Below are 222549 nucleotides of genomic sequence, written 5' to 3'. Positions count from 1 at the left end.
GCCATTGGCGGCGGCGCCGAGCGCCAGCACCCGCGCGCCCGCATAAAGCGTTCCGGTGTAGCTCTCGTCCAGGGTCGCGCCGATCGCCCCGGTCGACCAGTTCACGATCGACAATTGATGCGCCGACGAACCGTTCTCGAGGCCGCTGAGGTCGAGGACCGTGTTGCCGTTCGAAGCGGCCCAGGTGATCCGATCGATTTGAGAAAAACTTGTCGGCGTCGTCCAGTCCGAGCTCTGCGACCCCAGGGTCGAAATGGAGGTCCTGTGCAGGCTCGCGTTCTGGCCGGCTTGTGTGTCCTCGGTGAGCAGGTTGTATTGATTTGTCCCGCCTCCGAGACTCCAGGCATAGCTGTTTCCGGCGACCCAATTGGCGTCGCTATAGGTGAAGCTGGGACTCGTGGCCCCGTCGCCGGCGACAAAGGCGAAGTTGAGCTGCTCCACGCCCGAGGCGTCGACGCTGTCCAGGGCGAGCAGATCCTTGCCGTCGTTCAGCGAGGCCTGGCTGGAATGCCCCCAGTTCCCCCAGGGAACCGAGGAGGGGATTGCGACCGGGGTGAGACCGGTGAACAGGGTGGCGGCGTTTGTCGAGGTCAGCGCGCCCTGGCTGTCCTGCGTGTAGATCGAATATTGCAGCGAATAGGTGATTCCGTCGGAGGAATTGCTCCAGGCGCTGAGAAATTCATTGGCATAGGTCCCGCCGAAACGGCCGAACCCATGCGCGGTGGTCACGCCGCCGGGAAGACCGTGCGGATCGGTGGCGTTGGTGCTGGTCGCCGGCGCCGCGCCGAGAAAGCCGTTTGAGGAATCCAGGACGAATCCATAGGCGGCGAACGGCTGCAGCACCTGGCCCTGATAATTGAGGCAGTAGGATATGCCGAAAATACTTTCGCCATTCAGATTGATGAAGTCCGGCCCCAGTTCGTAAACGGTCGCGCCGGTCGGAACATCAGGAATGATGAACGTATACAATGTGTTGGAAACAGGCGTAATGGTCATTGCAGCGTCTCCGGGCGCCGGGCAATTCTCTGAGCATTCCAATTCCGTCTGAATTGTTAAGACTGCCGTATTCCGTAACGGATTTCAAGACTTAAATAAGTATCTTTATGGTATGGCATGCGCCGCATCTACGCGTGACCTGCTCTGGCGCAGGCAAGTCGGGGCCGGAACCGGCGACGTCGATCGACGCGGGCGGCCCGGGCGCCGAATGTTGAAATGCTCGACTTCGATCGCGCTGCCGAAAAGTTGAACGCCCCGCAACCTCCCTCGCGTTGTGCTTGCTTAGATGGGTGATAAATTGATTAACTTAATTGCTACGCATTTTGCGATGTCGATTTTGGAGAGATGATATGTCCAAACTCGTTGTTATGGGTGGTGATTATCTCAACGGCGATTGTTTTGTCGAAACGTTCGATCCCTCAACCGGCGTTGCGACGCCTGTCGCGCGTTTTTCTATAGACCCTGATGTTTTTTGGAGTGGTCTGCCGTTCGCCGCCGACGCCAACGATTGTTACATCGTCTCCGCGCTCGGCTTGTTATACGACATCAATCTGGCCACGGGCGCGGTCACGACCAAGGGCGGCGGCCATAATATCGATTGCATGACCCTGAACGGTTCGTCCCTGGTTGCGATGGGCTACGAGGCGGACTTCATGTATCTCTATTTAGAGACCATCGATCGCGCCACGGGCGAAGCCGCCGATAACCGTTACTTGATCGCATCTGACGGCTTCAACGTAAATCGCGCGTCGGTGGCGGCCAGCGCGACCGATATCTACGTGGTTTCGAGCGGCAATGTTCTTTATGGCTGCAGCTTGACCGAGGCAAGGTCCTGGAACACGCCCCTCAACGCCCAGGTGTTGCGCTTGACGTACAATGGATCGCAGCTGTTCGCGCTGTGCCAGGGCGCCGCCGCCGATCAATATCGCGTCGAAACGGTCGACCCGAACACCGGAACGATGTCTCTGGTCGCCACATTCAGTTTTTCCGCTCCAACGGACTATGTCACGTCTTTTTGCGCCGACGCGACCGACGCCTATGTCATGTCGAACGGAAACCCAGTCTATGATTATCCCGCCCTGCTCTATGACATCAATCTGTCCACGGGGACGGTGTCGGTGGCCGACCTGGGCAAAAACGTCGGCGCCGTGACCACCGAGGTGGCGTGCTTTGCGCGCGGGACCTCGCTCATGACCGACAAGGGCGAAGTCGCCGTGGAGAATTTGGCGCGCGGCGACCTGCTTCTGACCTCCGAGGGCGCGTTCAAGCCCGTCGCCTGGATCGGCCGCAGCACGATTTCGACGCGTTTTTCCGATCCGCTGCGCGTCTGTCCGATCCGGATCAAGGCTGGCGCGCTCAGCGAGGGCGTCCCCAGCCGCGACCTCTTGCTGTCGCCGGATCACGCGCTGTTCGTCGACGGCTTGCTGGTCCACGCCAGCGCCCTGGTCAACGGCGCCTCGATCGTCCGTGAGCGCGCCATCGCCGAGCGGATCGTCTATTACCACGTCGAGCTCGAGGCCCATGAGTTGGTTCTAGCCGAAAATGCGCCGGTCGAAACCTTCGTCGACACGGCGGAGCGGCTGACCTTCGACAATTGGGAGGAGCGCCAGGCGCTGTACCCCACTAGCAAGCCGATCGAAGAACTGTCTTTTGCGCGCGTCAAAGCGCGTCGGCAGCTTCCCGCGCGGCTCCGCCAGGCCTTGGAGGCGCGCGCGGCCGCCCTCACCCTTCCAGATGCGAACGCGGCGTGAATTTGCGCAACAAGCCTCCCGCCGGCCCGGCGACCAGCGACAGCACATAGAGCGCGCCGCAGGCCAGAATGATCAGCGGCCCCGAGGGCAGCGCCCAATGATAGGAGGCGAGCAGCCCGGCATAGGCGCCGGTCAGCCCGAACAAAGCGGCGAGCGCGATCATCCCGCTCATGTTCTGCGTCCACAGGCGCGCGGAAATCGCCGGCAGCATCATCATGCCCACCGACAGCAGCGTCCCCAGCGCATGAAATCCGGCGACCAGGTTCAACGCCACCAGCATCAGGAAAACGCTCTGGATCGCCGCGCCGGCCCGGCTGACGGAGGCGAGAAAACCGGGGTCGAGCGTATCCAGCGCCAGCGGCCGGTAGATCGCGGCGAGCCCCACCAGGGTGACGCTGGCGATCGCGGCCAGCAGGATCAAGGTGGCGTCGTCGAGCGCCAGCACGCTGCCGAACAGCACATGCAGCAGGTCGACATTGGAGCCGCGCACGGACACCAGGGTGACGCCAAGCGCCAGCGACAGCAGGTAGAAGGCGGCAAGCGACGCTTCCTCGCGCAACACGGTGGCGCGGGCGATGGCGCCGGAGCCCAGGGCGACGGCGAAGCCGGCCAAAACGCCGCCGAGCGTCATGGCGGGCAGCGACAGGCCGGCGACGAGATAGCCGAGCGCCGCGCCGGGCAGGATGGCGTGGGCGAGGGCGTCGCCGGACAGCGCCATGCGCCGCAGCAGCAGGAACACGCCGAGCGGCGCCCCCGCCAGCGCCAGCGCCCAGGCGCCGACCAGCGCGCGGCGCATGAATTCATAATCGACGAAGGGCGCGATCAGCCAAGCGTAGAGCATGCCCTCGTGTTTAGCGGCTTATGGCCCAGGCTCAACCCAAACTTTTCGCACGCCCGGGGCGGGGGCTCGACCGTCCGAGGCGCCCCAGATCGGACGGGGCAAGCTCGGGGCATGCCTGACATGGCCTTGGCAAGCCGGCAAATCCATGGTCTACCGCGGCCTCCACGTTGCTCGAAGGGCGCGCGACGCGCAAAAAGGAAAGCCAATGTCCGAGACCCGCGATTCCAACGGCGCGCTCCTCAACGAGGGCGACAATGTCACGGTCATCAAGGATCTGAAGGTGAAGGGGTCGTCCACCGTGCTGAAGCGCGGCACGATGATCCGCGGCATCCACCTCACCGACGATCCCGAGGAGATCGAGGGCCGCACCGACAAGGTGAAGGGCCTGGTGCTCAAAACCTGTTTTCTGAAAAAAGCCTGACGCCCGCCCGGCGCGCAAGCGTCAGGTAACAGGCGTCACGGTTACGTCACCCCCGCGGCGCCGCCAAGCGGGCGCCGCGCTGCTATCCTCACCTCGCTTTGCGTATTGGGGATGCTCGCAATGACGGCCAGGAGACAGATCAAGGACGTGAACACGCCGCGGGAGCCGATGTGCGGACACCTGATCGGCGATCTCGCGAGGCGTTACGGGGTTACGACCCGCGCTTTGCGCTTCTATGAAGAACGCGGCTTGCTGTCATCGCACCGCGCCGCGGGTGGGCGGGCGCGTCTGTTCGGCGAGGAGCAGGTCGCCCGCCTGCGTTCGATCCTCAAAGCCAAGGACCTCGGCTTCAGTCTCGAGCAAATCCGGGGCTTCCTCGCGGAGCGCGACGCCGGCAAGACCGAGCCCGCCGATTTTTTCATGCCGGGCGACGAGGTTCTCAGGTCGCAGCTCAGCCATCTGGAGCAACAGCGTCACGCCCTCGACGCCGCCATCAGGTCGCTGCGGGAGGTCCTGCGAGACAAGGCCGGCGCCGTAGCTCCAGAGCCGCGCCCCGCGCCACTCCAGCGACGCGCCTGAACCCGGCCGGCCCCGCCGCTCACCACATGTCGAGCGCGACGCGCGCCTCATCCGACATGCGGCTCTGGTCCCACGGCGGATCGAACACCATTTTGACCTCCACCCCGGCGACGCCGGGCACGGCGGCGACGGCATTTTCCACCCAGACCGGCATTTCGCCAGCCACCGGACAGCCCGGCGCGGTGAGCGTCATGTCGATTTTCACAAAATGGCTGTCATCGATCTCGACCCGATAGATCAGCCCGAGCTCATAAATGTCGGCCGGGATTTCCGGGTCATAGACCGTCTTCAGCGCGGCGACGATGCCCTCGCTCAGCTGGTCGAAATCCTGTGGCCGAAGCTCGGGATTTGCGGCGATTTCGGGATGATTGGGCTGGGTCTCGGTCTCGGTCATCGCGTCATCCATCAGGAAAACAAATCGGCGGCGCGGGTCAGCGCCGCGACCAGCGCGTCCACTTCCTCGCGGGTGTTGTAGAGGGCGAAAGACGCCCGGCAGGTGGAGGTCACGCCATAGCGCGCCAGCAGCGGCTGCGCGCAATGGGTGCCGGCGCGCACCGCGACGCCGGAGCGGTCGATCACGGTCGCAACGTCATGGGCGTGCGCGCCGGTCATTTCGAACGAGAACAGCGCCCCCTTGTCCGGCGCGGTCCCGATCAGCCGCAGGAACGGCAGTTCGGCGAGCCGCGCGCCGGCATAGGCGGCGAGGTCGGCCTCATGCGCGCGAATGGCGTCGCGGCCGAGCGTCTCCATATAGTCGAGCGCGGCGCCAAGCCCGATCGCTTCGAGGATCGGCGGCGTGCCCGCCTCAAATCTTTGGGGCGGAACGCCGTAAGTGACGGTGTCACACGTCACCGTCTCGATCATCTCGCCGCCGCCGGCAAAGGGCGGCAGGTTTTCCAGCCATTCCCTCTTGCCGTAGAGCGCGCCAATGCCGGTCGGGCCATAAAGCTTGTGGCCGGTGATCGCATAAAAATCGACATCGAGATCGCGCACGTCGACCTGCGCATGAACCGCGCCCTGCGACCCGTCGACCAGCACCGGAACGCCACGCTCATGTGCGAGCCTAACGATTTCCTTCACCGGCGTCACCGTGCCCAGCACGTTGGACATATGGGTGATGGCGACGATCTTGGTGCGGTCCGTCAGGGCCTCCTCGAACCGTTGCAACGAGAACGACCCGTCATCCTCGACATCGACCCATTTCAAAACCGCGCCGGCGCGCTCGCGCCAAAAATGCCAGGGCACGATGTTGGAATGGTGCTCCATGATCGACAGCACGATCTCGTCGCCGGCGCCGATTTTCGCCCGGCCGAACGACGACGCCACCAGGTTCAACGCTTCGGTCGCGCCGCGGGTAAAAATGATCTCGTCGGTCGAACCGGCGTTCAAAAACGCCCGCACTTTTTCGCGCGCGGCTTCGTAGGCGTCGGTCGCCGCATTGGCGAGATAATGGAGGCCGCGATGCACATTGGCATATTCGTGCTCCGTCGCATGGGTCATGCGGGCGATCACCTGACGCGGCTTTTGCGCGCTCGCGGCATTGTCGAGATAGACCAGCGGTTTGCCATAGGGCTTTTCCGTGAGGATGGGAAAATCCGCGCGAATTTTGCTCAGGTCGTAGACCGGTTTCATCTGGTTCATGACGCCGGCTCCTTTTCGCCGAGAAGATCGGAAAGGTCCTGGCGCAGCACGTCGCGCAAGCCTTCGCTGGCCAGCGTGTCGAACACGTCGGCCGCGAAAGCGTCGATCAGAATCTTTTCCGCTTCGATATGGGGGACGCCGCGCGTCTCCAGATAGAACAGCTGCTGCGCGTCGAGTTTGGTCACCGCCGCGCCATGGCCGCAGGCGACATCGTCGGCAAAGATTTCCAGTTCCGGCTTGGCCGACATGGCGGCGTCGTCGGAGAGCAGCAAGCCCCGGCACAGCATCTTGCCGTCGGTTTTTTGCGCATGCGGCGGCACGATGATCTTGCCCTGAAAAACCCCGTTGGCGTGGTCGCCGAGCACATATTTAAAAGTCTCGCGGCTGACGCAGGCGGGCGCATTGTGGTGCACCACCATGGTCAGGTCGGCGTGATCGTTGCGGCCCAAAATCGCGGCGCCGGAGAGCTGCAGCTCCGCGCCTTCGCCGCCGAGCGAGACGAAGAATTGCCGGCGCAGGAACGGTGTCTGCGCCAGCAGCGACACAGCCCGCAATTTCGCGCGCGCCGCCAGCATCACATTGAGCGTCTGCACCTCGACCCCAGCGGTTTCCCGGCAACGGCAGGCATAATCGAGCTGCGAATCCTCGCCCAGTTCGATGAACAGAGCGCTGTCGCCAAAGCCGGCAAAACCTTCGTCGCGCGTCTCCAAAATTGCCGCGCGGGCGCCGGCGCCCAGCCGGATCAGATTGCGTCCAAACCGGCTGCGGTCGGTTTCGGCGCCGGCGAGCGCCACGATTTCGATCACCGGCTCCACGCGCGCGCCGACCCCGATCTCGAGCAGAAAGCCGCCGCGGGAAAAGGCGGCGTTGAGATCGAGCATGGGATCGGCGGCGCCGCCGAAAAATTCCGCTTCGCCGACGGAGGAGATTTCAATCCCGGCGACGCCGGAAAAATCATCCGAAAGCTCCGGCGCAAAGAAACCGTCGATGGTGACCAGCCGCAGCCGCTCGCTCGCCCCCAGCTTGTGCCGCGCCACCCCGCGCGCCGCCTCGTCAGGCGCGTGCGCGACCGGAGGAACCACGCGCAACCTGGTGCGCAGGTCCGAATAATGCCAGCTTTCGACGCGCCGGCCGGGCAGGCCGGCGCGCTGGAACTGCTCGAAGAACAATTTTGCCGACGCCGAGGCGTCGGCGGGCAACAGGCCCGAAAACTCTTCTTCCGCCTTGCTGGAAAGCCCGGTCACGCAGCCGCTCCTTCCGCATATTCGGCATAGCCACTGGCCTCCAGCGCAAGCGCCAATTCGGGTCCGCCGCTTTTCACGATTTTTCCGCGCGACATCACATGCACAACGTCCGGCGGAATAAAATTCAGCAGACGCTGATAGTGCGTGATCACCAAAAAACTGCGACCGTCGCCGCGCAAGGCGTTGACGCCTTCGGCGCAGGTTTTGAGCGCATCGATGTCGAGCCCGGAATCCATCTCGTCGAGAATGGAAAACCGCGGCTCGAGCAGCGCCATTTGCAGAATCTCCATGCGCTTCTTCTCGCCGCCGGAAAAGCCGACATTGACCGGGCGCTTGAGCATGTCCTGCGAAATGTTCAATTTGGCGGCGGCGGCGCGCACCTGCTTCATGAATTCGATGGTGGGCAGCTCCGCCTCGCCGCGCGCTTTGCGTTGCGCATTGAGCGCCGCCTTCAAGAAGGTCATGGTGGCGACGCCGGGAATTTCCAGCGGATATTGGAACACCAGGAACAGCCCCATGGCCGCCCGCTCGGCCGGCGATTTTTCCAGTATGTCGACGCCGTCGAGCCGGATCGATCCGTCCAGCACTTCATAATCGGCGCGCCCCGCGACCACATAGGAGAGCGTGGACTTGCCCGACCCGTTCGGCCCCATGATCGCCGCGACCTGTCCGTCCTCGACTTTCAGCGTGAGCCCGTCGAGAATCTTCTTGCCGGCGACGGCGACGTGCAAATTTTCGATTTCGATCATGATTAAATCCTGTCAGCCGACGCTGCCTTCGAGCGAAATGGCGATGAGTTTTTGCGCCTCCACGGCGAACTCCATCGGCAATTGCTGCAACACGTCGCGCACGAATCCATTGACGATCAGCGCGGTGGCTTCTTCCGGCTCAAGCCCGCGCTGCATGCAGTAGAACAGTTGATCGTCGGAGATTTTCGAGGTGGTCGCCTCATGCTCGAACAAAGCGGAGGAATTCTTCGCCTCGATATAGGGCACGGTATGGGCGCCGCACTGATCGCCGATCAGCAGCGAATCGCAATTGGTGAAATTGCGCGCGTTCTCCGCTTTTCGATGCGCGAACACCTGGCCGCGATATGTGTTTTGTGAGCGCCCCGCCGAAATGCCTTTCGAGATGATCCTGCTCGAGGTGTTCTTGCCGAGATGCAGCATTTTGGTGCCGGAATCGACCTGCTGCCGCCCATTGGAAATGGCGATGGAATAGAACTCGCCCCGCGAAGACTCGCCGCGCAAAATGCAGGACGGATATTTCCAGGTGATGGCCGATCCCGTCTCCACCTGCGTCCAGGAAATTTTCGAGCGCGCCCCGCGACAATCGCCGCGCTTGGTGACGAAATTGTAAATGCCGCCGCGCCCCTCGCTGTCGCCGGGATACCAGTTTTGCACGGTCGAATATTTGATCTCGGCGTCGTCGAGCGCGACCAGTTCCACCACCGCCGCATGCAGTTGGTTTTCGTCGCGCTTGGGCGCCGTGCAGCCCTCGAGATAGGACACATAGGACCCGGCGTCGGCGATGATCAGCGTGCGCTCGAACTGCCCGGTATTCTGCTCGTTGATGCGGAAATAGGTCGAAAGCTCCATCGGGCAGCGCACGCCGGGCGGCACATAGACGAAGGAGCCGTCCGAAAACACGGCGGAGTTGAGAGTCGCAAAATAATTGTCGGTGACCGGCACCACCGAGCCCAGATATTTGCGCACCAGCTCCGGATGGCTCTGCACCGCCTCCGAAATCGGGCAAAAGATCACCCCGGCCTTGCCAAGCTCCTCTTTAAAAGTGGTGACCACCGACACGGAATCGAACACGGCGTCGACGGCGACGCGGCGCTCCTGCACCCCGGCCAAAATCTCCTGCTCGCTGAGCGGAATGCCCAGTTTCTCATAGGTGCGCAGCAATTCAGGATCGACGTCGGCCAGCGTGCGCGGCCCCTCCGTCCCCTTGGGCGCGGAATAATAATAGAGATCCTGATAGTCGATCTTGGGATAATCGACCCGCGCCCAGCGCGGCTCCTCCATGGTCCGCCAGCGCTTGAACGCGTCGAGGCGCCATTGGGTGAGCCACTCCGGCTCTTTCTTGCGCGCGGAAATGAAGCGAACGATCTCCTCGTTCAGCCCCTTCGGCGCTTTTTCGGATTCGATCTCGGTCGTGAAACCGTATTTATAGGCGTCGACGTCGAGCGTCTTCACCGTGTCGACCGTCTGCTGGACCGCCGCCATCAAAACTCTCCTCACCTAACGCGGGTTCAAGGCCCGCTGGTTGAGTATGATCAGGAGCGCATCCGGCTTACCGCCGCTGCGACATCCTGTGTCGCACTTTAGCCAAAATCTCAGGAAAAGCCACGCCCTCCTGCTCATTATTTGGCCACCCGAGCGAAATCCGCAAGGCGCAGCGCGCGACCTCGGGCGCGACTCCCATGGCGGCGAGCACGGCGGAAGCGGAAACTTTGCCGGACGAACAGGCCGAACCCGAGGACAGCGCCACGCCCTCGACATCCAGCGCGGCGACCATGGTCTCGGCGGCAAAGCCGGGCAGGGCGAAGGCCATCGTATTCGGCAATCGCGGCGCCCCGGCCCCGAACACGACGGCCTCCGGCGCCAGCGCCCGAACCTCCGCCTCGATCCGGTCGCGCAAAGCCCCAAGCCGCGCCATTTCGGCGGGGCCAGAGGCGATGATTTCGGAAAACGCCGCAGCAAAACCGGCGATGGCCGCCACATTCTCGGTGCCGGCGCGAAAACCACGCTCCTGACCGCCGCCGCGCAGCAGTTTTTCGGCAGGCATGACGGCGCGCCGCGCAAAGATGACGGCGCCCACGCCCTTGGGCCCGCCAATCTTGTGGCTGGAGACAAACAAAACATCCGCGCCGGTGGCGGCAAAAGTGCAGTCCACGCGGCCCAAAGCCTGCACGGCGTCGCAAACCAACACCCCGCCGGCCTCATGGACCAGAGCGGCGGCCTCGGCGACAGGCTGGATCACGCCGGTTTCATTATTGGCGGCCTGAAGCGCCAGCATCGGCGCGCCCGCGCCGCCAAGCGCATCCCGCAAGGCCGCGAGATCAAGCCGCCCCTCGCCATCGAGCGCCACCGAAACCGCCGCGCCAAACCCATGGCCGGACACAACGCAAGGATGCTCGCCGCCGCCGACAACAAGCCGGTCGCAATCAAACCCTGCCAGCGCCGGGCGCAACGCCATATTGGCGGCCTCGGTCGCGCCCGAGGTGAACACCACAAGCTCCGGCTTGGCGCCAAAATGCCGCGCGATCAGCCCCCGCGCATTCTCGATCTTGGCCCGCGCCGCCCGCCCTTCGGCATGGACGGACGAGGCGTTGCCGGCGTCGAGCGCGGCGATCAGGGCGTCGCGCGCCGCTGGGCGCAGCGGCGCGGTGGCGTTATGGTCGAAATAGATGCGCGCCATAGAACACTCCGGGCAAGCCCCGCATAGTCATTTGGGCCGCCAGCGCCAAGCGGATTCGCACAAATGACCGACGCCAACAAAAATCTCGACCCCGAAAACTGGGAGGACTTCCGCCGCCTGAGCCATCAGGCGCTCGACGCCGCCCTCGACGATCTCATGGCGATCCGAAAACACCCGGTCTGGCGTGAGATCCCGCCAGACGTTCTGGCGCGTCTCGACGACGCCGCGCCCGAAGAAGGCGTCGGCCTCCAACAGGTCCTTTCTGACTTCGCCCGCGACATAAAACCTTACGGCGTGGGCAACCGCCACCCCGCCTTTTTCGGCTGGGCGCATGGCGCGGGAACCCCGGTCGGCATGGTCGCCGAAATGGTGTCGGCCGGCCTCAACCTCAATTGCGGCGGCCGTAACCATATCGGCGTGGCGCTGGAACAAAAGATCGCCGCGGCCATGGCGCAAAAGTTCGGCCTTCCCGAAACCGCGTCCGGCCTGTTCGTCACCGGCGCCTCGCAGGCCAATTTCCACGGCGTGGTGATCGCCCGCCGCGCGGCTGTGGGCGCGCAGGTTCGCACCGAAGGGATACGCGCCCCGCTGCGCGCCTATGCCTCGCAGGAGGCCCACGCCTGCGTCGAGCAGGCCATGGACCTCGCCGGCCTCGGCACGGACGCGTTGCGCAAAATCCCCACGGACGCGGACGGCCGCATCCGCCTCGACGCGCTACGCGAAGCCATCAATGCCGACCGCGCCGCCGGCGCACAACCGTTTTTGCTGGTGGCCTCCGCGGGCACGGTCAATTTCGGCGCTTTCGACCCGCTGAACGAACTCGCCGACCTCGCGGCGCAAGAAAAACTCTGGCTGCACGTCGACGGCGCCTTTGGCGCGCTCACCGTCTTTTCGCAAAAACTCAAGCCCAGGCTCGCCGGTATCCATCGCGCCGATTCCATCGCCTTCGATTTCCACAAATGGGCGCATGTCCCCTATGACGCGGGCTTTATTCTGGTCCGCGACATGGCGGCCCAGCGCGCCGCCTTCGCCGCGCCCGCCGCCTATCTGTCGCGCACAAAAACCGGCTTGGCCAAGGGCGAAACCTGGCCCTGCGACCTCGGCCCCGACCTGTCGCGCGGCTTTCGCGCCCTAAAAGTCTGGATGATGCTTCGCGCTTACGGCCTGAAAACCCTGGGCGAAAGCATGGAGCGCAACTGCGCCGCCGCGCAAAAGCTCGCCGGCCTGATCGACGCGTCGGACCTGTTCGAGCGCGCCGCGCCCGTCCCGCTCAACATCGTCTGCTTCCGCCTGAAACACGCGCCCGACGAGGCCAATGGCGCGCTGGTCGAACGCCTGCAAACCGCGGGCGTCGCAGCCCCGTCGCTGACCCGCCTCGACGGGCGCACGACCATCCGCTGCGCCATCTTCAACCACCGCACCGGCATGGACGACGTGGCTGCGTTTTTTGCGCAGGCCTGTGCGCAGGCGAAGGCGCTGACATGAGCCGCGCTACATGCCATCCTGCGTTTTCCTTTGGGAGGACGACATGAACGACCTCATTCGCAAGCTCAAAACCCTGCACACCAGCCTGATCGACGCGCGCAGCGGCTATGAAGAAGGCTTGAAGGACGCCCAGGGCAAAGGCCTGACGCCGCTGTTCCAGGAGCTGATCGCCCTGCACGCCCAGGACGCCGCGGCGGTCGCGGAACAATTGCAGCGCCTCGGCGCGCCGGTCGACGATCGCGGCTCGCTGATGGGAACGCTGGATCGCGTGGTGATGAAATTCACTTCGCTGATCACCCAGCTCGACGACAAAATCCTGCCCAATCTGGTCGACGGCGAAGAACACGTCCTGGTGCACTATGACGACGCCATCCAAGCCTCGTCCCCCCAAAACCCCGAATATCCCGTTCTCGTCGCCCAGCGCGACGCGCTGAAACAGCGGATCGAAGCGATGCGCGAGCGCGCCAGGCCGTCGTCGCTCCACGGTTGAGCCGGCGGCGGGGCCGCGCATGAACAGTTTGGGCCTGTCGCTGCTCGCGGCCTTGGCGGGCGTATGCACGGCGCTTCAGGCGCCCATCAACGCGGCCTTGCGCGGCGGACTGAACTCCGCCGTCTGGGCCAATGTCGCGAATTTCATTGTCGGCCTCGCCGCGATCCTGCTCGCCGCGGCGTTTTTGCGCGCCCCCCTCCCGTCCGCGATGGAGCGCGCGCCCTGGTGGGCCTGGACGGGCGGCCTGCTCGGCGCCGCCTATGTCGGCCTCGCCATCTTCCTCGCGCCGCGCCTGGGCGCCGCCGCCTTCATCGCTCTGCTGATCGCCGGCCAGATGATCGCCTCGGCGCTGCTCGATCATTTCGGCTGGCTCGGCCTCACCCAACGCCCCCTGGATGCTGCAAGACTGCTCGGCGTCGCGCTGGTGATCGCCGGCGCGCTGCTGATCCGCAGATAGTTGCGAAAATCTGGCGCCCGGCCCGATAACGGCGCGCAGCGGACGGATGCGACGCTGGCGTCACAGCCAATTGAACAAATGGAATGTTTTCATAGCTAATACAGCTTAATATCACAAACGCTTCAGCCGTAATCAGCCAATAGCAATGAACGCAAAGACTGTTTGTTCAATCGACCTGAACCATGGTGTTGTGGATTCAACTTGCCATCTAAATCCAGACACTTTTAAAGGCATTGAAAATGTCAGCAACGATCCTCCTTGTCGATGATTCGCGCGCCATTCTTCAGGCGATCGGCGTCATTCTCAGACATGCCGGGCACGCCGTCATTGAAGCGACGAGTGGAGAACAGGCTCTGACAAAATTGCGAAACGGCGAAAAACCCAATCTCATACTTGCCGATCTGAACATGGGAGGCATGAGCGGCATAGATTTGACACGCCACGCGCGAACTTTACAGAACACGCGGTTCACGCCCATCCTGCTGCTGACTGCGGAAGTCAGCAAGGATAAACGCATCGAAGCCAAGTCCGCCGGCGCGACCGGCTGGATCGTCAAGCCCGTTGACGCCGGCGCGCTGATCAAGATCGTAGCTCAGCTTGTTGATTGTTCGACGTGTCGGGATGGATCGGCAGGCGGCTCATGCGGCGCGCAAGAACAGGTCGATTTCGCTGTCGGAAATTCCGCCATCTGTCCAGCGGCGGCCGGTCAGTCCTTGTTGTCCAAGTCCGCATAGAGCCGCCAGCCGCCTTGCAGACGACTCCAAGCGTGTGACGTCTAGTCCTCGGGCGCGTCGAGGATCGGGTCGTATTGCGACGCGTCGAAGCCGAACAGCTCCCAGGACCGCTTCATATGCGCCGGCAGCGGCGCGGTGACGTCGACCACGCCGCCACGCGGATGCGGCAGGATCAGCCGCCGCGCCAGCAGGTGCAGCTTTTTGTCGACGCCGTCGGGAATGTTGCGGTTGGGATCGGACCTGCGGCGGCGGTCCTCATCGCCATGGCCATATTTGGGATCGCCGACGATCGGGCAGTCGATCGCCTCGGCATGGGCGCGCAATTGGTGGGTGCGCCCGGTCATCGGCTTCATCGACAGCCAGGCGCAGCGGGGGCTGAGCTTGTCGACAATGGCGTAATAGGTCAGCGAGTGCTGGGCGTCCTCGTCGCCATGCTTGGCCACGCGCATTTTTTCAATGTCGCGGCGCTCCTCCATGCCGTGTCGGCCGCGAGGCGCGCGATTGTCCCCCATGGCCTCGCCCTTGGCGAGATAAAGGGAAATGCGGCCCTGCGATGGTTTCGGCACGCCCTCGACCAGCGCCCAATAAATCTTCTTCGCCGAGCGGGACCGAAAGATTTCGCCGAGATCGGCGGCCATTTTGCGCGTCTTGGCGATCAGCAGCACGCCCGACGTGTCGCGGTCGAGGCGATGCACCAGCACCGGACGCTCGCCGCGCTCATTGGCCAGCGAGGCCAGCATCCCGTCCAGATGAATCTTGGTGCCGGACCCGCCCTGGACCGCCAAACCGAACGGCTTGTTCAGCACCATGAGGTCGCGGTCTTCCAGCAGCACCATGTCCTTGATGGCGCGCGCGTCGGCTTCCGATTGCGCCGGCTTCTTCACCGCCGGCGCCTTTGGCGCGTCGACCGAAAGCGGCGGCACGCGCACGCTCTGCCCGGCGGCGATGCGCGACGCAGTCTCGACCCGCTTGCCGTCGAGCCGCACCTCGCCTTTTCGACAGATTTTCGCCAGATGCGACAAAGCCAGCGTCGGAAACCGCCGCTTGAACCAGCGGTCGAGGCGCATGCCGTCCTCGTCCTCGGTCACGGCGAGGTTTTGCACGCCGGTCGCCACCTTGACCGGCTCTTTTTCGGACGCGGGTTTCGGCAAAACTTTTTTGGCGACCGCCGGCTTGTCCAAGGGCTTATCCATGGGCTTGGGCTTGGGCTTGCGGGCCGCCGGCGCGGCTGGTTTTTGTTTGCGCGGGTTGATCATGACAAAGCCCTCACCAAGGCAAGCCCGGAAAACACGCCGACCAGCGCCAGCGCCACGGAGCCGCCGACATACAAAAACGCGCCCAAAAGCTCGCCGCGCTCATAGAGCAGGGCGGCGTCGAGCGAAAAGGCGGAAAAGGTGGTGTAGCCGCCTAAAATACCGGTGAGCAGAAACAGCCGGACGTGCTGCGTCCAGGCCTCGCCCGCGCGAAACGTCAGGAAGCCGGCGATCAGGCCCATGGTCAGCGAGCCCGAAATGTTGATGAGGAACGTGCCCCAAGGAAACCCCGTCCCCAGCGTGCGCGCCGCGAGGAGGTTGATGAAGTGACGGAGGCAGCCGCCGAGACCGGCGCCAATGAACACGATGAGATAGGCCATCGCCCTCCTTACCGCGGAACCGGCGCGGCGTCACGCCTTTGCCTGAAGCATTGCGGCGGCTAACCTTTGCGCTCCCGCCGCAACTTCTCCCAATAATCCAGCCTCTTGCCGATCTCGCGCTCGAACCCCCGCTCCACCGGCTCATAAAGCCTTTGCCGTCCCAAAGCCTCCGGCCAGTAATTCTGCCCGGAAAAGGCGTCGGGCTCGTCATGGTCATAGGCATAATCGGTCCCATAGCCTTCGGAGCGCAACAATTTGGTCGACCCGTTCAAGATCACCTTGGGCGGCATCAGCGAGCCATGGGCCTTGGCCAGCCGCATCGCCCCCTTGTAGGCGACATAGGCGGCGTTGCTCTTGGGCGCGGTGGCGCAATAGATGACGGCCTGGGCGATGGCGAGCTCCCCCTCCGGCGACCCGAGAAAATCGTAAGCCTCTTTCGCCGCATTGGCGATCACCAAAGCCTGGGGATCGGCGAGGCCGATATCCTCCACCGCCATGCGCACCACGCGGCGCGCCAGAAACAGCGGGTCCTCGCCGGCGTCGAACATGCGGGCGAGATAGTAGAGCGCCGCATCGGGATCGGAGCCGCGCACGCATTTGTGCAGGGCGGAAATCAGATTGTAATGGCCCTCCTGGCCCTTGTCGTAGATGGGCGCACGCCGCTGCACCACCTCGGCAAGCTGCGCGGGGTCGAAAACCTCGCCGGGCCGGGCGGCGCGCCAGATTTCTTCCGACAGGGTGAGGGCGGCGCGGCCGTCGCCATCGGCCATGCGCACCAGCGTTTCGCGCGCGGGCGCGTCCACCGGCAGCGGCTTGCCCTCGATCGTTTCGGCGCGGGCCAGCAGTTTTTCAATCGCCGCATCGTCGAGGCTGCGAAAGGTCATGACCCGGGCGCGCGACAGCAGCGCGGCGTTGAGCTCGAATGAGGGATTTTCGGTGGTCGCCCCGATCAGGGTGACCACGCCCTCTTCCATCACCGGCAGAAACGAATCCTGCTGCGCGCGATTGAACCGGTGGATTTCGTCGACGAACAGCAAGGTCCCCTGGCCGATTCGGCGCCGCGCCCGCGCCTCCTCGAAAATCTTCTTCAGGTCGGCGACCCCGGAAAAGATCGCCGAGGCCTGAACGAAATGAAGTTTCGTCTCATGCGCAAGTAATCGCGCCACAGTCGTCTTGCCGGTTCCCGGAGGCCCCCAGAAAACCAGGCTTCCCAGCGACCCCGATTCGATCAGCCGGGTCAGCGCGCCGCTCGCGCCCAGCAAATGCTCCTGACCCGCGACTTCGCTCAAACGCCTGGGACGCAGCCGTTCCGCGAGCGGGCGCGGCGCGTCCTGCTCCAATCCAGCCCCGTCGAATAGATCACTCATGTGTCCCAATCCGTAAGTTTACCAGCGTCGCTTTACTTGCGTAATGCGCAGGGGTTTCTGTGAATAACTCTTGAAAGTGCGTGTCAACTGCTTTTTGTCTGGTAGCTTCGGTTTCGGACCATCGTCCACTGGCCAACACGTTCATACCTGGAGAATTCGATGAGAAAGATCGCCATGGTAACGCAGAAGGGCGGCGCGGGAAAAAGCACCCTCGCCATTTGTCTCGGAGTTGCGGCGCGTGAAGCGGGAGAGAGCGTCGCTTTGATCGACCTCGATCCCATGGGCTCGCTGACCGGCTGGGGCAACCGCCGCACCGGCGGCGACATCATGGTGATGGCGGCTTCGCCCGGCGAACTCGGCGATATCATCGGCCAGCTGGAGGCGCTCGGCGTCACCCTGGCGATCATCGACACCCCGGCCGGCGACAGCGCGATGGCGGAGGAAGCCATTGCGGAAGCGCAGCTGTGCCTGGTGCCGGCGCGCCCCAATATTTTCGATGTCGCCGCCAGCCAGGGCACGCTGCAGAAGCTGAAGCATCGCGATTATTCTTTCGTCCTCAACCAGTGCCCGCCGCAGCGTCAGGCGCCGCGCATCCAGCAGGGAATCAACGCGCTTGCCGAAATGGGCGTGCTGTTGACGCCGCTGGTCGCCGCCCGCGCCGATTACCAGGAAGCCGCGCGCCGGGGCCTGGGGGTCACCGAATTCGCCGCTTCCGGGGCCGCCGCGGCCGAAATGCGCGAACTCTGGCGCGCGACGCGCGACCGGCTCGACGGCTTCGCTCTCGAGGCCTCGCACGCTGCGTGAGCGCGAATTTCTCGCGCATTTTCAACCCGGAAGCAATTCTTCCCGTGGGGATGCGCGATATTACAAAACGTCAAGTATAGCGCCGCCGCCGCCAAGCAAAGCGCTATTATTTCTGCTCTCTTTCGCCCCGGTCTCTGGTCTTGAACAGCAGAGTCTGATTCAAATGGGGGCGCGACGATTCGACGTCGCTATCGGGAGGGGGGGAGCGGATGCGGCGCATCGCCTTTGTCACGCAGAAGGGGGGCGCCGGCAAGAGCACGCTGGCGGCCTGTCTCGCCGTCGCGGCCACCGCGGCCGGCGAGCGTGTGTTTCTGATCGATCTCGATCCCTTGCGATCCCTGAGCGGCTGGGGCCGCACGCGCGAGCGCGACGACATTCCGGTGGTCGCGGCGCCGCCGTCGAAACTGGAAAAGATTTTGGAGGCGCTCGCCGCGCGCGGGATCACGCTGGCGATCATCGATTCCCCCGGCGGCGACGGCGCGGCGGTCGACGCCGCGATCCGGGCGGCGCAGCTCTGCCTGGTGCCGGCGCGTCCCAACGCCTTCGATCTCGTCGCTGGCGAAAAGACCCTGAAAAAGATCAAGGAGCGCGGGCGCGATTACGCCTTTGTCCTCAACCAATGCCCGACCTCGCGCCAGAACGCGCGAATCGAGGAGGGAATGGCGACGCTGCAAGCCCTGGGCGTGCTGATGCGCCCGCTGGTGTCCGCGCGCGTCGATTACCAGGAGGCGGCGCGCCGGGGTCTCGGCGTCGGCGAGGTCAACGCCGGCGGCGCGGCGGCGGAGGAAATGCGCGCGCTCTGGGCCTCGGTGCGCAAGCGGCTCGGCAAGAAACCCAAGAAAATGGCGGCCTGATTTGACGCCGGGGCGGAGGGCGATTTAAGGATCGGAAAAAGGGGTATTCCATGTCCGATCTGTCGCCCGCCGCGCTTGAAAAACAGCTTATCGCCGAAGAAACCGCCAAAATGCTGCTGGAGGTCGGCGCCGTTCTGTTCAACGCGGAAAAGCCGTACATCTTCACCTCGGGCTGGGCCAGCCCCGTCTACACCGACATGCGCAAGCTGATCGCCTTTCCCCGGCTGCGCGCGCGCCTGCTCGATTTCGCCGTGACCACGATCCAGCGCGAGATCGGCTACGAAAGCCTCGACATCATCGCCGGCGGCGAGACGGCCGGCATTCCCTATGCCGCCTGGATTTCCGACCGGCTCAGCCTGCCCATGCAATATGTGCGGAAAAAACCGAAGGGGTTTGGCCGCAACGCCCGCATCGAGGGCGAGCTGCGCGACGGCGCCCGCACGCTGCTGGTCGAGGACCTCGCCACCGACGGCGCCTCGAAAGTGAATTTCTGCAATGCGATCCGCGAGGCCGGCCAGTCCTGCGCCCACACTTTCGTGTTCTTCTTCTACGACATTTTCCCCACCGCCCGCGACGAACTGGCGAAAGAGGGGATCAGCCTGCACCAGCTCACCACCTGGTGGGATGTGCTGAAGGTGGCGCGGCGCACGAATTACCTCCCTTCGGCCACCCTCGACGAAGTCGAAAAATTCCTGCATGCTCCCGCCCAGTGGTCCGCCGCGCATGGCGGGGCCTCGGAATTTGGCAAGAAGGCGTAAGCGCAATGCGGCGTCTGATCATTTCTTTTGGCGCCGCTTTTATTTCAATGGCGCCGGCCCTCGCCGCGGATTGCGCGGGCGTCCCCTTCGCCGACATGCCCTGGCTGCGGTTCGGCAAGCCCTCGGGCGCGTCGGCCTCCGGCGGCAAGCTGTCGGTCGGCCGCGGCGAACTTGTGGCGCTCGGCGCGAGTTCCGGGGCGCAGGTCTGCGCCGAAAAGGTGAGGGGGCAGGGCGCCGGCTGGCTTCCGGCCAATGCGCTCGACATCGTCCCGCGCATCAACGACACCGGCTCGTTCGTCGGCTCCTGGCGGCGCGGCGCTTCGGTGATCCGCATCACCTGGCAGGAGGACGGCCGTCTCATCGTGCAGGGCTCGGGCGCCGGGACGTTTTCGGGCGACATGGACATGCGCGACGGCATCGGCCTTTATTTCGGCGACGGCGTCGATCCCGACACGCCGGAAGCGCCGGGTTGCCGCTTGCGCATGGCGCGCGGCGGCGAGATTTTGCTGGTGCGCGACAACGGCCAGTGCGGCGGCGCCTTCAACGGCGCTTACACGCGGGAAAAGGACAAGGCGGCGGCGCGATAATGGCGCAGCACGGCGACGCGCAGCGCCGATGACAGATTGGCGGCGCCCCGCGCGGAATCGACCTCGGCGACCAAGGCGGGCACGCTGAGCCCGCGCGCTGCAGCAATGTCGCGCAACGCCTCCCAAAAATCGTCTTCCAGCGAAATCGATGTCCGGTGCCCCGCAATGACCAGGGAGCGCTTGCGCAGATGTCCGGTCATAGGCCAGCCCCAGACCGCGGCATGAGGGGGGCGCCTCGTAAGAGGCCGTCATGGCCGGGCTTGTCCCGGCCATCCACGCGGTTCCGCCACGCGAATTTCCGCCGGGTTTTCCCTGCGGCGCGGCGTGGATGCCCGGGACAAGCCCGGGCATGACGCGGGATAATGGCTGTGGAATAGAAAAACACGACCTCAGTCGTCTTCGGAATGGCGCGACTCCGGCTTGAGCCTGTGCCCCTCGAGCTTGCGCGCATCCTGATCGCGTCGCGCGGCGGAGAGGTTTTTCTCCGCCTTGCTCAATCCGTGTTTGACCCGATTGGCTTCGGCCTCGTCCTCCCGCGCGCTGCGGTCGCGGCGCTTGCGCGCCTGGCGGAGGTTGACGACCTCGCCCATCAGGTCTTCTTGCGAAAAGCGTCGATGGACACGATCTTGGCGCTGTCGTCGCCGCCCTTGTCGTCGGCCTCCGCGGAGGCCTCGGCCTTTTCAGCCGCCGGGGCGACTTTGGGCTCGGCGCTGCGCTTTTCGGCGGGGACGGCCGGGCGGGGCGGATTGGCCACCGGCCCGAACTCGATCGCCTCGTCGTCGGACTCGTCCTCGTCGCCTTCGCCCTGGGCCTCGAATTTCAGCCCGAACTGCACGGAAGGGTCATAGAATCCGGCGATGGCCTCGAAGGGCACGACCAGCCGTTCGGGCACGTTCTTGAAATGCAGCCCGACTTCGAATCCGACTTCATCGACCTTCAGATCCCAGAACTGGTACTGGAGGATGATGGTCATCTCTTCCGGATATTGCTCGCGCAGCCGGTTCGACAAGGTGACGCCGGGCGCGTGGGTGCGGAAGGTGATGTAGAAATGGTGGTCGCCGGGCAAGCCGTCACGCGCGGCGTCGGCCAGCACTTTTCTCACGACGCCGCGCAGGGCGTCCTGAACCTGAAGATCGTAACGTATCAAATCCTTCGACATGCCGTCCAGCCGCACCGGTGAAGAAGTGGAGGCTTCTGTTGCCAGGCGCCTCCGAGCCCCGCCTTGAGGTGCAACCCCCAAGGGCTTTAATTCGGTACTATCACCGCATTACGCGGCGACGGCCACCGGAGCATAGTTGTCGTTGGCAACTATAGGTTTGACCCGATAACGGCGGTATCATGCCGGGCAAAAGCACACCCTTTACACCCTCGTCTATCCTATTTCGCCCCCGCCGAAATCCATATCAAGCAAGCTCGCATATGGACTTGGGTGGAGGCGCCGGGTACCGCCCCCGGGTCCGATAGGCTTATTTCGATGACCATTTATCGCCATAGCCGTCCGAGGACGGCGACTCGAATATAGGTGAGGCTCTTGCGCCGCGAAAGGGGAAAAACGCGGCGCGGCGCCTGTTGCGCAGGCGTTGACGCGGCTTTCTTCTCGATTTCGTCAAGCCGCGCGCCTAATTTCCCCAGGCAATGCAAACAGGGGGCGCGACAGATGAAGATCGAGACCATTGGCGTGATTGGCGCCGGCGTGATGGGGGCGGGCATCGCCCAGGCTTTCGCGACCAGCGGCTATCCCGTGCTGCTGCGCGACATTTCCCAGGACGCGCTCGACCGCGGGCGGGCCACGATCAAGGCCAGCCTGGCGCGCCTCGCCGCCAAGGAAAAGCTCACCCAAGCCGAGGCCGATGCAGCGCTGGCGCGGATCACGCCGACGCTGACGCTCGAGGATTTTCATGACCGCGACCTGATCGTCGAGGCGGTCGTCGAAAAATTCGAGGTCAAGAAGGCGATCGTCGCCGATCTCGACCGAATCTGTTCCGCGCAGGCGATTTTCGCCAGCAACACCTCCTCCCTGTCGCTGACCAGGATCGCCGCCGCCTCGACTCATCCCGAGCGCGTCATCGGCATGCACTTCTTCAATCCGGTGGCGATGATGCAGCTGGTCGAAGTGATCCGCGCCATCCAGACCAGCGACGCCGTCAACGCCGCCGTGGTCGAAACGGTGGCAAAGCTCGGCAAGGAAGCCAAGGTCGCGCGCGATTCCTACGGCTTTGTCGTCAATCGCGTGCTGATCCCGATGATCAACGAGGCGATCAATTGCGTCTATGAGAATGTGGCGACGCCGGAAGACGTCGACGCGATGATGAAGCTGGGCGCCGCCCACCCGATGGGCCCGCTGGCGCTCGGCGACCTGATCGGCCTGGACATTGTCCTGGATGTGATGGAGGTGCTCTACGAAGGGTTTTCGGACCCCAAGTATCGCCCCAGCCCGCTCTTGAAACAAATGTGCGACGCGGGTTATCTCGGCCGCAAGACCGGGCGCGGCTTCTTCACCTATTGAGCGGCGGGAACCCGGGTTCGCCTGGAGTCCGCCATGCTGAACCGCCACCCCGAATATCAATATCTCGACCTGCTGCAGCAGGTCCTTGATCATGGCGACAAGCGCGTCGACCGCACGGGGGTCGGCACGCTCTCCATTTTCGGCGCGCTGACCCGGTTCGACGTCGGCGCCGGCGCGCCCATCCTGACGACAAAGCGGGTGTTCTGGAAAACCGCGGTCAAGGAAATGCTGTGGTTCCTCACCGGCGACACCAACATCCAGCCGCTGCTCAAGGAAAATGTGCGGATCTGGTCGGACTGGCCGCTGGCCCGCTACCGCAAGGAAACCGGCGATCCCGTCAGCCAGGAGGTTTTTGAAGCCCGAATCGTCGCGGACGACGCATTCGCCCAAAAATGGGGAGACCTCGGCCCGGTCTACGGAAAACAATGGCGGCGCTGGCGCGGCCCGGACGGGCGCGAGCACGACCAGATCGCCGGAATCATCCATGCGCTGAAGACCAATCCGTCCAGCCGCCGCATCCTGTTCCACGGCTGGAACGTCGCCGAAATCGACGAAATGGCGCTGCCGCCCTGTCACATGGTCTACCAGTTCCACGTCAGTAAGGACCGGTTGTCCTGCCTGCTGTTGCAGCGCTCGGTGGACCTGTTTCTCGGCTGCCCGTTCAACTGGGCGGGCGCGGTGGCGCTGCAGGCGATGATCGCCCAGCAATGCGACCTGGACCTCGGCGAATTCATCTGGGTCGGCGGTGACGTGCACCTTTATCTCAACCAGCTCGACCAGGCGCGGCTGCAACTGACCCGCGCGCCCCGCCCGATGCCGCGTCTTGTGCTCAAGCGCAAGCCGTCGAGCATCGACGGCTATCGCATCGAGGATTTCGAGGTCGAGGACTACGATCCCCATCCGCATATCGCGGCCGAAGTCGCGGTCTGACGGGCGCTCACGGCTTCATCTTCGAGGCGAACAGCAGGGCGAAAGCGGCGACCAGCAGGATCAGCCCGAGCACGGCGAAGGCGTCGCTGAACGCCATGATCAGCGCCTGGCGCTTGACGGCGGCCCCGATGGCGACGACCGCCTTGGCCTGCGCCGTTGCGACGTCGGACACGCCATGCGCCAGGAAATATTGGGTGAGGTCGGCAAGCCGCTTGCGGGTTTCCTCGGCATAGACGGTCACCGACTGGCCGATAATGTTGGAATGGAACTGCTCGCGCTTGGTGATCAGCGTGGCGAGCGTCGCCGTGCCCACGGCGCCGCCGAGATTGCGCAGCATGTTGGACAGGCCCGAGGCCGCGCCCGCCTCGCTCGGGGCGATGCCGGCGGTGACGATGGCGCTGACCGGCGTGATCACCAGCGCCTGCCCGATGGCGCGCACCACATTGGGCGCAAACAGCTGGTCGCCGGCGGAATCGGCGGAAAGGCCGATGTTCATCAGCGAACTCCCGGCGAAAATCACAATGCCGACGAAGCCGATATAGCGCGCGTCGAACCGCTTCATCAGCAGCGGCACGAAGGGGATCAGCAGCAATTGCGGCAGGCCGGTCCAGGCCAGCACCTCGCCGATCTGCTGCGCATTATAGCGCTGCACCTGTCCCAGATATTGCGGCATCACATAGACGGTGCCGAACAATGCGAAGCCGATCAGCATGTTGGCGCCGACGCCGACGATGAAATTGCGGCGGGTGAGCAGGCGCAGATTGACCAGCGGCTGCTTCACCCTGAGCTCGATGGCGATGAAGGCCGACAGGAACACCAAGGCGACGACCGCCAATTGCAAGATCAAGGGCGAGGCGAACCAATCGTCCTTGTTGCCCTCTTCGAGCACGGTCTGCAGCGCCGAAAGGCCGATGGCCATGGTGACGATGCCGGCCCAGTCGCCGTCGCGGAGCAGGCCGAGGCGCATGGGCTCGCGCTCGAGCGTCAGGGCGAGCGCCGCGACCATCACCAGGCTCGGGACGACATTGACGAAGAAAATCGTCTGCCAGCCATAATTTTCAGTGAGAGTGCCGCCGATGGTCGGGCCGATGGCCGGCGCGAAAGTGACGGCCAGCGAGAACATGGCGAGGCCGATCGGCTGCTGCGGCTTGGGCAGCCGGGTCAGAACCATGGTGAATGCCATGGGGATCAGCACGCCGCCGAAAAAACCCTGGAGGCCGCGCAGCACGATCATCGTCCCGAGGTCGCGGGCGAAGGCGCAGGCGACGGAAAACAAGGCGAACAGCAGGGTGCTGCCGAGGATGTAGCGGCGGAACGAGAACACCCGGCTGAGATAGTCGGTGAGCGGGATCACCACGATCTCGCCGATCAGATAGGAGGTCGAGATCCACGCGCCATTGTCGACGCCGGTGCCGATGCCGCCCTCGATATCGAGCAGCGAGGCGTTGGTGATCTGGATGTTGAGGATCGCCATGAATGCGCCGATCATGCTGGCGCAGACGGCGATCCAGGCTTTGGGGCTTGCCCCGGGGCTCGCCCCGGGGCTGGCCGCGACGCTCGCGCCGGCCGGCGGAACGTCACGCGCGGGGGAAACGGCGGTCGCAGTCATGGGCCTATCCCCTATGCGCGCTGGCGGCGGCGACTTGCGGCGCGGTCCTGGTGTCGATGGTCGGGACCACCGACATGCCCGGACGCAGCACCGCATCGAGCGGCCCTCCGTCAAAAGTGATTTTCACCGGGATGCGCTGCACCACTTTGGTGAAATTGCCGGTGGCGTTGTCGGGCGGCAGCAGCGCGAACTCCTGGCCGCTCGCCGGGGCGAGGCTGTCGACGCGGCCGGTGAAAATCTGGCCGGGAAAGGTGTCGACCTCGATCTCGACCTTCTGTCCCGGCCGCACATCGGTCAGCTGGGTTTCCTTGAAATTGGCGACGACATAGGCGGCGTCGATCGGCACCACCGACATCAATTGCGTGCCGGCCTGCACATATTGGCCGGTGCGCAGGGTGCGGGCTCCGACTTGGCCGTCGACCGGCGCGACAATGACGGTATAGGACAGGTTCAGCCTGGCCTGGTCGAGCGCGGCCTTGGCGGTGAGCAGATTGGCCTGGGCCTGGCCGAGCTCCGCCTTGAGCACGTCGAGCTGCCGGGTGGCGTTGGTCAGCGCCGCCTGGTCGCGGGTCACCGCCGCGCGGGCCGCGAGCTGGCGCGAAACGGCCTGCTGCGCATTCTGCACCGTGCCGAACCCGGTCTTGGCCAGATCGGTGTAGCGCTTGTTGTCCTGGTCGGCGAAAGTGGCGTTGGCCTCGTCGGCGGCGACATTGGCCCGCGCGGCCTCGATCGCGGAATCCTGCGCGACCAGGGCCGCCTGCTTGTTGGCGATGGCCGCTTGCGCGGCGGCGACGCCGGCCTCCGCCTGTTCCACCGCCACCTTGAAATCGCGGTCGTCGATGCGGGCGAGAACCTGCCCGGCCTTGACCGGCTCATTGTCGCCGACCAGCACGGCGCCGATATAGCCCGCCACTTTCGGCGCGATCGTGGTGCTGTCGGCCTTGACATAGGCGTCGTCGGTGGACACTTCGAACCGGCCAACCCGCCAGTAGCGCTCGCCATAATGGCTGGCGGCGGTCAGGGCCGCCAGGCTCAGGCCGACCAGCAGCGTCTTCTTGACGAAATCCTTGACGGTTTGGCGCGGCGCCGGCGCGGCTTCCAAGGCCTCGGCCTCGACCTCCTGAGACCGCTTGGCGATCGAAGCGGAACGCCGGGGCGCCGGCAGATGGTCGGGGTTTGTCGGCGCGCTGTCGGCGACGAGGGCGTCGTCAAATGTCTGGGTGTGCTGGAGGTCTGTCATGGTCGCGCTCCCGCCTGGTCTGAGGCGCCGGGTCAAACGGCTTGCCGTATTTATGGAAACGATGTATTTTCCAAAATACACCGACCGGGGACTCCGTCAATCGGATTTTGGAAAATGGCTGTAGTCGAAAATGCAAGCGAAGCCTGTCGGGGCCGGGGACGCCCGCAGCTGCGCCCTGACGCCGAGACCCTCGCGATCATCGTCGAGGCGGCGCGGGTGGAATTTCTCGCGCGCGGTTTCGCCGGCGCCTCGATGAGCGCAGTGGCCCAGCGCGCCGGCGTCTCCACCAAGACGCTCTACCGGCTGTCGCCCTGCAAGGCCGATTTGTTTCGCGACGTGATTTCGGAGCGGATCGGCCGGTTCATCCTGGAGCTCGACCAGACCATCCTGAGCGCGCTCGACGGGACCGCCGCGCTGAAGCGGATACTCACGGCCTTCTGCGTGTTGACGCTCGATCCCGAGACCACCGCTTTGTTCAAGCTGGTGTTCAGCGAGAGCGACCGCTTTCCGGAAATCGGCCAGTCCTTCTACGAACTCGCGATGAAGCGGACCAATGACGCCATCGCCGGTTGGCTGGCGGAGCAATGCCGCAAGGGCGAACTCGATCTCGCCGATCCGCAGCTCGCCGCGGAAATGTTGCGCGGCATGATGATCATGGAGCGGCAGCGCGCGGTCATGCTCGGCCGGATCGGGGCGCCGACGCTCGAGGAGATCGAGACGCGCGCGGCGGCCTGCGCCGATCTTTTTCTGCGCGGCGCGCGCCGCGTCGCCTGACCGGGGGCGGCGGACTTCGCGTGCTTAGACTTCGACGGCGCGCAGTTTGCGCTGGGCCATCTGCGCGTCCTCGTCGTCGTCGAGAGGCGAGGTGAAGCGCGGATGGGTGTTGAGAAGCTGCTGATTCGACGCTTCGAGATTGCCGATATGGTCGCTTTGGCGCCTCAGTTCGTCGCGCTGGCGCTCGTTCAGCCGGGTGAGGAAATCGATCTTGGACAACAGCGCCGATTGCCGGATTTCCAGATCGTAGATCTTCTTTTCATGCCCGGCGAGCCGTTCGGCGGCGCGGCGGTCGCGCTCCTGGGCCTCGTCGGAGCGCGCCTTGAGCTCGGCCTGCATTCGCCGGATCTGCGCCTCCGCGTCGCGCAAAGCCGCGCGCGTGCGCCCGTGTTCGTCGCATTCCGCGGCATATTTCTGCGACATGGCCTCGAGGTCGCTTTCGACGCGTTCGAGGTCGGCGGCGGTGGAGACGAGCTGAGACTTCATCTCGGCGGCCTCGCGGATCATTTTCGGCAGCGCGACCTCGTGCTTTTGCAGCCTCTGGCGATTGGCGCTGTTTTCCTCCAGCAGCTGCTGGCGGGCGGATTCGGCCGTCGCCACCCGCTGATGCAGGTCGTTGATCAGCCCCTGGGCCTTGGTGTTCTCGGCCTCGGCGTCCGCGGCCTGACGCGTCGCCATCGACAATTGATGCCGCGCGGATCTGAGCTCGTTTTCAAGCTGGGCGTTGATCGGCCGGTAATGGGCGAGGTCGCGCTCGGCCTGGGCCAGGCAATGTTTGAGATTGGTTTCCGACGCGGTCAGGCGGAGGATGGTCTGTTCGCGTTCGGCGCCGCGTTGCAGGCTCTTCATCAGCAGCGGCTGAAGCGTGGCCATTTGGCTTGTCAGCTGGTCCATGCCGATCTGCCAGTCCGACACGACTTTCTGCTGTTCGCACTTGAGAGTAAGCGTGCGGTCCTTGATCGTATTCATGAGCGAACAGAGCTGATCATCCGCCTCATTATCGCCTTTGTTGGCGACGAATTCTATCGGATCAATCGGCTCGTAATCTGTAATACTTCCGGTCGTTCCGGGAATATCTAATTTTTGTTGCGGCTTGAAATTGAAAACACTGCGGAAATTGGTCATGTCAGGCTCGCGAACGCTACGGCAATTAACCTCTTGTTCAGGATCGTCGCAACATTGTCAATCTCTTGGGACAGGCCCCAATCCCGCGCGCGCAATGCTCACATGCTTGCAGGGGGTTAGCGCGCCCGCCTCGTTTCCCCTGCAATCCCGAGCTCGCCGGCCGCGCATCGCGCGGTGGACAGGTGATTCGTTTTCGCGCGGCGTGGCGACTCAGGCGCGGGTGATTTAGGGTCGCGTCCAAACCCACCCGGAATGAGAGCCCGTGCCGACGTCCGAACACATTCCCGCCTCCCCGAAAACTTCGACATGAGCGACCTGTCGCTGACCATTGTCGCCGCGATCGCCCGCAATGGCGCGCTGGGCCATCGCAACGCCATACCCTGGCGCGCGCCGAGCGATCTCAAGCGCTTCAAGGAGATCACCTGGGGGCGGCCGCTGATCATGGGCCGCAAGACTTTTGAATCCATCGGCAAGCCGCTGCCGGGACGCGAAACCGTCGTCGTCACCCGCGACCCCGCTTATTTCAAAGGCGAGCCGCCCGCCCACGCCCATCTCGCCGGCGATTTCGAGTCTGCGGTGGCGCTCGCCGACGATCTCGGCAAGAGCCTGCATTGCGCCGAGATCATCGTCGCCGGCGGCGCCGAATTCTTCCGCAAGGCCCTGCCGCGCGCCCGCTTCCTCCGGCTGACCCGCGTCGATTGCGAGCCGCAGGCCGACGTGTTCTTCCCCGAGGTCGACTGGACGCAGTGGCGGGAATTGCGCAGGGAAAAGCCGCCGCGCGGCGACAAGGACGAGGCCGACCTCGAATATGTCGACTTTGGGCGGGTCTAGCAGGCTGCGTCGCAGCCTTTTCAATGGAATCATAGAGTAGCCCTCACCCTGAGGAGCCCGCCTTGGCGGGCGTCTCGAAGGGCGGGGGCGGCCCAATGTTTTTTCAGCAATTGCGACAAGGGCTGGTCATGGCCGATCCGCAAGTGGGATTTTTCTGCAAGTCCTATGCTTATGACTTCAAGCATCTGCGGGTGATGCTGGCGTCCTTCGCCGCGCATAACCCGGACAATTTGCCGCTGACCCTGTCGCTGCCCTCCCGCGACATCAAGCCGTTCCTGGTCCTGCTCGGCGCGCCGAAAAATGTGACCATCGTCGCGGACGAGGATTATTGCGGCTTCGACCTTGCCGCGCTGCCCGGCTGGTATGCGCAACAGGTCTGCAAGCTCGCCTCCTGGCGCGCCACCGGGCTCGACCACCACGCCGTGCTGGATTCCGACAGCTATTTCATCGCCGACGTGACCCGAGCCGACCTCGCGCCGCCGCCGGGCAAGACCGCGATCGTCTGGGGCTCCGGCCTGCGCACCGTGCTGGAGCCCGAGGGAAGCGCGCCGCTGCTGGCCTACGCGAAAGCCGGGGGAACGCCACAACCGCAGGATTTCCCGCCGGTTCGTCCACCGCCTCGGCTCGATTTTTCCCGGCTTCACGCCATCAGCGCGCTGAGCGAGGCCGAAATGTCGCTCGAAGCGCGCAGCGGCGCGATTTTCGAATTCTTTGGCGCGAAACAATGGTTTTTCTACCAGCCCGGCCAGATTTTCGCGCGCGACATTCTGATCGCTTTCGAGCAATGCATGGCCTCCGGAGGTCTCGATCTCGTCGAAACCATCAAGATCGCGCCCTGGGAGTATAATTGGTACGGCGAATATGCCGCCGCCTTTCATGCCGCCGAAACGGAATTCCGGGTCTCGCCGGTGTTCCATGTCGCCAAGCGCGAGGCGGCGCTGCGGGCGGCGGAGGAGGGCTTGACCGAAGCGGTGCTGGCGCGCAGCTTCACATGGGTGCAAATGGCCTCGCGCCATCTGGACCTCCTGAAACTTTGACTTTGGTTCGGTCCGGCATGGTTCCCGCGGATTTCAGAATGCATATGGCGCTGCTCTGCGCCCATCCGCCGGTGCTGCTGACTTCAACCACCAATCTGGTCGAGATTCCCGGGCGCGAAACCGACACCCTGTCCCATTTCGCCGATCTGCTGGGCGAGGAAAAACCCTATTTCCTCATCCAGCCGACTTGGCATTTCGCCGATGCCGTCAAGAATGACAGCTACCGCGCCATTCTCACCCGCGCGCTCGCCCGGCATGGGCCGGGCCATGTGATCATCCTCACCGCCGAACCCGAGGACGCCGCCGTGGCCCATGCGCTCGGGCTCGACTGGTGGAACGTCCACCACAACGCCCTGGTCGATGAAACCGTGTTCACGCCGACCGCGGTCCCCAAACATTTCGACGCGCTCTACAATGCGCGCTTCGACGCCTTCAAGAATCACCATCTCGCCCGCTTGGTCGACAACCTTGCCCTGGTTTTCAGCCCGGCGCATTCGGCGGAGGATGCGGCCCGCGTCGAGCGGATGCTGACCTATGCGCATTTCATCAATGGCGGCGCGACCGATCCGGCGCGCTACCGGCGGCTTTCGCCGCGCGAAACGGCCGAGGCCATCGGCAAGGCGCGGGTCGGGCTGTGCCTGTCCTTCGTCGAAGGCGCCATGTACGCCTCAATCGAATATTTGTTGTGCGGCGTGCCGGTGGTCAGCGTCGCCAACAAGGGCGGGCGCGACGCCTTCGCCGATCCCGCCTGGTGGCGCGTCTGCGAGCCGACGCCGGAGGCCGTGGCGCAGGCGGTCCGGGAAATGGCGGCGCGGCGCATCGACCCGCAGATGATCGCCAATGGGGTCAGGCGGCGCATCGCCCCGCATCGGCTCCGTCTCGTCGACCTGATGCGGCGCATCCAGCAACAGGCCGGCGTCGCGCCGAACTGGTCGACCGACTGGAGTTTTTTGCGCGGCGAGGCCTTCGGCGGCATGCTCCATCAGAGTTTTGTCGACGTGATGGCGGCGCTGGGCCGGCTCAGGCAGGGCGATAGGGCCGGGGATGGAGGATTGCCGCAAGGAAATCTCAAGATTTCCGCCGCATCCTCCCCGCCATGACCGCACCCTTCGGACGACGAAACCGCGCGCCCGCTCCGTCTGTCGCCAGGCTTGCGCCCAGAGCGGCGGAGCTGGCGCTGACGCCTGAGCAGCGCGCCTATCTGTTCGCCGAGGCTGCGGAAAGCTCGGAGCCGAGGTCGTCCGCCCCACCGACGCCCCAGAACCGCGGCGCCGCCCTGATCGCCTGCGCCGCCCTGACGGCGGTGACGGTCGCGCTCGGCGCCCTCGGCAAGCATGATGTCGCCCTCCAGGGCATGCCAAGCGCCCTGGAGCCGATGAGCCAGGAGTTCCTCGCCCTGATCGGCCCCAATGCCGCGGCCTTCGTCCTGGGCTGGACCGTCCTGATCACCTTCCTCAATTACACCGCCAATCTCTGGCTCACGCGCAAACTCGCCGGCGCCCTCGGCCTCTCCGCTGTCGCCGCTTATGCGGGCGTCGGCGCCGTCATCGGCTTCGCCATGGCGTGGATTCCCGACGCGCTGGGGCTCGGCGCCTCCGAGATCGGCCTGGGCATGGAGGCGCTGGCCGGCGCCGGCCTCTCAGGGCTTTACCGGCTCCTCTGCGGGCCCGTCCGGCCTTAGAGCACTGGACCGGGCGAACTCCTGGGCCAGCATCACCGCGGAATCCAGCGCCGAGCGCAGCAGCAGCAACAGCGCGCCGAGCGTGTCATACGCAAAGGCCTCCCCGCGCGCGGTGGTTTGCGCGCGCATCAGGTCGAACTCGGAGATCGCGAACAGGACGTCCACGAGGGCGCGTTCAAGATGGACTGAGATCGGTCGCTCGCCGTTCATTCGTTCTGCTCTCCATGACGATTCGGATTTTTAATCGCTTTTTTTCAACGTGTTGGCCCGTAGGTCTGACGTTGTGGCCGCGATCTGACGCTCGGGTCATACGAAGCGAAGCGTTAACGGCGTTTAACGAAAATCGCGCGCATTTCAGCGATTTCCGTTCACAATCTGCAAACTGCGTTCGTCCGGCGCCGGCCGCCTGGCCGGGCAGGGCGGATTTCCCGCGAAAACGGTGGAAACGCGGCTTGGGCATTGCGGAAAAAACGACCGCGCGCTATCGAAACCTCATGTCCGCAAGCCCCACAGCCTTCGTCAACGCCCGCCTCGTCGATCCCGAAACCGGCGCGGAAACCCGCGGCGGTCTGCTGGTGGAGGACGGCCGCATCCTGGATTTCGGCGAACAGATCGCGCCCGGCGCCTTTTCGCGCGACACTGGCGTGATCGATTGCGCCGGCAATGTGCTGTCTCCCGGCCTGATCGACTTGCGCGCCTATGTCGGCGAACCCGGCGGCGAGCACCGCGAATCCATCGCCACGGCGACGGCGGCCGCGGCGGCGGGCGGGGTCACCACCCTGGTCGCCAGCCCCGACACAAGTCCGGTCACCGACGACCCCGCCGTCGTCGATTTTTTGAAGCGCCGCGCCCGAGACCACGGCCGCGTCCGCGTCCTGCCCGCCGCCGCCATTTCGAAAGGCCTGGACGGCAAGGAAATTTCCGAGTTCGGGCTGCTGCGCGAAGCCGGCGCGGTCGCCTTCACCGATGGCTCCCATTCGATCCGCAATTCGCAAACGCTTCGGCGCGCGCTGACCTATGCCCGGGATTTCGACGCGCTGATCGTGCATTTCCCCGAGGACCGCGATCTCGCCGGCGCCGGCGTGATGAACGCGGGCGAGCTGGCGACCCGGCTCGGCCTGTCCGGCGCCCCGCGCGAGGCCGAGGCGATTGCGCTGGATCGCGACATCCGGCTGGTCCGCATGACCGGCGCCCGCTATTGCGCCGCGCCGATCTCGACCAGTCTGGCGCTGGAAACCATCGCCAAGGCCAAGGCCGAGGGCTTGCCGGTCTCCTGCGGCGTCACCATCAACCATTTGACCCTCAACGAAAACGACATCGGCGATTACCGCACCTTTCTGAAGGTGAAACCGCCGCTGCGCCGCGAGGAGGAGCGCCTCGCTCTGGTCGAGGCGGTCGCCAGCGGCCTGATCGACATCATCTTTTCCGATCACGACCCGCAGGATGTCGAGACCAAGCGGCTGCCCTTCGCCGAAGCCGATTTCGGCGCGGTCGGCCTGGAAACGCTGCTGCCCGCCGCCTTGCGCCTCGTCCACGCCGGCGCGGTGTCGCTGCCCCAGGTCCTGCGCGCCATGACCTCCCGTCCCGCCGATATCCTGCGCCTGCCGCAGGGACGGCTGAAAAAGGGCGCGCCGGCGGATCTGATCGTCTTCGACCCGGACGAACCCTTCGTTCTGAACAAGGACGTTTTGAAATCGCGCTGCAAGAACACGCCTTTTGACGAGGCGCGGCTGCAGGGCGTGGTGAAGACCACCATGGTCGCGGGCGTCGTGGTCCATGGCAAGGATGCGAGGATTTTCTCATGAGCGGCCTCATCCTGCCGGCGGCGGCCGTCGTCGGTTATCTGCTCGGCTCCATCCCCTTCGGCCTGCTGCTGACCAAGGCGGCGGGCCTCGGCGACGTGCGCGCCATCGGCTCCGGCAATATCGGCGCGACCAATGTGTTGCGCACGGGACGTAAGGACATTGCCGCGGCCACCCTGGTGCTCGACGCGCTCAAGGCCACCGCCGCCGCGCTGCTGTTCGCGCCCTTGTCGTCCGAGGCGGCGGTCATCGCCGGCTTCTTCGCCTTTCTCGGGCACATTTTCCCGGTCTGGCTCAAGTTCAAGGGCGGCAAGGGCGTGGCCACCTATATCGGTTCGCTGCTCGGCGTCGCCTGGCCGGCGGGCCTCGCCTTCGCCGCGATCTGGCTGACCACGGCCAAGCTCAGCCGCTATTCCTCGCTGTCGGCGCTGGTCGCCAGCGCGGCCTCGCCGCTGGTCCTGCTGCTGCTGGGGCAAAAACTGGCGGCGGGCGCGGCCTTGGTCATGACCGTGATTCTCTGGGTCAAGCACCGCGACAATATTGCGCGCCTGCGCGCCGGAACCGAAGGGCGCATCGGCCAGAAATGAAGCCGGCCTCGCTCACGGACGAGCAAAGACTGGACTGGCTCCAGCTCATCCGTTGCGAGAACATCGGCCCGCGCAGTTTTCACAAGCTCATGCTGCGCCATGGCGCGGCGGCGGCGGCGCTCGCGGCGCTGCCGGCGCTCATCCGCCAGGGCGTCGGCCGGAAGATCACCCTCGCCTCCCGCGAGGCTTGCGCCCGCGAGCTGGAGATGGCGCAGCGGCTCGGGGCCCGCTTCATCGCGCTTGGCGAACCCGATTACCCGCAAGGCCTCGTCCACATCGACGCGCCGCCGCCGCTGATCTGTCTGCGCGGCGAGTCCGGTCTTTTCGCGCGCCCCCTTGTCGCGGTGGTCGGGGCGCGGAACGCCTCCGCCGCCGGCCTGGCCTTCACCGAGCGTCTGACCCTGGGGCTCGCCGCCGCCGGTTTCGCCGTGGTCTCGGGCCTCGCCCGCGGCATCGACGCCTGCGCCCACAGAAACGCGCTGGCGAGCGGGACCATCGGCGTGCTGGCGGGCGGGCTGGATCGGCCCTATCCTCCGGAAAACCTGGGCCTGATCGAGGCGGTGGCGACGCGCGGCGCGCTGCTCAGCGAAATGCCGCTCGGCTGCGAGCCGCGCGGCCGCGATTTTCCGCGCCGCAACCGTCTGGTCTCCGGGCTGGCGCTGGGCGTGGTGGTGGTGGAGGCGGAGCGGCGCTCGGGCACGCTGATCACCGCGCGCTTCGCCCGCGAACAGGGCCGCGACCTCTTCGCCGTGCCGGGCTCGCCGCTCGACCCGCGCACGGAGGGGACCAACGACCTGCTCGCGGAGGGCGCCTTCATGTGCCGGAGCGCGGCGGATGTGGCGGACAGGCTGGCGCCGCTGGCGCGCCGGGGCGCGGCGGGCTTTGGCATGCTGGCCGAACCCGGGGCGGCCTATATTCATGAGCGCCTGTGGGACGAATATGACGACGACGCGCCGCTGATGGAGGCCGAAGCCGCCCCGCCGGCGCAGGCGACGCCGGCCGCGGAACAGATGGCGCGCGCGCCCCTCGATCAGATTCTGGGTCCGACGCCGCTGTCCGTGGACGAGCTCGCGCGCGTCTCAGGCTGGACGCCGGCGGCGATTCGCATGCGTCTTCAGGAGCTGGAGCTGGAAGGCCGCCTCGAGCGCCACAGCGGCGACCGCGTTTCGCTTCGTCCGCTTTAGTCTTTGGCTTCAGTCTTGGACTTCAGTCCTCGGCGCTGTCGCCGTCCTCGCTCTGGCGCGACTGCAGTTCCGCCTCGACCCGGGCCATGTTCAGCAGATAGGTGAGCAGGTCGAGCCGCGCTTCGCCGGCCATCGCGGCCAGCGCGCCGACCATGTCGGCAATATAGCGCGCCGTGTCTTCGGCGGAGCCGACGAGTTCCGCGTCGCCCTCGGGCTCGTCATAACGCAGATCCGCCTCCGCGGCGGCCAGGGCTCGGGGGCGGGCCTCATCCCCGACGGGAGCGGGGCGATTTTGCGCTGATGTCGCGCCTTTGGTTTTCTTGAACATGTCGCCTCAAGCCAGCCTTATGCCCGTTTCCACCAGGGGTTCACGGGGAAACCACATGCTTTCGTAACAAATCGCCGTCTTCATGCGATATACAACCAAGGGTTGTTAACCATACCCTCAATGGCGCGCATGTGACAAACGATAAATTCCGACCCATAGGGAAAGTTCCACGACCCGACTCTCTTCCCCTGAGTAACAGTAATAAAGAGTAAATATGGCTGAGTCGAGGAGGACGACGGTCTGTTTTTCAACCTTTCCTCAGCCGCGCCAGACGGTCGAGCGCCCCCTGCAGAATGTAGGCGGCGGCCATGCGGTCCACAACTTCCGCGCGTTTCGCCCGGCTGGCGTCCTGGGCGATGAGTTCGCGGGTCACCGCCGCCGTGGACAGCCGCTCATCCCAGAAAACAAAGGAAATTTTCGCCAGGGGCGCGGCCTGGCGGACGAAGGCGCGGGTCGATTGCGCGCGCGGACCCTCGCTGCCGTCCATGTTGAGGGGCAGGCCGATGACGAAAGCTGCAACCTCATGATTGTGCGCCAGTTCGATCATCCGTGTGGCGTCGGCCGTGAATTTCGTCCGCCGAATCGTCTCCAGCGGCGAGGCCAGCCGCCGCTCGACATCGGACAAGGCGAGACCGATGGTTTTGGTTCCCAGATCGAGTCCCATCAGCCGCGCCTTGCCGGTCAGGCGGAGGCTGAGGTCTTCGAGCGTGAGGACGGGACTAAAATTTTCTTCCATCGGGCGTTTCACTTGCAACTTGGGCCGGGATAGACTTGCTCTATAGCAGAGAGGACCGCGATGAAACTGACCTGGCTCGGCCATTCCGCCTTTCGCCTCGATCTCGGCGCGGCGAAAATCCTGATCGACCCGTTTCTCCGGGGCAATCCGAATTTCAGCCTGGATTTCGACGAGGCGACCTCCGGCGTCACCCATATCGTCATCACCCATGGTCATGACGACCATATCGGCGACGCCGCGGAAATTGCGCAAAGAAATGGCGCGCAGGTAATCGCCAATTTCGAAATCTGCATGCATCTGAACGGACTGGGCGTCGAAAACGTCAATCCCGGCAACACCGGCGGCGTGATCCCCGCGCAAAGCTTTGCCGTGGCGCTGACGCCGGCCCTGCATTCCGCCGCCGCGACCATAGACGGAAAACTCACGGCGATGGGCAACGCCAATGGCGTGGTGATTCTCCCCGACAGCGGTCCGCGCGTCCATCATTTCGGCGACACCGGCCTTTTCTCGGACATGGCCCTGACCCATGAACTTTATAAGCCGCAGATCGGCCTGATCCCGGTCGGCGACCGTTTCACCATGGACGGGGCGACGGCGGCTTTGGCGGCGCGCCGCTATTTCGACTTCAGCGACGTCGTCCCCATGCATTACGGCACGTTTCCGATCATCGACCCGACCCCGGACAAATTCGTTGCGGCCATGGAGGGCGCCAAATCCCGCGTCCACACGCCCAAAATCGGCGAAACCCTGTCGTTCTGAGGCCGGCCATGCGCGTTGTTCTGTTCCTTGCCCTCATGCTCGCCGGCGCGGCCCGCGCCGAGCCGGCCGTTCCCAGAGAAGGCGAGGCCACCTGCGCCAGCCCGGTGGCCGCCGCCTACACCGCCGCGAGCCTGAAAAAGCGCTTCGGCGCCGACGCCAGAATCACCCGCGTTCCCGGGGCGGAGGGCGAAAAGCTCAAGGCCCTGGTGCTGTTCGACAAGGACCCGGCGCGGCGCATTGAGGTCATTTTCTCCGACGACAAGCTGACCAAGGCTTCGGGCTATCGGCTGCCGGAGGAGGGCGGCAAATGGACGGTCGCCGGTCTCGCCCCGGGCGCCGATGTGGCGGCGGTCGAGGCGGCCAATGGCGCGCCCTTCGAAGTGAGCGGCTTCGATTGGGATTACGGCGGCTATATCGAGGATTTTCACGGCGGCAAGCTCGCAAACCTGCCCGGCGGCTGCACGCTGTCGATCCGTTTCGCCGTGGACGGCGACCTGCCCGAGGGCATGAGCGGCGACGGCGTCAAGATCGCCTCCACCGACAAGCGCCTGCGCGGCGCGGGCGCAAAAGTGTCGTCGATCATGGTCAACTTCCCCGCCCGCCCGTGATTGCGCGGCGCGGAAGCCGGCTGTATAGCCAATCCGTCCTGTTTGGCTACGGAGTCTCAAATGTCGGTCGATCTGGCGACGGTGCGGCGCATCGCCCATCTTTCGCGCATCAGTGTGAGCGAGGATGAGGCCCCGCATCTGCAAAACGAGCTCAACGCCATTCTCGGCTTCGTCGAGGAATTGAACAGCGTCGACGTCACCGGCGTCGAGCCCATGACCTCCGTCCTGCCGATGCGCATGAAGAAGCGGGTGGACGAGATCACTGACGGCTATATCCAGCAAAAAGTGTTGGCCAACGCGCCCGCCCGCGAGGACGGCTTTTTTGTCGTTCCCAAAGTCATCGAATAGGTTTTGTTATTATGACCGACCTGACCCGCCTCACGCTGGCGCAAGCGCGCGACGGCCTGAAGGCCAAGGAATTCACCTCCGTCGAACTGACGCAGGCCCATGTCGACGCCGTGGCCCGCGCCAAGAGCCTCAACGCCTATATTGTGGAGACGCCGGAAAAGGCGCTCGACATGGCCAAAGCCTCCGACGCGAAACTGGCGAAGGGCGAGGGCGGCGCGCTCGAAGGCCTGCCGCTCGGCATCAAGGATCTGTATTGCACCGAAGGCGTGCAGACCACCGCCGCGTCCCACATCCTTGAGGGTTTCATTCCGCAATACGAATCGACCGTCACGAGCAATTTGTGGCGCGACGGCGCGGTGATGCTCGGAAAGCTCAATCTCGACGAATTCGCCATGGGCTCGTCGAACGAGACCTCTTATTTCGGCCCGGTAGTCTCGCCCTGGCGCCGGAAAAATTCGGACGCCAAGATCGTTCCCGGCGGCTCCTCCGGCGGTTCCTCCGCCGCGGTGGCCGCGCATCTGTGCCTGGGCGCCACGGCGACCGACACCGGCGGCTCGATCCGTCAGCCCGCCGCGTTCACCGGCACCGTCGGCATCAAGCCGACTTACGGCCGCTGCTCGCGCTGGGGCATTGTCGCCTTCGCCTCGTCGCTGGATCAGGCTGGCCCGATCGCCCGCACCGTGCGCGACGCCGCGATCATGCTGCGCTCCATGGCCGGCCATGATGTGAAGGACACGACCTCGGTCGACGCTCCCGTGCCCGATTACGAGCAGGCCATCGGCGCCTCGGTGAAGGGCAAGGTGATCGGCATCCCGCGCGAATATCGCCTCGACGGCATGTCGCCGGAAATCGCCGCTCTGTGGGACCAGGGCGTGGCCTGGCTGAAGGCGGCCGGCGCGGAGATTCGCGAAATCTCCCTGCCGCACACCAAACACGCGCTGCCCGCCTATTACATTGTCGCGCCAGCGGAAGCGTCGTCGAATCTGGCCCGCTACGACGGCATTCGCTACGGCCTGCGCAAGACCGGCAAGGACATTGTCGATCTCTACGAAAAAACCCGCGCCGAAGGTTTTGGCAAGGAAGTGCGCCGCCGCATCATGATCGGCACTTACGTGCTGTCGGCGGGCTATTACGACGCCTATTACTTGCGGGCGCAAAAAATCCGCACGTTGATCAAGCGCGATTTCGACCTCGCCTATGAATCCGGCGTCGACGCCATTTTGACGCCGGCCACGCCGTCGCCCGCTTTCGCCCAGGGCGAAAAGGGCTCGGCCGATCCGGTCGAAATGTATCTCAACGACGTTTTTACGGTGACGGTGAACATGGCGGGCCTTCCGGGCCTTGTCGTGCCCGCCGGCCTGTCGTCGGACGGCCTGCCGCTCGGCCTACAACTGATCGGCCGCCCCTTCGAGGAGGAAACCCTGTTTTCCCTCGGCGAGGCCATCGAGCAGGCGGCGCCCAAAATCGTGTTGCCCGAACCGTGGTGGGGCTGATGGCCCCGCCCAAAAAACCCATGGCGGACGTGCGCCAAAGCATTGACGATCTCGACAGGGAGCTTGTTGCGCTGCTGGCGCGCCGCCAGCGGCAGATCGAGGCCGCCGCGCGCATAAAACGCGCCAACGGCATTCCCGCTCTGGTGCCGGAACGGGTGGACGAAGTTTTGCAAAACGTCGCCGCGCATGCGGCAAAGCACAATCTCGATGGCGCTCTGGCGAAGTCGCTGTGGACCGCCATCATCGACTGGTCGATCGCCTATGAAGAGCGCCTGATGCACGAGGCGGCCGAGAAGGATCGCACATGAACACGCCAGCCAAACACAAATTGATCGCGGGCGCGACCGGCGACTGGGAGGTCGTCATCGGTCTGGAAATCCACGCCCAGGTGACGAGCAAATCCAAACTGTTTTCCGGCGCCTCGACCGAATTCGGCGGCGAGCCCAACACCCATGTTTCGCTCGTCGATGCGGCCATGCCGGGCATGCTGCCGGTCATCAACGAGGAATGCGTCAAGCAGGCGATCCGCACCGGCCTGGCGCTCAAGGCGAAGATCAATCATCGCTCGGTCTTCGACCGCAAGAACTATTTCTATCCTGACCTGCCGCAGGGCTATCAGATCAGCCAGTTCAAGCATCCGATCGTCGGCGAAGGCGAGGTGCTGGTCGATTTGTCGCCCACCGAGCAGATCAAGGTCGGCATCGAGCGCCTGCATCTCGAACAGGACGCGGGCAAATCGCTGCACGATCTCAGCGCCAATGATTCGCACGTCGACCTGAACCGCTCCGGCGTGGCGCTGATGGAAATCGTGTCCAAGCCGGACATGCGCTCCGCCGACGAAGCCAAGGCTTACGTCTCCAAACTGCGCACCATCCTGCGTTACGCCGGCACCTGCGACGGCAATATGGAGCAGGGGTCTTTGCGCGCCGACGTCAACGTGTCCGTGCGCAAGCCCGGCGACCCCTTCGGCACGCGCTGCGAGATCAAGAACGTCAATTCGATCCGCTTCATCGGCCAGGCCATCGACGTCGAGGCGCGCCGCCAGATCGGCATTCTGGAGGACGGCGGCAAGATCGACCAGGAGACGCGCCTCTACGATCCGACCAAGGGCGAGACGCGGTCGATGCGCTCCAAGGAAGAGGCGCACGACTACCGCTATTTTCCGGACCCCGACCTGCTGCCGCTCGAATTCGACCAGCCCTATGTCGATGCGCTGGCTGAAGGTTTGCCGGAACTGCCGGACGAGAAAAAGGCTCGCTTCATCGCGCAATACGGGCTCACCCCGTACGACGCGGGCGTGCTGGTTCTGGAGCGCGCCTTCGGCGATTATTTTGAGGACGCCGCCAAGGGCCGCGATTCCAAACTCGTCGCCAATTGGGTGATCAACGAATTGTTCGGCCGCCTCAACAAGGAAGGCAAGGACATCGAGACCTCGCCGGTTTCGGCGGCGCAGATCGGCGGCATTGTCGACCTGATTTCCGCCAACACCATTTCGGGAAAGATCGCCAAGGATCTGTTCGAAATCGTGTGGAGCGAGGGCGGCGATCCCGCCGAGATCGTCGAAAAACGCGGCATGAAGCAGGTCACCGACACCGGCGCGATCGAAGCGGCGGTCGACGAGATCATCGCCAAGAATCCGGACAAGGTGGAGCAGGCGAAAGCCAAGCCCACCATGCTCGGCTGGTTCGTCGGGCAGGTGATGAAGGCGACCGGCGGCAAGGCCAATCCGCAAGCGGTGAACGAACTGCTGAAGAGCAAGCTCGGCATCTGATTCGCGCGGAAAAATCCGTCATCGACCAGGACGCGCGCTGATTTCAGCGCGCGTTCGTCGTTATCCCAAAAAAGTTTTCACGCATCGCCGGGGCCGGCCGTTCGCACATGCGAAACCTCCGCTCATCCGCGCGCCGGCGCGGGAGCCGCGCGCGCAATTTTGCTTCAATATCATGAAAATATGGGTTTTTCGGCGTCGCCGCGCGCGCGGCGCGCGGATGCGCCGCATCGGCGCCGGCGCGGAGGCGGACAGTTGCGACAGTGCAGTTTTCCTCGATGACGTTGCGGGTGCGAGCCAAGTCTTGCGCAAGTCTTGCCGCGCGGAAGACTTGCGCGCGGCGAGAACAGGTTTAGGCTCAATTTCGCCATTCCGGCTTGAGAGCGCCGGCCGCAAAGGGGGACGTGAAATGGCGCAAGCACCGAAATCGAAATCCGCCGCCGCCGCGAAAACATCGGCGAGCAAATCCGCGAAGGCTTCGGGGAAGAAAGCGCCTGAGGCGCCGGTCGAGTCGAAGAAGGAAAAGGCCGCCGCCGCGCCCGCCGCCAAGAAGAGCGCGGAAAAGCCTGCGGCCAAGATTGCGGAAAAGACCGCGGCCGCGAAAAAGCCTGCGCCGAAGAAGACCGAGGCCGCGGCCCCCGCCGCCAAGACATCCGCCCCGAAGACTTCCTCTCCGAAGACATCGGCGCCGGCAAGAGCTGAGGCCAAGACGAAGACTGAGGCCAAGACAAAGGCCGCAGCAAAACCCGCGGCGAAAGCAGCGGAAAAGAACAACGCCGCCAGCAAGCCCGCGGCGAAGAAGCCGGCCAAGCCCATCGCCGCAACTCCCAAGACCGTTGTGAGTCCGAAGAGCCGCGCCAGCCAGAACGCCCGCACCAAGGCGGCCGAGCCGACCAAGACAAAACCCGCCGCCGCGAAAGCCGCGGCCAAATCGCCGGTGGCCACGGCGCCGGCGGCAAAACCGGCGGCGAAAAAGTCCCCCAAGGCGCCCGCCAAATCGGAAGCGGCGACGTCGGAGGCGGCCAAGCCCGTGAAGCCCGCCAAGGCGCCAGCGAAGAAAGCGAAGACGGAAGCCCCCGCGCGCACCGCCGCCGCGTCGCGCCGGGTCAGCAAGAAGGTGACGGAAGCCGCGCCGCCGCCGGCCAAACCCAAGGCGCCGCCGAAAGCCAGGGCGACGGCCAAGCCAAAACCCGCGCGCAAGCCGAAAGCGGCGGCTCCGGCCTCTCAGCCCCCGGAAAACCCGGAAGGTTGAGTCGATCGTCAAGGCTGCTCAGCCCTCACCCTGAGGGGCGCGCGAAGCGGGCGTCTCGAACGGCGGGGGCGGACCCGAAAGTTTCGTCTATTTCACCAGGCACTGCTCGGCAAAAGTTCGCCAGGTCAGGCCGGCCGCCTGGCCGGCGAGCTTCATCGCCCGCCATTCCTCGCCGCAGGCGCGCATTTTCGCCCGCGACGCGGGGGGAAGATTGTAGGGCTGCAGGCTCTGCACATCGACATCGACGGGCTGCCGCTCGGCGGGGGCCGCGGGCGTCCCAGTTTGCGGCGTCCCAGTTTGCGGCGTCGCAGGTTGCGGCGTCGGGGCCGGCGCCGGCGCGGTTTCCGGCGGTCGCGCGGGCGGCCTGGGCGCGGCGGCGGCAAGTCCGCAGGCGAGGATGGAGAGCAGGAGCGCGCAAGACAAGGGCCGGTGATTCATGCTTCCCTGCCGCTCGGCGCAAGTTGCAAAGGAGGGGTGGCGGAGACGGAGGGATTCGAACCCTCGATAGGGCTTTACAACCCTATAACGGTTTAGCAAACCGCCGCCTTCAGCCTCTCGGCCACGTCTCCAGCGCGGGCGAACGGGAATCCCGTCGCCATGTCCAGACATATGCCCGACGCCGCGCCGCTTGGCAAGCATTGAGGTCGGGCCGCGCCGCGATCTTTGACCATTTTTCGCAATGCGCGTGATTGCCGCTGTCCACTCGTTTAACTTGTGCTTAAGTAACACCGATGAGGACAGGCCGGGCGCGGGCCGCGCCGGCGGCGATCGCGGAGAGGTTTCATGGCTGGTCAGGCAGGGAAATGGCGCTATGGCCTGCTGCCCCTCGCCGCCTTGTGGGTTGGCGTCAACACGCTGGAAACCCCTCGGATCGAGGCCGACCTGAAGGCGCGCGCGCAGCGCGCCCTCGAAGTGCTCGGCTCGGTTGGCGCGCATCCGCATGTGGAGGGCCGCGACGTGACCCTCAAGAGCGAAACCGCCGAATCGCCGCGCGTGGCGCCCGCGCCAGAAAAGCCGGCTCCCACGGCGAAGGCGGAGCCCGAAGCGCCGCCGCCCGCCAAAAATGTTGCTCCGCAGCCTGCTGAAAAAAAACCGCCCGCCGAGGAGGCGCCCGTTCGCGCGGTCGCCGCGCCCTATCTGTTCCACGTCGAAAAAAGCGCCGGCAAGCTCGCGCTCAGCGGCTTTTACCCGGACGAGGACGCCCATGCGAAAATCCTCGCGGAAGCGACCAAGGTTTTTCCTGGACGCGAACTGGTCGACCGGCTCAAACCGGCGGGCGGCGCGCCCTCCGGCTTCGTCGAGGCGGCGCTGGCCGGCCTCGCCCAATTGGCGCGGCTGCGGTCGGGCGCGCTCGATCTGCATGACCGCGCCCTCCGCCTGAACGGCGAGGCGGCCAGCGCCGAAGCCGCCGACGAAAGCCGCGCGCGGCTCGAAAGCGTGCAACTCGCCGGCTATGCCGTAAACGTCCAGGTCGCGGGGCCGCCGCTCAGGGTCGCCGCCGCGCCGCGCGCCGCGCCGCCGCCCGTGGTGGTGAGACCGGCGCGCCTGGACCCGCGCGCCTGCCAGGCGGAGATGGCCGAATTGGTCAAGGAGGCGCCCATCGTCTTCCGCCTGGGCAGCGCGCTGCTCGATCCCGTATCGGCGCGCACGCTCGACGCCGTGGCGGAAGTGGCGAAGCGCTGCCCCGACGTCGATCTGGAAATCGCCGGCCACACCGACGACATCGGCTATATCAGCGAGAATCTGGAGCTGTCGCGCCGTCGCGCCGAATCGGTGCTGGTCTATCTCGTCGCCGTCGGCGTCGCGCCGCAGCGGCTGACGGCGGTCGGCTATGGCGAGACGCGGCCGCTGGTCGCCAATGTCAATGACGACAACCGCGCCCGCAATCGCCGCATCGAATTCAATCTTAAATAGGGGAGCGCCATGATCTACCTGTCTCAGACGCTTTATCCCTGGTGGCTGGCGGCGTTCGGCCTCGGCGTCGCCGCGTCGTTTTTCGCGCCGCGCGGCGACGAGAAAAACGCCCGCGCCTGGCTCGTGGGCGGCTTGTCGCTGTTCGCCCTCGCCGCCATGGCCGCGCTCGCGCATCTGGTTCCGGGCCGCGCCGGCCTCTGGCTGGACACCGGCGTGCTGGCGGCGGCGGCCTATGGCGTCGGCTGCCTGGTCGGCGCGGCCTTGGCCGCCCCCTTCCTGATCGGCGCCTCCGCGAATTCGGCGCCGGCGGCGAAACGCCGGCTGCAGGAGCTGCTGGCGACGCCCGTCGAGCCCGCGCCGCCGCCGGAGCAAAAGCCGTCCGACGATTCGGCGGTCACAGCGGCCGCGGGCGCGGTCGCGCAGGTGTTTTTGAAGCTGGCCGAGACCTCGCCGGCCCAGGCCGAACAAAAGGCCGAAGCGGTCGCCGCGCCGGCGCAGCCCGAACACACGCCCGAGGAGGCGGGGGCCAGCCGCGCCCACCCGAATCAAGTGGACGATCTGCGCCTGATCCGCGGCGTGGATTCCGCGCTGGCGAAAAAACTGCGGGAGATTGGCGTTCACCGCTTTGACCAGATCGCCGCCTGGGGGCCGGAGCAGATCGCGCAAGTCGCGGAAAAGCTCGGCGATCAACCGGTTTCGCCGCAACATTGGCCGGCGCAGGCGCGCCTGCTCGCCGCCGGGGCGCTCACCGATCATGCCCGCGCCGTGCTCGACGGCGAACCGCCGGCGCCCGCCGACGAGCATGAACTCGCCGCCTGGCTCGAAACCCTGCCGCAACCCGCCGCGCCCGGCGCGGGCGACGGATTTTACGCGGGATCGCGGCCAACAGGCTTTTCCGAGCCCCCGCTGGGCGAGATCGACGATCTGACCCGCTTGTCGGGCGTGGACGCCGAGGTTGCGGCGCGGCTCAACGGGCTCGGCGTCTGGACCTGGCGGCAGATCGCCTGCTGGTCGCCGGAGAACGCGCGCTGGATCGGGGCCTATCTCGCCACGCCCGGCGCCCCGGAGCGCGAGGACTGGATCGGGCAGGCCCGAATCCTGACCAAGACCGTGGCCCAAAACACGGCGCAAACCTTGGGCACGCCGGCCCCGCAGCCGGCCTGATCAAAATCATGTGCGTGGCTGTGGGCGGCGAGAAAAATCGACTTTGCCGGATTCTGGCCGATGCTATGTTCCTTGATGTGATTCTCGGTTAACGAGTCGGCGATTCGGGGTCCACCCGATGCCAATGATGTCGTGCATTAGTTTGGGAGCAGGTTCATTGGGGACCAAAGAACCGGCGGAACTCGCGTCTGGCGCGGGGCTTGATTTTAATTCGGAAGCCGCAGCGGAAATCATTGAGATTCGCGGGCGCATCAAATGGTTCGACATGGCCAAGGGATTTGGTTTTGTCGTGCCGGACAACGGCCTCGCCGATGTTCTCCTGCACGTCACCGTATTGCGTCGGGACGGTTTTCAGAGCGCGCCCGAAGGGGCGCAGGTGGTGTGCCACGCGCAGAACCGCTCGCGCGGCCTGCAGGTGTTCCGCGTCCTGACCATGGACGAGTCCACCGCCGTGCATCCCGCGCAATTGCCGATGGCGCGCACCCATTCGGACGTTGAATCGGTCGGCGGCTACGAGATTGTCGTGGTCAAATGGTTCAATCGCGTCAAGGGTTTTGGTTTCTTGACGCGCGGCGACGGCACCCAGGACATTTTCGTCCATATGGAAACCTTGCGCCGCTACGGCATCGCCGACCTCAAGCCCGGCGATTCGCTGCTGGCCCGCTTTGGGGCTGGTCCCAAGGGCATGATGGCGACCGAGGTGCGGCCGCTGGAAACCCGCCTGCCAAGCGCCCACTAGCGCGTTTGCAGGCCGGGGAGGAGTTTTGACATGCGTTTGGGTGTCTGCGTTGTCTTGGCGCTGCTCGGCCTCGCCCAGGCGCCCTCGCCATTTTCGTCCTCGGCCATCGCGCTGGAGGCGGGCGAGACGGCCACCGAGCCCCTGATCCTCGAGACCTCGGGCGGTCCCAAAACCCTGGACGTCGAGGTGGCCCGCGATCCCGCCGCGCGCGAGCGCGGCCTGATGTATCGCCGCTACATGCCGGAAAACCGGGGCATGCTGTTTGATTTCGGCCGCTCCGAAACCGTCCTGATGTGGATGAAGAACACCTATATTCCGCTCGACATGATTTTCATCAGCCGCGACGGCAAGGTGACCCATATCGAGGCGGACACCGAGCCTTTGTCGCAGGCGATCATTTCGTCGAACGGGCCGGCTTTCGCCGTGTTGGAGGTCAACGCCGGGGTCGCAAGCAAGCTCGGCCTGAAGCCGGGGGATGTGGTCAAGCACAAGATGTTTGCGCGCTGAGCGGAGGACCCTGGCTTGCCGCCAATCGCCGCGCGTGCTAGCGGAACGCGCATCGGGGTATAGCGCAGCCTGGTAGCGCGGTAGTTTTGGGTACTACAGGTCGCAGGTTCGAATCCTGCTGCCCCGACCAGCCGAACGTCATTTCGGCGCTGCGTATTGACAATGTCCATACGCCTATCCATTTTTCGTTCATGTCCAAGCCGAGCCGTCGTTCACCGTCTGGAATGGGAGAGGCCGCGACCACAAATGTCGAGGAGCCCGCGGCCGGTCATGCGAAGGGCAGCATCAATCTTCGGATCGAGGCGGAAACCCGGCAGCTCATCGACGATGCGGCGGCGCTGCTTGGCAAGACGCGCACGGAGTTCATGATTGAGAGCGCCCGGCGGCAAGCCATCGACGTCTTGCTCGACCAGCGCCTGTTCAGGCTCGAAAGCGAATGTTTCGATGCGTTCATGAACGCGCTCGACACGCCGCCCCCGCCGGGCCCGAAATTGCGGTCTCTGTTGCGCCGGGCGCCGGCGTGGCGAACCTAGGCGCGCAGGCGGGGACGCCGTCGCTCTCCGCTCCAGTCCCTCTCACCGCCGAGCACGACCTTTCCGGCTTCGATTGCGGCGAACCCGCATTGAACGACTGGTTGCGGGAACGGGCGTTGAAGAATGAAAGCCGGTTCTCGCGGACCTATGTCGTTTGCGACGGCCGCAAGGTTGTCGCCTATTTCTGCATCTCGGCCGGAGCGGTCGCGCGCGCCGCAGCGCCCGGCAAGCTGCGCCGCAATGCGCCGGACGCCATCCCGGTGTCGGTGATCGGGCGACTCGCCGTCAGCAGGGATCACGCGGGCAGGGGGCTTGGCTCCGATCTTCTGTCCGATGCGCTGCGCCGAATCGCGCTCGCCTCGCAGAGCATCGGGATTGGCGCGGTGATGGTCCATGCGAAGGACGACAAGGCCAAACGTTTTTATTTGCGCTGCGCCGAGTTCATCGAATACCCGGAGGACAGCCGCACCTTGTTCCTCCCCATCGAGACCATTGTCGCCGCCCTCAGCTAGGAAGGCCAACCCGCTTCACGGCGCGCTCTTGTACAACTGGCAATCCCGCTTCTCGGTCCGGCAACGGAATGCGGCGGACACCTCGTTGGCTTCCGAAATCGCCCGTTCCACTTCCCGCACCTGGCAGGCGCGATAGGCGGCAACCGCTGCGATATAATATTTCAATTCCTTGGCGCAGGCGACGCTCGCGGGCCCGGCTTCGGCGGTTTTGACGCAAGAGGGCGGATAGGGCGGCGGACAATAGCTCCAGCCCCAGCGATCCTCGGCGGCCGTTTGCGCGCGGGCGGAGACGGCCCAGGCGCAAACCAGGGCCAAAACCAACCAATCTCCGCGAATGAGGCGCATAAAAATCCTCCACGGGCCAATCTGGCAAATGTGCCTCGTCCGCCTCCCGTCAGGCAAGGCCCCAAGGCTATGCAAAAGGCGGCGCAGCGCATAGGCTGACGAAAGGTTCTGGAGATTTGCGCGCTTGCTCGTTCGCGTCCTCGCCATCTTCCTTTGTCTCGGCCTGTCCGCCCGGGCCGGCACGCTCGATGACATTTTGGCGCGCGGCGCCCTGGTCTGCGGGGTCAACACCGGCCTCGCCGGCTTCGGCCTGCCCGACAATCGCGGGGAATGGCGCGGGTTCGATATCGATTATTGCCGCGCCGTCGCCGCCGCCATTTTCGACGATCCGAAAAAAGTGCGTTTCACCCCGCTGTCGGGCAAGGACCGTTTTACGGCTCTGCAATCGGGCGAGATCGACCTTTTGTCGCGCAACACCACCTGGACGCAATCGCGCGAAGCGGGGCAGGGGCTTCTTTTCGCTGGCGTCAACTATTTCGACGGACAGGCTTTTATGGTCCGCAAGGCGCGCGGGCTCAAAAGCGTGCGGGAGCTGAACGGCGCCAGCATTTGCGTGCAGCAGGGCACGACCACCGAACTCAATCTCGCCGACGCCTTTCGAAAGTTCGGCATTACGGCGGAAACGGTGGTCTTCACCGGCGGCGACGAAGCGCTGAAAGCCTATGAGAGCGGGCGCTGCGACGCCTACACCACCGACGGCTCCGCGCTTTATGCGCAGCGTTTAAAACTGTCGGCGCCCGGCGACCACGAAATCCTTGGCGAGACCATTTCGAAGGAGCCGTTCGGTCCCGTGGTGCGCCAGGGCGACGACCGCTGGTTCAATCTGGTGAAATGGACGCATTTCGCTCTGCTCGACGCCGAGGAGCTCGGCGTGACCGCCGTCAATGTCGAAAGCCTGCGCCAATCCAACCTGCCGGAAATCCGCCGCCTGCTCGGCGCCGACAATGATTTCGGCGCCGGCCTCGGCCTGCCCAAGGATTGGGTGGTGCGCATTGTCAGGGCGGTCGGCAATTACGGCGAGATTTTCGAGCGCAATCTGGGCCAGGGCTCGCCGCTCAAAATTCCGCGCGGGCTCAACGCCCAATGGCGCGACGGCGGCTTGCATTACGCCCCGCCGGTGCGCTGATGACCCGCCGGATCGCGCTCCAGGCGCTTTTGCTCGCGATTGTCGCCGCCCTGTTCGCGGCGGCGGCCTTCAACGCCGCGAAAAATCTGGAGGCGCGGCACATCCCGACCTCCTTCGCTTTCCTCTGGCAGACCGCCGGCTTCGGCTTGAACCAGAGCGTCATTCCGTTTTCGCCGCTCGACAGTTACGCCCGGGCTTTGCTGGCCGGCGTGCTCAACACGCTTGTTGTCTCGGCGCTCGCGTCGGTCCTGGCGACGGTTGTCGGCTTTGCCATCGGCTTCGCCAGACTGTCCGCGCATTGGGGCTTATCCAGGCTCGCCGCCCTCTATGTCGAGACGTTTCGCAACATCCCGCTGCTGCTGCACCTGCTGTTCTGGTACATCGTCTTGTTGACCCCCTTGCCGCAGCCCGAGCAGTCGCTGTCCTTCGCCGGCGTGCTGCTCAACAATCGCGGCCTGTATTTTCCTTTTCCCGGCCTCGGCTGGCCAGCGTTCGACCCCGCCCGCAACGCCTTCAATGTCGAGGGCGGCCTGCGGCTGTCGCCGGAAGCGGCGGCGCTGATTTTCGGCCTGACCTTCTACACCGCCGCCTATATCGCCGAAATCTTGCGCGCCGGCGTTCAGGCTGTGCCGCGCGGGCAGAGCGAGGCGGCGCAGGCGCTGGGACTGTCGCCGGCGCAGACGCGGCGCCTGGTGATCATGCCGCAAGCCCTGCGCGTGGCGCTGCCGCCGCTGGTCAGCCAATATCTGGCGCTCACCAAAAATTCGTCTCTGGCCGCCTTCATCGGCTTCGCTGATCTGATGCAGGTGTCGGGCACGATCCTCAACCAGACCGGCGCCGCCTTGCAGACGATCGGCATCGACATGGCGCTCTATCTCGGCCTGTCCATGCTGACGCTGGCCCTGATGCGCCGCATCGAAAAGAACTCGGACTGGGGGGCGAAATGAGATTTTTCAGCCTCGTGGACCGCCCTCGTGCTTCGAGACGCGACCTTCGGTCGCTCCTCAGCATGAGGGCTACTTTTGTTGAGCGTCTCCCAGTAGCTCTCATGGTGAGGAGCCCGCGCAGCGGGCGTCTCGAAGCACGAGGGCGGTCCACGCATCGGCGGGCGCGCCGATGACCGATTTCCTCCGCGCCGACTTTTTACCGCCCCAGCCGCCGCCGCCGATGCGCGCCCCCGGCTGGCGCGCCAAATTGTTCGGCGATGCGCGCGCGACCGCGATCACCCTGGCCCTGCTGGTTTTGGCCGCCCTGGTCCTGCCGCCCGCCATCCGTTATCTGTTCATCGACGCCATCTGGAGCGCGCCTGACGGCGCCGCCTGTCGCGCCCCGGGCGCGGGCGCATGCTGGGCCTATATCGCCGCGAAAAGCCCATTCTTTTTCTACGGCGCCTATCCGCCCGCTCTCTATTGGCGCGTGAACCTCACTTTCGCCCTGGCCGCGGCGCTGATCGTCTGGCTGCTGCACCCCAAAATCCCCCGAAAAGGGCTGGCGCTCGCCGGCTTCTTCCTCGGCCTTCCCGTCGTCGGCTTCATCCTGCTGCATGGCGCGCCCGCGCTCGGCTTGTCCGTGGTCGGCACCAACCTCTGGGGCGGGGCCCTGGTGTCGCTGATCATGGCGCTGGCCGGCATGGCGGTGGCGTTGCCGGGCGGCGTGGCGCTGGCGCTGGGGCGCCGCTCCGAGTTGCCGGCTTTGCGCTGGCTCTCGATCGCCACCATCGAATTCGTGCGCGGCGCGCCGCTGATCGCGGTGCTGTTCATGGCCAATGTGCTGCTGCCGCTGTTCCTGCCGCCCGACTGGGCGCCCGACCGGTTGCTGCGCCCCATGGCCGGCATCGCCTTGTTCGCTTCCGCCTATATGGCCGAAGTCGTGCGCGGCGGACTGGCCGCCGTGCCGCGCGGGCAGGGCGAGGCCGCCGCCGCGCTCGGCCTTTCGCGCTGGCAATCCTTAAAACTGATCGTACTGCCCCAGGCCCTGGGCGCGGTGGTCCCGGGAATCGTCAATAATTTCGTCGCTCTGTTCAAGGATACGACGCTGGTCGCTATTGTCGGCCTGTTCGATTTCCTGCACGCCATCGATGTGGCGCGGCTCGATCCGGTCTGGGCGGGGCCGACCATCGCGCTCACCGGCTATGTTTTCGCCGCTTTGTTCTATCTGACCTTCTGTCTGGCGATGTCGCGCTATGCGGGCGGGCTGGAAAAGCGGCTTGCGGCGGCCAAGCGGTAGCTTGCGCTTCGCCGGGCGCCGCGTCTATAAGCGCCGCAGCCCATTTTCCCAGCAAAAGGAAGCGCCCCAAATGGCTCTCGAACGCACGTTCTCCATCCTCAAGCCCGACGTGACCCGCCGCAACCTCACCGGCGCCGTCAACGCCAAGATCGAGGGCGCCGGCCTGCGCATCGTCGCCCAGAAGCGCGTGCACATGACCCGCGCCCAGGCGGAAACTTTTTACGCGGTGCACAAGGAGCGCCCCTTCTTCGGCGAGCTGGTCGAGCAGATGTCGGCCGCCCCGGTGGTGGTGCAGGTGCTCGAGGGCGAGAACGCCATCGCCCGCTATCGCGAAGTGATGGGCGCCACCAATCCGGAGAAGGCCGACGCCGGCACGATCCGCAAGGAATTCGCGCTGAACATGGGCGAGAATTCGGTTCACGGCTCGGACGCCCCGGAAACCGCCGCGCAGGAAATCGCGCAATGGTTCGCCGGCAACGAGATCGTCGGCTGATCCAACTTCCAGGTTGCGACAGAGGGGCCGGACGCAAGTCCGGCCCCTTTCTTTTTGGTAAATGCCGCGATTTTTGACTCATTTCCGCCACATTTCAGCGGGCCAAAAACGCGCATTGAGGTGATTCGTCGCAGGCGCGAATACATGGCGACTCCGGCCGAGATGACGTTTTTGTGAAGTCGAAGTAAAGAAATCGCGGCTGCGCTTATTTGGCGAAAGCTTCCTGTGAGGTTTGAAGCTAAAGAATAAAATTCTGTGACAATCCGCCTCAGTATAGCGTGAAAAAACGGGTCTTCTTCGGGCCATATTCTGCCGGGATAAATTCGCTCATCATCAACAGCGAAAGGCTGATGCATTGAAGAGCATTTTGACCCGCACACTCTCCCTTGGAATTGTTTTCACCGCGGCGTCCATCGCGCCGCAGGCGCAAGCCCAGGCGCAGACCTGGTCAGGCAAGGCGTCCTATTATTCCGGTCGCGGCCGCACCGCGAGCGGTGGTCACGTCGGCGGCCACACCGCGGCGCATCGCACCCTTCCCTTCGGCACCAGGGTCATGGTGACCAATCTCGCCAACGGCCGTTCGACCGTCGTCACCATCAACGACCGCGGCCCCTTCGTGCGCGGCCGGGTCATTGACGTTTCCGCAGGCGCCGCCGGCGTCCTGGGCATGCGCGGCCGTGGCGTCGCCCCCGTGCGCCTCTCCACCCTCTGACAGGGGCAGCCTCCCCAAACCGCGACCAGCGCAGCTCGCCATCCCGCGTGACGAGGCGTGACGGCGTGCGGCCGTTTGCCCTCCGAAAGCCCAGCGCAAGCTTGGCGCCTATGCTTGGGGGATGGCGGCCAAAAAAGGCGGCCGGCTGACAGCAGCCGGACCGCGCGCCGTCGCGGAGGGAAAAATATGCTTGCTCGGACTCCGTCTGTCGCGGACGCCGCGGAAACCGCATATCCGGTGCGCGTCAAAGCGTGCGACGCGTCCCTGTCCGGGCTGTCGCCCGACGATTTCAGTTTTTCGGGGCGACCCGCCGCGCTGGCGCTGGCCTTCATCTCCCCGCATGTCGATTTCGCCCATGTGGCGGCGCGCCTGAAAGCCTTGGCGGGCTCGGCGCCGCTGATCGCCGTCTCCACCGCCGGCGAGCTGTGCTCGAACGCTGGCCCGCTCTACAAGCCGACGGGCGAGCGCTGGTCGAGCCTCACCGTCCAGGTTTTCCCGCCCGACCTGTTCGAGGCCGTCTCGATCCACAAGGTCGCCCTGCCCAAGGGCGAGGCGCGCAAAAAGCGCGTCGAGCGCATCGCCGCCGATCTCGCCCGCGTCGCGCCGCCGTTCCGCATCGAGGCGGAGCGGGTGTTCGCGCTGACCCTGGTCGACGGCGTTTCCGGCGCCGAGGACGTCTTGATGGAGGCGGTCTACCGCTCCGGGCGTTTTCCCTGCCTGTTCGTCGGCGGCTCCGCCGGCGGCAAGTTCGATTTTTTGGAAACCTCGCTGTTCGACGGCGGCCAGACGCTCCACGGCCACGCCGTGATCGCCTTCATCCGCATGGCGCCGGGCCGCCGCTACGGCGTGTTCAAGACGCAGAATTTCGCCAGGACCGGCAAGAGTTTCACCATCCTCGACGCCGATGCCGACGCCCGTGTGGCGCGCGGCGCGCTCACCGCCAACGGCCTCGACGTCGCCCCCTTCCTTGACGTGCTCGCGGCGCATTTTTCGGTAAAGCCGGCGGACGTGCCGGCCAAACTCGCGGGTCACACCTTTGGCGTCGAAGTCGACGGCGAATTGTTCGTGCGCTCGGTCTCCGGCTTCGACCAGCAGACCGGCGCGGTCAATTTCTATTGCGACGTCCACCCCGGCGACGAATTGCTGTTGCTCAAGGCCAATGATTTCGCCGGCCAGACCCGCGCCGACTACGAAGCTTTTTTGCGCGACAAATCGACGCCGCTCGGGCTGATCCTCAACGATTGCATCCTGCGCCGCCTCAACAATGGCGCCAATCTCTCAGCGCTCGACAACCTTTGGCGCGCCCCCGCCGCCGGCTTTTCCACCTTTGGCGAGCTGTTCGGCATCAACATCAACGAAACCCTGAGCGCCATCGCCTTTTTCGAGGACCGGCCCGGCCACAGCGACGATTTCCTCGACGCCTTCCCGATCCACTACGCCCGCTTCGTCAATTATTTCACCACCTGCGCGCTCAAACAGGCGCGCATGCTCAACACGTTCCGCTCCGGCATCATCGGCCGCATGGCCAGCCAGCTCGAATTCGTCAAGGAAATCGAAATCGCGCTCGAAAAAACCGCGGAAATGCGCGAGGCCATGGAGCGGGTGCGCGGCGCGATTTTCGCCTCGGCGAAGGCGGATTTTTCCGACGACAACAATTCCGCGCAACTTTCCACCCAGTTCAAATCCCTCGCCGAATCGATGTCCGGCCTGCGTAGCGTGCTCAGGGTGATCGACAATATTGCGGGCCAAACCAACCTGCTCGCCCTCAACGCCACCATCGAGGCGGCGCGCGCGGGCGAGGCGGGGCGGGGCTTTTCGGTGGTCGCCTCGGAAGTGAAAAAACTCGCGACCGACACCAAATCGACGCTGGCGCAGACTCAAGGCTCGATCGTCGGCATGGAGCAGTCGCTGACCCAGCTCGGCGGCATCATCGAGGGCGCGCGCGAGCGGTTCGAGGCCGAGGAGAAGCGCTATCGCGCCACGATCGAGCAGGTCGAAAGCCTGTTTTCGCAATCCGGCCTGATCGACCGGACTCTTGCGGGACTCGCCGACGCCGTGGCGAGCCAGCGTGTGGCGGCCAGCGAAATCCACCAGGATATTTCGAAGCTGCGCCGCATCGAGTGAGCGGCAAGCTTTTTCAGCAGCCCTTCAAGCAGCCCTTCCAGTAGCCCTCATGCTGAGGAGGCTCCGCAGGAGCCGTCTCGAAGCACGAGGGCGGCCCACGCCCGTCCGCGAGCCCGCCCTATGGCGTGACAAGGTGTCGCGCGTAACGCGACGGATGAGGGACTCCTCGCCAATGTCATCCGCTGACCCCTCAAGCAATCACAGAACAAATCAATTTTCAGAAATGGTAATTCAACTTCTACGTATCTCCCGCATTTGTTTCAACGGTCGATTTAAGCTTCGGTCAAGCCTTCATCTAGAAGTTGTGTTGCGAAAAAATGAAGCAAACCTGCGGCCAAAATCCGCCCGTTGGGAGACTGATCATGAAAGTTTGGCGCGACCTGAAAATCGGCGCGAAGATCACCGCCGCGCTGTCCGCGCTCCTGCTGGTCGCGGCCGTCATCGGCGGCGCCGCTTTCGTGCAGATGGGGCAAATGAACAGCCGCGCCGCCGATATTCGCGAGGATTGGCTGCCTTCGATCGCCAGACTTTCGGACCTGCGCGTCGGCATCGCGCGCCTGTATCGCGCGCAATCCGACGTGCTGCTCGCGGCGACCCTCCACGAGGGCGAAGCCGAAGCCTTCGCCACGCTCGACGCCACGACGACAGAGGTTGAGCAGGCCTACGAAAAATACAAGCCGCTGATCACGCCAAACAGCGAAGAAGAAAATCTGATGAAGCAGTTCGCGGAGAAGTGGCAAATCGTCGTGGTCAAGCAGAAGCACATGATCGAGGACGCCAGGACCGGCGACGCCACGGGCGCGATCCAGGCCTACCGGCAGGAGCTGATGCCGCTGCGCGCGAAAATGCAGGAGTTCCTATCCAAGAATACGGCGTTCAACGAAGAGGGCGGCAAGAAGGCCACAGCCGCGGGCGAAGCCGCCTATGACACGGCGAAATTCGTCCTCTCCGGCGTCCTCCTGCTCGGCGCCGGCCTTGGCGCGCTCGCCGCCTTCGCTCTCATTTCCGGGGTCTCGCGCCCCCTCGGCCGGGCGACGGAAGCGGTTGAAACCCTCGCGCGCGGCGACATGAACGTCGAAATCGCGGATGACGGCCGCAAGGACGAGGTCGGCGCCTTGATGAAGGCTCTGTCCGTGTTCAAGGCCAATATGGAGCAGACCCGCAAGCTCGAAGCCGACGCCGCCGCCAGCCGGGCCCGCGCCCGCGACGAGCGGCGCGCCGAAGCGCTGACCCTGGCCAATGAATTCGACCGCAGCGTCAACGCGATTGTCGCCGAAGTCGCCAAGGCCGCCGCCGAATTCCAGGGCGCGGCGCGCATCCTCAGCGATTCCGCGGTGGAAACCGCCAGCCAGGCCAAGGTGGTCGCCGAAGCCTCGGAAAATTCCTCGGCCAATATCGGTTCGGTGGCCTCCGCGACCGAACAGCTCACCTATTCGGTGCAGGAGATCAACGGCCAGGTCGACCAGTCCCGGCAGATCGCCAGCGAATCCGCGAATCAAGCGGAAAGGACCGACGCGCAGATGCGCGAACTCTCCGCCGCCGCGGAAAAGATCGGCGGCATCGTCAGCCTGATCTCCGACATTGCCGCGCAGACCAACATGCTGGCCCTCAACGCCACCATCGAGGCGGCGCGCGCCGGCGAGGCCGGACGCGGGTTCAATGTGGTGGCGCAGGAGGTGAAGTCGCTCGCCGAGCAGACGACAAAGGCGACGGCCGAGATCGCCGGCCAGATCGGCGACATCCAGGCCACGGCGCAGCGCGCGGCGCAGAACATTTCGGCCATCGTGCGCACCACCGAAGAGACCAATCGCGTGGCGCAGACCATCGCGGCCGCCGTGTCGCAACAGGGCGAGGCGACCTCGGAAATCGCCCGCAACGTGCAGCAGGCGTCGAAGGGGGCCCAGGCGGTGACGGAAAACATCGGCGGCGTGCTGACGGCGGCGCAGAATTCCTCCGCGGCCTCGACGCAAATGCTCGCCTCGGCGCAGACCTTGTCCCAGCAATCGGATCGGCTGCGCAAAGAGGTGGAGTCGTTCCTCTCCTCCGTCCGCGCCGCCTAACGGCGGCGCCCCTGCGTCGCCGGGGTCAGTGCGCCAGGGGCTAAATCGCCGGCGACACCAGGGCCGCGCCGACGGCCGGCTCTCCCGCGATCGCTACGCGCTCGCCCTGCACAATCGCCGCGCCCGACGCCGCCAGCGCCAGGGCGCGCGGATAAATCCGGTGCTCCTGCTCGAGCACGCGGGCGGCCAGGGTCTCCGGCGTATCATCGCCGCGCACGGCCACGGCCGCCTGGGCGATGATCGGCCCCGCATCCATTTCCGGCACGACGAAATGCACGGTCGCCCCGTGAATCTTCACCCCGTCGGCCAGGGCGCGCTCATGGGTGTGCAGCCCGCGATAGGAGGGCAGCAGGGCAGGGTGGACGTTCAGCATCCGGCCGCGCCAGTGCTCGACGAACCAGGGCGACAGCAGCCGCATGAATCCGGCGAGGCAGACGAGTTCGATCCCATGCGACTCCAGAACGGCCTGCATGGCGCGCTCGAACGGCTCGCGTCCGGCGAAACTCTTGTGCTCGACGACCTTGGTGGCGATGCCCTCGCCGCTGGCGAATTCCAAACCGGCGGCGTCACCGACATTGGACAGGACCAGCGCGATCTCGGCGGGAAAATCTTCGGCCTTGGCGGCGGAGACCAGCGAGCGCATGTTGGAGCCGCGCCCGGAAATCAGAATGGCGGTGCGTTTGCGGCTCACAGGGCGAGCTTTCCCTCGTAAACCACGCGCTCGTCACCCGCGGCAATCAACCGGCCGATCCGCACCGGCTCCTCGCCGGAAGCCCGCAGGGCCTCCTCGACCTCGTCCGCCTTGGCGGCGGCGCCGATCACGATCATGCCGATCCCGCAATTGAAGGTGCGCAGCATTTCGCGCTCGACCACGCCGCCCTGTTCGGCCAGCCAGCGGAACACCGGCAGCACGGGAATGGCGGAAAGGTCGATTTTCGCGCCCAGCCCCTTGGGCAGCACGCGCGGAAGATTTTCGGGATAGCCGCCGCCGGTGATATGGGCCAAGGCCTTGATCGCCGAGGTCTGGCGCAAAGCCTGAAGCAGCGGCTTGACGTAGATTCGCGTCGGCTCCAGCAGCGCCTGGCCGAGCGTCTTGCCCGGCGCGAACGGGGCGGGGGCGTCCCAGCCAAGACCCGCGCGCTCCACGATCTTGCGCACCAGCGAATAACCGTTGGAATGCACGCCCGAAGACCGCAGCCCGAACACCACGTCGCCCTCGCAAATATTCGCCCGCGGCAAAAGGTCGCCCCGCTCGGCGGCGCCCACGGCGAACCCGGCGAGGTCATAATCGCCGCCGCTGTAGAGCCCGGGCATTTCAGCGGTTTCGCCGCCGATCAGCGCCGCGCCGGCCTCCAGGCAGCCCGCGGCGATTCCCTTGACGATCTGCGCGCCGGTTTCCGGCTCGAGATGGCCGGTGGCGTAATAATCGAGGAAAAACAGCGGCTCCGCGCCCTGCACGACGAGATCGTTGACGCACATGGCGACGAGGTCGATGCCGACCGTGTCGTGAATGCCGGATTCAATGGCGATCTTGACCTTGGTGCCGACGCCGTCATTGGCGGCGACCAGGATCGGATCGGAAAAACCGGCGGCCTTCAGGTCGAACAGCCCGCCGAACCCGCCGATTTCGGCGTCGGCGCCGCGCCGCCGCGTGGCGCGCACCAGCGGCTTGATCAGCTCGACCATGCGCGTTCCCGCGTCGATGTCGACGCCGGCTTGCGCGTAGGTCAATCCTTGGGGCTTGTCGCCGGCTTGGGTCATAAAACTCCTCTTGCGCGCCCGCCCTTGATTTTCACGAGTTTCGAGCGAAAAACCTGCGGCGCTTTGTCCTTGCTCTAGCGGCTTGGGGCGGGGCTGGCAAGCGAGCGCGCCTTGCCGCGCCGGGAGAGCGGCTGTTATCTGGGGATTGGGGGATGCGATGAGCGAGATTTTGGCGGGCGCGAGCGCGAAAAGAGTGTGTCTGGCGGGCGCGACCGGCACGATCGGCCAGGCGACGGCGCGCGCGCTGGCGGCGCGCGGCTATGAGGTCGTCAGTTTCCTGCGCCGCCGCCCCGACCGCGCGGCGCCGGAGGGCGCGCGCTTCGTCGATTTTTCCGACCCCGCCTCGCTGGCTCAAGACGGTTTCGCCAATGAGCGATTCGACGCCGTCGTCTCCTGCATGGCCTCGCGCACCGGCGCGCCGAAAGACGCCTGGGCGATCGACCACCAGGCCCATGTGAACCTGCTCGAGGCGGCGAAACAGGCCGGCGTCCAAAAATTTGTTCAGTTGTCCGCGATCTGCGTGCAAAAACCGCTTTTGGAGTTCCAGCGCGCAAAACTGGCCTTCGAAAAAGCGCTGATCGAGTCGGGGCTGACTTATTCCATCGTGCGCCCCACCGCCTTTTTCAAATCCCTGTCCGGCCAGATCGACCGGTTGCGCGCGGGCAAACCTTATCTCTTGTTGGGCGATGGCGCGCTGACCGCCTGCAAGCCGATCAGTGACGACGATCTCGGCGCCTATCTCGCCGAGTGTCTGGAGGATGAGACCCGCCAGAATCGCATTTTGCCGATTGGCGGTCCGGGCGAGGCGATCACCCCGCGCCAGCAGGGCGAGGAGCTGTTCAGATTGCTGGGGCTGGAGCCGAAATTCACGCGCGTGCCGGTGGCGATGATGGACGTCATCATTGGCGTCCTGCGTTTTTTGTCGCCGCTGTCGTCGCGTCTGGCGGACAAGGCGGAACTGGCGCGCATCGGCCGCTATTACGCCACCGAATCCATGCTGTGGCTGAACCCGGAAACCGGCCGCTACGACGCCGAGGGCACCCCGTCGGCGGGAACAGAAACCCTGTTCGATTTCTACGCGGCGGTGATCGCGGGCGGCGTCGCACCGGACCGCGGCGACCACGCCGTGTTTTAAGGCGAAATTATAAATATAAAACAATAAAATAGCCCTCACCCTGAGGAGCCCGCGCCAGCGGGCGTCTCGAAGGGCGGGGGCGGTCCACGGCTCTTTCCACCGCCAACCGTCAAAAAGCGTCGCTCGAAAACAAAAAAGCTCGCCGGGACGGACCCGGCGAGCCGAAAACAGCGGTCGCGCCGCCTTACTTTTTCTTGGTGTTCAGCAGCACCGGCAGCTTCAACGCGCTCGACAGCGGGGTCGGATTGTTGATCAGGCCCGAGAACGGCCCGACATTGAGCAGGGACGACCAGGGCTTGGCGTCGTGGATCACCGACGGGATCTCCACCAGCAGCGGCAGCCGCAGCGCGCTCGACAGCGGGGTCGGATTGTTGATCAGGCCCGAGAAAGGTCCGACGTTGAGCAGGCTCGATAACGGCCCGATGCGGAGCGTGGACGACCAGGGTTTTGAATTGCGGGCCCATGCACCAAAGTCGACCAGCAGCGGCAGCCGCAGGGCGCTCGACAGCGGGGTCGGCGCGTTGATCAGGCCGGAGAACGGTCCGATGTTGAGCAGGCTCGAGAACGGCCCGATGTTGAGCAGGCTCGACCAGGGTTTCGAGTTGCGCGCCCACGCGTCAAAGTCCACCAGCAGCGGCAGCCTCAGCGTGCTCGACAGCGGGGTCGGCGCGTTGATCAGCCCCGAGAACGGCCCGATGTTGATGAGGCTCGAGAACGGCCCGATATTGGACAGAACCGGCAGCTTCAGCAGGTCCGAGAACGGCGCCGGGTGGTCGACGAGCTGGATGTTGGACTTGAATTCCTCGAGAACCGGCAGGCCCAGCAGCGTCGAGAACGGGGCCGGGTTGTCCAGGCCGGGGGTGACGAAAGAGGTGTGCTCGGTCTCGGCGACGATCGGCGCCAGCGGCTCATACGCCTCCAGGCGGGCGCTCACCTCCTTGGCGATGCCCCATGACGTCCGCAGCGTCAGAACGGAATTGCCCTGGCGCACGGCCTCGGCATAGGCGGGCGCGTTTTGCGGCTTGACGCCGCCCTTGACGATCAGGCTTTCCAGATCGGCGCCTTCCGCGTTGGCGGGCGTGACCAGACTGATTTCATGATCCGCGAACTTGGTTTTCACCGCGTCGAGGGCGGCGAGGGCTTGCTCCTCTGCGGCAAAAAGTCGCGTGATGATCGTGGGCATGTTCTTGTTCCTTCAGTTCGGAATTCGCATCGGGCGTTGGCGAGAAAGCGTCGAGAAAATTCAAGCTGCGCAGACGTTTAGCTCATTCCGTCCCGCTGACCCGCCTTCCATTCCGGACACCCACGCGCCCTGGTTTTGCGATTTAGCACGAAAGCGCAAGCTGCGCCAACTCGCGCCGCGGATAGTCTTATCATCCAAGTCAAACGGTAGGAAAGAAAGGAAAACCTCCCGGTCCGCGCACGCTGCAAAAATGGACAACAAGCCCTGTAAATGCCGATTGACAGCCGTTGGCGCCGCTGTAGATTGGCTTCGTCATCTACATTCTAAACCGACAGGAAAGATGTAGTTCTGGCCCTACAGCCGCAGGGTCCGGGGTCTGTGCGCAGGCCTGGCGCGTGAATCAAAAGCGGCTGACATAAGAGGTGGAAAATGGCTGCTACGCTGACCCCGGAGCAATCCGAAGAGCTGCATAAGTACGTGATCGACGGAACCCGGGTGTTCCTGGGCATCGCCCTGTTCGCGCACTTCCTCGCCTTCACCCTGACTCCCTGGCTGCACTGAGAAGGATCTGACTAATGGCTAATCAGGCGAAAATCTGGACTGTCGTCCCCCCGAGCGTCGGCCTCCCGCTGTTCCTTGGCTCCGTGACGGTGATCGCGATCCTCGTGCATCTGGCGATCCTGACCCACACCACCTGGTTCCCGGCTTACTGGCAGGGCGGCGTGAAGAAGGCCGCCGCGATCGAGACCTCGTTCATCGCCGGCTGATCGGACTGTCTCAGTCTGGCAAGTGAACTTTCAAATTAACGGCCGGCGTCAATGAGATGCCGGCCGTTCGCGTTTGGCGCGCGGGATGCTGGAGGAAAGTGCGTATTTGCCGCAGGCCGAAACATTACGGCGAACATTAAAAAAAAGTCATGCGCGCTTGACGCGTCAGGATGTCAAGCTATAGTGACGCTACCTGCTGCACCGCGACGTTGGTCGCTTGGTGCGGAGCCGATGAGCCATAGGCACAGGGACTGCGCGCTTGGCGCGAGGACAAGAGTGGCTCAAACGATGAGGTGGACAATGGCTACGTTGACTCCGGAGCAATCCGAAGAACTGCACAAGTACGTGATTGACGGCACCCGGGTGTTCCTGGGCCTCGCGCTGGTCGCGCATTTCCTCGCGTTCTCCGCGACCCCCTGGCTGCACTAAGGAGCTCCGATCATGAACCAAGGCAAGATCTGGACCGTCGTTGACCCGGCCGTCGGCATCCCCGCCCTCCTCGGCTCCGTCACCGTTATCGCGCTGCTCGTGCACCTCGCGATCCTGTCGCACACCACCTGGTTCCCGGCCTACTGGCAGGGTGGCGTGAAGAAGGCTGCGGCCATCGAGACCACCGTTCTCGGCTGAGTTTTCTTCCGCAGCGTCGTTTGACGTTGGGTGAATGCTGCAATTCGCCGGCCGGCGCCTTGAGCGCCGGCCGGTTTTCTTTTGCGCCTATCGGTCCAGATGTTGCGACAATGCGCGCATTAAAAAAATGTCATTCGATATTGACAGTAAAAAGTGTCAAGCTATAGTGACCCCACCTTCTGCACGGCGCGCCGTGCGTTGGTCGCTAGCCACAAGCGAATAATCGCGTGCGTTCGCGCACGAGAAAATTGTGGTGACTTACAAGAGGTGGACAATGGCTACGTTGACTGCGGAGCAATCCGAAGAACTGCACAAGTACGTTATCGACGGCACCCGGGTGTTCCTGGGCCTCGCGCTGGTCGCGCATTTCCTCGCGTTCTCCGCGACCCCCTGGCTGCACTAAGGAATTCCGACAATGAACCAAGGCAAGATCTGGACCGTCGTCAATCCTTCGATTGGCCTCCCGCTGCTCCTCGGCTCCGTGACCGTGATCGCGATCCTCGTGCATGTTGCGATCCTGTCGCACACCACCTGGTTCCCGGCCTACTGGCAGGGTGGCAAGAAGGTCGCTGCGATCGAGACCTCCGTTCTCGGCTGAGCGCCTTCGCTGACGTCGCCTGACGTCGGCTAAGCCTTAGGGCCGGCCAGCATCTTCGGATGTTGGTCGGCTTTTTGATTCCGGGGGGCGCCGCCGCCTGCTGACGCGCAGCTTTCCGCGACATTAAAAAATTGTAATTCAGTATTGACCTGGAAACCTGTCAAGCTATAGTGACGTCTACCTGCAACGCGGCGTTCCGCGCTGCGCGCAGGTCGCCAAGCCACTGGTGAAAAATCTCGTGCGTTTCGCGCACGAAACGATAGTGGCGACGACCTATTTATGAGGTGGACAATGGCTACTTTGAATGCGGAGCAATCCGAAGAACTCCACAAGTACGTGATCGATGGCGCTCGCGTGTTCCTGGGCGTTGCCCTGGTTGCGCACTTCCTCGCCTTCTCCGCGACCCCCTGGCTGCACTAAGGAGTTCTGATCATGAACCAAGGCAAGATCTGGACCGTCGTTGACCCGGCTTTCGGCATCCCCGCTCTGCTCGGCTCCGTCACCGTTATCGCGCTGCTCGTGCACCTCGCGATCCTGTCGAACACCACCTGGTTCCCGGCCTACTGGCAGGGTGGTGTGAAGAAGGCTGCGGCCATCGAGACCACCGTTCTCGGCTGAGTGCTTCAGCGACATCCTCCGATGTCGCGCAAGTGCTGAAATCCGCCGGCCAGCGCTCTCGGGCGCTGGCCGGTTTTCTTTTATAATTCAGCGTCTTGGCTTTTCTGTCTGCCACATTAAAAATTTGTAATTCGTCGTTGACAAGAACGTCTGTCAAGCTATAGTGACGTCCACTTGCCGCTGACGATCTTGTCGTCGGATGCGCCGGTCGCCGAGCCACAGGTGTAGAATCGCGTGCGGTCAACGCACGATAAACAGTGGCTTTTATTGAGAGGTGGACAATGGCTGTACTCAACGAGGCGCAAGCCGAAGAACTTCACAAGCACGTCATTGACGGCGCTCGCGTGTTTGGCGTCATCGCGCTCTTTGCGCATGTTCTCGCCTATTCGCTGACCCCCTGGCTGCACTAAGGAGTTCTCATCATGAACCAAGGCAAGATCTGGACCGTCGTTAACCCGGCCGTTGGCATCCCCGCTCTGCTGGGCTCCGTCACCGTCATCGCGATCCTCGTGCATCTCGCGCTCCTCAACAACACCACCTGGTTCAAGGCCTATTGGCAGGGTGGTCTGAAGAAGGCCGCGATCACCGAGACGATCTCCGTCGGCTGATCCCAAGTTGAATTTGGCGTGTCGCAACGCCAGATCGACTTCTGAGTTTTTCTGGCGGCCGGTGTCCATGACGCCGGCCGCTTTCTGATACTTGGCGGAGCAAACGCCGCCGCAAAAACGGGCCGCCGCATCCATGAATCCTCTCAGCGCCAAGTTGATGCAGAAATGGGTGAACCTCGGGAGCAAGTATCTCCCGTTCGCCGATGCCGCCACGCCGGACCTGCCGCTGTCCCGGCTTCTGCGCCTTTCCCTGTTCCAGGTTTCGGTCGGCATGGCGCTGGTTCTGCTGGTCGGCACGCTCAACCGCGTCATGATCGTCGAACTGGGCGCGCCGGCCTCGCTGGTCGGCATCATGATTTCGCTGCCGCTGGTTTTCGCCCCGCTGCGCGCGCTGATCGGCTTCCGCTCTGACAACCATGTTTCGGCGCTCGGCTGGAAGCGCGTCCCCTATATCTGGCAGGGCACGCTGCTGCAGTTCGGCGGCCTCGCCATCATGCCCTTCGCCATCCTGGTTCTGACCAAATTCGGCGAATCCGTGAACACGCCGGAATGGATCGGCTATGCCTGCGGCGGTCTGTCCTTCCTGCTGGTCGGCGCCGGCCTGCACATGATCCAGACGGTGGGTCTGGCGCTGGCCACCGATCTCGCTCCGGTCGAATCGCAGCCCAAGGTCGTGGGCCTGATGTATGTCATGCTGCTGCTCGGCATGATCATCTGCGCCCAGGTGTTCGGCGCCGCATTGGCCGATTTCAGCCCCGCGCGCCTGATCCAGGTGATTCAAGGCGCCGCCGTCGCCACCATGGTTCTCAACGTTATCGCCATGTGGCAGCAGGAGGCGCGCACGCCCTATACGGGGCCGAAGGTGGAGCGCAAGCAGCCGTCCTTCCGCGAGGCCTGGACCACTTTTACGGCTGGCCTTGGCGCCAAGCGCCGTCTGATCGCCGTCGGCCTCGGCACCATGGCCTTCAGCATGGAAGACGTGTTGCTCGAACCCTATGGCGGCCAGATCCTGCACTTGGCCGTGTCTCAGACCACGAAACTGACGGCGGCGCTCGCCATCGGCGGTCTGCTGGGCTTCGGCCTGGCCTCGCGCGTGCTCAGCCGCGGCATGGATCCGTTCCTGATGGCTTGTTACGGCGCGCTGGTCGGCATTCCCGCCTTCCTCTGCGTGATTTTCTCGGCGCCGCTGGGCAATTCCATGGCGCTGTTCGCCATTGGCACCGCCTTGATCGGCTTCGGCGCGGGCCTGTTCGGCCATGGCACGCTGACGGCGACGATGAATCTGGCCCCGGAAGAGCAGGCCGGTCTGGCGCTGGGCGCCTGGGGCGCGGTCCAGGCCTCGGCCGCCGGTATCGCCATCGCCCTGGGCGGCGTGATCCGCGATACGGTCGCGGCCACGCCGGGCGCCGATTTCTTCGGTCCGGCCACCCCCTACAATGTCGTCTACAGCATTGAAATCCTGTTCCTGCTGGCGGCGATCGTCACCATGATCCCGCTGCTGCGCCGTCGCCGGCCGGCGGCGCCCACCGAAGCCTCCGCCTGACGGGACTGGGCGATTCCGGCGCCTTGCCGCGCCGGAACGCCTCCCCCATAGTGGCGCGCGCCCGTTCAACCGGCGACGCCGGTTAAGCGGCAAGAGTCAAACAGCAAACTGGAGCCATGGAGCGAGCCGGCCTCCGCCGGATCGCTCCGGCGTCGAGTCTCCATGGTCAAGACCTGGTTCGCCTTCGTTCCCAATCTGATCAGTCTCGCGCGCCTCATGCTCGCGCCGCTTTCGGTCAATATGATCGTGGAGCGGCGTTGGCCCGAGGCGCTCGCCATTTTCCTGGTCGCTGGCCTCTCGGATGCGCTGGACGGCTGGATCGCCCGGCGCTTCGATCTGCGCTCGGAACTCGGCGCCTATCTCGACGCCCTCGCCGACAAGGCGCTCCTGGTCTGCAATTACGTGACCCTGGCGGCGATCGGCCTGATCCCCTTTTACCTCGCCACTCTGGTGGTGTCGCGCGACCTGATGATCGTCGGCGCGGTGCTGTTGTGCTGGATGATGGACAAGCCGATGACCATCCAGCCGCATTTCCTCTCCAAGGCCAATACGGCGGCGCAGATCGCCTTTGTCGTGCTGCTGCTTGCCGCCTTGGCCTTCCCGTTCCCGATGCCGTGGTTCACCGCTGGGGTCTGGATCGTGGCGGCATTGACCTTGGCCTCGCTGGCGGCCTATTGCAGACGTTGGGTCGCGCATATGACGGCGTGATGGAATGTCGAGGTCTGGCGGATGCGCATCGAATGGCAGGTCGCGTTCTGGCTCCTGATGCTGGTGCTCGCCAGCCTGGGCCTTTACATGTTCGCAAGCGTCCTGGCGCCCTTCGTCGCCGCGCTGATTCTGGGCTATGTCCTCGACCCCGTCGCCGACCGTCTGGAAAAACTCGGCCTGAGCCGCCTGCTGGCGACGCTGGTGATCGTCGCGGCTTTCGTCGTCGTGCTGACCATCGTCATTTTCGTCCTCGCGCCGGTTTTGGGCCGTCAGGTCGTGGGATTCGCCGAAAGCCTGCCGGTCTATGCCGCCAAGCTGCAAACCCTCGCCACCGAGCAGGCCGCCGAGCTTCTGCAAAAATATGGCGGCGAGTGGCTGCAGCGCTTCGGCCTCGACGGCGCCAACGCCAGCGAATCCATTCAAAAGAGCCTGGGCAATTTCGTCGGCCAGGGCGTGCAATGGTTCGGCAATTTCCTGAAAGGGATCTGGTCCGGCGGACAGGCGCTGGTCGGCATCGTCACCCTCACCGTCATCACCCCGGTCGTCACCTTCTACCTGCTGCTCGACTGGGACAAGATGATCGCCGTGCTCTACAGCCTGGTGCCGCCGCGCCACCGTCCCTCCGTCCTCGAAATCGCCGGCGACATCGACCGCGCCCTGAGCGGTTTTCTGCGCGGCCAATCGCTGGTCTGTCTTTTCCTGGGCCTCTGGTACGGCGTCGGCCTGTCGCTCATCGGGCTCAATTTCGGCTTCCTGATCGGAACCTCGGCGGGCCTGCTCAGCTTCATTCCCTATGTCGGCTCGCTCACGGCGCTGGTGTTCGCCGCCGTGGTCGCCATCGTCCAGGGCTGGCCGCATCTCGGACTGTTCGGCATGGCCATGGGCGTGGTCTTCGCCGGCCAGTTCCTCGAAGGCAATTTCTTGACCCCCAAACTGGTCGGCGGCTCCGTCGGCCTGCATCCGGTCTGGCTGATCTTCGCCTTGCTCGCCTTCGGCAGCCTGTTCGGCTTTGTCGGCATGATTATGGCCGTGCCGGCGGCGGCCGCCTTCGGCGTCCTCGTCCGCTTCGCCGCCGCCCGCTATAAGAAGAGCCCGCTGTTCCACGGGATGGACCTCGACACGCCATGACGGGGCAATTGCCGCTGGACCTGCGGCTTTCGCCCAGATACGGCGAAGAGGATTTTCTCGAAAACCCGTGCAACGCGCAGGCGCTTGCGCTGGTGCGCCTGTGGCCGAACTGGCCGCGCAACATGCTGCTGCTCAGCGGCCCCAAGGGCTCGGGCAAGAGCCATCTGGGCGCGATCTGGGCTTTTCGGTCGGGCGCCAAGATTTTTGCAGCCGGCGCCATGGACGCCGCCATCCCCCCCATCCTGGGGGCAGAGAAAGCATTGCTGCTGGAGGACGCGGAACAGGCGCCGGAAAAGGAGCTGTTCCATCTCATCAATCTGTTCACCGAGAGCGGCGGCGCGCTGATGCTGACGGCGTCCCGCCCGCCGGATTTCTGGGGCGTGCGGACGCCGGACCTGCTGTCACGTTTGCGTCGCATGCCTCAGGCAGAGATCGCCGCGCCCGACGAAATTTTCATCGCCGCCATCCTGATCAAACTGTTCGACGACCGGCAGATTCGCGTGGAGGAGACGACGATCTCCTATCTCGCCGCGCGCATCGAGCGCTCGCTCGCCGCCTGCGCGGAACTGGTGGAGGCGCTCGACCGCGAGGCCTTGGCCCAGGGACGGGCGGTGACTCGCGCCTTCGCCGGCGCCTTTTTGCGCGCGAATCCGCGATTCGGCTGCGGCGAAGACGACGGCGATTGACCTGCGACGGGCCGGGGGGACAATATGTCGCGGCCAACCAGAAAGCGAAACGAGATGACCGAGGTGATGCAACCCGTAAGCGCGATGACCCAGCCGGCCGACGCCGCGCTCGCCGACGAAAACCTGCGGAGCTCGCCCAAACGTTTCATCAACCGCGAATTGTCCTGGCTCGAGTTCAACCGCCGCGTCCTGCTGGAGGCCTCCAATCCCAGCCATCCCCTGCTGGAGCGGGTGCGTTTCGTCTCGATTTCCGCCAACAATCTCGACGAATTCTTCATGGTGCGCGTCGCCGGTCTGCGCGGGCAATTGCGCAGCGGCGTCGAAACGCCTAGCGACGACGGCTTGTCGCCCGCCGAGCAATTGCCGCTCATCCACGCCCGCGTCAGCCTTTTGGCGCGCGAGCAGACCCGGCGCTGGCATGACCTGCAAGAAGAGCTGTTTGGCGAGGGAATCTCCATCGTCAATGCGGATGAGTTGTCCAAGTCAGAAAAGCTCTGGCTGGACGATTATTTCTTCCAGCACGTTTTTCCGATTCTGACGCCGCTGGCGGTCGATCCCGCTCATCCCTTCCCCTTCATTCCCAACCTCGGCCTGTCGCTCGCGCTCGACCTCGAGGAGGCGAGCGGCCACGAGCGGATGAAGGCGCTGGTGCGCGTGCCGCAGAACATCGAGCGTTTCGTCCGCCTGCCGGAGACGCCGGGCGGCGGCTTCCGCCTGGTGTCGATGGAGGCGCTGATCCTCACCCACATCCAAAAGCTGTTCCCGGGCTATGCGGTGAAGGGCAGGGGGCTGTTCCGCATCGTCCGCGACAGCGATCTCGAAGTCGAAGAGGAGGCGGAAGACCTCGTCCGCCTGTTCGAAACCGCTCTGAAGCGGCGCCGCCGCGGCTCGGTGATCCGCCTCGAAACCGACGCGCAAATGCCGGCCGACCTGCGCGCCTTCGTCGCCGAGGAACTCGATGTCGAAGCCGACGAGGTCATCGCGCTCGACGGCATGCTGGCGCTGAAAGACCTTTCGGAAGTCGTCTCCCTGCCGCGCCAGGACCTGAAATTCACCCCCTACACCCCGCGCTTTCCCGAGCGCGTGCGCGATAACGGCGGCGACATCCTGCTCGCCATCAAGCAGAAGGACCTCGTCGTCCACCACCCCTATGAAAGCTTTGACGCGGTGGTGCAGTTCCTGATGCAGGCGGCGCGCGACCCCAATGTCGTCGCCATCAAGCAGACGCTTTACCGCACCTCGTCGGACAGCCCGATCGTGCGCGCTTTGGTCGAGGCGGCCGAGGCGGGCAAGTCGGTCACCGCTCTGGTCGAGCTCAAGGCCCGCTTCGACGAGGAGGCGAATATTCGCTGGGCGCGCGATCTCGAACGCGCCGGCGCGCAAGTCGTGTTCGGCTTCATCGAGTTGAAGACCCACGCCAAATTGTCGATCGTCGTGCGGCGCGAGAGCGGCGGACTCGCCACTTATTGCCATATCGGCACCGGCAATTATCACCCGATCACCGCCAAGATTTACACCGACGTCTCGCTGTTCACCGCCGACCCGGCAGTGGGGCGCGACGTCTCGCGCATCTTCAACTACATCACCGGCTATGCCGAGCCCGTTGGCCTCGAGCGCATGGCGGTCTCGCCGATCTCGCTGAAGAAGAAACTGCTCGGCCATATCGCCGAGGAGGTCGCTTTCGCCAAGGCGGGACGCCCGGCGGCGATCTGGCTCAAATGCAACGCCCTGGTCGATCCCGAAATGATCGACGCGCTCTATGACGCCAGCCAGGCCGGCGTCTCCATCGATCTCGTGGTGCGCGGCATCTGCTGCCTGCGTCCGGGCGTGCCGGGCCTGTCCGAAAACATCCGGGTCAAATCGGTGATCGGGCGTTTTCTCGAGCACACCCGCATCTACGCCTTCGGCGGCGGCTACGGCCTGCCGCACAAGAAGGCCTGCGTCTACATTTCCTCGGCCGATCTGATGCAGCGCAATCTCGACCGCCGCGTCGAATCCCTGCTGCCGGTCACCAATCCGACCACGCACGAACAGGTTCTGGACCAGATCCTGGTCGGCAACATGCTCGACAACCAGCAGTCCTATCGCATCCTGCCCGACGGCTCCTCCGTCCATATGGAGCGCCAGCCGAACGAGGAACCATTCAACCTGCACAAATATTTCATGACCAATCCGTCGCTGTCCGGGCGCGGCAAGAGCTTGCGCGAGTCGAGCCCCAAACCTCTGTTCAAGAAGCGCGAACGGCACTGAAATGCATCAGGGTCAAGGCCGGCTGCCCGGGGTCAAACCGACGGCCATCGTCGACATCGGCTCCAATTCCGTGCGCCTCGTCGCCTATGAGGGGGTGACGCGTTCGCCCGCGCCGATTTTCAACGAAAAGGCCATGTGCGGCCTCGGCCGTGGCGTCACCACCACGGGCGAACTCGCCGCCGAGGGGGTCGAGCGGGCTTTGGCCTCGCTGCGCCGCTTTCGCAAACTCTGCGAAATCATGGAGATCGACGATATCAGGCCGATCGCCACGGCGGCGGCGCGCGACGCCGCCAATGGCCCGGCCTTCCTCGCCGCGGCCGGCGAGGCCATCGGCCGGCCCATCGAACTGATTTCGGGCACCCGCGAGGCCGAATTGTCGGCGCTCGGCGTCATCTCCACCTTCCACGACGCCGATGGCGTGGTCGGCGATCTCGGCGGCGGCTCGCTGGAGCTGATCGACGTCAAGGCGGGCCGCTGCGGCTCCGGCGTGTCGCTCAAACTCGGCGCGCTCGCGCTGATGGACGCCTCCGGCGGCTCGCCCAAGACGGCGGTGAAGATCGCCCGTCAGGCGCTCGCCGAAGCGGCGCCGCTCGAGGCCCTGCGCGGGCGCACCTTTTATGCGGTGGGCGGCACCTGGCGGGCGCTGGCGAAACTGCACATGCACCAGCGCAACTACCCGCTCGATGTCATGCACGGCTATGTGATCCCGGCGCGCGACGCGCTGGATTTCGCCGCTCTGGTCGAGCGCGTCGACAGCGAAGCGCTGGTTTCCGTCGGCGTGGTGTCGCAGCAGCGCCGCCCCTCGCTCGCCTATGGCGCGGTGGCGCTGGAGGAAATCATCCGCCGCGGCAAACCGTCGCGGATCGTGATTTCGATCGGCGGCGTGCGCGAGGGCCTGCTGTTCGACCGGCTCGACGCGGCGACGCGGGCGCAGGACCCGCTGCTGGAGGCGGCGCGCGCTTACAATCTGTTGCGCTCGCGCGCGCCGCGCCATGGCGAGGACATGATCCACTGGACCGACGCCTTTTTCGCATCGAGCCAGCTGCACGAGACGGCGGAAGAAAAGCGGCTGCGCCACGCCGCCTGCCTCTTTGGCGACATCGGCTGGCGTACCTCCCCGGACCATCGCGCGTTGCTGGCCATGGACCTGCTCGCCAACACGCCCACCATGGGCGTGGACCATGCAGGCCGCGCCTATCTCGGCATGGCCGTGGCCTATCGCCACATCGGCATGGACGAGGACGTCAATCCGCTCATTCGCGGCCTCGCCACCCCGCGCCTGATGGATCGCGCCCGGATCATGGGCGCGCTGCAACGCGTCGCCTATATCATTTCGGCCTCCAGCCCCGGGGTTCTGGCCCGTGTCAAACTCACCTGCGCGCGCGGCGAACTTTTATTGACTCTGCCGCCCGACCTCGCCGACCTTGCGGGCGAGCGGCTCGCCGGCCGCATGAAGCAATTGGCGCGGCTGCTCGGGCGCAAGCCGGCGCTGGAGATCAAGTGAGGAGCGCGCAGGACAACCTTCCTGTCCGCGATTTGCTGTTGGCCGTGCTCATTGCGGCGCTGTGGGGGTTCAGCTTCATCGCCATCAAGGCGGGTGTCGCGGAGGCGCCGCCGCTCGCGTTTACGGCGATGCGTTTCATCCTCGCCGCCTTTCCCGCCGTGCTGTTCGTTCCGCGCCCGAAAGCGCGCCTGATCGACCTGATCGGCTATGGCCTGTGCATCGGCGTCGGCCAGTTCGGCCTGCTTTTTCTGGCGATCCGCTGGGGCATGCCGGCGGGTCTGGCGTCGCTGGTGATCCAGACCCAATCCATTTTCACCATCCTGCTCGCCTGGATCGCACTCGGCCAAAGACCGCGCGCCGCGCAAATGATCGGGGCAGGGGTGGCGCTGTCAGGCGTCGCGCTGATCGGGCTTTCACGCGGCCTGTCCGCCCCGATCCTGCCGTTCCTGGCGGTGATCGGCGCGGCGATGTTCTGGGCGTCTGGAAACCTGTTCTCGATCCGCGCCGGAAAAATCCACGTCTTCGGCTTCATCGCCTGGTCGAGCCTCGTCGCGCCGGCGCCGTTGCTGGCTTTGTCCTGGCTGGCGGAGGACCATGCGGCGATCATCCACGCCTTCACCCATCCCAATCTGGCGGTCTGGGGCGGCGCGGCTTTTTTGGCCTATGGCGCGACCATGATCGGGTTCGGGCTGTGGACCTGGCTGCTCAGCCGCCATCCCGTGGCCCAGGTCGCGCCGTTTTCGCTGCTGGTCCCGGTGTTCGGCCTGTCCGGCGCGGCCTGGGTTTTTGGCGAAAGCTTGGGCGCCGCGACGCTCGTCGGCATTGTGGTCGTGCTCGCCGGGCTGGCGATCACCGTCTTCGCCCGCCGCCCTGTACCAACGTCGAGTCGCGCGCCGTAAAAATTGTCGCCAAATTCTCGCCAACAAACGGGAGGAACACATGGATAAGGCGATCGTGGTGCAGCCGGGCGGCGGCTTCGACAAGGTGACGGTCACGACCCGCGCGGCGCCGGCGCCGACCTGCGGCGAAATCCAGGTGCGGCTGCGCGGTTCCTCGCTCAACTATCACGATTACGCCGTGGTCAGCGGCATGTGGGGGCCGACGGAGCCGCGCATTCCCATGGCCGACGGCGCCGGCGAGGTTTTGGCGGTCGGCCCCGGCGTCACCGAATTCAAGCCCGGCGATCAGGTCGTGAGCACCTTCTTCCCCACCTGGCTCGACGGCGAACCCGAGGTCGTCGGCTTCGCCACCACGCCCGGCGACGGCGTCGACGGTTTTGCCCGCGAAACCGTCACCGCCCCCGCCCGAGGTTTTACCCATGCGCCCAAAGGCTGGACCGCGGCGGAAAGCGCCACGCTCACCACGGCCGGCCTCACCGCCTGGCGCGCGCTGCACGAGGAAGGCCGCATCAAGGCCGGCGACACCGTTTTGGTGCAGGGCACGGGCGGCGTGTCGATTTTCGCCCTGCAATTCGCCAAACAGGCGGGCGCGACGGTGATCGCGACCTCGTCGAGCGATGAAAAGCTGGAAAAACTCGCGGCGCTCGGCGCCGACCACCTGATCAATTATCGGTCAACGCCGGAATGGGGCGAGACCGTGCGAAACATCACCGACGGCCGCGGCGTCGATCACGTCATTGAGGTCGGCGGCCCCGCGACGCTGGCGCAAAGCATGATCGCTGCGCGGGTGCATGGCCATATTTCGGTGATCGGCATTTTGACCGGCCTCGCCGGCGATTTCCCATTGGTCAACGCGCTGCTGAAACAACAGCAGCTCAAGGCGGTGCTGGTCGGCAGCCGCCGCCAGCAGCAGGACATGATCCGCGCCATCGACGCCACCGGCCTGAAGCCGGTGATCGACAAGATTTTTCCGTTAGAAGAGATCGTCGCCGCCTTCCGCCACCAGGAGAGCAACAAGCATTTTGGAAAAATCTGCCTGGAGATGTGACCCGCCTGTCCTGTCCGGATGGCGAATGGCGGGCCCGTTTCGGGCGAGACATGCGGGTGTCAGCCTCGAAGGAATGGCGGGGAGAACATGATGTCGCGACCGATTGCTCAGTGGCTCATTGTCATGGCGGCGGCCGCCTCGTTGACATTTTCGTTGGCGTCCGCCGCCGAAGCCCCAAAAGGGCTGACGACTTATCAGATGGAGGGGAAGGTCGGCCCCTATAAAGTCGGCATGAGCCTTCTTGTGCGCGATCACGTCGAATTCGCGGGCGGTCATTATTATTACGCCAACAAACTTGCGGATATTCAGCTTGATGGTCGCGTCGACGGTGAAAACCTCACCCTGCAAGAGCAGGGCGGGGGCGTCTTCGCGCTTCATCTGGTGAGCAATGACTCGGCCAAGGGACAAAATCTCAATTTCTACAATTCCACCGGGCTTCAAGGCGTCTGGACGAAAGGGGACAAGACGCTTCCGGTCGCGCTTCAATTCACCGCCAGTTATGAGGGGTCTGCCCGAACCCCGTGGTATTCGGACGTCACCGACGAACCCGACGCCGCCTTTGAGGATCGGGCCAAAAAATTCTTGCAGGCGGTGATCGCAGGCGACAAGGCCAGCGCCGCGCGTCTGGTGTGTCCTATCCGCTAAGGGTGAACGGCCAAAAATCGTTGGTTATTCGCACCAAGGCCGATCTCATGGCCCGCTGGGACCGGATTTTTACGCCCGCGCTGACGGCGCAATTGCGCGATGCGATCCCTCACGAAATGTTCGTTCACAACGGCGAAGCCATGGTCGCCGACGGCGCCGTTTGGTTCAACGCCCGCGGGGCTTGCGTGGTCAATAAAGGCGATTGATCAAAAATCGCCAGCGCCCGCGCGGGTCAGGCTTCGCCCTCGTGATATTCCAAGGTCACGACGCGATTGTTCTCAACGGTGAGCGCCAGCTTGCCATGCTTGAGCTGCAAGGCCTTTTCGCCGAACAGCTCGCGTCGCCAGCCCCGCAACGCGCCAATATCCGCCTTGTCGTCATTGGCCAGCGCTTCGAGTTCGTCGGTGGTGGCGATCATCTTCGCCGCCACGCCCTGCGCCTCGGCCACCTGCCGCAACAAAACCTTCAAAAGCTCAACCGTCGCGCCCGCGCCATTGCCGCGCCGCTCGCGCTCAATCTTCGGCAAAGTTTTCGGGTCTCGCTCCAGCCCCCGCTCGATCGCCGCCAAAATATCCGCGCCGGAGCGTGAGCGCTCCATGCCGCGCGGAAACGCGCGCAAATTGCCGAGCGCCTCCGCGGTGCGCGGCGCGGCCAGCGCGATTTCCATCAAAATATCGTCCTTGAGCACGCGCGAGCGCGGCACGTCGCGGGTCTGCGCCTCCTGCTCGCGCCAGGCGGCGAGTTCCATCAAAACAGCGAGGTCGCGCGGCTTGCGCGCGCGATGGGCGTAGCGCTCCCAGGCGCGGTCCGGCCGCATCTCGTAGGAATCCCTATTCGTCAGCGCCGCCATTTCGTCGGCGAGCCAATGCAGCCGCCCGGTCTTTTCCAGCTTGGCCTTCAGCGCCTTGTAGATGTCGCGCAAATGGGTGACGTCGGCGATGGCGTAATCGATCTGCGCCTCCGACAGCGGCCGCCGCGACCAGTCGGTGAAGCGCGAACTCTTGTCGAGCGTCACCTTGCACAGGCTTTGCGCGAGTTCGCCATAGGCGATCTGGTCGCCATAGCCGCAGACCATGGCGGCGACCTGGGTGTCGAACAAAGGCGCCGGAATGAGCTTTGCGAGGTTCCAGACGATTTCCAGATCCTGCCGCGCGGCGTGAAAAACCTTCACGACCTTCTCATCGGCCATCAGCTCGAAGAAGGGCGTGAGATCCAGACCTTCGGCCAGCGCGTCGATCGCCACCGCCTTGCTCTCGCAGGCCATCTGGATGACGCAGACCTTCGGCCAGAAAGTCGTCTCTCGCAGGAACTCCGTATCGACAGTCACGAAGTCAAATTTCGCGAATTCGCGGCACAAGCCCGCCAGTTCGCTGGAATCGGTCACAAGGCTCATGGAGCCCTTCATAATCCAGCACAATCGTCGCCGCCAGTCTCGAAAGCCGCCGCGTCTAGGTAATTTGACGAATACCTAACGTGTGTTGGCGCCCGCGATGAACCTTTGCGGGCTCCGGACGTAAATCCCCGACAGGAGCGCGCCATGAACATGTCCGGAAACGCCATTCTGATCACCGGCGGAGGCTCGGGGATCGGCCGGGGCCTCGCCGAAGCCTTTTTGCAGAGGGGCAATCGCGTCCTGATCTCAGGCCGCAACCGGGAAAAACTCGAGGCGGTCGCCGCGAAAAATCCGGGCATGCAGACGCTCACCGTCGACATGGCCGACCCCCAATCCATCGCCCGGCTGGCCGATGAGGCGCGGCAAAAATTCCCCGATCTCAACGTGCTCATCAACAATGCCGGGATGATGCAGAGCGAAAACCTGCGCGACCCCGCCAGTCTCGCCCAGGCCGAGGCGACCATCGCCACCAATTTTCTGGGGCCCATCAGGCTGACGCTCGCTTTGCTGCCGCATCTCGCCGCCCAGCCCGAAGCCGCGGTGCTCAACGTCACCTCGGGACTGGCCTTCCTGCCGCTGGCGACCACGCCCACTTATTGCGCGACCAAGGCGGCGCTGCACGCCTGGACCGAGTCCTTACGCTGGCAGCTTCGCAAAACTTCCGTCAAAGTCCACGAGATCGTTCCGCCCTATGTCCAAACCGGTCTCACCGGCGCGCGCCAGGCCAGCGATCCCAGGGCCATGCCGCTCGAAGATTATCTCGCCGAAACCCTCGACCTCATCGCGCGCAATCCCGACGCCCCCGAAATTTTGGTCGAGCGCGTCCTGCCGCTGCGCGAGGCGGAGCGGCGCGGCGGCTACGAGGAATTTTTCAAGCAGTTCAACACGATGATGGAGCCGGCGGGCGAGTAGTCAGCGTTCCGCCATCACATATTTCATCAATTGCAGCACCGGCCCGGAGCTGCCGTTGGAGCGATGCAGCGCGTCGTGGAGAAAGCCGGGGGTGATGGTGAACCCCTGGCCGCCCGCGCCCTCGACATAGGCCATGGCCCAGCCCTCGAAACAGCGCCTGGTGATATATTCGTGTTGCAGCAGGCACACGTCGGTGTGTCGCTTGTCCTTGAGCAGACTGGCGTAAAGGTTGGAGACCGCGAGCTGCGGCCCCTCCAGCACCTGGGCGAAGGCGCGCCCGTTGAAGAACAGCGCGCCGGTGATGTCGTCGCGCGCATTGTTTTGGCGCGAAATGCGCAAAATGTCCGAGATTCCTGCGGAAAGCCCCTCGCCGCCGAGCAGGCTTCGGCTGCTGTAGATGATCTGGACGAGCTCGCCGAAGTTTTCGGGCGCGGGAGGCACGGACAATTCCAAATTCCTGCGATGTCTCCGAGTCCTAAGTAAGGATGGTAAGCTCGGCAATAAGAATTTCTACGCAAGCGCGCGCGGCGGCTGCCGCGCGGAATCGCCGGTGTCGCGCCGCCCTCCGATCCGCGTCCATCCGCCGCCTCGTCACACGGCCAAATAGCCGCCGGCCGCCGGCGCGCTAGTCGTTTGCTCTCAAAGCTTTTTTCGCAAAGATCGCGCCCGGCGTCGCGCGCCTCGGCCGCAAGGCTTGTGGAACAAGGCAAATGAATGCATTTTCGACGCCGAATTGCGGTTTCCGATGATCGGTAAAAACACAGAGGGGTTCGATGAACAGGCATTTTCGTGTGGGCGCGCTGGCCGCCATATTGGCTCTTCCCGTGGCTCTTCCTGTGGTCGGCCCCGCAATGGCGGAACATGCGGCGCCCGCCGCGCAACTGACGGAGGAGGATCGCGCGGCCTTGACCGACGCGCGGATCGCCGCCCTCAAGGCCGGTCTGAAATTGACCCCCGCCCAGGAAAAACATTGGGACAGCCTGGAGAAGGTTTTGCGCGAAGTGGCGAGCGCGCGCGCCGCGCGGCGCGCCGCGTTCCGCGAGCGGGCGACGGAATTTGCCGAAAAGGATGAAGTCGTCCAGGCGATGAAGCTCGGCGCCAAGAACCTGATCGCCCGCGGCGAGGACTTGCAGAAGGTCGCCGACGCCACCGCGCCGCTGTTCGATACGCTCGACGCCGCGCAAAAACATCGTTTCACCCTGCTGGTGCGCAGCTTCATCGCGCAAGCCGGCCAAAAGTGACGCGCGCGCTCCAGAGAGAAAAGGGGATGAGCATGCGTAAGCGTTTGCTTGGAGCCGGCGCAGCCGGTGTCTGCATTCTTGCGGCTTTGGCGACGGCCTGGGCTCAGACGCCGCCGCCGCGTCACGGCAGGATTCAACTGCCCGCCAATCTCATGACCAGCGACGACTGGCTTGATGACGGAAATGTCGTTCCCGAAGGCTATGGCGAGAATTACGTCCGGGCCGTCGAGGCGCCGGCCGACGTCCAGGTCGGCGCGGACCTCGATCAGAACTGGTAATATTTTCGCGGCGCCGCGAGACTTCGCGTGCGGCGCCGCCAAATATTGGAACGACGGAATGCGACGACGACAGACAGCAGGCATTTTGTCCCTGGCGGCTTTGGCCGTCGGCGTCGCATTGTCCGGCTGTTCGCCGAGCGACCGGCCCAAGCTCGCGGCCCTGCCGGCGAAAACCCACGCCGCGATCCCGGGCATTCCCGACGCCCGCTCGTTCTCCGACCAACCCGAGGTGATGGAGCAGGAGCTGGAAAGGGCCTTGGTCCGCGAGGGCCGGCATCTGGGCCTGCCGAAAGGTTCGGTCCTGCCGCCCGCCTCGTTCCTGGCCTTGTCCGGCGGCGGCGACGACGGCGCCTATGGCGCGGGCCTGCTCGCCGGCTGGACCGCCCGTGGCGACCGGCCTGAATTCAAGATGGTCACCGGCGTCAGCACCGGCGCGCTGATCGCGCCCTTCGCCTTCCTCGGCCGCGACTACGATTCCGTCCTGAAGGACGTCTACACCAATTCCACGCCGGACAGCATTTACGCGCCGCGCTTCATCGTCACCGCCGCATTGACCGACGACGCGCTCGCCGACACCACGCCGCTTTACGAAACGATTTCGCGCCACGTCGACGACGCGCTGATGGCGAAAATCGCCGCCGAATACCGCAAAGGCCGGCTGCTGTTCATCCAGACCACCGATCTCGACGCCGGGCTCGCCGTGCGCTGGAACATTGGCGCCATTGCCGAAAGCGGCGCGCCCGGCGCGCTCACCCTCATCCGCCGCATCCTGCTGGCCTCGGCCTCTATCCCCGCCGCCTTTCCGCCGGTGATGTTCGATGTCGAGATCGAGGGTCAGCCGCATCAGGAGCTTCATGTCGACGGCGGCGCGGTCAGCCAGTCGTTTCTGTTGCCGCCCGGCGTCAGCCTGCGCGAGGCGCGGCGCGAGGCCGGCTATAAGAGAAGGAGCGCCACAGCCTATATCATCCGCAATTCGCGCCTGACCGTGGCCTATAGCGACGTCGACCGCCGCACCCTGCCGATCGCGCAAAAGGCGGTGAGCACGCTGATCAATTACAACGGGCGCGGCGACCTCTACCGCATGTACACGCTGACCAAAGTCGCCAATGTCGGCTTCAACCTCGCCTATATCGACGAGGATTTTCAGGCCCCGCACAAGGAGGATTTTGATCAGACCTATATGCGCGCGCTCTACGCCTATGGGTTCGACAAGGCGGCGCATGGTTTTCCCTGGCGCCACACCCCGCCCGGCCTCGACGCCAGCGCGCGAGACTGAGCCGCCCTCCGGCAAACGCCTTCGGGCGGCTGTCCCCTTTCTCAGGCGGGCGCGCTCTCCGAGGCCGGCGTCGCGGCCAAGGCGTCGCGCAGCGCCTGCTCCCTGGTGTGATCGAGCGAGGTTTTGAGCACGGTTCCGCCCGTCCCCTTCACCGCGTCCAAAACCTTGTCGGCCGTCATCTTCTTGATCAGCACGAACAAAGCCGCATTGCCGGGCTGCATGCCCTCGGCGAGCTCCTTCATGAATTTGTCGTTGATGCCGAAATCGCTCAGCGCGCCGCTCAGCGCCCCGGTCGCCGCGCCGACGGCGACGCCGACCACCGGCATGAAGAACAGGATGCCGATCAGCAAGCCCCAAAAGCTGCCTGAAGCCGCGCCGGCGGCGGTGGTGTTGAACAGCTGATGCAGCTTGACCTTGCCGTCCGCGGTCTTCTCGACCACGACCGCATCGTTCAATTCGATCAGATATTCCTGCTGCAATTCCAAAAGCTTGTTGCGCATGGCCTCGGCCTGCGCCTCGCTGGGATAAACAATGGCAACGAGATCGCTCATGATGGTCTCCGTCCGCCCGTCGAAGGCGGACGCCAACTCAGCACAAACCCGGGCCCTCGCGAAGCGCCATGCTGCTCATTTCGGGCGGGCGCATCCGCTCAAAATGGGCGCCCGCAGGCTTCTGGAACCCGCCGCCCTCTGCGAAGCTGCCGCGCAAGCAAGCGAACGGAGGCGCCCTTGTCATTGGTGAAGGCCGAAATCACCCTGTTCATCAGCACGTTCGTCACCCTCCTGGCGATCATCAACCCGCTTGAGGTGCTTCCGGTCTATTTGAAACTGGTTTCGGGCGAGACCGAATCCCGCAAGCGCGCGGTGGCGTGGAAGGCCTGCTTTTACGCTTTGGTCTTGTGCTTCTTCTTCTTGATCTTCGGCAATCTCATCCTGCGGCTGTTCGACGTGCCGCTGAGCATGGTGCGCATTGTCGGGGGCATCATCCTGATGAAGATCGGGTTCGATCTGTTCTCACCGCCCGCCGCCCCGTCCGGCGCGCAAGCTCAGGAGGGCGCCAGCGCCGAGTCGAATGTGGCCTTCGTGCCGCTCGCCCTGCCGCTGATGTGCGGCCCCGGCGCGATCGCGACCATTTTGGGCATGACGGCGACGGTCAAACACGCCGGATTCGAACTTTATGCGTTCGCCGCCGTCTCCGCGGCCATCGTCCTGACCATGTTCGTGACGTTCATAGCGCTGGCCTATGCCTCGAAGCTCACCGCAAAAATCGGTCCGATGGGCATAGACGCCACCACGCGCATCGTCGGCTTCTTTGTCTCCGCCATGGGCGTCGGCCTGATTTTCAACGGCGTCATCGAAGCCCTGGAGCAGCACGGCCTCAAGGCGCTTCATTGACCCGCGCCGCCTCCGGCGTATCGCGAAAATATTGCTCGGCGGCGAAGCGCACCACGACGCCGATCGCGGCGGCGAGCGGCACGGCGACCAGCAGCCCGAGAAACCCGAACAGATAGCCGAAGGCGAACAGCGCGAACAAAACCCAGACCGGGCTGAGATGGATGCGCTGCCCGATCAGGTAGGGCGACAGCACGTAATCGCCGACGGTCTGCCCGACGATGAAGATCGCGGGCGCCGAGAGGATCGGGGTGAGGCTCGGCCAGAATTGCGCGATGGCGACGCAGGTGGCGATGACGATCCCGGCCATCGACCCGAGATAGGGCACGAAACTGATCAGGCCGGCGAACACCCCGATGAGAATGGCGTGGTTCAGCCCGATCGCGGAGAGCGCGGCGGCATAGTATAGAGCCAGCGCGAGGCACAGCAGCGCCTGCCCCTGGATGAAGCCGCTAATGGTCCGGTCGATATCGACGGCGAGCGTCAGAAACACTTTTTGGTGCTGCGCCGGCACCCATTTCTTGATCACATGGATGATCTTGCGCCAGTCGCGCACGAGATAAAAGGCGATCACGGGGCTGACGATCGCCAGCGAAAACAATGCAAAGAACGCCCGGCCGCCCGACCAGAGCGAGGTCAGGAACTCGCCGAACGACTCGCCGGCGAGTTGCATGATCTGGTTCACGGAGCGCTGGGCGTTGGCGAACCCGTCACCGAGAATCTTGTTCAGCCAAGCGTGATCGCCCCGGGTCGCGATGGTCCTGAGCGATTCGAAATAGCCGGGAAGCTTTTCCAAAAAATAAGTCAGTTCGCTCAGCAGAATGGGCGTGGCCAACACGAGCACGGAGACGATGGCGGCGCCGAACAGCAGGATCAGCGCGAGCGACGACACCGCGCGCGGCACGCCGATGCGCTCGAGCCGCGCCACCAGGGGCAGAACCAGATAGGCGAGGATCAGGCCGGCGAGGAACGGCAGAAGCGCCTCGCGCAGCAGCGCGACCGTGCAGGCGATCGCGGCGATCGCGACAATCCAGAACAGAGCGGGACGCGCGGGCTTCATCGTTCCGACCGTTGCAGGGGCCGAACGCGAAGCGCACGGCGCGTTGACGTCCCTCAGTCGCTTCAGGCCGGCTCTTCACCCAAAGGGGAAAGTCGCCGGCCTCCTTCCGCCGATCAGGCGGCGCGCTTCTCGCGAAACACGATCGGCGCGACGATCGCCACGATCACGGCGCCGCCCAGCACGATCAGCAGCACGGATTGTTCCAGCCAGGAGATCGCGGGAATGGCGAGCGCGAGAAACACGCCGACCAGCGAGATGCGCCAGGACGACGTGTGCACGCCGGCGATGAACGTGCCCAGCGCCAGCACGGCGAGAACGGCCATGGCGGTGGCGTCCGTATCGGCCATGCGGCTGACGTCGCCGACGAACAGAAGTTCGATGGTGGCGAGCACCGCCAGCCAATGCAGCACCTGCCGCCAGATGAGTTCGAGGCGTTCCTGCTTGGTGGTGGCGACGCGCCAGCGCGAGACCACGCAGATGACGCCGATCAGCGGCGCCAGCGTGATCCAGTAAAAGGTAATCGGCGTTCCGGTGAGGCTGGTATAGGCCACGCCGAACAGGGCCATGGCGACGACGAGAAGATAGGGCGCCTCCCTGAAAACGACGGCGCCAAAGCCGGACTTGTGGGCGGTGGTTGGGCTGACGCCCGAGTCCTCGAACATCGCTGCTTCTCGTGGTTTGGTTTGCTCGTGCGCGCACTATCATCCGGTCCGCCGGCATTGGCAAGTTCAAGGATTGTCACACGGAAGGTCGCTCCGGGCCGGTTGCTCATTTTGAGCGCTCGCCCCCTTGCGCGCGCTGCAAATCTGGGTCGCACTTCCCGTTGGCCACGCCCGCCGTGAAGGAGCCTGCGCATGAGCGTCTATCGTCTTGAGCCGATCGATTCCGATCATCCCTCCTGGAAATATTCGAAGGAACAGGAAAGGGTCTGGGCGTCCGCGCCGTCGGCGGACGCGGCGCGCGACCTGGTCGCGGCGCGCTCCGGCTTCGATCCGGCCTCGGGCGGGACGTCGCCGTGGAAGGACCCCGCGGTCACCTCCTGCACGCCCGACGACACGCTCAAATATCTGAACGAAAACGACGTGGTCCGCGAAGACGGCAGCGCAGTGAATTATTGAGCTTCGGCTGGGCCACTTTCTCGTCCGAATAGAGAAAACCCCTCATGGTGAGGAGGCCCCGAAGGGGCCGTCTCGAACCATGGCCATCGAAACGACAGTTTGTCATCGGGCCGCGCGGCGCGCATTTTCATCGCGACCTGCGCCATGACGAAAGCTTAATCTGCGCATCATGCAAAGGTAATGCGGCCCACCCATCTCAGGTTTTCTGGGAGCGCCGCTGGTTGCTCCAACAGGAGAACCTGAGATGACACCTTTGCACAATCGTTCGTTTCGTCGTACCGGCTCGCGCGCGGTCCTGCTCGGCGCGGTCGCTGCGCTGGCGCTCGGCGCCGCCGTTTACCCCGCCGCCACCGTTGTCCACGCCGAAACGGCGCCGCAAACCATCGGCGCGCCGTCCTTCGCCCCGCTCGTCGATCGCGTGAAAGGCGCCGTGGTCTCGGTGCGCGTGAAGATTGCCGCCGTCGCCGACGAAGACGCCCGCAACGCCCTGCCGCCGCAATTCGGCGACGGCGAGGGCATGGAAAAATTCTTCCGCCGTTTCGGCGACCAGGGACGCCGCCAGAAGCCGGAAGTCGGCATGGCGCAGGGCTCGGGCTTCATCATTTCCAAAGACGGCTATGTCGTCACCAACAACCATGTCGTCGAAAACGCCGCGGGCGATGTCGAAATCGTCCTCGATGACGGCAAAACGGTCGGCGCAAAAATTGTCGGCAAGGACAAGAAGACAGATCTCGCCTTGCTGAAGATCAAGGAGCCCGGCGATTATGCCTTCGTCCAGTTCGGCGACAAGCCGCCGCGCGTCGGCGACTGGGTGGTCGCGGTCGGCAATCCGTTCGGGCTCGGCGGCACGGTGACCGCCGGCATTGTCTCCGCGCGGGGGCGCGACATTGGCGCCGGCCCCTATGACGACTTCCTGCAGATCGACGCGCCGGTGAATCGCGGCAATTCCGGTGGCCCGACCTTTGACGCCAATGGCGAAGTGGTCGGCGTCAACACGGCGATTTTTTCACCTTCGGGCGGCTCGGTCGGCATCGGTTTCGCCATTCCCTCCGAAGTGGCCAAAAACGTGATTGCGTCGCTGAAGGACAAGGGCGTGGTGGCGCGCGGCTTCATCGGCGTGCAGATTCAGCCGGTGAGCCAGGACATCGCCGACAGCCTCGGCCTGAAGACCCCGAAGGGCGCGCTGGTCGCCGAAGCCAAATCCGGCCCGGCCGCCGAGGCGGGCATCAAGTCGGGCGACGTCATCATCGCGGTCGACGGCCAAAGGATCGAGGACCCGCGCGAACTCGCGCGGAAAATCGCCGCCTATGGTCCGGGCAAGGAGGTGAAGCTGACCTTTTTGCGCGACGGCGCCGAGAAAAAGGCTGACGTGAAACTCGCGGCGCTTCCTGGCGAAAAGGAAGCGCGCGCGGCGGTGGAGCCGAAGAGCGAACATGCCGCGCTCGCCGCGCTCGGCGTCGAACTTGCCCCCGCTTCGGCGGTGGCGGGCGCGGGCAAGACCGGCGTCGTCATCGCCGATCTCGATCCGAACGGTTTGGCTGCCGAAAAGGGCCTGCGCGCCGGCGACGTGATCCTCGAAGCCTCGGGCAAGCCGGTCGCCACGCCGGCCGATGTCGCCGCCGCCTTGAGCAACGCCCGGAAGGAGGGACAGAAGGCTGTGCTGCTGCGCATCCAGTCGGGCGACGCCACCCGCTTCCTCGCCATCGCCACCAGCGCGGTGTCCTGATCCCGAGAGGATTCCTCCATATAGGAGAATAAATTAGCCCTTGTCCTGAGGAGCCCGCCTTGGCGGGCGTCTCGAAGGGCGGGGGCGGGCCACGGTTCAGCACCCCGAGCGTTCGGTCGGCCGCGCCGCCTGTTGGCGCGGCCGATCGACTTTGTTAGCTTGAGCTCCGACGTTGCGGAGCCCACGCCATGGACCAATATCCCAAAGACATTTTCACCGAGAACGACGATATCGATCCCTATACGCTCGACAATCTCGGGCCGCTGAGCGGCATGGCCGGCGTCTGGCGCGCCTTCGGCGGCGAGGACATCGCCCCCAAGGCGGACGGCCCGGACAAGAGCATTTTCAGTGAACGTTTCGAGTTGCAGCCGATCGATCCCCAGTCGAACGGTCCGCAACTCTTTTACGGACTGCGCTACCACCAGCAGGTTCTCAAGCGCGGCGAGAACGGTCTCTTCCACGACCAGATCGGCTATTGGCTATGGGAGCCGGCGACGGACACCGTGATCATGACCCTGTCGATCCCGCGCGGACAGACGGCCATGGCCATTGGCAAGGCGAAGCCCGACGCCAAAACCTTTCAATTGACCGCCAGGCGCGGCGAAACGGTGAACGGCGTCTGCTCGAATCCCTTCCTCGAACATGCGTTCCGCACCGAGGAATTCCGCATCGACATCACCAAACACGACGACGGCTCCTGGTCCTACGACCAGACGACCTTTCTCAAGGTGTTGGGTCAGGACGCGCTGTTCGAACACCGCGATCACAACCGCCTCAAGCTGATCGCCAAGGCCAAGCCGAACCGGGCGGCGCTCAAGGCCGATGCCGAAAAGAAAAGGCTGGCGAAGAAGGCGTCCCGGGAAAGCGTCGACGCCTGATCAGCTCCGCCGCATCAGCTCCGCCGCACCGGGCCGAACACGGCTTCGTATCGCTTCAGGCCCCAGTCGGCGCAGCGCATCACAAAAGTTTCGACCGCGCCGGGCGGCCGGGACTCCAGCTTGGCCGCGCAAATCGATTGGGCGAGGGCGGGGAAGACCGTGACGGTGAGGACGGCGGCGCCGACCAGGGCTGAGGCGTTCTCTGTGGACAATTGCCCCTTGCGCACGCCGAGATAGGCGATGGCGACCACCAGGGACAGCGTCACCGAGGTGAGCAGCGCGAAAGCCGGCATGTCCCGCTTGTCCAGCGCTTTCCCGTAAAGGTGCAGCGGGATTGCGCGAATGCACAGGAACAGCAGGCAGAACACGGCGAGGCGCGCCATGCTCCCTGGACTGGAGACCAGCGTCGACAGGTCGAGTTCGGCGCCGCTGGCGATGAAGAACACCGGCACGAAAAAGCCCGAGCCGATCATGGTCAGGCGCTCTTCCAGAACCTCGGCTTCGGTGCCGTGGACGAGCATGGCCACCGCCAGTCCCGCCGCATAGGCGCCGATGACGATCTCGATGCCGAAGCGATTGGCCAGATAGACAAAGCCGAGCAGCAGCACCAGCGACGCCCGCACCGGCAGGATTTCGTCGTCGGCGAGCCGCCGCAGGATCAGCGACGAGGTCTGCTCCGAGCGGAAACGCGCGACAAGAAAGATGCAGCCGACGGAAAGGGCGACGAACAGCAGGGTGATCAGAACCTGATCGAGACGATGGTCCTTGGCGAGCGCCACCGAGAGCAGCAGCAACGGGCCGATTTCGCCCACGGCGGCTGCGCCCAGGACATAGCGCTTCAGATCTTCGCCCACGGCGTTGGTCTGCCGCAGCACCGGCAGCAGGATGCCGAAAGCGGTGGTCGACAGCGCGATGGCGATCAGCACCGGCGCGGTTATGAATCCGATCAGATACAGCAGCGTGACGGCGACCGCCGCCAGGCCGAGCGACGCCGACCACGCGATCAGGCCGAGGCGCAGCGCATCGGCGCCGACGCTCTTCAGCCTGAATTCGAATCCTGCGCGGAAGAACAGGAAGGCGAGCCCCAGCCGGCTGAGGAAATCGATGATGCCGTCGCTGGCGACCAGTCCGGCGACGCTCGGGCCGACCAGCACGCCCATGGCCAGCTCAATGGCGACGACGGGGACATTCGTCAGCCCCGGTATCCGGCTCGCCAGCGGCGCCAGCACCGCGATGAGGGCGATGAGAAGGATATTTTGAAAATCGTTGGTCAATCGCCCGACCGCCTGGTGCTGCGCCTAAATTCCCGACCGCCTGGCCGCGCGAAAAGAGCCCGCGTCAAAGGGCCTTGTGCTCGAGCTTCTCGGCGCTCTTTTCGAGCTTGCGCCATTCCGACTTGAGCGTGTGGAAGAACGAGGCCTTTGGGTCCTTCTGGCAGACGTCGATGATGATCGGCACGATCTTCTCGGTCTCGACGACGTCGATCGTGGAGGTCTTGGGCTTGCCGGCCTTGGCGGCGCCCGTCGCCCAATAGACGATCTTCGGCTTGAAAACGTCCTCCGACCCGGTGAAATCTTCGCAGGTCCAATGCGCCAGGCCCTTTTTCGTATCCGCATGGGCGGACAGCGGCAGCAGCGCGACGGCCGCCATCAGGAAAATACGGGTCATTGCGGGGCCTCTCTTCCCTTGCATCGCCAAGCTTTGAAGAGTGCCGATCAGCGCGCGCAGGTCAAGGCCCCCGCGCCCATTCTGAGCAGGGGCGGCGCGCCCGGCGGCGCGTCGAGCGGCCGTCGAAAGGGATGACCAGGCGTCGGCTATGCAGTGCCGCGCAATCATGCCAACATGCGAGGCGCGGACGCGCCCGAGCGGCGCGCCCGCCACCAGTCTGTGACGTTGGTTTGATTAAAAGAGTAGAGCTTGGCTCGATTCGATTTGCGCGATGACGGAGCCAAGACCCCTAGGCGCTTTTTGGGAAAGCGGACTTGGGCGCACAGGAGGGCGATTTATGATGGATTTCCATCGGCCTCGGACCCGAGCCGCCGAGATCGAAGACGATTTCACCGACACGGACAATTATCCCGCCTTTCAATATGCGTATAATCAGTTCCTTTCAGAACATCTCGCGGAGCTGTCGCGGGAATTTAACGGCGATCTCCAACAGGCGCTGATTCTGTGCGTCATCGGCCAGGTGTTCATGTCCGAGCGGATGAGGTCCGCGGCTTCAGGCGAACGCCAGCCCTTGGGCATCACCGCATCGCGGCTTGCCGACGTCTGCGGCATTCCGCGCGAGACCGTTCGCCGCAAGCTCAAGCGGCTCGAACAGAAGAACTGGATCAGCAGCAACGGCGACCAATCCTGGACCATGGTCATCGACGAAGGGGTCGCGACGGCGCGCAGGGACCTGTTGCAACTCGACCAGCGCGCGGCGGCCCGGCTCGCACGGATGCATGCGACCCTGGAGCGGTTGGTGCGGCGCCCCGAGGATGCGGCGCCGCGCAAATGTTCGGCGCGTTAGAGCTGGCGTTCGGCGACCATAAAGCGCTCAAAATGGGCGCCCGCGATCTTCTCAACGGGGCGGCCCTCTGCGAAGTTGCGCGCGTCAAGCAGGCTGAGAGGGAAACACACATGAAGAGAACGAAACTTGCGCGCTGGACGGGCCTGGCCATGTTGACGCTCGCCGCCGCCACGTCGCCCCAGATCGTTCTTGCCCAGGGCACGCCGGAGCAGCGTTCGGCCTGCGAAGGCGATGCGACGACGTTTTGCGGCCCCGAAATCCCCAATGTCCCGATGATCGAGGCCTGCCTGGAAAGCAGATTGTCGCAATTGTCGCCGGCCTGTCAGGCGGAATTCAAGCCCAGCCGCAAGACCCAGTTGCGTCCCGAACATTTCGCGCAATAAGCGACGCGAAACGCATTTTGAGCGGCGGGCGCGCGAGCGCCCGCCGCTTTGCGTTCAGGCGCGCTTACGGGCAGCGATCCCAATAGCCGGCCCGGCGCGTGGAATCCGTATAGTACCAGCACAGGCCCGGAGACGGGGGAGGCGGCGCATAGGCGGCGGCGGCCGCGGCCGTCAGCATGCCGATCGCCACCACGCTGCCCACGGCCCAGCCGACGCCGGGGCGCCAATAGCTGCCATGCCAGCGCGGATAGACGACCACGGGACGCGGTCGATGCACCACGACGGGGCGGGGGCGATGCGCGGGCAGGGTGACGGGCCGACGATAGCCGGGCCTGTGGACCGCCGGGGGCCGGTGGACGGGTCTGTGCGCTCCAGGCCTGTTGACGGGGCGGTGCGCTCCCGGCCGAGGACCCGGCCGGCCATGGCGGACGAATTCGAGAGGCGCCGTCGCGGACGCGTGGGGATCGGCGATCGGCAGCGCCAGGGCGGGCGCGCCGAGATTGGCGCTTGCCGTCAGCAAGGCCATGGCGATGGCGAGGGGTTTGAGCATGGACTTCTCCTTTCGGCCCGGGGCCGTCTATTTTTCGCCATGGGCCTGGAGCCCGCGCGGCGTCCGGCGCTGCTGCGCCAGCATGCGCTCGCGCAGCACGTCATAGACCGGCCGGGCGCCGGCCAGGCTGGCGAACAGAATGGCCGCCATGCAGGCGGTGAGCATGGGCAGCGCGCAGTCGGAGCGTCCGGTCATCTCGATGGTCATGACGATCCCGGTCAGGGGGGCGCGCACGACGGCCGAAAACATCGCCGCCATGCCGACCACGCCGCAGATCAGCGACGAGGGCGCGCCGCCCGGCCAGATCGGACCCGCGACCGCGGCGATCAGCGCCCCGAAGGCGGCGCCGATCGCCAGCAAGGGCGCGAACACTCCGCCGGGAACGCCGGCGGCATAGGCGAGCGGCCCCAGCGCCAGGCGCACGCCGAGAATCAGCAGCAGCGTCTCGACGGCAGGCGGCGCCAACAAGATGGACTGCGCCAGGGCCTCGCCGCCGCCGATCAGATCGGGCGAGAACCAGCCCGCGGCGGCGATCACCAGCCCGATGGCGCCAGCCCGCACCACGGAGGGGATCACCCGCATCCATTCGACCGCGTCGAGGAAGGCCGTGGTCAAGGCCGCGTAGAAGGCGCCGAGCAGACCGAAGGCCGCGCCGAGAGCGAAATGGAAGGGCAGTTCGGCGAGCGGCTGATCGACGGAGGCGCCGGCCAGAAACATCTGGGCGTCGCCGAGCCCGACGCGCATGATCGCCACCGCGACCGCCGCCGCGGCCAGGGCGGCGAGCATCTGCCGCTCGGTAAAGGCGCGCGTCAGCTCCTCGAACACGAAGACGGCGCCGGCGACGGGGGCGTTGAAGGCGACAGCCAGTCCGGCGCCCGCGCCGGCGGCGGCGATCGCCGGGCGGCTTTCCCGGTCGCCCACCACCCGGCTCGCGACCAGCCCCCCGATGGTGGCGCCCATCTGCACCGTCGGCCCTTCGCGCCCGAGCGGCAGACCCGCGCCGATCGCCAGCAGGCCGCCGATGAATTTCACGGGGATCACGGCGAGACCGGCGGGCTTGGCCTCGCCGCGCATCACCGCCTCGACATGCTGCACGCCGCTGCCGGCCGCGATCGGCGCGAAACGCGCGACAAGCCAGCGCGCGATCATGGCGGCCGCGACCACGACGACGGCGGTGGCGGCAAAACCCTGGAGCGGGGTGGCGTGCGCCATCTGGATCAGAATGCCGCGCCATTGATTGGCGAGCTCGAGCACCGCCCGGAACAGGCTGCCGAGCACGCCGACGGACAATCCCGTCAGGAGGCTTGCGACGACGATCGACAGAAGAGCGCCACGGTTTGTTTCCATCGCCGTCCAGGGCAGGTGCGCGTCGCAAAACGTCGACGCGGATTTGTCAGTGTTGACCGGCCCCTGCGCCCGAGACAAGGGGGCGAGCGCTCATTTTGGGCGGGCGCAATCTAGTCAGCCGCAATCTAGTCAGCCGCAATCTGGTCAGCCGAAATGAAACACGGCCTGGAGGATCGTCAGGACGATCACGGCGCCGCCGAACAGCAGCCAGGCGCGGCGACCATCCTTGCGCGCCCTGGCCTTTTCAGCGTCCTGGGCCGACATCCCGTTCAAACGCTTGCGTTCGCGAATGGCGTTGGGATCGAATTTAAAGACGTTCGACATTCGCTTTGGCCTCTGGAGCGCCTCTCATGACGCGAGAGCGACGGGCGAAAAATGTCGGTTCTCACTCCAACTGACTCCCGCAGCCTTTGAATCAGTTGGCTTTTTCGCCGATAAATGACTCCCCGTTCTCGATTACAATGACTCAAAAGGCGGGGTTTCTCAATTGGGATGACTCGCCCTATCTAAGCTATTGAATTCGCTGGGGCGGTTTCTTTGCCCTGTACACCTCCATGTCGTTGCCATTCGTGACTGGCTCCTCCGAAGAGTCGATCTAATCGAGAAAATTGGCTTCACCGCAGCCGGGCCATGGCGAGACTGCCCTGCCGTTGCCGTCAGATCATCGAAAATCTGATGCCCGCACCCGCGGTGACGAGAAGTTCATCCATCTTGCGCTCCCCACAACGGACCATCATGTGCCCGTGTGAACGCGGCGGCCCTGATCGACCCGTCAAAAACGGAGAAATTCTCAATTACAATGACTCGTCGTTCTCGATAATTTTGACTCGTCCAGATTCTCAATAAGATTGACTCCTCATAAAGTATTGCCTTGGCGACGTTTTTCGGCCCCGTTTGCCTTGAAATCGAGGCCGAGAACTCAGACGAGTCAAACTTATTGAGAATTCTTGAGGCGCGACGGCCCGGCGCGTCGGGTATGGCTCGCCCTTCGTTTCCGCTTGAGAATACTACCCAGGCGTCGCTCTTTCCTGTGGAAACACCAAAACGGGAACAGAAAGTGAATCATTTCCGTGCGGAAATCGATTACACTTGGCAAGTTCAAGCGTTGCGGTATCCGATTTCCGTCCTATCTATACAAAATGGAGGCATTATGTGCGCTCCACCCACAACATATAGCGCATAGGAATTGTCATGAAACAGCCTGGACTCGATGGTCGCCATCGGAATCTGGACGGCGAAATTCGCCGCAAGAACAGCAACACGAAGGTCGGAACCCTCCGCGAGGAATACGGCGAAGACTTCGCCAAGGGTCGCAGGTCCGACATGCACTTGGGGACGTTGCTTGAGCAGGAGGGCGCCGACTCGCTCAGCGAACTCCTGAAGCGGAAGCCCTGAAGCGTCCTCTAAGCGAAGGCGTTGCGATGAACGGAAAGACGATCACTCAGTCGCAGATCACGGGCGAGCACGGGGTCGCGCTCGTCAAGGATCGCATCAACGCGATGGGTTATCTGTTCGGCGAATATTGTCGAACGGAGGCCGGGATCGACGCCTTCGCCGAAATCCGCAACGCGGCGACGGGAACGCCTATGGCGAAGATCATCGCCATCCAGATCAAGACCACGGATTCGGCACGATACACCGCTGAGACGGACACGGAATTCGAATACCTTTGCCGCGAGGAGGACTTCAATTATTGGCGGGACGCCAACGTTCCCGTCATCGTCGTCCTTGTGCGCATTTGCGACCGCACCGTCTTCTGGAAACAGATACCGAGAGAAATCTCCGCCACTGACCGGCGGCTTCGCTTCAACAAAGTGGATGACGATCTGTCGCCCCCGGCTGCGGACAAACTGGCGCAGATAGCGGTCGATGAAACGAGACCCGGAATTTGGATTCCGCCAGCTCAGATCGAAGAGCCGGTCCTCTTCAACGCCCTGCGCGTGGTCCTCCCGCGGAAAATATACATCGCGGAAACCCAGCACGTTCATGGACGCGCCGTTCGCAAAGCGCTTTTGGAAATTTGCGACTTTCCGCCAGCGGAATGGGTGGCGCGCAATGGGCGGCTGATCACCTTTCTCAATATCGATTCCTCTCCACTGCGACATGTCGTTGACGCGGGATCAATTGAGGACTTCGACACCGCTGAGTTTGCGCTTACTGACGATCAGGACGACGAATATCAGTTCATCGAGCTGTTGAACCGGACGCTGAGCCGCCAGCTTGACGATACGCTGCACTGGAGCAGGGCGGCGCAGGCTCTCTACTTTCCGCCAGAACCCGGGCGCTTAGACCGGCACTTCTCCTACTTCTCGACAAAGAAGGAAACAAAGAGGGCAGTCGTTCAGTCGAAGAGGAAAGCCAATGGCGACATTGCATACGTGCGCCATAGCGGTTTTCGACATCGGTTCTGGCGCAATGACGACGAATGGTTGATCGCCATCGAACCCGCCTATGTGTTCACACGCGACGGCTTTCGACCGGACGGGTTCGCCGGGGAGCGCATATCCAAGCTCAAACGCTTGGAAACCAACGCCACGGTTCGGGGACAATTCGTGATGTGGCAGCGGCTGCTCACCAGTCTCGGCGAGGAGCCGCAGATGGATCTTCTGCAAACCGCAGCGCCGGCGAGGGTTCCGATATTGCGGTTCGAGGCGTTGGAGGCGCTTGTTTCGCCTGTCTCCCTCAAGGACGACCTCTGGATGCAGCGCGACGAGACGCCGCAATCCGCGGAAGAGGAGTTGCCGCTGTGAAGAGAGTTCTCACGCTCCTTTCGGAGCCGCCACTCGAATTCGGCAACGGCGGACGAGAGATCGACATTCGCCTCGGCCTAATGCGCCATGGCCCATTGGAGCCGGAGAGGGCTTCGAAAGTCAGGCTCGGCGTCATTGGCACAGGTGAGACCAACGACGCCTTTCAGCAGTGGGTCGATAAATGTCGCGTCGGCATTGATGCGAAGGCATCTCGCCAGCCGAACTTGTTCCTGCCCTTTCCTGGACTCGGCAACGAGAACCCGTTCCGCTGCGCCTTCGAGATCGACCCGATGGCAGTGAAATCCATTCCGAGGTCTGACCTCGGCAAAATTACCAGCGCCGCAAACACAAACGCCGCCGTCGAGGCAGCCGTCGATTTGTACGCGTCGCTTGCGCAGGACATCGCCGAAGCGCCAGCGCCACCCCAACTGATCGTCTGCACCCTGCCGGTCCAACTGATCGAGCGAGTCGTCAACGGACGCTCTACCGAAGACGAGGATGAAGACGAAGACGACCCCTACGACGTCCTCAACTTCCGCGACCTTCTCAAGGCGCGGACCATCCACCTGAAGCTGCCAATTCAGCTGATTTGGCCGACCACTTGGGACGATAGCGCCAAAGTCGCCAAGAAGCTTTCGAAACTGTCGGGCCGGAAGGTTCAGGACCCGGCGACGCGCGCTTGGAACTTCTTCAACGCGCTCTACTACAAGGCAGGCTACGTGCCATGGCGGCTGCCGCGAGACCCGTCAGCGCTGGCCACCTCGTTTATCGGGATCAGCTTTTACAGGGATCCCCTCAACAAAAACCTTGAGACCAGCACCGCGCAAATGTTTGATGAGCGTGGTCAGGGTCTCATCCTTCGAGGCGGACGCGCCCGGACCGGAAAGAGCGACCGCAATCCCTATCTCGCGCGCATCGATGCCTACGAACTGATGCGGCGGGCGCTCATGGCTTACCGCAGCCATCATCAGCACTTTCCAGCGCGGGTCATTGTCTACAAGACTTCCCGGTTTCGCGACGAGGAGGTCGAGGGTTTCGACGAGGCTCTGAACGAGGCCGGCGTCCCAAATTCGGATTTCGTGTGGGTTTATGAGAACACGCCATTCCGGATGTTCCGCGACGGCGGCTATCCCCCTTTCCGCGGATCGTTGCTCGAACTTGACCGTGGAGCGGTTCTCTACACGCGCGGGAGCGTTGCATATTATCGCACATACCCGGGGCTTTATATTCCGCGCCCGCTTGAACTTCGCCCTTTCACTCGCGACTCGTCGATTGGCGACATTGCCGCTGAGACGCTGGCGTTGACGAAGATGAACTGGAACACGACTCAGTTCGACGGGTCATTGCCAATCACCCTGCGCGCCGCCCGCGAAGTATCGAAGGTTCTGCGATACGTCTCATCGGGAACGGCGGAAGCGATTTCCTATCGGCAGTACATTTGACGATGATATAGAGAGGGATTCCTCATGACGCTCTACACCAAGAATGGGCGACCGCTGCAACAATCCGGCAACACAATTTACAGTCGGTCTGGCGCTGTCGTCGGTCGGATCAGTGGCAGCAAAGTCTATGGTCAAAATGGTCGCTACGTTGGCAGCATCGTCGGCAACCGGCTCGTTTACCGCTCCACCGAAAGCGCGGGCATTGGCTCATCGTTTGCGTCGTCGAGCCGTTGTGGGTCAGCGGCAGCAAGCAGTGTGTCATCGGCAGTTTGGGGCGACGAACCCGACATCCCCGACTAAAGCCATTTTCCATGTGCTTGGGGCGGGCGGTGTTCCGCGCCGGTGTCGCGCAGCGTCGGGAACGTGATTGCTGACTGCGTAGTCAACGAAGATGCCAAGCGTCTTTCGTTCATGTCCCGGCAAGCGAACGCTGCTTTCACCGGCACCTTCGCGACAGCCTTGGGTTCTCAATTCCGTTTGACTCCTCCGTTCTCGATTAGAATGACTCGTCCAAGTTCTCGATTGCGTTGACTCCTCTCAAGGCATTGCGACAACGTCGTTTTCTCGATCAGCTTTGATCAAATCGCGCGGCGGCGGGCTGACGAGTCAAGCTAATCGAGAACTTCTCGGCGGCGAAACAGAGTCCGCGCAAAGTCTCCGAGGGCGTGGGAGAGCATGGGGAGCATCAGGCGCTCTGGTGGGTGAAATCCTGCCCGGTGCCACCTTGGGCTTGTGCGGTTGCCGCACCCAGAAGAAGGGCTCGGGCGGATTGGACCTGCCCGCCAGTGTGCTTGCGCCATTACAACGGGATCAAGGTCCACGGCTGCCGCGCTGGCGAACAGGTTTGCTTGGCGGTTTTGACCACGGTGGAGGTTCTACGGTTTGGAGGCTTCGGTCTCCATCCCTCCCGTTGACATCAACCGCACGACTCACTGAATCTGTTTGGTGTTTCGATGATGGGAGGTTTTTTTGGCTGGCGCAGGTGGCTTGGCAGCACTGACCGCAACAGAAATGGAACGCCTGTCGGCTTTTCTTTCTGTGGTCGAGAGGATTTCTGATTCTTCGTTCTACAAAATCATCCCGCAAATGCGGTACACTCTTATCGTAGAGCATGTGCGCACTGCTGCCGGAGTTCAGAGAAGAACTTGGTTTTCCCACCCGGTTTTTCGAATAGAAGATTTTGAGTCGCTGTGTGTTAGAATTAGACCTCTGCTTTATGACAGGGATGCCGCATCTTTCGTGAAAAAGATTGTGCCTATTGCTGAAAAAATTCTCCATACCGATACGCTGAAGCAGGAATTGCGGCGCATTGTAGCACATTTCGATGCGACGGATATAAAGAAGGAGGTAACATCTCTGGTCGCTTGGAAGCAGGTTAGTGATCAAGAACTGACGATTAACCGCTGGCAAGTTATTTTCGGTGGCAACATGTGGCTGACCGAGGAGCTGTACGACGATCTATTCCTCTATGGAATGCTCTACCATTGGAACGAAAACGGCGAAAAATGGAAAAAATATCAGGAAATCGAAAAAGCCGCAGGTTCGTACGAAGCGGTTGTTAGGTGTTCAATCCCGTTTCTGGCAAGAAAGGTTTCCGCCGCAAGGCGGTTGCATGACCTAATTTGTGAAGCAGGGATAAAGCCGGCGTTGAACGGTACGCCGCCCGCTCAAGAAAACTCTTCGGGGGGCGCCATTGAACATCAAGATGGTCCTGTAACAAGCATGAACGTCCCAAGCCCACAGGCAGAATTACCCTGTGACACCATTGATCCATTGATGTTGATTTGGAACTCCCCTGAAGGGAGCTTTATTCGTGAATATTACACGTTACCAATGGACAAGCCAGATCTCAAATTCACAATAACACTTGAGGCTCGGGGTGTTGCCCCTCCTCAGCCAAATGGACAACGCTTTAAATACATTCCATCATTGCGGTACGTACAAATGATTCAGCCGGGTACGAAGACCGAGTTGGATTATGAGGTAGCTCCGGACCAAGCCTGCGAGGAGCGGCACTAACGCTGGCTTTAGCCCGGTCGGCTTGCTCGCGATCGGGCGCTTCCAGTGATCCCCTGATCTCCAAGACGTTGTCGGAGCGAGAACCTACACGGTCAGCGGAGCGCGGAGTGTGACAAATCGAAATTAACGATGACTGACTCTAGCTTTTTACTGTCGAGATGGATCCCGCCGCCGATCCAGCTATATTAACCCGAGATTCGGTAGCGTTGAAGCCTCTCATGTCGCACGCCAAAAAAAGTGAACTGCTCAACCAGTATCAAGCTGCCGCCGCTGTTGGGCTTTCGCCGAAGCTCTTGGAGTGGTTGACATCGTACGCCCCCAAGTCTGGAGAAAAGCGGAAGCTGAAGGTCGCTGATAAGGTAGGTGAGGAGCTTTTCTTCGAAGATAAGGAAATCCGCGACTTTGACGCTTGGCTGCGAGCTCCGTGGCCGCGGAAAGGCGACGCGCGCCCGCCCGTTCCAAAAGGCATTAAAGACGAGATCATCGACGAGGCCGGCGGTTCCTGTGCCATTTGTCATTCCCACAAGGACAGTTGTGAAGCCGCTCATATCGACCCTGTGGCCAAGAGTAACAATAACCACCCCCACAACCTGATTTGGCTCTGCGCAAACCACCACACCTGCTTTGATAAGGGGCTGCTCAAGGGGGTGTATGGGCCGCGAAAAGAAGACGAGGGTTTCATCCACGGTTTCAAGCTCGCTCTGCAACGCTTCAATCGAGTGCTCTGGACTAAGCAGGCTGAGGCTTGCCGCAGGGCGTTCCTCCTCTTGGAAAACTGTGACAGCCTTGAGAAGCAGCTCGCGGCGGCGACAACTCCTTCTCAGGTCAAGGCTGTTGAGGACTTGGCGGAGAAGACCCTTGCAGCGCTGCCTAAGCTTGGTCCTCCGCCATCTGCCGATCCGCACATCCTGGCTTTCGTATCAGTTCAAAAAGATGTCGCCGCGCTCGGAAACGAAAGCATTTCAAGGCTCCCAACCAGGCTGAAAACGGCGGCAGGCATCCGCGCACGCTACGCCGCCGCCCTAGGTTACGTGCGCTGCCCTCTGTGCGAAGGCAAAGGTTACTATGAGGGCAGCGAATGTCCGGTATGTGATGGCGACAGAGAGGTTCCCGAAAGCGTCGCATGCCGGGTCAATACTCGCGACTTCGAGCCCGTCACTTGCCCGGTCTGCCATGGCAATGGCACCCGAAAGGGAGATTTTTGTCCTGTCTGCGGTGGCGAGAAAACGATACGGCGCTATTATTTCGAGGAGATCGATCCGCGTGACTACGAAGACGTAAGATGCCCTCTTTGCGGCGGTTCCGGCAAGTTCAAAGGACGCGATTGCCCCGAGTGCGGGGGGCAGGGCCAGATGGAAGGACGCTTCGCGCAATTGTTCGATGCAACCGCTTACGAAGACGTGAATTGTCCGCTTTGCGGCGGCGATGGCCGGTATCACGGTACAGACTGTCCAGAGTGCGGCGGTCAGGGCGAAATTGAACGCCACTTGGCAGACCGGGTCGACCTCAGCGCCTACAATGAAGTGAATTGCCCCGTCTGCGACGGGAAGGGCTCACGCCGCGGCATGGAATGTCCTGCATGCGGCGGAGAGCGGACGATGGAGCGCTATCTCGCCGATCAGATCGATCTCCGAGACTACGCCGACGTCAAATGCCCGCTGTGCCGTGGCAAGCGAACATACATGGGGGAGGACTGCCCCGCCTGCGGAGGAGACGGTGAGGTCGAGCGCCGTCAGGCGGAGCAAATCGACTTGCGCGATTATGCGATGGTCAAATGTCCGGTTTGTAGAGGGCGACGGACCGTTGATGGCTACGAGTGCCGTGACTGCGGCGGCGAAGGCGAAATGCAGCGTCGGTTTTTGGACCGCTATTGACCAGATCGGCAACGCCGCCGAATGATCGATATTGCATGATCAAGTCATGAAGAAGACATCTTCGGCCCGATGAGTGCTCTGGCTCAAACAAATTCAATGATCAGAAGCCTTGCTTGCATTATTCTCGTTTCTAAGAGTGGCAAATTCATTCCAAAGAGAAGACAGCCTAGCTTCGTTATCTGGAAGTTCCAAGATTATATTGGCGTCGACGAGTACGCCAATCAACGCTTTGCAAGCAAGTTCCAGTGTTTCCTCCACTTCGTAAGGATCATCAAGCGGCAACAGATGTGGTGCATCGCCATTTAATGAGACATGGCGGCTCAAAGATGTTGCTGAATGATGTGCAGAATCACCGCATAGTTGTCTATATATGATATATGTCTCGCCTATGTCTCCATCGCTGGCGGCATCATAGTTTTTAATAGTTGAGGTCTTACCGTACTTTGTCGTCAAACTGGAAATAATTTTATTAAGTTGTTCTTCAAAATCGTAATTATTTTTGGATTTTGACCATTCAATAAGGCTTTTGGCATGTGTTATTCTGTGCGCTGCGTCATCTAGGTTCATCTTATCGATGAAGGAGTTTCCCATTTTAGAAAGAGATGCAATCCAGAAGAAGTTTTCGTAGCAGCACCTTACCATCGTTCTTGCTTCAACAACAAAATCATTATTAACTAGTAATATGCCGGCTTGAAAGTTGTTGATTGTGCGCGCAAGCAGAGTAAGCGCGTACCTCTTCGAATCGTTCGGAGGTGTTTCATAATTGGCAATAGCGTTTTCGAATATGTCACTCCCATTCTCTAAGAGTTTCTCAGAAAATTGGAGCCATGCCTGCTTGTTGCTCACAGTTGATCGCCTTAAATTAATGCCAATTGGCGGATAAATTCCAGTGCCAGTTTTATGGAGATATTATCGCCAGACGTGTTCATGGGCGACTCATCCGAAACGTGGTAGAAAAATGGTCTCAGATCCCTTTCGGCTGTCAAGAACAGCGTGACGAGGCTATCAGCGTGGGTGGCGCAATTCAACTTGACTGTTGATTTTAACTACACCCCTTGAAAATCAGGCGTTTCCGGCCTGCCAGCAATTGATGTTCTGCCTTCGTTCGCCTATCTTCCGGCGAGAACGGGGCGACGAGCATGGACAGGGCCAGATTCGAGACGCTGACGCAAGAGATCGCCGCGCAGGCCACGGTCGAGCAACTGCTCGATCTTGAGACGCGCACCGCGCGTCTGCTGGCCGAGCGCGTCTCCGAGGCGCTGGTCGCCCGGCGGACGACAGCCGTCCGCCAATGCCCGCACTGCTCCGGAACGAAGATCGTCCGACACGGACGAGACGGAGGTGGTCGGCAGCGTTTCCGCTGCCTGAAGACCGACGAGTCGCATGGCTGTGGGCGGACCTTCAACGGCCTGTCCGGCACGGCTTTCGCCCGGATGCGCAAGCCCGAACTTTGGAGCGGATACGCCAGGCATCTCGCCTCGGGAACGTCGCTGACGAAGATTGTCGAGTGCTCCGACATGGCCATCAGTCGGCACACGGCGTGGCGTTGGCGCCACCGGCTGCTCACCCCGCTGGCGGCGACGAAGCCGGAGCGCCTGGGCGGCGTCGTCGAGGCGGACGAGACGTTTTTTCTGAGAAGTTTCAAAGGACACAGGGGCTGGAAGCGAGGCAAGGCACCGGAGAATCGCCCGCCGCGCTACCCCGGTTCCAAAGCGCTTTTGTCGGGACTGTCGCACCAGCACGTTCCGGTCCTGACCGGCATTGACCGTGATGGCCGCTGCATCGATAAGCGAATGGACCGGCGCAGCACGGACCAGATCGTCGCCGCGCTCGGCGGGGCGGTTGCGCCTGACTCCGTCCTCTGCACGGACGGCTTGTCGGCCTATGCCACGCTGGCGAAAACGGTTGGCGCCGAGCATCGCGTCTTCGACCCGCCAGAAGACGATTGGCTGAAGAAGGCGATGGGCCATCCGTCGCGCCAGAAGGGCGCGCTCGGCCTCGGTCGGGTCAACGGCCACCACGAGAGGATGAAAACCCTGATCAACCGAGTCCTGCGCGGCGTATCAACGAAATTCCTGCCAAACTATCTCGCCATGCTGCGACTGGTTTGCCGCCCGCCATCCGCCCCTCAGGACACGCTGCAAGCCGCATTCGCCGCGGGATAAAGGGCGCTGGCTGGCTCGCGCCGTCCATTATCAACATTCAAGTTGAATTGCGCCGCGTGGGTGCCGGTCTGATCGTAACAGTTAGAAAAAGATTATTGAGCAATCATCTCACCGTGGACTACCTGCGCGCCATTCGAAATCAAATGGTCTCCAAACCTTCGCGCCTGCTTGTGGGGAACGCCGAATACAAGCAATCTCTCAGCGCGCGAGGCCGCTACATAGATTTTTCTCGCGTTCTCCTGCGCGGTTTCAGAGCCACCCCCATCAATCAAGTGATCGATGACGCCTTTCGCGATAGCGGTGCTCAGGACCACGCACACAGCGGGAAACTCCATGCCCTTCACGGAGTGGATCGTGCGCGCTGCGAGTTCCAAAGTCGAGGGCGTGGCCAGCGCATTGCCAAGGTCTGTTGTTGAGCGAAGCAGCTGGCCCATTGACCTGCCACCCGTCGCGTATTCCGCCAATACAGTTCGAGCGCGTTCCAGCCATGCGTCTGGGGTCGCGAAGGTCGTCGCGTCGTACCGCAACGCATCCATGAGGGAAATCACGCGCGGGCGCCAACTGTCGGGCTTGATGCGGCCCTCGGACAAATACTTCCGGTAGGTCGTGCCGTCGAGACGCCCCTCCATCTTGAGGATTATCTGGTGGAGAGCTTCCATCGCGGCGATACGTTCGCTGGGTTCGCCGGCGAAATGAAATTCGCTGACGGCGCTCGCCAATCGAATGGACATGTGTTCGGATTTGTTCGACGCAGGCTGGCCGATCGCGTTACCGCCACAGTCTCGCGTGGTGGCCAACACGGGGCAGGCCGAGGCTTCGATGCCATGGTCGTCCAGCAATTTCTTGAATGCCTCGCCCACGGCTGATGACAGCGTTCCGCGGTAGGAGAGAATGTGAACGGGCGTGGCATCGTCCTTGTTCAGTCCCAGCGGCTCATCCCTTTGGTCGCGATGATCCTTATTCCTCAGCGCGACGATCCCGTTGCAGATGGCGGCGTTCGACCGGAAATTCCCCGACATGGGCAAATGCTTGGAGACTGAACATTCATCTCGAAATGCGAACAAATGATCCGTTACGCCGCCCCTGAAGCCATAGATCGACTGATGGGGGTCACAGATCACCATGGTCGGGATGCCGGATGTGCGGAGCCAGCGGATCACGTTCAAGTCGTCTGGATTGCAATCCTGAGCCTCGTCCACAATGACTTCGCTGAAACGGGTAGCCAAAGCAGCAGCCAAGCGGGACGCAGTCGTCGAATCGGCGATGCGCGCTAACGCGATCGATCTAACGTCTCCGTAGTCGAGAAAACCTTTCTCGCTCAGGCTCTGCCGAATTTGTTTGGCAGCGGTCTCATAAGCTCTGGCGCTGCGTTGCGTCGGATCGAAGCCCCCTAAATCTCTTGACCCGACGATGATGCTCCCCGTGACCTTGTCGAAGCAGGAGAGCGGCAAAGGCCGCGCTCCGTCGTAAGGTTTGATTTGAATGCGCTCCATGTCAGGCATCAGCCTCGGTGGCAAAGGGCAGTCTGGCGCGCCAAAGGGGGCAACGAAGAAGCTCCACAGAAAGCTGTCGAAAGTTCCCAAGAAATGCGGGAATGGTGTCGGCGAAACGATTCCTTCTCGCCGCAGTCTCGAAGCCAACTCATCGATCGCTGCATTGGTAAAAGACAGAAAAGCTATGCCCTGCGTTGCCGTTCTGGAACTGAGCAGTCTCCGCGCCCGTTCAACCATGACCCGTGTCTTACCCGCTCCTGGACAAGCCTCCACGAAAGCCGAACCGACATGACCGATGACGGCTGCCTGCTGCGCGGTCGGATCGAAACGCTTCACGGTCATCGCACCAGAGCCTCGATCGCTTCCTTAATATAATTCGGAACATGGAAGACCGGCGGATGGTCGCCGGACAGGCGCTCGGCCAGCCTCTGTGCAAAGTCGCCCTTTCGCGTGTCCTCGAACAACGACTGTATCGCCTTTGCCCTATCGAGCCCGGTCTTCGCGACGGCTGCGTCCCATTTTTCTTCCGATCTGCAATGAAATGTGAGGTATATCTCCTTCAGGATGTCGCCGTTCCCCGCCTCGACCAGTTCGCTTTCCAGCGAATAGGTGTTGATCATGACATCAAGCACGTCAGCGGCATTCAGGCCCGTGGCGAGCGCCTCCAACTCGGTCTTCCTTTTCGCGCCCGGCGCCACCTCTCCCGGAGCTGCCTTGAAGCCGTCGCCATCAGTTACGACGACGAGGCGGTCGGCCACTCGAACGCCATTGTGGGGAGTCAGTAGCAAGCTGGCGTACGGCCTGAAATCGACCCCGTCGATAGGCACGAACACGGCGGTGCGGAAGGCGCGCATTTTCTCAATGGATTCCTTCAGCACGTATTGCTTTGCGAACACGGGAAAGAGGATCGCCTCGGCAATGCCTTCGACGAGCAGGGTTCTGCCTCCGAACAGAAAGGATGACTTGGTCACGTCGAGGTATCTATCGATCTTCGCCAGATCGGCGGCACTCATTTCGAGCACACTGAGCGGGACGCAACGCGTCGATCTGCGCAATGAATCCTGAGCCGCAGCAGCAGAAGTTGCTTCCTGACGGGTGGGCTCCGCTGCCGGCTCTTGAGTTGCCGCCGCCGTTGTCGCCGTTGTCGCCGTTGCTGCTGATGCGTCTGACCCGTTTTCTGGTGCGCTTGCGACCGCTGTGATTTGCGCCGGCTGAGATTTGATCACGATCAGGTTCTTGCACGGCACCCATGCAGAAAGGTTTGGGGAGTGCGTCGCCACGACGACCTGCAATTGTCCGGCTGGCCCAAAGCCAGTCTGCTTCTTTCTAGACTTTTCCGCCTGCTCCTCAAGGAACGAAAGGACTGCGGCCTGTAGCTGCGGGTGCAGGTGCGCCTCAGGCTCCTCGACAAGAAACAGGGTCAGGTCGGCGGTCCCGACCTTTTCGAGTTCGACCGCGATCGTCGCCATGTAGAGCAGGTTGGCGTACCCATGGCCGGAATAGCGCAGATCCTCCGGTTCGATCCCGTGATCTGCGAGCTTGAAGCGAAGGTCGCGGGCGATGTCTATGAGGGTTTCGTCGGAAGAGAACCCCAGCGAAGATGCCTGCTTGCGGACCCCTGAAGAAAGCTGCTTGAGATTGTCGTCAACGGCCATGTCCACAGCCTTGAGAACTTCGTCATGGGCTTGGCGACCGAGGCGTTGAGCCAACGCCTTCGGATCCGTTTCCCCAAGAAAATGCTGTAGGAGTGCATGAATCCGCGTGGGATTTCCTGAAGCGAGCGCGCGTTTGGCGTCCCTTAGCGGCGGCAGGTAGACGTGCCGCACCATGTCTCGACATCCGGCTTCCGGTTCGGCCTTGAACTGTCCGCCCCAATAGCTCGGTCGCGCGGGTATGCGCCCCAGCTTCTCATCATAGGTCATCCCAAGGACAGCCGTGTCCATCTTCTGGTCAATGACCGCCGAAATAAACCTGCCCTGCTGCGAAGGACTCAAGCCTTCAAACGTCGCGGATATCTCGAACTGGCGAGCTTCCGAACCGAAACGCACATCGGTCTGCTCGCAATAGATTTCACGCCGCTCGTTCAGCGGAGAAATGAGAAGCCTTATCGCGTCGATGGCGTTGCTCTTCCCCCCATTGTTCTCGCCGACGAGAATGCTGACATGCGGGGTCAAGGTGATCTCTTCGCGCTCGAAGGACCTGAAATTCGATATTGAAATGGAAGCGAGATGCATATGCGATGCCCTCAAAATTTCGGCGTGCGTCCGGGAGCCGGGTTTTTAACGATAGATCGAAACGGAAAGGGCCTTCTCGTAGACGCGATCAACAAAGCCTTCATCCGTGATCTGTTCAACCAAGCCGCCCATGACGACGAGCGGCGCATGCCTGTGAAACGCTCCCTTGATCCTCCCTCTACCCAGATTGGTGAACTCGGCTCTGTGCAGGAACGGACCGCGCACGTTCGATGCCTTGGCGAGTTCTTCGATTCCGGACAGGAAGTCGTGCAGCATTTCCTTCAATGCCGAAAAACTGCGCCCGCGTTCTTCGTCGCATTGTATCGGGTGGGCAACCGTTGCGTGGATAAACCAATCGTCGGCCACCATCAGCCGCGTAATCACCTTGCTATTTCCGTCAATGCTGACTGCCTCTTGGCCGTTTCCACACCCCTTGAACCATATCTGTCGGTGATAATGGTAATCCCTCCCGGACAGCCGCATTACATGTCTGTCGCCCACGCATAGGGGCGGCAAGTTTTCGTAATGATCCCGGGGAAGGATGCTGATCGTCAGGATTGCGCCCTCGTCCGCCATGTCGTTTGCTTCTGCGACTGCGCGGTCTTCCTCTAGGCACCGTTTGACGAGATCGGCCTTAAAGTCCTCAATCTTCTTGAATTGGGCGTAGATATCGTCGCGCTTAATCACGGCGTTCTCTGCGTCCATGCGAATCTTGAACCCGCCGGTTCGCCTGTTCTGATAGGGCTGAAAACGGTGCTGTGCGATCCTGAGGTCAATGGCATATTCGCCGCCGTCGAGTTCAATGAATCCGATGGCTAGTCCAGTTGGCTTCGGGTCAATCAGATCGTGCAGGAACGAGATGATTTTCCGCTTGGTTTTGTCTTGATCATCTGAAAAGCCGACCCATTCGCCGAACGCGCCACGTTTGTCCCTAATGCCGAACACGATGTGGCCGACGCGTTCAGCATTCAGAAATCCGATAACGTCATCGACGATGTCGGACTTCTTTTTGTCGCTGTCGTCGAGCGCATCGCGATGTTTGAACTCATAGAAGCGATCTTCCCGGATCGTGCCGTTCTCGATCAGTTCGCGGGAAGGAATATGTGGCGGGTTCACGGTCATCCGCGTCTCTCTACTAATTGCGACCAAATCACTTTCATCGATGGTCGCAGCTGAATTGGAGACGTCAAACTTTTTTGTGGCTATCCAATATTTTTCCGTGATTGTCGGCGCTGATCGTTGAAAAACTGAACCGACGAAGAACCGCGCCACATCCGTCCTCGTCCCAAACTGGTCTTTACTCCCTATAGCGAGCGCGCCGAATCTCGCGCAACAGCACCCGCTCGGCGATCTCAGCCCACGGTTTTGTGCCGACGAACAGATCGATGCCCTGACGCACAACGGCGTCCCTGAATTCCTCCGAACACCACAAGGCGTAATCGACGAAAAGCTGACGAGGGCAGCCGAACTTTACTAGCAGGTGCCGGAGGAAATTGACCTCGTCGTTGGCTCGATCGTCCGACCTTATGTAGACGTCAAGGAGCAGGCGAGTGTCGGCGTCGATCGCGACCCAACACCCGGCATTCGTCACGCCCGGAAATCCCGCCGGGCACGCGTCGAGAACCCAGCGCATCTCCCCCGCGATCTTGGCCCGTGTTGCCCTCGTCGGCGCAAAGAGATTTCTGTTCGGGACAACCGGCGGCTGATCGCCCTGCGCGCCCGCGTCTAGGGGCTGCGCCTCGCTGTCTTTGCAGAAAACGTCTGCGAGGATCGGCTTACGCCGCCGCCCCGCGCGCCAGACTTCGCGCCTTGACGGACCGATGTCGTGGACGACCTGTCGCGCCTCGTCTTCATCAAGCCCCCATTCAACGAGGACGTCCACGTAATGCGCGCGCCTGGTCTCCTCCACTTCGGGCGAGGCGAACCCGTCGAGCGGCGCCTGCTCATCGTCCCAGCGGGCAAAGCTTGCATGGTGAACGTCTAGGTACCCGAACATTCTTGCGACGAGATTTCGTGACTCCAGCACGCCGATATCTTTGCCATTCGTCGCCAATCGCGACCTCAGCCTCTTTGCTATGCCCCTCAGGCGGCGGCCGTCTCCGCAAACCGAGATCTTCATTTTGCGCCTCCCCTGCGAACGCATCGATTAGGCCGCTTCGGCACGGGCCACTCCAAGTCCTTGGGGGGCGGCAAGGGTGTGCGCCTGATCAGGCTCGATCCGGGCATCTGATAAACGTCAATTCCGAGCCCATGGACGAAGACCGAAAACCGCGCGCTGATCGGCAGCGCCTCGCGCTCGATCGCGATCGCGACAGGGGCGCCGTGCGTCCGGCAGAGCAGCGAAAGAATATCGATAAATTTGACGCTGTCGCTGCGTCCGATCTTCGCTTCAACGAGAACGGTGCGCGTGTCAGGGTCGAGCACCGTGACTGCGACCCTGTTGGCTTTGCAGACCGGTCCGACTGGGCGCAACGTGACGATCCAGCGCCGGCCCGACATCCACTCCGCCCTGAGGGCTTCAAAATCGATTCCCAAGACCTCCTCCATCCGGATCATTCGCGCCACCATCGGCGGCTATTTCCATCGTCCGCGCGAGCCGTCAGGCCACGAAGAACACCTGCACGTCCGCCTTGGCCCAAAGCTGCATCTTGCCCTTGAGCATGATGGCGACAGGTTCGACCCCTTGTGCTCGCAGGAAGGCGATCCCCTCGGCCTTTGTCAGGCGAAGTCGCCGCACAGCCTCCCCGGTGAACAGGAATTTGTCGGCGAAGTCGGCGAGGTCGCCGCGCCGGATGCGCAGGTTGACGCGGTCGCGCGCCGGCAGCAGTCCTGCCGATGTCAGCTCGCTGAAGCAGGCGCGAGAAACGCCGAAGAACGCGGCGGCCTCGACGTAATTGGTCATTCCGTCGAGATCAGCCGCGACCGGTGTGCCGAAGCGCGCTGACAGGACACCGAACTCGTCTGGGTCAACGGCCATGCGGTCAAGGACGCCTTCCAGTCGATTATTCAGCGAGCGCACAGGAAGCATGCCCGACAGCACCGCCTCGACGATTCCTGCCCACGGCTTGGGGCCAACGAACAGGTGACTTGCCGACAGCGTCAGCCGCTCGTCTCCTACTCGGGCATGCTCATGCGCCCGGTCCCGCAGCTTCGCCAGCAGTGCGTCAAGCGCCGACAGGCGGTACTGCTCCTTTTCCTTCAGCATCCCCACCACCGGTCCCTTGATTTTCTCAACGAGGCCGTGCGCCGTGAGGTCCGGCAGGGCGCCGAGTGGGACGCCGATCAGCGCCGCCGTCCTCATGGCGCCGACGGCATCGGCGCGCTGCAAGATGACCTCTTCGAGTTCGGCGCGGTCGAAGACGATAATGCGACGATGTCGGACGCACTTGAGGGCGCCGCTGTCTGCGAGCCGCACCAGCCTGTCCTGATCGATGCCGAACTCACGCACGGCTTCGCGCACGTTGATCCTGTTCGCCGAGCGGTACTCCTCGCGCCTCAGCAGCAGCTCGTCCATGTCCGTGCGCGCCACGTCCGCGGCGATGCCTCGGTCGAGCAGGGCGTCCACGCGCCCGCCGAAACGGGCGGCGCGCTTTGCCCGCAGGAGGGATCCCAGCTCCTTGTTTAGGCCGAAGGCGCCCCCCCGCTCGTCCATGCCCTCGCGCAGAGCGTCGGCAACGCGGAAGAAGCCCCTCGGCCAGTCGAGCAACGCCCTGCCGGCGAGAGCGAGGAACCTCGGCTCAAGGCCCAGCGCCCCCACCGCCTTTGAGAACCGAAGCGCGCGCCGCTCGCCCGGTGGCAGCGAGTCGTTTTCCAACACGGCGGCGAGCGCCACGGAGAGGTCGAACATTTCTCCGCGCGAGAGCTCCCGCACCTCGGACGAAAGGCGCGAACCCCAAACGGTCGGTTCGGAGCGAAGCGGGTCAACGAGGGAGGCCACGAAGGCGAGCGCCTCCATGTCTTCCACCTCGACGAGCGGCTGCGGGAAAGCGCGGAGATCCACGGTCGGGCGCCGGTGACGATCCTTGCAGCGGTCGCAATGGCATATCCCGAAGGTGCGGCGCCATCCGAGGACGCTCCCGCAGACCGGGCAGTTCTGGAGCAGGCGCTCCATCGTGCCCGGATCGAAGGCGAGCGGCCTCAGTTCCCACACGGCGCGATGGTACCCACTTTGGCGCAGCGCCAGCGGCGACACGCGTCTGACGCCGAGGTTGCGATAGTGTGGCCTGATCGGAACGCCGAAAAAGTCGATGCGGGCCGCCGAGCCGGCGCCGACAATCTCCGGACAGGCGCGCGCCAACACTTCATTGGGGTCCGCCCTGAGCAGAAAGGCAACACGCGCGGCCTCGCCCCGCAGCGACTGGCTGATCGCGGCTGGGCTTGGGGCGCGGACGCCCACTTTGCTCCAGAGCGTCTTAACCAGCGAGCGATGGGCGTTGAAAGCGGCTGTGCGAGCGAGCCACCCGATCAAGCTTTCATCGGGCATCGGTCCCGTTGTGCCGACGAAAGACTTTAGCGTTCCGCCCTCGGTGTCCGTAACTGCAATCCCGATCTCGTCGGGCAGGTCTTCGGCCCTGCTTACGCCATAGCGGGTCATATGCAGGCTCTTTCCCATGCCCTCTCAGGAGAGGGATTCCTAACCCATTCGTCCTTGATCACGTGGATTTCGCGGGCGCCGTCGCGGAAGGGATTAGTGCGGCACAGGTTGAGAGGGAATGCCCACCTGTCGATCGCCGCGGCGAGGTGCATCCTTTCCACGCGAGGAGAGCCGAGCGCAAAAGAATATTGCCAAGCGGTTCTGACGACCCGCGACACGCGTTCCAGAATTCCGCGGGTCACCTCCCAAAAGGCGGCTGGCATATCTCCTTCAGCGAAATCGCTGTATTCGGACGTTAAGTGATGCTGTGTGAGCTTCTCGTCCAGCAAGGCGACGTAGCCCTTGAACATCTTGGCTTCCTTCTCGTCCTCGAAGTCGAGCGGGCTGAGGATCAACGGCTCCATGCAACGATAGGGCGTCTGGTCTCCATTGGAGTGGAAGATCGGCCACGACTCCTCGGTGCCGACGACGGCAAAGGCCGTCGCTCCCTCGATCGACATCAGCTTCACCATGTCGGCCACTTGCTTCGCCCTGTGGGGGTTGTTGGCCCGAAGAACGTGCTGCGCTTCGTCGATTACGATCAATTCGGTCCTTCGAAGCTCAGCATAGCGCCGAACCCGGGCCCGGAACTCGGCTTCCGTCCCGCTGGTGAGTTCGGAAGTGTCGCAATAGCCCGTGTCGTCAATGACGAGGGGAGCCAGAATGTCCGACTGGAACTGCTTCAAGCTCGAGCGCGGCGAAAGGTTGACGCGCACGACAGGCATGTGGCCCTTTGGTATGTCCTTCTTTTTCTTGATCAATTCAACATAGCTCTCGATGGCCGTCGTCTTGCCCGACTGTGATGGCCCGATGACAGGCACGACGAACTGCTCCTTCCCGCGATTGATAAGCGCCTCCCTCCTGAGGCTGTTGAAAGCCTTGTGCATGTAGGTGAGACGAGGGTGCTCGATGAATATGTTCCGGAACTCCGCAATGTGACGATCGTAGTCCGGGTGCATGGTGACGTCGGGCGCGTCGTTGATCGCCCAATGCAGCGCCCGATAATCCTGCGACCACGTCCGTTTCCTGTCGTCCATCTCCACTACTCCTTCTTCGATGGCTGGGAGCCCGGGCCCCATCCCTCTGATGCCGCCAGGCTGGCCAAAATTTGCTCGCGCATTGAAAGCTTTCCTTCGGACGGCGGCGAACGCGGCGGCACCGAAAACTCGACCTTCGCCGGATGCACTGTTTTGACCGAAGGGCTCTCGCGCTCTGCCGCGGCCTGCGCGTTCAGGGCGTCCGAAAGCGCCTTGGAGTTGCGCCGGGTCGCCGTGGCTTTGCGGGTTGCAGCTTTCCCGCCGCGCCGCGAACCCTTTACGGCTTCGCCCCCGCCGGCGCGCCTTCCGTGGTCGATGGGGACGTGGACGCCAGACTCGTCGATGATCGGCGCCATGCCATCGTGGCGGGCGGGCGCGGCGGCGACGCGGAGAATGCTGCCGGAGATCAGCCCGGGGCGATCGGCGAGCAGAATGCGTTGCCGCTTCTTCTCCTCATCCTTCAGCCACTGTGGCTTGGCGTCCTCCAGTCTCTGGATGAGCTGAACGCGCGCCTTGCAGCACTCCACGTCCGTGTCGAACGGCAGTCCGGCCTGCTCCGCCATGATCTTGATGGTCTTGGCTTGAGTCTTGGTCAGGCCCATAAGGAAATTCGCGTTATCCGCTGGCAGCGGCACGTATTCCTCGTCGCGCCGGTTCCAGACATGGATGACTGTCAGGTCCGCCGGGTTGCGCTTGATCTTCACACGCGCGCGCTGCGAGGTCCGGCGCTTTGACTTCAATGAATCGATGGGCGCCAACCTGTCCATCAGGTGCGTCACGGTTCGCTGGTCGTGGTAGACAACGCCTTCGAGCTTGATGCCCTGTCGCGTCAGGCTGGCCTCGAGCACCTCGCCGGCGGCGGCTTCGAGATGATCCGGGTTCGGGCATACGTCTATGCCGTGAACCAAGGCGCTTGCCCTCCATGCAATGATCGGCGCCACGCCGATGCCGTCGTGCTCTTTGAGGTGGTAGACGTTCATGGCCTCGATCACCCGCTCCCAAAGCTCGTTGATGTCGAGGACTTGCGTCTTCTGCGGATCGAAGCCGAGCTTGCGGAGAACCTTGGTGTCGTAGGGGATGCCCCCCGGCGCCTTGTGGAAGACGAGCCGGTGGAACGTGTCGACGATCCGCTCAACGTAAGGCTTCGCTTGCGGCGTATGGATCGGCGCGAAGCGCAGGTCGATGCCCATGTCGGCACAGGCGTCGCGATATGAGTGTCCCGCCTGCGCCCACGCGTTGTCCACGACGACGATCGATGGCGTGCCATACGGCTCCAGCGTGACCCGCATTTCGGGGAATGCGTTCATCAGATCCAGCTTCGGCAGCAGCACCCTCTTAAGTGTCGCCATAGCCATGTGGAGGTTGGGCTGCTCAAAGGTGAGGAAGATCGCGAGCAGCGCTCGCGAATAGAGGTCCACGGCGAAATTCACCGTTGGCCTGCCCAATGGCAGGAGGTCGTCTCCGAGAACGAGGTGCGTGTCCACGGTCGTGGAATCGATCAACACGACGTGGAGTATCCGCTTCGCCTCCGGCAGCGGGTTCGTGCCGTCGAAGCGCGCTATCGCCGCCTTCTCGCCGTACTTGGCGCCCCACGTCGCTCTGTTCTCGGACTCGAACACCCTGCGGCAGAACGTCGAATAGGCCAGCACTGGCAGCGGCTTGCCACCATCCTGCTCCGCCTTCTTGTTGAGCTGCCGTATTGCCTCCTTGATCTGGATGTGGGCGCTCACCCGATCGCGCGTAGTCCCGCTCCAATACCAGACGATCGCCTCGTTGATCAGATCCTCGACGACGCGCGGAAAATGGTTGCGTCCGGAGCGTTTCGAACACATCAAGTACAGGGGGCGGCAACCGGGATATCCCCGCTTTTCGACCCAGTCGCAGATGGACCAGTAATGAGGGATTTTCTCCGGGTAACCGGGAAAGCCTTGGAACTCGGCGTCGTTCTTATACTTGGCGATCACGTCCTCGACGAACGCCTTCAGCGAGGCGTCCGACTTCATGGGCTGGATTTCGTCGTAGCGTTCGCACCAGAACTGACGCATCCGCGCCTTGGGGTCCTTGGGGCCATCGGGCGGAAGCGGTCGCGGCAGCGACTTGCCCTCCTTTGCCGGCTTGAACAGACGGTCGTAGATTAACTCGTCGAGCCTGCGCTCGGTGAGTTGCAGCCGGACTCCGTCGCGCTCCCTGAGGAAGAGGTATTCGTTCAGTTCCGCCCAATCCTCGGGAGCCGTGCCCTCGGGAGCGGCGAATGACTGATTGTAAACGTACCGCACACCGTCGAGTTCGTAGACGTCGCCGGACTTCAGCGCGTGCTTCGTCACGACGGCCTCGCGCCCGAAATCAAGGATCAGTTGCGTCCCCATCGGCCCGCCTCAGTCGAACAGGCCGCTGCCGCCAATCGGCTCGCGCGAGCGATCGACGAGCGCGACAGGTGTATCGCGGAGGATTGTGCGGGTCAGCGGAATCGAGACCAGACGGCGCACCATCATCGCGTGCAGTTTCTTTTTGCCGGCCACGTAGCCGCCGAGTCTTTCGCATCCCGCGCCGTATGCGAAGGCGCCGTCCTCGGCGAGCGCGCGGATGGCGTCGAGGTCTCGCAGCGCCACGTGGGTCCGCCGGTCGAGTGCAATCATTTCGACATTGCGGCGGTAGGTCGGCGTGCCGAGGCTTTTCTTGTCGCGGATTTCGAACCGCCAGCCCACGCCGCGGCAGAGCTGCCTGAACGCATCCAGCTTGCGCGCGTAGTCCTCGTCCCTTTCGGCCTCGGATAAGTCCCGCTTGTACTCGATAACGAGGACACGCCACGTGTCGCCTTCCAGCACGCGGCGCACTTGATCTGGCGTGTAGACGAGCTTCTTGGGGCCGTCCTGGATCTCGCACCGGAAGGGCTGAGCAAGCCACCATTTTACGGTGGTGAGCACCTCGGCTTCCATCATTCCGGGCAGCTCGACCTGCTCCGATTCCCACGAGCAGGTCCGTCCGTTCTTGCGGCTTTGGAAGTCGCCCGTGTAGTGGATCTTGCCGCCGGTCACGATCGTGCGCAGCGGACCGCCGTTCTCCGCAACGACAATGGTGGCCGCAGTGTTAAATACCCTCTTATCAAGCGCAAAACGGCGCTCGTTCTCTATGTCCACGCCCCGCCATAATGGCATGGGGGTGCAATTGGCGCCGCCTTCGGTTTCCGCCATTGTGGTCGTCCCCGTTAGGACGTCCGCCGCTTCGGTCAGGGATATTCGCGCTTGACGTTCGGGTGGAGGCCGGCGCAAATTGTCCCTGTCGCCGTCGCGGCAGCGACGTCGGTGAAATGCCGTTCGCTCCCTTTCCCAATCGGTCGAACGGCGTGGATTTATGCGCGCTCCGGGGACGCAAATCCTCGGAGCGTTCTTATTAGGCTAAGCTTTCTTCGTCGGTCTCCTCGACTCCAGCGAGGCACCAACGCGCCCCGTGCGGAACAGCGCAAATATGAGCCAAGACGATTGCAGAATCTATCTTGACGACCGGCGATAATTGAGTCGCCCCAATGTTGGTTTCCGAAAATACCCAGCGTTTTCCGGAAGTAGCGATCGAATCGATCGACTCGAGATTGAAGAAATCGGACTGAAGAGCATCAGCGTTGTTCTCCCGGTTTCCGTCTCGTCACTGGAAATCTGATGACAACGGCGGTAGGTCGTCGCTTTCCTGATCGCTTCGCAGCGCGCCTTTCCGCTTCGGCAAGGGCGGTCTGTCCGACTGCCGCCGATGCCTTCGTAATCGCATCGCGATAAATCCGTTTGCCGAGGCTTTTTCGAAGCATCAAGATTTTCGCGATCAGCTCGTCGAGGCCGTCCAGTTCGATCATCGTGTGTCTCCTTTTTCGATGATCGGCGCGGCGCCTTTGACGATCCGCTCGGCGTCGTCGCCCTCGACATATCCACGCTCGACCAACGCGTCGGCGATGGCTTCGACCGCGGCCCGGTCGCGCCTGACGATGTCGAGCGTCGCGTCCATCAGCCTGCCGAGATGCTCGGAGACCAGACGCCGGAAGGCCGGATCGAACGTGATCAGCTCGGTCGCCTTTTCTCTCGACCCGCGGTACAGCAGGTCGTCGCCGAGGCCGAAGCTGCCGTGCGCGGCGGCGACGAGGCTCGTCGCCTCCCGGATATCGCTTTCGGCGCTGCCGGACGCCCGTCCGAGGACGACCATCTCCGCCGCCCTGCCTGCCAGCAGCACGGTGACTTCCTTTTCGATATCGTCCATCGGGAGGAAGCAGCTGCCTGCGCGGCGCATCGACGTCGCGCCTGCGGTGCTTCCCTTGCTCAGGATGGAGACGGCCTCGATCCTCCTGCCGACGACGACGCCGACGACGGCGTGGCCGGCTTCGTGGATGGCGGTCACCCGGCGGTCGCCCGGCGACATCTCGGCGCCGCTGGTGATGGCGGCGACGAGGTCGTCGAAACAGACGTTCCGCCCCGCCGTCCGCGCCCTCCTGAGCGCGTCCTTCGCCCACTGCGCTGCCTCGGCGCCCGTCGAACCGGCCTGCGTGCGGGCAAGCGGCAGGACATCGGCAGGCGACATGGCGCCGTCCATGTGGAAGGAAATAATCTCTGCAAGCCCAACCGAGTCAGGAAAACCAACGACTTGAATCTTGTCGAAGCGGCCCGGCCTGATGAGCGCGGGGTCGAGGTTCTCGACATGGTTGGTCGCGCCGACAAGGATGACGCCCTCGCGGTCGCTGGTGGCCGAGTCCAGCCTGAGCAGGAGGCCGGTCGTCAGGGTCGTCCACCACGCTGCATGCCGATCATCGACATTGTTCCTGTTCGGAATCGCATCGAGTTCATCGAGCAGGAGCAGGCACCCCGTGCCGCCGTTCCTAGCGGCGGCGCGTGCGCCCTCGAACGCGGCGTCGGCAGCCTTGATCACGGAATCAAGATAGCCGGCGGTCGTCCCAAACCACTGGGCGACAGAGGTCGCGATCATCGGAACCTTAAGAGTGGCCGCCAGTGATCGTGCGAACAAACTTTTTCCGGTGCCCGGCGGGCCGGCGAGAACGACAGACGACGAGATCGACCGCCACTCCCGTTCGTGGCGCCGCCATGCATCGACATCCTCTGCGAGGGCGAACGCCCACTCCCGCAGCTCCCGCGCATATCCGGGCATCCGGTCCAGTGGCGGCGTGCTGTCCTCAACGGAGACGCGGCACTTCGCGGAGGACGCCGCCGCCAGCGCCGCAACCACCTGCGACGGCGTCGCGCCGCGCCGGAAGGCCGAAACGATGTCGTCGAACGACAGCCCGGCGACGATGTCTTCGGGAATGTTCTTCGGCGGTCTGCCGACGCACATAGAGATCAGCCGCCGGATAATTTTGCCATCGGGATGCTTCGCCTCCACCCGCGCGTCGGCGGCCCGCGTCAGTGTCGCCGGCAGCAGGGCCTCCGGTAGATGGCTGACACCGACGACATGCTTGCCCTCGCTCAGAGCTTCGGAAACGACATCGTTGCCTTTCTCGGCATTGTCACCCTTCGTGGAACCGTCCCGGAGGATGGCCATGGCGTTTGTTCGAAGAAACGCGCCAACCAGCGGTTTGCACCAGTCCGCGCCCGGAGCTTTCACCGAGACGACGAGCGGCCTCCCGGTTAGAGTTTTCAGCCGCCGCATGAGCGAGGCGCCAACAGCCTGACCGACGATCAGGTCGATCAGCTCTCGGCGCGCGGACGTTTTCAAGCGCTTTTTCCTTCCGTCGGAAGGGCAGGGAGCGACGACATCGTTCCTGGAGTCGTCGTCGTCGCTGTCGTCAGGCCTGTCGTCGTCGGTCATTGGGATTTCCGATCATCGTCAACGCCGGCTTGGCGGCCTAGGCGGTACCATCTTGTCCACGTCCGGACCCACGAACGTGTCTCGTCCAACGCGAAAATTTCTGATGTGATTCCGTGTTTTGTCCCCAAGAGAGGATGGCCGGAAATCAGCCCTGCCAGCGCCATCTCCGGTCGAGGCACAAACGACCAGTTGTCGATGATGGGCGCTGACGCCAATTCGGCGGCGGTCGGCCCAAGGCCGGCGACGATCTTCTCCAAGTCCTCCGTCAGAGCCTTGGATAGGCGATAGATGTCCGGGCCAGTTCCGGGGTAAATGATGCGGGCGTGCATGATCGTTCTCCTCTTCCGCCCCGGAGGGGCAAAGGGCAGCGAAGGCCGTCCGGTTGACCGGCGGCAGCGCGTGATGATTTGCTTGCGGAGGATTGCCCGGCGGAGCTGCGCTCAGGCGACAGCGCGCATCATATCAGTGCGGCGAGACCGAGCAGTCGTTCCCTTAGGACCGCCGGAGCGATGAGCTTGGGAATGTCGATGCCTGCAATACGCATGGCGAACTCCACGCTGGTTAAAGTGCGGCAACGAACTGCCGAATATAACGAATTTCAGGTTCAACTTATGTTCTTTGTTAAAAAGCGCAGATCCCGAATCCCGAGTCAATGGCTCAGTTATTGCTGGAATTGCGTAGGAAAAAAGAGGGGTCCGAGGCGGATAGGGCGGGGTGCTATCCGCGCCTTTTGCAACGGCGGGGGAGGATGGCTTGTTGTGCCGATGACGCCTGCCGCCGCGCGGTCAGTGGGCGCACGTCATATCAGATCGCGTTAGAGCCCGTGCCGCAGGTGAAACGGCGAAGTCGATAATCCAGCGCAAGGGGAAAGCGGGCCGCCAGACAATCCGCGACAACATCCTCGAGCATCGGTTACCATGGCGAGATAAAGGTGACGAAAATCTAGATTTGGGACCGTGTGACGCTCCGGACGATGCCAGGTTAGCGTGCTAGCTTTGATTCGCAAAGATTCGGGTCTTGTGCCCGTGGGTTTCGAAAACTCAGGAGCCGTTCCTCGGACGTTCCTGTGATTTTTGTCGAGTGATTTCTTGGGGCCGACCGACATGCCGGAAAATAGGAAGCCAATAGACGACGAGGCCGACGCCTTTGAAGTCGCCGAGCAAGCCTCGCAACAGGGGTTCGCTCATCTTGAGCAAAAGGTCGTTCGGACCTGTGATTTGATTCAGTGATTCATGCGGGAATTGGACGATGCTGCAAACCGTAAGAGACACGTGTAAATTTGATCCGAAGGCCATCGAGTACGCCCTCAGCGAACAGATCGAGAGCCTCGAAGACCTGATCGGCCACGGCCATTCCTCCGCCGAGCAGTTTTTCCGGAAAACTTACGTCACCGGAGGCATGTCGATTCTCCTTCGACAGGGGCTTCAGCGCCTCGCAGGCGTTTCCGGGCAGGCGGTTTTCGAACTGAAGCAAGCCATGGGTGGCGGCAAGACCCACTCCATGCTCGCTCTGGGATATTTGGCGGCCAATCCCTCGCTTTCGAATCTTGTCCCGCATGAAATCACCAAGGGGTTCTCGCCGCAGCAGGCACGGGTCGTGGCGATTTCCGGGCGTTCTGTCTCGCGCGACAAGCACCTTTGGGGCGACATAGCCGAACAACTGGGCAAAGCCGAGGAGTTTCTTGAGTTCTTCAAGGGTGCAGCTCAGGCGCCGAACGAGAAGGACTGGATAGGCCTGATTGGCGACGAACCGACCCTGATCCTTCTGGACGAGTTGCCTCCTTATTTCAGCTACGCGGCGACACAGAGCGTCGGGGGCGGAACCCTCGCGGAAGTTGCAACGTATGCGCTGTCCAACCTTCTGTCCGCGTCGCTGAAACTGAAGAGACTCTGCATCGTCGTTTCCAACCTGTCGGGAAGCTATCACGGCGCCACGCAAGAAATCTCAGCGCTGGTCCACAAAGCCATCGGCAATCTCCAGCAGGAAGCATCTCGCCAAGCGAAAGGGATCACGCCGGTCGATCTCGGCTCGGACGAGCTTTACCACATCCTGCGCACGCGCCTTCTGACCGAAAAACCCGATGCCAACATCGTCGACTCGGTTGCAGCAGCCTTTTCTGAAGCCATCTCCGACGCCGTGAAGGCGAAATCCGTGGCAAAGTCAGCCGAGCAGATCGCCGGCGATATCGACGCGTCCTATCCGTTCCACCCGTCCTTCAAGCACATTCTCGCCCTGTTCAAGGACAACGAGAAGTTCAGGCAGACACGCGGCCTGATGACGTTGGCGGCCATGATGGTTCGCTCCGTCCAAGAGCGCAAACTCAACGATGTCTATTTGATCGGCTGTCAGCATCTCGATCTGTCGCAGCAGGACATTCGTGATGGCGTGACCCACATCTACGACCTGTCGGGCGCCATTGCCCATGACATCGCTGGTTCCGGGCAGGAACGCGGCCACGCGCAGGTGATCGACGAGCAGATGAACAGCGACGCGGCCAGCCAGGTCGCGACCCTGCTGTTGATGTCGTCCCTGCCTGAGGCGAACGGCGCCGTAAAGGGTCTCACGCAGGCTCAGATCATCGAGAATCTTGTCGCCCCGCACCGTTCCGCCATCGAGTTCGACGACGCCTTCGAGAAGCTGAGAACCGAGTGCTGGTATCTGCACAAGCGTGAGAACGACGCGTGGAACTTTGCCCGCAACGAAAACCTCAGGAAGAAAATCGAAAAGTACGCCGAGGGCGCCCCGCAGCCGAAGATCGACGCGGAAATGGCCCGACGCCTGACCGACGCCTTCGAACCGAAACGCAAGATCGCCTATTCCCAAGTGCTGGCGCTTCCCAAGCTCGACGAGATCAAGACGTCGGCTGGGCGCCTCCTTCTCGTTTTGAGTCCAGACAAGCGCGTGCCCCCAGAGGATGCCCAAAAGCTCTTCGCCGCTGTGCCGCACAAGAACAACTTCTGCGTGGTCACCGGCGACGGGTCCGATCTCGGCAGGCTTGAGGACAAGGTCCGGCGCATATGGGCCGTCGCCAAGGTCCGCGATGAAGAAGGCGGAGACAAGTCGCAGAACGTTGCCGAGTTGAACGAGGAGGCCGAGAACGCCGAGTTCGACTTTCTGGCGACACTCGTCAACCTGTTCAACCGCCTCTACTATCCCGGCAGGCATCCCAAAGATGGCGAATGCCTCATTGCCACGCCGCTGAAAATGTCGCCGACGAAGTCGAAGGACGGAAAGTCCAATTTCGTGGATGGCGAGACGGCCATCGAGTCAGCGCTCGCCGCGACCGGCGCCTCCAAGCTCTACAAGGAGGTCGATGACACGAACATCGACGCGCTGCGTATGCGCGCCGAGCAGATGCTCTGGATTGCCGGCAGCGAGCGGCGCGCACGCTGGAAGGACATCGAAGAACAGGCGATCTGCAATGTCAGGTGGACGTGGCTTCCGCCGAAGGGACTCGACGAAATTCGTAAGCGCGCTCTGGCGACCGGCGACTGGCGCGACAACAACGACGGTTACGTTGAAAAAGGTCCGTTTCCGCCATCAACGACTTCGGTCAAGGCCGTAACCCGTTCACGCGACGACTCTGGCAAGGCCACCATTGAAGTAACCGCCATCAGCGCCGGCCCGAAGGCGAAAATTCTTTATTCGAAAAGCTCCGACATATCGGAGGCTTCGGACGCGGTGCCTGACGTGGTTTTCGATTCCGACGCCACAGTTCTCTGGTTCCTAGCGGTGGATCCAGACGGCAAGTTCCCGACTGGCGCAGCCGAAAAATGGACGAATTCGCTGAGCTTGACCCACCAGCCGAAGGACGTAATGGGCAAGCGCACGGTTACGCTCGACGTCAAGCCGCGCGGAAAAATTCGATGGAATCTCGACGGAACGAACGTCAAGGAAGGACGGGAGTATACGGGACCAATCGAGATTCCGGGAGACGGCGACGTGACGCTCTACGCCTACGCCGAGGACGAGGGCGTGGAGGCGAAGAAGGAATTCACAATCCGAGCGTCGTCCGGCAAGACTCCAATCGACCCGGAAAAGCCTGCGGTCGTCGCCAAGCGAATGAAGCTTGTCACGACCGCGGAAACCTTCGGCGTCATCAAGGCTGCCAAGAAATCAAAAGCACTGTTCGGCAACGGCGTTTCCGTCACCGTTGGCAAGGGCGACAAGAACGCCACGACCCGCTTCGGGCCGGGAACGGCGCTCAATCCGGAGACCATAGAGTCCTTCATCTCCGCCGCGCGCGCCGCCATCGGCGAGGATGCAGCCGAGGTTGAGATTGGGTTCGGGGAATTCAAGTTCGAGAGCGGACGCGATCTCGAAGAATTCCTGAAAGAGGTTTCCGACTTCAAGGTCGATCCGTCGGACGTGCAGCAATGAGCGACAAAAAGACAACCGGCTTCGGTGTGCCCAACGAGATGGACCCCCACCACTTCGTGGTGGAGATACCGGCGGCGCGCACTGAGCCGGTGGTCATCATTGAAGATTATGGGCTTAAGGGCGGCGCAAATGGTCTGCCGGAAACCGTCGTCCGTTGCAGGCTGCCTCGCGCCACTTGGACGGCGATCGCGGAAGAATCCAAGCGGCTTTTGAATGAACGCCTGAAGGGAAAGAAGCTTTCGACCAGCCGTTGGACCAGCGGCATCAATCGCGTTGAACGGCTTCTTGGTCGTGAACTCTGCGTATTGGCGTGGGGCGTTGAGGCGGCGCCGAAGGAGCTGATTCCCAACGCGCTGCGAAATTGGGTTGCGCTCCGGCCAGAAGAACGTTGGTGGCTGTTTTCCATGGCTTCAGCGACGACCGGGGCCGCCGAGGACGTGGACATTGGATGGCGCAAGGCGATCAAGGTCGCCCTGACAGAGAACCCCACCGGTGCCGAGACGGCAGAACGACGCAAAAACAAAGGCAAGCCGACAGATTCAATAGTTAATCTTCCACTCTTCGAAGACTACTGAGGATTTTTAGGAAATGGACGCCATGGCGCCAAATAAGATTGAGCCGTTTTCGCTCAAAAATGCCCCTTCATTGATCGAACGGATTTGGCCGGCGCAGAAAATCTCTGTCGAGACCAAGCGTGAATTTGACGCGCATGGCGCCCAGACGCTTACGCCCTTGGGTTCCTATTGGAAGGGACGCAAGCGTCTGGTCTACGTCCGGGCGTGCGTGCTTGGCGCGCTCTTGCCAGCCACCGATGACCCCGAACGCGATCTCGACGTTTTCGAGAAGCTGATGGCCATCGATGACAGGGCGTTCCTCGCCCGCGAAAATAAGCTGAAGCCGTCCGAGATAGCTCGTCTCGCCATAGAGGCTGGAGAGCTTGAGCAAGGCGATTTGCTGAGGTATTTCGGCGTTCGTCGCATCGACGAGCCGACGACCGACGACGCGATCGTCGCCTTGAAGACCAACTCGCTTACTTGGAACTGCGGCTCGAAAGAGGACCAAGACCGCCTGCGTCTTTCTGCCTACTCGCGCTGGTCATATCTCGACAAGGTCGGGAAATGCTTGCGCCCCGAAGAACTCCCGAATTCTGCATACGACCAAATTTGGGACGACGTGAACGACCACCTCGGTACTTCGGCGCGGTCGCACACGCAACTGGTGGAACAGTTAGGGATCATGCGCTTTGGCCACCGTCCGGTGGTCGCAGATACCTTCTCCGGCGCCGGCTCGATCCCGTTCGAGGCGGCGAGGGTAGGCTGCGATGTCTATGCATCCGACCTCAACCCGATCGCCTGTATGCTGACGTGGGGCGCGCTCAACCTCATCGGTGGCGGCGAGCGGTTCAAAAAACAATTGGAGGCAGAGCAAGAAAGGGTTGTCGATGCCGTTGACCGTCGAATCTCGGAACTCGGTGTAGAACACGACGAAGAAGGCAATCGCGCAAAGGCGTATCTCTACTGCGTTGAAACGAAATGCCCGATCACCGGCTGGACGGTTCCGCTTCTGACCTCGCTCGTCATCAGCAAGATTCGGCGGACGATTGCGAGACTCGTTCCCAATCATGATGAAAAGCGCATCGACATAGAGGTGATTTCAGGCGCAACTCCAGAAGAGCTTGAGGCTGCAAAGAAGGGCACGGTTCAGAACAAGGCGTTGACCTACGTTTTGGATGGCGAGACCTATCGGACACCGATCGCTACCATTCGAAAAGATGGGCGACGTGCTTCGGGCGAGACTGGAAACGACCTTCGAAAGTGGAGCAAAAACGATGTAGTCCCCCGTTCGGACGACATCTTGGGCGAGCGGCTCTATTGCATCCAATGGATTACCCGCGAGACTCTCGACAAAGGGCGACAAGAAACCTATTTCGCCACGCCGACAGAAGCGGATATCAAACGTGAAGCCGACGTAATCGAATATGTTAAAATGCATTTGCAGGAGTGGCAGGACGCCGGCCACGTTCCCAACATGGAAATTGAAGCCGGAAAGGAAACAACAAGGCTCCTACGAGAGCGTGGTTGGACGCACTGGCATCACCTATTCACGCCAAGGCAGCTTTTGATTGCCGCCTTGATTTCTCAGGAAATTGTCAAGACGGATGACGAAACCATCCGCGCCTGTTTATCCTTTGATCGAACCTTTGTTGCGCATAATTCCGCACGTCTATCTCAGTGGCTTCCGGGAACGCCTGGTCGCGAGGGAAGGGCCCCATCCGCAGACACCGTTAAGCATGTTTTCTACAATCAAGCCTTGAATACGTTCTTTAATTTCGGATGTCGCTCGTTCCTAATGGTTCGTCCTGAAGCTAACTACTACAAATCGGCTCAAGTTTTTGGTGATTCAGTTGTTGAAACCCAGCCGGCGCATCAGGTTTCCCGCAGTGCAGATATCTACATCACAGACCCGCCTTACGCCGATGCGGTGAATTACCATGAAATTACGGAATTCTTCATTGCTTGGTTGAGGAAGAACCCGCCCGGCCCCTTCTCAAACTGGGTATGGGATTCACGTCGTCCGCTTGCAATCAAGGGCGATGGAGAGGGCTTCAAGCATGCGATGATCGCCGCCTATAAGGCGATGGCCGACAACATGCCTGACAATGGCTTGCAAATCGTCATGTTCACCCACACCGATGCTTCGGTGTGGGCCGAAATGGCAGGAATCTTTTGGGGTGCAGGCCTGCAAGTCATTTCCGCATGGTACGTTTCGACCGAGGTCACGTCTGGCACCAAAAAGGGTGGCTACGTTCAGGGCACCGTCACGCTGGTCTTGCGGAAGCGCAAGGCCGGAGAAGTGGGGTTTAAAGACGAAATCGTGCAGGAGGTGAAGGTCGAGGTCTCGGACCAAATTGAGACGATGACCGGGCTTAATCAGACGCTAAAGGGACACGGCAGGATCGAGAATCTCTTCGAGGACTCCGATTTGCAGATGGCGGGCTACGCTGCTGCGTTGCGTGTGCTGACCCGCTATTCGGTGATCGACGGGACCGACATGACTAGCGAGGCTCTTCGACCCCGTGCCAAGGGAGAGAAGAACACAGTCAATGAAATCATCGAATTTGCGGTACAGGTCGCCAACGAGCATATGGTCCCCGACGGCATGCAATCTAACGTATGGGAGACGCTGACCGGCTCCGAGCGCTTTTACCTTAAGATGCTTGACATTGAGGAGACTGGCCTCCGACAGCTCGATAATTATCAGAATTTCGCGCGGGCGTTCCGCGCCGCGAAATACGAAGGCCTGATGGGTGACCTTGACCCGAACAGCGCACGGCTGAAGAATGCCAAGGAATTCGGCAAAGCCGGGTTCGAAGGTAGCGAATTCGGTTCTTCAAGAACTCGGGCGGCCCTTTACGCGATTTTTGAGATCGAGCGAAACGTCGAGGGCGATGAGGTTCTGTCGCATTTGCGTGATCTGGTCCCGAACTATTTCGAGGAGCGCGAGCACTTGATGGCTATCGCCCGCTATCTTGCCTCGAAAAGGGGCAAGACCGACGAAGAGGAAGCTCGCGCAGCGAGCATCCTCCACGGCCTGATCCGTAACGAGCGCTTCGGCTGATGTCCGCCGCCAACGGCGCCGTGCAGCCAGGTACGGGCCTTGAAGGCGGAGGAAGGCTAAGCCGTTTCTCCTCGCGCCTTGGCCGCTTGTCGCACGTCTACCTGAAGGATCGGCTCGCCGGGGCATCCGAATACCTCCGCATCGCCGGCTATTTCAGGTCTTCGATCTTCGACCTCGTCAACGAGGAAATCGAATCGATAGGCAGGGTGCGGGTCGTCTGCAATGCCGACCTTGATCCCGGAGACATCAACGTCGCCAAGCACGTTCGCGAGCAGTTGCTCAAGGAGCGCTGGAACGACATCAACGACTCGGTCGAGAGCTTCCTTCGGCGCCCGCGCTACCGGCGACTCTATGAAATCCTGAAGCGGGGCAACGTGGAGGTGCGGGTGGTCTCGCGCGCCGACGCCCCGTTTCTCCACGGGAAGGCTGGCGTCATCCGCCGATCTGACGGATCGGCGTCGGCGTTCATGGGAAGCCTAAATGAGACGCGGGAGGGTTGGAGCCAGAACTACGAACTCGTCTGGGAGGATTCCTCCGCCGACGGCGTAGCGTGGGTCGAGGCTGAGTTCGAATACCTATGGGCGATCGGCAAGCCATTGCCGGACGCGATCATCGACGAGATCGGGCGCAGCGCGCGTCGCGTCGAAGTTCAGATGGAGGAGTTGAAGCCGGAAGACGTGGCTCCGGCTGCCCTTGTCGAAAGCGACCTGTATCGTGGTGGCGAGCAACTCATGCCTTGGCAGAGAGCGTTCGTCGGCCTTTTCCTCCAACACCGGGATGTTTACGGCGCGGTGCGCTTGCTGCTCGCCGACGAGGTTGGCGTCGGCAAAACGCTTTCTCTGGCGGGCAGTGCGTTGGTGTCATCGCTGCTGGGCGACGGCCCCGTTCTCATCCTCTGCCCGGCCACGCTGACCACGCAATGGCAAATGGAGCTGAAGGACAAGCTGAACATCCCGTCCGCCGTATGGTTGTCCAGCGACAAGGCATGGCAGCTCGATCCTGACGAACTCCCACTTCCCTCCGTTGGCGCCGAAGGCATCACGAAGTGTCCTCGCCAGATTGCGATCGTGTCCACCGGCCTGATCTTCAGGATGACCGAGGAACGAAAGAGGCTGCTATCAAAGACTTATGGTCTCGTTATTCTTGACGAGGCGCACAGAGCCAGAGGTGGCAAGGTTCTTGGACAGGAGGCGCGGAAGCCAAACAACCTTCTCACATTCCTGAATGGCGTCGCCAGCCGCACCCGCCATATGTTGCTCGGCACGGCGACTCCGATTCAAACAGATGTGGCCGACTTATGGGACCTGTTGGAGGCCTTGAACAATGGAGTCGATTTTGTTCTAGGCGACTGGTCGAGCAGTTGGCGCGACCAATCCAAGGCCGTGCCGCTGATCACCGGCCAAGTCAGCGTTACCGATGAGCGCGACGCGTGGACATGGTTCCGCAATCCCATCGCGCCCTCTAAGGAGAAGGACGTTATTTTCGGTCACGTTCGCACCGCCCTGTCGCTTCCCGACGACCAGTTTGTGACCAGCGTTCCTTTCAGCCAAATCCCCGACGAGGATGATTTTGTTCGCCTCCAGTTCGAGGACGATGTTCTTTCCTCGGCAAACGGACTGACCTTCTTCCAGAGGAATAACCCCGTCCTGCGGCACGTGGTGCTTCGCCGAAGATCGACCCTTGAAGAGGAGGGACTGATTTCCCCCATCGCGGTCGATGTCCACCCCATGAAAGGGCAACCGCTGCCCTATCTGTTCGACGGTCTCGGTCTGAGGACGAACGGCGATTTCGATATCGCCTATGAGGCGGCTGAAAAATTCACGAAGGCATATGGCAAGCGACAGAAATCAGCGGGTCTCCTGAAGGGACTCGTCAGGCAAAGATTGTGTTCAAGCGTGGCAGCCGGGCTGGCTACGGTCAGGAAGTTGCTGGAAGGCCGGAAGCTCGACCAGTTCGAGGAAGTCGATCTTCAGGAAGACGACCTCGAACTCGATGTCGGCGAGATCATCGACGAGGAGCGGAGGCACCTCCAGACAATCTTTGACAGTCTTGGTCCGAAGCCAAGTGATCCGAAGCTGGAAGCGGTTCTCTACTTCCTGACCGAAAGGGGCTGGCTTGACCTCGGTTGCATCATCTTCAGCCAGTATTACGACACCGCTTACTGGGTCGCGGAGCGCCTCACCAAGCATCTTGGGGGCGAAACCGTCGCCGTTTACGCCGGCGCGGGCCGGTCCGGCCTCTTCCTAGATGGGGAATGGAAGAGCATCGAGCGCGACCACATCAAGAAGGCTGTGCGCGAACGCCGGATCAGGCTTGTCGTCGCCACAGACGCGGCGTGCGAAGGCTTGAACCTGCAAACGCTTGGCACCCTGATCAACATCGACCTGCCGTGGAACCCCTCGCGCCTCGAACAGCGCATTGGCCGGATAAAGCGCTTCGGCCAGCGGCGTGAGCGCGTGGACATGTTGAACCTCGTCTATCACGGGACAATCGACGAGAAGGTCTACGAGACCCTGTCCGAGCGGATGCGCGAGCGCTTCGATATCTTCGGCACGCTCCCCGACGTGATCGAAGACGACTGGATCGAGGACATCGAGAGGCTTGACGCAAAGCTCAAGGAATTCACGGAAAAGAAGAAGCAAGCCAACGCCTTCGACCTCCGATACCGCGCTGGGGCGACATCGGACGATCAGCGCTGGGAGCTTTGCGAACGCGTGCTGGCTCGCGCCGACGTAACGAAGCGGTTGTCATTGGGATGGGGAGAGCGGCAACCAACCGCCAGTACGACGCAATGAAAATCGACCTCTTAATTCTTCAGCTAGCGGTGATCTTTTTGCCCGGCATCATCTGGGCACGAATCGATGCAAGGTACGCCGCCAAGCAAAAGCCATCTGACCTTGAGTTTATCATCAATGCCTTCCTATTTGGCGTTGTGACATACGTTGCTGAGTTTGCGTTGTTCCGCGCATTCAACGTACCATTTAAGATTGCAAACTTCAAAACGGCGGCGACAGATGAAATAATAGAGAGTGATATTCTTGCGGAAGTCGGGTACGCGCTTATAATAGGTTTCGTGCTTTCGATTTTATGGCTTTATGTACAGAGACATAAATTGTTGACACAGCTTCTTCAAAAAATCCGGGCAACGAAAAAATACGGCGATGAAGACGTTTGGGACTTCACGTTCAACTCGAACGACATCGAAACTGAATTCGTCCATTTCCGAGATTTCGAGCATGAGCTTGTCTATGCCGGTTTCGTCAATATGTTTTCGGAGACTGACAAGCTCAGGGAATTGGTGCTTCTGGATGTGATCGTCTACAATTTCGATGGAGAAGAAGTTTATAAGAGTCCCCGCCTATATGTTGCCTGCGCGCCCGAAAGCGCTCACATTGAATTTCCCTACGTCGAGGCCGGAACTGTGAAGACGGAGACGCCGCAATGAGCGACGACAACAAAATGGCGATGGACGGATTTAGCAAGGTTAAACCAGTCAGCGAGGGATACGTAAACAAGGGAGGCGTTAACGCTCCCACGCGGATAGCCGTGCGACCGCCTCCTCCCGCCCCAATGAAGCCGGCATCTAGCTCTTCGACATCTGGCTCGTCACGTCCAGCGTCACCGAAAAAGTAATTGGGTCATCATAGCATTGGGAGGGATGCGTCTTGGTCGACGAAAACATGATCCGTGCGGAGGGCTACGGAAAAATTGGTCAGGTTGGCAAGAGGGGTGGAGTAAAGGCACCCTCAAAAATTGTTGAGCGACCTGCTCCACCAGCTCCGATGCGCCCAAGCGCGCCATCAGGAACCGGAACCGTCAAGCCATCAGCGGCGCCGAAATCGAAATGACACGTTCAGTCCCGTTCAGAACCTCAAAAGTCCGCTGGCCGCGAAGAAACTGCGCTTAGCGGCTCCCATTCCTCTCGCAAGCGTTTCTATTCCACCTCTTCTTGTCGGAGTTTCCACTCCGCTCGATAGATTTTAGTTACAAACGGATATGTGAAGTTCCCATGTTGTCGATCCAGCCCTGACTCACATGCAACTCGGCTGTCAGGGAACGCCCTCCTTCAACGGCGCGCTTTCTGACGGAACCGCCGATGACACGGTATCGCCGCCGTAATAGTTTTTGAAATCGTCGTGGTTTTCCAGCGCTTTTGGACGATACGGCCCCGATCCGGCGGCATTGACAACGGACGCGAGCTTGAAGCGCTCCTTCACTGATGGATGAACCGGAGCGTCGTGCTTGATTTCGCGCACCTTTACAGCCCACGTTGGTGGCGTCCAAATCTTCAGCAACCATTTCGGCAAGCGTCCTGCGATCGTGTCCTGCATCGCGGCAACTTCGCAGTGCTGCATGCCATCGGCAGCGGGGAATAGCCGCAGATTGGGGATGTCGCTGGTGTCGCCGGGCGCTTTCTGTCCCGCGACGATCAGGCCACCGGGCACTCGCGTGGCCTGCTGAACCATCCACTCAAGCGAGATGTCGGAAAGCCGCGATTCGGTGTCGTCATAGCTGCCCCCCACGTCCGAGTGGTTGCCCGCGAACCACATCTGCACAAGCCGGGTGTGGCCGTCCACGGACATCGGAGCATCGTCTTGAACGCCGCCCCACCCGACGCGGTCGAAATCGGCCCTCTTCTCGTCGATCGCGTTGGCTGCCCTTGCATAGCATACATACTTGCTCAGGAGCCGGTCGAAGTTCTTGCCCTTCCAACCCGCGAAATGCCAACGCAAATCTCCCTTGTTAGGGAAGTCGCGGATGATCTTCAGGCTTGATCTCAGGTGGCTATAGACGAGGCTGCCACTGGCTATTGCGACGGCCAAGGCCACGATAGAAAGCGCGCAGTTCCAAAACGGCCAACCGACCGTGAGATGAAGCAGCTCCGCGATCACCGCCGCCGGGATCGCTGCAACCAGAGAGGCGCCGACGGCGGCGCCGAGCGCAAGACCAACGACGATCAGCAACCATCGTGTTCCGCTTGCCCCCAGAGCTGCGACGGTGTCGAACACGCCGATGAAATGCGGCGCCACGTTGGAGCGACCGTCCTCGCCATCTTCATGGTTGGAGCCGTACCTCTCTCGGAAGCGGCGGGCGAGTTCGAAGCGCTCGGCCTCGAATTTCGCTCGCGGATGGCCCGCGCCATGCTCAAAGACCGTTTCCACGGCCTCCTTGGCAATGTCGCGGATGTCCGAGCGGAGAAGCGGTAACTGGCCTGCGGGAGTCTTCGTCGGGACCCCGCAAAGCATGATCAGGTTGGCTAGGCATCGAACCGTGTAGGCGCCGCGGCTGAAGCCGATGAGGTGAATCCGGTCGCCCGACTGATAGTGGGTGATTATGAATTCATAGCAATCGGCAATGTTCTTCGTGATGCCACGCCCGATGACGGAGCCTAGCAACTTCTCCACGAAACGAACCGGCGCCGACATGGCTGTGGCGCCGACATCCGTGCCGAGGCCGGCATCGTAGAAAGCCACCTGCTGGCTGGGGTCGATGTTGTTTTGCGACCCGACGCGGCAGGCGCGATATAGCTTATAGACGTTGCTCAAGCGCTGTTCAGGGCGGACGCCGCCGTCCTGTCCCGTTCCGTCGGAGAAGACCACGATGTTCTTGGGCATTTCCGTATTCCTGTGGTGGTGATACTTCCGGCTGTGCCGGCTGGACCTATTGGATTTGGCGGCTCACATTGGAATCGGCTGATAGGGTGCGACCTTGTCGTGGAGAAAGAGTTCGTTGATCCGGTGGCCGGCACCTTCGACGAGCGAACGCGCCATATTGGGGAGTTCGGCAAGCGCACGATCGACGTCGTCCATCGCGATGGGGTTAGGCGTTTCGGGGGCGTCAAGGCGCACAACGCTGTCTTTCCCAACCAGAAGAAAGGCCTGACCCAGCGCGTTGTGAGATTGGGCGCGCATGGCGCCACGAATTGCGTTTCGCCATTGCAACTCGCCGCCGGTCGCCTGAGAGTCGCTCACCTGGAAAGAGGTCTCGCCGCAGCCGAGCGTGAGAATTTGCACTTGTTCCCGGTCGATTTCGAAGCAGGCCAAGGCGTCGACAAGGCCGATCATCACCGGATTGTTGGCCCATAGGCCGCCATCGACCATCCGATAGCCGAATGCGTCGAGGGGCCTGAAGTAGGTGGGGGCAGCGGATGTCGCCCTGCCAACCGTAAACATTCGTTCGTTGCGGTCGTTCTTGTAGTCCGGATGGTGGGGAGTCTTGAATATCCATGGCTCGCCGTGGCGGCCCTCGAAAGAAGGAACGCAAAGGCGAAGTTTCGAATCCCCAAAGAAACGCTGGCCGAAGACCTCCATTAGTTCGGTTTCCAGCGGCTTCACGTCGTAAGCCGTGCGAACCTTTTGTTTTCCCCACTTCCAAAAGCCGCGCACCGCGCCCGCAACGCCCTTGCTCGCCGGGAAAATGAAGGGGCCGCGGGTGACATAGAAATGGCGGAGCTGATCACCCGTCATACCGGCGCCAAGGCCCAAGGCGATGAGGCCGCCGGTAGAGGTTCCGGCCACAAGGTCAAAGTGATGCGAGATCGACTCGCCCCCCAAGAACCGCCGTTCAAGTTCGGCGAGAATCGAGGCGGGAAGCAGGCCGCAGATGCCGCCGCCGTCGATCGAAAGAATTCGAAAAGGTCGGTCTTTCGGCCACGGCTGCATCTTGCGGCGATGTTGAATCGTTCCATCTGAACGGCGGGGAGGCACGTAATTCAAGGCTGGGAGTCCTTTATGTCATTGGCGTCTATGTCATTGGCGTCGACGTGGCGTCCGCCGCCGGTCCATTCACCCGTTGCGCGCCAGCCTTCGTAACAGGCCAGCCAATCAAGGGTCCAAAGCACCGTTGTCTTCGAAATCAGCTCGCACGGGGACCATTGCCCTGCATCGGGATCGAAAAGGCAAAGCATCGGAAAATCCGGGTCGTCCCAGTACACGTGGGGCAGCGCTCCTTCGCTGCTCGTCATCTTCTTGAGCAACGGGCGGATCACCCGAACCTGCGGCTGCTGCTCCATGGGATCGATGCGCTCGATCACCAAGGGGGCCCGGTACTGGATTCGGACGTGATGGGTCGCGAGGAGCGGGCGTAACGTGCCGCGCCAGACAGCGGTCCTTTCGTCGATCCGTGTCACTTCGAACGATGGCCAAGATTCCCGCATTGCGCGAATCTGGTCCTCTATGGAGGGCATACCCATCACCGGCGGCGCCCGCCCATGAACGTGTGCGGCTTCGCCGCAGCGGGTGAGGCAGCCACACCGATCCCAACCAACGCGGGGGCGCTGGGAACGAAGAGACCTCCTCTGCCGGAGTAGCTCTGCGCCGAAGTTCTGACCGCGCCGCCCATCCTTTCATTGAACTGCTTCACCGAGCGCGACACCACATGGCTGCCAAAGCGTTCGCGAAGCCATTCTTGCAGTTCCTCCAAGTCGGCGCCTTGCTTCCTGAGGATTTCAAGGCCGTCGGAGAGATTCTTCAGCGCGGCAGCGAAGTCGTTCTGCTGCGCGATGTTTTCCGGCCAGCGGTCCGTGAAGCAGTCCCGCGGAAATACCGGGTTCACGATGCTGAGTTTTTCCCGCTTTGCGCTGGCTGCCCAAATCTCCTTGGCCAACATACGCGCCTGCTTGATCACCATGTCGGTCAACGAGGTGTTCGGCGCGGCGGCATGGCCGGCAATGCAAGACATCATCACGGATGGGGGGATGCGGCAGTCCGCCGAGGCGTAGACCACGTTGCGGAATCGCTTGAGCAATTGGAGTGCAACCGTGGCAGTGTTCTTGACGTAAAGCGGCGTTTGGTCAGGCACCTCGTCCACTTCGGCGTCGGCCTTGATGATCATGCCGTAGGCTTCAAGTAGGCGGCGGTTAAAAGCCTTGGCGAAGCGATCCTCAAGGGGCGTGCGCTCGCGATACCATTCCACGAAGCCGTAGGCGTTCATGGGAACCAGCGAATGCTCGGACGGCTTCTTCGGGTGCGCGTGGAAGATATGACTCTCCCTTTCCCTGCTGTACGGCAGCCGCGCAGCGGGCGTGACGTCGAGGTGCATCCCGTCGGCGTAACGCACGGTCACGCAGCGGGTTTGGCGCTCGACGTCCTTGCTCGTCGGATACCCCTTCAATGCGTCGGTGAGTTCGCCGATGGTCGCGTGCGGATCGGACAGATGGTCGATGTCCAGCTCTGCGACGATGTCGATGTCGTATTCATCGTCGGTGCCACGAGTGGAAATCGTGGCGTCTATCGCCATCGATCCCTGTGGATAGAATCGAAGAATCCGTCCCTTCAGGGGACTTCCATCCCGTTCCGCGTAATTGCGGACCGCTTCGTAGCGCTCCGTCGCCTTGTCGTGCAGTCCCGGCGGCAGCTGCACGTTGACGGCGATGTCCGCCAAGATGGTGTCCAGAGGGTTGAGGAAGGGGTCTTCTTCTTGCGGAATTTTCAGTCGGTTCAATTTGGTACTCCAAGGTCGGTGACGTTCGTCTTCGGACGCCTCGCCTTCCTCGCGCTCGGAGCACGAAGTCGCAGCTGAACCCGGTTGATTTTCGTGCGTCAGCTGGCATCCTGCTTAACCATGCCGGTTAAGACCTGGCTTTCGGACACCGAGCCAGCATGTCCGAAAAGAAAATTTTGCGGGCATATTGGAAGGGAGGCCAAGACAGGCATGGTCTCGACAAGCGACGCGGACGAGGTCGGTCAAACGGATGACGAGGTTGACTTCCTCGACGCCGAAGAGGCTCACGCGGCAATCCGTTCGCTCTCTGCGGACGAAAAGGGAAAGCTGATGGCGATGGAGGCGCGGTTCCTTGCAGGGACAGGACGACAGCGTGGCGAACTGTTCCGGGAATCCGTCTGTCGCACAATCTTGGGAAAACGGCGCTGCCCGCGCGATGTCCCATTCATCGCGTTTATGATTGAAACCATGCGCAGCATTGCGTCGCATGATCGGGAGCACCAGAAGAAGATGGTGGTCTTGGATGAAGATCGCATGAGCCAAGTGCCAGCGGTTATTGAACCTAGTGCCCTCGTTTCCCGTTCTCTCGATCCGGAGCAGCACCTTCTAGAAAAAGAGCGACCGGAAGATAAGGACACGGTCGAGATCATTGCAGGTCATTTTCAAGGCGATGATCAATGCCAAATGCTCATACTCGGCCTGTCTGGAGGGTTGCGCGGTAAGGAATTGCGCGAATTCGTTGGAGTGGATCAGGCTCGTATTGATTACCTGCACAAGAAGATCAGGCGTCGGATGCTGAAGCTCTATCCTTATGGGTGGAAACAATGAGCGTCTCAAAGAAGATATCGTCACGCGATGAACTGCGGCAGTTGGAAGATGCTCTCATTGAAAGCGTAATCGCGGCGCCGACGGACGAATTCCGGGAGGACTTGAAGGAGGCCGGTGAGGATTTTGATGCCTATGTTGCCCTAGCCGATAAAATGATTATTGAGGCTGAAGCGATGTGTGCGAAGGCGCGGTTTGCCGACGCCAAAGCGGCTGCGGCAGCATTTCGCAAGGGAGCAAGCGGAGCGGCGGCGATCCCATTCGACCGGGACAGGGCAAAGGCCAAGTTGAAGGTAATGAATGAGCGCGCCTCGGAGAACCCGATGATGCTTGCAGCAAGGAAGGGCAAAGGACTGTCGTCTCGGGACGAGGATGCGCTTCTTGCTGCGCTGGCCGACTTAGAAAAGCTTGAGGCAGAGGATGGAACAGAATGACCGACGCCCTGACTCCGGCGGAGCGGATTCTGTATGGACTTGGAATTCGGCATCCCTGCGAGATCGATCTTGAGGCCATAGCCGCAAGCCGTGGTGCCTTTGTAAAGTACCAGCCACTCGACAACTGCGAAGCAATGATTGCCGGCTCGTCGAAGCGAGCCGTCATTCTGGTGAACAGTAACAGTTGCGAGACGCGCCAGCGCTTTTCACTTGCCCATGAACTCGGTCATTGGCACCACCATCGAGGCAAGGTCCTGTATTGCAGTTCCGACGAGGTCGAGGAAACCAAACCCGGCCCCCTTAATCCAGAGCGACAAGCTGACGGGTTCGCTTCCGACCTTGTCTTGCCTACCTACATGTTCAGGCCAATTTTCGCCAAGCTCAAAAGATTTAGGATTCAAGAGGCTGCGGAGATCGCCGCTGAATTTAACGTCAGCTTGACGGCAACATTAATAAAATGCGTCGAACTGAATCGTCTTCCGATCATATTGGCGTGTTACAGGAGATCAGGTTACAGCTGGTCCAGACCAGCAAAAATGGTGCCCAGTTGGTGGAGGCTTCACCGCACTCTTGATCGTGAGACTTTCGCCGGACGAATGCTTTTCGATGGAGCCTCGCCGGAGGCGTGGCCACGGAAAATGCCCGCAGATGCTTGGTTCGACTTCCGGGGTGCCGGCGATTACGAAGTGCAGGAGCAGTCCGTGATGCTGCCGGGTGCCGAAGTCCTGACGATACTAACTATTCCCGAAAACGGATTGGGGTAGGCGACCTCAACCCACTCGTCTTAATCGTCTTAATGCTCCGGCCTGCGTTTGGCGAACGACACCAACTCCGCTTCAACCCGCCTCCCGTTGCACGCGGGACAAGCCATGAGGGCCGTGACCTTCGACAAAGTGGTCGCGGACGGCAGGAACGTGATCGGTGCCGACCACAGATGGCCGCAGCAGAGGCAGAAGGCTTTGACGCTCTCGACGCCGGCGCCCATCATCTTGGCGACAGTGGGATCGTCTCCAAGCCAGATCATCGCACGCCCTCAAGAGGCCGGGTGGCTGTGTCGGGGGAGCGGGCGCGCGCAGCGGTGCCACGAATTCCTGCGCCCGATCACGCGCGATCCAGTATACCGATTCACGGAGTCCTTGGCGCTGGTGAACCCGACCGGCCTGACGGGTGAATTGGTCTGCAATCTCGCGTTTGCTGCTTCAGGATTCATGATTTTTCCGATGGCGAAAGAAAAATGGCTGCGCACCGGCCTCCGGGGAGACCGGTCAGATAAGTCGCATCGTTTCGCGGATCGTTGCCATAGACGAACGCTACGGGCAGGAAAGGTCGCCTGTCAACGCGGCGACGCGCGAAGATTGACTCCAGGTTGGATCGGGTGTTCTATTTATGTTCCGTCATGGGTGGAGCGGAATCATGTCGGGCGCGTCTGAGCAGCCATCCGTCGCCGACGCGACGGACGAGGACATCGACAAGGTCATCGCTGAGTTTGGCGGGGATCCCAGAGCGGCAATCCGAGCGCTGTTGCACGATTTGACCCAGCTTGCGCTGGACTGCGAGGCAACGGTTTCGCGCGGCTACGTTCGCGGTAGGCTGTATCCTTTTAAGATGGCTTCGGATTAGGGAAGAAGGGGCCGAGTATCCCCATGTGGCGAAGCGGTAACGCACGCTGGCAACTTAGTATCGGTCGTCGTCGCCCGGCTGGGGAGACGCTAGAGGTTGGGATGGTTTTTATAGAACTCGACCATCACGATATCGGCGGTGCGACCAAAAACTTCATCTAACGGTCTCTCCGTCCATTTCCGGATGAAGTTCAATATCGATTCGCTCGGCGCTTCCGTTTTGGTAATGGCGGCAAAATCAGCCAACTTCCTGCCCAAATCGGCGTGGTTCCGGGCGAGGCCAGATAGCCGGAAAATTTCCGCAACGCGTAGCCATGAAAGATGCTTTTCAGCCAAATGAGCGATTTCATCGTAATGATTTCGAATCAATGAAGTGCGTTCGTATTTTTCAGACATGTAAATCTTAGAAATGTATGGGGCAACTTCTGATCGTTTGTTTGTTTTGGGCAATGAGAACGAGTGCAGAATTAGGTCACACATGATCTCATTCTTGAAAACGCGTTTTCTCACGTTGCCTTCGCTGTTGCAGCGCAGATTGAACAGTCTGCACGTCAAAGGGAACTGCCGATAGGGCGGAAACGGCTCAAGCTTAGACGGCGCAACAGAAAGAACTCGCGGAGGCGGAGGGGGAGCAGGCGGCATAATTGGGCGTCAAATCTGATCGATGATCGCCAAGTCTAAGCCAGACCAGTAAAAACCCCCTGAAACTGGCGCTGCGCTGCACCGCGCGGTTTCGTCATGGTCCTTTGAGCGAACGCGGTGATACCTTGGTTCGCCTCGTCGGCTTGATTTCCACGCTTAAGCGGCTGATTTGCTTACTGCCATCGTCACCGCCGCGCATGAGATCGTTCAGCGGCGCTTCGTCATCGTCATGACAGAAAAGAGAGTCGAAGCTTCCGGCCTCTTTCAGCGCCGAGATCGGCCCCGTCCAAACGACCCGACCATCTTCGACGGCAACGACTTCGCCACGTGTTCCATATGCTGACGGACTGATCCGTACACGGTCCATGAATTGCTCTTCGAGAATCACCTAAGCCATTGCAAAATTATCAAAAATTCTCTCGCCTGACATGAGGAGTCAGCGAAATCGAGAAAAGGAGTCAAAATGCGAGAATCAGAGTCAGTCTGAGTGAGAACCGACAAAAAACAAAGATTTGGCGACCCCGACAGGATTCGAACCTGTGACCTACCGCTTAGAAGGCGGTTGCTCTATCCAGCTGAGCTACGGGGCCGAATCGCGCTCAATGCGTCCAGGGCGTCAGGCGATTGGTCTTGAAATTGTCGGAATAGGAGACGATGCGGCGCTTCGCCTCCTTCGGCTCCTCCACTCGATAAGCGATGCCGTTGCGCTGCGCATAGGCGACCGCCTCTTCCTTGGTCTCGAAGGTCAGCTTGATCTGGCTCTTCATGTCGGAGGAGGAGGTCCAGCCCATCAGCGGTTCGATGCTGCGCGGCGTTTCCGGAACATATTCCAGCCGCCAGCAGCGGGTTTTTCCCAGTCCGGATTGCGTGGCGGTTTTCGCGGGGCGGAAGATGCGAGCCGTCATCGGAGTCCTCGAAACTTGCCCGTCGGGCGACGGATTATGCAACTTCCATAGGGGACTCCGCCGGACAAAGCAAGGCGAGGCTCAGCTCTGGCGGCGCGCGCCGGCTGTCGTCACCCGCTCCAGCGCCTGCTGCGCGCTCTCGCCCTCGATCCGGGCGATATCGCCCAGCGAGACAATGCCCACCAGACGTTTGTCGCGGTTCAGCACCGGCAGCCGCCGCAGCTGCAACGCGCCCATTTTGGCGGCGGCCTCGGCAAGCTCTTCATCCTCGAAACAATATTGGACATCGGAAGTCATGACCTCGCGCACCGGCGTTTCGCAGTCCTTGCCGTCGGCCACGGCGCGCACGGCGATGTCGCGATCGGTGATCATGCCGACCAGCCGGTTGTTCTCGCCAACCGGCAGCAGGCCGGCGTCAATGTCCTTCATCGCCTTGGCGGCCTCGCGGATGCTGTGATTGGGCGCGCACACCAGCACGTCCTCGCTCATGCAGCTGCTGACTTGCATCATTTCTCTCCAGGTTGCGGGCGCGGCGCGCCCCGAGAAAAAACGCCAAAGATTTCAGTGCGTTCGAGCGCGGCATCAAAAAACGTGGCTTTAGCAGGCTGCTGAAAAAGTCCCGTTCTCATGGCCATGGTTCGAGACGGCTGCTGCGCAGCCTCCTCACCATGAGGGATTCCTTTATGCAAGTAGCCCTCAACCTGAGGAGCCCGCCTTGGCGGGCGTCTCGAAGGGCGGGGGCGGGCCACGGGTTTTTCAGCAGCCTGTTAGGGCTGGCTTGGCTTCCTTGATGTGGTCTCTTGAATCCTTATATGTTTTGCTTTCGATCAGGAGGCGTTATGGCCGTTCAAAGCCGCGAAGACCTTGCCGTGCAGGTCGATTCCGAGATCCTTCGTTCGGTCCGGGAAATTGCCAGCGCCGAAGGGCGTCAGCTTCAGGCGCTGTTTGACGAAGCCCTGTCCGATCTCGTTGAAAAGCGCAGGCGGGAACGTCCGCGCGCTCACGTGATGGCCGCCTATCAGGCCAGCCACGAGGAATTCGCGCCGCTCTACAAGAAGCTGGCCGAGTGAGGGATTTTCCGACCCTCGTCGAAGTCTTGGCGATTCACGAGGATCAAATCGCCCGCTATGGCGGCGCGACGGGCGTGCGAGACTTGGGCCTTCTCGAAGGCGCCTTGTTCCGGCCGCAGACCGGATATTACGTAGGGCTTGTTGAAGAGGCAGCCGCGCTTTGGGAAAGTCTCTCGCAAAACCATCCCTTCGTCGATGGCAACAAACGCACCGCCTTCGCCGTCATGTACACTTTTCTCGTCATCAATGGCGCCAAGCTCACCGCCAGCGCCGCTGAAACGGAGGCATTTGTCCTCGGCCTTTATCGCGCCGGCAATTTTGCCTTCGAACCGCTCCGAGCTTGGCTGAACGAAAATACTTCCAGCGCCTGAGCTCTTGACGCGCCCCCTTTCGCCCCGCCACTCTTCGCGCGAAAGGGAATCCCATGTCCAAATCCACGCCGGAGTCGCGCAAGGCCATGCGCGCGCGCACAAAACTGGTTTATGCGGGACGCGCGCCGGAGGACCAGTTCGGCTTCGTCAACACCCCGATCTATCGCGGCTCCACCGTGCTGTTTCCCGACACGGCCACGCTGGACTCCCGCGCCGGCTGCCGCTTTCGCTACGGCACCTACGGCACCCCGACCACGGAAGCGCTGGAAAAGGCCTGGAGCGAGATTTCCGGCGCCGCCGACACGGTGCTCGCGCCGTCCGGCCTCGCCGCCTGCTGCCTCGCCCTGCTGACCGCGCTGTCGAGCGGCGACCATGTGCTGGTCACCGACTCCGCCTATGGCCCGACCCGCAGTTTTTGCGAACAATTTTTGACCCGCATGGGCATCGAGACCACTTTTTATGATCCGCTGGTGGGCGCGGACATTGCAAAACTGTTCAAGCCGAACACCCGGGCCGTGCTGGTCGAGGCGCCGGGCTCGCAAAGCTTCGAGATGCAGGACATTCCGGCCATTGCGGCCATCGCGCATGAACGCGACGCCTGCGTGATCATGGACAACACCTGGGCGACGCCTTTGTTCTTCCCGGCCCATGAGCGCGGCGTCGATCTCTCCGCCGACGCCGGCACCAAATATCTGTCCGGCCATTCCGACCTGCTGCTGGGCCTCGTCTCCGCCAATGCGAAATGGGCGAAGCGCCTGCGCACGACCTTTCAGCAATTTTCCAATTGCGCCGGGCCGGAGGACGCCTGGCTGGCGCTGCGCGGCTTGCGCACCATGGAATTGCGCCTGCGCGAAGCGGAGCGGCAGGGCCTGGAGCTCGCCCGCTGGCTCGAAACCCGCCCGGAAGTCTCGCGCGTCCTGCATCCCGCGCTCGAAAGTTTTCCAGGGCACGCCATCTGGAAACGCGATTTCCTAGGATCAACCGGCCTGTTCTCGGTGATTTTGAAGCCGGCGTCGGAACAGGCGGTCGCCGCCATGCTCGACGGCCTGGAATTGTTCGGCCTGGGCTACAGCTGGGGCGGCTTCGAAAGCCTGGTCATCCCCTTCGATTGCTCCAGCTATCGCGCCGCCAGCGTCTGGGCGCCGGAAGGCCCGGCGCTGCGCTTTTCCGTCGGTTTTGAGGACATTGAGGACCTCAAGGACGATCTTGAACAAGGTTTTGCGCGCTTGCGCGGCGGCGGCGAGCTCTGAGCGTCCGCGCCCTCGGCCACAACGAGTCCGGCGCGACGGTGAAGACGATGTTCCGCCGCGCGAAAGCCAGCGCGACCAGATGCGCGCTGGCGAAGCCGATCAGCGCGCCGGCGCAGACGTCGCTGGGATAATGCGAGCTGACGATGATCCTTGACGCCAGCACCGGCAGCGCGAAGATCAGCAGCAGCGGCGCGGTCCAGCGTGGCTGGATGAAGCCGAGCGCGGCGGTGGTGGCGAAAGCGGTGATCGTGTGCCCCGAGGGAAAGCTCGCCATGATCCCGGTGGTCGAGAACATTTCGAAATAATAGGGGCCGACCTTGTCCAGCAGCGGCGGCCGGGCGCGCCCGATCACATGCTTGATCGCCTGCGAAACCAGCCCCGAAACCGTCAGCACAGTCAGGACATAGAACGCCTGCCCGGCCACAAGCCCGTAAGTGGCCCGGGAAAAGCGGGTCACGGCTTTGGCGCGGGCGAAAAATGCGCCCGCGAGCGCCAGGATGGACAGCGCGAACAGCCAGTTGGATTCGCCGAAACGGGTGACGACGCGAAAAACCTCGACGGTCTCGCGGGGCAGGGCGCGGGCCCCGCGCGCCGCGCTCACATCGAAGGTCACGCTGACGGCGGCGATCGCCAACACCGCGAAGGCCGTCAAGCCCAGCGCCCGCGGCCAGAGCGGGGCGGCCGGCGGAACGCGGCGGCGCCAATGGGCGCGCAGATCGAGAAGGTCGGCGCGAAACTGCGCGGCGAGATCGGGAGACGAGCGCAAAAAGCATCCTGGGTCGCGGGGAATGGGAGGATTGGATATAAAGGAACGCGCGCCACAGGCCAAGCGAGGCCGGTTTGAGCGCGAGCCGCCCCCTTCACGCCGCGGGCTTTTTGGGCTAGGCACGCCCCCAAACTCCTTTCAAGGCCGGGAAGACATGCACGCCTATCGCACACACACTTGCGGTGAACTCCGCGAAACGCACATCGGCCAGAAAGCCCGCCTCTCCGGCTGGTGCCACCGCATCCGCGACTTCGGCGGCGTGCTGTTCATCGACCTGCGCGACCACTATGGAATCACCCAATGCGTCATCGACCCGGATTCGCCCGGTTTTAAAACGGCCGAAGCCTTCCGCTCCGAATGGGTGGTGCGCCTCGACGGCGACGTCCGCCGCCGCCCGACCATGGACGGCAAGAGCACGGACAATGACGAACTGGCGACCGGCAAGATCGAGGTTTACGTTCGCGACGTCGAGGTTTTGGGCCCGGCCGGCGAACTGCCGCTCCCGGTGTTCGGCGACCAGGATTATCCGGAAGAGACGCGTCTGAAATATCGGTTCCTGGACCTGCGCCGCGAGCGAATCCACAACAACATCATGCTGCGCGGCCAGGTGGTCGATTTCATGCGCACCAGCATGAAGGGCGCCGGCTTCAACGAATTCCAGACGCCGATCCTGACGGCCTCCTCCCCCGAAGGCGCCCGCGACTTCCTCGTCCCCTCGCGCATCCACCCCGGCAAATTCTACGCGCTTCCGCAGGCCCCGCAGCAATATAAGCAGCTGCTGATGATGGCGGGCTTCGACCGCTATTTCCAGATCGCCCCCTGCTTCCGCGACGAGGACCCGCGCGCCGACCGTCTGCCCGGCGAGTTCTACCAGCTCGACCTCGAAATGAGTTTTGTCACGCAGGACGACGTTTTCGCCGCGATGGAGCCGATCATCACCGGCATTTTCGAGAAATTCGGCAAGGGCAAGCCGGTCACCAAAAACTGGCCGCGCATTCCCTATGCCGAGGCCATGCGCAAATACGGCTCCGACAAGCCGGATCTCCGCAACCCCATCATCATGCAGGAAGTCTCAGAGCATTTCCGCGGCTCCGGCTTCAAGATTTTCGCCCGCCTGCTGGAAACCGCGAAAAACGAGGTCTGGGCCATTCCGGCGCCGACCGGCGGCCAGCGCACTTTTGCGGATCGCATGAACTCTTGGGCGCAGTCGGAGGGCCAACCGGGCCTCGGCTACATCCTGTTCTTCGACCGCGCCAAGGACGAGACCACGCAGAAGGAAAACCCCGGCGCGACGGGAGTCGGCGGGCGCGGCCCGCTCGCCAACAACATTGGGCCGGAGCGCGTCGAGGCGATCCGCACCCAGCTCGGCCTCAACGCCGGCGACGCCGCCTTCTTCGTCGCAGGCGATCCGGAAAAGTTTGCGAAATTCGCCGGCCTCGCGCGCACAAAAGTCGCGGAAGACCTCAATCTCGTCGATAAGGACCGGTTCGAACTGGCCTGGATCGTCGACTTCCCGATGTACGAGTACAATGAGGAAGACAAGAAGGTCGATTTCGGCCACAACCCCTTCTCGATGCCGCAAGGCGGTCTGGAAGCCTTGAACACCCAGGACCCGCTGACGATCAAGGCGTTCCAGTACGACATCGCCTGCAATGGTTTTGAGATCGCCTCGGGCGGCATCCGCAACCACCGCCCTGAGGCCATGGTCAAGGCGTTCGAAATCGCCGGCTATGGCGAGGAGACGGTGGTGGAGCGGTTCGGCGGCATGTACCGCGCCTTCCAGTATGGCGCGCCGCCCCATGGCGGCATGGCGGCGGGCGTAGACCGCATCATCATGCTGCTGGCGGGCGAACAGAATCTGCGCGAAGTCGCGCTGTTCCCGATGAACCAGCGCGCCGAGGACATTTTGATGGGCGCGCCGTCACCGGCGACGCCCAAGCAGCTTCGCGAACTGCACATGCGGGTGAACATCGACGCCAAGGCCTGAAAACGGCCGTCATGCCCGGGCTTGTCCCGGGCATCCACGCCGGGACATCGCTTCGACGCTGTAGAATTGGACGGACCGCGCCGCGCTCCTGGCGGGCCCGCCGCCTTCCATGCCGGCGTGGATGGCCGGGACAAGCCCGGCCATGACGACATTATGGTGTTTGAATCGTCGGATGTTCGCGCATCTGTGGGCCCGACAGTTCCATCCAGTCCCCGCGCTCAATCCGCGCTGGGCAACCGCCGCATCGTAAACTCGATCTGCCCGTCCGAAAGTTCGCGCCAGCTTTCGATCTCGGTCATATAGGCGGCTTTCGGGAAATCGTTGAAAAACTCCCGGGCCTTTTCGCGCGCCATCTCGCGCGGCAGGGTGAAGGAATCGCGCCGCCAGCCGTCGGCCGGCCGCCGTTCGCCGGCGGGCTTCAAGCGCCGCGCCAGCCGTTCGGCCAGTTCGCCCGGAGTTTTGTTGCGGATCGCCATGGCCCTGCTTTCGATACCCTGAACAGAAGCTTGCAGCCGGATGCGTTAATTTTCATCCTGCGCTAACGATCCCGACGCGTCCAGCGGGAATCTTCGCCCATTTCGCAGGCCTGTTCGATCAATTGCGCCACGATTTGCGGGTCGGTGGGAAATCCCGCGCGAATCCATAGAGCTTGCAGGACTTTAAGCGCCGCGCCCAGCGCCGGACCTTTGGGAATGCCGCGCGCGAAAAAATCCGCGGCGCGGAACGGCGGGGTGGGCGGCGGCGTGTCGCGCAGAAACGCTTGCGCGCGCATAAAATCCAAATCCTGCGGCGAAATCCCGGCCTCGGCGCGAATCAGCTCAAGCCCGTCGCGCGCGCCCGCGGGCCCGAAATGGAACAGGGCTTCACGCAATGACGCAGGGGAGGGCGCCTCGCGCGCCCCATGCCAAAACGCATTTGCCCGCGCGGCGCCCAACAGCCGCTGCTTCTGCGCATTGGACAGTCGCAGGGCCGCACCCAAAAGCTCGGCGTCGCCTTCGCTGAACAAAGCAAGCGCCGCCAGTCCCAACAAGCCGTCGCCCGGGGCGTGCAAATTCTTCAGCCGCGCCGGCCATGGCGCGCCGCCGAGATAGGCGAACAGGCCCGCGCCCGCCATGGCCTCCGCCACGAAAGCCGCGCGCGGCGCCGCCAAAAGCTTGAGTGTTTCCGCCCCCAACCGCTCCCGCGAAAGACTTTTCAAGCCGTCGCGCAAGGCGACACAGGCCGCGAAGCCCGCAGCGTCGAGCCCCGCGCCATAGCGCGCGGAAAAACGGAAAAACCGCAGGATGCGCAAAAAATCCTCGGCGATGCGCCGGCGCGGCTCCCCGATAAAGCGCACGCGACGCGCGTCAAGATCGGCGCGACCGCCCACGGGATCGTGCAGCCCCCCGCGCGCGTCGAGCGACAGCGCATTCAGGGTAAAATCCCGCCGCTCCGCATCGGCGGCAAAATCCCTGCCGAACCGCACCTTTGCGCGGCGCCCGTCGGTTTCGACATCCTCGCGCAGCGTGGTCACTTCAAACGGCGCGCCATCGATGACCACGGTGACGGTGCCGTGCTCGATTCCGGTGGGAACAACCTTCAAACCCGCTTTTTTCGCGCGCGAAACATTCACTTCGGGCAAAGCGGTGGAGGCGAGGTCGATGTCGCCGATGGGCTCGCCCAACAGCACATTGCGCACGGCGCCGCCGACAATGCGCAATTCCTCGCCCCCGCCGTCCAGCGCGGCAAAAATGCGGGCGACGCCGGGACGCTCCAGCAGCCCCAAAAGCCTTTCCGCATCGGTCATTGGAAATGGCCCGGCACGAGCCGCCCGTTTTCGACATGGGCGGGTGTGTACGCCCCCTGTTCCGAGCCGGACATGCCGGCATAGACAAGACCGCCGATGGCGAGCGCCAGCCCCGCCAAGGTGAGCCATGACAGCGCCCCGCGCGACCATGACGCCGCGATCAGCGGATGGCGCGCGCGAAAAATCAGCAGAGCGACGTAAAGCGCGAAGGGCGTGAGAAACAGTCCAAGAGCTTCCAAAAGGGCGCGCGACATCGCCTCATTCCATATTTGGCGCCGAAGCGCTCATTTGCAGGTGATATTATAGCCGATCCCCGGCCGCAGCGAGGCGGCCATATGCGCCACCAGCTTGTCGTATTTCGCCTTGTCCTGCGCCGGATATTCGATGGAAATGTTGTTCCAGACCTGATCGCCGCAGGAGAGCAGCGCCTTGCGGTAGAAAATCCTGTCGCCGCGGGTTCCGGAGAGCACCACCCAATTCGCCCTCTTGGCGGAATAGGCGACGGTCTCGCCCTCGTCGGCCTCGGCCTTGCGAGCCATTTCCTCCTCGCGGGAATCCAGGGCGAAATGGCCGTAAATGCTGACGGAAGCGTCGCCATCGGGCGAGGCGAAACGTCGCCCGTCATTGTTTTCGGGCTCGGGCTCCATTGTCCAACCGGCGGGATAATCCGCGGTCGGGCCGAAGCGGTCATTGTGGTAGCTGCGCCAGCTGTCCGCCAGCGCCGGCCCCGCCAGCAAAACCAGGGCGAGGGCGAAACGCGCCGCCATGGTCAAGCCTCCCCGGAATAAAGCCGCTCATAGAGATTGCGGATCATGCCCGCCGTCGCGCCCCAGATATAGCGATCTTCCCAGGGCATGGCGAAGAACTGGCGCTGCTTGCCCTGCCACATTTTTTTGTGGCGCTGATGGTTGGCGGGGTCCATCAAAAATTCCAGCGGCGTCTCAAAGACGTCCTCCACCTCCGTGCGGTCCGGCGTCAGGTCAAGCGGCGGTTTGATCAGCCCAAGCACCGGGAACACGCGAAAGCCGGTGGAGGTCTGGTAAGGATCGAAACAGCCCAAAATCTCGACGCGGTCGCGGCTCAGGCCGATCTCCTCCTCGGCCTCGCGCAAGGCGGCCTCGAGCGGCGATTCCCCCGCCTCGATTTTCCCCCCGGGAAAAGCGATCTGGCCGGAATGGTCGCGCAAGCTCGCCGCGCGCTGGGTCAGCAGCATAAACGCCCTGTCGCCGCGCAAAACGACGGGCGCGAGCACGGCGGCGGGCCGGGCCGGCGCGAACAAGGCCGCTTCCGCCGCGCTGAGCGGCTGGTTGAGCCGATGATCGCCGTTCTCCAGCCGCGCGCGCGGATCAAAATCCGAGTCCGGCCAGCCCTCGCGCAAGTGTTCGCGGGCGCGGGCGAAAAAATCAGGGACGGAAAACATCATGAAAAATCCGGGAGCTCGTCCATGGACGCCATAGGGAAAAACGTCCCCGCCGACCACACGCCGAAAAAACCGTCGCGCTCGGTCCCCCAGGCGGCGAGATCGTAAAACAGCGCGCGCTTGACCAGAGCCCAGAGCTCCGCCCGCACCAATACATAAGGTTTGAGCCCGCCGCTGTCGCCCGGCTCGAACCGCAGCGGATTCTTTGCCGAAACCTCCACCCACTCCTCGACATTGGTGCGAAGCTTCAGCACCTGCGCCTCACCCTCGCCCTCGCGTAAAAACTCGACCCCCAAAAAGGGCGCGTCCTCGACCACAATGCCGACCCGTTCGACGGGGGTGACCAGCACGTAGCGCTCGGGGTCTTTTCGCAGGATCGACGAAAAAAGTTTAACCAGCGCCGGCCGCCCGATCGGCGTGCGATTATAAAACCACGTGCCGTCGCGGGCGATGCGCATGTCGATTTCCCCGCAATAGGGTGGGTTCCAGAGGTGCACGGGGGCCGGGCCGCGCTCGGGAAACACCTGCTCAAGGCCGCGCAGGGCGCCTGTCATTGTCGAACCAAACCTTCTTTGCAAAGCATGGCAAACCTATATTGTTGGTCCGGTCGCGACAATCAGCCGCAATGAGGGGAAACTTTTCGCATGAATCTACCCGCCGGCCTGACCGCAAGCCAGATGGAGCAGAAGGCGCAGGACGCGCTGGACAAACTCGCCGCCGCCCGCGCCGCCGTCGCCGAGCAGATTTTTGGCCAGGACGAGGTGGTGGAAGAAGCCCTCGCCGCCATCCTGTCCGGCGGCCACGCGCTGTTCGTCGGCGCGCCGGGCCTCGCCAAGACGCGGCTGGTCGACACATTGGGCAAGGTTTTGGGCCTGCACGCTGCGCGCGTGCAATTCACGCCCGACCTGATGCCGAGCGACATTCTGGGCTCCGAAGTTCTGGAGGAGGGGCAGGGCGGCAAGCGCGCCTTCCGCTTCATCAAGGGGCCGATCTTCGCGCAATTGCTGATGGCCGACGAAATCAACCGCGCCAGCCCGCGCACCCAGTCGGCGCTTCTGCAAGCCATGCAGGAATATCACGTCAGCATCGCCGGCGAACGCTTTGATTTGCCGCGCCCATTCCACGTGCTGGCCACGCAAAACCCCCTTGAACAAGAGGGAACGTATCCGCTGCCCGAAGCGCAGCTCGACCGCTTTTTGCTGCAAATCGACGTGGATTACCCCGACCGCGCCGCCGAAAAGCGCATTCTGATCGAAACCACCGGCGCCGCGCGCAAGGAGCCGCGCGAGGTTCTCGACGCGCACGGCCTGATGGAGATCCAGGAACTGGTGCGCCTGATGCCGGTCGGCGAATCCGTGGTCGACAACATTTTGGACATCGTCCGCGCCGCCCGCCCCGGCGAGGGACCGGAGGAGCTGACCAAGAACATTTCCTGGGGACCTGGGCCGCGCGCCTCGCAAGCGCTGATGCTGGCGGTGCGCGCCCGCGCGCTTTTGCGCGGTCGGCTCGCGCCGAGCAAGGCCGACGTGGTCGCCTTGGCTTCGCCGGTGCTGAAACACCGCATGGCGCTGAATTACGCGGCCCGCGCAGACGGCGACACCGTGCCCGCCGCCATCCAGCGCCTGCTGCAAAGATTCGCCTGATGGGGGAGGCTGGTTTCGGGCTGGCGCCGTCTTCGGGGTTTCAGCCGCGCCAAAGCGTTCGTCCCGACGCCGCCAAGCAGCATGCGGCGGTCGATCTGGCGCGGCGCTTGCCGGGCCTGATCCTTTCCGCGCGCCATGCCGCGGCCTCCATCGCCGCCGGCCTGCATGGCCGCCGTCGCGCGGGCATGGGCGAAAACTTTTGGCAGTTCCGCCCCTTCATCTCCGGCGAGGCCGCGCAGAATGTCGATTGGCGCCGCTCCGGCCGCGACGATCGCCTCTATGTGCGCGAGCGCGAGTGGGAAGCGGCGCAGGTGCTGTGGCTATGGGCCGACCTGTCGCCGTCGATGAATTTTCGCTCGCAGCTCGCGCAGGACACCAAGGCCGACCGCGCCCTGGTCCTGGCCCTCGCCTTGGCCGACGCCTGCGTGCGCGGCGGCGAGCGCGCGGGATGGCTCGGCCTGACCCCGCTGTTTTCGTCCGCAAACGTCATTGAGCGGCTGGCGCTGGCGCTGGTCGCCCAGGCGCGTCGCGCGCATGACGTGTTCGCCGATCTGCCGCCGCCTGCGCGGGTGCGTCCGCGTGAAAAAGTCGCGCTGATCGGCGATTTCCTCGTCGACCCCCATGAATTCGACGCGAACTTGGCCCGCCTGTCGGCGCAGGGCGTGAGCGGTTGCGCTTTGATGGTGTTCGATCCCGTCGAAGAAACCTTTCCGTTCGCCGGCCAGACCGAGTTTTTCGATGACGCCGGCGCAAAACTGCGCGCCGGCCGCGCCGAGGATTTTGCCGTCATTTACGGAGAGAAACTGCAAAGCCATCGCGCGGCGCTGGCGGATGCCGCGCGCACGCGCGGCTTCGCCTTCGCCCTGCACGCCACCGACCGCCCCGCGACGGAAGCGCTGTTGCGCCTGCGCGCCGGATTGGAGGCGCGATGAGCTGGGTGTTCGCCTCGCCCTGGATTCTGCTGGCGCTCGCCGGCCTTCCCGCTCTGTATGTCCTGCTGCGGGTGACGCCGCCGCCGCCCAAACAAGTCGCCTTTCCGCCGCTGCGGCTGATCCTCGACGAGCGTCGCGACGACGCCACCCCCGCGCGCACGCCCTGGTGGCTGCTGCTGCTGCGCATGGCCCTCGCCGCGCTGATCGTGCTGGCCATGGCCGGTCCGAGCCTCGTCCCCTCCGGCGCCAGCGCGGGCAGGGGCCCTCTGTTGCTGCTGATCGACAATTTTTGGACCGCCGCGCCCGATTGGGCGGCCCGCCAAGCGGCGGCGGCCAAATTGTTGGACGACGCGGCGCGGGAAAACCGGCCCGCCGCCGTGCTCGGCCTCGCGGAAAAACCGTTTGTCGCCCTGGAAGACCCAGGCGCGGCTCTGGCCCGCCTGCGCGCGCTTGCGCCTCGCCCCTGGCTTCCCTCTCGTGCGCAAAACCTGCCGGCCATCGAAGCTTTTTTGCGCGAACATGGCGGCGAAGCCGCCTGGCTGAGCGACGGCCAGCAGAACGCCGACGGCCGCGCCTTCGCCGAAAAACTTTCGGCTCTCGCCCCCGGCGCCGCGATCCTCACCGGCGACCGGCCGCCCCGCGCGCTCACGGGCGCCCGCAACGCCTCGGAGGCGCTCGAAATCGACGTGTTGCGCGCACAAAATGGCGCGCCGGAGGGTTTGGTGCGCGCCTTCGACGCGCATGGCGCGGCGCTCGGCGACGCCCCCTTCAGTTTTGGCTCGGAAGACCACGCCGTCGCGCGCCTCACCCTGCCGCTGCAATTGCGCAATGACGTCGCCCGCCTCGCGCTGGTGGGCGAGGCCTCGGCCGGCGGCGTCTTCCTGCTCGATTCCGGCGCGCGCCGCCGCCGCGTCGGCCTGATCGGCGGCGCCAAGGCCGACCAGCCGCTGCTGTCGCCGCTCTATTATTTGCGCAAGGCGCTGGCCCCCTATGCCGACCTGCGCGAGGAAAAGCCGGGCGAACCCGACCCGATCGGCCGCATCATCGGCGAAGGCGCCGATGTCCTCGTCCTCGCCGACATGACGCTCGCCCCTGACGCCCGCGAAAAGCTGAAGAAGTTTTTGGACGCGGGCGGCACGATCGTCCGCTTCGCCGGGCCGCGCCTCGCTAGCGCTCCCGACGACCTGCTTCCGGTCAAATTGCGGCGGGGCGGGCGCACCCTGGGCGGCGCGCTGTCCTGGGACAAGCCCAAAACCCTGGCCCCGTTCGACGAAACCTCCCCCTTCGCCAGCCTGACCCCGCCGACCGACGCCAATGTCTCCCGGCAAATATTGGCTGAGCCGGAGCCCGGCCTGCCGCAAAAAACCTGGGCGCGTCTCGCGGACGGCACGCCGCTGGTGACGGCGGAGCCGCGCGGCGCGGGGACGCTGGTCCTGTTCCATATTGCGGCGGAAACCTCCTGGTCGAACCTGCCGCTGTCAGGCCTGTTCGTCGACATGCTGAAGAAGATTCTCGCCCGCGCCGGCGCGGTCGGGCCGGCGAACGAGGCCCAGGCCGAAGGCCTGCTGCCGGTGCTGAAAAACCTCGACGGTTTCGGCGTGCTCGGCCCGCCCTCGGCGGAGGCCCGCGCGCTGCCCAAGGGGGATGTCACGCCCGACGCCGAACATCCGCCCGGCTATTACGGCGCGCAAGAAGCCCCCCGCGCCCTCAACACATTTGCGGATGGGGCCTTCAAGCCTCTGGATATTTCCGGCCTGAACCTGCGCCCGCAAAATTTCGCCGCGCCGCGCGCCGTCGACCTGCGCGGTCCGCTGCTGCTCGCTGCGGCGCTGCTCGCCCTGGCCGACGCCTTCGCGTCCTTCTGGATGGGCGGCGCGTGGCGGCGACAGGCGGCGCCGGCCGCCCTCGCCCTGCTGTTCGCGCTGGCGCCGCCGCCCGCGCAAGCGCAGCAGGGCCGAGTTGGCCCACAAAACAGCGACAAATGGTTCGCCCCGGCGCTCAACACCTCGCTCGCCTATGTCGTCACCGGCGACGCCCATGCCGACCGCATCAGCGCGCAGGGCTTGAAATCGCTGTCGGACACGCTGTCGCAACGCACCTCCTTCAATCCGGGACCGCCGCGCGCCGTCGATCCCGCCCGCGACGAACTCGCCTTCTATCCGATGCTCTACTGGCCGGTGTCGGCCGATGCGCCGCAGCCCAGCGCCCAGGTCGCGCAAAAGATCGCCGCCTATATGAAGCAGGGCGGCCTGGTCCTGTTCGACACACGCGACGCCGGCCAGCAATATGGCGGCGAAAGCACCCCGGCGCAGGACTGGCTCAAGAGCTTCTTGCAGAAGCTCGACCCGCCGCCGCTCGCCCCCGCGCCCAAGAATCACGTGATCTACCGCACCTTCTATCTGCTCGACGGCCTCGCCGGACGCTCCGAAAACGGCCCGACCTATATTGAAGCCTTGCCGGCGGAGACCGAGGGCGAAAAGGCTCCGGCGCGCGCGGGCGACGGCGTGTCGCCGCTGATCATCGCCTCGACCGATCTCGCGGCGGGCTGGGCCAGCGACCAGTGGGGCGAGGCGCTCTATCCCGCCGGCTCCGACGCGATCCGCACCCACGAATTGGCGCTGCGCGGCGGGGTCAATGTCGTCATGTACACGCTCACCGGCAATTACAAGGCGGATCAGGTGCATGTGCCTGAGCTGCTGGAAAGGCTGGGCCAATGAGCTACGGCCTGTCCTTTGCGCCGCTGGCGCCGCTGTGGGCGCTCGCCCTTCTGGCCGTGGCGGCGGTCGCGCTCACTGGCCTGCTGATCTGGCGGCGCCGGCGCGGCGCGGTTTTGCGCGGCCTCGCTTTGGCCGCCTTGCTGTTCGCTTTGTCCGGCCCGGCGCTGGTGGAGGAGCAGCGCGAGCCGCTTCGGGATGTGGTGGCCGTGGTGCTCGACCGCTCCGCCTCGCAAAATTTCGAAAACCGCGCCGCGCAGACGGAAAACGCCAAGAAGGCGCTCGAATCCGCGCTGCAAAAACTCGGCAATGTCGACATCAAGGTGATCGAAGCCGGCGATGCCCCGGACGGGGAGGGGACGCGGCTGTTCACCGCCCTCGACAATGGCCTCGCCGATCTGCCGGCGGAGCGCCTCGCCGGCGTGTTCATGATCACCGACGGGATCGTCCACGACATCCCCGCAGCGCCGCGGGTCAAGGCGCCGATTCATGCGCTGGTCACCGGCCACGATGGCGAGCGCGACCGCCGCATCGTCCTCAAGGAGGCCCCCCGGTACGGCCTGATCGGCAAGGACGTCATCTTCACGCTCCAGGTCGAGGAGAGCAACGGGCCGGGGGAACCGGTCGAGGTGACAGTGAAGCGCGACGGCGTGTTCGTCACCCGCGTGCTGGCCAAGCCGGGCCGCGACATCAAAGTCCCGGTAAAACTTGAACATGGCGGCGCCAATGTTTTGGAATTCGACGCGGCCACGCTGCCGGATGAGCTGACCAACATCAACAACAAGGCGGTGGCCTCGGTCGAGGGCGTGCGCGACCATCTCAAAGTGTTGCTGGTGTCGGGGGAGCCCAATCCCGGCGAGCGCGCCTGGCGCAACCTTTTGAAAGCCGACGCCAATGTCGATCTGGTGCATTTCACCATCCTGCGGCCGCCGGAAAAGATCGACGGCACGCCGGTGCGCGAACTCGCGCTGATCGCCTTTCCTACCGCCGAGCTGTTCGGGCAAAAAATCAACGAATTCGACCTGATCCTGTTCGACCGCTATTCCAACATGGGCCTGCTGCCGCCGATCTATTTTGATAACATCGTCAATTACGTGCGGCGTGGCGGCGCCTTCGCCATCGTCGCCGGCCCGAATTTTTCGCGCGGCGACGGCCTGTTCTACACGCCCATCGGCCGGCTCAGCCCGGCGCGGCCGACCGGCCAAATTTTTGAGGCGCCGTTCCGCGCCAGCCTGTCGGAGATCGGCGGCCGCCATCCGGTGACGCGAGGCCTCCCCGGCGCCGCGCAAAAACCGCCGGCCTGGAGCGAATGGTTCCGCCAGGAGCAATCCGAAGTTTTGCGCGGGGCCGCCGTGTTGCAGGGCGCGAATGACGCGCCCTTGCTGGTCCTGTCGCGCGAGGGCAAGGGCCGCGTCGCCCTGCTGCTCAGCGACCAGCTCTGGCTGTGGGCGCGCGGGTTCCAGGGCGGCGGCCCCTATGAGGAGCTGATGCGGCGCACCTCGCATTGGCTGATGAAGGAGCCGGACCTCGAAGAAGAGGTGTTGCGCGGCCGCGTCGCCGGCGGCGATTTGCTCATCGAGCGCCAGACCCTTGCAGCACAGACCGGCCCGGTCCATGTCACCGCGCCTTCCGGCGCGGAGAGCGATTTGACCCTGGAGCCAAGTGAACCCGGCCTGTTCAAGGGAAAAATCGCGCGGCCCGAACTCGGCCTCTACCGGCTGAGCCAGGGCGAGCTGACCGCCCTGGTCCCGGTCGGCCCGGAAAACCCGCTGGAATATCGCGAGCTCGTGTCGACGACGGAAAAACTGCGACCGCTCGCCGAGGCCACGGGCGGCTCGTCGCGCCGCATCGGCCAAGCCGGAACCGATGCGGTCAAACTCCCCCGCCTCGTCGCGCTGAGCGACAGCCCTTCTTACGCCGGCGCCGACTTTGTGGCGATTCGCCGCACCGGAGCGAGCGTCGCGCGCGGCCTGTCGCTGACCCCCCTCGCGGTCGGGCTCGCCGGCCTGCTCGTCTTGCTCGGACTCGTCGTCATCGCCTGGGCCTGGGAGGGACGCGGCGGCCGCGTGCTCTCCAAAAAATGACACGTCCTGCGGAAAACACGCGCCAAATGCGCGTTTTGCCGCCCATCTTTCCTTAACGGAAGGGCCCTAACGTTTCGATCTGAACTTTTGGTTTCGAGTGTTTCGTCATGTCGGGCGATGTCTTTGCTTATGCCGGCAATCTTGCCTTTCTCGCGCTGTTCGGCGCTCTCGGCCTTGCCGTGCGCAATTTTGCGCGCGACAAGCTGGAGAGCGCGCCCAAGCCGAAATCCAAGGCCAAGCCCACGCCAAAGGCCAAGCCCAAGCCCAAGCCCAAGCCCAAGAACAAGCCGGACATCGAGCCGCATTGTTATGCTTCGGCCGACCGGGTGGCGCGCGTTCTGGCGCCGCGGCGGCTCGAGCGCCGCATCGATATGCGCCCCGTTCCGTTCGAGCGCCGTCTCGGCTATCCCGAGGCTGCGGGCGGCGAAGCGTCCGATGTCCCCTGTCAGGAGGAAAAAGAGGAAAACGCAGGCGTGGTCGCCCGCCTCGTTCCGCAAATTCCGATCCGTCGCGACGCGCCGGCGCGCAGCTGGTTCGGCGGCGCCCCCGAAATGCCGGCCGCCATGCCCTGGCCGAAATTCTCCGGCAAGCGCGGCCTGTTCCTGGCGCAAATCTGCTGCGCCGATCTGCCGGAGGGACTGTGGAACGGACGCGGACCGCGAAAAGGCTGGCTCGCCTTCTTCCTCGACCCCAACGACGGCGCCGAAGTGCGGGCGCTGCATTTCGCCGAGCGCGCCGCGCCCCGGCCGGCCCCGGCGCCCGGCGCCTGCTGCACATGGCCGCTATCCGGCGTTTTGGCGGGCGACGCCGATGCGCCCCGCCGCGTCGACGCTTTCCCCCGCTGGCCCCTGGACATTGTTGCGGTCGGTCCCGGCGACCCCGACCCGCTCGCGCCGGGCGACGCCCATGCGGCGCGCAACCGCCTGTTCCGCGAAGGCTTCGATCTCGCCGCGCCCGAACATCACCCGTTCAGCTGGGCGTCCGCCCTCGCCCTGACCGATTTTGCGCTTGCCGCCATGGCGCGGCGCAAGACGCTGATCAAGGCGGCGCTGCCGGACGTTGAAAAGCAGCTCGCCCGCGCCCGCAAGCAGATCGAGCTCGGCGGCATGACCCAGGCGATGCTCGCCGAAATGGAGCGCAAAGCCGAGGATCTGCCCAAACTCGTCGACGGCTGGAAGGCGGCGGTCGCCGCGGTGGACGCGGCGTCGGAACAGCTGCGCGCCATCGCCGCGGATGTGCGCGCCCGCGCGGAAACGGAAGATTTTTCGGAAGAGACGGCGGCGGCGCTGATGGAGCGGCTGCGGAAGATCGAACTCATCCATGTCGAGCGCGCGCCCGACCCCGAGAGCGGCGCCGAACAGGCGCGCCTCATCCGCTTCGCCCTCACCGAACATCGCCCTGACGCCGCGCTGTTCGCCCATGATTACGAACTGTTGCGCGAGGATTGGGCCAAACACGCCTATTGCGCCCATCATCCCCTGCCGCAGGCGCAGCGCGCCTATTTCGAGGCGCGCTGGCGCAAGCTGGCGGCGCATGAAATCTGCGGCCTGGGGCATGCGCCGTTCCGCGGCCTTCCCGGCTTCGACCCCGAGACCCAGGCGGTGCTGGTCGAATTTGTCTCCAGCGCGCTGCTGAAATGGCGTTTTGGAAACGACGGGACGCTGGCGGCGACCATCGACCAGGGCGCGCTCGCCCAGGGCGATCTGACGCGGCTGCGCTCGCAGATTTCGGAATAAGCAGGGCCCGCGCTCAGGCTCAGTGGGCGCGGCGCGGCTGCGCGGCGTCGATCTGGCGCAACGAGCGCAAGGCCGTCTCCAGGCTCCAGCGCGACAGGCAAAGCGTATCATAGAGGGCGTCGACCTTGCCGGCGTCAGCCGGCTCCTCGTTCGAGCCCTCGGGGTTCGCGCCATTGGCCTGCGAGAATTCGGCCAGCGCGAAGAGAACTTCGTAAAGCGCTTGCTCGACATGCTGTTCCATTTGGTCCTCCGCTGGCCCTCTCCTGGGCCAGGCGAACATGAGGGATCGGCATGCGTGGCGATAGGTTAACGGGGTTACGGGAGGGTGATCGGCAAATGCGGCAAGTGTTGCAGCGTGTTGCGCCGATCAGCGCTCCGCCGCCAAGACCTTGGCCGCGCGCAGGCCGGGAAGCAGCCGCGCCTTGACGGGTTCGGCGAGGCCCATCCGGTCGAGGGCGGAGCCGATGTCGGCGGCGATTCCCGGGAAATTGCGCCGCAGCTCCGCGAAGGGATCGCGGGCGCAATCGGCGTCGGCGCCGCACAGGCTGAGTTGCAGGATCAGCGCCAGCGGCCGTTCGGAGGCGCCGGGGCGCGCCAGCAATTGCGCCGCCTCGCGTTTTTCGCCGCGCAATTCGTGGCCGAGCGCGGCGGCCCCGAGCGCGGCGGCATATTCGCCGGGCAGATTGGCCAGGGGAGTCAGCAAGGCCATGCCGGCCTCGACCTCGCCGCGCACCACATAGGCCGTGCCGATCACGCGGGCGAACAGCGTCGAATTGTCGTTGAGCGCCAGGGCGCCGCGGGCGGCGGAAAACGCTTCCTCATAACGTCCCGCGGCGAAGGCCGTGATGAAACGGGCGAAATAGGAGCGGGCGCGCCGAGGCGCGAGATCGAAGGCCTCCTTCGCCAGCTTTTCGGCGCGGGCCAGAGCGGCCTCCCGCTCGCTCTCCAGCGGCGCGTAGATGTAATAATAGACCAGCGCGATCGCCAGCATGGCGCGAGCGTCATCGTCGCGGGGATTGGCGGCGACGGCGATCTCCAGACATTCGCGCGCCACCCGCATGCGGTCGGTGCTTTGCGTCTTCAGGAAGGTGAAGGCGGTGAGCGTGCAGTTGAAACCGCGCGGCATGCCGTCGAATTTATTGAGCAGCCGCAGGGCGTCCACGTCGATCACGCCATAGGCGTCGCCAAGCCGCTGCGTCAGTTCGCGGGCCTGCCGGGCGATGGCGCCGGCGCCCTCGGGCAGGGGGAGTTGCTCGGCCCAGACGATGGTCCGGTCGCTAAGGCGCACGAGTTCGGCGACATAGCTCTTCTCCAGCGGCCTGAGGGCGAGGGCATAGGCGTTGACGGTCGCGGGATCGGCGTCGGGTTTCCTCAGGATGACAGTGTCGAGGGCGCTGAAGTCGACTTCCAGCGCCTGCGCGACTTCCGTCAGGGTTTTGGGGGCGTCCTCGGCGCGTTCGATCCGCAGGCTGGGGATCGGCGGGGCGTTGGCGCTGCTGGCGCCGGGCGGGGAGGCCGGTTCGGTCATCAGCCCGAACAGGGCGAAAAGGAAAATCGACAGCGCGAGCCCCACGGCGCCGGCGTAACGCCGCAGCGAGCGGTCCGGCGCGGCGGCGGGGGCGGCGGCGGCCTCGGCCGCAGGGCCGCCGGCGACAGGCGCGCTCACATAGACAAAGACGGGCTTGTAGGTTCCGCGCGTGAGTTGGATGCGCACCGGACTGTCCGCGCCCGGACCCTCGTACCAGGCGTCCAGAAGCCGCCGCAGCCGCAGCGCCTGCACGCGAACGGCGGAATCGAGCCGGGCGTCGAAATCATCCTTCCGCTCCAGCGCCTGGGTGGCGATGGTGAAGGCTTTCAGGCGGTCGCCGCGCCCCTCCAGCGTCTCCTCGACGACGAATTTGAGGAAGCTGGACGCCCCTGGATTCTTCGCGAAGTCCGGCGACGCGAGCAGTCGCGCCAGTTCAGCCTCGATTTCTGAGCGGTCCGGCTGCCGTGTGCTCATGGGGAATTCCGCAATCGCCTTCAAAAATAGCCAAGGTCAGGCCAAGCGGCAACCCACGCCGCGCGGCGCGGTTTTTCGGAGGGGCCGTCAGGCTGCTTCTCTAAATATTACAATATATTTTAACTCACCCCGAGGCGCTCGCCTTGGCGGGCGTCTCAAGCAGCAGTTCACGGGCTTCAGCCCGAGGTCACCAGCCCGCGTCGCGCCTCGCCGGCGCCCGGCTGCAAATCGTAAAACAGGATGCGGCCGGGATCGACCGGGCCGGGAAACACGAATTGTCCCCAGGAGGCGCGGACAAATCCGAGGCGCTCGTAGAACGGGGGATCGCCGACCAGCAGGACGAGCGCGTGCCCCGCGGCCTTGGCGGCCTCCAGCGATCTCTGCGCCAGGGCCTCGCCCACGCCCCGGGCGCGAAACGGCTCCTCCACGGTCAGCGGGCCGAGCAGCAGCGCCGGCGCGCCGCCGACGGCGATCCGGGTCAGGGTGCAGGCGCCCACCAGCATGCCGCCGATGCGGGCGATGGTGGACAGCGACAGTTCGGGCGCGACCCCCTCGCGCAGGCGATAGGCGGTCTTGGCGAACCGTCCGGGGCCGAAGGCGCGCTCCTCCAGTTTCTGGATAGCGTGCAGGTCGGCGGGGGTCTGCAGGGCGAAGGCGAGCGACAATTCGGTCATGAAGGGGGTTTACCCGATCCGACGCAAAAAACAACGCCGGCCATCCCATCGTGATGACCGGCGTCGAAGGCATGCGATGCCGAGGGCTTACTTGGAGCCGTCAGCCTTGAACTGGGACAGATAGGCCCAGACGTTGTCGCGGTCAGCTTCGTTCGGCAGGCCCGGGAAGGTCATCTTGGTGCCGGGAACGACCTTCTGCGGCGCGGTGATATATTCCTTGAACTTGGCTTCGGACCAGGTGATGCCGGAATTCTTGTTGGCGTCCGAATAGGCGTAGCCTTCGACCGAGCCGCTGTGGCGGCCGTTCAGGCCGTTGAGTTCGGGGCCGACGCCGTTCTTGGCGCCCGGGCCGACCTTGTGGCAGGCGGCGCATTTCGTGAACACCTTCTGCCCCGCCTCGGGGTCGCCGGCGGCGAAAGCCGAGGAAGAGGCGAGGGCGAGGACGGCCGCGGCCGACAAAGCGTGAACGAGTTTCATACGTGTTTCCTTCCTAGTTCGGGCGCGCCGAGCGCCCCGGTCGGCGCGAAACGACCGTCAGTGACCTGCCTGGATTTCCAGCGCAGCCATTAAATAAGACGAGTCCGCGACGCTGACAATCACGGCCTTCGTCTTGGGAACTGTACTTTCGCGGCATCGGGCCTAAAGTTTATGCAACAGCCGGAAGCAGGGCGATGGACGGGAATATTGACCTCGACCGCGAGCGGCCCCGCTTGCGGGACCTGTTCGGTTTCGACGACTTCCTGCCCTTGCAGGCGCAGGCGGTGGCCGCCGCGCTCGCCGGCGAAAACCTGTTCGCGCTCTGGCCGACCGGCGGCGGCAAGAGCCTGATCTATCAATATCCCGCGCTCACCCGTCCCGGCCTGACCCTGGTGGTCTCGCCGCTGATCGCGCTGATGCGCGACCAGGCGGCGAAGCTTTCCGCACGGGGCTTGCCCGCGGGCGCTTTGCACATGGACCAACCCGCCGCCGAAGCCCAGGCCTGCCGCCGGGCGCTGGCCAGGGGCGAGTTGCGGCTGCTCTATGTGTCGCCGGAGCGTCTGGCGGAGCCGGAGGCGCGCGAAAAAATCTCCGGCGTCCGCCTGCTGGCGGTGGACGAGGCCCATTGCGTCTCGCAATGGGGCCATGACTTCCGTCCCGAATATGGCCGCATCGCCGAGGCCGCCGCAGCCCTCGGCCATCCCCAGATGATCGCCGCCACGGCGACCGCCGCGCCGCGCACCCGCGACGAGATCATCGCAAAACTGTTTTCGCGCCCGCCGCGCCTGATACTCGGATCGTTCCGCCGGAAAAACCTCAGCCTGTCCGTCGAAGCCTGCTCCGGCGATCCCGCGCGGCGAATCCTGCGCCTCGTCGCGGCGCGCCGGGGACAAAGCGTCATCGTCTATTGCGCCTCGCGGCGCCAGACCGAGCATATTGCCGCGGCGCTTGCCGACGCCGGCCTGGACGCCATCGCCTATCACGCGGGACTGCCCGGTCCGGCGCGCGCGGAGCGCCAGGACGCCTTTTTGCGCAGCTCCGACATGGTGATGGTCGCGACCATCGCCTTTGGTCTCGGCGTCGACAAGCCGGACGTGCGCGCCATCATCCATGCGGGCCTGCCCGACCATATCGAAACCCTCTACCAGGAGACCGGCCGCGCCGGTCGCGACGGCCGGCCGGCCGAAGCCATCGCTTTGTACGATCCCGCCCGTCTGCGCGCTTTGGCCGACGCCCGCCCCGAGATCGCCCGCATCGATCCCGCCTCGGCCGAAAGGGCGGCGGCGCTGATCCGCTATTTCACCACGACGGGTTGCCGCGAACAGGCGCTGTTGGCGCCGCTGGGCGAGCCTTGCCCGCCTTGCGGCCTGTGCGACAATTGCCGCAGCCGCGCGGCCCGTCTGCGCGCCGCGGCGCAAGCTGTTGCGCGCGCGCCCCATGCCTTTCGTCTTGGCCTGCAGCGATTCGCCGCGCAGGCGCTCGGCCCCCGGACCGCCGCCCCCGATCTCGACGACGCGCCGCGCCAGACCTGGGACCCCGTCCCGCCGCCAATCCCCTCTGATCCGCCCCTGACCGTCGCCGAATCGCGCCGGCTGCGCCGTCTGCGCGAATCCCGCCGGGCGCTGGCGCGAAAGCTGGGCGTCGCGCCCGCCCGCCTGATCGGCGAGCCGGCCCTGCTGGCGCTCGCGCTTGATCCCCCTGAGTCGCTGGCGGCGCTGCTGGCGCGCGCCGGCGACGAAACGGGATTGCTGGCGCGGCACGGCGCGGCCTTTCTTGATGGTCTCCGCGACGATTGAGCTTGCGCGGCCGCCAGCTGCGCAGGGACAGCTTGCAACCCTCGCGTGCTCGCGGGGGGCGCCTTCAATGGCGATGAGAAATATATCCAGCTGAATTTCCGTAAAGAATGCGCTCTCGCGTTTCCTTGCGAAATCGAGCGTTTCAAGCGCGAACGTAACATTTCGCGCAAAAGTTGTTTGTTAAGGTTGCATGTCGCCGCTGCGACAAGACGCAGCGGAGGAGCCGCAGCCCATCCTATTTCAAGGGGCGCGGCGGCGGCACAAAAAGCGGATCGGAGAGCGTTCGGCCATGACGACGTTGATCGACTTCTCATCGCTGCCAACGGCGCGGCGCCTCGATGGCGCCGCGGCGTCGGACATGCTGCGCGAGACGCTGCCGGGCGACGCGGCGCCTGCGTGGCTTGACCGGTCGCGCGACACGCTCGAGCTGCGCTTCGACGCGCGCCACGGCGCGCTCTGGTGCAACATGCGCCACGAAAATTCCGTGAGCTGGACGCTGCCGATGCTGCGCGAGATCAACGCGCTGTCCGACGATCTGCGCGCGGAGCATCAGGCCCGGGGCGGGACGCCCGTCAAATTCTTCATCGGCGCCTCGCTGCGCCCGGGCGTCTATAATATGGGCGGCGATCTCGGCTATTTCCTCGACCGGGTGCGGGCCGGCGACGAGGAGTCCTTGCGCGCTTACGCCTATGCCTGCTGCGACGCGATCTTCAACAATTACCAGGGGTTTGACGCCTCCGTGGTGACGATCGCGCTGCTCGAGGGCGACGCGCTGGGCGGCGGGCTCGAGGCGGCGCTGAGCAGCCATGTGATCATCGCCGAACGCGGGATCAATCTCGGCTTTCCCGAGGCCCTGTTCCACACCTTTCCAGGCATGGGGGCCTACAGCCTTCTGGCCCGGCGCCTCGACGGGGCGCGCGCCGAAAAGCTGATGCTGAGCGGGCGCATGTACAAGTCCGAGGATTTCTTCGACATGGGGCTGATCGACATTCTCGTCGACAAGGGGGAGGGCGCGGCCCGCGCCCAGGCCTATGTCGCCGAGCAGTCGAAGCGGCAGAAACTGCTGGTCGCCATGGGCGAGGTGCGCCGCAGGGTCATGCCGCTGTCCCTGCAGGAATTGCGCGATGTCACCGATGTCTGGGTGGACTCGGTGATGGGCCTCGCGCCGATCAACCTGCGCAAGATGGAGATGCTGGCGCTCGCCCAGGACCGTCTGTTCGGCCAGACCTCGACCGCCCGCTTCAAATAGGCGCTCTCCGGGGACATGATCGACTTGCGCGCGCGGCGTCGGGCATTTGGCCGGCGCCGATGGCCGCAAGTCGTTCGTGTCCCCCATCGCGTTTTCGCCAAAAGCAAACGGCGCGCTCCCCGGAGCGCGCCGTATGATTTTTTCGGGAAACGAAGCGCGCAGCGCTCACCACACTGCGGCGAGAACGCCAGTCATGAAGGCGAAGGCGGCGGCGATGGAGACGATTTCAATCTTGAGAGCGGTGACCATGTTCCGAACCCCACGATGTACCCACTCGTAACGAGAGGTTAACAACCCGACGGTTAATTTTTCGTTTCCTCCACCCCAAATGTACTTTTTATGACGTCTTCGTGGAATTTCATTCCCTGGGCGCCTACGCCTGAATTACGGGCAGCTCGCGGAAAAATGATCAGAGTTTGAGCACAAGTCCCTTGCATTTGCCGAGACTGCTGAAATGCGCGATCAATGGCTAGAAATTTGGGCTGCAATGCGTCGGGATTGAGGCGGTTGGCATGGGCGGCGACGCCGGGGACTGCGGATGGCGAGGGATGGGGCGGCGCTCCTACCATCACGGACGCCTGCGCGAAGCCCTGATCGCCGCGGCGCGCGCGCTGATCTCGGAGCGCGGCCTCGCCGGCTTCACCCTGGCCGAGGCCGCCAAGCGCGTCGGCGTGACCGGCGCCGCGCCCTACCGCCATTTCGCCGATCGCGACGCGCTGGTCGCCGCTTTGGCGCAGGACGGTTTTTCACATTTCAACCAATTGCTCGGCCGCGCCTGGGACGGCGGCAAGCCCGATCCCGTCGCGGCGCTGCGCCGGCGCGGCGAGGCCTATCTCGCCTTCGCCCGCGACGAACCCGGTCTTTACCGCGCCATGTTCGGCGACGCCGGTCCGTCGCGCCGCCCCGCCGACGGCGCGGCGCGCGCCGCCTTCGACGAGCAGGTGCGCGCGTGCGTCGACGTGCTGCGCTTCTTCCACGCGCCCGAGCGCGACGCCGAAACCTTGGCCATGCAGATCTGGGCGATGAGCCACGGCGTCGCCGACCTGATGTTGTCAGGCCATTTCGAAGGGCCCGAGCAGGCCAACAAAATCCTGGACTCCGGCGTCGCCGCGCTGGTCGAGGGCGCGATGCGCAAGGCGCTCGGCATCGCTTCCGTAATCCCCGCAGGCTGAAAAATAATATTTCGCACGGCGCCCTCTGGAAACCGCCTAGATGTAAATTCATATAACATTCGCATCGCCGGGCTTGGTCCTGTGGCGGTGGCGGAGAAACATCATGAGCTGTCACACCCATGCCCAAGGCGAGGGCCGCTGCGGGCGAATGAACTGGAAGCCGATGGAAGTCGTCGCGATGGTCATCGGATTCATCTGGTGGGCGCCGCTTGGCCTCGCCATTCTGGTCTGGAAGATTTGGCAGGCCAAATCCCGCTACAAGGGCGATTTCGGCGATTTCGCCCAGGAGAAATGGGGCGAATTCGAACAGCGCTCGGGCTTGCGCGGCATGGCGCGCAATTTCAAGGATTGGCCGGGGTCGTCAGGCAACGCGGCCTTCGACGAGTGGCGCAAGGCCGAACTGGAGCGCCTCGCCGAGGAGCGCCGCAAGATCTTTGAGGCGGAAAAAGCCTTCGAGGACTATCTCGAGGCCTTGCGCAAGGCCAAGGACCGCGAGGACTTCGAAAAGTTCATGGCGAGCCGCAACAAGCCCGAGCAGCCGCAGGGCTAAGGGTTCGCGCGCCGTAACCTCTCCGGTTACGGCGCGTAAGATTTTAAGCGTTAACCAATTCTTTTGACATCCGGTTAAGCTGAAAGCGCGATTGCTCAGGGATGGCGCGCGCGCAAAACCCTGATCTTCGGAACTGCTCCCGGCGCGCGGGCGCCGTGGCGGCGCTCGTCTGTCTGGCGGCGCTCGGCGGCTGCGGCAAGTTCGGCGGCGCCGAACGTCCGGCCTGGCGCGGGCAGGCGGAAGCGGCCTGTTTCGCCCGCAACCAGGTGACCCTGTCCAATTACATCCAGCCGGCGGCCCATGAGATCGACGGCCCCTCGATCTGCGGCCTGACGCGGCCCCTCAAGGTCACGGCGCTGCTGGGCGGAACCGTCCAGTTCAATTCGACGCAAACCCTGGATTGCCCGATGGTGGCGGAGCTCGAAGCCTGGGTGACCGAGACGGTTCAGCCGGCGGCGAACGCCCGCTTCGGCCAGCCGGTCGCGCAGATCGACTCCATGGGCTCCTACAGCTGCCGGGGCATGAACAACCAGTTTGGCGCGCGGCTGTCCGAACACGCTTTCGGCAATGCGCTGGATGTCGGCGGTTTCGTCCTGGCCGACGGGCGCAAAATCCTCATCGTCCGCGATTGGACGCGCGGCGATCCGCAGACCCAGGCGTTCCTGCGCGATCTCCACAACGGGGCGTGCCAGCATTTCGCCACCGTGCTCAGCCCCGGCTCCAACGCCTTTCACTACAATCACATCCACCTCGACCTGGCGATGCATGGCATGACCTCGACCGGGCCGCGCCGCATCTGCAAGCCGGCGCCGCAACAAACCGAGCCGCCGTCGCGCAAGGACAATCTGCCGGATGCGCCGGAGATCGAGGACGATCTGGATATCGCCCAGGCCGGGCCGCCGCGCGCGCAGAACAGCTACGCCATGCGCCCCGGGCCCAGCCTCGCCGCGCCCTCCGTCATCGGCCGCGCCGCGCCGCCGTCGCGCGCCGCCACGCCCACGGAGTTGCACGCCTCTCGCACGCCGGCGCCGGCGCCCGAAGGCGATCCCGCCGATTTCGACCTGCCGCGCGCGCGGCGGTAATTCCAGCATTTTGCAACGTTTCGAGCGGCGGCTCCGCCCTGCGGCAGACCGGCGCGGCGCGAGAGCTGAAGCTGCGCCGCGTCTGTCGCGCCGCATCGCGCGCTTTCGCCGCAAATTGGCCGCGAAGTTTGGGCTTTTGCGCTTCCGAGCGATGGGCTAACCCATCGGGGAGCACAATGATTCGGCGCGGGAGAAGGCGAATGAGGAGAGCGGTGTGGATTGTTGCGGCCGCGGTGCTGGCGACCGGCGCGGCGCGCGCGGAAGATGGTCCGCCCCTCACCGAATTCGGCCGCGGTCTCGGACCGCGCGTGATCCCGACCCCGGTCGCGCCCGGGCCTGGCCCTGCCGCGGATGAAAAACCCACCCAATCGCCGGAGGCGCTGGTCTGCGCCAACAGCGACGGCAAGGCGTCGCCGGCGCAGCGCGAGGACGCCTGCTCCTTCGTCATCGACCAGCGCAAATGGAAGGGCAAGGAGATTTCCTGGGCCTACGCCAACCGCTGCGCCGTCCGCTACAAGCTCAAGCAGCTCGACCGAGCGCTGGCCGATTGCTCCGAGGCCATCGACCAAGACCCGGATCAGGCCAACGCCTACCAATTGCGCGCGGAAATCCACCGCAAGCGCGACAACCGCGCCAAGGCGCTGGAGGATTACGACAAGGCGATCGAACTCGGCGTGAAGAGCCCCGCCGTGTTCGCCGGACGCGGACTGCTGCGCCTGCTCGACGGCGACGGGGCGAAGGCGCTGGAGGATTTCAACCAGGAGGTCGCTTTGGCCGGCGGCCAGGAGGATTCCTGGATGGACCGCGGCAGCGCCCGCCTGAGCCTTGGCGATAATGTCGAAGCCGAGCGTGATTTCGCCAAGGCGACCGAACTGGCGCCCAAGAGCGCGCAGGCCTGGCTGAACCGGGGCGTCGCGGCGCTGGGCGCGGGCGACAAGGCCAAGGCCGCCGACTATTTCAACGAGGCGCTCAAGGACGATCCGGCGCAGGCCTATGCGGCGCTGTGGCGCTTCCTCGCCCGCGATGGCTCGCCGGAGGCCAAGGCGGAATTGCAGGCCTGGGTCGACAAGGCGACCAACAAGGACTGGCCCTTCGTGGTGACGCAGCTTTATGTCGGCCGCGCCGAGACGGCCGAAGCGCTCGGCGCGCCCAAGGACGACGACCAGCAATGCGAAGCCCGCTTCTACGTGGCGGAGAACCAGTTGCGGCAGGGCGCGACGCAGGAGGCGGCGATCGGGCTGAAGCGCGCGGTCGAAAGCTGCCCCAAGAATTTCATCGAATATTTCCGCGCCGTCGCAGATCTGAAGACGCTCGAGCCGAAATGAGGGGCGCAAGGCGCCCCTCAAACCGCTGACGAAATCCGGGCGCTTTGGAATATATAGAGAAATCCCTCATGGTGAGGAGGCCGCGACAGCGGCCGTCTCGAACCATGGCCGTGATCCCGGGACCGCGTTCACGAGCGTCGCCCAAGACGGGCGCCAGTCTGCAAACACGGATTGTTCATCAGCGCCGCAATTGCATCCAGCGGGGATGTTCGCAATACTTCTTCACCCCGTACAGGCGCCGCCCCTTCGCAGCAGAAGGGGTCGGCCGCGATAAGAACGGCGGAAAAAGGGAGAAGGACATGAAGACATTTGTGCTCGCCTTGGGTGTGGTCGCGCTGCTCGCCGAGCCGGCGTTCGCCGGCGTCGCGCTTCCCGTCGCGGCCCCCGCCGACGCCACCGTGGGCGTCGCCCCGACCCAGGTGGTGACGCGCGCGGGCGTGGCGCATCGCTCCTCCCGCCGCACATCCCGCCGCGTCAACCGCCGGCACAGCTACTGAGCGCGTTTCGCCTGTAGAAAGCGCATAAAAAGAACAGAGCCCGTTCGCCGAACGGGCTCTGTTTTGTTTTCCGGTCTGCGCTCTTGGCGCGCTCTTGGCGGATGCCCCGTTACTCCAACGGCAGCGCGACGAACCGCGCCTGGCCCTGGCCATTGGCCACCAGCATCAGCGCCGTCTTTTTCTTTTCCGCCCTCAAAACCTTGAGCTGCGCCTGGACGTCGTCGGGCCGGGCGACCGGCGTGCGGTTGATCTCGGTGATGACGTCGCCCGGCGCCACTTTTTGCTCGGCGGCGCGGCTGTCGGGATCGACCCGGATCACCAGCGCCCCGGCGACCCCCTCCTTGATCTGGAATTTGCCGCGCGCCGCATCGTCGAGCGGGGCGAGTTCGAGGCCGAACGCCTTCACCGTCGTCGCCGCCGGCGGCGGCGTCTGCGGCTTCAGCTCGCCGAGTTTCGCCGGCTTGGCGCCGCGTTCGTCGAGCCGGCCGAGCGTGACCTTCTTCGTCACCTCCTTGCCCTCGCGCACCACCACCACATCGACTTCCTTGCCGACCGGGGTTTGCGCCACGATCTTCGGCAGTTCATGCGCGTCCGGCACCGCCTTGCCGTCGAAGGAGACGATGACGTCGCCGGCCTTGAGCCCGGCGGCCGCGGACGGCCCCTTGTCCTCGACGCCGGAGATCAGCGCGCCCCGCGCCTTGCCCAGGCCCAGGCTGTCGGCGATGCTCTCGTCGATCTTCTGGATGCGCACGCCAAGCCAGCCGCGCCGGGTCTCGCCGAATTTGAGCAATTGCTCGATCACCGGCTGCGCCGTGTCGGCGGGCGTGGCGAAACCAATGCCGATCGAACCGCCCGAGGGCGAGAGAATGGCCGTATTGATGCCGATCACCTCGCCGGCCATGTTGAACAGCGGGCCGCCGGAATTGCCCTTGTTGATGGCGGCGTCGGTCTGAATGAAACTGTCGTAGGGCCCGCTGTCGATGTCGCGGTTTTTGGCGGAAATAATGCCGGCCGTGACGGACCCGCCGAGCGCGAAGGGATTGCCCACCGCCAGCACCCAGTCGCCGACCCGCGCCTTGTCGCTGTCGCCGAATTTGACGGCGGCCAGCGGCTTGGGCGGTTTCACCCGCAGCACCGCGACATCGACCTTGGCGTCCTTGCCGACCAGTTCGGCCCGCAGTTTCGAGCCGTCGGTGAAGATCACGTCGATCTCGTTGGCGTCGGCGATCACATGGTTGTTGGTGATGACGATGCCGCTAGAATCGATGACGAAACCCGAGCCCAGCGAGGACGAGCGGCGCGGCCGGTCGCCGTTGGGCTGCCGGTGGCGTTTCAAAAATTCCTCGAACATGTCGTCGAGCTGGCCGCCGGGCGGCAATTTCTCCGCCTTGCGGTCCTCGACCTGGGTGGCGGAAATATTCACCACCGCCGGGGTCACCTGTTCCGCGAGGTCGGCAAACGATTCCGGAGCGCCCCGGGCCAAAGCCGGGGCGGAGAGGGCGAGCAGGCCGGCGAGCGCCGCCGCGAGCAATTTCATGGAAAACCTCACTTGTTCGGGCTCGGCGCCGGCGCCTTGCCGGAGGCTGAATTGAAGTAGCGGAAGAAATCGGCCTCCGGCGACAGCACGAACCGCGATCCGCCCGATTTCAGCGCCGTCTCATAGGCCTGCATGGAGCGGTAGAAGGTGAAGAAATCCGCATCCTGGCCGAAGGCGTCGGCAAAAATCTTCGCGCGCTCGCCGTCGCCTTCGCCGCGCAGCGTCTCCGCCTTCTGCCGGGCCTCGGCGACGATCACCGTGGCGTCGCGCTGGGCGCTGGCGGTGATCTGCGCCGATTCCTGCTGGCCGAGCGCACGATATTCCGCCGCCTCGCGGGCGCGTTCGGCGCGCATGCGGTCGAACACTTTTTCGGAGATCTGGCGCGGCAGATCGACCCGGCGAATGCGCGCGTCGACCACGGTCAGGCCGAATCTTTTCGCTTCGGCGTCGACCTGCTCGCGGATTTTCGCCGTGAGCTCGACGCGCTGGTCGCGCACGATCCGGGTCTGGTCGGCGTCGCCGAGCACGCGGCGCACCGCCGAGTTCAGCACGGACGCGAGCTGGTTGCCGGCGCCGGCGACGGTCCGCACGGTCTGGTAGAATTTCAGCGGATCGGTGATGCGGTAGCGCACGAAAGCGTCAACTTCCAGCCGCTGGTTGTCAGACGCCAGCACCTCCTGCTGCGGCGATTCCAGATCGAGGATGCGGTTGTCGATATAGACGACCGATTCGATCAGCGGCAGCTTGAAGTGCAGGCCGGGTTCGGTGACCAGGCCGCGGCCGGGCAGGGGCTCGCCAAAGCGCAGGATCAGCGCCTGCTGGGTCTGCCGGACTTCGAACACCGAGGCATAGGCCAGCAGCAGGGCCAGCGCGCCGACGACGAACAGAATGCGCGCGCGCATCAGCGACCTCCCGCGGGCTTGGTGTTGGAATGCTCGCCGCCTTGCAGCGGGTTGAGCGGCAGCACCGGCAGCGCGCCGGCGCGGTCGAGCATGATCTTGTCGCCGGAATGCAGCACGCGCTCCATGGTTTCGAGATATAGACGCTCGCGGGTAACCTCCGGCGCCTTCTTGTATTCATTGAAGATTTTCAGGAAGCGAGCGGTCTGGCCGCGCGCCTCCGCCACGGTCTGCTCGCGATAGGCTTCGGCGTCGCGCTCGATCTTGGACGCTTCGCCGCGCGCCTGCGGCACGATCTTGTTGGCTTCGGCCTGCGCCTCGTTGATGAAGCGGCTGCGGTCCTGCTGCGCCGCGGTCACGTCGCGGAAGGCGGCGATCACGGTCGGCGGCGGGTCGACGGAGAGCAATTGCACCTGCAGGATGGTGACGCCGGCATGGTAGGAATCGAGAATGTCCTGCATCGCCTTTTGCGCGGCGGGTTCGATCACCTTGCGCTCGGCGGTGAGCAGACGCTGGATCTGCGTGCGCCCGACGATCTCGCGCATGGCGCTTTCCGCCACCGCCTTGATCGTCTCGGCCGGGTTCTTGATGTTGAAGGCGAAATCCTCGGGCTTGCTCGGGTCGATCTGCCAGATCACCCGGAATTTCACATCGGCGATGTTCTCGTCGCCGGTGAGCATCAGGCTTTCCTCCGGCGCCTCGCCGATGCTGGAAATGCTGGGCACGCCGCGCGCGCCAATGTCGATGGAATTGCGGTCGGTGACATTGAGCTTGACGACGTCGCCGACCGGGCTCGGCCAATTGTAGTTCAGGCCCGGCCCGGTCTTGCCGACATAGCGGCCAAAGACAAGATTAAGCCCGACCTGGTTGGGATCGACCGTATAGAAACCGCTGGAGAGCCAGAGCAAGGCGAGCACGCCCGCGATCATGGCGCCGATGCGCGGGGTGATGTCGCCGGGGCCGAATTTCCCGAGTTTTTCCTGGGCGCCGCGGACAAGACCCTCGAGGTCCGGGCCGGAGCCCCAGGGGTTCTTGGGCGGCCCGCCCCAGGGATTGTCGTTCCTGGGCGGATCGCCCCAGGGATTCTTCGGCGTGTCATTCTTGGGGGCGGCGCCCCAGGGATTTTTGTCGCCCGCGCCGTCATCCGGCTTGCGGGAGCCGTCACCACCTTGATTTTGCCAGGGCATGAAGTCCTCGAATGGATTGCAGGACTTATATAGCGCGGCAATGGCGGAACGGAACAGGCGCGGCGCGCGATGTTGGCGCGCAGGCGACCAATTCAGTCCTTTGAAGCCAGAAAAATCCGGCGCAGCTCGGTTTTCAGCAGTTTTCCCGTCGCCCCATGCGGCAGGGCGTCGGTGATCTCCACACGGTCGGGCACCGCATATTTCGCCACCTTGCCCTCGAAAAATTGTCTGATCGCCGCCGGGGAGGGCGCGCGGCCCTCGCGCGGCACGACGATCACCAGCGGCCGCTCGCCCCAGATCGCGTCGGGAACGGCGATGGCGGCGGCCTCGGCGACGTCGGGATGGCTGGCGGCGATGTTTTCCAGTTCGATCGAGCTGATCCATTCGCCCCCTGACTTGATCAGGTCCTTGGTGCGGTCGGTGAGTTTTAGATATCCGTCGGAGTCGATGACGCCGACATCGCCGGTGGGAAGCCAGCCGTCCTGCGTCAGGATATTGTCCTGATGGCGGAAATAGCCGCTGGCGATCCAGTGGCCGCGACACGAAACTTCGCCTGGGGTCTTGCCGTCCCAGGCAACCTCTCCTTCCGCACCCATCACGCGCAGGTCCGAGCCGAACAGCACGCGGCCCTGCTTGCAGGCGTGGTCGGCGGGCGCCTTCACAGTCGAAGGCTTGGGCCGATTGGCGGTGACCAAGGGGCTGGTTTCGGTCATGCCCCAGCCCTGAATGGCCTCGACGCCAAATTCGGCGAAACCTTCGACAAGGGCGAGGGGCAGGGCGGCGCCGCCCGACAAGATGCGCTTCAGCGTCTCGAACCGGGCGCCGGTGGCGCGCATATGGGCGAGCAGGGCGCTCCAGACGGTCGGCACGCCTACGGCCAGTTCAGCGCGCTCCTCGTTCATCAACCGCAGCACCGAGACGGGATCGAGCTGGCGGCCCGGCATCAGCAGGGTCGCGCCGACCATGGGCGCGGCATAGGGCAGCCCCCAGGCGTTGACATGGAACATGGGAACGACGGGCAGAACGCGGTCGGTGGCGCGCAGGCCGATGCCGTCGGGCATGCACACGCCAAAGGCGTGCAGCAGGCTGGAGCGGTGCGAATAGAGCACGCCTTTTGGTCGGCCGGTGGTTCCCGACGTGTAGCACAGGCCGCTCGCCGTGTTTTCGTCGAACTCGGGCCAGTCGGACGCCGCCACCGCTTGGGAGATCAGCGTTTCGTAGGCATAAAAATTCTTGCCATGTGGCGGGTAACAGGTCCCGATTTCGGCCGCCTCGCCGAGCACGACGATCGCGCGCAGACTAGGCGTCCGCGCCGCCGCGCTCTCCGCCAGCGCCAGAAAACCGGGATCGACGAACAGCACGCCGTCTTCGGCATGGTCGAGGATATAGCCGATATCGTCGACCGACAGGCGCGGGTTGATGGTGTGGCAGATCGCGCCCATGCCCGAGATCGCATAGTAAAGCTCGAGATGCCGGTCGCTGTTCATGGCGAGCGTGGCGACGCGGTCGCCGAACTTGACGCCGAGTTCGCGCAGGGCGCCCATGAGTTTTCGCGCCCGCGCCTCGATCTGCGCATAAGTCGTGCGCGCCAGCGCGCCGTTTTCGCGGCGTGAGATGACCTCGGCCGCGCCGTGGTGGCGCGCGGCATGAACGATGATCGACGAAATTAGCAATTCGCGCCGCTGCATCAGGCCGAGCATGGCGATCCTCCCCAAAATGATTTGTCATTGTTGTTTTGGGGGATGTTAGCGCGATCCCACGAAAGAGAACAACTTTGGTTCCGAACGGTCTGTCAAGTTGACGGTGTCGTTGAAATCATGAATGCTTGAGCACTTTGCAATGGCCCGAAGCCATCCGACCCATACGGCTGCGTTCAAGTAAACCTTGGAATGGAATTGCGTTTTTGCCGAGCGAGCGCTCGGGAAGGCGCGCCGGTTTCCAGTCAAGAGCCGTGTCCTCGCGGGACTCGCGGGGCGGTTTCGCTTGGAAAAAAGGATTTTTGGGCCATGCTTTCGCAAGACAATATTGACGAAAACACGCCGCTCGGCGCGACCCTTTCCCGCGGCGGCGCGACCTTCAAGGTCTGGGCGCCGCTCGCCAAAGCCGTTTATCTCAACGGCCTGTTCGGCGGGGCCGAATTCGAAAAGCAAACGGAAGCGCGCCTGCTGGCGAGAGACCCGTTCGGCTTCTGGACCGGGTTCCAGGCGGGCGCCCGCGACGGCGACCGCTACCGCTATTTTGTCATCGGCGAGGGATCGGCGGATTACAAGCGCGACCCGACGGCGCGCGAACTCGATCCGACGCGCCTGAACGCCTACGCCATCCTGCGCGGCGCCTCGACCTATCCCTGGCATGACGCCGATTTCGTCACGCCCGATTTTTCTGCGATGATCGTCTATCAGGCGCATATCGGCACATTCGCGACCCGCGCCGAGGGCCGCTCGTCGAACCTGCTCGAAGCCGCCTGCCTCGCCCCCTATCTGGCGCGTCTCGGCGTCAACGTGCTGCAACCCCTGCCGGCGGACAGGGGCGGGCGCGGCGTTGATCTGTTTTCGCCTGACTTTCCCTATGTGGCCTCGGCGGAAGAGGTCGAGCGCCTGGCGCCGCAGATCGACGCCATCCTCGCCGCCAAGGGGTTTGGCCCGCTGCCGGCGGGCGCGCTGCATTCGGCGCACAACCAGCTCAAGGCGCTGGTCGACCTCTGCCACATCCACGGCATCGCCGTGGTGTTCGACGTCGACGGCAATGTCGGCGGCCTCGTCGACGGCGCCGACGCCAGCGACAGCCTGGCGTCGGCGGTTCGGGACAGCGGCGTCGCCTTCGCCGCCTGGAAGGACCAGGTGCGGCGTTTTCTGCACGAGAACGCGCGGTTTTACGCCGACGAAGTGCATGCCGACGGCCTGCGCTATGACGAGATCGGCATTCTGCTGTCCGCCGACCGGGCGGATGAATGGGTGTTCTGCCGCGACTATACGAAACGGCTGAGGTCGCGCTGGCCGAGCTTCTTGCAGGACCCGAATTTTTGGACGGGCGCGGCTTTCGACGCCTCCGATGGCGCGCTGCCGATCGTCGCGCCGGTGACGGCGGGCGGCGAGGGGCTGGATGTGGTCCAGCATGATGTGTTGCGCAGCCGGATTCGTGATGCGATCCAGGCTGCGTCCTACACTGGGCATGGGCCGCTGCCGATGAGCGGCGTCGCGGCGGCGCTCAGCCGGTTCGGCTTTGATCGCCCCTGGCGCACGGTGACCTGCGTGGAGAACCACGATCTCGCCCATATCGGGCGCCAGCAGCGCATCGCCGCGCTGGCCGATTCCGCCAACCGCCGCTCCTGGTACGCGCGCAGCCGCGCCCGTGTGGCGATGGGCCTGCTGCTCACCGCCCCCGGCATCCCCCAGCTGTTCATGGGCCAGGAGTTTCTCGAGGACAAGCAATGGACGCCCGAGGGCGACAATCTGCTGTGGTGGGAAGGATTTGAGGGCGCTGACAAGGCCATGTCCGACCATTGGCGCTGCACCGCCGACCTGATCGCGCTGCGCCGCCAATACGAGGCTTTGCGCGGCGACCAGGTCAATGCCTATTACGTCAACGACAATGACCGCATCCTGGCGTTCCATCGCTGGAGCAAGGGCGGGGACATCGTGGTGGTCGTGTCGCTCGCCGAATTCACCCGATACGACTACCGCCTGGGAATGCCCAGCCCCGGCGTCTGGCGCGAAGTTTTTAATAGCGACGCTTATGACAATTTCCCCAATCCGTGGGTCGCGGGCAATGGCGGATCGGTGAGCGCCGACGGCGAGGGGATGCATGGCATGCCTGCGTCGTCGATGCTGGTGATCCCGGCAAACAGCGTGCTCGTTTTGAGCCAACCGAGGGCGACGCCGAGCGTCGCGTTAGGAATGGCGGATCACAAATGAACGTTTTTTCGGGCCGCTTGCAGGATACTCTTCCCCAAACCCTCGAATATTCGGGAGAATTCGGACCCGAACTGGTTCTGTTCCTGCCCTTCGTCCATTGGCTCGCGCGCGAGGGCCTGCTTGAGGGGCGCCGCATCGTGACCTATCGCGGCATGCGCTGCTTTTATGAAGACCTCGCCTGCGCCGAACTGATCGAAAAGCCCGACGCTCGCCGCTATGTGCCGCCAGATCGACGCCCGGACTGGCTGCCGGTGAGGAATGAGCACGATTTCGATGGCGAGGGGCGGTCTTCGCGCCACTTCTGCCCCGACCTGCGCGCGCGTTTCGCCGCTGTGCCGCTCGCCTGCGGCCTGGACGCGTCGCGCCCGCTGCTGATCGTCCATAACAAATACGTCAACGAATGGGGCAGGGGGCCCGTCAACCACATCCCTCTGCCGACGCTCGACGCGATTTTTAGAACGCTCAAACATGCCTTCGTCATTGTTTACATTCGCCACGGCATGTCGCCGCCCGAAGGCGGTTATGTTGAGGACCACAACGAAACCCTGCCAGATCTCGACGATCGCGGCCTGTTGCGGCGCCATCCCGAGGTGTTCGCCTTCGACGACCTGTTTGCCGCGCATCGCGGCGCCACGGGCGAGGCAGATCTCAACCGCTTCAAGGCGGCGCTGCTGGCGCGTTGCCACCGTTTCATCTCCAGCCAGGGCGGGGGCGCGCACCAGATCGCGCTGCTGAGCGGCTCGCTGTTCGCCGTTCTGCATCGGTTGGGGGCCGAGGAGCACTGGGCTTACGCGCAAGGCTATTACACTTTTCACGCCCGCGTGCCGCCGCTGCTTGCCGCATGCCGCGGCGACGCGGAGTTGCTTCAGGCGATCGCGATGTTCATGGGCAGCGTCGTGATCGACGACCGCTGCCTGCCGAGCCGTGGGGCGGCGGGGATTCTCACCGCCTTGTCTCCCTCGACCCTGAGACAGCGCTGATCTTTTTTGGGTCGGCTCACCGCCGTTTCTTGCCCTTGTGCTTCCACGCCGCGCTGGCCTTCGGTTTCGCCTCTCCGCCGCCGAAATTATGCGGCCCCATATCGGCGTCGGTCGGCTTGTGAATTCTTGAAGACGAAGTCTTGGGCGGCAGATTGGCGGCCGACCCATATTTCCCGGCGCCGGAAAACCCGCCGCCGCCCGCCTCGACATCGGCCTGCCGCGCCAGCGGGTCGTCGGCGACGGTCAACTCGACCGCGCGCAGCCGCTTGATCTCGTCGCGCAGCCGGGCGGCGGTCTCGAAATCGAGATCGGCGGCGGCGGCGCGCATCTGCTTTTCCAGATCGGCGAGCGTCGTCTGGAAATTGTGGCCGATGGCGGCGGGCGTCGCGACTCCCGTATCCACGGTGACATGGTCCTGCTCGGCCACGGACCCCAAAATGTCGGCGATGCCGCGTTTGATCGTGGCGGGCGTGATCCCATGTTCCGCATTAAAGGCGAGCTGCTTTTCGCGGCGGCGCTGCGTCTCGCCCATCGCCCGCTCCATCGAGCCGGTGATGGAATCGGCGTACAAAATGACCTTGCCGTCGACGTTGCGCGCTGCGCGCCCGATGGTCTGCACCAAAGACCGCTCGCTGCGCAAAAATCCTTCCTTGTCCGCGTCGAAAATCGCCACCAAGGCGCATTCGGGAATGTCCAAACCTTCGCGCAAAAGATTGATGCCGACCAGCACGTCGAAGGCGCCCAGCCGCAGGTCGCGGATGATCTCGATGCGTTCGATCGTGTCGATGTCCGAATGCATGTAGCGCACGCGCACGCCATGCTCGTGCAGATATTCGGTGAGGTCTTCCGCCATGCGCTTGGTCAGCACGGTGACCAAAGTGCGATAGCCCCGCGCGGCGGTGTCGCGGATTTCGCCCAAAACGTCGTCCACCTGGGTGCGCGCCGAGCGCACCTCCACGGGCGGATCGACCAGCCCGGTGGGGCGGATCACCTGTTCGACGAATACGCCCTGTGCGCGCTCCAGCTCCCAGTCGCCGGGGGTGGCGGAGACGTGAACGGATTGCGGCCGCATCGCGTCCCATTCCTCGAAACGCAGCGGCCGGTTGTCCATGCAGGAGGGCAGTCGGAACCCATATTCCGCCAGCGTCGCCTTTCTTCGAAAATCGCCGCGATACATGCCGCCGATCTGCGGCACGGTGACATGGCTTTCGTCGGTGAAGACGATGGCGTTGTCGGGCAGATATTCGAACAGGGTCGGTGGCGGCTCGCCGGGTTTGCGGCCGGTGAGATAGCGTGAATAATTTTCGATGCCGGCGCAGGAGCCGGTGGCGTTGAGCATTTCGATGTCGAACAGCGTGCGCTGCTCCAGCCGCTGCGCCTCGAGAAACCGCCCGGAGGCGTGCAACTCGTCCAGCCGCTGGCGCAGCTCCGCCTTGATCGAATCCACCGCCTGCAGCAGCGTGGGGCGCGGCGTCACATAATGCGAGTTCGCGTAAAATTTGACCTGCTCCAGCTCGTGCAATTTCTTGCCGGTGAGCGGGTCGAATTCGGCCAGCGACTCCACCTCATCGCCGAAGAAGGAAATGCGCCAGGCGCGGTCCTCATAGTGCGCCGGAAAAACTTCAACGGTGTCGCCGCGCACGCGAAAATTGCCGCGCGCGAAATCGGGGGTGCGCTTGTATTGCAGCGCGACCAAGTCCTGAAGCAACTGCCGTTGGTCGAGCTTTTCGCCGACGCTGAGCGAAAAGGTCATGGCGGTATAGGTCTCGACCGAGCCGATACCGTAGATGCAGGACACGGAGGCGACGATGATCACGTCATCGCGTTCGAGCAAAGCGCGGGTGGCGGCGTGGCGCATCCGGTCGATCTGCTCGTTGATCGAAGATTCTTTTTCTATATAGGTGTCGGTGCGCGGCACATAGGCTTCGGGCTGGTAATAATCGTAATAGGACACAAAATATTCGACGGCGTTGTTCGGGAAAAAGCTTTTGAATTCGCCATAGAGCTGGGCGGCCAGCGTCTTGTTGGGCGCGAGGATCAGGGCGGGGCGCTGCGAGCGCGCGATCACCTGCGCCATGGTAAAAGTCTTGCCGGAGCCGGTGACGCCCAACAACACCTGGTCGCGCTCGGCCTGGTCCAGTCCCGCAACCAGTTCATCGATGGCGCGCGGCTGGTCCCCCTGCGGCTTGTAATCCGAAACCAGATCAAATCGGACGCCGCCTTCCGACTTTTCCGGGCGCGCCGGACGATGGGGAACCCAGGGCTTGGCTTCCCGCAGATTGGGGTCGCCCTTCTCCAAAAGTTCGGCGAGGCTTTCGGCCGTCGCGCCCGACCCGGTGGCGAAGGACTCACGCGCCGGCGCCCGCCGTTTCGGCTTTTCCCGGACCAGCTCCGGCTCTTGCCCGAGGCCGTAGCGCTCGGCCTCCTCGTCGTTCAGCCGCTCGCCGATGTAAGGCGAGGCGGCCTCGGCCATGCCGGACGGAACCAAAGCCGGGTTGAGCAGGGCCGCCAAATGCTCGTCGAGCGGTTTGATATCCGGCTTGGAGGCCCGGCTGCGCGGGGTCGAAGGTTTTTTGGACATGCGCCGAATATGGCGGCGCAGGGTCCGTTTGAAAACCGCCTTGACGATCAGGTCCAGAGATTGATGCGGTTGCCCTGCTTGTCGGTGAAATTGCCGAACAGAATCATGACGAAGTCATAGACGGTCCAGACGACAAAACCGCCGCCGGTCAGCAATTGCAGGATGCCGGTGCCCCATTTGCCCACGTAGAAGCGATGGAAGCCGAACAGGCCGAAGAAGAAGCACAGCAGCGCCGCCGGCAGGATGCGCTTGGGCGAGGTCGTGTTGGGCGCGCCGCAATTGGGGCAGGCGATAGCGGATTCGTGGATTTGATGGCCGCAGCCGCGACAGATGAGCATGGAAAAAACCTCCAGAAAAATCCGGGACCGCCCTCGTGCTTCGAGTTGGCTCCTGCGGAGCCTCCTTAAGCGATGAGGGCGACTTCAGGGGTCAAGGCAGCGACGAAGATGAGCCCTCACCCTGAGGAGCTTGCGAAGCAAGCGTCTCGAAGGGCGAGGGCGTTCACGGACGCTAACTCAGCGCAAATCAGGCGGGGTCGCCTCCGCCGTCAAGCTGGTCAAAGCCTCGTCGAGCGTCGCAAAGGTCTGCGCCTGCGAGCCGAGCCGGCGGATCGACACGGTGCGCTCCGCCGCCTCTTTTCGACCCACCACGATCAGCACCGGGATTTTCGCCAGCGAGAGTTCGCGCACCTTGTAGTTGATCTTCTCGTTGCGCAGGTCGGTGTCGACGCGCAGCCCGGCCTTGCGGGCCAAAGCGGCGATCTCCAGCGCGTAATCGTCGGCGTCCGAGGTGATCGTGCAAATGGTCGCCTGCACCGGCGACAGCCACAGCGGCAGATGCCCAGCGAAATGCTCGATCAGAATGCCGGTGAACCGCTCCAGCGAACCGAATACGGCGCGATGGATCATCACCGGCGTCTGCTTGTCGGAATCCGCGCCGATGTAGAAAGCGCCGAACCGGCCGGGCAGATTGAAATCCACCTGGGTGGTGCCGCATTGCCATTCGCGGCCGATGGCGTCGCGCAGGGTATATTCGAGCTTCGGACCATAAAAGGCGCCTTCGCCGGGGTTGATCCCGGTTTTCACGCCCTGGGCCGCCAACTCGTCCAGCACCTTCTTCAGCGCGATTTCGGCGCGGTCCCAGTTCTCGTCGGACCCCACCCGCTTTTCCGGCCGGGTCGAAAGCTTGACGACAATGTCCTCGAAGCCAAAATCCTTGTAGATGGTCATGACCATCTCATTGACCTTCATGGCCTCCGCCATGATCTGCTCTTCCGTGCAGAAAATGTGGGCGTCGTCCTGGGTAAAGGCGCGCACGCGCATCACGCCATGAATGGCGCCGGAGGGCTCGTAGCGATGCACGATGCCGAATTCGGCGATCTTCATCGGCAGGTCGCGGTAGGACTTCAGGCCGTTCTTAAAAATCTGCACATGGCCGGGGCAGTTCATCGGCTTGAGCGCGAAAATCCGCTCGTCCTCGGTTTTGGTGAGGAACATGTTTTCGCGATAGGTCTGCCAATGGCCCGAGGTCTCCCACAGGGCGCGATCCAAAACCTGGGGCGTGTTGACTTCAATATAGCCCGCGGCCTGCTGGCGCCGGCGCATGAACGAGATCAGGCACTGGAACAGGGTCCAGCCCTTGGGGTGCCAGAAGATGGTGCCCGGGCCTTCCTCCTGGAAATGGAACAGGTCCATTTCGCGCCCCAGCCGCCGGTGGTCGCGGCGCTCGGCTTCCTCCAGCTGCTTCACATAGGCGTCGAGGTCTTCCTGCTTGGCGAAGGCGGTCGCATAAATGCGCTGCAGCATCGGCTTTGAGGAATCGCCGCGCCAATAGGCCCCGGCCACCTTCATCAGCTTGAAGGCGTTGCCGATCTTTCCCGTGGATTGCATGTGCGGGCCGCGACAGAGGTCGAGCCACTCGCCCTGGCGATAGATCGAGATCTTTTGGTCGGCCGGAATGGCCTGCACCAGTTCGACCTTAAAGGCCTCGCCATGCTTTTCGAACCAGGCGATGGCTTCGTCGCGTGACCATTCCTCGCGCACGATCGGTTTGTCGGCGGCGACGATCTCGCGCATCTTCTTCTCGATGGCGGCGAAATCCTCGGGGGTGAACGGGGTCTCGCGATAGAAATCGTAATAAAACCCGTTTTCGATCACCGGGCCGATGGTGACCTGCGTCCCCGGAAACAGGCTTTGGACCGCATCGGCCAGCACATGGGCGGCGTCGTGCCGGATCAGCTCCAGGGAACGCGGGTCGTCGCGATTCAAGAATTCGATTTTGGCGTCGGCCTGGATCGGGGTGGAGGCGTCCACCATCTGGCCGTCCAGCATCATGGCGACGGTTTTTTTCGCCAGCGACGGGGAGATGGTTTTGGCGATTTCTAAGCCGGAGACGCCGGGCTCATAGGCGCGCGACGCGCCATCGGGGAAGGTTACGGAAATCATACAAAACTCCTGCTCACTCGCCGAGACGGGCCGGCGTAAGCTGTGGACGGGCGTATGGTCTAACCAATTCGCTTTGGGCGCGCAACGCTGGCAAGGCGGCGCGCCGGATTGACGCGCCGGCATGCGCCGGGCGACAATCGGCGCAGTCAGGAAGGTGTTGCGTGCGGCGTTATCTCAAACAGTTGCAGCTTGGTTTGTTGGCGCTTGCGGCGCTGCTCGCGGGCGTGTTGGGCGTGGTGGTGCTGTCGCCGAAGCCACCCTCGTCGCCCGCCGAGCCCGCGCCGAGCCAGCCGGCGCCCGAACCCGCGTCGCCGCCGCTCGCGGTCAAGCCGGTGACGACGCAGGCGGTCAGGCCTGAGCCCGCGCCGGCCAGCCCTCCCTTCGTTCCGCCCGACCCCGAGCTCGAATCCGCCTGGGCGGACAAGCTGCGCGCGGCGCCGGACTATGCGCCGTTCTTCGACGCGATGCGCGCAGCCTTCCCCGCGGAATGGACGCAGGCCCTGCGCGACGCCTCCGCCCAGGGCGGCTTGCAAAAGCCGGAAGGGGTGGACCTGCTGATGAGCCTCGCCGTGCAGGAAGCGCGGGGCAAGAGCGGGCTGCTGGCGGCGCGGGCCGACAACGGGGCGCTCGACGCCCTGTTCGCACGGCAATTGGCGGTGGCGCGACAGCTCGCGGCCACCGACTCGGCCTTGTGCCTCGATTTCCTCAATGGCGCGGCGGCGCAGCGCTTCACCCTTTTCGCCGCCACCCACAGGGCGGTTATGGCCGGTCAGGCGCTGGCCGGGATCGAGGCGATCGAGAGCGGCGCCAAGGCCAAAATCCAGCGCGAACCGCCCAGCCAGGCTGATTTCGACCTGCTGGAAAAGGCGCTGCGTGCGAAAGGCCTGTCAGCGGAGGCGATCGCGCTGCTGCTTGACGGCAAGCAGCCGCCGGCTCCGATCCCCGACGACCAGGCGTGCAGGAACGGCGTCGCCTATCTGGAAACGCTGGCCCAGCTCGACGAACCCGCGCGGATGCGGCTCTACGCGCTCGCCGTGCAGCTCATGGCTCACGACTGATCCGGCGCGACCGCCTCGCAGACCGGTTTCTTCCGCCAATGACCGTAGCGCCAGGGGTGTAGCGCGTCGGCGCCTTCGGCCAGATGTTCGGGAACGGGATCGTAACCGGAATCGCCCCAGGGATGGCATCGGCACAGCCGCGATGCGCCCATCCAGCCGCCGGCCCAGAGACCGTGGCGGTCCAGCGCCTCGTCCATATAGGCGGAGCAGGTCGGCAGATAGCGGCATTGCCGCCCCATCAGGCCGGACAGGGTGAGCTGGTAGACGCGGACCATGCCGCGGGCCGCGAGACGGGGCCATTTTTCGGGCGTGAACACCAAGGCGCTCCCTGGACTGTTGCAAGAAAACGACGCCGGCCACAATCCCGATCCGGCGCCGGCGGCTGATCTGTTCACCTTTTTGGTGTGCTGTTACACTGGAATCAATCTGGAGCTACGGTATTGAAATTTTCTGTTCGCACATTGCTCGCCGCGCTCGCGGTGGGAACCGGCGCCGCGCAGGCGGCGGACCTGTCCTCGGTCAAGGCCGCCCCCGGAAGCGACGACTGGTACGTCACGGTTTCCGGCACGGTCAACACCGGTCCGTCCTATCCGGGCTCGAAGAGCTACAGCGTCTTCGGCTATCCCAGCATCCGCCTGCGCCGGGTCGGCGAGCGCGAGCTGTTCAGCGCGCCCGATGACGGCTTCAATTTCGGCTTGTTCAACGACGGCATGTTCCGCGCCGGCGTGGTCGGCCGTCTGGTCGGCGACCGCTCGGTCAGCAACAATGCGGCGCTGCGCGGGCTCGCTTATGTGCCCTATAGTTTAGAACTCGGCGGCTTCGCCGAAGTGTCTCCGGTCAGCTGGGGTCGTCTGCGCGCCGAAGTGCGCCAGGCCGTGAGCGGGCATGACGGCCTCGCCGCCACCCTCGGCGGCGACGTCTGGCAGAGCTGGAGCCAGTTCACGTTTTCGATCGGGCCGCGCTTCTATTTTGGCAACGACCAATATGCCAAGACCTATTTCAGCGTGACCCCGGGCCAGGCCGCTCTCAACAACTTCCTCGGCGGCCATCTCACGCCCTATGCCGCGACGGGCGGATTGACGGCCGCCGGCGGCACGGCGGCCTTGCGCTACGACATCGACGACACTTGGCGCGTCACCGGCTATGGCAATTACCAGCGCCTGACCAACAGCGTCGGCAACAGCCCGATCGCCAACGCCGCAGGCGACGGCAGCCGCAACCAGTGGGCGGCTGGCCTGGAGCTCTCCTACCGGTTCCGGACCACCAGTCCGATCATCCCTGGTCTGTTCTGAACGGCCAAAGCTCTCAAAAAAACCCGCCGGAGACGGCGGGTTTTTTTATGTCAGCGCGCCCCTTCAGGTTTACGTACGTCATGTAAAAGTCGAAATAAGCTGAAACATAGCGCTGAATTCGCTTTTCGTTCCTTTGCGTCCCCTTTCGTCGAAAATGAATTGGCAAGATTTGATGTTTTAACGTCGGATACGACACATTTTTTTCTGTTGGAGACGATATGAAATTGTTCCGAGGCGCCCGGCATGCCGCCGAAACCCTGGCGGCGTTCGACAAGTCGCAGGCGATGATCGAATTCTCCCCCGATGGCCGGGTGACCGCGGTCAACGAGAATTTTCTCCGGGCGCTCGGCTACGAGCGCTCCGAAGTTCTGGGACAGCATCACGCGCTGTTCCTCGACCCGGCGCAGCGCGACAGCGCCGAATATCGCGACTTCTGGCCGTCATTGGCGCGCGGCGCGTTCAAGGCCGGAGAATTCCGACGGATCGGCAAGGGCGGTCGGGAAGTCTGGATTCAGGCCTCCTACAATCCGGTGTTTGCCGGCAGCAAGCTGGTCAAGATCGTCAAGATCGCGTCGGACATCACCCTGGAGAAATTGCGCGCCGCCGACGCCGAGGGTCAGATCGAGGCCATCGGCCGCGTTCAGGCCATTATCCAGTTCAAGCTCGACGGAACCATCCTCGACGCCAACGACAATTTCCTCAGGGCGCTCGGCTATGCGCGAGAGGACATCGTCGGCAAGCATCACGCCATGTTCGTGGACCCCGCCTTCGCCGCCAGCGACGCCTACCGTCAATTCTGGTCCGATCTGGCCGGCGGCGCGTTCAAGGCGGATGAATTCCGGCGCATCGGCAAGGGCGGCCGGGACGTCTGGATTCAGGCCTCCTACAATCCGATCTTCGACGCCAACGGCCAGCCGTTCAAGGTGGTGAAATTCGCCACCGACATCACCGCCTCCGTCCTGCGCCGGCAGCAGCGCGAGGCGGCGGCGCAGGACATTGACGCGGAACTGGGGGAGGTCGCCAAGGCGATCCAGGAAACCGACGCGCGCGCGGCGAGCGCGGCGGCGGCGGCCACGCAGACCAGCACGACGGTGCAGGCGGTCGCCGCCGGCGCCGAGCAATTGGCGGGCTCGGTCCAGGAGATCAGCCGGCAGGTGGTCTCCGCGATGAACATGTCGAACGACGCCGTCTCCCAGGCCGGCGAAGCCGACCGGATCGTCAACGGCCTCGCCGAGGCGGCGCAGAAGATCGGCGAGATCACCGCGCTGATTTCCGGAATCGCCACCCAGACCAATCTTCTCGCGCTCAACGCCACCATCGAGGCGGCGCGCGCCGGCGACGCCGGCCGCGGCTTCGCCGTGGTGGCCAACGAGGTCAAGGCGCTCGCGGACCAGACGGGACGCGCCACCGGCGAAATCGCGGCTCAGATCCAGGGCGTGCAGAGCTCCACCCGCGGCGCCGTCTCCGCGATCGGCTCGATTGCGGAAACCATCCAGCGGCTCAACGAAATTTCGTCCGGCATTGCGACGGCGGTCGAGGAGCAGACGGCGGTGACGCGCGAAATCGCCGAGAACATGCAGGTCGCCTCGACAGGCGTCAACGAGATCAGCCGGAACATCACGTCGATTTCAGCGGCGACCAACCAGGTGGCCTCTTCGGCGAACAGCGTCCGCGACATGTCGCGCGCCTCGGCCGCCGCCTGAACGCGCGGGCGGCGCCGCTTCAGTAGCGCCGCTTGACGTGGTCTTCCAGATAGACCAGCGCCGCTTGGCGATCGTTGTCGTTGGCGGCGCCGATCGCCTTTTCATATTGCGACTGAATCCAGTCCTGCGACTTGCCGGCGGCGCCTTCGCGCGCCAGCGCCATCCACATCAGCCCGCGCGCGCGCTGCGCCGGCACGCCGTCGCCGGTGAACAGCATCTGGCCGAGCAGGGCCTGGGATTCCACGTGGTTCTTCTCGGCGGCGAGGTTCAGCCAGCGCGCCGCCTGCATGTGGTCCTTCGGCACGCCTGGCGCGCCATCGTGGTAGAGCCGGGCGAGCTGGTACTGCGCATTGGAATCGGAGAAGCGGGTGGCGGCGAACAGGAACAGGCGCAGGGCCTCTTCCGGGTCGGCCTGAAGCTTGTCGCCGGGGATGCCCTTCAGGTTGAACAGGCCGACCGAGACGAAGGCGCTGGCGACCACGGATTTCTCGCGCCAGTTCGCGGTGTCCTCGTCATAATTGTCGACGATCTCCAGGAAATATTTGTAGGCCTTGAAGTCGTCGCGCGGCACGCCGTCGCCGTCCGCATACATGCGGCCGAGTTTCCATTGCGCCAGCGACTCGCCGCCGGCTGCGGCATATTTCAGGGCGTCGACGGAGGCGGGATGGCCGTCGCGATAGCTCTCCATCGCGGATTGCAGGGCCTGGCGCGGGTCCTTGAAAATTTCCAGCGGCTTCACCGCGACCGTCGAGGCCGTGGCCTTGTCGGCGCCGTCGAAGGCGCGCGCGGCGTCTCCCGTCACGAGCGCGGACAAGGCTGTCGCGCTCGCCATGCATGCTGCCAGGAAAACACGCCTATACGCGGCCATTCGCCCATTCCTCTGCGGATCGCTCGATCCATCCGGGCGCCGAGCCCGTCACGTTTTAATCTCGCGCCAACAAGCGTCCAGTTTATGGCCGAATAGCGGCGAAGGCTGCGCAATTCGGGGGGCGTAAAATGAATGCCTCCGCCATGTGGCGCCGCAGACACATCCATTTGACCGGCCAGCCCTTGCGACGCCGTTCGCGCCGAAATCCCGGGATTTTCCCGGGCGCGCGCAACGCATTGGCAGCGCCGCCCGCGCCCCGAGTCGGAAACCGCCGCTCCCGCCATAAAGGCGCCGCCCGCACGAAAAAGTGATGCGCCGCCGCGCGCCTCATTCGGCCGCAACCGTCAAGGCGCGGCGCTCGCCCAGGCGGCGCAGCAGCGCCGGCAATTCGCTCGACGCCACCGGCCGGCTGAATAGAAAACCCTGGGCTTCCCGGCAGCCCTCGCGCTGCAGCGCCGCGAACTGGCCCTCGGTTTCCACCCCTTCCGCCACCACGGCCATTTCCAGCCCGCCGCACAGGCTCGCCACCGCCTTCATGATGGCGTTGCTGTTTCCGGGGCGGTCGAGTTCGCAGGTGAAGCTGCGGTCGATCTTCACCTTGTCGAACGGGAAGACCTGCAGATAGCTCAGCGAGGAGGAGCCGGAGCCGAAATCGTCCATGGCGATGCGCACGCCCAGCTCTTTCAGCGCGCGCAGCGCGGCGAGCGTCGCCTCCTTGTCCCGCATCAAGACGTTCTCGGTGATCTCGATCTCCAGGCGGTGAGCGGCGAGTCCCGACTCGCGCAGGGCGGCGGCGATCCGCGCGACCAGATGGCGCGACTGGAATTGCGCCGGCGAAAAATTTACGGCGAGCCCGATCGACTCGGGCCAGCGCGCGGCGTCGTCGCAGGCGCGGCGCAGCACCCAGTCGCCGAGCGGCACGATCAGGCCGATCTCCTCCGCGAGCGGAATGAACAGGTCAGGCGTCAGCAGGCCGCGGGTGGGATGGCGCCAGCGCAGCAGGGCCTCAAACGTCTTCACCCGGCGCGTGTCCACGTCGAGGATCGGCTGATAGTGGATCTCGAACTCGCTTTCGCTGATCCCGCGGCGCAAATCGAGCTCGAGATCGCGGCGCGCCTGCATGCGCTGGTTCATCGCCGGTTCGAAATAGCGCCAGAGGCCGCGCCCGTCCGATTTGGCGCGGTAGAGCGCCATATCGGCGGCGCTGAGCAGGCTCTCGGTCTCGCCGCTGTCGTGCGGCGCCAGCGCAATGCCGATGCTGACCCCGACGACGATCTCCTGTCCGTCGATGTCGAACGGCGCCGACAGCGTTTCGATCAGGCGGCGCGCCAGCGCGGCGGCCTCTTGGGGTTCGAGCAGGCAGGTCTGGATGACGGCGAATTCGTCGCCGCCGAGCCGGGCGAGCGTGTCGGTCTCCCGCAACACTTTGCGCAGCCGGGCGGCGGCGGCGACGAGAAGCCGGTCGCCGATGGGATGGCCCAGCGTGTCATTGACCTCCTTGAACCGGTCGAGATCGAGGCAGAGCAGGGCGAAGCCGACGCCCCGTCGGGCGCGCGCCAGGGCTTCCTCGAGCCGCACGCGGAACAGGCTGCGGTTGGGCAGGCCGGTGAGCGAATCATGGTGGGCGGCATGGGCGAGGCGCTGCTCCGCCGCGCGGCGCTCAGTGACGTCGATGGCGACCCCGAGCGAGGACACCGCCTTGCCGTCGGGACCGAAATGATAGCGCGCGCGCAATTCGATGTAGCGCAAGCCCCCGGTGCGCGGGCAGAGCGTGCGGTAGTCGAGGCTGATGCCGGGATCGCCGTTCTCGATCGCCAGGCGCATGGCGTGGGCGACGCGTCCCCGGTCCTCCTCCAGGATACCGGCAAGCCAGTCTTCCGTGCGGATCGGCGCATCGCCCTCGGGCAGAGCGAGAATCTCGCGCACCGAGGCGTCGGCGTGGATCAGCCCGGCGACAATGTCGCGCCGGATGGCGCCGACCCGGCCGATTGTCTGCGCCACCTTCAGCACTTCCGCCTGTTCCCGGACCTTTCCGTCGGCGCGCCGCGCTTCGGTGATGTCAAGCAGGACGCCGAGCCCGCGCAGCGGCGCCCCGGACGGGTCGCGTTCGATCACCATGGCGTTGATCCGCGCCCAGACGATCTCGCCGTCGGGGAGCACGTGGCGCAGCTCGCTCTCCCAGCGGCCCTTTTCCGACATGGACTTGATGAAGTCCGGCATGATCCGCGCGACGTCTTCGGGGTGCTGCACGTCGGGCGGACCGAGGCTGAGCAGCTCCTTCTCGCTGCGCCAGAGCATTTCGCACATGCGTCCATTGACGCGGGTGAATTTGCCGGTGCGAAAATCGGTCTCGGCGATGCCGGCGATGTCGGTGGCGAACAGGGCCTCGATCATTGCGGCGTCGGAGGCCGCGTTGGCCGCGCCGAACAGAGATTTCAGCTTCCGCCAGATGTGCTTCATGCGTGACCCGCAAGGCGCCGCGTTGCGGCGGCGCGAGACCGCGCTTCCGACATGAAGCGCGAAGAAACCGCAGCATGGCGGCCGAACAAAGTCGGACGCTAAGGCTCAAAGGTGAATTCGCCGCCAAAGCGATAGGTAAACTTTTGGAATTTCCGCGGATTCATGCGGCTTGGCGGGACTCCGCCGCGGGCGCCGCGATGGTGAAGGTCGCGCCCGCGCCGAGCTCGCTGCGCAGCGCAATGTCCCAGCCGTGCCGGTCGCAGATGGTGCGGCAGATCGCCAGACCGATGCCCGCGCCCTTGATCCCCTCGGCTTCGCGCAGGCGGACGAAAGGCTCGAACACCCGCGCCTGCTCGCCGGCGTCGATGCCGAGGCCATTGTCGGAGAAACGATAGACCGGGCGCCCCTCGTCCTGCGTCGCGGTCATGACGATTTCGGGCGCGACCCCGGGCCGTCGGTATTTGAGCGCATTGGTGAGCAGGTTGAGGAACAATTGCTCGACCAGCGCCTCGTCGCCGCACAGCGGGGGCAGGGGGGCGATGCGGACATGGGCGCCCGCCTCGGCGACGGCGATGGCGCATGTCTGCAGGACGCGCGCCATCAGCGCGTCCATGTCGATGCAGGCGGTCTTCAGCTCGCGATTGGCGGCGCGGGAGAAATCGAGCAGGTTGTTGATCAGGACGCGCGAGCGCTCGGCGGATTCGCTGAGCACTTTCAGGTAATAGGCGGCCTCGACGCTGATCTCCTCGCCGCAATCGAGCACCAGCAGTTCCGAGAACTGCTGGATTTTGCGCAAGGGCTCCTGGAGGTCGTGCGCGGCGATATAGGAAAATTTCTTCAAACTGTCGTTGGCGCGCTGCAGGTCCCGGTTGGAAGCCTCGACGGCCTCCCAGGCGGTGTGGCGCTCGCTGACGTCGAGCGAAATGCCGGAGACGCGCAGCGGCGCGCCGCGCTCGTCGCGTTCGACGCGGCCGAAAATCTCCATCCAGCGCACGCCGCCGCCGGGGACGCGCACCCGATATTCGCTGTGGTAGTCGGGCGCGCCGGGCGCGAGCGCGGCGCGCACCGCCTGTTCGGCCTGGGCGCGATCCTCTTCCACCACCGCCGCCAGCCAGGTGTCGAAACAGGGCGGGTGTTCCGCCGGGTCGAGCCCGTGCAGGGCGAAGAAATGCTGCTCCCAGGTCGAGGTCATGGCGGCGCAGTCCCAGCTCCACGCGCCGGCGCGCGCGCCCTCGAGCGCGAAGCGCAGCCGCGCCTCGCTGGCGCGCAGTTCGTCGTCGCGCTGCTTTTCGGCGGTGATGTCGCGCAGGATTTTCGAGGCGCCGACCAGACGGCCGCTCTCGTCGCGCAGCGGCGAAATGGTGATGGCGACATCGAGCGTCCGTCCGTCACGGGCGATGCGGCGGGTTCGATAATGCGCCGCGCCGCCGCTGGCGCGCAGATGCGCGAGGATCGCGCTTTCCTCCTCGATCAGCTCGGGCGGAAACAGCCGGGTCACCGGCTGTCCCAGCATGTCCTTCGCCTCATAGCCGAAAATGCGCGCCGCCGCCGGATTCCAGCTGGTGATGCGGCCATCCAGCGTCTTGGTGATGATGGCGTCGTCGGAGGATTCGACGATGGCGGCCTTCAGCTGTTCGACCGCATGGGCGCGGGCCATCCGCGCGATCCGGTCCGACCAGACGCGCACGAGCGCCTCGGCGAGCCCCACCGTGAGCGCGGAGTTCAGCGCGAACAGGGCGAGGGCTGTCACGTCGTCGGCGCCGCGAAGCGGGGCGACGAATTGCGCCACCACCAATGCGGCGGCCAGCGCGGCGGTTGCGCCCAGCGCCGGGGGGCCGCACAGAGCGGCGAAACTCACCAGCGGATAGAAGGTCGCATAGGGGATTTTGGCCGAATCGCCGAACAGGGCGATTCGCGCCGCGAAGGCCAGCGCCGCCAGGGCCAGGCCGGCGAGGATGCAAAGCCAGGTCGGAACCGCGCCGCGCCAGCGGATCAGCGCGGGGACCGCCCCGCCCGGCGGGGTGACTTTAACGAGCTGTTCCACAAGTTGAAATTGCGCATTCATGCCTTCACGTCCTGACGAATTCACGAAGCGGCGGGTTCGTTGCATGACCTTGCGTCAGAATACTTGCCTGCGTGTCATGCCTAACGTAGTATTGACAATATCATAATGCGCAATGCGATCACTACAGCATTTTCAAGCGAAGCCGAGGCCGGTTCGTTTGAAGAAAATGCTTAAATGCAAAGATCTGGACTGCAATCGCTGAACGCGCGTTCATTGGACGCGATCTCGAAATCAAAGGCATTCGTCGCGGGGAGGCGGGGATGGCTTTCATCGACCTGAGTCAGGGCGCTCGGCTGATGGCCGATGACTCGCCGCCCGTGAGAATTCTCGTCGTCGACGACGACGCGGAAGACATTTATTTGCTCAAGCGCCTGCTTCGGCGCTCGAAAACGCTGGCCTATCAGGTCTTCGCCTGTGGAAGTCTGGACGAAGGCGCCGCGATCGCCGCCGCCGAAGCCATCGATGTCGTGCTCGTCGATTTTTTCTTAGGCGTCGGCGTGTCCGTCGACAGCCGCCGCCCGAACCATGCCGTGCTGTCGCTGCCGTTTCTGCTGCTCTCGGGGCTCGACGCGCCCGATCTCGAGGAGGTCGCGCGCCAGGCCGGGGCGTCCGGTTTTCTGGACAAGGGCGGCCTGGCCGTGGAGACGATCGACGCGTTCGCGCTCCAGGTCTTGAACGCCGCCCGCGCCGGGCTGGCGACGAGGCGCAGTCCGGAGGCGCTGTTGACGCTCCCGGACTGAGACGGGTCAGCCCAGCAGTTTCAGCGCCGCCTGCATCTTTTCCAGCCGGGCCACGGCTTCGACGCGGCGCTCGTTATTCTCCTCCACCACCTCTTCCGGGGCGCGGCGCAGGAAATCGGCGTTGCCGAGCTTGGCGTCGATCTTGCCGATCTCCTTCTGCTCGGCGGCGATGCCTTTTTCCAGACGCGCGCGCTCCGCGGCGAAGTCGATGACCCCCGCGAGCGGCAACGCCAGCACGGTGCCGCGCGACACCACCTGCACGGCCTGCGCCGGCGCCTCATTGGAGAAACTGATTTCGGACAACCGTGCGAGGCGCTTCAGCGTCTCCTCCCAGCGGTGGGCGTGGGCCTGATCGGCCTCCGAAGCGCCGACCAGCGCCAGCGGAATCTGCGCGCCGGCGGGCACGTTCATTTCCGCGCGCACCGAGCGCACCTGCGAGATCACATCGACCACCCAGCCGACCTCAGCCTCGGCCGCCGCGTTTTCCAGCCCCTTGAGGTCGGGCCAGGCGGCGAGGGCCAGCACGCTTTCGCGCGGGCTGTGCTCGCCGGTGATCGCCCAGAGCTCCTCGGTGAGGAAGGGCATGAAGGGATGCAGCAGTTTTGCGGACTGGTCGAGCACGAAGGCGATGGTTTCCCGGGTCTCCTGCTTGGCCGGCCCGTCCTCGCCCTGCAACAGCGGTTTGGCCAGCTCCAGATGCCAGTCGCACAAAATGTTCCAGACGAAGCGATAGGCGGCCTGCGCGGCGTCGTTGAAGCGATAGGCGGTCAGCGCCGCCTCGACCTCGCCGACGGCGCGGGCGGTTTCGCCGAGAATCCAGGCGTTGAGCGTTTCCTTCACCTTGGTCGGATCGTAGCCCGGGCGGCCAAAACACTGGTTCATCTCGGCGAAGCGCGCGGCGTTCCAGAGCTTGGTCGCGAAATTGCGATAGCCCTCGACGCGGCTGGCGGCGAGCTTGATGTCGCGCCCCTGCGCCGCCATGGCGGCCAAGGTGAAGCGCAGGGCGTCCGCGCCATAGGTGTCGATGAGCTGCAGGGGATCGATGACGTTCCCCTTCGACTTCGACATTTTGGCGCCCTTCTCGTCACGCACCAAAGCGTGGAGATAGACGGTCTTGAAGGGGACGTGCTTGGTGAAATGCAGGCCGAACATCATCATCCGGGCCACCCAGAAGAAGATGATGTCGAAGCCGGTGACCAGCACGTCGGTCGGATAACGGGCGGGCAGATCATTGGGCTCGTCCGGCCAGCCGAGCGTCGACATCGGCCACAGGCCCGACGAGAACCAGGTGTCGAGCACGTCGCCGTCGCGGGTGAGCAGGCTTGATGCGTCGGGATCATTGGCGAGCGCGTCGGCCTGGGCGTCGGTATAGACGCCGCGCTTCACCGCATCGGCCAGCGCATCCGCGAGGGCTTCCTCTTCGGTTTCGGCGACATAGACCGCGCCCCAGGGCGCGTACCAGGCCGGAATCTGATGGCCCCACCACAGCTGGCGCGAGATGCACCAGGGCTGGATGTTTTCCAGCCAATCAAAATAGGTCTTTTCCCAGTTCTTCGGCACGAAAACCGTGTCGCCTTTTCGCACCGCGGCGAGCGCGTCCACGGCCAGCGCCTTGGCGTCGACATACCATTGGTCGGTGAGCCAGGGCTCGATCACCACGCCGGAACGGTCGCCATGCGGAACCTGATGCTCATGCGCCTCGATGGTGGCGACGAGGCCGCGCGCCTCCATGGCGGCGAGCACCGCCTTGCGCGCCTCTTCGCGGCTCAGGCCGTGCAGGCTCTCCAGCGTCTCCGTGAGATCGTCGTTCTCGATCACGCCCTGCAAAAAGGCTTCGTTCTCGCGCACCAGAATGCGCGCTTCCGCGTCCAGAATGTTGATCAGCGGCAGGTCGTGGCGGGCGCCGACCTCGAAATCGTTGAAATCATGCGCCGGCGTGATCTTCACCGCGCCGGAGCCCTTTTCGGGATCGGAATATTCATCGGCGACAATGGGGATCAGGCGCCCGACCAGCGGCAGCACCACTTTTCGCCCATGCAGATGGGTGTAGCGCTCGTCCTCGGGATGCACGGCGACAGCCGTGTCGCCCAACAGCGTTTCGGGACGGGTGGTCGCCACCACCACAAATTCGTCGGTGGCGCGGCCCTGCTCGTCGGCGAGCGGATATTTGAAATGATAGAGCTGGCCCTTCACCGTCTGCGCGACCACCTCGATGTCGGAGACGGCGGTCAGGAGCTTGGGGTCCCAGTTCACAAGGCGCTTGTCCTTGTAAATCAGGCCAGCGCGGTAAAGCTCGACGAACGCCTTGAGCACCGCCTTGGACGATCCAGGGTCCATGGTGAAGCGTTCGCGCGACCAGTCGCAGGAGGCGCCGAGACGCTTGAGCTGGTTGACGATGGCGCCGCCCGATTCCGCCTTCCACTCCCAGACCTTTTCCAGAAACTTTTCGCGGCCCAGGGTGCGGCGATCCGGCTCGCCAGCGGCGGCGAGGCGGCGCTCCACCACCATCTGCGTGGCGATGCCGGCGTGATCCGTGCCCGGTTGCCACAGCACGTCGCGACCGCGCATGCGCTCGAATCGGCAGAGAATGTCCTGCAACGTGTTGTTGAGCGCATGGCCCATGTGCAGGGAGCCGGTGACGTTCGGCGGGGGAATGACAATGGTATAGGGCTTTGCGCCCGCGCGTTCGCGGCGTCCGGCGCGAAACGCGCCGACGCGCTCCCATTCCGCCGCGATGCGGGTTTCAACTGCGGCGGGGTTGAACGTCTTTTCCATCATTTTGGCGAACCGGTCTCAATTTCAGGCGTGGCGCGCACAAAAACCGAGCGAGGGGGCTAAGTCAACGGACTCGTGGGCGCAGGCGCCAACTCGTCCGCGCAGGAAGCCGCGATATTCATGATAGACATCGTTGCGCACCACGTATAAGGATATCTTTATATCTTTCACGCGAGTCCGATGATCCAGACCAGAGCCCCCTTGAGCGCCACGCTCGCCACACTCGACGCCATTGGCGAAGAGACGCGGCTGCGCCTGTGCGCGCTGCTGGCGGAGGCGGAGCTGGCCGTGTCCGAACTGGTGCAGATTCTCGGCCAGTCGCAGCCGCGCGTGTCGCGTCACCTCAAATTGCTGCTGGAAGCCGGGCTGGTCGAGCGCCATCGCGAGGGCGCCTGGGCGTTCTTCCATCTCGCCGCCAAGGGGCCTGGAGCTGCGTTGGCGCACACCGTGCTGGCCAGCATCGACGCCAACGATCCCCGCCTGATCGCCGACCGCGCGCGTCTCGACGAGGTGCGCGCCACCCGCGCCGCGCGTGCGGAGAAATATTTCGCCACCCAGGCGCCGGTCTGGACGGAAACCCGCCGTTTGCTCGCGCCGGAAGCCGAGGTCGAAGCGGCGATCATCGACGCCGCCGGAACCGGCTTTGCGCGCCTGCTCGACATCGGCTGCGGCGCCGGCCGCATGCTGGAGCTGCTGGCCCCGCGCGCCGAACAGGCGGTGGGGGTTGACCTGTCGCCGGCCATGCTCGGCGTGGCGCGCGCCCAGATCGAACAGGCGGGCCTGCGCAATGTGCAGCTGCGCCAGGGCGACATTTACGCGCTGCCGGTCGAGGGCGGCGTTTTTGACCTCGCCGTGGTGCATCAGGTGCTGCACTATCTCGACACGCCGGCGCGCGCGCTACGCGAGGCGGCTCGCGCCCTGGCGCCAGGCGGCCGGCTGATCGTGGTGGATTTCGCCCCCCATCAATGCGAATTGCTGCGCGAACGCCATGAGCACCGCCGCCTCGGCTTTTCCCGCGCCGAGGTCGAGGATTATCTCGCCGGCGCCGGTCTCACCGCGCTTGCGCATCGCGATCTCGCCCCCGCCGGCGCGGCGGGCGACGAAAAACTCACCGTTTCCCTTTGGCTGGCCAAGAAGAATTAAGGATCACGCATGGACGCCAACAGACCCAGCCGCGAGCGGCACAAGGCCATCGAAATCTCCTTCGAGTTCTTTCCGCCGAAGACTGACGAGATGGAGGTCAATCTGTGGGAGGCCATCGGCCGTCTCGCGCCGTTGAAACCCAAATTCGTGTCGGTGACCTATGGCGCCGGCGGCTCCACCCGCGAGCGCACCCACGCCACCGTCGCGCGCATCGTGCGCGAAACGGAGATCGCGCCGGCCGCGCATCTCACCTGCGTCGGCGCCACCAGCGAAGAGGTCGATGAGGTCGCGCGGGCCTATTGGGCGGCCGGCGTGCGCCATATCGTTGCTTTGCGCGGCGATCCCCAGGGCGGGCTCGGCGGCGAATATCGCGCGACGCCCGGCGGCTACGCCCATTCCACCGATCTGGTCGCCGGCTTGAAGCGCCTGCACGATTTCGAGATCACGGTCTCGGCCTATCCGGAAAAGCATCCGGAGAGCGCCAGCTACGACCAGGATCTGGACGTGCTCAAGCGCAAGATCGACGCGGGCGCGACGCGGGCGATCACGCAATTTTTCTTCGACAATGACATCTACTTTCGTTTCCTCGACAAGGCGCGCAAAGCGGGAATCAACATTCCGATCGTGCCCGGCGTGACGGCGGTGCAGAATTTCAAGCAGACCGCGAATTTCGCCAAAAAGGCTGGCGCGAGTGTGCCCGACTGGCTGGCGGAGCGTTTCGAAGGTCTCGACGACGATCCGGCGACGCGCCGGCTGATCGCGGCGGCGGTCGCGTCGGAACAGGTTTTTGATCTGCTCGATCGCGGCGTCGAGCAGTTCCACTTCTATACGATGAACCGCGCGGACCTCGTCTATGCGGTTTGTCACCTGCTGGGCGTGCGCGCCGCTTAATCCGCGCCGTCATTGCGAGGCGCGAAGCGAGGAAGCAGTCCAGGGCTATTGAAGTCTCAGGATTCCTGGATTGCTTCGCTTCGCTCGCAATGACGATATCAAGTTTGCGGCGCAACGCCGATGGTTTGGGATGATACGATGACCACGCAAAATCGCTTTGGCGGCAAAACGTCCTTCGAGGCTCTCAACGAGGCGGCGCGCGAAAAAATCCTCGTGCTCGACGGCGCCATGGGCACGATGATCCAGCGCCACAAATTCACCGAAGAGGATTTTCGTGGCGACCGTTTTAAAGACTGGCCGAAGGATCTGCGCGGCAACAACGACCTGCTGACCCTCACCCAGCCCGACGCCATCCGCGCCATTCATCTGCAATATTTCGACGCCGGCGCCGACATCGTCGAGACCAACACCTTTTCCTGCACCACCATCGCCCAGGCCGATTACGGCATGGAGGCGCTGGCGCGCGAACTCAATGTCGAGGGTACGCGCCTCGCCGTGCAGGCGGCCATCGAAGCCGAGAAGAAGGACGGCAGAAAGCGTTTCGTCGCCGGCGCGCTCGGCCCGACCAACCGCACCGCCTCGATCTCGCCCGACGTCTCCAACCCCGGCTATCGCGCCGTCACGTTTGACGACCTGCGCATCGCCTATAAAGAAGCCGCGAGCGGCCTGATCGAAGGCGGCGCCGACATTCTGCTGGTCGAAACCATTTTTGACACGCTGAACGCCAAGGCGGCGCTGTTCGGCATTGATGAAGCCTTTGAAGAGGCCGGCGTCATCCTGCCGGTGATGATCTCCGGCACGATCACCGATCTGTCGGGCCGTACGCTGTCGGGCCAGACCACGGGCGCGTTCTGGAATTCGCTGCGCCACGCCAAACCTTTCTCCATCGGCCTGAATTGCGCACTCGGCGCGCGCGAAATGCGCGCCCATATCGCGGAACTCTCGCGCATCGCCGATACGCGCATCTGCGCCTATCCCAACGCCGGCCTGCCCAATGAATTCGGTCTTTATGACGAAAGCCCCGAGGCCATGGCGGAGCTCGTTGGCGAGTTCGCCGACAGCGGTCTGGTGAATGTCGTCGGCGGCTGCTGCGGCACCTCGCCAGATCATATCGCCGCCATCGCCAAGCGCGTGGCGGGCGTAAAGCCCCGCGTCATTCCAAAAATCGCGCCGCAGCTCAAACTCTCGGGCCTGGAGCCGTTCACCCTCACCTCCGACATTCGCTTCGTCAATGTCGGCGAGCGCTCCAACGTCACCGGCTCCGCGAAATTCCGCAAACTGATCCAGGCCGGCGATTACGCCGCCGCGCTCGATGTGGCGCGCGAGCAGGTCGCCAATGGCGCCCAGATCATCGACGTCAACATGGACGAGGGGCTTCTCGACTCGCAGAAGGTGATGGTCGAGTTTTTGAATCTCGTCGCCGCCGAGCCCGATATTGCGCGTGTGCCGGTGATGGTGGATTCCTCGAAATTCGAAGTGATCGAAGCCGGCCTGAAATGCATTCAGGGCAAGCCGGTGGTGAACTCGATTTCGCTGAAGGAAGGCGAGCAAAAATTCATCGAGCAGGCCAAGATCGTCCGTCGCCACGGCGCCGCCGCCGTGGTGATGGCGTTCGACGAGCAGGGGCAGGCCGACACCCAGTCTCGAAAAATCGAAATCTGTTCGCGCGCCTACAAGGTCCTGACGGAAACGGTGGGTTTTCCGCCCGAGGACATCATCTTCGACCCCAACGTTTTTGCTGTGGCGACGGGCATCGAGGAGCACGACAATTACGGTGTCGATTTCATCGAGGCGACGCGCGAAATCCGCAAGCAAATGCCGCTCGCCCATGTCTCCGGCGGCGTGTCGAACCTGTCCTTCTCGTTCCGCGGCAACGAGCCGGTGCGCGAGGCCATGCACAGCGTGTTCCTCTATCACGCGATCCAGGCCGGCATGGACATGGGCATCGTCAATGCGGGCCAGCTCGCGGTCTATGAAAAGATCGATCCCGAGCTGCGCGAAGCCTGCGAAGACGTTGTTCTCAACCGCCGCAAGGATTCCACCGAGCGCCTGCTGGCGCTCGCGGAAAAATTCAAGGGCAAGGGCGGCGAGAAGACCGCCAAGGACCTCGCCTGGCGCGAGGAGCCGGTGGAGGCTCGCCTGGAATATGCGCTGGTCAATGGCATCACCGAATTTATCGACGCCGATGTGGAGGAAGCCCGGCAAAAACTTCCGCGCGCGCTTGATGTCATTGAAGGGCCGCTGATGGCCGGCATGAACCATGTTGGCGACCTCTTTGGGGCCGGCAAAATGTTCCTGCCGCAGGTGGTGAAATCCGCGCGCGTGATGAAGGCGGCGGTCGCCTATCTGCTGCCCTATATCGAATCCGGCAAGGAAGGCGGGCGCCAGAGCGCCGGCAAAATCCTGCTGGCGACAGTGAAGGGCGACGTGCACGACATCGGCAAGAACATTGTTGGCGTGGTGCTGGCCTGCAACAATTACGAGATCATCGACATAGGCGTGATGATCCCCGCCGCAAAGATTCTCGAAGAAGCGAAGAAGCATCAGGTGGACGCCATCGGCCTGTCCGGCCTGATCACGCCCTCGCTCGACGAGATGTCGTTTGTCGCCTCGGAAATGCAGCGCGAAGGTTTTAACGTCCCACTGCTGATCGGCGGCGCCACCACCTCGCGCGTCCACACCGCCGTAAAGATTGCGCCGAATTACGCGGCCAATGTGGCGGTGCATGTGAACGACGCCAGCCGCGCGGTCGGCGTGGTGCAGGGCCTGCTCGGCTCGGACGGCGCGGCGCAGGCCGAAAAGATTCGCGCCGAATATGCGCATGTCGCCGAGGTCCACGCCAAGGCCGAAAGCGCCAAGAAGCGGGTCACGCTGGCGCAGGCGCGCGGCAACATCGAGCGGATCGACTGGAGCGCCTATGCGCCGCCGAAACCGACGTTCACGGGCAAACGCGTCCTGTCGCTGATCGACATGAAGGAATTGCTGCCTTACATCGATTGGACGCCGTTCTTCCATTCCTGGGAGCTGAAGGGCCGCTACCCCAAAATCCTGGAAGACGAGAAGCAGGGCGAAGCCGCCCGCGCTCTGTTCGCCGACGCGCAAAAAATGCTGAAGCACATTGTCGACGAGCATTGGTTCTCGCCCAAGGCGGTCCTGGGCTTCTGGCCGGCGAATTCCATCGGCGACGACATCGCGCTCTACACCGGCGAGTCCCGCGCGGAAAAACTCGCGACGCTCTACACTTTGCGCCAGCAACTTTCGCGTCCGGATGGCAAGCCCAATTATGCGCTCGCCGATTTCGTCGCGCCGGAGGGGACGCCGGATTATGTCGGCGCCTTCGTCGTCACCGCCGGTCCCGAGGAAAAGCGCATCGCCGAAAAATTCGCGCAGAAGAACGACGACTACGATTCGATTCTGGTGAAGGCCATCGCCGATCGTGTCGCCGAAGCGGCGGCGGAATATCTCCACGCCCGCGTGCGCAAAGAGTTTTGGGGTTATGCGCCAGATGAAAGCGTCGGCCTCGACGACCTCATCCACGACAAATACCAGGGCATCCGCCCGGCGCCGGGCTATCCGGCCCAGCCCGACCACACGGAAAAGCAGACGATCTTCGATCTGCTCGGCGCGAGCAAAAACCTTGGGGTGACGCTCACCGAGAGTTTCGCAATGTCGCCGAACTCATCGGTGTGCGGTCTCTATCTCTCGCATCCGCAGGCGCATTATTTCGGCGTCGCCAAGGTCGAGCGCGACCAGGTCGAGGATTACGCGAAGCGCAAAGGCATGAGCGTCGCGGATGTGGAGCATTGGCTGGCGCCGGTGCTCAACTACGACCGCGGCGCGAAACAGGGGTGATAACTGAAAAATGCGGTCGGGGGCTCCCGACCGCATTCGGTGTGCCGTTCTGATGGCCATGGTTCGAGACGGCCCCTTCGGGGCCTCCTCACCATGAGGGTATTCCCTCCAGTAGCCCTCATGGTGAGGAGGAGGCGGAGCCTCCGTCTCGAACCACGAGGGCGGTCCACGCGTTTGCGGGCCTTAAACGATGTCCCCGCCGCCGGCCGCGCGTCCCTCGACCTCGCGCAGGCGCTCCAGCAAGTCCGGTTCGGCGTCCTGACGGCCCCAATGGTCGAAATGGACGAGTTCATTGAGCGGCAGGCGCGGGCGCCATCCCGCGGCTTCCAGCTCCGGGCGGGGATGATAGAACTTCACCTTGCCGACGCAGAGATAGGCGACGGGCACGATGCGCTCAGGGATTTCGAGGGCGTTCTGCACCACCTCGTTATCGAAAATGCTCACCCAGCCGACGCCGAGCCCTTCCGCGCGGGCCGCGAGCCACAGGTTCTGGACCGCGCAAACCGAGCTGAACAGGTCCATGGCGGGGATATGCGTGCGCCCGATCACCACGGGACCTGCGCGGTCGCGGTCGCAGGTGATGCAGATATTGACCGGCGATTCCATGATCCCTTCGAGTTTGAGCGAACGATAGGTGTCGCGCTTCTCCTCGGGGAACATCAGGGCGGCCTCGGCATGGGCCTTGATGAAGGCGTCATGCACCCGCTGTTTGACCGCGCGGTCGCGGATGACGACAAAACTCCAGGGCTGCATGAAGCCGACGGACGGCGCGTGGTGCGCGGCGAGCAGCAGGCGGGCGAGAGTTTCGTCCGACACCGGGTCCGGCAGGAATTCGCCGCGCGTGTCGCGCCGGGTCATGATGGCGCGGTAGACCCCGGCGCGTTCGGCGTCCGGCAGCGGCAGGGCAGGCACTTTTTGATCCATCTACAGTCCCCTTGATGGCGTCTTCCGCGCTGTCCATGCGCGCAAAACCATTCCCGTCGGCCGGTCTTCTGACTTGGGCTCCTCCCGACGAAACGCCTTCCCGGCCTGGCCAGTGGCATGTGCTCCGTCAGTCCTCTTCACAGCGCTGGGCGCGTCGCGGCCTTGCACCGCGTTCCCGATTCTCCCGCGCCATTCTCATGCGCAGGCACCGGCGGGACATGTGTCCTATCAAGTTCTTGCAAGCGCGCCAATGAGAAACGCCGCGGATCCAAACCCGCGGCGTCCTCAATTTTTTGTCGAAAAAGCTCAGGCGTCGGCGTCGGCGCCTTCGACAAATTCGGGAATCCGATCGAAATTCATGTAGCGATAGACCTCGCCTTCCTTGCCCTTCAGCCCGGCGAGCGCGTCCATATATTCGGCGAAGGTCGGGATCTTGCCAAGCAGCGCGCCGACCGCCGCCAGTTCCGCCGAGGACAGGTAGACGCGGGTGTCGAGGCCGAGGCGATTGGGGAAATTGCGCGTCGAGGTCGACAAAGCCGTCGATCCCTTGCGAATCTGCGCCTGGTTGCCCATGCACAGCGAACAGCCCGGCATTTCCATGCGCGCGCCCGATTTGCCGAGGGTGGCGTAATAGCCTTCCTCGGTGAGGATATGCGCGTCCATCTTGGTCGGCGGCGCGATCCACAGCCGGGTCGGAATGTCCGTTTTGCCCGAGAGGATTTTGCCGGCGGCGCGGAAATGGCCGATGTTGGTCATGCACGAGCCGATGAAGACCTCGTCGATCTTGTCGCCGGCGACTTCCGACAGCGGCTTGATGTCGTCGGGGTCGTTCGGGCAGGCGAGCAGCGGCTCCTTGATCTCGTTCAGGTCGATTTCGAACACGGCGGCATATTCGGCGTCGGCATCGGGCTGCAGCAGCGCCGGATTGGCGATCCAGGCCTCCTGCGCGGCGATGCGGCGCTCCAGCGAGCGCTTGTCCTGATAGCCCTGCGCGATCATCCACTTCATCAGCGTGATGTTGGAGCGCAGATATTCGATGATCGGCTCCTTGTTGAGCCGCACCGTGCAGGCCGCCGCCGAACGTTCGGCCGAAGCATCCGACAATTCAAATGCCTGCTCGACCTTCAGATCCGGCAGCCCCTCGATTTCGAGAATGCGGCCGTTGAAGACGTTCTTCTTGCCCTTCTTCTCGACCGTGAGCGAGCCCGCCTTGATCGCCGCATAGGGAATGGCGTTGACGAGATCGCGCAGGGTGATGCCAGGCTGCATCTGGCCCTTGAAGCGCACCAGAACGGATTCCGGCATGTCGAGCGGCATGACCCCGGTCGCCGCGGCGAAGGCGACGAGGCCGGAGCCGGCCGGGAACGAAATGCCAATGGGGAACCGGGTGTGCGAATCGCCGCCGGTGCCCACGGTGTCGGGCAGCAGCAGGCGGTTGAGCCAGGAATGGATCACGCCGTCGCCGGGGCGCAGCGCCACGCCGCCACGATTGGAGATAAAGGTCGGCAGTTCGCGATGGGTCTGCACGTCCACCAGTTTAGGATAGGCGGCGGTGTGGCAGAACGACTGCATGACGAGATCGGCGGAGAAACCGAGGCAAGCCAAATCCTTGAGCTCGTCGCGGGTCATCGGTCCCGTCGTGTCCTGCGACCCGACGGTGGTCATCTTCGGCTCGCAATAGGTCCCGGGCCGAATGCCCTTGCCCTCGGGCAGACCGCAGGCGCGTCCCACCATCTTCTGCGCGAGCGTAAAGCCTTTTCCGGAATCCTTGGGCGAACCCGGCAGGCGGAACAGGGTGGAGGCGGGCAGGCCCAAGGCTTCGCGGGCCCGCGCGGTCAGGCCGCGACCGATGATCAGCGGAATGCGGCCGCCGGCGCGCACTTCGTCAAAAATCACCTCGGACTTCACCTTGAACTCGGCGATCACCGCGCCGTTCTTCAGCGCCTTGCCGTCATAGGGGCGCAGTTCGATGGTGTCGCCGGTCTCCATGGCGGAGACGTCGAGTTCGATCGGCAGCGCGCCGGCGTCTTCCATGGTGTTGTAGAAAATCGGGGCAATCTTCGAGCCGAGGCAGACGCCGCCGAACCGCTTGTTCGGCACGTAGGGAATATCCGCGCCGGTGAACCACAGCACGGAATTGGTGGCGGATTTGCGCGACGAACCGGTGCCGACGACATCGCCGACATAGGCGACCGGATGACCCCCAGCGATCAGTTTTGCCAGCTGCTTGGTCGGTCCGCGCACGCCGGCCTCGTCCGGCTCGATGCCCGGACGCGGGTTTTTCAGCATGGCCAGCGCATGCAGCGGAATGTCGGGACGGGTCGAGGCGTCGGGAGCCGGCGAGAGGTCGTCGGTGTTGGTTTCGCCCGAAACCTTGAACACGGTGAGCGTCAGCGAAGCCGGGACCTCGGGACGCGAGGTGAACCATTCGGCCTCGGCCCAGGAGTTCAGCACGGATTTGGCGTTGGCGCAGCCTTTTTCGGCGAGCGCCTGCACGTCGTGAAAATAGTCGAAAATCAGCAGGGTCTTTTTCAAACCCTCGGCGGCGACAGTCCCGATTTCGGCGTCGGCGAGCAGGTCGATCAGCGGCTTGATGTTGAACCCGCCGAGCATGGTTCCGAGCAACCGGGTCGCCAACTCGCGCGAAACCAGCGCGTTCTTCTCATGGCCGGTGGCCACGGCATCCAAAAAGCCAGCTTTCAGGCGGGCGGCGTCGTCCACGCCGGCGGGCACGCGATGGGTCAGCAGTTCGACGAGAAACGCCTCCTCGCCCGCGGGCGGATCGCGCAGCAGGGCGATCAGCGCCTCCGTCTGCTTCGCGGAGAGCGGCAAGGGCGGGATGCCAAGCGCCGCGCGCTCTGCGACATGGGCGCGGTAGGTTTCAAGAAACGACATGCGGGCTCCCTCAGATTCATTTCGATGTTGGCTGAGCCTTGTTTGAGCGTGATCTATTTCCAAAAACCGGAGATCCGCTTTTTGGGATCATGCTCTCGCGCGGACGATTTCAGTTCAGGATGCGAATACGACCATAAATCCTTGCTGTCGATTGTCGAAAAGGCGTGCATCCGCTTGCAGCCGCGCTGCGCATGCAAGATCGCCACCATTTCGTCGTCCTACACGCTCAGCGCCCAAAGATCGACGGCTACGCTCGTCTAACCGGGGAGGAGGCGGGCGCAGGCGACATAGGCGGGCGAAATCTCGCGCCGCTCCTCGCCGGCAAAGCCGGGCGGCGCGCCGCCAAAAGCCTCGATCCGGCCGATCCCGGTCAAGACGACGGCATGTGGCGCCGCATATTTTGACAGTTCCGCCAGCACGTTGCGCCCGTCGCCCGCGCGCGCCTCGAGGCGCGCGATCAAATCTGGGTCGGTCGCGCGCACACAATATGTGCAGCCGGCGTCGCCCAAACCCAGATCGTACAAGATCGCCGCGCGGTCCTGCGCCCGAACCGCCTGCACGTCAGGCCCAAGCCGTCCAGGCCCCGACGGCTCCGTTCGCCGCCTGGCTGTCGCCAAGATGATAGATTCGTCGCCGGCGCCGTCTGCAAAGGCGCAGACGGACTCGTCGAGGGCAAAGCCGAGCGCGCCCCGGGACGAAATGCAGCGGATCGCGCCGCCGTTGACCTGAACCTCGGCCCCCTCGGCGCGGAAAGTGAGGCCGCCGGCGCTCCAGACCCCTCCGCGCCGCAGCGACGCGACGACGAAATCCCGCGCGTCCCGGGCGCTCCAGTCCTTGCGATGCAGTTTTATCCCCAGCGCGGCGCGCCGTTGCGGCAATTTTGCCCAGACGCGCTGGCGAAAATCCTCGCCGGCGCCGCGCCAGCCGCCGATTTCCTCCCGCGTGCGTCCGCATCCGCGGCAGAAATCATCTTCGATTTGACAGAGGCCCGTGCAGGGGCTGGTCAGCATTGCGCCTCACAAAGCGTCATGAACCCTCGTTGCTCGCCGCGATGACATGAAAAAACGAGCCGGTGACGCGCCCGCGACGGGAGCCCACGGGCTTCTTCTCGCCGCCATGGGCGTCGCAGGCTAGGGCGAAAGCCGGATCGTCGCCAAGCGTTTCGATGGTCGCGTGGTGAAACTCGTGCCCCAGAAGAATTTTCCCGCGTGGCCCGAGCGCGCCATCCGCCGCGAGCGTCGCGTGGCGATAGCCGAGCGTCAGCTTGCGCTTGGCGAAACTGGTGGAGACGGAGAGCAGGCCGGCCATGCGGTGGCGCAAGCCATCGGCGTCGGTCAGGATTTCGCCCAGCGCCATATAGCCCCCGCACTCGCCGTGCACCGGTTTTTCCGAGGCAAAGGCCCGCAAGCCCTGGAGAAATTTTTGGGCGTTCGCCAGTTTTCCCGCATGCAATTCCGGATAGCCGCCCGGCAGCCAGCAGAAATCGGCGTCGCGCGGCGGCGGTTCGTCTTGCAGTGGCGAGAAAAACGAAATCTCGGCCCCGGCGCGGCGCCAGCCCAGCAGCAGATGCGGATAGAGGAAGGAAAAGGCGGCGTCGCGCGCGACCGCGATTCTTTGGGCGGGCGGGTCCAGCGCATTGGTTCGAGCGGACGCAGGGACCATTGGCTGCGCCGCGGCCCGCAGCGCATCCAGATCGATATGGGCGCCGACGAAAGCGGCGAGGGCGTCGAGTTTGGCGCCGAGATCGGCGGTGTCGGCGGCCTGGACCAGCCCGAGATGGCGCTCGGGCAGCACGATCTTGGCGTCGCGGGGCAGGGCGCCCAACACTGGCAAGCCGATGGTTTCAAGCGCGGAGGCCGCCAGCCGAACATGCCGTTCGCCGCCCGCCTTGTTGAGGATCACGCCGGCGAGTTTGACCTCGGGATCGAAGCGCGCGCAGCCCAGGGCGACCGCCGCCGCCGTCTGCGCCTGTCCGGAGACATCGAGAACCAGAACGACCGGCAGCCCAAGCTTTTTCGCCAGAGTGGCCGACGCGCCATTGCGGGCCAAATCGCCGGGCGCGCCGTCGAACAGGCCCATGGAGCCCTCGGCGATCAACAGGTCGGCGTCTTGCGCCGCGGTCGCCGCGAGTCCGGCGACCAAACAATCGTCCATCGCCCAGCTGTCGAGATTGAAGCTTGGACGCCCCGTGGCGGCGCCATGAAAGGCGCTGTCGATATAGTCAGGCCCGTTTTTCACTGCGCCGACGCGCAGGCCGCGCTGGCGAAACGCCCGCATCAGCCCGAGCGCGACCGTGGTCTTGCCGCCGCCCGAGCGCGGCGCGGCGATGACAAAACCCTTCATTCCGCGCCGCCGCGCTGCGGCCGGTAGCGGCGCAGGTAATCGGGATCGTAAAGCGCGCTCTCGCGAAAATCCTCTGACGACAGCGCCCGTCCCACCAGCACCAGAGCGGTGCGCTCGACCGGCGATCTGGCAAAACTCGCCTCGATGTCGGCGAGCGTGCCCTGCAAAACCTGTTCGTCGGGCCAGGAGGCGCGGAAAATGATGGCGACGGGGCAATCCGCGCCGAGGATCGGGGTGAGTTCCGCCACCAGCTTGTCGAGCACATGGATCGACAGATGGATGGCGAGCGTCGCGCCGGTTTTGGCGAAGGCGGCCAAGCTTTCACTGTCCGGCATGGCGGAGGCGCGCCCGCTGGTGCGGGTCAGAACCAAGGATTGCGCGACTTCGGGAACAGTCAGCTCGCGCCGCAGCAAGGCGGCGCTGGCGGCGAAGGCGGGCACGCCTGGCGTAACGTCATAGGGAATGCCGAGCCGGTCGAGGCGGCGGGTCTGTTCGGCGAGCGCGCTCCAGATCGAGAGGTCGCCAGAATGCAGCCGCGCCACATCCTCGCCGGCCTCGTGCGCGCGTAAAAATTCGGCTTCGATCTGGTCGAGGCTCATCGGCGCGGTGTCGACGATGCGCGCGTTGGGCGGGCAATAATCGAGCAAGGCCTTGGGCACCAGCGAGCCCGCGTAGAGGCAGACCGGCGAGCGTGCGATCAGGTCGCGGCCGCGCAAGGTGATGAGGTCGGCCGCGCCCGGTCCGGCGCCGATGAAATGCACGGTCATGACAACTCCGAGGCGATGGCGACGGCGCAGGAGACGCCGTTCAGGCTGAATTTTTCCACGATCAGGCGCGAATTGTCGCCCGCGCCGGCGAGCGCGGCGGCTTCGGCGAGGCTGCCGACGCCGGCGAGCGTCATGACCAGCGAGGAGCGCGAAACCACCTCCGCATCGCGCTTTTGCAAATCCGCCTCGTCGTGGAAGACGAGTTTTAGGCGCAAGGCGTTGGCGGCTTCCTTGAGCGGCGCGCTCTCGCGCTTGCGCGAGCTGGTGTGTAGCGCGTCGGCGGTTTTGCCGGCGCGCTCAAGCGCAAGGCGCACGCCTCTTGCGATGGCCTCCGCCGTAGCAAGCGTGCTGAACCCGACGCCCACCGCCACGCTCACTTGGTCACGCTCCATTGCACGCTCGGCATCAACGGGCGGAAACCGCGAAAGCGACCGACGGCGTCGGCATGGGCGAACTGGGTCTGCAACAGTTCGCCGCCCAACCGGCGCTGCGCGGCGAACAGGTCGGCCTGGCTTTCCAGGGTCACGGCGTTGACGACCAGACGCCCGCGCGGCGCCAGCGCGTTCCAGCACAGGTCGATCAAGCCGGGTGCGGTAAAACCGCCGCCGACGAAAATGGCGTCGGGTTTTTCCAGATTTTGCAGCGCGTCGGGCGCCTCGCCCTTGATGACGGTCAAATGCGGGACGCCCAGCGCGGCCGCATTGCGGCGGATGCGCGCGCAGCGTTCCGCGTTCTTTTCGATGGCGATCGCGTGCGTCGACGGGTCCGAAAGCAGCCATTCGATGGAAATGGAGCCGGAGCCGGCGCCGACATCCCAAAGCAGGTCCCGAGGCCGAGGCGCCAGTTGGGACAGCGTCAGGGCGCGCATTTCGCGCTTGGTGATCTGGCCGTCGTGCTCGAACCAGTCGTCGGGCAGTCCCGGCCTTTTTGGTGGAATGCGAACGCCGTCGCCCAAAACTTCGAGCGCGATGGTGTTGAGCGGGTCGACGCCCGCAATATCAAAACTTTCCGCCGTCGCGGTGCGCAACAGCTCGCGAGAACCGCCCATGGCTTCGCAGACCGTAAGCTGCGATGCGCCCAGGCCCCTGTCCCGCAGCAAAGCCGCCAGTTTCGCGGGCGTATCCCCGTCCCACGAAAGCGCCAGCACGCGCGCCTCAGGCTGCAAATGCGGAATAATTTTCTCCAGCGCGCGCCCGTGCAGGGTGACCAGCGCGCAATCCTGCAACGCCCAGCCAAGCCGGCTGGCGGCGAGGCTGAAAGCGGAGGGTTGCGGCAGACACAGAATTTCGGCGGGCGGAACGATCTGCGCCAGCAGCGAGCCGACGCCAAAAAAGAACGGATCGCCGGAGGCCAGCACCACGACGGGTTCGCCGCGCCGCGCCAAAATTTTGGGAAACGCCTCCTGCAAAGGCGAAGGCCAGGCGAGGCGCTCGCCCGCCGTCTCGCCGATCAACTGCAAGTGCCTGAGGCCGCCGACGACGAGCCGCGCTTGCGCGATCCGCTGCCGCGCGGCTAAGGACAGTCCCTCAAGCCCGTCCTCGCCGAGCCCGACAATGGTCAGCCAGGGCGCGCTCATGACCAGGACCCCAAAGGTTTGTTATGCGAATATTGATTCTCGGCGGCTCCAGCGAGGCGACCTTGCTGGCGAAAACCCTTTCGCAACGCGCCGATCTCGACGCCATCCTGTCGCTGGCCGGGCGCACCAAAAACCCCGCTCCCATGCCCCTGCCGACGCGCAGCGGCGGGTTTGGCGGCGTCGAAGGTTTGGTGTCCTATCTCCGGGACGAGCGCATCAACGCCGTGATCGACGCCACGCACCCCTTCGCCGCCCAAATGAAGCGCAATGCGGCGCAAGCCTGTGCGGCGACCAACACGCCGCTGTGCGCCTTCACACGCGCCCCGTGGGTTGCCGGCGAGGGCGACGACTGGATCGAGGTGGACAGCGCCGTGGAGGCCGCCGCTGCTCTTGGGGAGACGCCGAAAAAAAACGTGTTCCTCGCCATCGGCCGCCAGCAGGCGGGCGCCTTTGCCGGAAGCCCGCATCATTTCGTCCTGCGCGCCATCGACGCGCCCGACGCCGAGGCGCTGCCCGCCTCGCTCGATCTGGTGCTGGCGCGCGGGCCGTTCACGGTCGCCGACGAAATCGCCCTGATGCGCGACAAGAAGATCGACATTTTGGTGAGCAAAAACGCTGGCGGCGAGGCGACGCGCGCCAAAATCGACGCGGCGCGCGTGGAAAAACTGCCGGTGGTGATGATCCGCCGCCCGAAAACGCCGGAGCGCCCGGTGTTCGAAAACATCGGGGACGCGCTGGCGTGGATCGAGGCTCACTGTCCGGCCTCATAGAAGCGCGGGGTCAGCACGAACGGCCGCCCGTCCGGTCGCGCGATCAGATGCGTGGTGGTGGCGCCGATCATGACCAGCGTGCTCATGTCGGCGAGGCCCGGATCGGCCTCGCCAAGCGTTGTCAGAACGATGCGCTCGTCGGGCCGGCCGACCGCGCGCGCGAAAGCGACCGGGGTTGAGGCGGGACGCAGGGTCCGCAGCAAAGCGAAGGCGTCGAAAATCTGTTTCGGCCGCGCTTTCGACGCGGGATTGTAGAGGGCGACAACAAAATCGCCGTCCGAGGCCGCCTTGAGCCGGCGCTCGATCAGCTCCCAGGGTTTGAGATTGTCGGAGAGCGAAATGGCGCAGAAATCGCCGCCAAGCGGGGCGCCCAGCCGCGCCGCCGCCGCCTGCATGGCGCTCACGCCGGGCAAAACCTCGATATCGAGGCCGCGCCACTCTTCCGGCCCATTCTCGACCGCCTCCAGCACAGCCGCCGCCATGGCGAACACGCCGGGATCGCCGCCCGAGACCACCCCGACGATTTTTCCCGAACAGGCCAGTTCCAGAGCATGGCGAGAACGGTCGAGTTCGACGCGGTTGTCGCTGCCATGGATGGTCAGGCCGGGGCGAGGCGCAATGCGGTCAACATAGGAAAAATAGCCGATGAGATCGGTCACTTGTTCAAGAACGGCGCTGGCTTCGGGGGTCAGCCAATGCGCCGGCCCCGGCCCGAGGCCGATCACAAAAATTTTTCCGGTCATGGCCGCCGCCCCTGTCCCGGCATCAGGATCAGCGAGAAATAGGGCGCGTCATCGCTAAGCTTTTCGGCCAGCGGGATCACCTTTTGATCCGGCATGGCGCCGCGCTCGACATAGATGGCCCGCTCCAGCCGGCCGGTCTCGGCGAAGGCGCGCCGCACCTTGCCGAAATTCTTGCCGAGCTTCATCACCACGGCGGCGTCGGTCTGGCGCAGCTTTTCCACCAGGGCCTCGTAGGGCAGGGTGCCCGGCAGCACCGACAAAATGTCGTCGCCCCAGGTCATCGGCGCGCCCGCCGCCGCGGCGCAGCCGGCCATGCCGGTGACTCCAGGCACGATCTCAGTGTCAAATTCGTCCTTGAGACGGATGAACAAATGCATGAACGAGCCGTAGAACAGCGGATCGCCCTCGGCGATCAGCGCCACATCCTGGCCGTTGCGCAGCCGTTCCGCCAGTCTGGCCCGCGCCTCCTCGTAAAAACCTGAGAGCGCCGACACATATTCGGGCGAGTCGAACGGAACTTCCGTGGTCAGCGGATAGCCGAGCGGCAATTCCTCGCAACCTTCCGGAATCCAGCGGTCGGCGATGGCGCGCGCATTGCCGCGTCGGCCCGACTTGCAAAAATAGGCGACGACCGAACAGCTTTTCAGCAGCCGCACGGCCTTCACGGTCAAAAGTTCGGGATCGCCCGGACCCAGACCTATGCCATAGAGACGACCCGACACGCTCACTCCTTCGCGCTCGCGAGCGCATTGATCGCCGCCGCCGCCATGGCGCTGCCGCCGCGCCGTCCGCGCACCACCAGATGCGGCGCGCCCGGGAATTCGATCAGCGCATCCTTGGATTCGGCCGCGCCGACAAAGCCGACGGGCATGCCGATGATGCAGGCCGGCATGGGCGCGCCCTCGGCGAACATTTCGAGAAGACGAAACAATGTGGTCGGCGCATTGCCGATGGCGACCACCGAGCCGGCCAGCCGATCCCGCCACAGATCGGCGGCGACCGCCGAGCGGGTCAGGCCGCGCGCCTTCGCCTGCTCGGGCACGCGCGGGTCGGACAGGGTGCAGATGACTTCGTTGTTGGCGGGCAGCCGGGCGCGGGTGACCCCATGGGCGACCATTTGCGCGTCGCAAAAAATCGGCGCTCCGGCCGCCAAAGCCGCCGCGCCGGCTTCCGCCGCGCCGGGCGCAAAGGCGAGGGCCGAGGCGACTTCGGTCATGCCGCAGGCGTGGATGATGCGCACGGCGAGGCGTTCCTCCACGCCCGGCGCGAACCGACCCAAATCCGCCTCGCTGCGGATGATGGCGAAGGAGCGGCGGTAGATTTCGTCGCCTTCGCGGACATAATCATAGCTCGACATGACGCTCACTCCCATCGGGGCGGGTTTTGACGCGCCCCCAACGAGACGTCCCCAAGTCTTCCAGCTCTGGACGGGTTTGAGGCTTTCGGATCAAGCCTTTCGGCTTGCCGAGGGCGCCTGCGCATTTTTTGCGCGAGGACCGTCGCGGCGCCTACTTGGCCGAGACGGTCGCCCTTGTCAATCCGACGCGACAGCTCGGGTTTTGGGCGTTCGCGAAAAGGCGTGGCGCAGCAGCGCGGCGGCGCGGAACGGCGCGTGCAGCGCCTTGGTCGCGGGCAGGGCGAGAAAAAAGCCGGTGACGAGGCTGAGGTGGCCCAGCAGCAGCGGTCCCATCGCCGGGGTATCGCGGAAAAACAGCAAGGCGAGGCCGCTCAGCGCAACGAGCTGCAGGGCGATCAGGAAAATGACGTTGAGCTGGGTTTCGCCGGGTTCCGAGACCTCGCGCTCCATCCGCGTTTCGAGCGCCAGCAGACCCGCCGCGCCCGCGACAATGCCGAGACCGCCCGCCAGTCCCAATAGCACCGGCGGGCTGGCGAGCGGGAAGGGCGGGGAGAGCCCCCAAAAATGCTCGTAAGCAGCGGCGACAAGGGTTGAGGCGAAAGCCAGCAGCACGCCGCCCGCCATCAGGTGATGGAAAATTTTTCGGCTCCGCGAAAAGCCGGGGCCGATGTCATGGCAACCGGGGCCGCCGCCGTCGAGGTGGCGCAGGGTGACAATGTCCATGGCGGCCCGCCACAGCGCCGGGCCGAGCCGGCCGGGCTGCAAATCCGCGGAAATCGTCCGCCAAAACCGCAGGGTCGAAACCGCCATGCTGATGGTCGCAAAAGTCAGGGCGCCGCCGCCCAGGCCCGCCATCACGCCCCAGGGGACGACGGAGTAAAAGCCGGATTGTCCGTGCGAGGAGGCGAAGGTTAGCATTGCCAGCGTCAAAAGGGCCGCGGCGACGAGAAAAACCGCGCCGAGCGCCGGCCGTTCAAAACCATGGCGCAGGACCCGCGGCCAGACATGGTCCGCATAGGTTTGCCGCCGCACCCGCGCCAGCACGGCGGGCGCGTTGACGGCGAAGGGATGGGGCGGGGCATATTGGCAGGCGTGCCAGCAGGCGCGGCAATTGTGGCAGAGATTGGCGAGATAGGCGTCGCCAAAATCATCGCGCTGGCCCGCCAGCGCCGGGAACACCGGGCACAGGCCGTCGCAATACATGCAGGCGGCGCAAATCCTCAGGATGCGGTCGGCTTCATCAGTTGAGGACATGGCGCGCGGCGGCCTCCCCGGCGCGCCGTCCCGTGACGGCGGACAGCGTCAATCCCAGCCCGGCCATATAGCCCCGCGTGAAAAAATTGGGCGCAACGATCATGCCCGCGCCGAACAGGCTTGTGTTGCCTTCCCTGCACAGGCGCATGTCCGCGTCCGCCGCCAGACCGTAATGCACGAAAGTCAGGCCTGCGCGCATGGGAAAGGCGAAAAACGGCGGCGCGCCAAGGGGAGCGCTTTCCGCCAATGCGGCGCCGTCAAGCCCCAGCTTGCCGGCGAGCGCATCGAGCCTATCGGCGCGGATCGGCGCCAGCGCCGCCGGCAGGGTTTTGGCAAACCCGTGCGCGTCGAGGATGAGAAACGCCACGCCGCCGTCGCAAGCTGCGATCCGCGCCCCCCATTGGGCGTAATGGGATTTTTTTGGGCTCGCGCCCGCCAGTTCGACGCGTCGCCCGTGGCGGTCCACCACCAGTCCGTGCGGAATGGCGGTGATGCGGGTGACGATGCCGCCGTCATCCTCCGGCCCCCGCGCGTCCACGGCGACCATATGGCAGGAGGAGGGGTCGCCGAGGGTTTTGCAGCCGCGTTCCGCCAAAAGTTGCATCAGCCGACCGTTGGAAGACCGGGCGCCTCGCAGCAATACGCCTTCGCCAATGTGTTGCTTTCGCCAGTCGGGATCGCCGCCGGGGCCGCCGGAAGCGACGACGACGGCCCGCGCAAAGATCCGTTTTTTCATTGCGCCAGTCGTGACCTCCGCCTCCCAGCCGCCCAAAACCTCGGTGAGCCCGACCGCCTCGCTTTCGTAATCGAAGCTCACGCCCAGGCGCGCCGCGGCGCCATAGAGCGCGTTGACCATCGCCTTGCCGCCGCCGAGCAGAAAAGCGGTGCGCCGGGAATAGGGGAGCACGCCGACATCGGGGGCTTGCAGGAGGACGCCGCAGCCCATCAGCCACTCCGCGACGCCAGCCGAATCCTCCACCAGCCCGCGCGCAAAACCCTCGTCCGGGCAGCCTGTTTTCTCCAGTTCGGCCAGAAACTCGGCGGCGGAATAGACGTCAGGCGTGTGCCAGACCGGCGTTTCGTGGGCGATGCGAAAATTGCGGGCGTGACGCGCATTGCCGCCGCGCAGCGCGCGCGGGGCGCTTTCCAGCACATGCGCGTCGACCCCGAGCCGGCGCGCCGCGATGGCGGCGCACAGGCCGGCGATTCCGCCCCCGATGATCACGACTGTGTTTGGCGCCATGTCGCCCCTGAACGAGGTCATCGGCCACGCACGTCATGCCCGGGCTTGTCCCGGGCATCCACGCCAACCCGCGAAGGACTATGCCGCAACGAGTCGCATTGCGGCGCCGCGCGAACAGGCCCGGCCATGACGACCTCAAACGGCATATTTTTCCGGATGCTTGCGTGTTTGTCGACTTGCGCCCTTGTAAGCCGTCTGGCGACGTGTGAACAGCCCCGGACGGGCGACCCTTGCGTCAATAAAAATTCGTAATTACAGAGAAGTCCGTCTGCGCGCCGGATGGATGGGCGTAAGACGGACTGGCGGCTTGCCCCGCCTCGACCGCAAGACGGTCCTTTCGCGCCTTCGAGCAGGCGCTCGCCTGCAAAGAGGTCTTTCTTGCTGTCATCCCAGCGTTCCCTGCTGAATGTGCTGCTTCCGGCGCTGGTCTGCGTGCTGGCTTTGGCGTCTCTCGGCGTCGGCGCCGTGCATCTGCCGATCCCGACGGTCGTGGACGCCCTGTTCGGCGGCGCCACCGAGGCGCAGCGCGCCATCGTCCAGGAAATCCGTCTGCCGCGCACCCTGCTCGCCGCCACCATCGGCGCCATGCACGGCCTCTCCGGCGCGGCCTTGCAGGGGTTGTTGCGCAATCCGCTCGCGGCGCCCTCGCTGTTCGGCGCGCCGCAGGCGGCGGCCTTCGGCGCGGTGCTGGCCATCGCCACGGGTCTGGGCGACGCCCTGTCCTTCGCCTTGCCGCTGTCGGCGATCCTGATGGCGTTTCTGTCCGCCTTCGTCCTGGTCGCCATTGTCGGGCGCGAGTCCAATCTGCTGCTGCTGATCCTCGCGGGTCTGGCGCTGTCGAGCCTCGCCGGCGCCGCCACCGCGCTGGCGCTCAATCTGGCGGCGAGCCCGTTCGCGGCGCTGGAAATCTCGTTCTGGCTGCTGGGTTCGCTGGACGACCGCAGCTTTCGTCATGTGCTGCTGGCCTGGCCGTTCATGGCCTGTGGCGCCTTTCTGCTGTTCGCCCGGCGCGACGCGTTTCGCGTGCTGAGTCTCGGCGAGGAGGCGGCGCAGAGCCTCGGCGTCAATGTCTCGGCTTTGCGCTTGCACGTCATTCTCGGCGTGGCGCTGGGCGTCGGCGCCTCGGTCGCGGTCTCGGGAACCATCGGCTTTATCGGCCTGGTCGTGCCGCATCTGATGCGCCCGCTGGTCGGGCACGATCCCGGCCGGCTGCTCGCGCCCAGCGCCTTTGCCGGCGCGGCGCTGCTGCTCGCCGCCGACATCGCCGTGCGCCTGATCCCCTCGACCTCTTCGATCAAGGTCGGCGTGCTCACCTCGCTGATCGGCGTGCCTTTCTTCCTCTATCTGGTGTTCCGCGAGCGCCGGAAACTGGAGGCGGCGGCATGAGCGGTTTTGAAGTCCGCGACCTCAGCGTCCGCCTCGCCGGCCGGCAGGTCCTGCGAAGCATTTGTTTTGATGCGGAAAACGGCAGTCTCGTCGCGCTGGTCGGGCCGAGCGGCGCCGGCAAGACCACGCTGTTGCGCGCCTTGGCCGGCCTGATCCCCAGCGAAGGCGGCATGGTTTTCGCCGGCGTGGACGTGCGCGGTCTTTCCGTGGCGCAGCGCGCGCAAAAATTCGCCTATGTGCCGCAGGACGATTCCGTCCATTGGCCGCTGCCGGTCCGCGACGTCGTCGCGCTCGGGCGTTTTCCGCATGGCGCCTCGCGGCCCGACCGGCTTTCCGGGCGCGACCTCCTTGCCGTCGAGCAGGCGCTCGATGTCGTCGATCTCCAGGCGATGGCCGATCGTCCCGTGACAAAACTGTCCGGCGGCGAACGGCGGCGCGTCGCGGTCGCCCGCGCGCTGGCGACGCAAGCCCCGGTCCTGTTCGCCGACGAGCCGACGGCCTCCGTCGATCCGCATTACCAGCTGTCGATCATGGCGCTGCTGCGCCACCAGGCGCGCGAGGGCGCGCTGGTTTTCGTCGTCACCCATGATCTCGGCGCGGCCGCCCGCTTCGCCGACCGGGTCCTGCTGCTCAGCGACGGGCGCCTTGAGGCGGCGGGAACGCCGGACGCCGTGCTGTCGTCCGCGCAATTGGCCGATGTCTTCGCCATCGACATTTTTAGATGCGAGCACGCCAGCGAACCCGTGATCGTGCCCTGGACCGCCCGATGATTTTTAGAACGCTGGCCGTTGCGGCGCTGCTGGTGGGGGCTGCGCAAGCAGCGCCGCTGCGCATCGCTTCGATCAACATGTGCGCGGACCAGCTCTTGCAGACCCTGGCCGATCCGGAACAAATCGCCGGCCTCGGCCCCTATTCGCGCGACGCCAGCCTGTCCTGGCTGGCCGAGGACGCCAAAAAATATCCGCGTCTGACCGGCGAGGCGGAAGACATTATCGCCCTGAAACCCGATCTGGTGCTCGCCGGAAAATATGGGAAAAAGGCGACGCGCGATTTGCTCGAAGATCAAAAGATCAAGGTCGTGGATTTCGATGTTCCCCGCAGCATCGACGAGGTCAAGGCCCAGGTGCGCCGCGTCGGCGACATTGTCGGCCATCCCGAGCGCGCCAGCGCGCTCAACGAAAAGATCGATGTCGCGGCGGCCCGCGCCCGCACGAAAGCGGCGCAAGGACATCCCAAAATTCTCGCGGTGTCGCGGCGCGGCTGGATCGCCGGAACCAACAATTTGCTGTCGTCGCTGCTGGCCACGGCTGGGCTCGCCAATGCGGCGGGCGAGCTGGGGCTGAAAACCGGCGGCTTTGTCTCGCTCGAAACCATCATCGCTGCAAAACCCGACCTGATCCTCGTGGCGGAGGCGGCGCCAAGCGCGGAGGACCAGGGCAAGGCGCTGCTGCTGCATCCCGCGCTCGACCGCAATTATCCGCCGGAGCGCCGCATTGTCATCCCAGAGCAACTGACCATTTGCGGCGGGCCGATGCTGCCCGCCGCGCTGGACCGCCTGTCCGAGGCGATGAGCGGGACCGGTCGTTAGACGCGGTTCCGATATCCATGGTTCGATGCTTCGACAAGCTCAGCAGGCCGCTTCGCGGCCTCCTCACCATGAGGGAATTCTTTATATTTCAGTAGCCCTCATGCTGAGGAGGCCCGAAGGGCCGTCTCGAAGCACGAGGGTGGTCCACGCGTTTACTCCGACGCCGCGTCCTTGATGCGGTTGGGGTCCTGTTCGTGTCCGTCCCAGATTACCGGCTTCTCCAGCCAGCGTTGAATAAAATTCCACGCCTTCTTGTAGCCGTTGTGCGGCAGGGTGCAGGCCGAACAATCTTTTCGTTTCATGCCGTTGCGGTCGACGATGACGCTGTAGGGACCGGGACACTCATAGGCGATCAGCGGGCAGTAGCAAAACAGGCAGTTGAACTCGCGCTCGACGCCCTGGTGGCACGGATAAAAAGGACAGGCTGTGTTGGTGAACCCCATGTAGCCCGTCTTGGCGGTGCTGTCTTTCGGCTCCATGCGCATGCTCCTTATTGTTCGTTGGGGCCGGCGAAAGCCCGCATCTGCTCTACAAAACGCGCGGCGAGTTCGGGCCGTTGCGCCAGGGGAATGTGGACATAGCTGGCGAGCAGCCCGCGCTCCGCGTGGCCGGCGAGGGCGACCGGCGAAGAGTCGCGGCTGCCTTGCAGACGCCAGGCCGGCGCGGGCGGCGCATCCTCACGCTCCCAGATGCTGTAGTGGAATTCGTGTCCGCGCAAGGACTCGCCGGTGCGCAGCAGCGGCGTGTCGACCAGCGCCGTGGCGCGGCGGTAGCCGAGTGAAGCGAGCCGTTGCGTCATTTTCACCGCGCCGGGCACCAAACCCGCCATGGGATGGCGGACGCCGTCGAGATCGATCAAGGCTTCCGTCAGCGCCATGAACCCGCCGCACTCCGCCAGGATCGGCGCGCCCTTGTCGTGGAGGGCGCGCAGGTCGCGCCAAAGCCGCGTGTTCGCGGCGATCTCGCGGGCGAAAAGCTCGGGATAGCCGCCGCCCAGGAAGACGCCGGCTGTTCCCTCGGGCAGGGTGTCGCCCGCCACTGGGCTGAAGCGGACGACGCGCGCCCCGGCGGCTGCCAAAATGTCGATGTCGTCCTGATAATAGAAGGAGAAGGCGGGGTCGCTGGCCAAGGCGAGGATCGGCCCGTCGCTCGCCGCGCTCTGGGCCGAAACATTTTGCACGGGAAGGGCGGGGGCGCTGTGGGCAAGGGCAAGCAGGGCGTCGAGGTCGAAATTTTGCGCCACCGCCTCGGCGACCGCGGCCAGCGTCGCCTCGCGGCCCTCGTTGAGCGCGGCGAGATCGAGGCCCAGATGCCGCTCGGGAATGGTCAGGGCGTTCTTGCGCAGCATCCAGCCGAGCGTCGGCAGACCGGTCTTTTGCGCGATCGCGGCGGCGCAGCCCTTCGCGTGCCCCTCGGACCCCGCGAAATTCAGCGCCAGAGCCGCGACCGGCTTTTCGGGATCGAACCGCGCGAACCCCAAAGCCGTCGCAGCCGCGCTGCGCGCCGCGCCGGAAATATCGAGAATGAGCAGAACCGGCGCCCCGAGCGCGGCGGCGATGGCGGCCGTGGACCCCTCGTCGCTCTCAAAACCGGCGCCGTCGAACAGGCCCATCACGCCCTCAATCACGGCGATATCGGCGTCGGCGCAGGCGCGCGCAAAACTGTCGCGCATGCCGGAGACGCCGAGCATCCAGGCGTCGAGATTGCGGCAGGGCCGCCCGGCCGCCGCGCCGAGCCAGCCGGGATCGATATAGTCGGGGCCGCATTTGAACGGCTGAACGCGAAAACCGCGCCGGCGCAGCGCGCCGATCAGCCCCGCGGTGAGAAGGGTTTTGCCTGAGCCTGAGCCCGCGCCTGAAACAACGATCCTGGCCGTCAAGCAGCGGGCTCCGTTCGCCGTCGCAGCAGATAAATGTCGAGAATCCAGCCGTGGCGCTCTTTTTCGAGGCGCACCTTTTCCGCAAGCGCCGGGCCGATTTCCTTCAGCGGACCGGACTCCAAAACCTCGTGCTCGGTGCCGAGATAGGCGCCCCAATAGATATAAAAGTCTTCCGGGTCGATCTGGGCGAAGGCGGCGTTGGAATCGAGCATGACCGCGAGGGAGTCAAACCCTTTGGCGGCGCCGGACAGCAGCCGCCGCGCCGTCGTCACCAGAAAATCGCCGCCGATTTCATGCAGGGAAATCGCATGGCGCGCGGCGAGCAGATGCAGGCTGCTGACAGCGGGCGTCACCTCCACCGCGAATTCGCCGGGATAGTGCGCCTGAACCCGGCGCAGAATGGCGATGCTGCTGTCGTAAAGGGCGGGATCGCCCCAGACCAGCACGCCGCCCTTTTCGCCGTCCTGCAAATGCTCGGCGAACAATTTGCCAAAAATCTCGGCTTTCGCCGCATGCCAGTCGGCGACCACGTCGAGATACCCCTCCTGCGCCGGGGCGCGCGGCGGGCTTTCCGCGGTGACGATGCGATAGGCGCCGGGACCGCGATGCAGGTCGAGGATTTTTCGGCGCGCGTCGCCCAAAAACTCTTTGCCGCGTCCCGGCTTTTCCAAAAGGAAGAACACGTCGCAAGCGCGCAAGGCCTCGACCGCCTGCGCGGTCAAAAATTCGGGGTCGCCGGGGCCCATGCCAATGAGACAAATGGTCCGCATTATCGCGCCAATTTTATAAGAGCGTCGAGGTCGAGATTGGCCTCGATATGGTCGGCCAGAGCCTCAAGGGTTTGTTCGACGCGCTCCTCAAACGCCAGATTCGAGATTTGCGCCCCCAATTGCTTCAACCAGGCGGTTCGAAAAGCATCGCCGCCGAACACGCCATGGACATAGGCGCCGACCACGCGTCCGTCAGGCGAAACCGCGCCCTCCGGCTTGAACGCGCCATCGCCGTGATCGAGGATCATCCAGGGCCGCTCCAGGCCGGGGCCGGTGGTGCGGCCCATATGCATTTCATAGCCGGTGACCCGCACCCCGGTCACATGGTCGAGGGCGTCAATGTCGACAAGGCGCTTTTCGTCGGACATTTCCGTTTCGAGATCGAGCAGACCCAGGCCTTCAGTTTCGCCGGGCGGCCCCTCGATGCCCTGGGGGTCGCGGACGACGCGGCCCAGAATCTGGTAGCCGGCGCACAGGCCGAGCACGCGTCCGCCGCGGCGGACATGGGCGCGGATGTCGATATCCCAGCCCTCGCGCTTGATCAGGTCGAGTTCGGTGCGGGTCGATTTGGAGCCGGGAATGATGACCACATCGACATCGCCGGGAATGGGGGTTCCCGGTTGAATCCATTGCAGGTTGACGTCGGGCTCCGCCACCAGCGGGTCGAGGTCGTCGAAATTGGCGACGCGTTGCAGGCGCAGAACCGCGATTTTCAGCTTGCCCTGGCTGCCGGCGGCGGCGCGCTCCAGCGCCAGCGAATCTTCCGCGGGCAGGCGCTCGGCGGCGGGGAACCAGCGCAAAACGCCCAAAAACGGCCAGTTGGTGTGCTCGGTGATGGTGACGCAGCCCGGCTCGAAAATGGAAAAATCGCCGCGAAACTTGTTGACGATATAGCCGACGACGCGGGCGCGGTCGGCTTCGCTCAGCAGCGCCCAGGTGCCGACAATGGCGCCCATGGTCCCGCCGCGATCGATGTCGGAGAGGAAGATGACGGGCAGGTCGGCTTCCTCGGCAAAACGCATGTTGGTGATGTCGGAGGAGCGCAAATACGCTTCGGCGCCGCTGCCCGCGCCCTCGACGATGACGAGGTCGGACTCGCGCGCCAGCCGCTCAAAACTGTCGACCACGGCCGGCATCAGCTGGCGGCGCATGTGATGGTAGATTTTGGCGGGGCAATTGCCGAGAACCCGGCCGCGCAACACCACTTGGGCGCCAATGTCGCTCTGCGGCTTCAAAAGCACCGGATTCATGTGGATCGACGGTTCCGCAAAGCATGCGCGCGCCTGGAGCGCCTGCGCCCGGCCGATCTCGCCCCGCGGGATCAGCCCATCGGGGCCGGGGGGCAGGTCGGAATTGGCCGCCACCGCCGCGTTATTGCTCATGTTCTGCGCCTTGAACGGGCGCACGACCAAGCCCCGCCGCGCATAGGCCCGGCACAGGCCCGCCACCACCATGCTCTTGCCGACATCGGAGCTGGTGCCTTGGATCATCAGGCTTTTGGCGCGGCGGGGGCCGTCGTCCGGGCGCGGCGTATACTGGATGCGGGCGATCAGGTCGGCGGCTTGCGCTGGGATCATCTGGGGCTCAGGGTTTGACTTCCTGCCGGGGCGAACGATAGGAAGGGGCGTGATCATCGTCAGCCCCCTTTGCCACGTCGAGAGCCTGGCCGCCAAACACAATTTTTCGCGTTCGCTCTCTCTGCTCGCGCCCTGGCAGCTGGTGATCTTCGATACGAGCCCGCTGCCGCCCGATCACAAAATCCTGGCTTTTAACGATGTCACCGCCCCCGGGCCGGGCCTTGTGCCGCCCGACGAGGCCGTGGTCGGCGCGATTCTGGAGTTTGGAAGCGCCTGCGCGCCGGACGAGGACGTTCTGGTTCATTGCTGGATGGGGGTAAGCCGCTCGCCGGCCGCCGCCTATATCATCGCCTGCGCCCGCGCTCCTGGAAAAGAGCATGCTCTCGCCCAGAATTTGCGAAGCGTTTCCCCGATCGCCACCCCCAACCGGCTGCTGGTCTCGCTCGCCGACGATCTTTTGGGCCGCGGCGGCTTGATGGTGGACGCCATCGACGCCATCGGCCGGGGGCGCGAATTTGAAGGCGACGCGCCGGCCTTCGTCCTGCCGCTCTGACCAAGCCAAGATCGAGGACTTTGGCGCAGTGCATCGCCACTGCGGTCTTTGACAACCTTGGGTTGCAAATTAACGAAAGCTTTACCCGCCCCGGTTAGCTTGCCGCCATGTGCGGATAGCATCGGACACCCCTGCGTTTGGCTCACGCCTGCAGATTTCCGAACGTCAGCGCGGCGTTGGAATCGGGTGATTGAGCCCGAAAGCATGAAGCTTTTCCGACGCGAGGCTCGCGCGAGCCATGTCTTCTCCAATCAATGCCGTTCCCGGACACGCGTCCGGGAGATTCCGTTCCGAGAAGGCCGCTTTCGCCTGCGATCAGTGCGAAAGAGTCAAACCGCAAGGCTCGCCGCGCCATGACGTCCATTATTTCCTCACTGACCAACGCCCAGATTGCCGCGCTTTCCACGCTTTCGATTTCACGGTTGAACACCGCTGACATCGCCGCGCTGACAACGACCCAGGCCGCGCAGCTGACCTCCAAGCAGGTGGCCGCATTCCAGACTGAAGAAATTGTCGCCTTCGGCGCGAAGATCAGCTCGCTGACCGCGAGCGCCATTTCCGGCCTGACCTCGAGCCAGGCGCTGGTTCTGTCCACGACCGAAATGGCCAGCCTCACGACCTCCCAGGTTGCGGTCATCCAGGCCTACGAGATCAACTCATTCTCCTCCGACCAGATTCACGCGCTCACCACCGACGATTTCCAGGCGCTGACCACGGCGCAGGCGGCGGCGCTGAGCACCGACAATATCGCCAAGCTGACGACGGCCCAGGTCGACGCCTTGACGACCAAGGCCGTCGCGGCGCTGTCGAACGCCCAGATCGCGGCTTTGACCACGGCTGAAGTGCATTCGCTGACCACCGACCAGGCCAAGGCTTTGACCTCGGCGCAGGTGGCGTCGCTGTCGACCAGCCAGGCCAAGGCGCTGACGACCGATCAGATCGCCATTCTGGGGGCGGCGCAGGCGGCGTCCCTGACCACCGACGCGATCGCGGCGATGGGCACGGACCAGATCCATGCCTTGAGCACGGCGGCGACGGCGGCGCTGAAGACGGCGCAGATCGCGGTGCTGACTACGGCGCAGGCTGTGGCCTTGAGCACCGACCAGATCGCGGCTTTGACCACGGCGCAGACGGTGGCCTTGAGCACCGACAATATCGCCAAGCTGACGGCGAGCGAACTCGCGGCGGTCACGACCAAGGATATTGCGGCGCTGAAGACCGAGCAGATCGCGGCGCTGACCACGGCTGACGTGCATGGTCTGTCGACCGACCAGGCCAAGGCTTTGACCTCGGCGCAGGTGGCGTCGCTGTCGACCAGCCAGGCCAAGGCGCTGACGACCGATCAGATCGCCATTCTGGGGGCGGCGCAGGCGGCGTCCCTGACCACCGACGCGATTGCGGCGATGGGCACGGACCAGATCCATGCGCTGAGCACGGCGGCGACGGCGGCGCTGAAGACGGCGCAGATCGCGGTGCTGACCACGGCGCAGGCTGTGGCGCTGAGCACCGACCAGATCGCGGCTTTGACCACGGCGCAGACGGTGGCCCTGAGCACCGACAATATCGCCAAGTTGACGGCGAGCGAACTCGCGGCGGTCACGACCAAGGACATCGCCGCGCTGAGCACGGCGCAGATCGGCGCTCTGACCACGGCTGACGTGCATGGTCTGTCGACCGATCAGGCCAAGGCTTTGACCTCGGCGCAGGTGGCGTCGCTGTCGACCAGCCAGGCCAAGGCGCTGACGACCGATCAGATCGCCATTCTGGGGGCGGCGCAGGCGGCGTCCCTGACCACCGACGCGATTGCGGCGATGGGCACGGATCAAATCCATGCGCTGAGCACGGCGGCGACGGCGGCGCTGAAGACGGCGCAGATCGCGGTGCTGACCACGGCGCAGGCTGTGGCCTTGAGCACCGACCAGATCGCGGCTTTGACCACGGCGCAGACGGTGGCCCTGAGCACCGACAATATCGCCAAGCTGACGGCGAGCGAGCTCGCGGCGGTCACGACCAAGGACATCGCCGCGCTGAGCACCGCGCAGATCGGCGCGCTGACCACGGCTGACGTGCATGGTCTGTCGACCGATCAGGCCAAGGCTTTGACCTCGGCGCAGGTGGCGTCGCTGTCGACCAGCCAGGCCAAGGCGCTGACGACGGATCAGATCGCCATTCTGGGGGCGGCGCAGGCGGCGTCTCTGACCACCGACGCGATCGCGGCGATGGGCACGGACCAGATCCATGCCCTGAGCACGGCGGCGACGGCGGCGCTGAAGACGGCGCAGATCGCGGTGCTGACCACGGCGCAGGCTGTGGCCTTGAGCACCGACCAGATCGCGGCTTTGACAACGGCGCAGACGGTGGCCCTGAGCACCGACAATATCGCCAAGCTGACGGCGAGCGAGCTCGCTGCGGTCACGACCAAGGACATCGCCGCGCTGTCGACGGCGCAGATCGGCGCTCTGACCACGGCTGACGTGCATGGTCTGTCGACCGATCAGGCCAAGGCTTTGACCTCGGCGCAGGTGGCGTCGCTGTCGACCAGCCAGGCCAAGGCGCTGACGACCGATCAGATCGCCATTCTGGGGGCGGCGCAGGCGGCGTCTCTGACCACCGACGCGATTGCGGCGATGGGCACGGATCAAATCCATGCGCTGAGCACGGCGGCGACGGCGGCGCTGAAGACGGCGCAGATCGCGGTGCTGACCACGGCGCAGGCTGTGGCCTTGAGCACCGACCAGATCGCGGCT

At 64.0% G+C, this 222549-nt stretch carries 214 protein-coding genes, 3 tRNA genes, 1 other RNA gene, 2 pseudogenes and 1 riboswitch (1 of these 221 only partly in view); of the genes and pseudogenes, 120 read left to right on the top strand and 100 right to left on the bottom strand.

Going from position 1 to position 222549, the window contains the following annotated elements; translation table 11 throughout:
• Positions 1-996, bottom strand: the 5' portion of a protein-coding gene (locus tag M2320_RS02350) for a Hint domain-containing protein (protein ID WP_264595916.1). Its footprint begins 816 nt before the window's first position; 996 of the gene's 1812 nt are visible here — the first part of the coding sequence; it begins with the start codon at positions 994-996; its stop codon lies beyond the left edge, outside the window.
• 350 nt (positions 997-1346) lie between these two features.
• On the opposite strand from M2320_RS02350, the gene M2320_RS02345 reads away from it, so the two are divergent.
• Positions 1347-2747, top strand: a complete 1401-nt coding sequence (locus M2320_RS02345) for a Hint domain-containing protein (RefSeq protein WP_264595915.1) — start codon at positions 1347-1349, stop codon at positions 2745-2747.
• Here the strand turns inward: M2320_RS02345 and M2320_RS02340 are convergent.
• Positions 2719-3588 (bottom strand): metal ABC transporter permease, encoded by an 870-nt coding sequence (locus M2320_RS02340; RefSeq protein ID WP_264595914.1) that lies wholly within the window; start codon positions 3586-3588, stop codon positions 2719-2721. The genes M2320_RS02345 and M2320_RS02340 overlap by 29 nt on opposite strands.
• 205 nt (positions 3589-3793) lie before the next feature.
• On the opposite strand from M2320_RS02340, the gene M2320_RS02335 reads away from it, so the two are divergent.
• Entirely contained in the window at positions 3794-4009 is a 216-nt protein-coding gene (locus M2320_RS02335; protein WP_264595913.1) for an alkylphosphonate utilization protein, read from the top strand.
• A gap of 120 nt (positions 4010-4129) precedes the next feature.
• Positions 4130-4588 carry a MerR family transcriptional regulator gene (locus M2320_RS02330; RefSeq protein WP_264595912.1) on the top strand — a complete coding sequence of 153 codons (459 nt, stop codon included), beginning with the start codon at positions 4130-4132 and terminating at the stop codon, positions 4586-4588.
• A 19-nt stretch (positions 4589-4607) separates the two neighbouring features.
• Here the strand turns inward: M2320_RS02330 and M2320_RS02325 are convergent, their stop codons facing one another.
• From M2320_RS02325 to M2320_RS02300, 6 genes are all read right to left on the bottom strand, one after another.
• Positions 4608-4982: an SUF system Fe-S cluster assembly protein gene (locus tag M2320_RS02325; protein ID WP_264595911.1), complete on the bottom strand. Its 375-nt coding sequence runs from the start codon at positions 4980-4982 to the stop codon at positions 4608-4610.
• A gap of 11 nt (positions 4983-4993) precedes the next feature.
• Entirely contained in the window at positions 4994-6229 is a 1236-nt protein-coding gene (locus M2320_RS02320; RefSeq protein ID WP_264595910.1) for a cysteine desulfurase, read from the bottom strand.
• A complete protein-coding gene (locus tag M2320_RS02315; protein ID WP_264595909.1) occupies positions 6226-7473 on the bottom strand; it encodes a SufB/SufD family protein in 1248 nt (415 codons plus the stop codon). Before M2320_RS02315 ends, M2320_RS02320 begins: the two co-directional genes overlap by 4 nt.
• Entirely contained in the window at positions 7470-8222 is a 753-nt protein-coding gene (gene sufC, locus M2320_RS02310) for a Fe-S cluster assembly ATPase SufC (RefSeq protein WP_264595908.1), read from the bottom strand. Before sufC ends, M2320_RS02315 begins: the two co-directional genes overlap by 4 nt.
• Before the next feature lie 12 nt (positions 8223-8234).
• A complete protein-coding gene (gene sufB / locus M2320_RS02305; protein ID WP_264595907.1) occupies positions 8235-9704 on the bottom strand; it encodes a Fe-S cluster assembly protein SufB in 1470 nt (489 codons plus the stop codon).
• A gap of 67 nt (positions 9705-9771) precedes the next feature.
• Positions 9772-10899 carry a cysteine desulfurase family protein gene (locus tag M2320_RS02300; protein ID WP_264595906.1) on the bottom strand — a complete coding sequence of 376 codons (1128 nt, stop codon included), beginning with the start codon at positions 10897-10899 and terminating at the stop codon, positions 9772-9774.
• 63 nt (positions 10900-10962) lie between these two features.
• Between M2320_RS02300 and M2320_RS02295 the strand changes: the two genes are divergently transcribed.
• From M2320_RS02295 to M2320_RS02280, 4 genes are all read left to right on the top strand, one after another.
• Positions 10963-12384: a pyridoxal phosphate-dependent decarboxylase family protein gene (locus M2320_RS02295; protein ID WP_264595905.1), complete on the top strand. Its 1422-nt coding sequence runs from the start codon at positions 10963-10965 to the stop codon at positions 12382-12384.
• A gap of 43 nt (positions 12385-12427) precedes the next feature.
• Positions 12428-12874 (top strand): PA2169 family four-helix-bundle protein, encoded by a 447-nt coding sequence (locus M2320_RS02290; RefSeq protein ID WP_264595904.1) that lies wholly within the window; start codon positions 12428-12430, stop codon positions 12872-12874.
• A 19-nt stretch (positions 12875-12893) separates the two neighbouring features.
• Positions 12894-13331 carry a DMT family transporter gene (locus M2320_RS02285; protein WP_264595903.1) on the top strand — a complete coding sequence of 146 codons (438 nt, stop codon included), beginning with the start codon at positions 12894-12896 and terminating at the stop codon, positions 13329-13331.
• Between the two features lie 239 nt (positions 13332-13570).
• Entirely contained in the window at positions 13571-14065 is a 495-nt protein-coding gene (locus M2320_RS02280; protein WP_264595902.1) for a response regulator, read from the top strand.
• Positions 14066-14106: 41 nt separating this feature from the next.
• Here the strand turns inward: M2320_RS02280 and M2320_RS02275 are convergent, their stop codons facing one another.
• From M2320_RS02275 to M2320_RS02265, 3 genes are all read right to left on the bottom strand, one after another.
• Positions 14107-15132, bottom strand: a complete 1026-nt coding sequence (locus tag M2320_RS02275; protein ID WP_264595934.1) for an RluA family pseudouridine synthase — start codon at positions 15130-15132, stop codon at positions 14107-14109.
• Positions 15133-15317: 185 nt separating this feature from the next.
• On the bottom strand, positions 15318-15698 hold the full coding sequence (crcB, locus tag M2320_RS02270) for a fluoride efflux transporter CrcB (protein WP_264595901.1): 381 nt from the start codon (positions 15696-15698) through the stop codon (positions 15318-15320).
• Between the two features lie 59 nt (positions 15699-15757).
• The gene (locus tag M2320_RS02265; protein WP_264595900.1) at positions 15758-17065 is read right to left on the bottom strand and encodes a replication-associated recombination protein A; all 1308 of its coding nucleotides are present in this window, start codon (positions 17063-17065) and stop codon (positions 15758-15760) included.
• A gap of 159 nt (positions 17066-17224) precedes the next feature.
• Here M2320_RS02265 and M2320_RS02260 point away from each other — a divergent pair, with 159 nt between their 5' ends.
• From M2320_RS02260 to M2320_RS02245, 4 genes are all read left to right on the top strand, one after another.
• Positions 17225-17869: a ParA family protein gene (locus M2320_RS02260; RefSeq protein ID WP_264595899.1), complete on the top strand. Its 645-nt coding sequence runs from the start codon at positions 17225-17227 to the stop codon at positions 17867-17869.
• A 209-nt stretch (positions 17870-18078) separates the two neighbouring features.
• Complete coding sequence (locus M2320_RS02255) at positions 18079-18723, top strand: AAA family ATPase (protein ID WP_264595898.1); 645 nt, start codon at positions 18079-18081, stop codon at positions 18721-18723.
• 50 nt (positions 18724-18773) lie between these two features.
• Positions 18774-19481 (top strand): orotate phosphoribosyltransferase, encoded by a 708-nt coding sequence (locus M2320_RS02250; RefSeq protein WP_264595897.1) that lies wholly within the window; start codon positions 18774-18776, stop codon positions 19479-19481.
• 5 nt (positions 19482-19486) lie between these two features.
• Positions 19487-20068, top strand: coding sequence for a hypothetical protein (locus M2320_RS02245; RefSeq protein WP_264595896.1), 582 nt, complete (start codon positions 19487-19489; stop codon positions 20066-20068).
• Here M2320_RS02245 and M2320_RS02240 read toward each other — a convergent pair.
• From M2320_RS02240 to ssrA, 4 genes are all read right to left on the bottom strand, one after another.
• Complete coding sequence (locus tag M2320_RS02240; protein ID WP_264595895.1) at positions 20032-20268, bottom strand: ribbon-helix-helix domain-containing protein; 237 nt, start codon at positions 20266-20268, stop codon at positions 20032-20034. The two genes, M2320_RS02245 and M2320_RS02240, sit on opposite strands and share 37 nt — an antisense overlap.
• A 189-nt stretch (positions 20269-20457) precedes the next feature.
• Positions 20458-20658 (bottom strand): DUF4169 family protein, encoded by a 201-nt coding sequence (locus M2320_RS02235; protein ID WP_264595894.1) that lies wholly within the window; start codon positions 20656-20658, stop codon positions 20458-20460.
• On the bottom strand, positions 20658-21227 hold the full coding sequence (locus M2320_RS02230; RefSeq protein WP_264595893.1) for an SspB family protein: 570 nt from the start codon (positions 21225-21227) through the stop codon (positions 20658-20660). The genes M2320_RS02235 and M2320_RS02230 overlap by 1 nt, the downstream gene beginning before the upstream one ends.
• 24 nt (positions 21228-21251) lie before the next feature.
• Positions 21252-21616, bottom strand: a transfer-messenger RNA (tmRNA) gene (ssrA, locus tag M2320_RS02225).
• A 109-nt stretch (positions 21617-21725) separates the two neighbouring features.
• Between ssrA and M2320_RS02220 the strand changes: the two genes are divergently transcribed.
• Positions 21726-22574, top strand: coding sequence for a 3-hydroxyacyl-CoA dehydrogenase family protein (locus M2320_RS02220; protein ID WP_264595892.1), 849 nt, complete (start codon positions 21726-21728; stop codon positions 22572-22574).
• A 33-nt stretch (positions 22575-22607) separates the two neighbouring features.
• Positions 22608-23504, top strand: a complete 897-nt coding sequence (gene thyA, locus M2320_RS02215) for a thymidylate synthase (protein WP_264595891.1) — start codon at positions 22608-22610, stop codon at positions 23502-23504.
• Between the two features lie 7 nt (positions 23505-23511).
• Here thyA and M2320_RS02210 read toward each other — a convergent pair whose 3' ends face one another.
• Together M2320_RS02210 and M2320_RS02205 are read right to left on the bottom strand one after the other, a co-directional pair.
• Positions 23512-25113 (bottom strand): DHA2 family efflux MFS transporter permease subunit, encoded by a 1602-nt coding sequence (locus tag M2320_RS02210; RefSeq protein WP_264595890.1) that lies wholly within the window; start codon positions 25111-25113, stop codon positions 23512-23514.
• Between the two features lie 4 nt (positions 25114-25117).
• Positions 25118-26353 carry an HlyD family secretion protein gene (locus tag M2320_RS02205; protein WP_264595889.1) on the bottom strand — a complete coding sequence of 412 codons (1236 nt, stop codon included), beginning with the start codon at positions 26351-26353 and terminating at the stop codon, positions 25118-25120.
• A gap of 114 nt (positions 26354-26467) precedes the next feature.
• Here M2320_RS02205 and M2320_RS02200 point away from each other — a divergent pair, with 114 nt between their 5' ends.
• Positions 26468-27127 carry a TetR/AcrR family transcriptional regulator gene (locus M2320_RS02200; RefSeq protein WP_264595888.1) on the top strand — a complete coding sequence of 220 codons (660 nt, stop codon included), beginning with the start codon at positions 26468-26470 and terminating at the stop codon, positions 27125-27127.
• Positions 27128-27151: 24 nt separating this feature from the next.
• Here M2320_RS02200 and M2320_RS02195 read toward each other — a convergent pair whose 3' ends face one another.
• The gene (locus tag M2320_RS02195; protein ID WP_264595887.1) at positions 27152-28096 is read right to left on the bottom strand and encodes a hypothetical protein; all 945 of its coding nucleotides are present in this window, start codon (positions 28094-28096) and stop codon (positions 27152-27154) included.
• A gap of 471 nt (positions 28097-28567) precedes the next feature.
• On the opposite strand from M2320_RS02195, the gene M2320_RS02190 reads away from it, so the two are divergent.
• From M2320_RS02190 to M2320_RS02175, 4 genes are all read left to right on the top strand, one after another.
• Positions 28568-29083 (top strand): dihydrofolate reductase, encoded by a 516-nt coding sequence (locus tag M2320_RS02190; RefSeq protein WP_425540645.1) that lies wholly within the window; start codon positions 28568-28570, stop codon positions 29081-29083.
• Between the two features lie 128 nt (positions 29084-29211).
• Positions 29212-30120 (top strand): hypothetical protein, encoded by a 909-nt coding sequence (locus M2320_RS02185; RefSeq protein ID WP_264595885.1) that lies wholly within the window; start codon positions 29212-29214, stop codon positions 30118-30120.
• A gap of 38 nt (positions 30121-30158) precedes the next feature.
• The gene (locus M2320_RS02180) at positions 30159-31220 is read left to right on the top strand and encodes a hypothetical protein (protein ID WP_264595884.1); all 1062 of its coding nucleotides are present in this window, start codon (positions 30159-30161) and stop codon (positions 31218-31220) included.
• Positions 31217-31801 carry a hypothetical protein gene (locus M2320_RS02175; protein ID WP_264595883.1) on the top strand — a complete coding sequence of 195 codons (585 nt, stop codon included), beginning with the start codon at positions 31217-31219 and terminating at the stop codon, positions 31799-31801. Before M2320_RS02180 ends, M2320_RS02175 begins: the two co-directional genes overlap by 4 nt.
• Here M2320_RS02175 and M2320_RS02170 read toward each other — a convergent pair.
• Positions 31760-32011: a hypothetical protein gene (locus tag M2320_RS02170; RefSeq protein WP_264595882.1), complete on the bottom strand. Its 252-nt coding sequence runs from the start codon at positions 32009-32011 to the stop codon at positions 31760-31762. The genes M2320_RS02175 and M2320_RS02170 overlap by 42 nt on opposite strands.
• Before the next feature lie 284 nt (positions 32012-32295).
• Here M2320_RS02170 and pyrC point away from each other — a divergent pair, with 284 nt between their 5' ends.
• Genes pyrC through dprA form a run of 3 tightly spaced genes read left to right on the top strand, consistent with a single transcriptional unit; the run spans position 32296 to position 35374 of the window.
• Positions 32296-33606 (top strand): dihydroorotase, encoded by a 1311-nt coding sequence (gene pyrC, locus M2320_RS02165; RefSeq protein ID WP_264595881.1) that lies wholly within the window; start codon positions 32296-32298, stop codon positions 33604-33606.
• A complete protein-coding gene (gene plsY / locus M2320_RS02160) occupies positions 33603-34190 on the top strand; it encodes a glycerol-3-phosphate 1-O-acyltransferase PlsY (protein WP_184427465.1) in 588 nt (195 codons plus the stop codon). The genes pyrC and plsY overlap by 4 nt, the downstream gene beginning before the upstream one ends.
• Positions 34187-35374 (top strand): DNA-processing protein DprA, encoded by a 1188-nt coding sequence (gene dprA / locus M2320_RS02155; RefSeq protein WP_264595880.1) that lies wholly within the window; start codon positions 34187-34189, stop codon positions 35372-35374. Before plsY ends, dprA begins: the two co-directional genes overlap by 4 nt.
• Positions 35375-35396: 22 nt before the next feature.
• Here the strand turns inward: dprA and M2320_RS02150 are convergent, their stop codons facing one another.
• Both M2320_RS02150 and ruvX read right to left on the bottom strand, forming a co-directional pair.
• Positions 35397-35702, bottom strand: coding sequence for a hypothetical protein (locus M2320_RS02150; protein ID WP_264595879.1), 306 nt, complete (start codon positions 35700-35702; stop codon positions 35397-35399).
• 247 nt (positions 35703-35949) lie between these two features.
• A complete protein-coding gene (ruvX, locus tag M2320_RS02145) occupies positions 35950-36438 on the bottom strand; it encodes a Holliday junction resolvase RuvX (protein ID WP_264595878.1) in 489 nt (162 codons plus the stop codon).
• A 60-nt stretch (positions 36439-36498) separates the two neighbouring features.
• On the opposite strand from ruvX, the gene M2320_RS02140 reads away from it, so the two are divergent.
• From M2320_RS02140 to M2320_RS02110, 7 genes are all read left to right on the top strand, one after another.
• Positions 36499-37197 (top strand): metal-dependent hydrolase, encoded by a 699-nt coding sequence (locus tag M2320_RS02140; RefSeq protein WP_264595877.1) that lies wholly within the window; start codon positions 36499-36501, stop codon positions 37195-37197.
• An 8-nt stretch (positions 37198-37205) separates the two neighbouring features.
• The gene (locus M2320_RS02135) at positions 37206-37805 is read left to right on the top strand and encodes a hypothetical protein (RefSeq protein WP_264595876.1); all 600 of its coding nucleotides are present in this window, start codon (positions 37206-37208) and stop codon (positions 37803-37805) included.
• A gap of 60 nt (positions 37806-37865) precedes the next feature.
• Positions 37866-38153 (top strand): Asp-tRNA(Asn)/Glu-tRNA(Gln) amidotransferase subunit GatC, encoded by a 288-nt coding sequence (gene gatC / locus M2320_RS02130; RefSeq protein ID WP_184427459.1) that lies wholly within the window; start codon positions 37866-37868, stop codon positions 38151-38153.
• Between the two features lie 11 nt (positions 38154-38164).
• Positions 38165-39646: an Asp-tRNA(Asn)/Glu-tRNA(Gln) amidotransferase subunit GatA gene (gatA, locus tag M2320_RS02125; RefSeq protein WP_264595875.1), complete on the top strand. Its 1482-nt coding sequence runs from the start codon at positions 38165-38167 to the stop codon at positions 39644-39646.
• Positions 39646-39954: a chorismate mutase gene (locus tag M2320_RS02120; protein WP_264595874.1), complete on the top strand. Its 309-nt coding sequence runs from the start codon at positions 39646-39648 to the stop codon at positions 39952-39954. The genes gatA and M2320_RS02120 overlap by 1 nt, the downstream gene beginning before the upstream one ends.
• A complete protein-coding gene (gatB, locus tag M2320_RS02115; protein WP_264595873.1) occupies positions 39951-41417 on the top strand; it encodes an Asp-tRNA(Asn)/Glu-tRNA(Gln) amidotransferase subunit GatB in 1467 nt (488 codons plus the stop codon). The genes M2320_RS02120 and gatB overlap by 4 nt, the downstream gene beginning before the upstream one ends.
• 406 nt (positions 41418-41823) lie before the next feature.
• Entirely contained in the window at positions 41824-42666 is an 843-nt protein-coding gene (locus M2320_RS02110) for a hypothetical protein (RefSeq protein WP_264595872.1), read from the top strand.
• 87 nt (positions 42667-42753) lie between these two features.
• Here the strand turns inward: M2320_RS02110 and M2320_RS02105 are convergent, their stop codons facing one another.
• On the bottom strand, positions 42754-43104 hold the full coding sequence (locus M2320_RS02105) for a hypothetical protein (RefSeq protein ID WP_264595871.1): 351 nt from the start codon (positions 43102-43104) through the stop codon (positions 42754-42756).
• A 37-nt stretch (positions 43105-43141) separates the two neighbouring features.
• Positions 43142-43235, bottom strand: a tRNA-Ser gene (locus M2320_RS02100).
• A gap of 214 nt (positions 43236-43449) precedes the next feature.
• Between M2320_RS02100 and M2320_RS02095 the strand changes: the two genes are divergently transcribed.
• The 7 genes from M2320_RS02095 to M2320_RS02065 all read left to right on the top strand — a co-directional run bounded on the left by M2320_RS02095 (position 43450) and on the right by M2320_RS02065 (position 48035).
• Entirely contained in the window at positions 43450-44580 is a 1131-nt protein-coding gene (locus tag M2320_RS02095) for an OmpA family protein (RefSeq protein ID WP_264595870.1), read from the top strand.
• Between the two features lie 9 nt (positions 44581-44589).
• Entirely contained in the window at positions 44590-45744 is a 1155-nt protein-coding gene (locus M2320_RS02090; RefSeq protein ID WP_264595869.1) for a hypothetical protein, read from the top strand.
• A gap of 127 nt (positions 45745-45871) precedes the next feature.
• Positions 45872-46483 (top strand): cold-shock protein, encoded by a 612-nt coding sequence (locus tag M2320_RS02085; protein WP_184427452.1) that lies wholly within the window; start codon positions 45872-45874, stop codon positions 46481-46483.
• A gap of 30 nt (positions 46484-46513) precedes the next feature.
• Positions 46514-46990, top strand: a complete 477-nt coding sequence (locus M2320_RS02080; protein ID WP_264595868.1) for a DUF192 domain-containing protein — start codon at positions 46514-46516, stop codon at positions 46988-46990.
• 53 nt (positions 46991-47043) lie between these two features.
• Positions 47044-47120 (top strand) — tRNA-Pro (locus tag M2320_RS02075).
• Between the two features lie 94 nt (positions 47121-47214).
• Positions 47215-47523 (top strand): DUF1778 domain-containing protein, encoded by a 309-nt coding sequence (locus tag M2320_RS02070; RefSeq protein ID WP_264595867.1) that lies wholly within the window; start codon positions 47215-47217, stop codon positions 47521-47523.
• A complete protein-coding gene (locus tag M2320_RS02065; protein ID WP_264595866.1) occupies positions 47511-48035 on the top strand; it encodes a GNAT family N-acetyltransferase in 525 nt (174 codons plus the stop codon). Before M2320_RS02070 ends, M2320_RS02065 begins: the two co-directional genes overlap by 13 nt.
• A gap of 15 nt (positions 48036-48050) precedes the next feature.
• Here M2320_RS02065 and M2320_RS02060 read toward each other — a convergent pair whose 3' ends face one another.
• Positions 48051-48380, bottom strand: a complete 330-nt coding sequence (locus M2320_RS02060; protein WP_264595865.1) for a hypothetical protein — start codon at positions 48378-48380, stop codon at positions 48051-48053.
• Between the two features lie 124 nt (positions 48381-48504).
• Between M2320_RS02060 and M2320_RS02055 the strand changes: the two genes are divergently transcribed.
• The 7 genes from M2320_RS02055 to M2320_RS23240 all read left to right on the top strand — a co-directional run bounded on the left by M2320_RS02055 (position 48505) and on the right by M2320_RS23240 (position 57121).
• Positions 48505-49506: an amino acid ABC transporter substrate-binding protein gene (locus M2320_RS02055; RefSeq protein ID WP_264595864.1), complete on the top strand. Its 1002-nt coding sequence runs from the start codon at positions 48505-48507 to the stop codon at positions 49504-49506.
• On the top strand, positions 49506-50453 hold the full coding sequence (locus M2320_RS02050) for an amino acid ABC transporter permease (RefSeq protein WP_264595863.1): 948 nt from the start codon (positions 49506-49508) through the stop codon (positions 50451-50453). The genes M2320_RS02055 and M2320_RS02050 overlap by 1 nt, the downstream gene beginning before the upstream one ends.
• Positions 50454-50622: 169 nt before the next feature.
• Positions 50623-51732 (top strand): amino acid ABC transporter permease, encoded by a 1110-nt coding sequence (locus tag M2320_RS02045; RefSeq protein WP_264595862.1) that lies wholly within the window; start codon positions 50623-50625, stop codon positions 51730-51732.
• A 70-nt stretch (positions 51733-51802) separates the two neighbouring features.
• Positions 51803-52225 carry a nucleoside-diphosphate kinase gene (gene ndk / locus M2320_RS02040; protein ID WP_184427444.1) on the top strand — a complete coding sequence of 141 codons (423 nt, stop codon included), beginning with the start codon at positions 51803-51805 and terminating at the stop codon, positions 52223-52225.
• Between the two features lie 367 nt (positions 52226-52592).
• Complete coding sequence (locus M2320_RS02035; RefSeq protein WP_425540721.1) at positions 52593-52937, top strand: septal ring lytic transglycosylase RlpA family protein; 345 nt, start codon at positions 52593-52595, stop codon at positions 52935-52937.
• A gap of 186 nt (positions 52938-53123) precedes the next feature.
• Positions 53124-55061 (top strand): methyl-accepting chemotaxis protein, encoded by a 1938-nt coding sequence (locus M2320_RS02030; protein ID WP_264595861.1) that lies wholly within the window; start codon positions 53124-53126, stop codon positions 55059-55061.
• A 362-nt stretch (positions 55062-55423) separates the two neighbouring features.
• Entirely contained in the window at positions 55424-57121 is a 1698-nt protein-coding gene (locus M2320_RS23240) for a methyl-accepting chemotaxis protein (RefSeq protein ID WP_319801403.1), read from the top strand.
• A 40-nt stretch (positions 57122-57161) separates the two neighbouring features.
• On the opposite strand, the gene purN is transcribed toward M2320_RS23240, so the two are convergent.
• Entirely contained in the window at positions 57162-57812 is a 651-nt protein-coding gene (gene purN, locus M2320_RS02015; RefSeq protein WP_264595860.1) for a phosphoribosylglycinamide formyltransferase, read from the bottom strand.
• Positions 57809-58882 carry a phosphoribosylformylglycinamidine cyclo-ligase gene (purM, locus tag M2320_RS02010; RefSeq protein ID WP_264595859.1) on the bottom strand — a complete coding sequence of 358 codons (1074 nt, stop codon included), beginning with the start codon at positions 58880-58882 and terminating at the stop codon, positions 57809-57811. Before purM ends, purN begins: the two co-directional genes overlap by 4 nt.
• A 199-nt stretch (positions 58883-59081) precedes the next feature.
• On the opposite strand from purM, the gene M2320_RS02005 reads away from it, so the two are divergent.
• Positions 59082-60017 (top strand): NAD(P)H-binding protein, encoded by a 936-nt coding sequence (locus tag M2320_RS02005; RefSeq protein ID WP_319801405.1) that lies wholly within the window; start codon positions 59082-59084, stop codon positions 60015-60017.
• A gap of 184 nt (positions 60018-60201) precedes the next feature.
• Here the strand turns inward: M2320_RS02005 and M2320_RS02000 are convergent, their stop codons facing one another.
• The gene (locus M2320_RS02000; RefSeq protein ID WP_264595857.1) at positions 60202-61200 is read right to left on the bottom strand and encodes a hypothetical protein; all 999 of its coding nucleotides are present in this window, start codon (positions 61198-61200) and stop codon (positions 60202-60204) included.
• 429 nt (positions 61201-61629) lie between these two features.
• On the opposite strand from M2320_RS02000, the gene M2320_RS01995 reads away from it, so the two are divergent.
• The 20 genes from M2320_RS01995 to M2320_RS01900 all read left to right on the top strand — a co-directional run bounded on the left by M2320_RS01995 (position 61630) and on the right by M2320_RS01900 (position 75035).
• Positions 61630-61761 carry a light-harvesting protein gene (locus M2320_RS01995; protein WP_184427436.1) on the top strand — a complete coding sequence of 44 codons (132 nt, stop codon included), beginning with the start codon at positions 61630-61632 and terminating at the stop codon, positions 61759-61761.
• A gap of 14 nt (positions 61762-61775) precedes the next feature.
• Entirely contained in the window at positions 61776-61967 is a 192-nt protein-coding gene (locus tag M2320_RS01990; RefSeq protein ID WP_264595856.1) for a light-harvesting protein, read from the top strand.
• A 288-nt stretch (positions 61968-62255) separates the two neighbouring features.
• Positions 62256-62396, top strand: a complete 141-nt coding sequence (locus M2320_RS01985; protein ID WP_264595855.1) for a light-harvesting protein — start codon at positions 62256-62258, stop codon at positions 62394-62396.
• 12 nt (positions 62397-62408) lie between these two features.
• Positions 62409-62594 (top strand): light-harvesting protein, encoded by a 186-nt coding sequence (locus M2320_RS01980; protein ID WP_264595854.1) that lies wholly within the window; start codon positions 62409-62411, stop codon positions 62592-62594.
• Positions 62595-62868: 274 nt separating this feature from the next.
• Positions 62869-62997, top strand: a complete 129-nt coding sequence (locus M2320_RS01975; protein WP_184427431.1) for a light-harvesting protein — start codon at positions 62869-62871, stop codon at positions 62995-62997.
• 12 nt (positions 62998-63009) lie between these two features.
• Complete coding sequence (locus tag M2320_RS01970) at positions 63010-63192, top strand: light-harvesting protein (protein WP_184427432.1); 183 nt, start codon at positions 63010-63012, stop codon at positions 63190-63192.
• A 279-nt stretch (positions 63193-63471) separates the two neighbouring features.
• Positions 63472-63612 (top strand): light-harvesting protein, encoded by a 141-nt coding sequence (locus M2320_RS01965; RefSeq protein WP_264595853.1) that lies wholly within the window; start codon positions 63472-63474, stop codon positions 63610-63612.
• A 12-nt stretch (positions 63613-63624) separates the two neighbouring features.
• Complete coding sequence (locus M2320_RS01960) at positions 63625-63810, top strand: light-harvesting protein (RefSeq protein WP_184427430.1); 186 nt, start codon at positions 63625-63627, stop codon at positions 63808-63810.
• Positions 63811-64091: 281 nt separating this feature from the next.
• Entirely contained in the window at positions 64092-64220 is a 129-nt protein-coding gene (locus M2320_RS01955) for a light-harvesting protein (RefSeq protein ID WP_184427429.1), read from the top strand.
• Positions 64221-64232: 12 nt separating this feature from the next.
• Complete coding sequence (locus tag M2320_RS01950; protein WP_184427428.1) at positions 64233-64418, top strand: light-harvesting protein; 186 nt, start codon at positions 64233-64235, stop codon at positions 64416-64418.
• A 133-nt stretch (positions 64419-64551) separates the two neighbouring features.
• Positions 64552-65961 carry a PucC family protein gene (locus tag M2320_RS01945; protein WP_184427427.1) on the top strand — a complete coding sequence of 470 codons (1410 nt, stop codon included), beginning with the start codon at positions 64552-64554 and terminating at the stop codon, positions 65959-65961.
• A 162-nt stretch (positions 65962-66123) separates the two neighbouring features.
• On the top strand, positions 66124-66669 hold the full coding sequence (locus tag M2320_RS01940; RefSeq protein WP_184427426.1) for a CDP-alcohol phosphatidyltransferase family protein: 546 nt from the start codon (positions 66124-66126) through the stop codon (positions 66667-66669).
• Between the two features lie 21 nt (positions 66670-66690).
• Positions 66691-67797 carry an AI-2E family transporter gene (locus M2320_RS01935; protein WP_184427425.1) on the top strand — a complete coding sequence of 369 codons (1107 nt, stop codon included), beginning with the start codon at positions 66691-66693 and terminating at the stop codon, positions 67795-67797.
• Positions 67794-68483 (top strand): DnaA ATPase domain-containing protein, encoded by a 690-nt coding sequence (locus M2320_RS01930; RefSeq protein ID WP_264595852.1) that lies wholly within the window; start codon positions 67794-67796, stop codon positions 68481-68483. Before M2320_RS01935 ends, M2320_RS01930 begins: the two co-directional genes overlap by 4 nt.
• A 54-nt stretch (positions 68484-68537) precedes the next feature.
• Entirely contained in the window at positions 68538-70733 is a 2196-nt protein-coding gene (locus M2320_RS01925; RefSeq protein WP_425540643.1) for an RNA degradosome polyphosphate kinase, read from the top strand.
• Between the two features lies 1 nt (position 70734).
• Entirely contained in the window at positions 70735-72237 is a 1503-nt protein-coding gene (gene ppx, locus M2320_RS01920; protein ID WP_264595851.1) for an exopolyphosphatase, read from the top strand.
• Positions 72234-73136: an EamA family transporter gene (locus tag M2320_RS01915; protein WP_264595850.1), complete on the top strand. Its 903-nt coding sequence runs from the start codon at positions 72234-72236 to the stop codon at positions 73134-73136. Before ppx ends, M2320_RS01915 begins: the two co-directional genes overlap by 4 nt.
• Positions 73137-73176: 40 nt before the next feature.
• Positions 73177-74184 (top strand): zinc-dependent alcohol dehydrogenase family protein, encoded by a 1008-nt coding sequence (locus M2320_RS01910; protein ID WP_264595849.1) that lies wholly within the window; start codon positions 73177-73179, stop codon positions 74182-74184.
• A 90-nt stretch (positions 74185-74274) separates the two neighbouring features.
• Positions 74275-74829, top strand: a complete 555-nt coding sequence (locus tag M2320_RS01905) for a hypothetical protein (RefSeq protein ID WP_264595848.1) — start codon at positions 74275-74277, stop codon at positions 74827-74829.
• Between the two features lie 47 nt (positions 74830-74876).
• Complete coding sequence (locus M2320_RS01900) at positions 74877-75035, top strand: hypothetical protein (protein ID WP_264595847.1); 159 nt, start codon at positions 74877-74879, stop codon at positions 75033-75035.
• 26 nt (positions 75036-75061) lie between these two features.
• On the opposite strand, the gene rnd is transcribed toward M2320_RS01900, so the two are convergent.
• Positions 75062-76222 carry a ribonuclease D gene (rnd, locus tag M2320_RS01895; protein ID WP_264595846.1) on the bottom strand — a complete coding sequence of 387 codons (1161 nt, stop codon included), beginning with the start codon at positions 76220-76222 and terminating at the stop codon, positions 75062-75064.
• Between the two features lie 144 nt (positions 76223-76366).
• On the opposite strand from rnd, the gene M2320_RS01890 reads away from it, so the two are divergent.
• Complete coding sequence (locus tag M2320_RS01890) at positions 76367-77134, top strand: SDR family oxidoreductase (RefSeq protein WP_264595845.1); 768 nt, start codon at positions 76367-76369, stop codon at positions 77132-77134.
• Here M2320_RS01890 and M2320_RS01885 read toward each other — a convergent pair whose 3' ends face one another.
• Positions 77135-77575: a BLUF domain-containing protein gene (locus tag M2320_RS01885; RefSeq protein ID WP_264595930.1), complete on the bottom strand. Its 441-nt coding sequence runs from the start codon at positions 77573-77575 to the stop codon at positions 77135-77137.
• Between the two features lie 332 nt (positions 77576-77907).
• Here M2320_RS01885 and M2320_RS01880 point away from each other — a divergent pair, with 332 nt between their 5' ends.
• From M2320_RS01880 to M2320_RS01870, 3 genes are read left to right on the top strand one after another with little or no spacing between them, the layout of a single operon-like run.
• The gene (locus M2320_RS01880; RefSeq protein ID WP_264595844.1) at positions 77908-78375 is read left to right on the top strand and encodes a Spy/CpxP family protein refolding chaperone; all 468 of its coding nucleotides are present in this window, start codon (positions 77908-77910) and stop codon (positions 78373-78375) included.
• A 32-nt stretch (positions 78376-78407) separates the two neighbouring features.
• Positions 78408-78653 carry a hypothetical protein gene (locus M2320_RS01875; protein WP_264595843.1) on the top strand — a complete coding sequence of 82 codons (246 nt, stop codon included), beginning with the start codon at positions 78408-78410 and terminating at the stop codon, positions 78651-78653.
• Positions 78654-78711: 58 nt separating this feature from the next.
• Positions 78712-79929 carry a patatin-like phospholipase family protein gene (locus M2320_RS01870; RefSeq protein WP_264595842.1) on the top strand — a complete coding sequence of 406 codons (1218 nt, stop codon included), beginning with the start codon at positions 78712-78714 and terminating at the stop codon, positions 79927-79929.
• A 41-nt stretch (positions 79930-79970) separates the two neighbouring features.
• On the opposite strand, the gene M2320_RS01865 is transcribed toward M2320_RS01870, so the two are convergent.
• Positions 79971-80480: a DUF1269 domain-containing protein gene (locus M2320_RS01865; protein ID WP_184427412.1), complete on the bottom strand. Its 510-nt coding sequence runs from the start codon at positions 80478-80480 to the stop codon at positions 79971-79973.
• 186 nt (positions 80481-80666) lie between these two features.
• On the opposite strand from M2320_RS01865, the gene M2320_RS01860 reads away from it, so the two are divergent.
• Positions 80667-81323, top strand: a complete 657-nt coding sequence (locus M2320_RS01860; RefSeq protein WP_264595929.1) for a MarC family protein — start codon at positions 80667-80669, stop codon at positions 81321-81323.
• On the opposite strand, the gene M2320_RS01855 is transcribed toward M2320_RS01860, so the two are convergent.
• Together M2320_RS01855 and M2320_RS01850 are read right to left on the bottom strand one after the other, a co-directional pair.
• Positions 81307-82380 (bottom strand): AI-2E family transporter, encoded by a 1074-nt coding sequence (locus tag M2320_RS01855; RefSeq protein ID WP_264595841.1) that lies wholly within the window; start codon positions 82378-82380, stop codon positions 81307-81309. The genes M2320_RS01860 and M2320_RS01855 overlap by 17 nt on opposite strands.
• A 113-nt stretch (positions 82381-82493) precedes the next feature.
• The gene (locus M2320_RS01850; protein WP_264595840.1) at positions 82494-83042 is read right to left on the bottom strand and encodes a hypothetical protein; all 549 of its coding nucleotides are present in this window, start codon (positions 83040-83042) and stop codon (positions 82494-82496) included.
• Between the two features lie 192 nt (positions 83043-83234).
• Here M2320_RS01850 and M2320_RS01845 point away from each other — a divergent pair, with 192 nt between their 5' ends.
• The 3 genes from M2320_RS01845 (at position 83235) to M2320_RS01835 (ending at position 86102) form a co-directional block, all read left to right on the top strand.
• The gene (locus tag M2320_RS01845; RefSeq protein ID WP_184427409.1) at positions 83235-83498 is read left to right on the top strand and encodes a hypothetical protein; all 264 of its coding nucleotides are present in this window, start codon (positions 83235-83237) and stop codon (positions 83496-83498) included.
• A 244-nt stretch (positions 83499-83742) separates the two neighbouring features.
• Positions 83743-85224, top strand: a complete 1482-nt coding sequence (locus M2320_RS01840) for a Do family serine endopeptidase (protein WP_264595839.1) — start codon at positions 83743-83745, stop codon at positions 85222-85224.
• A 188-nt stretch (positions 85225-85412) separates the two neighbouring features.
• The gene (locus tag M2320_RS01835) at positions 85413-86102 is read left to right on the top strand and encodes an FABP family protein (RefSeq protein ID WP_184427407.1); all 690 of its coding nucleotides are present in this window, start codon (positions 85413-85415) and stop codon (positions 86100-86102) included.
• Positions 86103-86116: 14 nt separating this feature from the next.
• Here the strand turns inward: M2320_RS01835 and M2320_RS01830 are convergent, their stop codons facing one another.
• Both M2320_RS01830 and M2320_RS01825 read right to left on the bottom strand, forming a co-directional pair.
• A complete protein-coding gene (locus tag M2320_RS01830) occupies positions 86117-87376 on the bottom strand; it encodes a cation:proton antiporter (protein WP_264595838.1) in 1260 nt (419 codons plus the stop codon).
• Between the two features lie 64 nt (positions 87377-87440).
• Positions 87441-87770 (bottom strand): HdeA/HdeB family chaperone, encoded by a 330-nt coding sequence (locus tag M2320_RS01825; protein WP_264595837.1) that lies wholly within the window; start codon positions 87768-87770, stop codon positions 87441-87443.
• A 337-nt stretch (positions 87771-88107) separates the two neighbouring features.
• Here M2320_RS01825 and M2320_RS01820 point away from each other — a divergent pair, with 337 nt between their 5' ends.
• Positions 88108-88617, top strand: a complete 510-nt coding sequence (locus M2320_RS01820; RefSeq protein WP_184427404.1) for a helix-turn-helix domain-containing protein — start codon at positions 88108-88110, stop codon at positions 88615-88617.
• A gap of 110 nt (positions 88618-88727) precedes the next feature.
• Positions 88728-89000 carry a hypothetical protein gene (locus tag M2320_RS01815; protein WP_264595836.1) on the top strand — a complete coding sequence of 91 codons (273 nt, stop codon included), beginning with the start codon at positions 88728-88730 and terminating at the stop codon, positions 88998-89000.
• A gap of 64 nt (positions 89001-89064) precedes the next feature.
• On the opposite strand, the gene M2320_RS01810 is transcribed toward M2320_RS01815, so the two are convergent.
• The 3 genes from M2320_RS01810 to M2320_RS01800 all read right to left on the bottom strand — a co-directional run bounded on the left by M2320_RS01810 (position 89065) and on the right by M2320_RS01800 (position 91221).
• Complete coding sequence (locus M2320_RS01810; protein ID WP_184427403.1) at positions 89065-89550, bottom strand: hypothetical protein; 486 nt, start codon at positions 89548-89550, stop codon at positions 89065-89067.
• A gap of 27 nt (positions 89551-89577) precedes the next feature.
• Positions 89578-90897 carry a ClC family H(+)/Cl(-) exchange transporter gene (locus M2320_RS01805; protein ID WP_264595835.1) on the bottom strand — a complete coding sequence of 440 codons (1320 nt, stop codon included), beginning with the start codon at positions 90895-90897 and terminating at the stop codon, positions 89578-89580.
• Between the two features lie 144 nt (positions 90898-91041).
• Positions 91042-91221: a hypothetical protein gene (locus M2320_RS01800; protein ID WP_264595834.1), complete on the bottom strand. Its 180-nt coding sequence runs from the start codon at positions 91219-91221 to the stop codon at positions 91042-91044.
• 867 nt (positions 91222-92088) lie between these two features.
• Here M2320_RS01800 and M2320_RS01795 point away from each other — a divergent pair.
• From M2320_RS01795 to M2320_RS01770, 6 genes are all read left to right on the top strand, one after another.
• Positions 92089-92292, top strand: a complete 204-nt coding sequence (locus tag M2320_RS01795; RefSeq protein WP_264595833.1) for a hypothetical protein — start codon at positions 92089-92091, stop codon at positions 92290-92292.
• A 26-nt stretch (positions 92293-92318) separates the two neighbouring features.
• Positions 92319-93647, top strand: a complete 1329-nt coding sequence (locus M2320_RS01790; RefSeq protein WP_264595832.1) for a DUF4365 domain-containing protein — start codon at positions 92319-92321, stop codon at positions 93645-93647.
• Complete coding sequence (locus M2320_RS01785) at positions 93644-95089, top strand: argonaute/piwi family protein (protein ID WP_264595831.1); 1446 nt, start codon at positions 93644-93646, stop codon at positions 95087-95089. Before M2320_RS01790 ends, M2320_RS01785 begins: the two co-directional genes overlap by 4 nt.
• Positions 95090-95113: 24 nt before the next feature.
• Positions 95114-95389 (top strand): 4-fold beta flower protein, encoded by a 276-nt coding sequence (locus tag M2320_RS01780; protein ID WP_264595830.1) that lies wholly within the window; start codon positions 95114-95116, stop codon positions 95387-95389.
• A gap of 669 nt (positions 95390-96058) precedes the next feature.
• Complete coding sequence (locus M2320_RS01775; RefSeq protein WP_264595829.1) at positions 96059-97108, top strand: hypothetical protein; 1050 nt, start codon at positions 96059-96061, stop codon at positions 97106-97108.
• Between the two features lie 218 nt (positions 97109-97326).
• Positions 97327-98982: an HNH endonuclease gene (locus tag M2320_RS01770; RefSeq protein WP_264595828.1), complete on the top strand. Its 1656-nt coding sequence runs from the start codon at positions 97327-97329 to the stop codon at positions 98980-98982.
• A gap of 93 nt (positions 98983-99075) precedes the next feature.
• On the opposite strand, the gene M2320_RS01765 is transcribed toward M2320_RS01770, so the two are convergent.
• Positions 99076-99828 carry a DUF5677 domain-containing protein gene (locus M2320_RS01765; protein WP_264595827.1) on the bottom strand — a complete coding sequence of 251 codons (753 nt, stop codon included), beginning with the start codon at positions 99826-99828 and terminating at the stop codon, positions 99076-99078.
• Between the two features lie 293 nt (positions 99829-100121).
• On the opposite strand from M2320_RS01765, the gene M2320_RS01760 reads away from it, so the two are divergent.
• Positions 100122-101147: an IS1595 family transposase gene (locus tag M2320_RS01760; RefSeq protein WP_264595826.1), complete on the top strand. Its 1026-nt coding sequence runs from the start codon at positions 100122-100124 to the stop codon at positions 101145-101147.
• A gap of 92 nt (positions 101148-101239) precedes the next feature.
• On the opposite strand, the gene M2320_RS01755 is transcribed toward M2320_RS01760, so the two are convergent.
• From M2320_RS01755 to M2320_RS01700, 12 genes are all read right to left on the bottom strand, one after another.
• Positions 101240-102982: a UvrD-helicase domain-containing protein gene (locus tag M2320_RS01755; protein WP_264595825.1), complete on the bottom strand. Its 1743-nt coding sequence runs from the start codon at positions 102980-102982 to the stop codon at positions 101240-101242.
• Positions 102979-104874: an ATP-dependent nuclease gene (locus tag M2320_RS01750; RefSeq protein WP_264595824.1), complete on the bottom strand. Its 1896-nt coding sequence runs from the start codon at positions 104872-104874 to the stop codon at positions 102979-102981. Before M2320_RS01750 ends, M2320_RS01755 begins: the two co-directional genes overlap by 4 nt.
• Positions 104875-104919: 45 nt before the next feature.
• Positions 104920-105996 (bottom strand): ATP-binding protein, encoded by a 1077-nt coding sequence (locus tag M2320_RS01745; protein WP_264595823.1) that lies wholly within the window; start codon positions 105994-105996, stop codon positions 104920-104922.
• 175 nt (positions 105997-106171) lie between these two features.
• Positions 106172-106993: a hypothetical protein gene (locus M2320_RS01740; protein WP_264595822.1), complete on the bottom strand. Its 822-nt coding sequence runs from the start codon at positions 106991-106993 to the stop codon at positions 106172-106174.
• The gene (locus tag M2320_RS01735) at positions 106990-107409 is read right to left on the bottom strand and encodes a hypothetical protein (protein ID WP_264595821.1); all 420 of its coding nucleotides are present in this window, start codon (positions 107407-107409) and stop codon (positions 106990-106992) included. The genes M2320_RS01740 and M2320_RS01735 overlap by 4 nt, the downstream gene beginning before the upstream one ends.
• A gap of 64 nt (positions 107410-107473) precedes the next feature.
• Positions 107474-109486 (bottom strand): hypothetical protein, encoded by a 2013-nt coding sequence (locus M2320_RS01730; protein WP_264595820.1) that lies wholly within the window; start codon positions 109484-109486, stop codon positions 107474-107476.
• Complete coding sequence (locus M2320_RS01725) at positions 109465-110544, bottom strand: ATP-binding protein (RefSeq protein ID WP_264595819.1); 1080 nt, start codon at positions 110542-110544, stop codon at positions 109465-109467. The genes M2320_RS01730 and M2320_RS01725 overlap by 22 nt, the downstream gene beginning before the upstream one ends.
• A 5-nt stretch (positions 110545-110549) precedes the next feature.
• A complete protein-coding gene (locus M2320_RS01720; RefSeq protein WP_264595818.1) occupies positions 110550-112910 on the bottom strand; it encodes an integrase catalytic domain-containing protein in 2361 nt (786 codons plus the stop codon).
• A gap of 9 nt (positions 112911-112919) precedes the next feature.
• Positions 112920-113735: a hypothetical protein gene (locus M2320_RS01715; protein ID WP_264595817.1), complete on the bottom strand. Its 816-nt coding sequence runs from the start codon at positions 113733-113735 to the stop codon at positions 112920-112922.
• Between the two features lie 419 nt (positions 113736-114154).
• Entirely contained in the window at positions 114155-114385 is a 231-nt protein-coding gene (locus M2320_RS01710) for a hypothetical protein (protein ID WP_264595816.1), read from the bottom strand.
• Positions 114382-116340, bottom strand: a complete 1959-nt coding sequence (locus tag M2320_RS01705; RefSeq protein ID WP_264595815.1) for an AAA family ATPase — start codon at positions 116338-116340, stop codon at positions 114382-114384. Before M2320_RS01705 ends, M2320_RS01710 begins: the two co-directional genes overlap by 4 nt.
• Positions 116337-116669: a DUF6634 family protein gene (locus M2320_RS01700; RefSeq protein WP_264595814.1), complete on the bottom strand. Its 333-nt coding sequence runs from the start codon at positions 116667-116669 to the stop codon at positions 116337-116339. Before M2320_RS01700 ends, M2320_RS01705 begins: the two co-directional genes overlap by 4 nt.
• 919 nt (positions 116670-117588) lie before the next feature.
• On the opposite strand from M2320_RS01700, the gene M2320_RS01695 reads away from it, so the two are divergent.
• Genes M2320_RS01695 through M2320_RS01675 form a run of 5 tightly spaced genes read left to right on the top strand, consistent with a single transcriptional unit; the run spans position 117589 to position 127783 of the window.
• On the top strand, positions 117589-120720 hold the full coding sequence (locus tag M2320_RS01695) for an anti-phage-associated DUF499 domain-containing protein (protein WP_264595813.1): 3132 nt from the start codon (positions 117589-117591) through the stop codon (positions 120718-120720).
• Positions 120717-121295: an anti-phage-associated DUF3780 domain-containing protein gene (locus tag M2320_RS01690; RefSeq protein ID WP_264595812.1), complete on the top strand. Its 579-nt coding sequence runs from the start codon at positions 120717-120719 to the stop codon at positions 121293-121295. Before M2320_RS01695 ends, M2320_RS01690 begins: the two co-directional genes overlap by 4 nt.
• A 13-nt stretch (positions 121296-121308) precedes the next feature.
• Positions 121309-124338, top strand: a complete 3030-nt coding sequence (locus tag M2320_RS01685) for an anti-phage-associated DUF1156 domain-containing protein (protein ID WP_264595811.1) — start codon at positions 121309-121311, stop codon at positions 124336-124338.
• Positions 124338-127133 (top strand): phospholipase D-like domain-containing anti-phage protein, encoded by a 2796-nt coding sequence (locus tag M2320_RS01680; RefSeq protein ID WP_264595810.1) that lies wholly within the window; start codon positions 124338-124340, stop codon positions 127131-127133. The genes M2320_RS01685 and M2320_RS01680 overlap by 1 nt, the downstream gene beginning before the upstream one ends.
• On the top strand, positions 127130-127783 hold the full coding sequence (locus M2320_RS01675; RefSeq protein WP_264595809.1) for a DUF6338 family protein: 654 nt from the start codon (positions 127130-127132) through the stop codon (positions 127781-127783). Before M2320_RS01680 ends, M2320_RS01675 begins: the two co-directional genes overlap by 4 nt.
• A gap of 604 nt (positions 127784-128387) precedes the next feature.
• On the opposite strand, the gene M2320_RS01670 is transcribed toward M2320_RS01675, so the two are convergent.
• The 4 genes from M2320_RS01670 to M2320_RS01655 all read right to left on the bottom strand — a co-directional run bounded on the left by M2320_RS01670 (position 128388) and on the right by M2320_RS01655 (position 132780).
• Positions 128388-129953, bottom strand: a complete 1566-nt coding sequence (locus tag M2320_RS01670; RefSeq protein WP_264595808.1) for a DUF2235 domain-containing protein — start codon at positions 129951-129953, stop codon at positions 128388-128390.
• 63 nt (positions 129954-130016) lie between these two features.
• On the bottom strand, positions 130017-131045 hold the full coding sequence (locus M2320_RS01665; protein ID WP_319801404.1) for a CBASS cGAMP-activated phospholipase: 1029 nt from the start codon (positions 131043-131045) through the stop codon (positions 130017-130019).
• A gap of 5 nt (positions 131046-131050) precedes the next feature.
• Positions 131051-131371: a hypothetical protein gene (locus M2320_RS01660; protein ID WP_264595806.1), complete on the bottom strand. Its 321-nt coding sequence runs from the start codon at positions 131369-131371 to the stop codon at positions 131051-131053.
• Between the two features lie 158 nt (positions 131372-131529).
• The gene (locus M2320_RS01655) at positions 131530-132780 is read right to left on the bottom strand and encodes a nucleotidyltransferase domain-containing protein (RefSeq protein WP_264595805.1); all 1251 of its coding nucleotides are present in this window, start codon (positions 132778-132780) and stop codon (positions 131530-131532) included.
• A gap of 120 nt (positions 132781-132900) precedes the next feature.
• Here M2320_RS01655 and M2320_RS01650 point away from each other — a divergent pair, with 120 nt between their 5' ends.
• The 3 genes from M2320_RS01650 to M2320_RS01640 are packed head-to-tail and all read left to right on the top strand — an operon-like array spanning position 132901 to position 134803.
• Positions 132901-133608, top strand: a complete 708-nt coding sequence (locus M2320_RS01650) for a sigma-70 family RNA polymerase sigma factor (protein ID WP_264595804.1) — start codon at positions 132901-132903, stop codon at positions 133606-133608.
• Positions 133605-134039 carry a hypothetical protein gene (locus M2320_RS01645; protein WP_264595803.1) on the top strand — a complete coding sequence of 145 codons (435 nt, stop codon included), beginning with the start codon at positions 133605-133607 and terminating at the stop codon, positions 134037-134039. Before M2320_RS01650 ends, M2320_RS01645 begins: the two co-directional genes overlap by 4 nt.
• On the top strand, positions 134036-134803 hold the full coding sequence (locus M2320_RS01640; RefSeq protein ID WP_264595802.1) for an ImmA/IrrE family metallo-endopeptidase: 768 nt from the start codon (positions 134036-134038) through the stop codon (positions 134801-134803). Before M2320_RS01645 ends, M2320_RS01640 begins: the two co-directional genes overlap by 4 nt.
• 29 nt (positions 134804-134832) lie before the next feature.
• Here M2320_RS01640 and M2320_RS01635 read toward each other — a convergent pair whose 3' ends face one another.
• Positions 134833-135063 carry a hypothetical protein gene (locus M2320_RS01635; RefSeq protein ID WP_264595801.1) on the bottom strand — a complete coding sequence of 77 codons (231 nt, stop codon included), beginning with the start codon at positions 135061-135063 and terminating at the stop codon, positions 134833-134835.
• 389 nt (positions 135064-135452) lie between these two features.
• On the opposite strand from M2320_RS01635, the gene M2320_RS01630 reads away from it, so the two are divergent.
• A complete protein-coding gene (locus tag M2320_RS01630) occupies positions 135453-135659 on the top strand; it encodes a hypothetical protein (protein WP_264595800.1) in 207 nt (68 codons plus the stop codon).
• A gap of 89 nt (positions 135660-135748) precedes the next feature.
• On the opposite strand, the gene M2320_RS01625 is transcribed toward M2320_RS01630, so the two are convergent.
• From M2320_RS01625 to M2320_RS01605, 5 genes are all read right to left on the bottom strand, one after another.
• Positions 135749-136054, bottom strand: a complete 306-nt coding sequence (locus tag M2320_RS01625) for a hypothetical protein (RefSeq protein ID WP_264595799.1) — start codon at positions 136052-136054, stop codon at positions 135749-135751.
• A gap of 340 nt (positions 136055-136394) precedes the next feature.
• Positions 136395-136667 (bottom strand): hypothetical protein, encoded by a 273-nt coding sequence (locus tag M2320_RS01620; RefSeq protein ID WP_264595798.1) that lies wholly within the window; start codon positions 136665-136667, stop codon positions 136395-136397.
• 146 nt (positions 136668-136813) lie between these two features.
• A tRNA-Arg gene (locus tag M2320_RS01615) sits at positions 136814-136890 on the bottom strand.
• Between the two features lie 9 nt (positions 136891-136899).
• The gene (locus M2320_RS01610; RefSeq protein ID WP_184427400.1) at positions 136900-137205 is read right to left on the bottom strand and encodes an ETC complex I subunit; all 306 of its coding nucleotides are present in this window, start codon (positions 137203-137205) and stop codon (positions 136900-136902) included.
• A gap of 81 nt (positions 137206-137286) precedes the next feature.
• Positions 137287-137712, bottom strand: coding sequence for a CBS domain-containing protein (locus tag M2320_RS01605; RefSeq protein WP_264595797.1), 426 nt, complete (start codon positions 137710-137712; stop codon positions 137287-137289).
• Positions 137713-138044: 332 nt separating this feature from the next.
• Between M2320_RS01605 and M2320_RS01600 the strand changes: the two genes are divergently transcribed.
• From M2320_RS01600 to metC, 3 genes are read left to right on the top strand one after another with little or no spacing between them, the layout of a single operon-like run.
• Positions 138045-138275: a hypothetical protein gene (locus tag M2320_RS01600; protein WP_264595796.1), complete on the top strand. Its 231-nt coding sequence runs from the start codon at positions 138045-138047 to the stop codon at positions 138273-138275.
• Positions 138272-138646 (top strand): type II toxin-antitoxin system death-on-curing family toxin, encoded by a 375-nt coding sequence (locus M2320_RS01595; RefSeq protein WP_264595795.1) that lies wholly within the window; start codon positions 138272-138274, stop codon positions 138644-138646. The genes M2320_RS01600 and M2320_RS01595 overlap by 4 nt, the downstream gene beginning before the upstream one ends.
• Before the next feature lie 53 nt (positions 138647-138699).
• Positions 138700-139896 carry a cystathionine beta-lyase gene (gene metC, locus M2320_RS01590; RefSeq protein ID WP_264595794.1) on the top strand — a complete coding sequence of 399 codons (1197 nt, stop codon included), beginning with the start codon at positions 138700-138702 and terminating at the stop codon, positions 139894-139896.
• Here the strand turns inward: metC and M2320_RS01585 are convergent.
• Positions 139841-140662: a phosphatase PAP2 family protein gene (locus M2320_RS01585; protein WP_264595793.1), complete on the bottom strand. Its 822-nt coding sequence runs from the start codon at positions 140660-140662 to the stop codon at positions 139841-139843. The genes metC and M2320_RS01585 overlap by 56 nt on opposite strands.
• Positions 140663-140816: 154 nt before the next feature.
• Here M2320_RS01585 and aspS point away from each other — a divergent pair, with 154 nt between their 5' ends.
• Positions 140817-142649 carry an aspartate--tRNA ligase gene (aspS, locus tag M2320_RS01580; RefSeq protein WP_264595792.1) on the top strand — a complete coding sequence of 611 codons (1833 nt, stop codon included), beginning with the start codon at positions 140817-140819 and terminating at the stop codon, positions 142647-142649.
• A gap of 218 nt (positions 142650-142867) precedes the next feature.
• Here the strand turns inward: aspS and M2320_RS01575 are convergent, their stop codons facing one another.
• From M2320_RS01575 to M2320_RS01550, 6 genes are all read right to left on the bottom strand, one after another.
• A complete protein-coding gene (locus M2320_RS01575; RefSeq protein WP_264595791.1) occupies positions 142868-143125 on the bottom strand; it encodes a hypothetical protein in 258 nt (85 codons plus the stop codon).
• A 62-nt stretch (positions 143126-143187) separates the two neighbouring features.
• Positions 143188-144435 carry a CCA tRNA nucleotidyltransferase gene (locus M2320_RS01570; RefSeq protein WP_264595790.1) on the bottom strand — a complete coding sequence of 416 codons (1248 nt, stop codon included), beginning with the start codon at positions 144433-144435 and terminating at the stop codon, positions 143188-143190.
• Positions 144432-144689 carry a DUF6111 family protein gene (locus tag M2320_RS01565; protein ID WP_264595789.1) on the bottom strand — a complete coding sequence of 86 codons (258 nt, stop codon included), beginning with the start codon at positions 144687-144689 and terminating at the stop codon, positions 144432-144434. Before M2320_RS01565 ends, M2320_RS01570 begins: the two co-directional genes overlap by 4 nt.
• 30 nt (positions 144690-144719) lie before the next feature.
• Positions 144720-145202, bottom strand: coding sequence for a hypothetical protein (locus M2320_RS01560; protein WP_264595788.1), 483 nt, complete (start codon positions 145200-145202; stop codon positions 144720-144722).
• A gap of 2 nt (positions 145203-145204) precedes the next feature.
• Entirely contained in the window at positions 145205-145855 is a 651-nt protein-coding gene (locus M2320_RS01555; protein ID WP_425540644.1) for a CoA pyrophosphatase, read from the bottom strand.
• On the bottom strand, positions 145855-146409 hold the full coding sequence (locus tag M2320_RS01550; RefSeq protein ID WP_264595786.1) for a DUF1285 domain-containing protein: 555 nt from the start codon (positions 146407-146409) through the stop codon (positions 145855-145857). The genes M2320_RS01555 and M2320_RS01550 overlap by 1 nt, the downstream gene beginning before the upstream one ends.
• A 90-nt stretch (positions 146410-146499) precedes the next feature.
• On the opposite strand from M2320_RS01550, the gene M2320_RS01545 reads away from it, so the two are divergent.
• The 5 genes from M2320_RS01545 to M2320_RS01525 all read left to right on the top strand — a co-directional run bounded on the left by M2320_RS01545 (position 146500) and on the right by M2320_RS01525 (position 154964).
• The gene (locus tag M2320_RS01545; protein WP_264595785.1) at positions 146500-147498 is read left to right on the top strand and encodes an AAA family ATPase; all 999 of its coding nucleotides are present in this window, start codon (positions 146500-146502) and stop codon (positions 147496-147498) included.
• The gene (locus M2320_RS01540) at positions 147498-148430 is read left to right on the top strand and encodes a DUF58 domain-containing protein (RefSeq protein ID WP_264595784.1); all 933 of its coding nucleotides are present in this window, start codon (positions 147498-147500) and stop codon (positions 148428-148430) included. The genes M2320_RS01545 and M2320_RS01540 overlap by 1 nt, the downstream gene beginning before the upstream one ends.
• The gene (locus M2320_RS01535) at positions 148427-151147 is read left to right on the top strand and encodes a DUF4159 domain-containing protein (RefSeq protein WP_264595783.1); all 2721 of its coding nucleotides are present in this window, start codon (positions 148427-148429) and stop codon (positions 151145-151147) included. Before M2320_RS01540 ends, M2320_RS01535 begins: the two co-directional genes overlap by 4 nt.
• The gene (locus M2320_RS01530) at positions 151144-153228 is read left to right on the top strand and encodes a hypothetical protein (RefSeq protein ID WP_264595782.1); all 2085 of its coding nucleotides are present in this window, start codon (positions 151144-151146) and stop codon (positions 153226-153228) included. Before M2320_RS01535 ends, M2320_RS01530 begins: the two co-directional genes overlap by 4 nt.
• 107 nt (positions 153229-153335) lie before the next feature.
• Positions 153336-154964, top strand: coding sequence for a YwqG family protein (locus M2320_RS01525; protein ID WP_264595781.1), 1629 nt, complete (start codon positions 153336-153338; stop codon positions 154962-154964).
• Between the two features lie 19 nt (positions 154965-154983).
• Here the strand turns inward: M2320_RS01525 and M2320_RS01520 are convergent, their stop codons facing one another.
• The 4 genes from M2320_RS01520 to M2320_RS01505 form a co-directional block, all read right to left on the bottom strand.
• On the bottom strand, positions 154984-155205 hold the full coding sequence (locus M2320_RS01520) for a hypothetical protein (protein ID WP_264595780.1): 222 nt from the start codon (positions 155203-155205) through the stop codon (positions 154984-154986).
• A gap of 126 nt (positions 155206-155331) precedes the next feature.
• Positions 155332-156966 carry a hypothetical protein gene (locus M2320_RS01515; protein WP_264595779.1) on the bottom strand — a complete coding sequence of 545 codons (1635 nt, stop codon included), beginning with the start codon at positions 156964-156966 and terminating at the stop codon, positions 155332-155334.
• A gap of 176 nt (positions 156967-157142) precedes the next feature.
• Positions 157143-157640, bottom strand: a complete 498-nt coding sequence (locus M2320_RS01510) for a GNAT family N-acetyltransferase (protein WP_264595778.1) — start codon at positions 157638-157640, stop codon at positions 157143-157145.
• An 87-nt stretch (positions 157641-157727) separates the two neighbouring features.
• A complete protein-coding gene (locus tag M2320_RS01505; RefSeq protein ID WP_184427380.1) occupies positions 157728-158117 on the bottom strand; it encodes a c-type cytochrome in 390 nt (129 codons plus the stop codon).
• Between the two features lie 194 nt (positions 158118-158311).
• On the opposite strand from M2320_RS01505, the gene M2320_RS01500 reads away from it, so the two are divergent.
• From M2320_RS01500 to M2320_RS01470, 7 genes are all read left to right on the top strand, one after another.
• Entirely contained in the window at positions 158312-159913 is a 1602-nt protein-coding gene (locus M2320_RS01500) for a RecQ family ATP-dependent DNA helicase (RefSeq protein WP_264595777.1), read from the top strand.
• 289 nt (positions 159914-160202) lie between these two features.
• Positions 160203-161162, top strand: a complete 960-nt coding sequence (locus M2320_RS01495; RefSeq protein WP_264595776.1) for a crotonase/enoyl-CoA hydratase family protein — start codon at positions 160203-160205, stop codon at positions 161160-161162.
• A gap of 548 nt (positions 161163-161710) precedes the next feature.
• Entirely contained in the window at positions 161711-162334 is a 624-nt protein-coding gene (locus tag M2320_RS01490; RefSeq protein ID WP_264595775.1) for a TetR/AcrR family transcriptional regulator, read from the top strand.
• Positions 162335-162437: 103 nt separating this feature from the next.
• Complete coding sequence (locus tag M2320_RS01485) at positions 162438-162884, top strand: DUF2852 domain-containing protein (protein WP_184427376.1); 447 nt, start codon at positions 162438-162440, stop codon at positions 162882-162884.
• Positions 162885-163039: 155 nt separating this feature from the next.
• Complete coding sequence (locus M2320_RS01480) at positions 163040-163966, top strand: extensin family protein (RefSeq protein WP_264595774.1); 927 nt, start codon at positions 163040-163042, stop codon at positions 163964-163966.
• Between the two features lie 200 nt (positions 163967-164166).
• Positions 164167-165291 carry a tetratricopeptide repeat protein gene (locus M2320_RS01475; protein ID WP_264595773.1) on the top strand — a complete coding sequence of 375 codons (1125 nt, stop codon included), beginning with the start codon at positions 164167-164169 and terminating at the stop codon, positions 165289-165291.
• A gap of 299 nt (positions 165292-165590) precedes the next feature.
• The gene (locus M2320_RS01470; protein ID WP_264595772.1) at positions 165591-165788 is read left to right on the top strand and encodes a hypothetical protein; all 198 of its coding nucleotides are present in this window, start codon (positions 165591-165593) and stop codon (positions 165786-165788) included.
• Positions 165789-165897: 109 nt separating this feature from the next.
• Here M2320_RS01470 and M2320_RS01465 read toward each other — a convergent pair whose 3' ends face one another.
• From M2320_RS01465 to M2320_RS01450, 4 genes are all read right to left on the bottom strand, one after another.
• Positions 165898-167325, bottom strand: a complete 1428-nt coding sequence (locus tag M2320_RS01465; RefSeq protein WP_264595771.1) for a Do family serine endopeptidase — start codon at positions 167323-167325, stop codon at positions 165898-165900.
• Between the two features lie 8 nt (positions 167326-167333).
• Positions 167334-168227, bottom strand: a complete 894-nt coding sequence (hflC, locus tag M2320_RS01460) for a protease modulator HflC (protein ID WP_184427370.1) — start codon at positions 168225-168227, stop codon at positions 167334-167336.
• Complete coding sequence (hflK, locus tag M2320_RS01455; RefSeq protein ID WP_184427369.1) at positions 168227-169411, bottom strand: FtsH protease activity modulator HflK; 1185 nt, start codon at positions 169409-169411, stop codon at positions 168227-168229. Before hflK ends, hflC begins: the two co-directional genes overlap by 1 nt.
• Positions 169412-169503: 92 nt before the next feature.
• Positions 169504-171111, bottom strand: coding sequence for a long-chain fatty acid--CoA ligase (locus M2320_RS01450; RefSeq protein WP_264595770.1), 1608 nt, complete (start codon positions 171109-171111; stop codon positions 169504-169506).
• 306 nt (positions 171112-171417) lie between these two features.
• Here M2320_RS01450 and M2320_RS01445 point away from each other — a divergent pair, with 306 nt between their 5' ends.
• Both M2320_RS01445 and M2320_RS01440 read left to right on the top strand, forming a co-directional pair.
• Positions 171418-173325: an alpha amylase C-terminal domain-containing protein gene (locus M2320_RS01445; protein ID WP_264595769.1), complete on the top strand. Its 1908-nt coding sequence runs from the start codon at positions 171418-171420 to the stop codon at positions 173323-173325.
• A complete protein-coding gene (locus tag M2320_RS01440; RefSeq protein ID WP_264595768.1) occupies positions 173322-174305 on the top strand; it encodes a hypothetical protein in 984 nt (327 codons plus the stop codon). The genes M2320_RS01445 and M2320_RS01440 overlap by 4 nt, the downstream gene beginning before the upstream one ends.
• A 16-nt stretch (positions 174306-174321) precedes the next feature.
• Here M2320_RS01440 and uvrB read toward each other — a convergent pair whose 3' ends face one another.
• The 3 genes from uvrB to thrS all read right to left on the bottom strand — a co-directional run bounded on the left by uvrB (position 174322) and on the right by thrS (position 179330).
• Complete coding sequence (gene uvrB / locus M2320_RS01435) at positions 174322-176886, bottom strand: excinuclease ABC subunit UvrB (RefSeq protein ID WP_264595767.1); 2565 nt, start codon at positions 176884-176886, stop codon at positions 174322-174324.
• A gap of 47 nt (positions 176887-176933) precedes the next feature.
• Entirely contained in the window at positions 176934-177224 is a 291-nt protein-coding gene (locus M2320_RS01430; protein ID WP_184427365.1) for a TM2 domain-containing protein, read from the bottom strand.
• 177 nt (positions 177225-177401) lie between these two features.
• Complete coding sequence (gene thrS, locus M2320_RS01425; RefSeq protein ID WP_264595766.1) at positions 177402-179330, bottom strand: threonine--tRNA ligase; 1929 nt, start codon at positions 179328-179330, stop codon at positions 177402-177404.
• Positions 179331-179491: 161 nt separating this feature from the next.
• Here thrS and M2320_RS01420 point away from each other — a divergent pair, with 161 nt between their 5' ends.
• Positions 179492-180388 (top strand): hypothetical protein, encoded by an 897-nt coding sequence (locus M2320_RS01420; protein ID WP_264595765.1) that lies wholly within the window; start codon positions 179492-179494, stop codon positions 180386-180388.
• On the opposite strand, the gene yidD is transcribed toward M2320_RS01420, so the two are convergent.
• Complete coding sequence (gene yidD, locus M2320_RS01415) at positions 180379-180663, bottom strand: membrane protein insertion efficiency factor YidD (RefSeq protein ID WP_264595928.1); 285 nt, start codon at positions 180661-180663, stop codon at positions 180379-180381. The genes M2320_RS01420 and yidD overlap by 10 nt on opposite strands.
• Before the next feature lie 165 nt (positions 180664-180828).
• On the opposite strand from yidD, the gene M2320_RS01410 reads away from it, so the two are divergent.
• Both M2320_RS01410 and M2320_RS01405 read left to right on the top strand, forming a co-directional pair.
• Positions 180829-181680 (top strand): MipA/OmpV family protein, encoded by an 852-nt coding sequence (locus tag M2320_RS01410; protein WP_264595764.1) that lies wholly within the window; start codon positions 180829-180831, stop codon positions 181678-181680.
• A 218-nt stretch (positions 181681-181898) separates the two neighbouring features.
• Positions 181899-183383 carry a methyl-accepting chemotaxis protein gene (locus tag M2320_RS01405; protein ID WP_264595763.1) on the top strand — a complete coding sequence of 495 codons (1485 nt, stop codon included), beginning with the start codon at positions 181899-181901 and terminating at the stop codon, positions 183381-183383.
• 19 nt (positions 183384-183402) lie between these two features.
• Here the strand turns inward: M2320_RS01405 and M2320_RS01400 are convergent, their stop codons facing one another.
• The 3 genes from M2320_RS01400 to M2320_RS01390 form a co-directional block, all read right to left on the bottom strand.
• A complete protein-coding gene (locus M2320_RS01400; protein WP_264595762.1) occupies positions 183403-184215 on the bottom strand; it encodes a tetratricopeptide repeat protein in 813 nt (270 codons plus the stop codon).
• 363 nt (positions 184216-184578) lie between these two features.
• Positions 184579-186711, bottom strand: a complete 2133-nt coding sequence (locus M2320_RS01395) for a putative bifunctional diguanylate cyclase/phosphodiesterase (protein WP_264595761.1) — start codon at positions 186709-186711, stop codon at positions 184579-184581.
• Positions 186712-186871: 160 nt separating this feature from the next.
• On the bottom strand, positions 186872-188776 hold the full coding sequence (locus M2320_RS01390) for a sensor histidine kinase (protein WP_264595760.1): 1905 nt from the start codon (positions 188774-188776) through the stop codon (positions 186872-186874).
• Between the two features lie 260 nt (positions 188777-189036).
• On the opposite strand from M2320_RS01390, the gene M2320_RS01385 reads away from it, so the two are divergent.
• Positions 189037-189516, top strand: a complete 480-nt coding sequence (locus tag M2320_RS01385; protein ID WP_184427357.1) for a response regulator — start codon at positions 189037-189039, stop codon at positions 189514-189516.
• Between the two features lie 6 nt (positions 189517-189522).
• Here the strand turns inward: M2320_RS01385 and M2320_RS01380 are convergent, their stop codons facing one another.
• A complete protein-coding gene (locus tag M2320_RS01380) occupies positions 189523-192294 on the bottom strand; it encodes a valine--tRNA ligase (protein WP_264595759.1) in 2772 nt (923 codons plus the stop codon).
• Between the two features lie 177 nt (positions 192295-192471).
• Here M2320_RS01380 and M2320_RS01375 point away from each other — a divergent pair, with 177 nt between their 5' ends.
• The 3 genes from M2320_RS01375 (at position 192472) to metH (ending at position 198177) form a co-directional block, all read left to right on the top strand.
• Entirely contained in the window at positions 192472-193434 is a 963-nt protein-coding gene (locus M2320_RS01375) for an ArsR/SmtB family transcription factor (protein ID WP_264595758.1), read from the top strand.
• 9 nt (positions 193435-193443) lie between these two features.
• Positions 193444-194325, top strand: a complete 882-nt coding sequence (metF, locus tag M2320_RS01370) for a methylenetetrahydrofolate reductase [NAD(P)H] (RefSeq protein WP_184427354.1) — start codon at positions 193444-193446, stop codon at positions 194323-194325.
• 138 nt (positions 194326-194463) lie between these two features.
• Positions 194464-198177 carry a methionine synthase gene (gene metH, locus M2320_RS01365; protein WP_264595757.1) on the top strand — a complete coding sequence of 1238 codons (3714 nt, stop codon included), beginning with the start codon at positions 194464-194466 and terminating at the stop codon, positions 198175-198177.
• A gap of 183 nt (positions 198178-198360) precedes the next feature.
• Here metH and bluB read toward each other — a convergent pair whose 3' ends face one another.
• The 8 genes from bluB to cbiE all read right to left on the bottom strand — a co-directional run bounded on the left by bluB (position 198361) and on the right by cbiE (position 206682).
• A complete protein-coding gene (bluB, locus tag M2320_RS01360; protein WP_264595756.1) occupies positions 198361-199101 on the bottom strand; it encodes a 5,6-dimethylbenzimidazole synthase in 741 nt (246 codons plus the stop codon).
• Between the two features lie 41 nt (positions 199102-199142).
• Positions 199143-199329: riboswitch (cobalamin riboswitch) on the bottom strand.
• Positions 199330-199407: 78 nt separating this feature from the next.
• On the bottom strand, positions 199408-201996 hold the full coding sequence (gene acnB / locus M2320_RS01355) for a bifunctional aconitate hydratase 2/2-methylisocitrate dehydratase (protein WP_264595755.1): 2589 nt from the start codon (positions 201994-201996) through the stop codon (positions 199408-199410).
• Positions 201997-202049: 53 nt separating this feature from the next.
• Entirely contained in the window at positions 202050-202205 is a 156-nt protein-coding gene (locus tag M2320_RS01350; RefSeq protein WP_264595754.1) for a hypothetical protein, read from the bottom strand.
• A gap of 48 nt (positions 202206-202253) precedes the next feature.
• Positions 202254-203006, bottom strand: a complete 753-nt coding sequence (locus M2320_RS01345; RefSeq protein ID WP_264595753.1) for a DUF1289 domain-containing protein — start codon at positions 203004-203006, stop codon at positions 202254-202256.
• A 16-nt stretch (positions 203007-203022) separates the two neighbouring features.
• Complete coding sequence (locus M2320_RS01340; protein ID WP_264595752.1) at positions 203023-204339, bottom strand: cobyrinate a,c-diamide synthase; 1317 nt, start codon at positions 204337-204339, stop codon at positions 203023-203025.
• Entirely contained in the window at positions 204336-205106 is a 771-nt protein-coding gene (gene cobM / locus M2320_RS01335; protein WP_184427348.1) for a precorrin-4 C(11)-methyltransferase, read from the bottom strand. The genes M2320_RS01340 and cobM overlap by 4 nt, the downstream gene beginning before the upstream one ends.
• The gene (locus M2320_RS01330; protein ID WP_264595751.1) at positions 205103-205498 is read right to left on the bottom strand and encodes a cobalamin biosynthesis protein; all 396 of its coding nucleotides are present in this window, start codon (positions 205496-205498) and stop codon (positions 205103-205105) included. Before M2320_RS01330 ends, cobM begins: the two co-directional genes overlap by 4 nt.
• Entirely contained in the window at positions 205480-206682 is a 1203-nt protein-coding gene (cbiE, locus tag M2320_RS01325) for a precorrin-6y C5,15-methyltransferase (decarboxylating) subunit CbiE (RefSeq protein WP_264595750.1), read from the bottom strand. The genes M2320_RS01330 and cbiE overlap by 19 nt, the downstream gene beginning before the upstream one ends.
• Positions 206683-206705: 23 nt before the next feature.
• Here cbiE and M2320_RS01320 point away from each other — a divergent pair, with 23 nt between their 5' ends.
• Positions 206706-207452 (top strand): cobalt-precorrin-6A reductase, encoded by a 747-nt coding sequence (locus tag M2320_RS01320; protein WP_264595749.1) that lies wholly within the window; start codon positions 206706-206708, stop codon positions 207450-207452.
• On the opposite strand, the gene cobJ is transcribed toward M2320_RS01320, so the two are convergent.
• The 5 genes from cobJ to tcuA form a co-directional block, all read right to left on the bottom strand.
• On the bottom strand, positions 207434-208195 hold the full coding sequence (gene cobJ / locus M2320_RS01315; protein ID WP_264595748.1) for a precorrin-3B C(17)-methyltransferase: 762 nt from the start codon (positions 208193-208195) through the stop codon (positions 207434-207436). The two genes, M2320_RS01320 and cobJ, sit on opposite strands and share 19 nt — an antisense overlap.
• Complete coding sequence (locus M2320_RS01310) at positions 208192-208917, bottom strand: precorrin-2 C(20)-methyltransferase (protein ID WP_425540642.1); 726 nt, start codon at positions 208915-208917, stop codon at positions 208192-208194. Before M2320_RS01310 ends, cobJ begins: the two co-directional genes overlap by 4 nt.
• A 2-nt stretch (positions 208918-208919) precedes the next feature.
• Positions 208920-209552, bottom strand: coding sequence for a precorrin-8X methylmutase (locus M2320_RS01305; protein WP_264595746.1), 633 nt, complete (start codon positions 209550-209552; stop codon positions 208920-208922).
• A 177-nt stretch (positions 209553-209729) separates the two neighbouring features.
• Positions 209730-210806 carry a tricarballylate utilization 4Fe-4S protein TcuB gene (tcuB, locus tag M2320_RS01300; protein ID WP_264595745.1) on the bottom strand — a complete coding sequence of 359 codons (1077 nt, stop codon included), beginning with the start codon at positions 210804-210806 and terminating at the stop codon, positions 209730-209732.
• Entirely contained in the window at positions 210793-212049 is a 1257-nt protein-coding gene (tcuA, locus tag M2320_RS01295) for an FAD-dependent tricarballylate dehydrogenase TcuA (RefSeq protein WP_264595744.1), read from the bottom strand. The genes tcuB and tcuA overlap by 14 nt, the downstream gene beginning before the upstream one ends.
• 408 nt (positions 212050-212457) lie before the next feature.
• Between tcuA and M2320_RS01290 the strand changes: the two are divergent.
• From M2320_RS01290 to M2320_RS01280, 3 genes and pseudogenes are all read left to right on the top strand, one after another.
• Positions 212458-213437 (top strand): annotated as a pseudogene (locus M2320_RS01290) (FecCD family ABC transporter permease); the annotation flags it as partial.
• Positions 213432-214205: an ABC transporter ATP-binding protein gene (locus M2320_RS01285; RefSeq protein ID WP_264595742.1), complete on the top strand. Its 774-nt coding sequence runs from the start codon at positions 213432-213434 to the stop codon at positions 214203-214205. The pseudogene M2320_RS01290 and the gene M2320_RS01285, both read left to right, overlap by 6 nt.
• A complete protein-coding gene (locus M2320_RS01280) occupies positions 214202-215023 on the top strand; it encodes an ABC transporter substrate-binding protein (RefSeq protein WP_264595741.1) in 822 nt (273 codons plus the stop codon). The genes M2320_RS01285 and M2320_RS01280 overlap by 4 nt, the downstream gene beginning before the upstream one ends.
• Positions 215024-215175: 152 nt before the next feature.
• Here M2320_RS01280 and M2320_RS01275 read toward each other — a convergent pair whose 3' ends face one another.
• The 4 genes from M2320_RS01275 to M2320_RS01260 are packed head-to-tail and all read right to left on the bottom strand — an operon-like array spanning position 215176 to position 219249.
• Positions 215176-215502 carry a cysteine-rich small domain-containing protein gene (locus tag M2320_RS01275; protein ID WP_264595740.1) on the bottom strand — a complete coding sequence of 109 codons (327 nt, stop codon included), beginning with the start codon at positions 215500-215502 and terminating at the stop codon, positions 215176-215178.
• 11 nt (positions 215503-215513) lie between these two features.
• Positions 215514-216902, bottom strand: a complete 1389-nt coding sequence (locus tag M2320_RS01270; protein WP_264595739.1) for a cobyrinate a,c-diamide synthase — start codon at positions 216900-216902, stop codon at positions 215514-215516.
• The gene (gene cobF / locus M2320_RS01265; RefSeq protein WP_264595738.1) at positions 216899-217672 is read right to left on the bottom strand and encodes a precorrin-6A synthase (deacetylating); all 774 of its coding nucleotides are present in this window, start codon (positions 217670-217672) and stop codon (positions 216899-216901) included. Before cobF ends, M2320_RS01270 begins: the two co-directional genes overlap by 4 nt.
• Positions 217672-219249: a cobyric acid synthase gene (locus tag M2320_RS01260; RefSeq protein ID WP_264595737.1), complete on the bottom strand. Its 1578-nt coding sequence runs from the start codon at positions 219247-219249 to the stop codon at positions 217672-217674. The genes cobF and M2320_RS01260 overlap by 1 nt, the downstream gene beginning before the upstream one ends.
• Positions 219250-219298: 49 nt before the next feature.
• Between M2320_RS01260 and M2320_RS01255 the strand changes: the two genes are divergently transcribed.
• Together M2320_RS01255 and M2320_RS01250 are read left to right on the top strand one after the other, a co-directional pair.
• Positions 219299-219802: a tyrosine phosphatase family protein gene (locus M2320_RS01255; protein ID WP_264595736.1), complete on the top strand. Its 504-nt coding sequence runs from the start codon at positions 219299-219301 to the stop codon at positions 219800-219802.
• Between the two features lie 353 nt (positions 219803-220155).
• Positions 220156-222549, top strand: a pseudogene (locus M2320_RS01250) (hypothetical protein); the annotation flags it as partial.

It is taken from the genome of Rhodoblastus acidophilus (assembly GCF_025961575.1).
Classification (GTDB): domain Bacteria; phylum Pseudomonadota; class Alphaproteobacteria; order Rhizobiales; family Beijerinckiaceae; genus Rhodoblastus; species Rhodoblastus acidophilus_C.
The sequence above is the reverse complement of the archived record's forward strand: the minus strand, read 5'-3'. Positions and strand labels throughout refer to the sequence as shown.

Excerpts from the sequence above, each read along its gene's own strand:
- M2320_RS02345 (WP_264595915.1), top strand. The coding sequence starts at position 1,347 with ATGTCCAAACTCGTTGTTATGGGTGGTGATTATCTCAACGGCGATTGT.
- M2320_RS02340 (WP_264595914.1), bottom strand. The coding sequence starts at position 3,588 with ATGCTCTACGCTTGGCTGATCGCGCCCTTCGTCGATTATGAATTCATG.
- M2320_RS02335 (WP_264595913.1), top strand. The coding sequence starts at position 3,794 with ATGTCCGAGACCCGCGATTCCAACGGCGCGCTCCTCAACGAGGGCGAC.
- M2320_RS02330 (WP_264595912.1), top strand. The coding sequence starts at position 4,130 with ATGACGGCCAGGAGACAGATCAAGGACGTGAACACGCCGCGGGAGCCG.
- M2320_RS02325 (WP_264595911.1), bottom strand. The coding sequence starts at position 4,982 with ATGACCGAGACCGAGACCCAGCCCAATCATCCCGAAATCGCCGCAAAT.
- M2320_RS02320 (WP_264595910.1), bottom strand. The coding sequence starts at position 6,229 with ATGAACCAGATGAAACCGGTCTACGACCTGAGCAAAATTCGCGCGGAT.
- sufC (WP_264595908.1), bottom strand. The coding sequence starts at position 8,222 with ATGATCGAAATCGAAAATTTGCACGTCGCCGTCGCCGGCAAGAAGATT.
- sufB (WP_264595907.1), bottom strand. The coding sequence starts at position 9,704 with ATGGCGGCGGTCCAGCAGACGGTCGACACGGTGAAGACGCTCGACGTC.
- M2320_RS02300 (WP_264595906.1), bottom strand. The coding sequence starts at position 10,899 with ATGGCGCGCATCTATTTCGACCATAACGCCACCGCGCCGCTGCGCCCA.
- M2320_RS02295 (WP_264595905.1), top strand. The coding sequence starts at position 10,963 with ATGACCGACGCCAACAAAAATCTCGACCCCGAAAACTGGGAGGACTTC.
- M2320_RS02290 (WP_264595904.1), top strand. The coding sequence starts at position 12,428 with ATGAACGACCTCATTCGCAAGCTCAAAACCCTGCACACCAGCCTGATC.
- M2320_RS02285 (WP_264595903.1), top strand. The coding sequence starts at position 12,894 with ATGAACAGTTTGGGCCTGTCGCTGCTCGCGGCCTTGGCGGGCGTATGC.
- M2320_RS02280 (WP_264595902.1), top strand. The coding sequence starts at position 13,571 with ATGTCAGCAACGATCCTCCTTGTCGATGATTCGCGCGCCATTCTTCAG.
- M2320_RS02275 (WP_264595934.1), bottom strand. The coding sequence starts at position 15,132 with ATGCGCCTCGACCGCTGGTTCAAGCGGCGGTTTCCGACGCTGGCTTTG.
- crcB (WP_264595901.1), bottom strand. The coding sequence starts at position 15,698 with ATGGCCTATCTCATCGTGTTCATTGGCGCCGGTCTCGGCGGCTGCCTC.
- M2320_RS02265 (WP_264595900.1), bottom strand. The coding sequence starts at position 17,065 with ATGAGTGATCTATTCGACGGGGCTGGATTGGAGCAGGACGCGCCGCGC.
- M2320_RS02260 (WP_264595899.1), top strand. The coding sequence starts at position 17,225 with ATGAGAAAGATCGCCATGGTAACGCAGAAGGGCGGCGCGGGAAAAAGC.
- M2320_RS02255 (WP_264595898.1), top strand. The coding sequence starts at position 18,079 with ATGCGGCGCATCGCCTTTGTCACGCAGAAGGGGGGCGCCGGCAAGAGC.
- M2320_RS02250 (WP_264595897.1), top strand. The coding sequence starts at position 18,774 with ATGTCCGATCTGTCGCCCGCCGCGCTTGAAAAACAGCTTATCGCCGAA.
- M2320_RS02245 (WP_264595896.1), top strand. The coding sequence starts at position 19,487 with ATGCGGCGTCTGATCATTTCTTTTGGCGCCGCTTTTATTTCAATGGCG.
- M2320_RS02240 (WP_264595895.1), bottom strand. The coding sequence starts at position 20,268 with ATGACCGGACATCTGCGCAAGCGCTCCCTGGTCATTGCGGGGCACCGG.
- M2320_RS02235 (WP_264595894.1), bottom strand. The coding sequence starts at position 20,658 with ATGGGCGAGGTCGTCAACCTCCGCCAGGCGCGCAAGCGCCGCGACCGC.
- M2320_RS02230 (WP_264595893.1), bottom strand. The coding sequence starts at position 21,227 with ATGTCGAAGGATTTGATACGTTACGATCTTCAGGTTCAGGACGCCCTG.
- M2320_RS02220 (WP_264595892.1), top strand. The coding sequence starts at position 21,726 with ATGAAGATCGAGACCATTGGCGTGATTGGCGCCGGCGTGATGGGGGCG.
- thyA (WP_264595891.1), top strand. The coding sequence starts at position 22,608 with ATGCTGAACCGCCACCCCGAATATCAATATCTCGACCTGCTGCAGCAG.
- M2320_RS02210 (WP_264595890.1), bottom strand. The coding sequence starts at position 25,113 with ATGACTGCGACCGCCGTTTCCCCCGCGCGTGACGTTCCGCCGGCCGGC.
- M2320_RS02205 (WP_264595889.1), bottom strand. The coding sequence starts at position 26,353 with ATGACAGACCTCCAGCACACCCAGACATTTGACGACGCCCTCGTCGCC.
- M2320_RS02200 (WP_264595888.1), top strand. The coding sequence starts at position 26,468 with ATGGCTGTAGTCGAAAATGCAAGCGAAGCCTGTCGGGGCCGGGGACGC.
- M2320_RS02195 (WP_264595887.1), bottom strand. The coding sequence starts at position 28,096 with ATGAATACGATCAAGGACCGCACGCTTACTCTCAAGTGCGAACAGCAG.
- M2320_RS02185 (WP_264595885.1), top strand. The coding sequence starts at position 29,212 with ATGGCCGATCCGCAAGTGGGATTTTTCTGCAAGTCCTATGCTTATGAC.
- M2320_RS02180 (WP_264595884.1), top strand. The coding sequence starts at position 30,159 with ATGCATATGGCGCTGCTCTGCGCCCATCCGCCGGTGCTGCTGACTTCA.
- M2320_RS02175 (WP_264595883.1), top strand. The coding sequence starts at position 31,217 with ATGACCGCACCCTTCGGACGACGAAACCGCGCGCCCGCTCCGTCTGTC.
- M2320_RS02170 (WP_264595882.1), bottom strand. The coding sequence starts at position 32,011 with ATGAACGGCGAGCGACCGATCTCAGTCCATCTTGAACGCGCCCTCGTG.
- pyrC (WP_264595881.1), top strand. The coding sequence starts at position 32,296 with ATGTCCGCAAGCCCCACAGCCTTCGTCAACGCCCGCCTCGTCGATCCC.
- plsY (WP_184427465.1), top strand. The coding sequence starts at position 33,603 with ATGAGCGGCCTCATCCTGCCGGCGGCGGCCGTCGTCGGTTATCTGCTC.
- dprA (WP_264595880.1), top strand. The coding sequence starts at position 34,187 with ATGAAGCCGGCCTCGCTCACGGACGAGCAAAGACTGGACTGGCTCCAG.
- M2320_RS02150 (WP_264595879.1), bottom strand. The coding sequence starts at position 35,702 with ATGTTCAAGAAAACCAAAGGCGCGACATCAGCGCAAAATCGCCCCGCT.
- ruvX (WP_264595878.1), bottom strand. The coding sequence starts at position 36,438 with ATGGAAGAAAATTTTAGTCCCGTCCTCACGCTCGAAGACCTCAGCCTC.
- M2320_RS02140 (WP_264595877.1), top strand. The coding sequence starts at position 36,499 with ATGAAACTGACCTGGCTCGGCCATTCCGCCTTTCGCCTCGATCTCGGC.
- M2320_RS02135 (WP_264595876.1), top strand. The coding sequence starts at position 37,206 with ATGCGCGTTGTTCTGTTCCTTGCCCTCATGCTCGCCGGCGCGGCCCGC.
- gatC (WP_184427459.1), top strand. The coding sequence starts at position 37,866 with ATGTCGGTCGATCTGGCGACGGTGCGGCGCATCGCCCATCTTTCGCGC.
- gatA (WP_264595875.1), top strand. The coding sequence starts at position 38,165 with ATGACCGACCTGACCCGCCTCACGCTGGCGCAAGCGCGCGACGGCCTG.
- M2320_RS02120 (WP_264595874.1), top strand. The coding sequence starts at position 39,646 with ATGGCCCCGCCCAAAAAACCCATGGCGGACGTGCGCCAAAGCATTGAC.
- gatB (WP_264595873.1), top strand. The coding sequence starts at position 39,951 with ATGAACACGCCAGCCAAACACAAATTGATCGCGGGCGCGACCGGCGAC.
- M2320_RS02110 (WP_264595872.1), top strand. The coding sequence starts at position 41,824 with ATGGCGCAAGCACCGAAATCGAAATCCGCCGCCGCCGCGAAAACATCG.
- M2320_RS02105 (WP_264595871.1), bottom strand. The coding sequence starts at position 43,104 with ATGAATCACCGGCCCTTGTCTTGCGCGCTCCTGCTCTCCATCCTCGCC.
- M2320_RS02095 (WP_264595870.1), top strand. The coding sequence starts at position 43,450 with ATGGCTGGTCAGGCAGGGAAATGGCGCTATGGCCTGCTGCCCCTCGCC.
- M2320_RS02090 (WP_264595869.1), top strand. The coding sequence starts at position 44,590 with ATGATCTACCTGTCTCAGACGCTTTATCCCTGGTGGCTGGCGGCGTTC.
- M2320_RS02085 (WP_184427452.1), top strand. The coding sequence starts at position 45,872 with ATGTCGTGCATTAGTTTGGGAGCAGGTTCATTGGGGACCAAAGAACCG.
- M2320_RS02080 (WP_264595868.1), top strand. The coding sequence starts at position 46,514 with ATGCGTTTGGGTGTCTGCGTTGTCTTGGCGCTGCTCGGCCTCGCCCAG.
- M2320_RS02070 (WP_264595867.1), top strand. The coding sequence starts at position 47,215 with ATGGGAGAGGCCGCGACCACAAATGTCGAGGAGCCCGCGGCCGGTCAT.
- M2320_RS02060 (WP_264595865.1), bottom strand. The coding sequence starts at position 48,380 with ATGCGCCTCATTCGCGGAGATTGGTTGGTTTTGGCCCTGGTTTGCGCC.
- M2320_RS02050 (WP_264595863.1), top strand. The coding sequence starts at position 49,506 with ATGACCCGCCGGATCGCGCTCCAGGCGCTTTTGCTCGCGATTGTCGCC.
- M2320_RS02045 (WP_264595862.1), top strand. The coding sequence starts at position 50,623 with ATGACCGATTTCCTCCGCGCCGACTTTTTACCGCCCCAGCCGCCGCCG.
- ndk (WP_184427444.1), top strand. The coding sequence starts at position 51,803 with ATGGCTCTCGAACGCACGTTCTCCATCCTCAAGCCCGACGTGACCCGC.
- M2320_RS02030 (WP_264595861.1), top strand. The coding sequence starts at position 53,124 with ATGCTTGCTCGGACTCCGTCTGTCGCGGACGCCGCGGAAACCGCATAT.
- M2320_RS23240 (WP_319801403.1), top strand. The coding sequence starts at position 55,424 with ATGAAAGTTTGGCGCGACCTGAAAATCGGCGCGAAGATCACCGCCGCG.
- purM (WP_264595859.1), bottom strand. The coding sequence starts at position 58,882 with ATGACCCAAGCCGGCGACAAGCCCCAAGGATTGACCTACGCGCAAGCC.
- M2320_RS02000 (WP_264595857.1), bottom strand. The coding sequence starts at position 61,200 with ATGCCCACGATCATCACGCGACTTTTTGCCGCAGAGGAGCAAGCCCTC.
- M2320_RS01995 (WP_184427436.1), top strand. The coding sequence starts at position 61,630 with ATGGCTGCTACGCTGACCCCGGAGCAATCCGAAGAGCTGCATAAGTAC.
- M2320_RS01990 (WP_264595856.1), top strand. The coding sequence starts at position 61,776 with ATGGCTAATCAGGCGAAAATCTGGACTGTCGTCCCCCCGAGCGTCGGC.
- M2320_RS01985 (WP_264595855.1), top strand. The coding sequence starts at position 62,256 with ATGAGGTGGACAATGGCTACGTTGACTCCGGAGCAATCCGAAGAACTG.
- M2320_RS01980 (WP_264595854.1), top strand. The coding sequence starts at position 62,409 with ATGAACCAAGGCAAGATCTGGACCGTCGTTGACCCGGCCGTCGGCATC.
- M2320_RS01975 (WP_184427431.1), top strand. The coding sequence starts at position 62,869 with ATGGCTACGTTGACTGCGGAGCAATCCGAAGAACTGCACAAGTACGTT.
- M2320_RS01970 (WP_184427432.1), top strand. The coding sequence starts at position 63,010 with ATGAACCAAGGCAAGATCTGGACCGTCGTCAATCCTTCGATTGGCCTC.
- M2320_RS01965 (WP_264595853.1), top strand. The coding sequence starts at position 63,472 with ATGAGGTGGACAATGGCTACTTTGAATGCGGAGCAATCCGAAGAACTC.
- M2320_RS01960 (WP_184427430.1), top strand. The coding sequence starts at position 63,625 with ATGAACCAAGGCAAGATCTGGACCGTCGTTGACCCGGCTTTCGGCATC.
- M2320_RS01955 (WP_184427429.1), top strand. The coding sequence starts at position 64,092 with ATGGCTGTACTCAACGAGGCGCAAGCCGAAGAACTTCACAAGCACGTC.
- M2320_RS01950 (WP_184427428.1), top strand. The coding sequence starts at position 64,233 with ATGAACCAAGGCAAGATCTGGACCGTCGTTAACCCGGCCGTTGGCATC.
- M2320_RS01945 (WP_184427427.1), top strand. The coding sequence starts at position 64,552 with ATGAATCCTCTCAGCGCCAAGTTGATGCAGAAATGGGTGAACCTCGGG.
- M2320_RS01940 (WP_184427426.1), top strand. The coding sequence starts at position 66,124 with ATGGTCAAGACCTGGTTCGCCTTCGTTCCCAATCTGATCAGTCTCGCG.
- M2320_RS01935 (WP_184427425.1), top strand. The coding sequence starts at position 66,691 with ATGCGCATCGAATGGCAGGTCGCGTTCTGGCTCCTGATGCTGGTGCTC.
- M2320_RS01930 (WP_264595852.1), top strand. The coding sequence starts at position 67,794 with ATGACGGGGCAATTGCCGCTGGACCTGCGGCTTTCGCCCAGATACGGC.
- M2320_RS01925 (WP_425540643.1), top strand. The coding sequence starts at position 68,538 with ATGACCGAGGTGATGCAACCCGTAAGCGCGATGACCCAGCCGGCCGAC.
- ppx (WP_264595851.1), top strand. The coding sequence starts at position 70,735 with ATGCATCAGGGTCAAGGCCGGCTGCCCGGGGTCAAACCGACGGCCATC.
- M2320_RS01910 (WP_264595849.1), top strand. The coding sequence starts at position 73,177 with ATGGATAAGGCGATCGTGGTGCAGCCGGGCGGCGGCTTCGACAAGGTG.
- M2320_RS01905 (WP_264595848.1), top strand. The coding sequence starts at position 74,275 with ATGTCGCGACCGATTGCTCAGTGGCTCATTGTCATGGCGGCGGCCGCC.
- M2320_RS01900 (WP_264595847.1), top strand. The coding sequence starts at position 74,877 with ATGGCCCGCTGGGACCGGATTTTTACGCCCGCGCTGACGGCGCAATTG.
- rnd (WP_264595846.1), bottom strand. The coding sequence starts at position 76,222 with ATGAGCCTTGTGACCGATTCCAGCGAACTGGCGGGCTTGTGCCGCGAA.
- M2320_RS01890 (WP_264595845.1), top strand. The coding sequence starts at position 76,367 with ATGAACATGTCCGGAAACGCCATTCTGATCACCGGCGGAGGCTCGGGG.
- M2320_RS01880 (WP_264595844.1), top strand. The coding sequence starts at position 77,908 with ATGAACAGGCATTTTCGTGTGGGCGCGCTGGCCGCCATATTGGCTCTT.
- M2320_RS01875 (WP_264595843.1), top strand. The coding sequence starts at position 78,408 with ATGCGTAAGCGTTTGCTTGGAGCCGGCGCAGCCGGTGTCTGCATTCTT.
- M2320_RS01870 (WP_264595842.1), top strand. The coding sequence starts at position 78,712 with ATGCGACGACGACAGACAGCAGGCATTTTGTCCCTGGCGGCTTTGGCC.
- M2320_RS01865 (WP_184427412.1), bottom strand. The coding sequence starts at position 80,480 with ATGAGCGATCTCGTTGCCATTGTTTATCCCAGCGAGGCGCAGGCCGAG.
- M2320_RS01855 (WP_264595841.1), bottom strand. The coding sequence starts at position 82,380 with ATGAAGCCCGCGCGTCCCGCTCTGTTCTGGATTGTCGCGATCGCCGCG.
- M2320_RS01850 (WP_264595840.1), bottom strand. The coding sequence starts at position 83,042 with ATGTTCGAGGACTCGGGCGTCAGCCCAACCACCGCCCACAAGTCCGGC.
- M2320_RS01845 (WP_184427409.1), top strand. The coding sequence starts at position 83,235 with ATGAGCGTCTATCGTCTTGAGCCGATCGATTCCGATCATCCCTCCTGG.
- M2320_RS01840 (WP_264595839.1), top strand. The coding sequence starts at position 83,743 with ATGACACCTTTGCACAATCGTTCGTTTCGTCGTACCGGCTCGCGCGCG.
- M2320_RS01835 (WP_184427407.1), top strand. The coding sequence starts at position 85,413 with ATGGACCAATATCCCAAAGACATTTTCACCGAGAACGACGATATCGAT.
- M2320_RS01825 (WP_264595837.1), bottom strand. The coding sequence starts at position 87,770 with ATGACCCGTATTTTCCTGATGGCGGCCGTCGCGCTGCTGCCGCTGTCC.
- M2320_RS01820 (WP_184427404.1), top strand. The coding sequence starts at position 88,108 with ATGATGGATTTCCATCGGCCTCGGACCCGAGCCGCCGAGATCGAAGAC.
- M2320_RS01815 (WP_264595836.1), top strand. The coding sequence starts at position 88,728 with ATGAAGAGAACGAAACTTGCGCGCTGGACGGGCCTGGCCATGTTGACG.
- M2320_RS01810 (WP_184427403.1), bottom strand. The coding sequence starts at position 89,550 with ATGCTCAAACCCCTCGCCATCGCCATGGCCTTGCTGACGGCAAGCGCC.
- M2320_RS01805 (WP_264595835.1), bottom strand. The coding sequence starts at position 90,897 with ATGGAAACAAACCGTGGCGCTCTTCTGTCGATCGTCGTCGCAAGCCTC.
- M2320_RS01800 (WP_264595834.1), bottom strand. The coding sequence starts at position 91,221 with ATGTCGAACGTCTTTAAATTCGATCCCAACGCCATTCGCGAACGCAAG.
- M2320_RS01795 (WP_264595833.1), top strand. The coding sequence starts at position 92,089 with ATGAAACAGCCTGGACTCGATGGTCGCCATCGGAATCTGGACGGCGAA.
- M2320_RS01790 (WP_264595832.1), top strand. The coding sequence starts at position 92,319 with ATGAACGGAAAGACGATCACTCAGTCGCAGATCACGGGCGAGCACGGG.
- M2320_RS01780 (WP_264595830.1), top strand. The coding sequence starts at position 95,114 with ATGACGCTCTACACCAAGAATGGGCGACCGCTGCAACAATCCGGCAAC.
- M2320_RS01770 (WP_264595828.1), top strand. The coding sequence starts at position 97,327 with ATGTCGCACGCCAAAAAAAGTGAACTGCTCAACCAGTATCAAGCTGCC.
- M2320_RS01760 (WP_264595826.1), top strand. The coding sequence starts at position 100,122 with ATGGACAGGGCCAGATTCGAGACGCTGACGCAAGAGATCGCCGCGCAG.
- M2320_RS01755 (WP_264595825.1), bottom strand. The coding sequence starts at position 102,982 with ATGACCGTGAAGCGTTTCGATCCGACCGCGCAGCAGGCAGCCGTCATC.
- M2320_RS01750 (WP_264595824.1), bottom strand. The coding sequence starts at position 104,874 with ATGCATCTCGCTTCCATTTCAATATCGAATTTCAGGTCCTTCGAGCGC.
- M2320_RS01745 (WP_264595823.1), bottom strand. The coding sequence starts at position 105,996 with ATGACCGTGAACCCGCCACATATTCCTTCCCGCGAACTGATCGAGAAC.
- M2320_RS01740 (WP_264595822.1), bottom strand. The coding sequence starts at position 106,993 with ATGAAGATCTCGGTTTGCGGAGACGGCCGCCGCCTGAGGGGCATAGCA.
- M2320_RS01730 (WP_264595820.1), bottom strand. The coding sequence starts at position 109,486 with ATGGGAAAGAGCCTGCATATGACCCGCTATGGCGTAAGCAGGGCCGAA.
- M2320_RS01725 (WP_264595819.1), bottom strand. The coding sequence starts at position 110,544 with ATGGACGACAGGAAACGGACGTGGTCGCAGGATTATCGGGCGCTGCAT.
- M2320_RS01720 (WP_264595818.1), bottom strand. The coding sequence starts at position 112,910 with ATGGGGACGCAACTGATCCTTGATTTCGGGCGCGAGGCCGTCGTGACG.
- M2320_RS01715 (WP_264595817.1), bottom strand. The coding sequence starts at position 113,735 with ATGGCGGAAACCGAAGGCGGCGCCAATTGCACCCCCATGCCATTATGG.
- M2320_RS01710 (WP_264595816.1), bottom strand. The coding sequence starts at position 114,385 with ATGATCGAACTGGACGGCCTCGACGAGCTGATCGCGAAAATCTTGATG.
- M2320_RS01705 (WP_264595815.1), bottom strand. The coding sequence starts at position 116,340 with ATGACCGACGACGACAGGCCTGACGACAGCGACGACGACGACTCCAGG.
- M2320_RS01700 (WP_264595814.1), bottom strand. The coding sequence starts at position 116,669 with ATGCACGCCCGCATCATTTACCCCGGAACTGGCCCGGACATCTATCGC.
- M2320_RS01695 (WP_264595813.1), top strand. The coding sequence starts at position 117,589 with ATGCTGCAAACCGTAAGAGACACGTGTAAATTTGATCCGAAGGCCATC.
- M2320_RS01690 (WP_264595812.1), top strand. The coding sequence starts at position 120,717 with ATGAGCGACAAAAAGACAACCGGCTTCGGTGTGCCCAACGAGATGGAC.
- M2320_RS01685 (WP_264595811.1), top strand. The coding sequence starts at position 121,309 with ATGGACGCCATGGCGCCAAATAAGATTGAGCCGTTTTCGCTCAAAAAT.
- M2320_RS01680 (WP_264595810.1), top strand. The coding sequence starts at position 124,338 with ATGTCCGCCGCCAACGGCGCCGTGCAGCCAGGTACGGGCCTTGAAGGC.
- M2320_RS01675 (WP_264595809.1), top strand. The coding sequence starts at position 127,130 with ATGAAAATCGACCTCTTAATTCTTCAGCTAGCGGTGATCTTTTTGCCC.
- M2320_RS01670 (WP_264595808.1), bottom strand. The coding sequence starts at position 129,953 with ATGCCCAAGAACATCGTGGTCTTCTCCGACGGAACGGGACAGGACGGC.
- M2320_RS01650 (WP_264595804.1), top strand. The coding sequence starts at position 132,901 with ATGCCGGTTAAGACCTGGCTTTCGGACACCGAGCCAGCATGTCCGAAA.
- M2320_RS01645 (WP_264595803.1), top strand. The coding sequence starts at position 133,605 with ATGAGCGTCTCAAAGAAGATATCGTCACGCGATGAACTGCGGCAGTTG.
- M2320_RS01640 (WP_264595802.1), top strand. The coding sequence starts at position 134,036 with ATGACCGACGCCCTGACTCCGGCGGAGCGGATTCTGTATGGACTTGGA.
- M2320_RS01635 (WP_264595801.1), bottom strand. The coding sequence starts at position 135,063 with ATGATCTGGCTTGGAGACGATCCCACTGTCGCCAAGATGATGGGCGCC.
- M2320_RS01630 (WP_264595800.1), top strand. The coding sequence starts at position 135,453 with ATGTCGGGCGCGTCTGAGCAGCCATCCGTCGCCGACGCGACGGACGAG.
- M2320_RS01625 (WP_264595799.1), bottom strand. The coding sequence starts at position 136,054 with ATGTCTGAAAAATACGAACGCACTTCATTGATTCGAAATCATTACGAT.
- M2320_RS01620 (WP_264595798.1), bottom strand. The coding sequence starts at position 136,667 with ATGGACCGTGTACGGATCAGTCCGTCAGCATATGGAACACGTGGCGAA.
- M2320_RS01610 (WP_184427400.1), bottom strand. The coding sequence starts at position 137,205 with ATGACGGCTCGCATCTTCCGCCCCGCGAAAACCGCCACGCAATCCGGA.
- M2320_RS01605 (WP_264595797.1), bottom strand. The coding sequence starts at position 137,712 with ATGCAAGTCAGCAGCTGCATGAGCGAGGACGTGCTGGTGTGCGCGCCC.
- M2320_RS01600 (WP_264595796.1), top strand. The coding sequence starts at position 138,045 with ATGGCCGTTCAAAGCCGCGAAGACCTTGCCGTGCAGGTCGATTCCGAG.
- metC (WP_264595794.1), top strand. The coding sequence starts at position 138,700 with ATGTCCAAATCCACGCCGGAGTCGCGCAAGGCCATGCGCGCGCGCACA.
- aspS (WP_264595792.1), top strand. The coding sequence starts at position 140,817 with ATGCACGCCTATCGCACACACACTTGCGGTGAACTCCGCGAAACGCAC.
- M2320_RS01575 (WP_264595791.1), bottom strand. The coding sequence starts at position 143,125 with ATGGCGATCCGCAACAAAACTCCGGGCGAACTGGCCGAACGGCTGGCG.
- M2320_RS01570 (WP_264595790.1), bottom strand. The coding sequence starts at position 144,435 with ATGACCGATGCGGAAAGGCTTTTGGGGCTGCTGGAGCGTCCCGGCGTC.
- M2320_RS01565 (WP_264595789.1), bottom strand. The coding sequence starts at position 144,689 with ATGTCGCGCGCCCTTTTGGAAGCTCTTGGACTGTTTCTCACGCCCTTC.
- M2320_RS01560 (WP_264595788.1), bottom strand. The coding sequence starts at position 145,202 with ATGGCGGCGCGTTTCGCCCTCGCCCTGGTTTTGCTGGCGGGGCCGGCG.
- M2320_RS01555 (WP_425540644.1), bottom strand. The coding sequence starts at position 145,855 with ATGTTTTCCGTCCCTGATTTTTTCGCCCGCGCCCGCGAACACTTGCGC.
- M2320_RS01550 (WP_264595786.1), bottom strand. The coding sequence starts at position 146,409 with ATGACAGGCGCCCTGCGCGGCCTTGAGCAGGTGTTTCCCGAGCGCGGC.
- M2320_RS01545 (WP_264595785.1), top strand. The coding sequence starts at position 146,500 with ATGAATCTACCCGCCGGCCTGACCGCAAGCCAGATGGAGCAGAAGGCG.
- M2320_RS01540 (WP_264595784.1), top strand. The coding sequence starts at position 147,498 with ATGGGGGAGGCTGGTTTCGGGCTGGCGCCGTCTTCGGGGTTTCAGCCG.
- M2320_RS01535 (WP_264595783.1), top strand. The coding sequence starts at position 148,427 with ATGAGCTGGGTGTTCGCCTCGCCCTGGATTCTGCTGGCGCTCGCCGGC.
- M2320_RS01530 (WP_264595782.1), top strand. The coding sequence starts at position 151,144 with ATGAGCTACGGCCTGTCCTTTGCGCCGCTGGCGCCGCTGTGGGCGCTC.
- M2320_RS01525 (WP_264595781.1), top strand. The coding sequence starts at position 153,336 with ATGTCGGGCGATGTCTTTGCTTATGCCGGCAATCTTGCCTTTCTCGCG.
- M2320_RS01520 (WP_264595780.1), bottom strand. The coding sequence starts at position 155,205 with ATGGAACAGCATGTCGAGCAAGCGCTTTACGAAGTTCTCTTCGCGCTG.
- M2320_RS01515 (WP_264595779.1), bottom strand. The coding sequence starts at position 156,966 with ATGAGCACACGGCAGCCGGACCGCTCAGAAATCGAGGCTGAACTGGCG.
- M2320_RS01510 (WP_264595778.1), bottom strand. The coding sequence starts at position 157,640 with ATGACCGAATTGTCGCTCGCCTTCGCCCTGCAGACCCCCGCCGACCTG.
- M2320_RS01505 (WP_184427380.1), bottom strand. The coding sequence starts at position 158,117 with ATGAAACTCGTTCACGCTTTGTCGGCCGCGGCCGTCCTCGCCCTCGCC.
- M2320_RS01500 (WP_264595777.1), top strand. The coding sequence starts at position 158,312 with ATGGACGGGAATATTGACCTCGACCGCGAGCGGCCCCGCTTGCGGGAC.
- M2320_RS01495 (WP_264595776.1), top strand. The coding sequence starts at position 160,203 with ATGACGACGTTGATCGACTTCTCATCGCTGCCAACGGCGCGGCGCCTC.
- M2320_RS01490 (WP_264595775.1), top strand. The coding sequence starts at position 161,711 with ATGGGGCGGCGCTCCTACCATCACGGACGCCTGCGCGAAGCCCTGATC.
- M2320_RS01485 (WP_184427376.1), top strand. The coding sequence starts at position 162,438 with ATGAGCTGTCACACCCATGCCCAAGGCGAGGGCCGCTGCGGGCGAATG.
- M2320_RS01475 (WP_264595773.1), top strand. The coding sequence starts at position 164,167 with ATGAGGAGAGCGGTGTGGATTGTTGCGGCCGCGGTGCTGGCGACCGGC.
- M2320_RS01470 (WP_264595772.1), top strand. The coding sequence starts at position 165,591 with ATGAAGACATTTGTGCTCGCCTTGGGTGTGGTCGCGCTGCTCGCCGAG.
- M2320_RS01465 (WP_264595771.1), bottom strand. The coding sequence starts at position 167,325 with ATGAAATTGCTCGCGGCGGCGCTCGCCGGCCTGCTCGCCCTCTCCGCC.
- hflC (WP_184427370.1), bottom strand. The coding sequence starts at position 168,227 with ATGCGCGCGCGCATTCTGTTCGTCGTCGGCGCGCTGGCCCTGCTGCTG.
- hflK (WP_184427369.1), bottom strand. The coding sequence starts at position 169,411 with ATGCCCTGGCAAAATCAAGGTGGTGACGGCTCCCGCAAGCCGGATGAC.
- M2320_RS01450 (WP_264595770.1), bottom strand. The coding sequence starts at position 171,111 with ATGCTCGGCCTGATGCAGCGGCGCGAATTGCTAATTTCGTCGATCATC.
- M2320_RS01445 (WP_264595769.1), top strand. The coding sequence starts at position 171,418 with ATGCTTTCGCAAGACAATATTGACGAAAACACGCCGCTCGGCGCGACC.
- M2320_RS01440 (WP_264595768.1), top strand. The coding sequence starts at position 173,322 with ATGAACGTTTTTTCGGGCCGCTTGCAGGATACTCTTCCCCAAACCCTC.
- uvrB (WP_264595767.1), bottom strand. The coding sequence starts at position 176,886 with ATGTCCAAAAAACCTTCGACCCCGCGCAGCCGGGCCTCCAAGCCGGAT.
- M2320_RS01430 (WP_184427365.1), bottom strand. The coding sequence starts at position 177,224 with ATGCTCATCTGTCGCGGCTGCGGCCATCAAATCCACGAATCCGCTATC.
- thrS (WP_264595766.1), bottom strand. The coding sequence starts at position 179,330 with ATGATTTCCGTAACCTTCCCCGATGGCGCGTCGCGCGCCTATGAGCCC.
- yidD (WP_264595928.1), bottom strand. The coding sequence starts at position 180,663 with ATGGTCCGCGTCTACCAGCTCACCCTGTCCGGCCTGATGGGGCGGCAA.
- M2320_RS01405 (WP_264595763.1), top strand. The coding sequence starts at position 181,899 with ATGAAATTGTTCCGAGGCGCCCGGCATGCCGCCGAAACCCTGGCGGCG.
- M2320_RS01400 (WP_264595762.1), bottom strand. The coding sequence starts at position 184,215 with ATGGCGAGCGCGACAGCCTTGTCCGCGCTCGTGACGGGAGACGCCGCG.
- M2320_RS01395 (WP_264595761.1), bottom strand. The coding sequence starts at position 186,711 with ATGAAGCACATCTGGCGGAAGCTGAAATCTCTGTTCGGCGCGGCCAAC.
- M2320_RS01390 (WP_264595760.1), bottom strand. The coding sequence starts at position 188,776 with ATGAATGCGCAATTTCAACTTGTGGAACAGCTCGTTAAAGTCACCCCG.
- M2320_RS01385 (WP_184427357.1), top strand. The coding sequence starts at position 189,037 with ATGGCTTTCATCGACCTGAGTCAGGGCGCTCGGCTGATGGCCGATGAC.
- M2320_RS01380 (WP_264595759.1), bottom strand. The coding sequence starts at position 192,294 with ATGATGGAAAAGACGTTCAACCCCGCCGCAGTTGAAACCCGCATCGCG.
- M2320_RS01375 (WP_264595758.1), top strand. The coding sequence starts at position 192,472 with ATGATCCAGACCAGAGCCCCCTTGAGCGCCACGCTCGCCACACTCGAC.
- metF (WP_184427354.1), top strand. The coding sequence starts at position 193,444 with ATGGACGCCAACAGACCCAGCCGCGAGCGGCACAAGGCCATCGAAATC.
- metH (WP_264595757.1), top strand. The coding sequence starts at position 194,464 with ATGACCACGCAAAATCGCTTTGGCGGCAAAACGTCCTTCGAGGCTCTC.
- bluB (WP_264595756.1), bottom strand. The coding sequence starts at position 199,101 with ATGGATCAAAAAGTGCCTGCCCTGCCGCTGCCGGACGCCGAACGCGCC.
- acnB (WP_264595755.1), bottom strand. The coding sequence starts at position 201,996 with ATGTCGTTTCTTGAAACCTACCGCGCCCATGTCGCAGAGCGCGCGGCG.
- M2320_RS01350 (WP_264595754.1), bottom strand. The coding sequence starts at position 202,205 with ATGGTGGCGATCTTGCATGCGCAGCGCGGCTGCAAGCGGATGCACGCC.
- M2320_RS01345 (WP_264595753.1), bottom strand. The coding sequence starts at position 203,006 with ATGCTGACCAGCCCCTGCACGGGCCTCTGTCAAATCGAAGATGATTTC.
- M2320_RS01340 (WP_264595752.1), bottom strand. The coding sequence starts at position 204,339 with ATGAAGGGTTTTGTCATCGCCGCGCCGCGCTCGGGCGGCGGCAAGACC.
- cobM (WP_184427348.1), bottom strand. The coding sequence starts at position 205,106 with ATGACCGTGCATTTCATCGGCGCCGGACCGGGCGCGGCCGACCTCATC.
- M2320_RS01330 (WP_264595751.1), bottom strand. The coding sequence starts at position 205,498 with ATGGAGCGTGACCAAGTGAGCGTGGCGGTGGGCGTCGGGTTCAGCACG.
- cbiE (WP_264595750.1), bottom strand. The coding sequence starts at position 206,682 with ATGAGCGCGCCCTGGCTGACCATTGTCGGGCTCGGCGAGGACGGGCTT.
- M2320_RS01320 (WP_264595749.1), top strand. The coding sequence starts at position 206,706 with ATGCGAATATTGATTCTCGGCGGCTCCAGCGAGGCGACCTTGCTGGCG.
- cobJ (WP_264595748.1), bottom strand. The coding sequence starts at position 208,195 with ATGACCGGAAAAATTTTTGTGATCGGCCTCGGGCCGGGGCCGGCGCAT.
- M2320_RS01305 (WP_264595746.1), bottom strand. The coding sequence starts at position 209,552 with ATGTCGAGCTATGATTATGTCCGCGAAGGCGACGAAATCTACCGCCGC.
- tcuB (WP_264595745.1), bottom strand. The coding sequence starts at position 210,806 with ATGTCCTCAACTGATGAAGCCGACCGCATCCTGAGGATTTGCGCCGCC.
- tcuA (WP_264595744.1), bottom strand. The coding sequence starts at position 212,049 with ATGGCGCCAAACACAGTCGTGATCATCGGGGGCGGAATCGCCGGCCTG.
- M2320_RS01285 (WP_264595742.1), top strand. The coding sequence starts at position 213,432 with ATGAGCGGTTTTGAAGTCCGCGACCTCAGCGTCCGCCTCGCCGGCCGG.
- M2320_RS01280 (WP_264595741.1), top strand. The coding sequence starts at position 214,202 with ATGATTTTTAGAACGCTGGCCGTTGCGGCGCTGCTGGTGGGGGCTGCG.
- M2320_RS01275 (WP_264595740.1), bottom strand. The coding sequence starts at position 215,502 with ATGGAGCCGAAAGACAGCACCGCCAAGACGGGCTACATGGGGTTCACC.
- cobF (WP_264595738.1), bottom strand. The coding sequence starts at position 217,672 with ATGCGGACCATTTGTCTCATTGGCATGGGCCCCGGCGACCCCGAATTT.
- M2320_RS01260 (WP_264595737.1), bottom strand. The coding sequence starts at position 219,249 with ATGATCCCAGCGCAAGCCGCCGACCTGATCGCCCGCATCCAGTATACG.